This window comes from Pseudomonas tolaasii NCPPB 2192 (genome assembly GCF_002813445.1).
Lineage (GTDB): Bacteria > Pseudomonadota > Gammaproteobacteria > Pseudomonadales > Pseudomonadaceae > Aquipseudomonas > Aquipseudomonas tolaasii.
The window spans coordinates 687054-915177 of sequence record NZ_PHHD01000001.1 but is presented as its reverse complement, the minus strand read 5'-3'; the positions used below and the strand labels follow the sequence as shown (position 1 = coordinate 915177).

At 60.0% G+C, this 228124-nt stretch carries 211 protein-coding genes, 7 tRNA genes, 3 rRNA genes and 1 pseudogene (2 of these 222 only partly in view); 134 read left to right on the top strand and 88 right to left on the bottom strand.

The genetic code is table 11. The annotated features are described in order from the left end of the window. The 5 genes from ATI14_RS04255 to ATI14_RS04235 form a co-directional block, all read right to left on the bottom strand. A protein-coding gene (locus ATI14_RS04255) for a TonB-dependent siderophore receptor (RefSeq protein WP_016974172.1) crosses the window boundary here: on the bottom strand, window positions 1-1834 show its 5' portion. Its footprint begins 599 nt before the window's first position; only the first 1834 of its 2433 coding nucleotides appear in the window; the start codon lies at window positions 1832-1834; its stop codon lies off the left edge, out of view. A 208-nt stretch (window positions 1835-2042) separates the two neighbouring features. After that, window positions 2043-3005, bottom strand: coding sequence for a FecR domain-containing protein (locus ATI14_RS04250; RefSeq protein WP_080520442.1), 963 nt, complete (start codon window positions 3003-3005; stop codon window positions 2043-2045). After that, window positions 3002-3520 (bottom strand): RNA polymerase sigma factor, encoded by a 519-nt coding sequence (locus ATI14_RS04245; protein ID WP_016974170.1) that lies wholly within the window; start codon window positions 3518-3520, stop codon window positions 3002-3004. Before ATI14_RS04245 ends, ATI14_RS04250 begins: the two co-directional genes overlap by 4 nt. A gap of 144 nt (window positions 3521-3664) precedes the next feature. Beyond that, window positions 3665-4372, bottom strand: coding sequence for a 3'-5' exonuclease (locus ATI14_RS04240; protein WP_016974169.1), 708 nt, complete (start codon window positions 4370-4372; stop codon window positions 3665-3667). Beyond that, window positions 4369-6291 (bottom strand): putative nucleotidyltransferase substrate binding domain-containing protein, encoded by a 1923-nt coding sequence (locus tag ATI14_RS04235; protein WP_042918774.1) that lies wholly within the window; start codon window positions 6289-6291, stop codon window positions 4369-4371. The genes ATI14_RS04240 and ATI14_RS04235 overlap by 4 nt, the downstream gene beginning before the upstream one ends. A 246-nt stretch (window positions 6292-6537) precedes the next feature. Between ATI14_RS04235 and ATI14_RS04230 the strand changes: the two genes are divergently transcribed. Both ATI14_RS04230 and ATI14_RS04225 read left to right on the top strand, forming a co-directional pair. Continuing rightward, entirely contained in the window at window positions 6538-6984 is a 447-nt protein-coding gene (locus ATI14_RS04230; RefSeq protein WP_016974167.1) for a response regulator, read from the top strand. A gap of 120 nt (window positions 6985-7104) precedes the next feature. Continuing rightward, window positions 7105-7521, top strand: a complete 417-nt coding sequence (locus ATI14_RS04225) for a hypothetical protein (RefSeq protein ID WP_016974166.1) — start codon at window positions 7105-7107, stop codon at window positions 7519-7521. Between the two features lie 95 nt (window positions 7522-7616). Here the strand turns inward: ATI14_RS04225 and ATI14_RS04220 are convergent, their stop codons facing one another. After that, the gene (locus ATI14_RS04220; RefSeq protein ID WP_016974165.1) at window positions 7617-9794 is read right to left on the bottom strand and encodes a malate synthase G; all 2178 of its coding nucleotides are present in this window, start codon (window positions 9792-9794) and stop codon (window positions 7617-7619) included. Window positions 9795-10183: 389 nt separating this feature from the next. On the opposite strand from ATI14_RS04220, the gene ATI14_RS04215 reads away from it, so the two are divergent. Further along, window positions 10184-10696: a glycine cleavage system transcriptional repressor gene (locus ATI14_RS04215; RefSeq protein ID WP_016974164.1), complete on the top strand. Its 513-nt coding sequence runs from the start codon at window positions 10184-10186 to the stop codon at window positions 10694-10696. Window positions 10697-10919: 223 nt separating this feature from the next. On the opposite strand, the gene rarD is transcribed toward ATI14_RS04215, so the two are convergent. From rarD to ATI14_RS04190, 5 genes are all read right to left on the bottom strand, one after another. Continuing rightward, a complete protein-coding gene (gene rarD / locus ATI14_RS04210) occupies window positions 10920-11804 on the bottom strand; it encodes an EamA family transporter RarD (protein WP_016974163.1) in 885 nt (294 codons plus the stop codon). 211 nt (window positions 11805-12015) lie between these two features. Continuing rightward, window positions 12016-12990 (bottom strand): serine/threonine protein kinase, encoded by a 975-nt coding sequence (locus ATI14_RS04205; protein ID WP_016974162.1) that lies wholly within the window; start codon window positions 12988-12990, stop codon window positions 12016-12018. Between the two features lie 171 nt (window positions 12991-13161). Next, the gene (locus ATI14_RS04200) at window positions 13162-15060 is read right to left on the bottom strand and encodes a PhoX family protein (RefSeq protein ID WP_016974161.1); all 1899 of its coding nucleotides are present in this window, start codon (window positions 15058-15060) and stop codon (window positions 13162-13164) included. 80 nt (window positions 15061-15140) lie between these two features. Next, entirely contained in the window at window positions 15141-15905 is a 765-nt protein-coding gene (locus ATI14_RS04195; protein ID WP_016974160.1) for a TOBE domain-containing protein, read from the bottom strand. Between the two features lie 57 nt (window positions 15906-15962). Then, window positions 15963-16700 (bottom strand): ComF family protein, encoded by a 738-nt coding sequence (locus tag ATI14_RS04190; protein ID WP_016974159.1) that lies wholly within the window; start codon window positions 16698-16700, stop codon window positions 15963-15965. Between the two features lie 92 nt (window positions 16701-16792). Between ATI14_RS04190 and bioB the strand changes: the two genes are divergently transcribed. From bioB to ATI14_RS04135, 10 genes are all read left to right on the top strand, one after another. Next, window positions 16793-17848, top strand: coding sequence for a biotin synthase BioB (gene bioB / locus ATI14_RS04185; protein WP_016974158.1), 1056 nt, complete (start codon window positions 16793-16795; stop codon window positions 17846-17848). 186 nt (window positions 17849-18034) lie between these two features. Further along, window positions 18035-19216, top strand: a complete 1182-nt coding sequence (gene bioF / locus ATI14_RS04180) for an 8-amino-7-oxononanoate synthase (protein ID WP_016974157.1) — start codon at window positions 18035-18037, stop codon at window positions 19214-19216. Beyond that, window positions 19209-19940: an alpha/beta fold hydrolase gene (locus ATI14_RS04175; RefSeq protein WP_016974156.1), complete on the top strand. Its 732-nt coding sequence runs from the start codon at window positions 19209-19211 to the stop codon at window positions 19938-19940. The genes bioF and ATI14_RS04175 overlap by 8 nt, the downstream gene beginning before the upstream one ends. Continuing rightward, on the top strand, window positions 19933-20745 hold the full coding sequence (bioC, locus tag ATI14_RS04170) for a malonyl-ACP O-methyltransferase BioC (protein ID WP_016974155.1): 813 nt from the start codon (window positions 19933-19935) through the stop codon (window positions 20743-20745). Before ATI14_RS04175 ends, bioC begins: the two co-directional genes overlap by 8 nt. Beyond that, window positions 20742-21422: a dethiobiotin synthase gene (gene bioD / locus ATI14_RS04165; RefSeq protein WP_016974154.1), complete on the top strand. Its 681-nt coding sequence runs from the start codon at window positions 20742-20744 to the stop codon at window positions 21420-21422. Before bioC ends, bioD begins: the two co-directional genes overlap by 4 nt. A gap of 106 nt (window positions 21423-21528) precedes the next feature. After that, window positions 21529-21810 (top strand): hypothetical protein, encoded by a 282-nt coding sequence (locus tag ATI14_RS04160; RefSeq protein ID WP_016974153.1) that lies wholly within the window; start codon window positions 21529-21531, stop codon window positions 21808-21810. A gap of 334 nt (window positions 21811-22144) precedes the next feature. Next, window positions 22145-23950 carry a phenylacyl-CoA dehydrogenase gene (locus tag ATI14_RS04155; RefSeq protein WP_016974152.1) on the top strand — a complete coding sequence of 602 codons (1806 nt, stop codon included), beginning with the start codon at window positions 22145-22147 and terminating at the stop codon, window positions 23948-23950. Window positions 23951-24154: 204 nt separating this feature from the next. Then, window positions 24155-25444 (top strand): GGDEF domain-containing protein, encoded by a 1290-nt coding sequence (locus ATI14_RS04150; protein WP_026082922.1) that lies wholly within the window; start codon window positions 24155-24157, stop codon window positions 25442-25444. A gap of 90 nt (window positions 25445-25534) precedes the next feature. Further along, window positions 25535-27304 (top strand): acyl-CoA dehydrogenase C-terminal domain-containing protein, encoded by a 1770-nt coding sequence (locus tag ATI14_RS04145; protein WP_016974150.1) that lies wholly within the window; start codon window positions 25535-25537, stop codon window positions 27302-27304. 259 nt (window positions 27305-27563) lie between these two features. Further along, window positions 27564-29342, top strand: coding sequence for an acyl-CoA dehydrogenase C-terminal domain-containing protein (locus tag ATI14_RS04135; RefSeq protein ID WP_016974149.1), 1779 nt, complete (start codon window positions 27564-27566; stop codon window positions 29340-29342). 226 nt (window positions 29343-29568) lie between these two features. Here the strand turns inward: ATI14_RS04135 and ATI14_RS04130 are convergent, their stop codons facing one another. Next, complete coding sequence (locus ATI14_RS04130) at window positions 29569-30468, bottom strand: LysR family transcriptional regulator (protein WP_017253659.1); 900 nt, start codon at window positions 30466-30468, stop codon at window positions 29569-29571. Between the two features lie 209 nt (window positions 30469-30677). Between ATI14_RS04130 and ATI14_RS04125 the strand changes: the two genes are divergently transcribed. Together ATI14_RS04125 and ATI14_RS04120 are read left to right on the top strand one after the other, a co-directional pair. Next, window positions 30678-31940 (top strand): aspartate aminotransferase family protein, encoded by a 1263-nt coding sequence (locus tag ATI14_RS04125; protein ID WP_080520441.1) that lies wholly within the window; start codon window positions 30678-30680, stop codon window positions 31938-31940. A gap of 185 nt (window positions 31941-32125) precedes the next feature. Beyond that, window positions 32126-32284: a YqaE/Pmp3 family membrane protein gene (locus tag ATI14_RS04120; protein WP_003228885.1), complete on the top strand. Its 159-nt coding sequence runs from the start codon at window positions 32126-32128 to the stop codon at window positions 32282-32284. Window positions 32285-32289: 5 nt separating this feature from the next. Here the strand turns inward: ATI14_RS04120 and pqqE are convergent, their stop codons facing one another. From pqqE to rpsU, 14 genes are all read right to left on the bottom strand, one after another. Continuing rightward, window positions 32290-33420 carry a pyrroloquinoline quinone biosynthesis protein PqqE gene (gene pqqE, locus ATI14_RS04115; protein WP_016972363.1) on the bottom strand — a complete coding sequence of 377 codons (1131 nt, stop codon included), beginning with the start codon at window positions 33418-33420 and terminating at the stop codon, window positions 32290-32292. Beyond that, entirely contained in the window at window positions 33413-33688 is a 276-nt protein-coding gene (gene pqqD, locus ATI14_RS04110) for a pyrroloquinoline quinone biosynthesis peptide chaperone PqqD (RefSeq protein WP_016972364.1), read from the bottom strand. Before pqqD ends, pqqE begins: the two co-directional genes overlap by 8 nt. Then, the gene (gene pqqC / locus ATI14_RS04105; RefSeq protein ID WP_016972365.1) at window positions 33685-34437 is read right to left on the bottom strand and encodes a pyrroloquinoline-quinone synthase PqqC; all 753 of its coding nucleotides are present in this window, start codon (window positions 34435-34437) and stop codon (window positions 33685-33687) included. Before pqqC ends, pqqD begins: the two co-directional genes overlap by 4 nt. 11 nt (window positions 34438-34448) lie before the next feature. Further along, complete coding sequence (pqqB, locus tag ATI14_RS04100; protein WP_016972366.1) at window positions 34449-35360, bottom strand: pyrroloquinoline quinone biosynthesis protein PqqB; 912 nt, start codon at window positions 35358-35360, stop codon at window positions 34449-34451. Window positions 35361-35431: 71 nt separating this feature from the next. Next, window positions 35432-35506, bottom strand: coding sequence for a pyrroloquinoline quinone precursor peptide PqqA (gene pqqA, locus ATI14_RS04095; RefSeq protein WP_003194766.1), 75 nt, complete (start codon window positions 35504-35506; stop codon window positions 35432-35434). Window positions 35507-35664: 158 nt separating this feature from the next. Further along, window positions 35665-38022, bottom strand: coding sequence for a pyrroloquinoline quinone biosynthesis protein PqqF (gene pqqF, locus ATI14_RS04090; RefSeq protein ID WP_031320079.1), 2358 nt, complete (start codon window positions 38020-38022; stop codon window positions 35665-35667). Between the two features lie 48 nt (window positions 38023-38070). Further along, window positions 38071-38865 (bottom strand): carbon-nitrogen hydrolase family protein, encoded by a 795-nt coding sequence (locus ATI14_RS04085; protein WP_016972369.1) that lies wholly within the window; start codon window positions 38863-38865, stop codon window positions 38071-38073. Window positions 38866-38875: 10 nt separating this feature from the next. Continuing rightward, window positions 38876-40558, bottom strand: coding sequence for a flavin monoamine oxidase family protein (locus ATI14_RS04080; protein ID WP_080520786.1), 1683 nt, complete (start codon window positions 40556-40558; stop codon window positions 38876-38878). 167 nt (window positions 40559-40725) lie between these two features. After that, complete coding sequence (locus tag ATI14_RS04075) at window positions 40726-41172, bottom strand: Lrp/AsnC family transcriptional regulator (protein WP_026082920.1); 447 nt, start codon at window positions 41170-41172, stop codon at window positions 40726-40728. 132 nt (window positions 41173-41304) lie between these two features. Next, a tRNA-Ile gene (locus ATI14_RS04070) sits at window positions 41305-41381 on the bottom strand. A 16-nt stretch (window positions 41382-41397) separates the two neighbouring features. Further along, a complete protein-coding gene (locus ATI14_RS04065) occupies window positions 41398-45141 on the bottom strand; it encodes an EAL domain-containing protein (RefSeq protein WP_080520440.1) in 3744 nt (1247 codons plus the stop codon). A gap of 121 nt (window positions 45142-45262) precedes the next feature. Then, entirely contained in the window at window positions 45263-47113 is a 1851-nt protein-coding gene (rpoD, locus tag ATI14_RS04060) for an RNA polymerase sigma factor RpoD (protein WP_016972373.1), read from the bottom strand. A gap of 67 nt (window positions 47114-47180) precedes the next feature. After that, on the bottom strand, window positions 47181-49151 hold the full coding sequence (dnaG, locus tag ATI14_RS04055; RefSeq protein WP_017253652.1) for a DNA primase: 1971 nt from the start codon (window positions 49149-49151) through the stop codon (window positions 47181-47183). 447 nt (window positions 49152-49598) lie between these two features. Continuing rightward, window positions 49599-49814, bottom strand: coding sequence for a 30S ribosomal protein S21 (gene rpsU, locus ATI14_RS04050; protein WP_002551877.1), 216 nt, complete (start codon window positions 49812-49814; stop codon window positions 49599-49601). Window positions 49815-50016: 202 nt separating this feature from the next. On the opposite strand from rpsU, the gene tsaD reads away from it, so the two are divergent. After that, window positions 50017-51042, top strand: coding sequence for a tRNA (adenosine(37)-N6)-threonylcarbamoyltransferase complex transferase subunit TsaD (gene tsaD, locus ATI14_RS04045; protein ID WP_016972376.1), 1026 nt, complete (start codon window positions 50017-50019; stop codon window positions 51040-51042). 20 nt (window positions 51043-51062) lie between these two features. Here the strand turns inward: tsaD and plsY are convergent, their stop codons facing one another. Next, entirely contained in the window at window positions 51063-51632 is a 570-nt protein-coding gene (gene plsY, locus ATI14_RS04040) for a glycerol-3-phosphate 1-O-acyltransferase PlsY (protein WP_016972377.1), read from the bottom strand. Between the two features lie 74 nt (window positions 51633-51706). On the opposite strand from plsY, the gene folB reads away from it, so the two are divergent. Beyond that, entirely contained in the window at window positions 51707-52060 is a 354-nt protein-coding gene (gene folB, locus ATI14_RS04035; RefSeq protein WP_016972378.1) for a dihydroneopterin aldolase, read from the top strand. Next, window positions 52051-52569, top strand: coding sequence for a 2-amino-4-hydroxy-6-hydroxymethyldihydropteridine diphosphokinase (folK, locus tag ATI14_RS04030; RefSeq protein WP_016972379.1), 519 nt, complete (start codon window positions 52051-52053; stop codon window positions 52567-52569). Before folB ends, folK begins: the two co-directional genes overlap by 10 nt. A gap of 132 nt (window positions 52570-52701) precedes the next feature. Here the strand turns inward: folK and ATI14_RS04020 are convergent, their stop codons facing one another. The 11 genes from ATI14_RS04020 to ATI14_RS03970 form a co-directional block, all read right to left on the bottom strand. After that, window positions 52702-53931 (bottom strand): multifunctional CCA addition/repair protein, encoded by a 1230-nt coding sequence (locus tag ATI14_RS04020; protein ID WP_016972380.1) that lies wholly within the window; start codon window positions 53929-53931, stop codon window positions 52702-52704. A gap of 64 nt (window positions 53932-53995) precedes the next feature. Then, on the bottom strand, window positions 53996-55561 hold the full coding sequence (locus ATI14_RS04015) for a SpoVR family protein (protein ID WP_016972381.1): 1566 nt from the start codon (window positions 55559-55561) through the stop codon (window positions 53996-53998). Next, window positions 55558-56829: a YeaH/YhbH family protein gene (locus ATI14_RS04010; RefSeq protein WP_080520439.1), complete on the bottom strand. Its 1272-nt coding sequence runs from the start codon at window positions 56827-56829 to the stop codon at window positions 55558-55560. The genes ATI14_RS04015 and ATI14_RS04010 overlap by 4 nt, the downstream gene beginning before the upstream one ends. Before the next feature lie 113 nt (window positions 56830-56942). Continuing rightward, the gene (locus tag ATI14_RS04005) at window positions 56943-58865 is read right to left on the bottom strand and encodes a PrkA family serine protein kinase (RefSeq protein WP_080520438.1); all 1923 of its coding nucleotides are present in this window, start codon (window positions 58863-58865) and stop codon (window positions 56943-56945) included. 285 nt (window positions 58866-59150) lie between these two features. Next, a complete protein-coding gene (gene glpE, locus ATI14_RS04000; RefSeq protein WP_016972382.1) occupies window positions 59151-59480 on the bottom strand; it encodes a thiosulfate sulfurtransferase GlpE in 330 nt (109 codons plus the stop codon). 9 nt (window positions 59481-59489) lie between these two features. After that, complete coding sequence (locus ATI14_RS03995) at window positions 59490-60341, bottom strand: symmetrical bis(5'-nucleosyl)-tetraphosphatase (protein ID WP_016972383.1); 852 nt, start codon at window positions 60339-60341, stop codon at window positions 59490-59492. Beyond that, window positions 60341-60721, bottom strand: coding sequence for a Co2+/Mg2+ efflux protein ApaG (gene apaG, locus ATI14_RS03990; protein ID WP_017255800.1), 381 nt, complete (start codon window positions 60719-60721; stop codon window positions 60341-60343). The genes ATI14_RS03995 and apaG overlap by 1 nt, the downstream gene beginning before the upstream one ends. A gap of 180 nt (window positions 60722-60901) precedes the next feature. Then, entirely contained in the window at window positions 60902-61714 is an 813-nt protein-coding gene (rsmA, locus tag ATI14_RS03985; protein ID WP_016972385.1) for a 16S rRNA (adenine(1518)-N(6)/adenine(1519)-N(6))-dimethyltransferase RsmA, read from the bottom strand. Then, window positions 61711-62700 (bottom strand): 4-hydroxythreonine-4-phosphate dehydrogenase PdxA, encoded by a 990-nt coding sequence (gene pdxA / locus ATI14_RS03980; RefSeq protein WP_016972386.1) that lies wholly within the window; start codon window positions 62698-62700, stop codon window positions 61711-61713. Before pdxA ends, rsmA begins: the two co-directional genes overlap by 4 nt. Continuing rightward, window positions 62697-64031, bottom strand: a complete 1335-nt coding sequence (locus ATI14_RS03975) for a peptidylprolyl isomerase (RefSeq protein WP_020372599.1) — start codon at window positions 64029-64031, stop codon at window positions 62697-62699. Before ATI14_RS03975 ends, pdxA begins: the two co-directional genes overlap by 4 nt. Further along, window positions 64012-66837: an LPS-assembly protein LptD gene (locus ATI14_RS03970; RefSeq protein ID WP_016972388.1), complete on the bottom strand. Its 2826-nt coding sequence runs from the start codon at window positions 66835-66837 to the stop codon at window positions 64012-64014. Before ATI14_RS03970 ends, ATI14_RS03975 begins: the two co-directional genes overlap by 20 nt. 130 nt (window positions 66838-66967) lie before the next feature. Here ATI14_RS03970 and ATI14_RS03965 point away from each other — a divergent pair, with 130 nt between their 5' ends. From ATI14_RS03965 to ATI14_RS03955, 3 genes are read left to right on the top strand one after another with little or no spacing between them, the layout of a single operon-like run. Further along, window positions 66968-67993: an aminoglycoside phosphotransferase family protein gene (locus ATI14_RS03965; protein WP_016972389.1), complete on the top strand. Its 1026-nt coding sequence runs from the start codon at window positions 66968-66970 to the stop codon at window positions 67991-67993. Next, complete coding sequence (murU, locus tag ATI14_RS03960) at window positions 67990-68664, top strand: N-acetylmuramate alpha-1-phosphate uridylyltransferase MurU (protein ID WP_016972390.1); 675 nt, start codon at window positions 67990-67992, stop codon at window positions 68662-68664. The genes ATI14_RS03965 and murU overlap by 4 nt, the downstream gene beginning before the upstream one ends. Before the next feature lies 1 nt (window position 68665). Continuing rightward, the gene (locus ATI14_RS03955; RefSeq protein WP_026083288.1) at window positions 68666-69433 is read left to right on the top strand and encodes a TerB family tellurite resistance protein; all 768 of its coding nucleotides are present in this window, start codon (window positions 68666-68668) and stop codon (window positions 69431-69433) included. Between the two features lie 145 nt (window positions 69434-69578). On the opposite strand, the gene ATI14_RS03950 is transcribed toward ATI14_RS03955, so the two are convergent. Continuing rightward, window positions 69579-70553, bottom strand: coding sequence for an alpha/beta hydrolase family protein (locus ATI14_RS03950; protein WP_016972392.1), 975 nt, complete (start codon window positions 70551-70553; stop codon window positions 69579-69581). A gap of 77 nt (window positions 70554-70630) precedes the next feature. Between ATI14_RS03950 and ATI14_RS03945 the strand changes: the two genes are divergently transcribed. Next, a complete protein-coding gene (locus ATI14_RS03945) occupies window positions 70631-72625 on the top strand; it encodes a sensor histidine kinase (RefSeq protein WP_080520437.1) in 1995 nt (664 codons plus the stop codon). Window positions 72626-72646: 21 nt separating this feature from the next. Further along, window positions 72647-73276 carry a response regulator gene (locus ATI14_RS03940; protein WP_016972394.1) on the top strand — a complete coding sequence of 210 codons (630 nt, stop codon included), beginning with the start codon at window positions 72647-72649 and terminating at the stop codon, window positions 73274-73276. A gap of 18 nt (window positions 73277-73294) precedes the next feature. On the opposite strand, the gene ATI14_RS03935 is transcribed toward ATI14_RS03940, so the two are convergent. Next, the gene (locus ATI14_RS03935; RefSeq protein ID WP_130886690.1) at window positions 73295-77935 is read right to left on the bottom strand and encodes a hypothetical protein; all 4641 of its coding nucleotides are present in this window, start codon (window positions 77933-77935) and stop codon (window positions 73295-73297) included. A gap of 306 nt (window positions 77936-78241) precedes the next feature. On the opposite strand from ATI14_RS03935, the gene ATI14_RS03930 reads away from it, so the two are divergent. From ATI14_RS03930 to trpE, 8 genes are all read left to right on the top strand, one after another. Then, a complete protein-coding gene (locus tag ATI14_RS03930; RefSeq protein WP_016972396.1) occupies window positions 78242-79354 on the top strand; it encodes an ABC transporter ATP-binding protein in 1113 nt (370 codons plus the stop codon). A gap of 43 nt (window positions 79355-79397) precedes the next feature. Continuing rightward, window positions 79398-80438: an ABC transporter substrate-binding protein gene (locus tag ATI14_RS03925; RefSeq protein WP_016972397.1), complete on the top strand. Its 1041-nt coding sequence runs from the start codon at window positions 79398-79400 to the stop codon at window positions 80436-80438. Window positions 80439-80605: 167 nt separating this feature from the next. Next, the gene (locus tag ATI14_RS03920; protein ID WP_016972398.1) at window positions 80606-81838 is read left to right on the top strand and encodes an ABC transporter permease; all 1233 of its coding nucleotides are present in this window, start codon (window positions 80606-80608) and stop codon (window positions 81836-81838) included. A gap of 12 nt (window positions 81839-81850) precedes the next feature. Then, the gene (locus ATI14_RS03915) at window positions 81851-82675 is read left to right on the top strand and encodes an ABC transporter permease (RefSeq protein ID WP_016972399.1); all 825 of its coding nucleotides are present in this window, start codon (window positions 81851-81853) and stop codon (window positions 82673-82675) included. A gap of 157 nt (window positions 82676-82832) precedes the next feature. Then, window positions 82833-83981 (top strand): iron-containing alcohol dehydrogenase, encoded by a 1149-nt coding sequence (locus ATI14_RS03910; protein ID WP_016972400.1) that lies wholly within the window; start codon window positions 82833-82835, stop codon window positions 83979-83981. Window positions 83982-84065: 84 nt separating this feature from the next. Further along, on the top strand, window positions 84066-84740 hold the full coding sequence (gene rpe, locus ATI14_RS03905) for a ribulose-phosphate 3-epimerase (RefSeq protein ID WP_016972401.1): 675 nt from the start codon (window positions 84066-84068) through the stop codon (window positions 84738-84740). After that, window positions 84737-85555, top strand: a complete 819-nt coding sequence (locus ATI14_RS03900; RefSeq protein WP_016972402.1) for a phosphoglycolate phosphatase — start codon at window positions 84737-84739, stop codon at window positions 85553-85555. The genes rpe and ATI14_RS03900 overlap by 4 nt, the downstream gene beginning before the upstream one ends. Window positions 85556-85625: 70 nt before the next feature. Further along, window positions 85626-87107, top strand: a complete 1482-nt coding sequence (gene trpE, locus ATI14_RS03895; protein ID WP_016972403.1) for an anthranilate synthase component I — start codon at window positions 85626-85628, stop codon at window positions 87105-87107. Window positions 87108-87162: 55 nt separating this feature from the next. On the opposite strand, the gene estP is transcribed toward trpE, so the two are convergent. Then, the gene (estP, locus tag ATI14_RS03890; RefSeq protein WP_016972404.1) at window positions 87163-89085 is read right to left on the bottom strand and encodes an esterase EstP; all 1923 of its coding nucleotides are present in this window, start codon (window positions 89083-89085) and stop codon (window positions 87163-87165) included. Window positions 89086-89505: 420 nt separating this feature from the next. Between estP and ATI14_RS03885 the strand changes: the two genes are divergently transcribed. The 4 genes from ATI14_RS03885 to ATI14_RS03870 all read left to right on the top strand — a co-directional run bounded on the left by ATI14_RS03885 (window position 89506) and on the right by ATI14_RS03870 (window position 92840). Next, window positions 89506-90099, top strand: a complete 594-nt coding sequence (locus ATI14_RS03885) for an aminodeoxychorismate/anthranilate synthase component II (RefSeq protein ID WP_016972405.1) — start codon at window positions 89506-89508, stop codon at window positions 90097-90099. A gap of 9 nt (window positions 90100-90108) precedes the next feature. Further along, a complete protein-coding gene (gene trpD / locus ATI14_RS03880) occupies window positions 90109-91158 on the top strand; it encodes an anthranilate phosphoribosyltransferase (RefSeq protein ID WP_016972406.1) in 1050 nt (349 codons plus the stop codon). Then, on the top strand, window positions 91155-91991 hold the full coding sequence (gene trpC / locus ATI14_RS03875) for an indole-3-glycerol phosphate synthase TrpC (RefSeq protein WP_016972407.1): 837 nt from the start codon (window positions 91155-91157) through the stop codon (window positions 91989-91991). The genes trpD and trpC overlap by 4 nt, the downstream gene beginning before the upstream one ends. Before the next feature lie 153 nt (window positions 91992-92144). Further along, window positions 92145-92840, top strand: coding sequence for a lipoate--protein ligase family protein (locus ATI14_RS03870; protein ID WP_016972408.1), 696 nt, complete (start codon window positions 92145-92147; stop codon window positions 92838-92840). Here the strand turns inward: ATI14_RS03870 and crp are convergent. Then, complete coding sequence (crp, locus tag ATI14_RS03865; protein ID WP_026083337.1) at window positions 92837-93481, bottom strand: cAMP-activated global transcriptional regulator CRP; 645 nt, start codon at window positions 93479-93481, stop codon at window positions 92837-92839. The two genes, ATI14_RS03870 and crp, sit on opposite strands and share 4 nt — an antisense overlap. A gap of 247 nt (window positions 93482-93728) precedes the next feature. Between crp and ATI14_RS03860 the strand changes: the two genes are divergently transcribed. After that, window positions 93729-94151, top strand: coding sequence for an OsmC family protein (locus tag ATI14_RS03860; protein WP_003210947.1), 423 nt, complete (start codon window positions 93729-93731; stop codon window positions 94149-94151). Between the two features lie 51 nt (window positions 94152-94202). Here the strand turns inward: ATI14_RS03860 and coq7 are convergent, their stop codons facing one another. From coq7 to hemJ, 6 genes are all read right to left on the bottom strand, one after another. Next, the gene (gene coq7, locus ATI14_RS03855; protein WP_015886151.1) at window positions 94203-94850 is read right to left on the bottom strand and encodes a 2-polyprenyl-3-methyl-6-methoxy-1,4-benzoquinone monooxygenase; all 648 of its coding nucleotides are present in this window, start codon (window positions 94848-94850) and stop codon (window positions 94203-94205) included. Window positions 94851-94966: 116 nt separating this feature from the next. Continuing rightward, entirely contained in the window at window positions 94967-95305 is a 339-nt protein-coding gene (locus ATI14_RS03850) for a histidine triad nucleotide-binding protein (RefSeq protein WP_016972410.1), read from the bottom strand. A gap of 45 nt (window positions 95306-95350) precedes the next feature. Beyond that, window positions 95351-96139: an SDR family NAD(P)-dependent oxidoreductase gene (locus ATI14_RS03845; RefSeq protein ID WP_017255512.1), complete on the bottom strand. Its 789-nt coding sequence runs from the start codon at window positions 96137-96139 to the stop codon at window positions 95351-95353. A 64-nt stretch (window positions 96140-96203) separates the two neighbouring features. Next, on the bottom strand, window positions 96204-97166 hold the full coding sequence (locus ATI14_RS03840) for a DUF805 domain-containing protein (protein WP_080520435.1): 963 nt from the start codon (window positions 97164-97166) through the stop codon (window positions 96204-96206). A gap of 69 nt (window positions 97167-97235) precedes the next feature. Beyond that, the gene (locus ATI14_RS03835; RefSeq protein WP_016972413.1) at window positions 97236-98198 is read right to left on the bottom strand and encodes an NAD(P)H-dependent flavin oxidoreductase; all 963 of its coding nucleotides are present in this window, start codon (window positions 98196-98198) and stop codon (window positions 97236-97238) included. A 24-nt stretch (window positions 98199-98222) separates the two neighbouring features. Further along, the gene (gene hemJ / locus ATI14_RS03830; RefSeq protein ID WP_016972414.1) at window positions 98223-98651 is read right to left on the bottom strand and encodes a protoporphyrinogen oxidase HemJ; all 429 of its coding nucleotides are present in this window, start codon (window positions 98649-98651) and stop codon (window positions 98223-98225) included. Between the two features lie 136 nt (window positions 98652-98787). Between hemJ and argC the strand changes: the two genes are divergently transcribed. Beyond that, window positions 98788-99822: an N-acetyl-gamma-glutamyl-phosphate reductase gene (gene argC / locus ATI14_RS03825; RefSeq protein WP_017255509.1), complete on the top strand. Its 1035-nt coding sequence runs from the start codon at window positions 98788-98790 to the stop codon at window positions 99820-99822. 165 nt (window positions 99823-99987) lie between these two features. Further along, window positions 99988-100338: an iron-sulfur cluster insertion protein ErpA gene (erpA, locus tag ATI14_RS03820; RefSeq protein WP_003176443.1), complete on the top strand. Its 351-nt coding sequence runs from the start codon at window positions 99988-99990 to the stop codon at window positions 100336-100338. Between the two features lie 77 nt (window positions 100339-100415). Here the strand turns inward: erpA and ATI14_RS03815 are convergent, their stop codons facing one another. Next, on the bottom strand, window positions 100416-101507 hold the full coding sequence (locus ATI14_RS03815) for an anhydro-N-acetylmuramic acid kinase (protein WP_016972417.1): 1092 nt from the start codon (window positions 101505-101507) through the stop codon (window positions 100416-100418). A 3-nt stretch (window positions 101508-101510) separates the two neighbouring features. Beyond that, window positions 101511-102923 (bottom strand): peptidoglycan DD-metalloendopeptidase family protein, encoded by a 1413-nt coding sequence (locus tag ATI14_RS03810; protein WP_016972418.1) that lies wholly within the window; start codon window positions 102921-102923, stop codon window positions 101511-101513. 209 nt (window positions 102924-103132) lie between these two features. Between ATI14_RS03810 and tyrS the strand changes: the two genes are divergently transcribed. The 55 genes from tyrS (at window position 103133) to bfr (ending at window position 145681) form a co-directional block, all read left to right on the top strand. Next, a complete protein-coding gene (tyrS, locus tag ATI14_RS03805; protein ID WP_016972419.1) occupies window positions 103133-104332 on the top strand; it encodes a tyrosine--tRNA ligase in 1200 nt (399 codons plus the stop codon). 553 nt (window positions 104333-104885) lie between these two features. Next, window positions 104886-106422, top strand: a 16S ribosomal RNA gene (locus tag ATI14_RS03795). 82 nt (window positions 106423-106504) lie between these two features. Continuing rightward, window positions 106505-106581: transfer RNA gene (locus ATI14_RS03790), tRNA-Ile, on the top strand. 30 nt (window positions 106582-106611) lie between these two features. Next, a tRNA-Ala gene (locus ATI14_RS03785) sits at window positions 106612-106687 on the top strand. Window positions 106688-106934: 247 nt separating this feature from the next. After that, window positions 106935-109826: ribosomal RNA gene (locus tag ATI14_RS03780) — 23S ribosomal RNA — on the top strand. 155 nt (window positions 109827-109981) lie between these two features. Beyond that, window positions 109982-110097 (top strand): 5S ribosomal RNA (rrf, locus tag ATI14_RS03775). Together the 16S, 23S and 5S rRNA genes with 2 tRNA genes alongside form the textbook arrangement of a ribosomal RNA operon. A 158-nt stretch (window positions 110098-110255) precedes the next feature. Continuing rightward, window positions 110256-111215, top strand: a complete 960-nt coding sequence (birA, locus tag ATI14_RS03770) for a bifunctional biotin--[acetyl-CoA-carboxylase] ligase/biotin operon repressor BirA (protein WP_016969481.1) — start codon at window positions 110256-110258, stop codon at window positions 111213-111215. After that, the gene (locus ATI14_RS03765) at window positions 111205-111954 is read left to right on the top strand and encodes a pantothenate kinase (protein WP_016969480.1); all 750 of its coding nucleotides are present in this window, start codon (window positions 111205-111207) and stop codon (window positions 111952-111954) included. The genes birA and ATI14_RS03765 overlap by 11 nt, the downstream gene beginning before the upstream one ends. A 7-nt stretch (window positions 111955-111961) precedes the next feature. Continuing rightward, window positions 111962-112408: a hypothetical protein gene (locus ATI14_RS03760; RefSeq protein ID WP_016969479.1), complete on the top strand. Its 447-nt coding sequence runs from the start codon at window positions 111962-111964 to the stop codon at window positions 112406-112408. A 143-nt stretch (window positions 112409-112551) separates the two neighbouring features. After that, a tRNA-Tyr gene (locus tag ATI14_RS03755) sits at window positions 112552-112636 on the top strand. 24 nt (window positions 112637-112660) lie between these two features. Continuing rightward, window positions 112661-112734: transfer RNA gene (locus ATI14_RS03750), tRNA-Gly, on the top strand. 26 nt (window positions 112735-112760) lie between these two features. Beyond that, window positions 112761-112836, top strand: a tRNA-Thr gene (locus tag ATI14_RS03745). Between the two features lie 157 nt (window positions 112837-112993). Then, a tRNA-Trp gene (locus ATI14_RS03740) sits at window positions 112994-113069 on the top strand. A 45-nt stretch (window positions 113070-113114) separates the two neighbouring features. After that, on the top strand, window positions 113115-113483 hold the full coding sequence (secE, locus tag ATI14_RS03735) for a preprotein translocase subunit SecE (protein WP_016969478.1): 369 nt from the start codon (window positions 113115-113117) through the stop codon (window positions 113481-113483). A gap of 9 nt (window positions 113484-113492) precedes the next feature. Next, complete coding sequence (gene nusG / locus ATI14_RS03730; protein ID WP_003176436.1) at window positions 113493-114026, top strand: transcription termination/antitermination protein NusG; 534 nt, start codon at window positions 113493-113495, stop codon at window positions 114024-114026. Window positions 114027-114143: 117 nt separating this feature from the next. Next, entirely contained in the window at window positions 114144-114575 is a 432-nt protein-coding gene (rplK, locus tag ATI14_RS03725; protein ID WP_003176435.1) for a 50S ribosomal protein L11, read from the top strand. Then, entirely contained in the window at window positions 114575-115270 is a 696-nt protein-coding gene (gene rplA, locus ATI14_RS03720) for a 50S ribosomal protein L1 (protein ID WP_003176434.1), read from the top strand. Before rplK ends, rplA begins: the two co-directional genes overlap by 1 nt. Window positions 115271-115470: 200 nt before the next feature. Beyond that, entirely contained in the window at window positions 115471-115971 is a 501-nt protein-coding gene (rplJ, locus tag ATI14_RS03715) for a 50S ribosomal protein L10 (RefSeq protein ID WP_016969477.1), read from the top strand. A gap of 78 nt (window positions 115972-116049) precedes the next feature. Continuing rightward, the gene (rplL, locus tag ATI14_RS03710; RefSeq protein ID WP_016969476.1) at window positions 116050-116415 is read left to right on the top strand and encodes a 50S ribosomal protein L7/L12; all 366 of its coding nucleotides are present in this window, start codon (window positions 116050-116052) and stop codon (window positions 116413-116415) included. A gap of 219 nt (window positions 116416-116634) precedes the next feature. Next, window positions 116635-120708, top strand: a complete 4074-nt coding sequence (gene rpoB / locus ATI14_RS03705; RefSeq protein WP_016969475.1) for a DNA-directed RNA polymerase subunit beta — start codon at window positions 116635-116637, stop codon at window positions 120706-120708. A gap of 64 nt (window positions 120709-120772) precedes the next feature. Next, window positions 120773-124972: a DNA-directed RNA polymerase subunit beta' gene (gene rpoC / locus ATI14_RS03700; RefSeq protein ID WP_016969474.1), complete on the top strand. Its 4200-nt coding sequence runs from the start codon at window positions 120773-120775 to the stop codon at window positions 124970-124972. A 216-nt stretch (window positions 124973-125188) separates the two neighbouring features. After that, entirely contained in the window at window positions 125189-125560 is a 372-nt protein-coding gene (gene rpsL, locus ATI14_RS03695; protein WP_002555494.1) for a 30S ribosomal protein S12, read from the top strand. 118 nt (window positions 125561-125678) lie between these two features. Continuing rightward, window positions 125679-126149, top strand: a complete 471-nt coding sequence (gene rpsG / locus ATI14_RS03690) for a 30S ribosomal protein S7 (protein ID WP_002555493.1) — start codon at window positions 125679-125681, stop codon at window positions 126147-126149. 30 nt (window positions 126150-126179) lie between these two features. After that, window positions 126180-128285: an elongation factor G gene (gene fusA / locus ATI14_RS03685; RefSeq protein ID WP_016969473.1), complete on the top strand. Its 2106-nt coding sequence runs from the start codon at window positions 126180-126182 to the stop codon at window positions 128283-128285. A 30-nt stretch (window positions 128286-128315) separates the two neighbouring features. Further along, window positions 128316-129509, top strand: coding sequence for an elongation factor Tu (gene tuf / locus ATI14_RS03680; RefSeq protein WP_005791980.1), 1194 nt, complete (start codon window positions 128316-128318; stop codon window positions 129507-129509). A 158-nt stretch (window positions 129510-129667) separates the two neighbouring features. Further along, entirely contained in the window at window positions 129668-129979 is a 312-nt protein-coding gene (rpsJ, locus tag ATI14_RS03675) for a 30S ribosomal protein S10 (RefSeq protein ID WP_003186070.1), read from the top strand. Between the two features lie 81 nt (window positions 129980-130060). Continuing rightward, on the top strand, window positions 130061-130696 hold the full coding sequence (gene rplC, locus ATI14_RS03670; protein WP_003194649.1) for a 50S ribosomal protein L3: 636 nt from the start codon (window positions 130061-130063) through the stop codon (window positions 130694-130696). 12 nt (window positions 130697-130708) lie between these two features. Then, a complete protein-coding gene (gene rplD, locus ATI14_RS03665; RefSeq protein WP_003176424.1) occupies window positions 130709-131311 on the top strand; it encodes a 50S ribosomal protein L4 in 603 nt (200 codons plus the stop codon). Next, on the top strand, window positions 131308-131607 hold the full coding sequence (rplW, locus tag ATI14_RS03660) for a 50S ribosomal protein L23 (RefSeq protein ID WP_002555488.1): 300 nt from the start codon (window positions 131308-131310) through the stop codon (window positions 131605-131607). Before rplD ends, rplW begins: the two co-directional genes overlap by 4 nt. Window positions 131608-131621: 14 nt before the next feature. After that, window positions 131622-132446 carry a 50S ribosomal protein L2 gene (gene rplB, locus ATI14_RS03655; protein WP_003186055.1) on the top strand — a complete coding sequence of 275 codons (825 nt, stop codon included), beginning with the start codon at window positions 131622-131624 and terminating at the stop codon, window positions 132444-132446. A gap of 16 nt (window positions 132447-132462) precedes the next feature. Next, window positions 132463-132738 carry a 30S ribosomal protein S19 gene (gene rpsS, locus ATI14_RS03650; protein ID WP_002555486.1) on the top strand — a complete coding sequence of 92 codons (276 nt, stop codon included), beginning with the start codon at window positions 132463-132465 and terminating at the stop codon, window positions 132736-132738. Between the two features lie 11 nt (window positions 132739-132749). Next, window positions 132750-133082 (top strand): 50S ribosomal protein L22, encoded by a 333-nt coding sequence (gene rplV / locus ATI14_RS03645; RefSeq protein ID WP_003103908.1) that lies wholly within the window; start codon window positions 132750-132752, stop codon window positions 133080-133082. 13 nt (window positions 133083-133095) lie between these two features. Beyond that, window positions 133096-133782, top strand: a complete 687-nt coding sequence (gene rpsC / locus ATI14_RS03640) for a 30S ribosomal protein S3 (RefSeq protein WP_003176422.1) — start codon at window positions 133096-133098, stop codon at window positions 133780-133782. A 12-nt stretch (window positions 133783-133794) separates the two neighbouring features. Then, the gene (rplP, locus tag ATI14_RS03635; RefSeq protein ID WP_003176421.1) at window positions 133795-134208 is read left to right on the top strand and encodes a 50S ribosomal protein L16; all 414 of its coding nucleotides are present in this window, start codon (window positions 133795-133797) and stop codon (window positions 134206-134208) included. After that, window positions 134208-134399: a 50S ribosomal protein L29 gene (rpmC, locus tag ATI14_RS03630; protein ID WP_002555481.1), complete on the top strand. Its 192-nt coding sequence runs from the start codon at window positions 134208-134210 to the stop codon at window positions 134397-134399. Before rplP ends, rpmC begins: the two co-directional genes overlap by 1 nt. 2 nt (window positions 134400-134401) lie before the next feature. Then, the gene (gene rpsQ / locus ATI14_RS03625) at window positions 134402-134668 is read left to right on the top strand and encodes a 30S ribosomal protein S17 (RefSeq protein WP_003176419.1); all 267 of its coding nucleotides are present in this window, start codon (window positions 134402-134404) and stop codon (window positions 134666-134668) included. 23 nt (window positions 134669-134691) lie between these two features. Next, the gene (gene rplN / locus ATI14_RS03620; protein WP_002555479.1) at window positions 134692-135060 is read left to right on the top strand and encodes a 50S ribosomal protein L14; all 369 of its coding nucleotides are present in this window, start codon (window positions 134692-134694) and stop codon (window positions 135058-135060) included. Window positions 135061-135071: 11 nt separating this feature from the next. Continuing rightward, window positions 135072-135386, top strand: coding sequence for a 50S ribosomal protein L24 (rplX, locus tag ATI14_RS03615; protein ID WP_007896770.1), 315 nt, complete (start codon window positions 135072-135074; stop codon window positions 135384-135386). Window positions 135387-135408: 22 nt separating this feature from the next. Continuing rightward, a complete protein-coding gene (gene rplE, locus ATI14_RS03610; RefSeq protein ID WP_003194642.1) occupies window positions 135409-135948 on the top strand; it encodes a 50S ribosomal protein L5 in 540 nt (179 codons plus the stop codon). Window positions 135949-135961: 13 nt separating this feature from the next. Next, a complete protein-coding gene (gene rpsN / locus ATI14_RS03605; RefSeq protein WP_003176414.1) occupies window positions 135962-136267 on the top strand; it encodes a 30S ribosomal protein S14 in 306 nt (101 codons plus the stop codon). A gap of 208 nt (window positions 136268-136475) precedes the next feature. Next, a complete protein-coding gene (gene rpsH / locus ATI14_RS03600; RefSeq protein ID WP_010206883.1) occupies window positions 136476-136868 on the top strand; it encodes a 30S ribosomal protein S8 in 393 nt (130 codons plus the stop codon). Window positions 136869-136880: 12 nt separating this feature from the next. Then, a complete protein-coding gene (rplF, locus tag ATI14_RS03595; RefSeq protein ID WP_003194640.1) occupies window positions 136881-137414 on the top strand; it encodes a 50S ribosomal protein L6 in 534 nt (177 codons plus the stop codon). A gap of 10 nt (window positions 137415-137424) precedes the next feature. Then, window positions 137425-137775 carry a 50S ribosomal protein L18 gene (gene rplR, locus ATI14_RS03590; RefSeq protein ID WP_003186037.1) on the top strand — a complete coding sequence of 117 codons (351 nt, stop codon included), beginning with the start codon at window positions 137425-137427 and terminating at the stop codon, window positions 137773-137775. Window positions 137776-137778: 3 nt separating this feature from the next. Further along, window positions 137779-138279 carry a 30S ribosomal protein S5 gene (gene rpsE / locus ATI14_RS03585; protein WP_003176409.1) on the top strand — a complete coding sequence of 167 codons (501 nt, stop codon included), beginning with the start codon at window positions 137779-137781 and terminating at the stop codon, window positions 138277-138279. A 2-nt stretch (window positions 138280-138281) separates the two neighbouring features. Next, window positions 138282-138458, top strand: a complete 177-nt coding sequence (gene rpmD / locus ATI14_RS03580) for a 50S ribosomal protein L30 (protein ID WP_003176408.1) — start codon at window positions 138282-138284, stop codon at window positions 138456-138458. A 3-nt stretch (window positions 138459-138461) separates the two neighbouring features. Further along, window positions 138462-138899, top strand: coding sequence for a 50S ribosomal protein L15 (gene rplO / locus ATI14_RS03575; RefSeq protein ID WP_016969471.1), 438 nt, complete (start codon window positions 138462-138464; stop codon window positions 138897-138899). Next, window positions 138900-140228: a preprotein translocase subunit SecY gene (gene secY, locus ATI14_RS03570; RefSeq protein ID WP_016969470.1), complete on the top strand. Its 1329-nt coding sequence runs from the start codon at window positions 138900-138902 to the stop codon at window positions 140226-140228. Window positions 140229-140255: 27 nt separating this feature from the next. Further along, complete coding sequence (rpmJ, locus tag ATI14_RS03565) at window positions 140256-140372, top strand: 50S ribosomal protein L36 (RefSeq protein WP_002555468.1); 117 nt, start codon at window positions 140256-140258, stop codon at window positions 140370-140372. 129 nt (window positions 140373-140501) lie between these two features. After that, window positions 140502-140858 carry a 30S ribosomal protein S13 gene (rpsM, locus tag ATI14_RS03560; protein ID WP_003194635.1) on the top strand — a complete coding sequence of 119 codons (357 nt, stop codon included), beginning with the start codon at window positions 140502-140504 and terminating at the stop codon, window positions 140856-140858. A 30-nt stretch (window positions 140859-140888) separates the two neighbouring features. After that, window positions 140889-141278 carry a 30S ribosomal protein S11 gene (gene rpsK, locus ATI14_RS03555; protein WP_002555466.1) on the top strand — a complete coding sequence of 130 codons (390 nt, stop codon included), beginning with the start codon at window positions 140889-140891 and terminating at the stop codon, window positions 141276-141278. A gap of 18 nt (window positions 141279-141296) precedes the next feature. Beyond that, on the top strand, window positions 141297-141917 hold the full coding sequence (rpsD, locus tag ATI14_RS03550; protein WP_003176404.1) for a 30S ribosomal protein S4: 621 nt from the start codon (window positions 141297-141299) through the stop codon (window positions 141915-141917). Window positions 141918-141939: 22 nt separating this feature from the next. Continuing rightward, window positions 141940-142941 (top strand): DNA-directed RNA polymerase subunit alpha, encoded by a 1002-nt coding sequence (locus tag ATI14_RS03545; RefSeq protein WP_003176403.1) that lies wholly within the window; start codon window positions 141940-141942, stop codon window positions 142939-142941. 41 nt (window positions 142942-142982) lie between these two features. Beyond that, complete coding sequence (rplQ, locus tag ATI14_RS03540; protein WP_003176402.1) at window positions 142983-143369, top strand: 50S ribosomal protein L17; 387 nt, start codon at window positions 142983-142985, stop codon at window positions 143367-143369. A gap of 246 nt (window positions 143370-143615) precedes the next feature. Next, window positions 143616-145061, top strand: a complete 1446-nt coding sequence (locus tag ATI14_RS03535) for a catalase (protein WP_016969469.1) — start codon at window positions 143616-143618, stop codon at window positions 145059-145061. A 155-nt stretch (window positions 145062-145216) separates the two neighbouring features. Continuing rightward, window positions 145217-145681 (top strand): bacterioferritin, encoded by a 465-nt coding sequence (gene bfr / locus ATI14_RS03530; RefSeq protein ID WP_015886133.1) that lies wholly within the window; start codon window positions 145217-145219, stop codon window positions 145679-145681. Window positions 145682-145748: 67 nt separating this feature from the next. On the opposite strand, the gene uvrA is transcribed toward bfr, so the two are convergent. Next, complete coding sequence (uvrA, locus tag ATI14_RS03525; protein ID WP_016969468.1) at window positions 145749-148583, bottom strand: excinuclease ABC subunit UvrA; 2835 nt, start codon at window positions 148581-148583, stop codon at window positions 145749-145751. 178 nt (window positions 148584-148761) lie between these two features. Between uvrA and ATI14_RS03520 the strand changes: the two genes are divergently transcribed. Next, window positions 148762-150156 carry an MFS transporter gene (locus tag ATI14_RS03520; RefSeq protein ID WP_016969467.1) on the top strand — a complete coding sequence of 465 codons (1395 nt, stop codon included), beginning with the start codon at window positions 148762-148764 and terminating at the stop codon, window positions 150154-150156. Between the two features lie 9 nt (window positions 150157-150165). Then, window positions 150166-150693, top strand: coding sequence for a single-stranded DNA-binding protein (locus ATI14_RS03515; RefSeq protein ID WP_016969466.1), 528 nt, complete (start codon window positions 150166-150168; stop codon window positions 150691-150693). A gap of 67 nt (window positions 150694-150760) precedes the next feature. Here ATI14_RS03515 and ATI14_RS03510 read toward each other — a convergent pair whose 3' ends face one another. Further along, complete coding sequence (locus ATI14_RS03510) at window positions 150761-151666, bottom strand: LysR family transcriptional regulator (RefSeq protein WP_016969465.1); 906 nt, start codon at window positions 151664-151666, stop codon at window positions 150761-150763. A gap of 101 nt (window positions 151667-151767) precedes the next feature. On the opposite strand from ATI14_RS03510, the gene tam reads away from it, so the two are divergent. Then, window positions 151768-152529, top strand: coding sequence for a trans-aconitate 2-methyltransferase (tam, locus tag ATI14_RS03505; RefSeq protein ID WP_080520681.1), 762 nt, complete (start codon window positions 151768-151770; stop codon window positions 152527-152529). 21 nt (window positions 152530-152550) lie between these two features. Here the strand turns inward: tam and ATI14_RS03500 are convergent, their stop codons facing one another. Further along, complete coding sequence (locus tag ATI14_RS03500) at window positions 152551-153111, bottom strand: cysteine hydrolase family protein (protein WP_080520680.1); 561 nt, start codon at window positions 153109-153111, stop codon at window positions 152551-152553. Window positions 153112-153338: 227 nt separating this feature from the next. On the opposite strand from ATI14_RS03500, the gene ATI14_RS03495 reads away from it, so the two are divergent. Then, on the top strand, window positions 153339-154448 hold the full coding sequence (locus tag ATI14_RS03495) for a DUF3182 family protein (RefSeq protein ID WP_016969462.1): 1110 nt from the start codon (window positions 153339-153341) through the stop codon (window positions 154446-154448). After that, on the top strand, window positions 154438-155193 hold the full coding sequence (locus tag ATI14_RS03490; RefSeq protein ID WP_016969461.1) for an alpha/beta hydrolase family protein: 756 nt from the start codon (window positions 154438-154440) through the stop codon (window positions 155191-155193). The genes ATI14_RS03495 and ATI14_RS03490 overlap by 11 nt, the downstream gene beginning before the upstream one ends. A 112-nt stretch (window positions 155194-155305) precedes the next feature. Here ATI14_RS03490 and ATI14_RS03485 read toward each other — a convergent pair whose 3' ends face one another. The 3 genes from ATI14_RS03485 to ATI14_RS03475 are packed head-to-tail and all read right to left on the bottom strand — an operon-like array spanning window position 155306 to window position 158290. Then, window positions 155306-156262 carry a lysylphosphatidylglycerol synthase domain-containing protein gene (locus tag ATI14_RS03485; protein ID WP_017253930.1) on the bottom strand — a complete coding sequence of 319 codons (957 nt, stop codon included), beginning with the start codon at window positions 156260-156262 and terminating at the stop codon, window positions 155306-155308. After that, complete coding sequence (clsB, locus tag ATI14_RS03480; RefSeq protein ID WP_016973972.1) at window positions 156252-157514, bottom strand: cardiolipin synthase ClsB; 1263 nt, start codon at window positions 157512-157514, stop codon at window positions 156252-156254. Before clsB ends, ATI14_RS03485 begins: the two co-directional genes overlap by 11 nt. Further along, on the bottom strand, window positions 157511-158290 hold the full coding sequence (locus tag ATI14_RS03475) for an endonuclease/exonuclease/phosphatase family protein (RefSeq protein ID WP_016973971.1): 780 nt from the start codon (window positions 158288-158290) through the stop codon (window positions 157511-157513). The genes clsB and ATI14_RS03475 overlap by 4 nt, the downstream gene beginning before the upstream one ends. A gap of 272 nt (window positions 158291-158562) precedes the next feature. Here ATI14_RS03475 and ATI14_RS03470 point away from each other — a divergent pair, with 272 nt between their 5' ends. Together ATI14_RS03470 and ATI14_RS03465 are read left to right on the top strand one after the other, a co-directional pair. Continuing rightward, window positions 158563-160671 carry a mechanosensitive ion channel family protein gene (locus ATI14_RS03470; protein ID WP_016973970.1) on the top strand — a complete coding sequence of 703 codons (2109 nt, stop codon included), beginning with the start codon at window positions 158563-158565 and terminating at the stop codon, window positions 160669-160671. Between the two features lie 251 nt (window positions 160672-160922). Next, window positions 160923-161807: a sugar nucleotide-binding protein gene (locus ATI14_RS03465; protein ID WP_016973969.1), complete on the top strand. Its 885-nt coding sequence runs from the start codon at window positions 160923-160925 to the stop codon at window positions 161805-161807. Between the two features lie 51 nt (window positions 161808-161858). On the opposite strand, the gene ATI14_RS03460 is transcribed toward ATI14_RS03465, so the two are convergent. From ATI14_RS03460 to ATI14_RS03435, 6 genes are all read right to left on the bottom strand, one after another. After that, window positions 161859-163334: an aldehyde dehydrogenase family protein gene (locus tag ATI14_RS03460; RefSeq protein ID WP_016973968.1), complete on the bottom strand. Its 1476-nt coding sequence runs from the start codon at window positions 163332-163334 to the stop codon at window positions 161859-161861. 229 nt (window positions 163335-163563) lie between these two features. Next, on the bottom strand, window positions 163564-164262 hold the full coding sequence (locus ATI14_RS03455; protein ID WP_017253926.1) for an OmpW/AlkL family protein: 699 nt from the start codon (window positions 164260-164262) through the stop codon (window positions 163564-163566). 232 nt (window positions 164263-164494) lie between these two features. Then, window positions 164495-165016: a DUF3299 domain-containing protein gene (locus ATI14_RS03450; RefSeq protein ID WP_016973966.1), complete on the bottom strand. Its 522-nt coding sequence runs from the start codon at window positions 165014-165016 to the stop codon at window positions 164495-164497. Window positions 165017-165027: 11 nt separating this feature from the next. After that, entirely contained in the window at window positions 165028-166293 is a 1266-nt protein-coding gene (locus ATI14_RS03445; protein WP_016973965.1) for an ABC transporter permease, read from the bottom strand. Between the two features lies 1 nt (window position 166294). Continuing rightward, a complete protein-coding gene (locus ATI14_RS03440) occupies window positions 166295-167005 on the bottom strand; it encodes an ABC transporter ATP-binding protein (RefSeq protein ID WP_016973964.1) in 711 nt (236 codons plus the stop codon). A 142-nt stretch (window positions 167006-167147) separates the two neighbouring features. Further along, complete coding sequence (locus ATI14_RS03435) at window positions 167148-167765, bottom strand: DUF2796 domain-containing protein (protein WP_016973963.1); 618 nt, start codon at window positions 167763-167765, stop codon at window positions 167148-167150. A gap of 131 nt (window positions 167766-167896) precedes the next feature. Between ATI14_RS03435 and ATI14_RS03430 the strand changes: the two genes are divergently transcribed. Beyond that, a complete protein-coding gene (locus ATI14_RS03430) occupies window positions 167897-168235 on the top strand; it encodes a hypothetical protein (RefSeq protein ID WP_016973962.1) in 339 nt (112 codons plus the stop codon). Here the strand turns inward: ATI14_RS03430 and trxA are convergent. The 3 genes from trxA to ATI14_RS03415 form a co-directional block, all read right to left on the bottom strand. Beyond that, window positions 168232-169104 (bottom strand): thioredoxin, encoded by an 873-nt coding sequence (gene trxA, locus ATI14_RS03425; protein ID WP_016973961.1) that lies wholly within the window; start codon window positions 169102-169104, stop codon window positions 168232-168234. The genes ATI14_RS03430 and trxA overlap by 4 nt on opposite strands. A gap of 166 nt (window positions 169105-169270) precedes the next feature. After that, window positions 169271-169927 carry a class I SAM-dependent methyltransferase gene (locus tag ATI14_RS03420; protein ID WP_016973960.1) on the bottom strand — a complete coding sequence of 219 codons (657 nt, stop codon included), beginning with the start codon at window positions 169925-169927 and terminating at the stop codon, window positions 169271-169273. Next, a complete protein-coding gene (locus ATI14_RS03415; protein WP_016973959.1) occupies window positions 169924-170379 on the bottom strand; it encodes a YbaY family lipoprotein in 456 nt (151 codons plus the stop codon). The genes ATI14_RS03420 and ATI14_RS03415 overlap by 4 nt, the downstream gene beginning before the upstream one ends. Window positions 170380-170518: 139 nt before the next feature. On the opposite strand from ATI14_RS03415, the gene nrdR reads away from it, so the two are divergent. The 11 genes from nrdR (at window position 170519) to ATI14_RS03360 (ending at window position 178690) form a co-directional block, all read left to right on the top strand. Further along, the gene (gene nrdR / locus ATI14_RS03410) at window positions 170519-170983 is read left to right on the top strand and encodes a transcriptional regulator NrdR (RefSeq protein ID WP_026082968.1); all 465 of its coding nucleotides are present in this window, start codon (window positions 170519-170521) and stop codon (window positions 170981-170983) included. Next, window positions 170980-172116 carry a bifunctional diaminohydroxyphosphoribosylaminopyrimidine deaminase/5-amino-6-(5-phosphoribosylamino)uracil reductase RibD gene (gene ribD / locus ATI14_RS03405; protein WP_016973957.1) on the top strand — a complete coding sequence of 379 codons (1137 nt, stop codon included), beginning with the start codon at window positions 170980-170982 and terminating at the stop codon, window positions 172114-172116. Before nrdR ends, ribD begins: the two co-directional genes overlap by 4 nt. Before the next feature lie 48 nt (window positions 172117-172164). Further along, on the top strand, window positions 172165-172827 hold the full coding sequence (locus ATI14_RS03400) for a riboflavin synthase (RefSeq protein ID WP_016973956.1): 663 nt from the start codon (window positions 172165-172167) through the stop codon (window positions 172825-172827). 15 nt (window positions 172828-172842) lie between these two features. Next, complete coding sequence (gene ribBA, locus ATI14_RS03395; protein WP_016973955.1) at window positions 172843-173934, top strand: bifunctional 3,4-dihydroxy-2-butanone-4-phosphate synthase/GTP cyclohydrolase II; 1092 nt, start codon at window positions 172843-172845, stop codon at window positions 173932-173934. An 88-nt stretch (window positions 173935-174022) separates the two neighbouring features. Continuing rightward, window positions 174023-174499, top strand: a complete 477-nt coding sequence (gene ribH / locus ATI14_RS03390) for a 6,7-dimethyl-8-ribityllumazine synthase (protein WP_003194576.1) — start codon at window positions 174023-174025, stop codon at window positions 174497-174499. Further along, window positions 174496-174996, top strand: coding sequence for a transcription antitermination factor NusB (gene nusB / locus ATI14_RS03385; RefSeq protein ID WP_010206836.1), 501 nt, complete (start codon window positions 174496-174498; stop codon window positions 174994-174996). The genes ribH and nusB overlap by 4 nt, the downstream gene beginning before the upstream one ends. Next, the gene (gene thiL, locus ATI14_RS03380) at window positions 174997-175962 is read left to right on the top strand and encodes a thiamine-phosphate kinase (RefSeq protein WP_016973954.1); all 966 of its coding nucleotides are present in this window, start codon (window positions 174997-174999) and stop codon (window positions 175960-175962) included. A 54-nt stretch (window positions 175963-176016) separates the two neighbouring features. Beyond that, window positions 176017-176742, top strand: coding sequence for a substrate-binding periplasmic protein (locus tag ATI14_RS03375; RefSeq protein WP_080520679.1), 726 nt, complete (start codon window positions 176017-176019; stop codon window positions 176740-176742). Between the two features lie 129 nt (window positions 176743-176871). Next, complete coding sequence (ribA, locus tag ATI14_RS03370) at window positions 176872-177489, top strand: GTP cyclohydrolase II (protein ID WP_016973952.1); 618 nt, start codon at window positions 176872-176874, stop codon at window positions 177487-177489. Continuing rightward, entirely contained in the window at window positions 177486-177905 is a 420-nt protein-coding gene (locus tag ATI14_RS03365) for a hypothetical protein (protein WP_016973951.1), read from the top strand. The genes ribA and ATI14_RS03365 overlap by 4 nt, the downstream gene beginning before the upstream one ends. Further along, window positions 177902-178690, top strand: a complete 789-nt coding sequence (locus ATI14_RS03360; RefSeq protein WP_016973950.1) for a cobalamin-binding protein — start codon at window positions 177902-177904, stop codon at window positions 178688-178690. Before ATI14_RS03365 ends, ATI14_RS03360 begins: the two co-directional genes overlap by 4 nt. Before the next feature lie 76 nt (window positions 178691-178766). Here the strand turns inward: ATI14_RS03360 and ATI14_RS03355 are convergent, their stop codons facing one another. The 7 genes from ATI14_RS03355 to ATI14_RS03325 all read right to left on the bottom strand — a co-directional run bounded on the left by ATI14_RS03355 (window position 178767) and on the right by ATI14_RS03325 (window position 186804). Further along, entirely contained in the window at window positions 178767-180665 is a 1899-nt protein-coding gene (locus ATI14_RS03355; protein ID WP_080520678.1) for a TonB-dependent receptor domain-containing protein, read from the bottom strand. Window positions 180666-180821: 156 nt separating this feature from the next. After that, a complete protein-coding gene (gene dxs, locus ATI14_RS03350) occupies window positions 180822-182720 on the bottom strand; it encodes a 1-deoxy-D-xylulose-5-phosphate synthase (protein ID WP_016973948.1) in 1899 nt (632 codons plus the stop codon). Between the two features lie 110 nt (window positions 182721-182830). After that, window positions 182831-183718, bottom strand: a complete 888-nt coding sequence (gene ispA / locus ATI14_RS03345) for a (2E,6E)-farnesyl diphosphate synthase (protein WP_016973947.1) — start codon at window positions 183716-183718, stop codon at window positions 182831-182833. Further along, a complete protein-coding gene (locus ATI14_RS03340) occupies window positions 183715-183957 on the bottom strand; it encodes an exodeoxyribonuclease VII small subunit (RefSeq protein ID WP_003176346.1) in 243 nt (80 codons plus the stop codon). Before ATI14_RS03340 ends, ispA begins: the two co-directional genes overlap by 4 nt. Window positions 183958-184035: 78 nt before the next feature. Continuing rightward, window positions 184036-184650, bottom strand: a complete 615-nt coding sequence (locus ATI14_RS03335; RefSeq protein WP_016973946.1) for a helix-turn-helix transcriptional regulator — start codon at window positions 184648-184650, stop codon at window positions 184036-184038. Between the two features lie 58 nt (window positions 184651-184708). Then, the gene (locus tag ATI14_RS03330; protein WP_016973945.1) at window positions 184709-185677 is read right to left on the bottom strand and encodes a Rossmann-fold NAD(P)-binding domain-containing protein; all 969 of its coding nucleotides are present in this window, start codon (window positions 185675-185677) and stop codon (window positions 184709-184711) included. Continuing rightward, complete coding sequence (locus ATI14_RS03325) at window positions 185677-186804, bottom strand: aminotransferase class I/II-fold pyridoxal phosphate-dependent enzyme (protein WP_016973944.1); 1128 nt, start codon at window positions 186802-186804, stop codon at window positions 185677-185679. The genes ATI14_RS03330 and ATI14_RS03325 overlap by 1 nt, the downstream gene beginning before the upstream one ends. Before the next feature lie 118 nt (window positions 186805-186922). Between ATI14_RS03325 and ATI14_RS31595 the strand changes: the two are divergent. Further along, window positions 186923-187046 (top strand): annotated as a pseudogene (locus ATI14_RS31595) (PDDEXK nuclease domain-containing protein); the annotation flags it as partial. A 173-nt stretch (window positions 187047-187219) separates the two neighbouring features. On the opposite strand, the gene ATI14_RS03320 reads toward ATI14_RS31595, so the two are convergent. Further along, window positions 187220-190402: a hypothetical protein gene (locus ATI14_RS03320; protein ID WP_016973943.1), complete on the bottom strand. Its 3183-nt coding sequence runs from the start codon at window positions 190400-190402 to the stop codon at window positions 187220-187222. A 337-nt stretch (window positions 190403-190739) separates the two neighbouring features. Next, window positions 190740-191372: an isochorismate family cysteine hydrolase YcaC gene (gene ycaC, locus ATI14_RS03315; protein WP_016973942.1), complete on the bottom strand. Its 633-nt coding sequence runs from the start codon at window positions 191370-191372 to the stop codon at window positions 190740-190742. A 542-nt stretch (window positions 191373-191914) separates the two neighbouring features. Here ycaC and ATI14_RS03310 point away from each other — a divergent pair. Next, window positions 191915-192151: a DUF6124 family protein gene (locus ATI14_RS03310; protein ID WP_016973941.1), complete on the top strand. Its 237-nt coding sequence runs from the start codon at window positions 191915-191917 to the stop codon at window positions 192149-192151. Window positions 192152-192381: 230 nt separating this feature from the next. On the opposite strand, the gene ATI14_RS03300 is transcribed toward ATI14_RS03310, so the two are convergent. The 9 genes from ATI14_RS03300 to exaC form a co-directional block, all read right to left on the bottom strand. Beyond that, on the bottom strand, window positions 192382-193155 hold the full coding sequence (locus tag ATI14_RS03300; RefSeq protein ID WP_016973940.1) for a LexA family transcriptional regulator: 774 nt from the start codon (window positions 193153-193155) through the stop codon (window positions 192382-192384). Window positions 193156-193368: 213 nt separating this feature from the next. Next, window positions 193369-193896 carry an inorganic diphosphatase gene (ppa, locus tag ATI14_RS03295; protein WP_003219382.1) on the bottom strand — a complete coding sequence of 176 codons (528 nt, stop codon included), beginning with the start codon at window positions 193894-193896 and terminating at the stop codon, window positions 193369-193371. A gap of 93 nt (window positions 193897-193989) precedes the next feature. Next, complete coding sequence (locus ATI14_RS03290) at window positions 193990-194820, bottom strand: M90 family metallopeptidase (RefSeq protein WP_016973939.1); 831 nt, start codon at window positions 194818-194820, stop codon at window positions 193990-193992. A 9-nt stretch (window positions 194821-194829) separates the two neighbouring features. Next, window positions 194830-195483 carry a DedA family protein gene (locus ATI14_RS03285; RefSeq protein ID WP_016973938.1) on the bottom strand — a complete coding sequence of 218 codons (654 nt, stop codon included), beginning with the start codon at window positions 195481-195483 and terminating at the stop codon, window positions 194830-194832. A gap of 297 nt (window positions 195484-195780) precedes the next feature. Next, entirely contained in the window at window positions 195781-196239 is a 459-nt protein-coding gene (locus ATI14_RS03280; protein ID WP_016973937.1) for a GNAT family N-acetyltransferase, read from the bottom strand. A gap of 92 nt (window positions 196240-196331) precedes the next feature. Next, window positions 196332-197177, bottom strand: coding sequence for an ethanolamine ammonia-lyase subunit EutC (gene eutC / locus ATI14_RS03275; protein WP_017254129.1), 846 nt, complete (start codon window positions 197175-197177; stop codon window positions 196332-196334). Continuing rightward, window positions 197174-198568 carry an ethanolamine ammonia-lyase subunit EutB gene (locus tag ATI14_RS03270; protein ID WP_016973936.1) on the bottom strand — a complete coding sequence of 465 codons (1395 nt, stop codon included), beginning with the start codon at window positions 198566-198568 and terminating at the stop codon, window positions 197174-197176. The genes eutC and ATI14_RS03270 overlap by 4 nt, the downstream gene beginning before the upstream one ends. A 52-nt stretch (window positions 198569-198620) precedes the next feature. After that, complete coding sequence (gene eat / locus ATI14_RS03265; RefSeq protein WP_016973935.1) at window positions 198621-200054, bottom strand: ethanolamine permease; 1434 nt, start codon at window positions 200052-200054, stop codon at window positions 198621-198623. A gap of 186 nt (window positions 200055-200240) precedes the next feature. Next, on the bottom strand, window positions 200241-201761 hold the full coding sequence (gene exaC / locus ATI14_RS03260; protein WP_016973934.1) for an acetaldehyde dehydrogenase ExaC: 1521 nt from the start codon (window positions 201759-201761) through the stop codon (window positions 200241-200243). A gap of 271 nt (window positions 201762-202032) precedes the next feature. Here exaC and ATI14_RS03255 point away from each other — a divergent pair, with 271 nt between their 5' ends. From ATI14_RS03255 to ATI14_RS03235, 5 genes are all read left to right on the top strand, one after another. After that, on the top strand, window positions 202033-203928 hold the full coding sequence (locus ATI14_RS03255; RefSeq protein ID WP_080520288.1) for a sigma-54-dependent Fis family transcriptional regulator: 1896 nt from the start codon (window positions 202033-202035) through the stop codon (window positions 203926-203928). A gap of 399 nt (window positions 203929-204327) precedes the next feature. Further along, window positions 204328-207585, top strand: coding sequence for a hypothetical protein (locus tag ATI14_RS03250; RefSeq protein ID WP_016973932.1), 3258 nt, complete (start codon window positions 204328-204330; stop codon window positions 207583-207585). Between the two features lie 158 nt (window positions 207586-207743). Then, complete coding sequence (gene mpl / locus ATI14_RS03245) at window positions 207744-209093, top strand: UDP-N-acetylmuramate:L-alanyl-gamma-D-glutamyl-meso-diaminopimelate ligase (RefSeq protein WP_016973931.1); 1350 nt, start codon at window positions 207744-207746, stop codon at window positions 209091-209093. Continuing rightward, window positions 209090-209719 (top strand): flavin prenyltransferase UbiX, encoded by a 630-nt coding sequence (gene ubiX / locus ATI14_RS03240; RefSeq protein WP_016973930.1) that lies wholly within the window; start codon window positions 209090-209092, stop codon window positions 209717-209719. The genes mpl and ubiX overlap by 4 nt, the downstream gene beginning before the upstream one ends. Continuing rightward, a complete protein-coding gene (locus ATI14_RS03235; RefSeq protein ID WP_016973929.1) occupies window positions 209712-209996 on the top strand; it encodes a YceK/YidQ family lipoprotein in 285 nt (94 codons plus the stop codon). Before ubiX ends, ATI14_RS03235 begins: the two co-directional genes overlap by 8 nt. 113 nt (window positions 209997-210109) lie before the next feature. Here ATI14_RS03235 and ATI14_RS03230 read toward each other — a convergent pair whose 3' ends face one another. The 3 genes from ATI14_RS03230 to ATI14_RS03220 all read right to left on the bottom strand — a co-directional run bounded on the left by ATI14_RS03230 (window position 210110) and on the right by ATI14_RS03220 (window position 213063). Next, complete coding sequence (locus ATI14_RS03230; protein WP_016973928.1) at window positions 210110-210754, bottom strand: oxidoreductase; 645 nt, start codon at window positions 210752-210754, stop codon at window positions 210110-210112. Between the two features lie 29 nt (window positions 210755-210783). Then, window positions 210784-212502, bottom strand: a complete 1719-nt coding sequence (locus tag ATI14_RS03225) for a C13 family peptidase (RefSeq protein WP_016973927.1) — start codon at window positions 212500-212502, stop codon at window positions 210784-210786. Window positions 212503-212607: 105 nt separating this feature from the next. Next, window positions 212608-213063 carry a MaoC family dehydratase gene (locus ATI14_RS03220; RefSeq protein WP_016973926.1) on the bottom strand — a complete coding sequence of 152 codons (456 nt, stop codon included), beginning with the start codon at window positions 213061-213063 and terminating at the stop codon, window positions 212608-212610. A gap of 159 nt (window positions 213064-213222) precedes the next feature. On the opposite strand from ATI14_RS03220, the gene ATI14_RS03215 reads away from it, so the two are divergent. The 3 genes from ATI14_RS03215 to ATI14_RS03205 are packed head-to-tail and all read left to right on the top strand — an operon-like array spanning window position 213223 to window position 214903. Further along, complete coding sequence (locus ATI14_RS03215) at window positions 213223-213576, top strand: CidA/LrgA family protein (RefSeq protein WP_016973925.1); 354 nt, start codon at window positions 213223-213225, stop codon at window positions 213574-213576. After that, complete coding sequence (locus tag ATI14_RS03210) at window positions 213573-214289, top strand: LrgB family protein (protein ID WP_016973924.1); 717 nt, start codon at window positions 213573-213575, stop codon at window positions 214287-214289. Before ATI14_RS03215 ends, ATI14_RS03210 begins: the two co-directional genes overlap by 4 nt. A gap of 23 nt (window positions 214290-214312) precedes the next feature. Beyond that, the gene (locus ATI14_RS03205) at window positions 214313-214903 is read left to right on the top strand and encodes an LON peptidase substrate-binding domain-containing protein (RefSeq protein WP_016973923.1); all 591 of its coding nucleotides are present in this window, start codon (window positions 214313-214315) and stop codon (window positions 214901-214903) included. On the opposite strand, the gene ATI14_RS03200 is transcribed toward ATI14_RS03205, so the two are convergent. Both ATI14_RS03200 and ATI14_RS03195 read right to left on the bottom strand, forming a co-directional pair. Then, window positions 214900-216216 carry a bifunctional DedA family/phosphatase PAP2 family protein gene (locus ATI14_RS03200; RefSeq protein ID WP_016973922.1) on the bottom strand — a complete coding sequence of 439 codons (1317 nt, stop codon included), beginning with the start codon at window positions 216214-216216 and terminating at the stop codon, window positions 214900-214902. The genes ATI14_RS03205 and ATI14_RS03200 overlap by 4 nt on opposite strands. A gap of 169 nt (window positions 216217-216385) precedes the next feature. Further along, window positions 216386-217072, bottom strand: coding sequence for a DNA-3-methyladenine glycosylase (locus tag ATI14_RS03195; protein ID WP_016973921.1), 687 nt, complete (start codon window positions 217070-217072; stop codon window positions 216386-216388). A 174-nt stretch (window positions 217073-217246) separates the two neighbouring features. On the opposite strand from ATI14_RS03195, the gene ATI14_RS03190 reads away from it, so the two are divergent. The 12 genes from ATI14_RS03190 to lipA all read left to right on the top strand — a co-directional run. After that, entirely contained in the window at window positions 217247-218512 is a 1266-nt protein-coding gene (locus ATI14_RS03190; RefSeq protein WP_016973920.1) for a glutamate-5-semialdehyde dehydrogenase, read from the top strand. After that, on the top strand, window positions 218512-219156 hold the full coding sequence (nadD, locus tag ATI14_RS03185; protein ID WP_016973919.1) for a nicotinate-nucleotide adenylyltransferase: 645 nt from the start codon (window positions 218512-218514) through the stop codon (window positions 219154-219156). The genes ATI14_RS03190 and nadD overlap by 1 nt, the downstream gene beginning before the upstream one ends. Window positions 219157-219225: 69 nt before the next feature. Continuing rightward, entirely contained in the window at window positions 219226-219720 is a 495-nt protein-coding gene (gene rsfS, locus ATI14_RS03180; RefSeq protein WP_003215432.1) for a ribosome silencing factor, read from the top strand. A 9-nt stretch (window positions 219721-219729) separates the two neighbouring features. After that, window positions 219730-220197, top strand: a complete 468-nt coding sequence (gene rlmH / locus ATI14_RS03175; protein ID WP_003176297.1) for a 23S rRNA (pseudouridine(1915)-N(3))-methyltransferase RlmH — start codon at window positions 219730-219732, stop codon at window positions 220195-220197. 15 nt (window positions 220198-220212) lie between these two features. Beyond that, window positions 220213-222111, top strand: a complete 1899-nt coding sequence (gene mrdA, locus ATI14_RS03170) for a penicillin-binding protein 2 (RefSeq protein ID WP_016973918.1) — start codon at window positions 220213-220215, stop codon at window positions 222109-222111. Window positions 222112-222142: 31 nt separating this feature from the next. Next, window positions 222143-223246, top strand: a complete 1104-nt coding sequence (rodA, locus tag ATI14_RS03165; protein ID WP_016973917.1) for a rod shape-determining protein RodA — start codon at window positions 222143-222145, stop codon at window positions 223244-223246. Window positions 223247-223263: 17 nt separating this feature from the next. Then, complete coding sequence (gene mltB, locus ATI14_RS03160) at window positions 223264-224274, top strand: lytic murein transglycosylase B (protein ID WP_016973916.1); 1011 nt, start codon at window positions 223264-223266, stop codon at window positions 224272-224274. Next, window positions 224274-225275, top strand: a complete 1002-nt coding sequence (locus ATI14_RS03155; RefSeq protein ID WP_016973915.1) for a septal ring lytic transglycosylase RlpA family protein — start codon at window positions 224274-224276, stop codon at window positions 225273-225275. The genes mltB and ATI14_RS03155 overlap by 1 nt, the downstream gene beginning before the upstream one ends. A 173-nt stretch (window positions 225276-225448) precedes the next feature. Further along, window positions 225449-226606: a D-alanyl-D-alanine carboxypeptidase family protein gene (locus tag ATI14_RS03150; protein ID WP_016973914.1), complete on the top strand. Its 1158-nt coding sequence runs from the start codon at window positions 225449-225451 to the stop codon at window positions 226604-226606. Window positions 226607-226690: 84 nt separating this feature from the next. Next, entirely contained in the window at window positions 226691-226966 is a 276-nt protein-coding gene (locus ATI14_RS03145; protein ID WP_016973913.1) for a DUF493 domain-containing protein, read from the top strand. Beyond that, a complete protein-coding gene (gene lipB, locus ATI14_RS03140) occupies window positions 226966-227613 on the top strand; it encodes a lipoyl(octanoyl) transferase LipB (RefSeq protein WP_016973912.1) in 648 nt (215 codons plus the stop codon). Before ATI14_RS03145 ends, lipB begins: the two co-directional genes overlap by 1 nt. A 26-nt stretch (window positions 227614-227639) precedes the next feature. After that, on the top strand, window positions 227640-228124 hold the start of the coding sequence (lipA, locus tag ATI14_RS03135) for a lipoyl synthase (RefSeq protein ID WP_165448252.1). The gene runs 517 nt beyond the window's last position; the window shows 485 of its 1002 coding nt (coding positions 1-485); its start codon is at window positions 227640-227642; its stop codon lies beyond the right edge, outside the window.

Below are 228124 nucleotides of genomic sequence, written 5' to 3'. Positions count from 1 at the left end.
GCTTGCCTTCGGTGGGCTTGTAGGATTTCACCGGATCTACGCTGGCGTTGCTGGCAGGCTGAAACGACTCGGCGTAGGACAGGTAAGGCACAAAGCCCGAATCGAACACATAACTGATCGCCGCGTTGCCGCTGAAGTTCTTGCTGCGGTCAGTGTTGGTTGCGTCGTTTTTGTTGAAGTAGGTGGTGCCTTGGTGCACCCAGTCTTCACGCCCACCGAGCGTCAGGCGCCATTTGTCGAGGGCCATCTGGTCTTGTGCGTAGAGGCCGGTTTGCACGGTTTTCTGGTTGTAGTCGTAATACGCATCGGAGCGCGGAGGGCGTACCACCGGCGCAGTGTTCACCGGGTTGAAGATATTGACGCGCCCGGCACTACCGTAGATCGACAGGTATGAGGTGTCGGTGCGTTGATGATCCAGGCCCAGCAGCAGGGTGTGGGTGATGTCGCCGGTGCTGAAGTCGGCCTGAAAATTGTTATCGACCGCGAATTGGCCGATGTTTTCATCAACGTTGGTCGAGGTTCGGTCGATATTGCCGGCAGCGTCAACCGGGAAATAGGCGTAGGCACCTACGGTCAACTGCTGGAACGACAGCTCCGATTTTGTGTAGCGCAGGTTCTGCTTGAACTGCCAGGTGTCATTGAAGCGGTGCTCGAAAGCATAGCCCAGCGCGTAGTAGGTACGGTCGTAGAACTCGTAATCCGGATCGCCCAGGTTTTTGTGGTGGGAAACGTCACCCAATGGCGAGTTTATCTTGGTACCCACGATCGGCAGGAATTGGCTGGTGGCGCCTGTATCGTCTCGCGTGAATTGCGACAGGAAAGTCAGCTTGGTATCGGGGTCGATGTTCCAGGTCAGGCTCGGCGCGATGTTGTAGCGCTTGTTGTCGATGTGATCGACCTGAGTGCCCGCATCGCGGACCACGCCGCTGAGGCCGTAGAGAAACCGGCCCTCATCATCGATCTTGCCGGTGCTGGCGAAGTTGATTTGGCGGTAGTTGTCACTGCCGTATTGCAGCTGGATGGCACTGCTCGATTCAGCGCTGGGGCGGCGGCTGACCATGTCCAGCAAGCCGCCGGGTGGCGTTTGACCGTAGACCGACGACGCCGGGCCCCGCAACAGGGCGAGGCGGTCCAGGTTCCAGGTTTCGGCTTTCGGGTTGGCGTAGACACCGCGTGGCAGTGGCAAACCATCAAGGAACTGCGTGGGTTCGAAGCCGCGCACGCGCATCCAGTCGTAACGGGTGTCGCTGCCGTAGCTGGCAGACACGATGCCGGGCATGTATTTGACCGCGTCGTCCAGGTTCTGGACGTTGCGGTCCTGCATCTGCTGGCGGGTGGCGACGGAGATCGAGCGCGGCGCTTCGACCAGCGCAGTGTCGGTCTTGGTGCCGGCGGCGGTGCGGGTCGCCAGGTAGCCTTGCACCGGGCCCCAAGCGCTTTCGTAGTTGGCGTCTTGCCCGGTGATGTTGGTTTCCGGCAGGGCCACCACACCGTCGGGGATCGCGACCAGGGTGAAGGTGCCCGCGCTGCTTTGCTCCAGCTGCAACCCCGTCCCGCGCAATGCCTCACGCAGCGCGCCCTGTGCATCGAACTGGCCTTTGACCGGGGCCGAGGTTTTGCCCGAGGCCAGCGACGGATTGAGTGTCAGCGCAAGGCCCGCCTGGCTGGCGATCTGGTTCAAGGTGGTGGCCAGCGGCGCCGCCGGCAGGTTGTAGGCGCGCACGCTGGAAGCCTGTTCGGCGGCGACCAGCGAGGTGCTGGCCAGCGGGGCGCTGAGGGCGATGGCCAGGGCTAACAGGCTGGGGCGCAGCAAGGTGTCGAGCGTGCGGGACATGGGGACGGCTCCTGAATGGAAATATTTCTCAATTGCCTAGGTGCCGGACGAGAATCAAAAAGTGATAGGGCGGGGTGAAAATATTTTTTGGGGTGTTCTCCAGGGCCTCATCGCAGGCAAGCCAGCTCCCACATTTTGATTTGTGAACACCGACAAAAATGTGGGAGCTGGCTTGCCTGCGATAGCAATAGCCGGGGCACGCCGAAGCCTAAGGCTTGCCCTTGACCGTCACCCACCACGGCGTGTGCTGCTCGATCTGCACCGGCAAGGTGGGCAGCAGGGCGTTGAGCGCCAGTGTGGTGTCATGCAGCGGGAAGCTGCCGGTGATGCGCAAGTCGGCGGCGTTTTTATCCACCCCCAGGTAGCCGGTGCGGTAGCGCCCCAGTTCATTGACCACATCGCCCAAACGGGCGTTGTCGACCACCAGCATGCCGCGGGTCCAGGCGTCGGTGGCGGGGGTGACGGCCAGCACCGGGCCGAGGCCGTCACTGCGCATCAGCACTTGCTGGCCTTGCTTGAAAATTTGTTCCTGGCGCAACGCCTCCGGCTGCGCAGCCACCGCGGACTGCAACACGCTCAAGCGCGTGGCGTCGTCCTCGCGCCTGACGATAAACCGCGTGCCCAGCGCCCGCAGGCTGCCGTCGCGGGTTTGCACATAAAAAGGCCGCGCATCGTTATGGCCGGTTTCAACGAGAATTTCGCCTTCCTGCAACACGATCAACCGGCGTTTCTCATCAAAACGCACGTCAATGGCGCTGTGGGTGTTGAGGTTGATCAGCGTGCCATCCGCCAGTTTCAGCGTACGTTGCTCGCCAGTGGCGGTGCGCTGGTCGGCCAGCCAATAGTGGATCGGCACATAACGTTCACCGGCAAACAGCGCCAGGCCAATGACCAGCGCCACACTCGCCAGGCCGCTGCCCAGCTTGCGCACGCGCTGGCGGATGCTCTGGCGCGACTGCAGCAATGCCGCCCGTGCCGGGCCCGACGCCAGGCTGAAGCGCTGGTCGAGCATGCCCAGTTGGCGCCAGGCGCGGGCGTGTTCTTCATCGCTGGCCAGCCATTTGTCGAACTCCTCGCGCTCCAGCGCGCTGCCGTCGTCCGAATCAAGAGACAGTTGCCAGGCAATCGCAGCATCCAGCACACGCGCCGAAACCGGCCTTGAGGCTGTCACAACGGCTCGCCATACAGGGCGATGTAGCACTGGCGAATGCCCTGGGCCAGGTACTGGCGCACGCGCGGCACCGACACGCCGAGGCGCTGAGCGATTTCGGCGTGGCCTAGGCCGTCGAGGCGGTTATAGAGGAACGCCGCGCGGGCCTTGCTCGAGAGCTTGCCGAGCAAACGGTCGATGGCCTTCAGGTCTTCGAGGATCAGTTGCTGTTCTTCCGGCGAGGGGTGCTCGCTTTCCGGAATCAGCATCAATTCGGTGAGGTAGGCCTGTTCCAGGGCGGCGCGACGGAAGTAGTCGAACAGCAGGCCTTTGGCGATGGCCACCAGAAACGCCCGTGGCTCGCGGGGTTCGCGCAGCTCGTCGCGGCCGAGCAGGCGCATGAAGGTGTCCTGGCTCAGGTCCTCGGCGCGGCTCGGGCACGCCACATTGCGCCGCAGCCAGGCCAGCAGCCAGCCACGATGGTCGCGATACAACGCGCCAACTAGCTCACTGTGTGGGGTCTGGACCGACGACAAGGCATCACCGAATAAACAAGAGGTTTAAACTAACGAGAATTATTCGCGATTGTGTCAGAGGCGCAGGGCGTGCGCAATTGGCGTCTGTCGGGCGATCGTTCCCATGCTCTGCGTGGGAATGCCTCTCTGGACGCTCTGCGTCCGCTAGAAAGAGGGCGCCTGTTTGCGCCGTTTCCATTGGCTCAAACGCTCTTGCAGTGCCTGCGGGCTGTCGATGTGCTGGCGGCTTGCGCGGCTGAACAGGATGAGCATCAGCTCGGCCGTGGCCAGGGCGTCGGCGCTGGCGTGATGACGTTCTCCCACGTGCAGCTTGAAGTGGTTGATCCAGTCATCAAGCCCGGCTTCACGAATGTTCGCTTCGGGGCACAGCAGCGGGGCGAGGTCGGCCACATCCAGAAACGGATGGCCCAGACGATAACCCAGGCTGTCCTTGAGCGCGCGGCACAGCATGTGGTGATCGAATGGCGCGTGAAAGGCCAGCAACGGGCTGTCGCCGACGAATTCCATGAAGTCGAGCAGCGCTTCGGCCGGGTCGCTGCCGGCGGCAATCGCGCTGGGGCCCAGGCCGTGAATCAACACGCTGGGGCTGAGCTTTGTTTCAGCACGTTGCAAGGTGCGTTCGAACAGTTGAGAAAAGTCCACCGCACCGTCCTCGATCACCACGGCGCCAATGGACAGCACTTGGTCGCGGTTGAGGTTCAGGCCGCTGGTTTCCAGGTCTACCACCACCCAGCGTTGGCTGCGCAATGGCCCTTCCCCCAGTGCGACGGGTTTGGGCAATTGCGCCAGGCGCTGCTGTTGTTCTGCGTCGAGTCCGGGTTTTTTCTTACGTAGCCATCCGAACCAGCTCACAGTTGATACCGCAATGTCAGGCTGCTTTGCAGGCGCTGGGCCTGACGCAGGGATTCGCGCAGGATGCGCCGGTCCAGGTGGTTGAGGCTGTCGGGGTCGACGCGGTTGGAATACGGCTGGTTCTCGCGGGTCTGCAACTGGTGCTGCTGCATGCGGGTTTGCTGGATGAAATGGTACGCCTCTTCATAAGCCGCGCCGTCCAGCGGTTCGATGATGTGCTTGCCCACCAATTGGCGCAGGCGCTCCAGGGTGTTGTTGGCGTGGATGCCATTGGCCAGGGCCAGCAAGCGAGCGCCATCTACAAACGGCGTGAGGCCTTGCACTTTCAGGTCCAGCGTGGCTTTTTCCGCGCCTTTGCGGGTCAACACAAATTCGCGAAAACGCCCCACGGGCGGGCGTTGGCGCAAGGCGTTCTCGGCCAGCATGCGTTGGAACAGCCGGTTATCCGCCACTTGATCCAGAATGCCCTGGCGCAGTTGCTCGGCGCCGCGTTCTTCGCCCCACACCACGCGCAAGTCGAAATAGATGCTCGACCCCAGCAGGTTCTCCGGCGTCGCCTCGCGGATGAACGCCGCAAACCGTCGCGCCCATTCCGCCCGCGACAAGCACAGCTCGGGGTTGCCCGCCATAATGTTGCCTTTGCACAGGCTGAAGCCGCACAGCGCCAGGCTGCCGTTGATCTGCTGCGCCAGCGGCAACAGCCGTGCGCGAATGTCCGCCGCCTCGGCAGCGTCCCTGGCCTCGAACAGGATGCCGTTGTCCTGGTCGGTAAACAGGGTTTGCTCACGACGCCCTTCGCTGCCGAAACACAGCCAGCTGAACGGCACGCCAGGGTCGCTGTTTTCGGCCAGCGTGAGTTCGATCACCCGGCACACGGTGTGATCGTTGAGCAGCGTAATGATGTGGGTGATCTGGGTCGACGAGGCGCCATGGGCCAGCATGCGCTCGACCAACTGGCCGATTTCGCCGCGTATGGCCACCAGGTTTTCCACCCGTGGCGCATTGCGGATGGTGCGGGCCAGGTGCACCAGGTCCACGCGTTGCAGGGAAAACAGGTCGCGCTCGGACACCACGCCACACAGGCGTTGGTCCTTGACCAGGCACACATGGGCGATGTGCCGCTCGGTCATGGCGATGGCGGCATCGAAGGCGCTGTGGTCCGGCGTGAGAAAAAACGGCGCCTGGGTCATGTGATGTTCGATGACTTGATTGAAGTCGCTGGCGCCGTCGGCCACCACTTGGCGCAGGTCGCGCAGGGTAAAAATGCCCAGGGGCGCTTTATGCGCGTCCACGATCACGATGCTGCCCACCTGCTGCTCGTGCATCAGCGTTACCGCCTCGCGCAACGGCGTATTGGGGCTGCAGGTGACGGGGTGGCGCATGGCCAATTCCCCCAGGCGGGTGTTCAGCGAGTACTGGGTGCCAAGGGTTTCCACGGCTTTTTGCTGCACCTGCTGGTTCACCTGATCCAGCAGGCTGCTGACGCCGCGCAAGGCAAAGTCGCGAAACGGGCTGGACAGCGCGAACAGTTTGATAAAGGCCGGTTTGTTCAGTTGCAGGCAGAAGGTGTCTTCAGCGGCTTTGTGTTCGGTGCGCGTGGCGCGCTCACCGAGCAGCGCGGCGAGTGGGAAACATTCGCCCGTGGTGATTTCGAAGGTGGTTTCGCTGGAGTCCGGCCGCTCGCCCACTACCCGGCCTTGCTTGACGATATAGAAGTGCTCCACCGGCCCGCCCGATGGCTTGAGGATGCTGTCACCCGGTCCGTAAAAGCGCAGTTGGCATTGCTCGACCAGAAACGCCAGGTGCGCGTTTTCCATCTGGTTGAAGGGCGGGAAGCGTTGCAGGAATTGCAGGGTGCCGTGGATGTTCTGCAACACGGCGGTTTTTCCCGCCTGGGCGAAAGCATCAGCTTTACTCATAACAGTGACCGCAGTTTTTTTGTCGTTATCGTTCCCCATGGTCGACTTCCGCGCGGCGGGTGCCCATTGGACGTAAGTCTAGGTCGAGGAGAACCGCGCCCCGCTAGGGAAAAACCTTACATGGCTATCGTCCAAACCCCGTAGAACGCCCACTAGGCAAACTTTCCGACGAAGTGCACATTGTTCGCCCTTCCGCAGATGTCTGACGAGTGTGCTGGGAGATTGATGAGAACTGCTGAGAAACGTATGTCCGACCACGATATTTTGAGTGATGCCGAGCGCGAGGCGCTGAGCGCCGTGATGCTGGAGCCCGATTTACCGCCACAGCGCGTGTTGATTGTTGACGACGACAAGGACGCGCGTGAACTGCTGGCGGAAATCCTCGGGCTGGACGGCATTCGCTGCATGACCGCCGACAGTGGCGAATCGGCGTGGGACTTATTGAGCTCCAGCAGTTCCATCGGCTTGTTGATCACCGATTTGCGCATGGCGCCGAGCAATGGCCTGGAATTGATCAAGCAAGTGCGCGGTTCCACCCGGGCCGCGTTGCCGATCATCATCATGTCGGGCGATGCGGAAGCACGGGACGTGATCGATGCCATGCACATGAGTGTTGTGGACTTCATGCTCAAGCCGATCGATAGCGTGAAGTTGGCGAAGATGGTCAAGCGCGAACTGGGGATGGTCCAGTAGCGACCGTTGGTCGAACCTGTCAACTCTGACAGTAGGCAGGAAACTGCGAAGACGGTGTACTGGGCTTGAGCGTTCTGGAACGTTGCCAGTGGCTCATCACCTGTGCACAAGGAGCTCGCCATGACGACTGCTGCGCAAACCAAAGCGAAAACTGATAAAGAATTGGAAAACACCTTCTGTTTGATAAAAACAGACGATGCCCCCGAAGCCCGGGTTCTTGCCATTAAAAACGTCTCCGGCACGTCCAAGAGAACCAAGGTCTCGGGCGGAGGGGCTGAGAAAATCGAAATAACCTATGCCGAATCGTTCACATCGGGCTCAAAGATCATTACCACTGGGTCACCCGACAACATTATTTATACCGACAGCAGTGGCAAGACGTTTGATACTCAGTCGGCAGCTGGGCTACTTCGACTGGAGATTGAGAAGGAGGGTGACCTGCGCGTACAGAAGGGGGATTTGCAAAATGTGCGTTTGGAGAGTTCGACAGGAGAAAGTGTGCTGTTAAATGGGGTGATTTTTGCCTACACATCCTGACTGGCCGCCACAACGCGCAGCATCTTATTGCATTGGCCTGACGTACTTGCCGGGCTTATAAAAAAGCCCTGATCTTTCGATCAGGGCTTTTTCATTTACAGGCCGTTTTTAGCCTTGAACTCCCGACGCCGACGATGCAACACCGGCTCGGTGTAACCATTGGGCTGTTTAGTCCCTTCAATCACCAATTCCACCGCCGCCTGAAACGCAATGTTGCTGTCAAAATCCGGCGCCAGCGGACGGTACAGCGCGTCACCGGCATTCTGACGGTCCACCACCGGCGCCATGCGCTTGAGGCTTTCCATTACCTGACCTTCGTTGACGATGCCGTGGCGCAGCCAGTTGGCAATGTGCTGGCTGGAGATGCGCAGCGTGGCGCGGTCTTCCATCAGGCCGACGTCGTTGATGTCCGGCACTTTGGAGCAGCCCACGCCCTGGTCGATCCAGCGCACGACATAGCCGAGGATGCCCTGGGCGTTGTTGTCCAGCTCGTTGCGGATTTCTTCGTCGGACCAATCGGTATTTGTCGCCAGAGGAATCGTCAGGATGTCGTCCACCGAGGCGCGTTCGCGCTTGGCCAGTTCGGCCTGGCGGGCGAACACGTCGACCTTGTGGTAGTGCAACGCGTGCAGCGCAGCCGCAGTGGGCGACGGCACCCAGGCGGTGTTGGCGCCCGCCAGCGGGTGAGCAATCTTTTGCTCAAGCATCGCCGCCATCAGGTCGGGCATGGCCCACATGCCTTTACCGATCTGTGCACGCCCTTGCAGGCCGGTGCTCAGGCCGATATCGACGTTCCAGTTCTCGTAGGCGCCGATCCATTTTTCCGCCTTCATGGCCGCCTTGCGCACCATCGCGCCTGCTTCCATGGAAGTGTGGATTTCGTCGCCGGTGCGGTCGAGGAAACCGGTGTTGATAAACACCACGCGCTCGCTGGCCGCCTTGATGCAAGCCTTGAGGTTGACCGTGGTGCGGCGCTCTTCGTCCATAATCCCGACTTTGAGCGTGTTGCGCGGCAGGTTCAGCACTTCTTCAATACGGCCGAACAGCTCGTTGGTGAACGCGGCTTCTTCCGGGCCGTGCATTTTCGGCTTCACGATGTACACGGAGCCAGTGCGGCTGTTTTTACGGCTGTTGTTGCCGTTGAGGCTGTGAATCGCCGCCAGGCTGGTGACCAGGCCGTCGAGAATGCCTTCCGGTACTTCGTTGCCGGCTTTGTCGAGGATCGCGTCGATGGTCATCAAGTGGCCAACGTTGCGCACGAACAGCAGCGAACGGCCGTGCAGGGTCACGTCCTGGCCATCCACGCCGGTGTAGACGCGGTCAGGGTTCATGGTGCGGGTGAAGGTTTTGCCGCCCTTGGCGACTTCTTCGGCCAGGTCGCCCTTCATCAGGCCGAGCCAGTTGCGGTAGATCACCACTTTGTCATCGGCATCCACGGCGGCCACGGAGTCTTCGCAGTCCATGATGGTGGTCAGCGCGGCTTCCATCAGCACATCTTTGACGCCGGCGGCGTCGGTCTGGCCGACCGGAGTACTGGCGTCGATCTGGATTTCGAAATGCAGGCCGTTGTGTTTCAGCAAGATCGCAATCGGCTCGGCCGCAGGGCCCTGGAAGCCGATCAGCTGTGCGTCGTCGCGCAGGCCGCTGTTGCTGCCGCCCTTGAGGCTGACGATCAGCTTGCCATCGACGATCTTGTAACCGGTGGAGTCAACGTGGCTGCCGGCGGTGAGCGGCGCGGCTTCGTCGAGGAAGGCGCGGGCGAAGGCGATGACCTTGTCGCCCCGCACCTTGTTATAGCCCTGGCCCTTTTCGGCACCATTGGCTTCGCTGATGGCGTCGGTGCCGTACAGCGCGTCGTACAGCGAGCCCCAGCGCGCATTCGAGGCGTTGAGGGCAAAACGGGCATTCATCACCGGCACCACCAGCTGCGGGCCGGCCATGCGGGCAATTTCGTCATCGACGTTTTGGGTCGTAGCCTGGAAGTCTGCAGCTTCTGGCAGCAGGTAGCCGATGTCTTGCAGGAAGGCTTTGTAGGCCGCCGCGTCGTGGGCGGTGCCCGCGTGGGTTTGGTGCCAGGCGTCGATGCGCGCCTGGAAATCGTCGCGCTTGGCGAGCAGGGCTTTGTTCTTCGGGGCCAGGTCGTGGATGACCTTGTCGGCGCCGGCCCAGAACTGGTCGGCTGTGATACCGGTGCCGGGAATGGCTTCGTTGTTCACGAAGTCGAACAGGACTTTGGCGACCTTAAGGCCACCGACTTGAACGTGTTCAGTCATCTCTTGCCTCACTCTTCGGAGCTTATGCGCTTTTCAGCTTTTCAATTTACCAATGAAGCCTCTGGCCATTTAAACCACGAACCCGATCCCCCGGTACATGCCTGAAAAAGGCGGCCGGGCTGGCGGATTTCGCGATACGTAGGTGCCTTGGCAGACATCGACCCAACGTTATGTAGTGCGCGATTGGGCATACTACATGATGACTTGCGGTTGTGAAAATTTGACTAAATACGTCGTTTAGCGACCCTCCTGTGACATTCGGTCACAGTGGGGGATGGGATGTTCTCAAAAAACTACTGAATTGTTCCAGATAAATATAAAAATGGTACACGATTTGTTTTCGAGGGCTCCCGAGTCCACCTTGTAGATTGAATTCAGAGGGCTTCGCCATGGACCATCTTGTACTCACTATTATCGCCGCCGACAAACCCGGCCTTGTTGAACGTATCGCGCAGAACATCGCCACCCACGGTGGCAACTGGCTGGAAAGCCGCATGGCGCACATGGCCGGGCAGTTTGCCGGGATATTGCGGGTCAGTGTACCCACGGAAAACCGTCAGGCGCTGGTGGGCGCGCTGGAAGACTTATCCACCCATGGCATTCGCGTGCTGGTGGGTGAGGGCAGCAGCGGGCAGGCTGCGGCGTCCAAGTCGATCCTGATGACGCTGGTGGGCAACGACCGTTCGGGCATCGTGCGCGAGATTACTGCGCTATTGAGCAGGCAGGGCGTGAACCTGGGAAGCCTGAGCACCGACGTGCGTCCGGCGCCCATGAGTGGTGACCCGCTGTTCACCGCCGAGGCGCTCTTGCAGGTGCCGGCCGCGTTGTCCCTGGATACCTTGCAACTGTCCCTGGAAACCCTGGCCGATGACTTGATGGTGGAGTTGCACCACGAGGAATGACTTGCCCGCAAGGTTATGCATGGAAATCTTGCATGGGCCTGTGGATAACCTGTAGAGACCCGGCGCCGCACCACGCCCGCCGGGCCTCTCCGCCTGTTGAGCAAAAAACGAGCAGTTTCAAGGGCTTGTGCACAAATGGCGGGGATCAGGTTGTGGATAACCTTGGGGTGAATGCCTGCAAGCTAGGCCGGCTGTGGCTTGCAGGAGTTTGTACGTTATTTGATCAGCGTTTGCGCGCGCTCAGCCAGATATCCACGCTGTACACCACCAGGCCAGCCCAGATAAAGGCGAAGGCGGTCAAGGTGCTCGGTGCCAGGTGTTCACCGAACAGCAGCACGGCTTCCAGCAGTACCAGCGTCGGTGCGGTGTACTGTAAAAAGCCCAGCGCGGTGTAGGGCAAATGCCGTGCAGCGGCGTTGAAACACACCAGCGGGATCAGCGTGACAGGCCCCGCCGCCGCCAGCCACCAGGCTTCGGAGGTGCTCCAGAATTCAGGCTGCATGCTGTGGGCCGACGGGTTGAACAGCAACCACGCGATGGCAATCGGCACGAGCATCCAGGTTTCCACCACCAAGCCCGGCAGCGCCTTCACGGGGGCCTGTTTGCGGATCAGCCCATAAAAGCCGAAGGTCATCGCCAGCACCAGTGACACCCACGGCAAACTGCCGACCTGCCACACCTGTTGCGCCACCCCGGCTGCCGCCAGCCCCACCGCCACCCACTGCAAGCGCCGCAGGCGTTCGCCGAGGATCAGCATGCCCAGCACCACGTTCACCAGCGGGTTGATGTAGTAACCCAGGCTCGCTTCGAGCATGCGCCCGCTGTTCACCGCCCATACATACGTCAGCCAGTTGGCCGCAATCAGCGAGCCGCTGAGCGCCAGAATCGCCAGGCGCTTGGGGTTGTCGCGCAACTCGCGAAACCAGCCGGGGTGTTTCCACACCATCAACAGCAAACCGCCAAACAGCGCGGACCACAGCACGCGGTGCACGATGATCTCCGCGGCGGGCACGCTGGCGATGGCTTTGAAATAGAGCGGGAACAAGCCCCAGGTGATATAGGCGCTCAGGCCCAGGATGTACCCTTTGCGCGGGTTGGCGGCTTGCATTGCAGAATCCTTGCTTAGGCAGCTAACAAAGCGCGATTGTAAGGATATTTATCCGCCAGTGGGACCCGCTTTGCTTAATGTGGGAGCTGGCTTGCGTGCGATGGCATCACTGCGGTGCAACAGGTAAACCGAGGTGCTTGCATCGCAGGCAAGCCAGCTCCCACAGAAAAGCGGCTCCCACACAAGCCAGCGTCCACAGGGGAGTGTGTGGTCAGAAGAGTTTCAGGGGTTCTTCGTTGAGCGCCGCCAATTGCTCACGCAGCGCCAGCACCTGGTCACCCCAATACCGTTCGCTGCCGAACCACGGAAAGCTGTGGGGGAATGCCGGGTCGTCCCAGCGCCGCGCCAGCCAGGCGCTGTAGTGCATCAGGCGCAAGGCCCGCAGGGGTTCGATCAACGCCAGTTCGCGCGGGTCGAAGTCGTGAAATTCCTGATAGCCGTCCATCAATTCCGACAGTTGGCCCAGGCATTCCTGACGGTCACCCGCGAGCATCATCCACAGGTCCTGCACCGCCGGGCCCATGCGGCAGTCATCCAGATCGACGATATGGAACATCTCGTCGCGGCACATCATGTTGCCGGGGTGGCAATCGCCGTGCATGCGGATGTTCTTGTGGGGCGTGGCCTTGTACACCTCTTCCACACGCTTGAGCAGGTCGCGCGCCACGGATTCGTAGGCGGGCAGCAGACTTTTGGGAATGAAGTTGCCTTCCAGCAAGGTGGTGAGGGAATCGTGGCCGAAGTTCTTCACGCCCAGCGCTTCACGGTGTTCGAACGGGCGGGTGGACCCCACCGCGTGCAAGCGCCCGAGCAACTGGCCGAGGCGATAGAGCTGGTCAAGGTTGCCCGGCTCCGGCGCGCGCCCGCCACGGCGTGGAAACAGGGTGAAGCGAAAGCCCGCGTGTTCGAACAGGCTTTCGCCGTTGTGAATCAGCGGTGCAACCACCGGCACGTCGCACTCGGCCAGTTCGAAGGTGAAGCGGTGTTCTTCGAGAATCGCTTCGTTGGTCCAGCGCTGAGGCCGATAGAACTTGGCGATCAGCGGCTCTGAGTCTTCGATGCCCACCTGGTAGACGCGGTTTTCGTAACTGTTGAGTGCCAATACACGCGCGTCGCTGAGAAAACCGATGCTTTCGACGGCGTCGAGTACCAGGTCGGGGGTCAGTGTTTCAAACGGGTGGGCCATGCGAACTCCTGCGCGCAGCAGGGCGCCGCGTCCGGCCGGGTATGGTAACAGCATAGATAGGCGGTGGCTGTGCGGACGCCTTCGCGGGCAAGCCCGCTCCCACATTTGACCGCATTTTCATGTTGGAGCTCGGTCAACTGTGGGAGCTGGCTTGCCTGCGATGAGGCCTTATCAGGCGCCGACGATGCCGCCGTCATCCCGACGAATGGCCAGCACCGACGAGCGCGGCTTGCCGTTCGGCAAATGCTCCGGCCAGGTCGAGCCACCGGTTTCGCCGGGGTGCTGAATCCCCACAAACAGGGTTTTCTGGTCCGGCGAGAAGCTGATGCCGGTCACCTCACAGGCCACCGGCCCGACCATAAAGCGGCGAATTTCCCCGGTTGAAGGGTCGGCACACAACATCTGGTTATTGCCCATGCCCGCAAAGTCACCGGCGTTGCTGTAGTCGCCGTCGGTGAGAATCCACAAGCGCCCGGCCTTGTCGAAACCCAGGCCGTCGGGGCTGTTGAACATGTTTTGCGGGTTGATATTCGACGAGCCGCCTTTCGGCGTGCCGGCATGCACGCCGGGGTTGCCCGCCACCACAAACAGGTCCCAGCTGAAATCGGCGGCGCCGTGGTCATCGGCGTTGGCCTTCCAGCGCAGAATCTGCCCGTAGACGTTTTTCTCGCGCGGGTTCGGGCCGCCGACCGGTTGGCCGTCTTCGCCGCGCTTGGCGTTGTTGGTGAGGGTGCAATACACCTGGCCATCGGTGGGGCTGACCACGATCCATTCCGGGCGGTCCATGCGCGTGGCTTTTACCACGCTGGCGGCCAGGCGCGCGTGAATCAACACTTCGGCCTGGCTGGCAAAGCCGGAGCTTGCGTCGATGCCGTTTTTGCCGTGGGCCAACTCCACCCACTGGCCCTTGCCCTTGGGGTGGTCGGCGTTGCCGTCGCCCGCGTCGAGAATGGCCACATACAAGGTGCCGTGGTCGAGGAGGTCTTTGTTGGCCTTGGGGTTCTTGTGGTTGATTTTGTCGCGGCTGACGAACTTGTAGATGAACTCGCCGCGCTCGTCGTCGCCCATGTACACCACGGCGCGGCCGTCACGGGTTTCGGCCAGGGCCGCGTTTTCATGCTTGAAACGGCCCAGGGCGGTGCGTTTGGCGGGGGTGGATTGCGGGTCGAACGGGTCGATTTCCACTACCCAGCCATGGCGGTTGAGTTCGTTGGGGTTCTTGGCCATGTCAAAGCGCGGGTCGTGCTGATGCCAGTTGATGTCTTTGCTGGCGGCCACCACGCCGTAGCGTTTTTGGCCGGCGTCGAAGGTCTGTTGTGGGTTACTGCTGCCGAAGCAATCAGTGAAGTTTTCTTCGCAGGTCAGGTAAGTGCCCCACGGCGTTTTGCCGTTGGCGCAGTTCTGGAAGGTGCCGAGGGCTTTTTTGCCGGTGTTGTCGGCGCTTGTTTTCAGCCAGTCGTGGCCGGCGGCCGGGCCACTGAGGCGGATTGGCGAGTTGCCGTGGATGCGGCGGTTGTAGCGCGAGTCCTGCACGAACTGCCAGGTGTCGCCCTTGCGCCGCACTTCAATCACCGACACGCCTTCGCTGGCCTGGGCCTTGCGCACGTCTTCGGCCGATTGCGGCGCGCCGCCGTGGGCGAACAGGTAGCGGTAATTGGTGTATTCGTTGTTGATCGCCATCAGCGCGCGGTTGTTGTCGCCGGGGAAGGCGAACAGGCTCATGCCGTCATTGTTGTCGCCGAACTGCTGCTCCTGAGCCTTGGCCGTGCCGTTCCCGGAAGGGTCGAAGGCCGGGGCGTTTTTGCTCAGCGGCTGGCCCCAGCTGATCAGCACCGAGGCGCTGTAGCCGGGCGGCAGGGTGATGGCGTCGCTGGTGGCGGCGGCGATGCTGGCAAACCCCAGCAAGGGGCTGGCGGAAGCGGCGTTCACGGCCAGGGCGCTGCGGGTCAGCAGGTTGCCGCCGAGGAACATCGCGGCGCCACACAGGGCGCCCGCGCCGATAAAGCGGCGGCGGGTGAGGCCGACCATCTGCTCAAGGTCGGTGGCTTGGTTTTCTTCTAATAGGCTCATTTCAGGCTCCCTGCGGTTTTTGCAGACACCTTAAGGAGCCCTCGTGACGAAATTGTTGCAGTTTGAAGGCGGCGTCAGCGCTACACGGGGGTTCCGAGCAACACGTTGCTGGGCGCGAACTGCACCTGAATCGGCAGGCCTTCTGCGGCGCCCAACGCCTTGAGCGCGGCGGGCTGCGCCAGAGCGCACAACACCAGGCCGTTGGGCAGGGCAATGCGCACTTCGCGCGGGCCGTCATCGGCGTCGAGAATCGCGTCGATAAGGCCGCCCATGCAATTGTGTCCAGGTGTTGCGGGGTGCCCGACTGCGAGCAATTCCAGCCAGCCGGCCTTGATCAATGCAATGACTTCCACGCCGGGCTCCAGCTCCAGTCGCTGCGTGCTGTCGTGGGTGATTTGCGCGTCGAGCGTCAGGCCGCCGGCCAACTGCAGGCGGATCACATCGTTGCGGCCATGGCTGTCGACGGCGACGACCTGACCGTGCAATTGGTTGCGCGCGCTGGTGCGCAACATCAAGCGGCCCAGCAGGTTGAAGTCACTGGCATCTTCGTCCGAGCCCAATATCTCGGCCTGCAACACTTGCAGGCGCTGATACAGACGCAACACGCGTTCACCTTCGGCGGTGAGTCTGGCGCCACCGCCGCCTTTTCCGCCGACACTGCGTTCCACCAGCGGTTTTTGCGCGAGGTTGTTCAGCTCATCGATGGCGTCCCACGCAGCCTTGTAACTCAAACCGGCGCTTTTCGCGGCGCGGGTGATCGAGCCTTGCTCGGCGATGTGCGCCAGCAGGGCAATGCGCTGGGGGCGGCGGATGATGTGTTGGCTGAGTGAGGTCGGCAGAGACATGGGGTTACGCTTCGATAAGGTCAGCGGACGTTGCAGGCGTGGCGCACTGGAGTCAAGTCACGCGCCCGGTTTTGGCGTGCGGGCCAGGCAATACACGTCGACCTGGCGCGCGCCGGCGTCCATTAAAAGTCGGGCGAGGCTGTGGGCGGTGGCGCCGGTGGTCAACACGTCGTCCACCAGAGCGAAGTGGCGACCCTCTACCCGGGCGCCGGGTACGAGCGCGAAGGCCCTGAGCAGGTTGCGCTGGCGGGATTTGGCATCAAGCACCTGTTGCGCGACGGTGTCATGGGGGCGCAGCAACAGGTGTTCATCGTGAGGGATGGCCAGGCGTTCACTGAGCCAGCGCGCCAGCATTTGCGCCTGGTTGAAACCGCGTTCACGCAGGCGTTTGCGCGCCATGGGTACCGGCAGCAGGCAGTCGGGGCGGCCGAGTTCGGTGTTGTCGAAGCGGTGCTGCAAATGCTGCCCCAGCAAGCGCGAGAGCAGATGGCCGAGGGGCCAGAGTGACTGGTGCTTGAAGCGGCTGATCAGGGTGTCGACCGGAAAGCTGTAGGTCCAGGGAGCAATCACTTGTTTATAGGCCGGCGGTTTTTTTTGGCATTGGCCGCAGGTCAGGCCTTCCATTGGCAAGGGCAGGGCGCAGACCTCGCAGTGCGCCATCAGCCACGGCAGCTCGGTTTCGCAGACGTTGCACACACAATCGGCTGATTCGGCGGCTTCATCACAAATTAAACAGAATTGGTTGTTTTTTAGCCAGATGTAAACCTGCTGTTTGTAGTCTGGTTGACAGTGCATGAATCTTCCTTAAATATGCCGAGCATCCGTGTCGTGACTGTGGGTATTGCCTTTCCCACCGCGTAAGCCCAAGCATAATCAAGGAATCGCCCATGAGCGCCAGCACCTCTGCCACCCTGCGTCACGATTGGTCTCTAGCCGAAGTCAAAGCGCTGTTCGTGCAGCCCTTCAATGACCTGTTGTTCCAGGCGCAGACCGTGCACCGCGCACATTTCGACGCTAACCGTGTGCAGGTGTCGACCTTGCTGTCGATCAAAACCGGCGCCTGCCCGGAAGATTGCAAATATTGTCCGCAGTCGGGCCACTACAACACTGGCCTGGAAAAAGAAAAGCTGATGGAAGTGCAGAAGGTCCTCGAAGAGGCTGCCCGCGCCAAGGCCATCGGCTCCACGCGCTTCTGCATGGGCGCCGCCTGGAAACACCCGTCGGCCAAAGACATGCCCTACGTGCTGCAAATGGTTAAAGGCGTGAAGGCCATGGGCCTGGAAACCTGCATGACCCTTGGCCGTCTCGACCAGGACCAGACCGAAGCCCTGGCCCAGGCCGGCCTGGACTACTACAACCACAACCTCGACACCTCGCCGGAGTTCTACGGCAGCATCATCACCACCCGTACCTACAGCGAGCGCCTGCAAACCCTGGCTTACGTGCGCGATTCGGGGATGAAAATCTGCTCGGGCGGCATCCTCGGCATGGGCGAGTCCCTCGACGACCGCGCCAACCTGCTGATTCAGCTGGCCAACCTGCCGGAGCATCCGGAATCGGTGCCGATCAACATGCTGGTGAAAGTGGCCGGAACACCGCTGGAAAACGCCGAAGACATCGACCCGTTCGACTTCATCCGCATGCTGGCCGTGGCGCGCATCCTGATGCCGCAATCCCACGTGCGCCTGTCGGCCGGCCGCGAGGCGATGAACGAACAGATGCAGGCCCTGGCGTTCTTTGCCGGTGCCAACTCGATTTTCTACGGCGACAAACTGCTGACCACCGCCAACCCGCAGGCCGATAAGGACATGCAGCTGTTCTCGCGCCTGGGAATTTTGCCGGAAGCCCGTGAAGAGCACGCCGATGAAGTGCATCAGGCGGCGATCGAGCAGGCGTTGGTGGAGCAGAAAAGCAGCGAGCAGTTCTATAACGCCGTGGTTTGACGCCAACTCTTCCATTTGGAATGCATTCCAAATGTGGGAGCGGGCTTATGTGGGAGCTGGCTTGCCCGCGATGCAGGCACCTCGGTGTGTCAGTTACACAGTGGTGATGCTATCGCAGGCAAGCCAGCTCCCACACAAACCAGCCCACATTGAGGCTGTGTTCACCCAGACCTACCCGAGGCCAGCATGTCTTTCGATCTCGCCGCGCGCCTCGCTGCCCGCCGTGCCGAACACCTTTATCGCCAGCGCCCGCTGCTGGACAGCCCCCAAGGCCCGCAAGTGGTGGTCGACGGCCAGCCCTTGCTCGCCTTCTGCAACAACGACTACCTGGGCCTGGCCAACCACCCGCACGTGATCGAAGCCTGGCGCGCCGGGGCGTCCCGTTGGGGCGTGGGCGGTGGCGCCTCGCACTTGGTGGTCGGCCACGCCACGCCGCACCATGAGCTGGAAGAAGCCCTGGCCGACCTGACCGGGCGCCCGCGTGCGTTGCTGTTTACCACCGGTTATATGGCCAACCTCGGCGCGGTGACCGCGCTGGTGGGGCAGGGCGACACGGTGCTGGAAGACCGCCTCAATCACGCCTCGTTGCTGGATGCCGGTTTGCTGTCCGGCGCGCGGTTCAACCGCTACCTGCACAACGACGCCGACAGCCTGGCCAAACGTCTTGAGAAAGCCACCGGCAATACGCTGGTGGTCACCGACGGTGTGTTCAGCATGGACGGCGACCTGGCCGACTTGCCGGCGCTCGCCCGAGAGGCCCGTGCCAAAGGTGCCTGGTTGATGGTGGACGATGCCCATGGCTTCGGTCCGCTGGGGGCGAACGGCGGCGGTATCGTCGAGCATTTCGGCATGAGTCAGGAGGATGTGCCGGTATTGGTCGGCACCCTCGGCAAAGCCTTCGGCACCGCCGGGGCGTTTGTGGCGGGCAGTGAAGAGCTGGTCGAAAGCCTGATCCAGTTCGCCCGGCCCTACATTTACACCACCAGCCAACCGCCCGCGCTGGCCTGCGCCACGCTGAAAAGCCTGGAGCTGTTGCGCACCGAGCATTGGCGCCGCGAGCATCTGAATGGATTGATCCGCCAGTTCCGCCAAGGCGCGGAGCAGTTGGGCCTGGACCTGATGGACAGCTTCACGCCGATCCAGCCCATTCTGATCGGCGACAGCGCCAAGGCAGTGCGCCTGTCGCAGATGCTGCGCGAGCGTGGGTTGATGGTGACCGCTATTCGCCCGCCGACCGTGCCCGCCGGCAGCGCACGGTTGCGCGTGACGCTGACGGCGGCCCACAGCGCAGCGCAGGTGCAGCTATTGTTAAACGCATTGGAGGAGTGTTTCCGGTTGTTAAGCATTACGGAGCCCGACCATGCGTGACCGATTGATCCTGCTGCCCGGCTGGGGCCTCGGCGTTTCGCCGCTGGAGCCTTTGGCCGCCGCCTTGCGCGGGCTTGACGAACATCTGCAGGTGCATATCGAGCCCTTGCCTGTGCTCGATTCCAGCGACCTGAATGAATGGCTCGACGAACTCGACGCCACGCTGCCGGACAACGCCTGGCTAGGCGGATGGTCACTGGGCGGCATGCTCGCCTCCGAGCTGGCGGCGCGGCGCGGCGAGCGTTGCTGCGGCCTGCTGACGCTGGCGAGCAACCCGTGTTTTGTCGCCCACGACGGCTGGCCGAATGCGATGCCGGCCGAAACCTTCGACGCGTTCCTCGCCGGATGCCACGCCGACTCCCAGGTCACCCTTAAACGTTTCGGACTGCTGTGTGCCAAGGGCGGCGAAGACCCGCGCGGGCTGTCGCGCCTGCTGGTCAGCGGGGCGCCGACGGCGCCTTCCAGCGTGTTGATGCCCGGCCTGGAGCTGCTCGCCCAACTGGACACGCGCGACGCCTTGCTCGCCTACCGCGGCCCGCAGTTGCACCTGTTCGCCGGGCTGGACGGCCTGGTGCCCGCCGAGGCGGCCAGTGATCTGCTGGCTTTGTTGCCGGATGTTGAAATCGGTCTGATTGAGCAGACCGGTCACGCTTTTCTACTGGAAGACCCCCACGGTGTTGCCGGGGCCATCCAGGCTTTTTTGCATGAGTGTGTTGATGACTGATTTAGCCCACCCCCCACTGCCGGGCGCCTTGCCGGACAAGCGCCAGGTGGCGGCGTCCTTTTCCCGTGCGGCCGCCAGCTACGACAGCGTGGCCGAACTGCAACGCGCGGTGGGCCATGAATTGTTGGCTCGTCTTCCCGCTGCAATCGATCCGCAACGCTGGCTGGACCTCGGGTGCGGCACGGGTTTTTTCAGCCGCGTGCTCGCTGAGCGCCTGCCCGCCAGCCAGGGCGTGGCGCTGGATATTGCCGAAGGCATGCTCAACCACGCGCGGCCACTGGGCGGCGCCGAGCATTTCATCGCCGGTGATGCCGAGCGCCTGCCGTTGCAGGGCGAAAGCTGCGGGCTGATCTTCTCCAGCCTGGCGGTGCAATGGTGTGCGAACTTCGACGCCGTGCTCAGCGAGGCTTATCGCGTACTGCAGCCCGGCGGTGTATTCGCCTTCGCGAGCCTGTGCGTGGGCACGCTGGATGAACTGCGGGAAAGCTGGCGCGCGGCCGACGGCCTGGTGCACGTCAACCGCTTCCGCACTTTCGAGGCCTACCAACAGCTGTGCGCCAACAGCGGTTTGCGCGTGCGCAGCCTGGAGCGTCAGCCCCACGTGCTGCACTACCCGGATGTGCGCAGCCTGACCCACGAACTCAAAGCGCTGGGCGCGCATAACCTCAACCCGGGTCGGCCGGGAGGGTTGACGGGCCGCGCGCGGATTGTTGCACTGGTGGACGCCTACGAGCAGTTCCGTCAGGCCAAGGGCCTGCCTGCCACTTACCAGGTGGTATACGCCGTACTGGAGAAACCGCTATGAGCGCCGCTTACTTCATCACCGGCACCGATACGGATGTCGGCAAGACCACCGTCGCCGCCGGCCTGCTGCATGCCGCACGGCTGGCGGGCAAGAGCACTGCCGCCGGAAAGCCTGTGGCGTCGGGCTGCCAGTTGACGAGCAAAGGCCTGCGCAACAGCGATGCCCTGGCGTTGCTGGCTGAATGTTCGTTGCCGCTGACGTATGACGAGGTCAACCCGGTGGCGTTCGAGCCCGCCATTGCACCCCATTTGGCCGCGCGCGAAGCGGGCGTGGCGCTGACCGTGCAATCACTGCTCAAACCCATGCAGCGGATTCTGGCGCTTCAGGCGGATTTCACCTTGATCGAAGGGGCGGGCGGCTGGCGCGTGCCGCTGGCCGATCAGAGCAACCTGTCGGACCTGGCCATGGCGCTCAAGCTGCCGGTGATTCTGGTGGTGGGCGTGCGCCTGGGCTGTATCAGCCATGCCTTGCTCACGGCCGAGGCCATCGCGCGGGACGGCCTGGTATTGGCAGGCTGGGTGGCGAATATCATCGACCCCAAGACCTCTCGTCTGGAAGAAAACCTTGCCACCCTGGCTGAACGCTTGCCGGCGCCGTGCCTGGGGCGCGTGCCGAAACTCAAGCAGGCCGGGGCCGAAGCGGTGGCCGAGTACCTGGAATTGGACCTGCTTGACTGATTTTGGCTATCGCTAAGGCATTATGCCATTAGTGTTTTTGACGGGCGTTTCGCCGGGTTGTCTGCTTCAATTCATATTCACGATTCTCTAAAGGCAGGCTTACGCCATGGAAATCTCTGGAAGCAGCGCGTTTTATTCGGGGCTGAGCAGCATTCAGACCGGGCAGAACCGTGTCGACCAGGCGGCCGGCAAAATCGCCGGTACCGCGACGACCCAGCCCTCGGATGCACAAAGTGATCGCTTGCAAGCCAACGATCGCGCCCAGCCGTCCAATTCGGCGAGCAACATGGTCGAAATGGCCCAGGGCAAGTTTCAAGTGGAGCTGGGCGCAAAAGTCGCCAAGGCTTCGGATGAAATGCTCGGTACGTTGATCGACACCTACGCTTAATCTACCTATGCGCTGGCTCTCGCTTTCTGTGGGAGCTGGCTTGCCTGCGATGGTATCGACTCAATCTTCCTGATACACCTCTGCGTCTGCATCGCAGGCAAGCCAGCTCCCACATTTGCCCTGCGTCACCCCGCAGAACTCCTAAACTCCTTTTTGACGTGGCATCGCGCCGCAGGCCTTGCCGTGCCTGGGGTTGATTCATGTCATGACAAACGGCTTCAGGACGACGCTTGACATCCCCAGGTCGTAAACGTATGTTTCAAACACCTGTTTGACCGCCATCACTCATCCACGCGGTTGTTCATCCCAGATACATCAGCAGAGGTTTATCGCTATGCCTGACTACAAGGCCCCCTTGCGTGATATTCGCTTCGTTCGTGACGAACTGCTCGGTTATGAAGCGCACTATCAGAGCCTGCCGGCTTGCCAGGACGCTACCCCGGACATGGTTGACGCCATCCTTCAGGAAGGCGCCAAGTTCTGTGAGCAAGTGCTGGCACCGTTGAACCGCGTGGGTGACATCGAAGGTTGCACCTGGAGCGAGTCAGGCGTTAAGACCCCTACCGGTTTCAAAGAAGCCTACAAACAATTCGTCGAAGGCGGCTGGCCAAGCCTGGCCCACGACGTGGAGCACGGTGGCCAGGGCCTGCCGGAATCCCTGGGCCTGGCGGTGAGCGAAATGGTCGGCGCCGCCAACTGGTCGTGGGGCATGTACCCGGGCCTGTCCCACGGTGCGATGAACACCATTTCCGAGCACGGCACTCCTGAGCAGCAAGAGGCCTACCTGACCAAGCTGGTGTCGGGCGAATGGACCGGCACCATGTGCCTGACCGAGCCGCACTGCGGCACCGACCTGGGCATGCTGCGCACCAAGGCCGAGCCTCAGGCCGACGGTTCCTACAAAGTTTCCGGCACCAAGATCTTCATCTCGGCCGGCGAACACGACATGGCCGACAACATCGTCCACATCGTACTGGCCCGCCTGCCGGACGCACCGGCCGGCACCAAAGGCATCTCGCTGTTTATCGTGCCGAAGTTCCTGCCGAACGCCGACGGTTCGATTGGCGCACGCAACGCTGTGACCTGTGGCTCGCTGGAACACAAGATGGGCATCCACGGCAACGCCACCTGCGTGATGAACTTCGACGCGGCCACCGGTTTCCTGATCGGCCCGGCGAACAAAGGCCTGAACTGCATGTTCACCTTTATGAACACCGCTCGCCTGGGCACCGCGCTGCAAGGCTTGTCCCACGCCGAGATCGGCTTTCAGGGCGGCCTGAAATATGCTCGCGACCGCCTGCAAATGCGCTCCCTGACCGGCCCGAAAGCGCCAGACAAAGCCGCTGACCCGATCATCGTGCACCCTGACGTGCGCCGCATGCTGCTGACCATGAAAGCCTTCGCCGAAGGCAACCGCGCGATGGTGTACTTCACCGCCAAGCAAGTGGACATCGTCAAATACGGCACCGACGACGAAGCCAGGAAACAGGCTGACGGCCTGCTGGCGTTCATGACGCCGATCGCCAAGGCGTTCATGACCGAAGTCGGTTTTGAGTCCGCCAACCACGGCGTGCAGATCTACGGCGGCCACGGCTTCATCGCCGAGTGGGGCATGGAGCAGAACGTTCGCGACAGCCGCATTTCGATGCTGTACGAAGGCACCACCGGCATCCAGGCCCTCGACCTGCTGGGCCGCAAAGTGCTGATGACCCAGGGCGAGGCACTCAAGGGCTTCACCAAGATCGTGCACAAGTTCTGCCAGGCCAACGAAGGCAACGAAGCGGTCAAAGAGTTCGTTGCACCACTGGCAGCACTGAACAAAGAGTGGGGCGAGTTGACCATGAAGGTCGGCATGGCCGCGATGAAGGACCGCGAAGAAGTCGGTGCCGCCTCGGTGGACTACCTGATGTACTCCGGCTACGCGTGCCTGGCTTACTTCTGGGCCGACATGGCGCGCCTGGCAGCCGAGAAACTGGCGGCCGGCACCACCGAAGAGGCTTTCTACACCGCCAAGTTGCAGACTGCGCGCTTCTACTTCCAGCGCATCCTGCCGCGAACCCTGGCCCATAAAGCTACCATGCTGTCGGGCGCGAACAACCTGATGGACATGAACGAAGAAAACTTCGGCCTGGCTTACTAAGCCTTCCGGGTTCTCTTGAGAAACCGCCGCTTCCCCGGGACGCGGCGGTTTTTTTATGGGCGAGAAAAAACGCAGCGTGGCGCTCAGGGATTGCCGTTGGCTGCCGTTACAGTGATGGCAATGTGATACAGGTCACATTGAATGTGCTTAACTGTGCGCAATGAAGGCACTGTGCCATCTATCTGGCGGGTCGGAGCTTTACCCTTGTCACGCGTGTCCGCTCTACGTTTCAGCCATTTCCTACCGTCACTGCTGCTTTTGCTGGCCGGGCTGTCGGCTGCATACGTCAAAGACCTCAACGTGTTCTTCACCTCGCTTTTCAATGTGCTGCCGACCCTGGTGCTGTTGCTCGGCGGTTCGTATTGCGCGGTCTATCGGCGCCAGCGTGAGCTGTTTCTGATGATCACCGTGTACATCGTGTATTTCCTGCTGGACACCCAAACCGATTTCTACCGCGACAATGGCCGCGTCCGCGAAGACGCCGCCGTGGTGTTTCACCTGTGCTGCCTGCTGCTGCCGTTGCTGTTCAGCATTTACGCGCTGTGGCAGGAAAAAACCCACCTGTTCCGCGACTTCATCGCCCGCTGTGCGGTGCTGCTGGCGGTCGGCAGTGTGGCGCTGGCCCTTGAGCAAAGTTATCCCCAGGCCGTGCTGAGCTGGCTGGCCGAGATTCGCTGGCCCGCGCTGCATGGCAGCTGGATGAGCCTGATCCAGCTTTCATACCCGATGTTCCTGATTGGCTTTTTGACCCTGGCCGCGCAGTACTGGTACCAGCCGCGCCCGTTGCACGCGGCGCAACTGGTTGGTTTGCTGGGGTTGTTCTGGATGTTGCCGCAAACGTTCATCCTGCCGTTTACCCTGAACATCATGTGCAGCCAGGTGATGCTGATGATTGCCGCCGGTGTGGCCCACGAGGCCTACCAGATGGCGTTCCGCGACGAACTCACCGGCCTGCCGGGGCGACGCGCGCTCAATGAACGCATGCAGCGGCTGGGGCGCAATTACGTGTTGGCGATGACTGACGTTGACCACTTCAAGCGCTTTAACGACACCCATGGCCACGACGTGGGTGACCAAGTGCTGCGCCTGGTGGCGAGCAAGCTGTCCAGGGTCAACGGTGGCGGGCGGGCGTACCGCTACGGCGGTGAAGAGTTCGCGGTGGTGTTCGCCGGCAAGACCCTGGATGAATGCATGCCGCACCTGGAGGAAATCCGCGGGATCATCGCCGACTACGACATCAAACTGCGTAATCCGGACCGCCCGCAGGACGACCATCAAGGTCGCCAGCGGCGTGCGGGCAGCGGTGCGTCGAGCGTGTCGGTGACCGTCAGCATCGGCGTGGCCGAACGCCAGGCCGAGCAACGCACGCCGGAAGAAGTGCTCAAATCCGCCGACCAGGCGTTGTATGCAGCCAAGGGCGCCGGGCGTAACTGTGTGGTCGCGGCCGGGCAAAACCGTCGCGGCGCGGTGCGCATGGAGGCCGCTGCCGGTTGAGTGATGGCGGTGTATTCAGCGGTTCTACAGTGATTGTCCGAGGCGCGGGCCGGCAGTAGGTTGAAGGCATCTGCTGCCGGAGACATTGCCATGCCTGAGTACAAAGCTCCCCTGCGCGACATGCGCTTTCTGATAGACAACGTGTTTGATTTTCACGGCCATTACGCGGCGCTGGGCGCGACCGACGCCAGCCCGGACATGGTCAACGCGATCCTCGAAGAAGGCGCCAAATTCTGCGAAAACGTGCTCTCGCCGCTCAACCGCAGCGGCGACGAAGAGGGCTGCCATTTCGACAATGGTGTGGTCACCACGCCCAAAGGTTTCAAGGAAGCTTTCGCACAGTACGTGGAAGGCGGCTGGCACGGTTTGGCGGCCGACCCGGCCTACGGTGGCCAGGGTTTGCCGTCGTCCCTGGGACTGGTGCTCAGCGAGATGATCGGCTCCAGCAACACCTCCTGGGGTATGTACCCCGGGCTGACCCACGGCGCGATGACGGCGATCCATGCCCATGGCACCGAAGCGCAAAAATCCACCTACCTGAACAAGCTCACGGCGGGCGAGTGGACCGGTACCATGTGCCTGACCGAAGCCCATTGCGGCACCGACCTGGGTTTGATCAAAACCCGTGCCGTGCCCCAGGCGGACGGCAGCTATGCGGTCACCGGCAGCAAGATTTTCATCTCTGCCGGCGAGCACGACATGAGCGCCAATATCATCCACCTGGTGCTGGCCAAGCTGCCGGACGCGCCGGCGGGCACCAAGGGCATTTCGCTGTTTATCGTGCCCAAGTTCCTCGCCGACTCGGGTGAGCGCAACGCGGTGCACTGCGGCTCCATCGAACACAAAATGGGCATCAAAGGCTCGGCCACCTGCGTGTTGAATTTTGACGCTGCCAAAGGTTTTCTGATCGGCGAGGCGAACAAGGGCCTCAATTGCATGTTCACCATGATGAACCACGCGCGCCTGGGCACTGGCATGCAGGGTCTGTGCAATGGTGAAGCGAGCTTTCAAGGCGCGATCCAATACGCCAACGACCGCCTGCAAATGCGCTCGCTGACCGGTGCCAAAGCCCCGGAAAAAGCCGCCGACCCGATCATCGTGCACCCCGATGTGCGCCGCATGCTGCTGACCATGAAGGCTTTCAACGAAGGCAACCGCGCGCTGACCTACTTCACCGCGCAACTGCTCGACACCGCACACCTGAGCGGCGACGCCACCGAGCGCCAGGACGCCGAGGACCTGCTGGCGTTCCTCACCCCCATCTGCAAAGCCTTCATGACCGACACCGGCCTTGAGGTGACCAACCACGGCATGCAGATCTTCGGCGGCCACGGTTACATCCGCGAATGGGGCATGGAGCAGTTGGCGCGTGATGCGCGGATTGCGCCGATCTATGAAGGCACCAACGGCATTCAGGCCCTCGATTTGCTGGGGCGCAAGGTGTTGGGCAGCCAGGGCAAACTGTTGCGCGGGTTTACCAGGATCGTGCACAAGTTTTGTGCGGCGAATGCCGAACATCCGCAGCTCAAGGCTTACGTGGCGCAGCTTGATGACCTGAACGGGCAGTGGGGCGAGTTGACCATGAAAATCGGCATGGCGGCGATGAAGAACCCGGATGAGGTGGGGGCGGCCGCCGTGGATTACTTGATGTACAGCGGCTACATCATCCTCGCCTACCTGTGGTTGCGCATGGCGATTGCGGCTCAAGATCAGGATGATGCCGAATTTGCCAGGGCCAAACTGGCTACCTGCGATTTCTATTTCAAACGCCTGCTGCCGCGCACGGCCACACATCGCGCCGCTGTGGAGGCTGGCAGCGAATGCCTCATGAGCTTGCCTGCTCAGCTATTTGCCCTATAGGCGCGATTGATTCACTGCGGTCAAAACGTGGGAGCTGGCTTGCCTGTGATGCGGGCACCTCGGTTTGTCAGGTCCACCGAGGTGACGCCATCGCAAGCAAGCCAGCTCCCACACAAGGCCACATTAGAATTGCGATATGACTAATAAATACTAAATAGTCACAAAAGGACCCTATGTGTCTGAAAAGTTGTTCGGGTACACTCGGGGCCTGTAAAACCGATCCTGCCGAATCACTTTTCATGTTCTCACGAGGTTTGCCATGGCTGATTACAAAGCGCCGCTGCGTGATATGCGCTTCGTCCTCAATGAAGTCTTTGAGGTCGCCAACACTTGGGCCCAATTGCCGGCATTGGCAGACACCGTAGATGCCGAAACCGTCGAGGCGATCCTCGAGGAAGCCGGCAAAGTCACCGCCAAGTCCATCGCCCCGCTGAGCCGCGGCGGCGATGAACAAGGTTGCCGTTGGGACAACACCGCCGTGTTTACGCCGGACGGTTTTCCACAGGCCTACAAAACCTACGCCGAAGGTGGCTGGGTGGGCGTGGGCGGTGACCCGGTCTTCGGCGGCATGGGCATGCCCAAGGCGGTGTCGGCCCAGGTGGAAGAGATGATCAACTCGTCCAGCCTGGCATTCGGCCTGTACCCGATGCTGACGTCCGGCGCCTGCGTGTCGATCAACACCCACGCCAGTGAGGAACTCAAGGCCACCTACCTGCCGAAGATGTATTCCGGCGAGTGGGCCGGTTCCATGTGCCTGACCGAGGCGCACGCCGGCACTGACCTGGGGATTATCCGCACCAAGGCCGAGCCCCAAGCGGATGGTTCCTACACCATCAGCGGCACCAAGATCTTCATCACCGGCGGCGAACACGACCTCACCGAAAACATCATCCACCTGGTGCTGGCCAAGCTGCCGGACGCGCCGGCCGGGCCCAAGGGGATTTCGTTGTTCCTGGTGCCGAAGTTCATGGTCAATGCCGATGGCAGCCTGGGTGCGCGCAACCTGGTGAGCTGTGGCTCGATCGAACACAAAATGGGCATCCAGGCGTCCGCGACCTGTGTGATGAACTTCGACCAGGCCGTGGGGTTCCTGGTGGGCGAGCCGAACCGTGGTTTGGCGGCGATGTTCACCATGATGAACTACGAGCGTTTGGGCGTGGGCATCCAGGGGCTGGCGTCCGGCGAGCGCTCCTATCAGAACGCGATTGAGTACGCGCGGGACCGCTTGCAAAGCCGCTCGCCGACCGGCGCCAAATCTAAAGACAAGGTCGCCGACCCGATCATCGTGCACCCGGACGTGCGTCGCATGCTGCTGACCATGAAGGCGGCGAACGAAGGCGGACGCGCGTTCTCCACCTACGTGGCGACCCAACTGGACATCGCCAAGTTCAGCGAAGATGCCGCCGCCCGCGAGCGCGCCGATAACCTGGTGGCCTTGCTGACGCCGGTCGCCAAGGCGTTCCTCAGCGACCTCGGCCTGGAAACCACGGTGCTGGGCCAACAAGTGTTTGGCGGGCACGGCTACATTCGCGAGTGGGGCCAGGAGCAACTGGTGCGTGATGTGCGCATCACGCAGATCTACGAAGGCACCAATGGTATTCAGGCGCTCGACTTGATGGGCCGCAAAATCGTCGGCAGCGGGGGCAAGTTCTACACCCTGTTTGCGGATGAAATCCGCCAGTTCATCGCCACCGCCGGCGCAGAACTGGGCGAATTCACCCGGCCGCTCAGCGCGGCGGTGGATAACCTGGATGAACTGACCGCGTGGGTGCTCGACCGCGCCAAGACCGACCCGAATGAAATCGGTGCCGCCTCGGTGGAATACCTGCACGCATTTGGCTACGTGGCTTACGCCTATATGTGGGCGCGCATGGCCAAGGCCGCGCTGGGCAAGGAGGCTGAGGACGATTTCTACGCCAGCAAACTGGGCACCGCGCGTTTCTACTTCGCCCGTCTGCTGCCGCGCATTCACTCGTTGAGTGCTTCGGTGAAAGCCGGGAGCGAATCGCTGTTCCTGCTGGATGAAGCTCAGTTCTGATGGCGGGGAGGGCGTGTAAGCAATCTCTTACATGACGTGCTGCTATTCGTCCTCTATCGCCAAATTGGATCCACGGATAATCTACTTCACATGGACGTCGCGCAGGAAGCGCAAAGCAACAACACGGACACGTAGGATTCTGCCAGGGTGGCGGAGTGAAATGGATGTCAGGGAAACAGTCTGCAAAGCCCCGCTTCGGCGGGGTTTTCTTTTGCCCGCAAAAAAGTCAGGCGCCTGCCTGCGGGGCATTCATCACGTCTTCCAGCAAGGTGCGCAGCAATGCCACCGTCGCCTGCTGGCGTTGCACATCGCGGCATACCAGGCCCACTTTCAGCGGCACGCGCGGTTCGCTCAAGGGTTTCCACAGCAGGGCCTTGCTGTTGTGCTCGTCCTGGGAACGTCCCGGCAGCACCGTCGCCAGTTTCGTGTGGGGCAGGCTGTCGAGGATCCCCACCATCGTATTCAGCTCAGCCTGTACTTGCGGGCGCCGCCCCAGGTTGGCCAACTGGCCCTGCCAGATCTGCCGGACCTGAAATTCCTCCCCCAGCAGCAACATCGGCAATTCGGCCGCCTGTTTCAGTGAGACTTTCTTGAATTCCCGCAGTGGGTGATCATCGGGGATGACCACCTTCAACTCATCTTCGTACAGCAGTACGCCGGTCAAGCCAGGCTGGCGCGGTGGCAAGTAGCTGATACCGATATCCAGTGAGCCGTTGAGCAATCGCCGCTCGATCTCCAACCCGGTCAATTCGTAAATCTGTACCACCAGGTGCGGCTGAGCCTTGCGCACGCGTTCGAGCATTTGCGGGACCAGGCTGGTGTGCACGGTTTGCAGTACGCCAATGGCCAATGTACGCATCGCCTGGCCCTTGAAGTTGCGCAGGGCCTCCACCGCTTGCTGCATACCGTCGATCAATGGCAACGCATGGTTGTACAAGGTGTGCGCCGCCAGCGTCGGCAACAGGCGCTTGCTGCTGCGCTCGAACAGGCTGACATCCAGGTTCTGTTCCAGTTGGCGAATCTGTTGTGACAGCGCCGGCTGGGAGATCGATAAGCGCTCCGCAGCACGGCCTACGTGGCCTTCCTCGTACACCGCGACGAAATAACGCAGTTGCTTGAAATCCATAAGCCTTACTTATCGAAAAAGCTGGAAAATCGAAATGGCCGCAGGCCCCCCGGGGGCCTAGTCTAGCGCCTATTCGCAGGGCTTACAGGGCCGGATCGGGCAATGAACAGCGTTTATGTTGATGGCGTTTACATAGGCAAGGCAAACAATCTCCAGCCAGGTTGTACAAGGGTGACCGACCAAAGTCCCGTTGCCACGGGAGGTGAACTGTGAACTTGTTTCGCCGTCCTGCACCGAGCCTCGACGATCTGCTTTTTGATACGCCGCGTGAGGACCCCTCCAGCGAATGCCTGATGCCCACGGTGGCGCGCCCTCCGCAAGTTTTCGTACGCGGCGAAGGCTCGTGGCTGTCGGACAGTGACGACCGTGCCTACCTGGACTTCAGTCAGGGCGGCGGCGCCAACAGCCTCGGCCACAGCTCACCGGTGGTGCTCAACGCCTTGACCGCCCAGATGCAAACCTTGATCAACCCGGGAGGTGGCCTGTACAACCGCGCTCAACTCAACCTCGCCGACCGCCTGTGCCATCTCACCGGCAGCGACCAGGCGTACCTGCTCAACAGCGGCGCGCAAGCCTGCGAAGCGGCGATCAAGCTCGCGCGCAAATGGGGCCAATTGCATCGCGCAGGCGCGCACCACATCATCACGGCCAGCGGTGGTTGTCATGGCCACAGTTTTGCCGCGATGGCCGCGTCGGCGGGCGCTGCCGGCAATCGTTTCGAACCGCAATTGCCGGGCTTCAGCCATGTGCCGTTCAACGACTTGCCCGCGCTGCATGCCGCGGTCGACGCGCAAACCGTTGCGATCCTGCTGGAGCCGATTCAGGGCACGGCCGGTGTGATCCCCGCGACCGAGCACTACCTCAAGGGCGTTGAGCGCCTGTGCCGCGAGCTGGGCATTTTGCTGATCCTTGATGAAGTGCAAACCGGCGTCGGCCGCTGCGGCTCCTTGCTGGCAGAAGAACAGTACGGTGTGCGCGCCGACATCATCACCCTCGGCAAAGGCCTGGGCAGCGGCGTGCCCTTGGCTGCGTTGCTGGCGCGCGGCAAGGCCTGTTGCTTTGAAGTCGGCGAGCTGGAGGGCACCCATCACGGCAATGCGCTGATGGCGTCCGCCGGTGTAGCAGTGCTGGACGCAGTGACGGAAAACGGCTTTCTGCAGCAGATACGCGAATCCGGTTTGCACCTGGGTGAGGGCCTTGCCCGGCTGGCCTACCGTTACGACCACGGCCAATTACGCGGCAACGGGCTGATGTGGGGCCTGACCTTGTCGGATGATTCCGCGGATGCGGTGGTAAAGGCTGCGCTGCATGAAGGCCTGATCCTCACCGCCCCGCAGCCCGACTGTTTGCGCTTTACCCCGGCGCTTAACGTCAGCAAAAACCACATCGACGAAATGCTCCTGCGCCTGGCTCGTGCCTTCTCCCGCGTGCGCACCGCCCAACTGCAATGCCGCAAGGGCATCGCTGTTTAACACCCCGTTTCCTGAACCGTCTCGCGGCATACGCGGCGCCTCCAGCCTGATTCTTTTGGCTGGGGGCGTTTTTTTTGTGGGTCGGTTAAAGGATGGCGCAATGCCAGATTCCACTGAACCCTCACAAACCGCCAAGGTCGATTAGCTTAACGGCTCACACGAGCCGACTTTCTGGAGCTGACCCCATGGATTTCATTCGTATCATCATCGCCATTCTGCTGCCGCCACTGGGTGTGTTCCTGCAAGTAGGATTCGGCGGCGCGTTCTGGCTGAATATTCTGCTGACCTTGTGCGGCTACATTCCGGGCATCGTGCACGCGGTGTATATCATCGCCAAACGTTGAACCCGTCAGCCTTTCGCGATGAGCCGTGAGTTGCGCTCGTTGCGAAAGGCCAGTTGCTCGATGGTCTGGGTAGCGTGTTCGGCTTCTTCCCGTGCCTGAAGGATGATGCCGTGCTGCTCGGATTTGCTGCACACCGGGTCGGCGTTGCTGGCGTCGCCCGTGAGCATGAAAGCCTGGCAACGGCAGCCACCGAAGTCCTTTTCCTTTTCGTCACACGACCGGCACGGCTCGGGCATCCAGTCGTAGCCGCGAAAGCGGTTGAAGCCAAACGAGTCGTACCAGATGTGTTGCATGCTGTGATCGCGCACATTCGGAAATTGCACCGGCATCTGTCGGGCGCCGTGACACGGCAAGGCGGTACCGTCCGGCGTCACTGTCAGAAAAATACTGCCCCAGCCGTTCATGCAGGCTTTCGGGCGCTCTTCGTAGTAATCCGGCGTGACGAAGATCAGCTTGCACGGGTGGCCTTCGGCCTCCAGTTTGGCGCGGTATTCGTTGGTGATGCGCTCGGCGCGCACCAACTGTTCTCGAGTCGGCAACAGCCCCACACGATTGAGTTGCGCCCAGCCGTAGAACTGGCAGGTGGCGAGTTCGACGAAATCCGCCTCCAGTGCAATGCACAGCTCGATGATACGGTCGATCTTGTCGATATTGTGCCGATGGGTCACAAAGTTCAGCACCATCGGATAGCCGTGAGCCTTCACCGCACGGGCCATTTCCAGCTTTTGCGCGAAGGCTTTTTTCGAGCCGGCCAGCAGGTTGTTCACTTGTTCGTCGCTGGCCTGAAAGCTGATCTGGATATGGTCCAGGCCCGCCTTTTTGAAGTCGCTGATTTTCTGCTCGGTCAGGCCGATGCCGGAGGTGATCAGGTTGGTGTAGAACCCCAGCTTGCGCGCTTCGGCGATCAACTCGGCCAAGTCCTGGCGCACCAGCGGCTCGCCGCCGGAAAAGCCCAGCTGCGCGGCACCCATCTCCCGCGCTTCACGAAACACCTTGAACCACTGTTCTGTGCTCAGCTCCTTGCCTTGCTCGGCAAAGTCCAGCGGGTTGGAGCAGTACGGGCATTGCAGCGGGCAGCGGTAAGTCAGCTCGGCGAGCAGCCACAGCGGCAGGCCAACGGGGGGCTTTTCAGGCAAGGGTAATCCAGTGCTCTGCACGGGCGACCTCCATGAATTGCTCGATGTCTTCACCCAGCTCGGGCACGCCGGGGAACTGCTTGTCCAGTTCGGCGATGATGGCGGCCACGTCACGCTCGCCGTCGATCAAACCGCCGATCAGCGCGGCGCTGTCATTGAGCTTGATCATGCCTTCGGGGTAGAGCAGCACATGGCCCTTTTGCGCGGGTTCGTACTGGTAGCGATAGCCCTGACGCCAGGCCGGTTTTTTGCTGCGATCAAAGCTCATAGGGTGATCCCCTTATGCCATACCCGCTGGTCGGTCACGCTGTGATAGGGCGGGCGTTTGAGTTCGTAGGCCATGCTCATGGCGTCGAGCATGCTCCACAGGATGTCGAGTTTGAACTGGAGAATCTCCAGCATGCGCTCCTGGCCTTCACGGGTGGTGTAGTGCTGCAGGGTGATCGCCAACCCGTGTTCCACATCGCGCCGGGCCTGGCCGAGGCGGGTGCGGAAATATTCATAACCGGCCGGGTCGATCCACGGGTAATGCTGCGGCCAGCTGTCGAGACGCGACTGGTGGATCTGCGGCGCGAACAGTTCGGTCAGCGAGCTGCTGGCGGCTTCCTGCCAGCTGGCACGACGGGCGAAGTTGACGTAGGCATCCACCGCAAAACGCACGCCGGGCAGCACCAGTTCCTGGGAGCGCAGTTGGTCGGGGTCCAGGCCTACGGCCTGGCCCAGGCGCAGCCAGGCTTCGATGCCGCCGTCTTCACCGGGAGCGCCGTCGTGGTCGAGCAGGCGCTGGATCCATTCGCGACGGACCTCGCGGTCCGGGCAGTTGGCCAGAATCGCGGCGTCTTTCAGCGGAATGTTCACCTGGTAGTAGAAGCGGTTGGCGACCCACCCCTGGATCTGCTCGCGGCTGGCGCGGCCCTCATACATCGCCACGTGGTAGGGGTGATGAATATGGTAGAAGGCGCCCTTGGCGCGCAGGGCGGCTTCAAATTCCGTGGTGGTCAACGGCGTGTCAGTCATTTCGTCAGCTCCTACAATTCGATGCTCATGCCGTCGTAAGCCACTTCGACATTGCGCCGCACCAGTTCCGCGCGCTCGGGGGAATCTTCATCGAGGATCGGGTTGGTGTTGTTGATGTGGATAAGCACCTTGCGCTGTTCGGGCAGTTGCTCCAGCACTTCCAGCATGCCGCCGGGGCCATTCTGCGCCAGGTGGCCCATCTCGCGGCCGGTGCGGGTACCGACGCCACGGCGCTGCATTTCGTCGTCATCCCACATCGTGCCGTCCACCAGCAGGCAGTCGCTGCCGGCCATGATTTCCAGCAGCGGCGCGTCGACCTTGCCCAGGCCCGGGGCGTAGAACAGTTTGCCGCCGGTGCGCAGGTCTTCGACGATCAGGCCGATGTTGTCGCCGGGGTGCGGGTCGAAGCGGTGCGGCGAATAGGGCGGTGCGGCGCTGCGCAGTGGCAGCGGGGTGAAACGCAGGTTGGGGCAGGCCGGGATGGTGAAGCTCGTATCCAGCTCGATGCGGTTCCACGCCAGGCCGCCGTTCCAGTGGGTCAGCATGGTGAACAGCGGGAAGCCGGTGCTCAGGTCTTCATGGACCATGTCGGTGCACCACACCTGATGCGGGCAGCCTTCGCGCAGGCTCAAGAGACCGGTGGTGTGGTCGATCTGGCTGTCCATCAGGATGATCGCGCTGATGCCGGTATCCCGCAGGGCGCGGCCGGGTTGCATCGGCGCGAAGCCTTGCAGTTGCGCGCGGATGTCTGGCGAGGCATTGCACAGCACCCAGTTCACACCGTCGTCGGAAATAGCAATGGACGACTGAGTGCGCGCCTGCGCCCGCAGGCTGCCGTCGCGAAAACCTGCGCAGTTCACGCAGTTGCAGTTCCACTGCGGGAAGCCACCGCCGGCGGCGGAACCTAGAATCTGGACAAACATGGACGCTCCATCAAGCAAAGCTCAAAACAAAAACGCCCCGGGCGAACCGAGGCGTTGTATTACCAGGCGTATCAGCGGCTGGCGAAGTACATGGTGACTTCGAAGCCGATGCGCAGATCAGTGTAAGCAGGTTTGGACCAGGTCATATTCATTCTCCTGTGGAGGGATGGGACGTTCACTACTGAGTCATACATATAGTCCACCTCCAGTAGGAGATGTTCAGATATTGCGTATGAATGTTACTTAATTCTTTTCAGGATAGCGCTACCTTGATGGAAAAAGCCTGTTGCAGACTGGGCAATGATCAACCTGCGGTTTTCCAGAAGTCCGAGATGCGCGGGCCGTTCGCCACGCAGCGCCAGCCGCCTGTGGCGTTGTTGAGCTGGGCGGCGGCGAGCAATAAATCTTCACGCGTACGGGTTTGGATCAACTGCTGAAGCTGATCCAGATAACCCGACGAATGGCCGGCAAGGTGCGCGTGCCAAAGCAGATCGGCGGCTTGCGCGAGTGGCAGCGCGGCGAATTGCTGCGCCAGTGAATCGTTGCCCAATTCAGTGCTGTTTTCGATCAACGCAGGCAGTTGCTTCAGGAAGGTCTGCAGATGATCAACGATCCCTTCCACGGAAACGCTGGGGGATTGCACGCCAAACAGCAGCCCGGTTTGGCCCTGGATCTGTCGGATGCCACTGAAAACGGCGTAGCCGATTTGCAGCTCAACACGCAGGCGCTGGTAGAACGGACCCTGGAGCAGATGCCCGAGCAGGCGCCATGCCGCTTCGTCGGCCAAGGACTGTGTGGGTGCCGGGCAGAACAGTAGCACCGCCGCCTCACTGGATTCGGTGTTCACCTCGTGCCACAGGTTCTGGCCGCCGATGGCCGCAAATGCGTGTTCGATGATTGCGGGTTGCCCGGGCAGGCGCGCCGCGGCTGTTTTGACTGCCGCTTCACATGCCCGAGGCAGAGCGAACCCCATCCCTTGCCAGCGCGCGGTCGTCCACGACACCTCACGCACTGCTGAGCCCGCTGCGACCGAGCAAGCAGGCAGCGCCTTGAGCAGTTCGCGAATAGCCATCAGCGGCGTCGTGGCCGGTGGCGCTTCCAGTGGCTGGCTCAGTTGATGGGCCAGGGCTTCCAGCACGGCGGGCATCAGTTCGTGAAGACCGACCAGTGTCACCCGCCAATCATGGCCGATGGTTTCCAATGAGATGTCGAGCCCTGCCTGCCGCGCATTTTCGCGCAACGGCTGCAAGGTGTTTTCCAGCCCGGCGGGCACGGCGGACTCGAAGCGCCAGTGCAGATACAACGCACCTTCGTCGCTGTCCTGGGGCAACGCCTGGCTGAAGGTCAGTGCCGCTGTCTCCCGCCGCCCCCGTGAACGATCCTGCGCAAAGGTGCGCAAGCCCCGGTGCGCACTGGTTTGGCCGCGAATCAGGCCGGCGCGTTCTTCTTTTACCGGTGGACGCAGGAACGGGTTGTTCGGCGGGAGCTGCCAAGTGTGTCGGGGCGCAGGCAAGCCCAATGAATCGAGCATGGTCTTGAAGCTGGCGATAGCTTGTTCAGACAGATCTTCGCGGTCATTTCGCGCCAACGCCAGCGCGCCTTGGGTTTGCTGTTGGCGAGCGGATAGCAGCGCGAATTCTTCGCGCAGAGAAGTCCAGTCGCTGTGTGCGAAAAAGCTCAGCCAGTCGTGCAGAAGTGCCTCAATGCGTGTCGCCGTATCATCTTGAGAGCCGAGAGTGAAATTGACGTCCAGCACGGCTTGTCCGGCGAAGTGATAAAGCACCGACGCCTGCAGAGCGGTAGCCAGCCCTTGGGCTTTCAGCTCGGCCAGTAAACCACCGGGCGCCGAGGCGTTGAGCCAGGTGCAGAGAAAGTCCAAGGCTTCGCGTGGTGCGTTGCAGGCGATGACATGATGCAAATGTTCATCTGCAGTGTGCTGATAGCTGCGCATAGGGTCGGGCATCAAGGCGGGTGGAAACGTTTGAGGGTGCAGCGGTCCCGATGTCAGTTGCTCGCTGAAGCTCTGCGCCAGTGCTTCCAGTTCGGCCAGGGAATGCGGACCGGCGAGGCTCAAGGTCATTTGCCCGCTCTGATAGAAGTGGGTATGGAATTCCCGCAATGCTTGTTGAAATGTCTCACGCTCAACCGGCAGGCTGTCTCGGTTGCCCGCATGAAAGCCGCGCAACGGATGATCCGCCGCCAAGCCTTCCAGCAGTGCAACCTGCTGCTGCGCCGCGGCATCCTGGGACCAGGCGACAAACTCCGCATGCAGCACCTCGCGCTCGCGCAACTGGTCATCGATCGCCAGGCGCGGATGGGCCAGCATGTCGCCCAAACGCTCCAGCCCACCTGTAAAACTCGCCACCGGCAACTCAAAGAAATAGTCCGTAGCGCGCTCGCGGGTGCTGGCATTGACCTGCCCACCGTGACGCTGCACGTAGGCCATCAAGCCTTCGCCTGTGGGAAAACGCTCAGTGCCCAGAAACAGCAGATGTTCCAGGAAGTGCGCCAACCCCGGCCACGCCAATGGCACGTCATGGCTGCCGGCCTGCACCCGTAAAATCGCGGCACAACGCCTCAAGCGTGGTGCATGGCGCAAGGAAACCCGCAGGCCATTGGCCAGGGTCAGGTGAAGGTGTTGGGGGTGGGCCGTCGCAGGCATGGGCACTTCCGAAACAGTGAAGGTGCCCATGTTAACAAACCGGTCGCGTCAGGGTTTATGCAGCGTGCCGTAGAGCTCCGGTCGGCGGTCTTGCAGGTAGTGATTCGCCGCGCGGGCATCAAGGATCGATTGGCGGTCCAGTTCGCCAACAATCAACGCCTCATCCAGACCTGCCTGGGCGATGCACTGACCATTTGGCGCGGCAATGCTGCTTTGCCCGCAATACTGAATCTCGCCTTCATGCCCGCAGTAGTTGGCGTAGGCCACGAAACACTGGTTTTCAAACGCTCGCGCCCGCACGGTGACGTCGGCAACGAAGTCGAACGGCACCATATTCGCGGTGGGCACCAGGATCACGTCGGCGCCCGCCAAGGCTAAACGCCGGGTGTTTTCCGGAAACTCCAGGTCGTAGCAGATCAGGAAACCCAGCTTCCAGCCATTGAGTTCCACCAGCGGGAAATCGTCTTCCCCGGCGCTGAACATGGAGTGGTCCAGGTCGCCGAACAAGTGAGTCTTGCGGTAATTGCACCGCCGCTGGCCGTGGGCGTCGATCAACTGCACGGCGTTATAAATCTGCCCGTCCTCGGCCCGTTCCGGGTAGCCGTACACAATTGCCAGCCCGGTGCTTTTTGCGAGGTCGGCGATCACCTGCGCCGATGGCCCGTCCGGCGCTTCAGCCAGGGCGCCGACCGCTTCCGCGCCGATGTTGTAGCCGGTGAGAAACATCTCCGGCAGCACCAGCACATCGGCGCCGGACGCCTCGTGCGCCAGTGCGTGCAGGCGCGCGAGGTTGCCCGCTACATCCAGCGGCAGCGGCGGGCATTGGTAGAGGGCGACGCGCATGTTCAGCTCCTTAATCGGCCAGGGCGATCGGCCCGATTTCGTCGAATACATCGCCCGGGCCGGGGTTTTCCGGGTGAGTGCTGCCACCGAAGTGGTTCATGATGCCCCACACCGCGTTCAGCGAAGTTTGCACCGCGCCCTCCACCCACGCCGGGGTCCAGGACACGTCGTCACCGGCGATGAAAATGCCGCGCTGCTCGGCAGGCATGTCTTTCTGCATGAAGTGCGCGTACATGCGCTGGTTGTAGCGATAGTGGCCAGGCAACGCGCCTTTGAAGGCACCGAGGAAATGCGGGTCGGCTTCCCACGACACGGTGATCGGGTCGCCGATGATGCGCGCCTTGATATCAACTTTCGGGTAGATCTTTTTCAGCGCGTCCAGGGCGAGCTTTACGCGCTTGTCGATAGGCTGCGGCAGCATTTTCAGCGCGTCGCTCATCCACGAGTACGACAGGCAAATCACGCCCGGCTTGTCGTCGCCGTTGTCGAACAGGTAGGTGCCGCGGGTCAGGCGGTCGGTGAGGGTCATGCTCATCAGGTCGCGGCCGGTTTCCGGGTCTTTGTCTTTCCAGAATGGGCGGTCGACCATCACGAAGGTTTTCGACGATTGCATGTAGCGCGTGCGGTCCAGCGCCATCCACATCTTTTGCGAGAACAGGGTTTCATCGCATTCGATCTGGGTGGTCAGCAGCCAGCTTTGGCAGGTGGTCAGCACGGCGGTGTATTCGCGGGTGTCGCCGTAGTTGTCGGTTACCGCGAAACGGCCACCGGGGGCGTGCGCAATACGTTTCACACCCGCCCGTGGCGCACCGCGATGCAGCGAGCTGAGGCTGGTGCCGGCCGGCCAGTGGGCGCAACGCTCCGGCACATGGCGCCAGATGCCCATGGGCACTTGGGCCACGCCGCCGACCACCAGGTGCTGGTGATCGTCGCAGTTGGTCATCACCACACGGAAGATTTCCAGCATCGAATTGGGGAAGTCCGAGTCCCAGCCGCCGGTGCCGAAACCCACCTGGCCGAACACTTCGCGGTGCAGGAATGACAGCTTGGCGAAGGCCTTGGAAGTGGCAACAAAATCGTAGAACGTGCGGTCATCCCACAGCGGCACCAGCTTGTTCCACAGCTCCTTCAGGCGCGGCACGTCGCGGTCGCGGATGGCCTGCTGGATATCACCGAACTGCGAGCCCGCCTCAAGCGCGTCGGCCCAGGCGTCAGCCACTTCCTGGAACAATACCGGCAAATCCGAAAGTTTTTGTGCGTAGTGAGTCTGGCCTTCGAGGTCGATCACCGTGCTGCCGGAAGCCGGGGTCAGCGGGTTGGGGAACGGTTTGGTCTCAAGGCCCAGCTTGTCCACGTAGTGATAGAACGCGGTGGACGACACCGGAAAACGCATCCCGCCCAGCTCGGCGATGATGCCCTCGGCACCTTCAAACGCCTGGGAGCGCAGGCGGCCGCCCATCTTCGAGGCTTCATACACCACAGGCTTGAGGCCGAGCTTCATCAGCTCATACGCGGCGACAAGGCCCGCGATACCTGCGCCGACAATCGCCACTTCGGCGCCATGGTTGGCGGCGGGAATACTGCCCAGGCCAGCCGGGTGCTCGATCCAGTCATCAAAGGCAAACGGAAAGTCCGGGCCGAAAATGGTGATGGGTTTTTTACCGTCTGCCGGGTGGCGATTGGTCTTGCTGATGGTGCTGGACGGAATGCTCATGGCTGACCTTACTGACGACTCGGCGGGATGGGGCCCGTTGAGTATAGGAAAAGATGGCAGCCAGTTTAGGGAGCGTTGCGCTCGTTAATAAGACGCAATGTGTCGTCGGATTGGATTGTTTTCAGTCAAAGTGACGAGCCGAGTGGTCAGATTGGCTGGCCTCGATCCAATTTGTTACTGAGGATGATCGAGGTGGTGGTTTTCTCCACACCGTCGACGCTGCCGATCTGGTCCAGCAGTTGGTCAAGCTGTTCCGGCGAATCGGTGCGCAGCCATGCCACGTAATCGAACTCGCCGCTCACCGCGCACAGCTGCTGGACTTGCGCCATGGCGCTGAGCTTGCGCAACACGTCCTTGCCCGAACGTGGTTGCACGGTAATGCCCACATAGGCCTGCAAACCACCATCGACAACCCGTTGGCCAAGGCGCACGCCGTAACCGGTGATCACGCCGGTTTTTTCCAGGCGCGCCAGCCGCGAAGTAACCGTGGTACGCGCAATACCCAACTGCCGGGCCAGCATGGCCACGCTTTCACGTGCGTTGATCTGCAGGGCGGCGATCAGTTGGCGGTCGATTTCATCGAGGGTGGGCAAGATTAATTCCAATGAAGGGGACGGCAAGAGTGTGGACGTTTTATGGACACTTTTGTCGATTTATTCGGCAGGGGTTCAACAAAAATCGCTATGCCAGACAGACAAAAGCCGCGCAATGCGCGGCTTTGGAGTTGGTGGGCCCACACGGACTTGAACCGTGGACCAAAGGATTATGAGTCCTCTGCTCTGACCAACTGAGCTATAGGCCCTGTAACAGGTCGCGGATTATAACGATGGTTCTCCCGCTATGCCATCCGAAAAGTCTGAAACCCTCATACGAAGAAAAGCCTCGGCGAAAAGCTCCGGCGGCAGGGGCAGGCTGACGATGTAGCCTTGCATCTGTTCGCAGCCTTCTTCGGCGAGGAAGGCTTGCTGCGCGGGGTTTTCCACGCCTTCGGCGATGATGGTGAATTGCATGCTGTGGCCCAGGGCGATGATGGCGCGCACGATGGCGGCGTCGTGGGGGTCGTCGGGCAGGCCGCGTACGAAGGACTGGTCGATTTTCAGGAAGTCCAGCGGCAGGCGTTTGAGGTAGCTGAGGGATGAATAGCCGGTGCCGAAGTCGTCGATCGCCAGCTGTACGCCCAGGCGTTTGAGCTGGTGCAGCACTTCAAGCGCTTCTTCGGCCTGGCTCATGATGAAGTTTTCGGTGATTTCCAGCTGCAGACGGCCAGGTTCGAGTGCGTAATCGCGCAGTAGCTGTTTGATGCGTGCGAGCAGGTTGGGGTGGCGCAATTGCGCGCCGGCGAGGTTCACCGACAGCGGGCCGAAGTCTTCGAAGGCCTCTTTCCAGGCGTGCATTTGCTGGCAGGCCTGTTCCAGCACCCAGTCGCCGATCTGCAGGATCATGCCGTTTTCTTCAGCCAGGGCAATGAAGTGCTCGGGCGGCACCTCGCCGAAGGTTGGGTGGTGCCAGCGGATCAAGGCTTCGGCGCCGATCAGTTCCTGAGTCGCCAGGCTGCGCTTGGGCTGGTAATAGAGGCTCAGTTCATCACGCTCTATGGCGCGGCGCAGTTCGTGTTCCAGGGCCACACGCTCGTTGGCCTGGGCGGTGAGGTCGCGGGTGTAGCTTTCGACGCGGTTGCGGCCCTTGGCTTTGGAGCGGTACATGGCGGCGTCGGCGTTTTTGACCAGGGTGGCGACGTCGGTGCCGTCCTGGGGATAAAGGCTGGTGCCGATGCTGGCGCTGATAAAGAACTCGTGTTCGCCGGCCTGGAAAGGTGGGGTGAAGCAGGCGAGCAGCTTATTGGCCAGGTGCTGGGCGTCGTTGGCGTGTTGCAGGCCGGGCAGCAGGATGATGAATTCGTCGCCGCCCAAGCGCGCTACGGTGTCGACGTCACGCAATTGCTCCTTGAGGCGCACGGCGATGTCTTTGAGCAACAGGTCGCCAACGGGGTGGCCGAGGCTGTCGTTGATATGTTTGAAGCGGTCCAGGTCGAGAAACAGCACCGCGCCCTGTTTGCCGCTTTCCTGCTGGCCATTGAGCGCCGCCTGCAACCGGCTCTCGAACAGTGTGCGGTTGGGCAGGCCGGTAAGCGGGTCGTGGTGGGCCTGATAATCCAGACGAGCCTGGGCCAGTTTGAGGCTGGAAATGTCGGCAAATACCGCCACAAAGTGGGTAATCAGTTGTTCGCGGTTACGCACGGCGCTGATGGTCAGCCAGCTGGGGTACAGCTCGCCGTTTTTGCGACGATTGGATATCTCGCCTTGCCAGTGGCCGTGCGCCGTCAACTGATGCCACATCGCCGCGTAAAACGCGCTGTCGTGCAGGCCGGAGGCGAGCAGGCGCGGCGTCTGGCCGAGAGCTTCGGCTTCGCTGTAACCGGTGATTTCACTGAAGGCGCGGTTAACGGCGCTGATGTTCTGCCGGGTGTCGGTGATCAGCACGCCTTCGGCGGTGCTCTCGAATACCGTGGCGGCCTGTTGCAGTTTTTCCTGCATGAATTGGCGCTCGGTAATGTCCCGGGCGATGGTCAACATGCAGTCGTCATCGCCAATGGGCAGCGGGCGGCTGGACAGTTCGCACAGGCGAATCTGGTTGTCGGCGCGTCGGATGTGGCAGACGAAATCCTGGACGAAGCCATCGCGATGCATCAATTCCAGCATGTGTTTGCGTTCGTTGAGATCGACCCAGATGCCCAGGTCCAATGTCGATTGGTCCAACGATGTCGCGCTGGTGAAGCCAGTCAGGCGGCTGAAACCTTCGTTTACTTCAATCAACAGTCCATCGCGCTGACGACTGAGCAACAGGCCGTCCGGCGATGCGTGGAACGCCTTGGCGAATTTTTCTTCGGAGGTTTGCAGGCGTTGTTGGGTTTCCTTGAGCTGGGTGATATCACGCACCACCACGACCAAGGCTTCAGTGGTGTCGAGTTGGAACGGCTCGGCCGAAATCAGGCCGGTAAAGGCTTGGCCATTGCTGCGCAGGAACGGCATCTCCAGGTTGCGAATGCTGGTGGTCTGCACCCGCTGCAGCAGGTCGGGGCCGACGCCTTGAATGCCCCAGATATTCAGTTCGGTAGCCGTTTTGCCGATGACCTCCCCGGCGGTCAGGCCGATCTGGTCTTCAAACGCCTTGTTGACCTCCAGCAGGCAGCCGTCTGACATTCGTGCGATGACCAGAATGTCCGGGCACTGCTGGAATACCGAGGCGAATTTTTGCTCGGACAATTGCAGGGCTTCTTCGGTGCGTTTGGCTTCACTGATGTCGATCATCAAGCCGCGCAGCACCGGCTCATGGCCATGCTCGATCAGGCTGACGATATCGCGCACCCATAAACAGCGGCCATCGGCGGTGATCACCCGGTAATCAAGGCTGTAGTCGCGATTGGCGCGGGTTTCCCGGTAGCAATAAGCCTCGGCGCGGGTCAGGTCGGCAGGGTGGATGATGTTGCGCCAGAAGCCCGGGATCAGCCAATGGGCGCGGGGGTAGCCCAGCAAGTCTTCGGCGTGCGGTGACACGTAGCTGTAGGTGAAATCCGTAACGCTGGCTTCCCAGGCGATGGCGGACAGGCTCTCCACGAGGCCGCGATAGTGGTACTCGCTGCTGCGCAGTTCTTGTTCAAGGGCGACGCGGCGAGAAATTTCCGAGCTGAGCCGACGATTGATCCGAATTACGATGGCCAGCACGGTGCTCAGTAACAGCACCGCCGGCAGGCCGTACATCAGCAGGTCGGCCCAGATGGTGCGGTGGTCGGTGAAGCTGCCGACCCAGTGTTGCTGGATGGCGTCGGTTTCATCCGAGCTGAGGTCGGCGAGCACCTTGTCCAGAATGCCCACCAGCATTTTTTCATCCCGCGGCACGCCCATCGCCAGCTGATAGCGGTAGGGCGTTTCGCCGCTGACGTACAAACCGTCGAGTTTAAGTTGGCGCAGGCTCCAGACGCTGGAGGCGAGGTCGCCGACTACGGCGTCCACTTCGTCGGTGGCCAGGGCTTGCAGGGTCGAGCTGACATTGGGCATTGCCACCAGGTTCAGGTCGGGGTGGTGGGTGCGCAGCAATTCGTGGGGTGCGTAGTTTTCCACCACGGCGATCTTGAGTCCGTACAGGTCCTTGAGGTTGCGCGGTTTCGCGCCGCCCTCATGGGCGAGGATGACGATGGGAAAGTCGAGATAAGGGCGTGTGAAGCCCAGATAATTCTGGCGTTCCGGCGTGGACATGATGCCGGGCAGCAAGTCGAGCTGGTTGTTTTTCGCCTGCTCAAGCACGGCGGTCCAGTTGGCCGGCTCGATCAGCTTGATCCGCACACCCAGGCGATCCTGGATCAGGCGCACGTAATCAGCGGCCAGGCCTTGATATCGGCCATTTTCATCACGGTATTCAAAGGGCGGCCAGGAAGCGTCCACCCCCAGGCGCAGCTCCTGATGGTCCGCCAGCCAGCCACGCTCATCATCAGTAAGAGTCAACGCGCCAGCCGTTGCGGTCCAGGTCAGCAGCGACAGCAGTAACACGGTCGGCAGTCTGGGCATAACGGTCTCGTTATGGCACGGGGAATGTTTCGAGTGTAGACGGGCATTGCGGGGGAGGGGTGTTGCGCGGGATTTTATCTTGGCAAAACAAAACCCCCGGCCTGGGCCGGGGGTTCTGGTATCACTCGTCGAGGAAGGAGCGCAGATGCTCGCTTCGCGTCGGGTGGCGCAACTTGCGCAGCGCCTTGGCTTCGATCTGACGGATCCGCTCGCGCGTCACGTCAAACTGCTTACCGACTTCCTCAAGGGTGTGGTCGGTATTCATGTCGATGCCGAAACGCATGCGCAGTACTTTGGCTTCACGGGCAGTGAGGCCGGACAGTACGTCACGAGTCGCTTCTTTCAGGCTCTCAACGGTGGCGACATCGATTGGCGACTGCATGGTCGAGTCTTCGATGAAGTCACCCAGATGGGAGTCTTCGTCATCACCGATCGGGGTTTCCATGGAGATCGGCTCTTTGGCGATCTTCAATACCTTGCGGATTTTATCCTCAGGCATTTCCATGCGTTCGCCCAGCTCTTCCGGGGTCGGTTCGCGACCCATTTCCTGCAACATCTGGCGGGAAATACGGTTGAGCTTGTTGATCGTCTCGATCATGTGCACCGGAATACGGATGGTGCGGGCCTGGTCGGCGATCGAGCGAGTGATCGCCTGACGGATCCACCAGGTGGCATACGTCGAGAACTTGTAACCACGACGGTATTCGAACTTGTCCACAGCCTTCATCAAGCCGATGTTGCCTTCCTGGATCAGGTCGAGGAATTGCAGGCCACGGTTGGTGTACTTCTTGGCGATGGAGATCACCAGACGCAAGTTCGCTTCAACCATCTCTTTCTTCGCGCGGCGGGCCTTGGCCTCACCGATCGACATGCGACGGTTGATGTCCTTGATCTCGGCAATCGTCAGACCGGTTTCGGTCTCAAGCGCGGTCAGCTTCTGCTGGCAGCGGATGATGTCCGGCTGCAGGCGACCAATGGCTTCAGCGTATTTCGCCTTGCCTTTGGCCAGTGCGTCGGTCCAGCTTTCATCAACTTCGTTACCCGGGAACTGGCGCAGGAAGTCGGCGCGCGGCATGCGTGCATCACGTACACACAGCTGCATGATGGCGCGTTCTTGAGCACGCAGGCGCTCAAGGGCACTGCGAACACGCTCAACCAGGCCTTCGAATTGCTTCGGTACCAGCTTGATGGGCATGAACAGCTCGGCCAGCGCAATCAGCTCGGCAATCGCCTGCTTGTTGGTGCGACCGTGCTTTTTCAGGGCCTTGCGGGTGATTTCCATCTGATCGGAAACCGCACCGAAACGCTGTGCAGCGATGATCGGATCCGGACCGCTTTCAACTTCGTCTTCGTCGTCGCCGCTGGATTCAGCGTCGTCGTCTTCGGAATCGTCGTCCGCTTTCGCAGCCTTGGCATCGACAGGCGGCGGCACTTCGGCGGCAGGCGGCGCAATGCCGTCGTCCGGGTCGATGTAACCGCTCAGAACGTCGGACAGGCGCCCACCTTCGGTGGTGACGCGGTTGTACTCGGAGAGAATGTGGTCAACCGTGCCTGGGAAGTGCGCGATTGCGCCCATCACTTCACGGATGCCCTCTTCGATACGCTTGGCGATTTCGATCTCGCCTTCGCGTGTCAGCAGCTCGACGGTACCCATTTCACGCATATACATGCGCACAGGGTCGGTGGTACGACCGATATCGGTCTCCACAGCAGCCAGCGCGGCAGCAGCTTCTTCAGCGGCAGCCTCGTCGGTATCGGCGTCCGCCAGCATAAGGGAATCCTTATCTGGCGCAGCTTCGAATACGTTGATCCCCATGTCGTTAATCATGCGGATGATGTCTTCCACCTGCTCTGGATCTGAAATATCCTCAGGCAGGTGGTCGTTGACCTCCGCGTAAGTCAGGTAACCCTGCTCACGACCAAGAACGATCAACTCTTTGATACGAGACTGCTGTTGCGCTTTTCCGGACATAACACCCTATCCACTGAAGGTCTTGGCGGGCAAAAAACAAGCCGAGGATTATACCCGAGCTATGACCTCACACGCCAGCTGAGGTCGGGTTTGATGCGTAAACGTTCTGTTTTAAGAGGTCGCGCATCTGTTTTGCTATCTGAATTTTCTCTTCAGCCGATAAATCCGGCTGTCTTGCTCGCTTGATGAGCTCATCGAGGGTCTGCGTATGCTGGCCCGCGGATAACCTAGTAATGGTGTCTAAAAACTGTTGTTCAAGGTTTTCGCCGTCAATTAGCCACTCCTTTTCCGCGAGGGCTTTGAGTAATCGGCCCTGCTCGGTGCCATGCCAGCGCGCCATCAACTGAATTGAGTTTAGCTTAGGATTTTTCTGAACCGCCTCGATCAAGGCGATCAGCACCTGAGCATAGGTGTTGCTGGCGTTGGCAAAGTGGTCGGCGCTCTCGACCTTGCCCGCCAACTGCGGGTGGTGGATCAGCGTGCGCAACGCGATGAGCGTTGGAGCTTCGACGGCGACAGGAGTTCGCGGCGCATGGTGTTCATCGCGATCGCCGCGCTTGCCGTTCTTGTTCCAGGGTTTTTTGTCCCACTTCTTGCCGCCGGCGCCGGGCTTCTTCGGTGTCCACTCCTGCTGGGGCGCGTAGGCCTCCTGCGGTTGGTGGAAGTCGGAGTAGTCGGGCATGGCGTCGTAATCCATGCCCGGGTCGTAGGCGGGAGGCGCGTCCTGCGGTGCGCTGTGCACCAGCTGGCTGACGGCTTCGCCACTTAATCCGGTGATTTCCTGAAGACGTTGACGCATCAGGGTGCGCAGGTTGGCGCCGGGCACCTTGTCGATCAGCGGCGCCGCGAGGGTGGCCATATGGGCCTTGCCTTCGAGGGAGCGCGGGTCGGCTTCTTCGGTCAACTGCTGGAAGAAGTAATCTGCCAGCGGCTGTGCATGCTGGTTGATGCGCGCACGGAAGGCGTCGGTGCCTTCGGAGCGCACCAGGGTGTCCGGGTCTTCGCCTTCGGGCAGAAACAGAAAGCGCGCGCGGCGCCCGTCCTGCAGGCTCGACAGCGTGGCTTCGAGTGCGCGCCAGGCCGCGTTGCGCCCCGCCTGGTCGCCATCGAAGCAGAACAGAACGCTGGGCACCACGCGAAACAGGCGCTTCAAATGTTCTTCACTGGTGGCGGTGCCGAGGGTGGCGACGGCGTTGCGCAGGCCCTGCTGGGCGAGGGCGATCACGTCCATATAGCCTTCAACCACGATGATTTCATCGAGGTTACGATTGTTCTTGCGCGCTTCGAACAGGCCGTAGAGTTCCTGGCCTTTGTGGAATACGGCGGTTTCCGGAGAGTTCAGGTATTTGGGTTTGTCGTCGCCCAGCACCCGGCCACCAAAGGCAATGATGCGGCCCCGGCTGTCGCGGATCGGAAACATCACGCGGTCGCGGAAGCGGTCGTAGCGCTTGCCGGTTTCGGCGTTTTCCACCAGTAAGCCGGCGTCGATCATGGCTTTTTGCTGGAGCGTGTCGCTGCTCAAATGCTTGTACAGGTTGTCCCAGCCAGGAGGTGCGAAACCGAGGCCGAAGTCGCGGGCGATTTCACCGGTCAGGCCGCGACCCTTGAGGTAGTCGACGGCTGCCTTGCGCTGCGGATGGCTTTTAAGCGCCTGACGGTAGAAGTCGGCGGCGGCAGTCAGCAACGGGTACAGCGGCGAGTCGGTGGGCTGTCGTGGTTTGTGCGCGCGACCACTTTCTTCGCGCGGGACTTCCATGCCGGCAGCTTTCGCCAGGTCCTCGATGGCCTGGGGGAAGTCCAGGTTGTCGTGGTCCATGAGAAACCCCAAGGCGTTGCCGCCGGCGCCGCAACCAAAGCAGTAATAGAACTGCTTGTCGGGGCTGACGCTGAACGAAGGGGTTTTCTCTTTGTGGAACGGGCAGCAGGCGGTGTAGTTCTTGCCGGCTTTTTTCAGTTGCACGCGCGAACTGACAACATCGACGATGTCGGTGCGGTTCAGAAGGTCGTCAATAAAGCTCTGAGGAATAAGCCCGGCCATGGCGTTCTCGTCATCACTGCGTGTAAATGAGGGCCCGTGAAGTGTTCAAGCGCACGTAAATCCGGTGCTTGAGCGTCTGGCGTCTGCATGGGTTGTCAGGAAGTGTATCTGCCGAACGTTAGCTGACGTTAATTTAAGGTCAGTTTTCGACGTGGAAAAGTTGCCCCAGGCGTCCGGTCTTGGCCAGTGGTGGCCTCGGAAGCTCATGTTTGGGCACAGTCGACCGGTTTGATCGCCTGAATAATGAATAAGTGTGCTCGTCAGTAGCCTTGTTAGGCTCGTCAGAAGAGACGTGCACCGCTGGCAAAAGAGCCAGTCCTGACGTGTGAAGCAGTTGTCTCGGTCGCGTGTGCGGCGTCAACAGTGAAGCATCAAGCGATATCCGCAAATGCCATTAGCCCGGCTGAGGGCCGGGCTTGGCAGAAGCTTGCTACGAACGTCTGTGTATTAGTACAGACGAACGGCGCGGCGCTGTTCGCGCTGAACTTTCTTGGCGTGACGCTTAACAGCGGCTGCTGCTTTGCGCTTACGCTCAGAAGTTGGCTTCTCGTAAAATTCGCGGCTACGAACTTCAGCCAGTACACCGGCTTTTTCGCAGGAGCGCTTGAAACGACGCAGAGCTACGTCGAAGGGTTCGTTCTCTTTAACTTTGACGGCTGGCATCCAGAGCTACCTTCTTTCATTACCGGGATCAACGTTCTCGTCGCAAAAAATTCGCGGCTGAGGTCGTCGGTTTTTAAGGGTTGCGGATGTTAACCCCTCATTGCCCGGAATGCAAAGCCTCTGATCGAAAACCGCTAGTCGGGAGGGGGAGTGGCGACTATTATGCGCGCCTTCGAATTCAGCCTCTACAAGGCGCAAACCCATGCTAGTACTGGGACTTGAAACCTCCTGCGACGAAACCGGTGTCGCACTTTACGACAGTGAACGCGGGCTCCTGGCCGACGCACTGTTCAGTCAGATCGACCTGCACCGCGCCTACGGCGGTGTCGTGCCGGAGCTGGCCAGCCGTGATCACGTCAAGCGCATGCTGCCCCTGATTCGCCAGGTGCTGGACGAGGCCGGCTGCGTGCCGACCGAGATTGACGCCATCGCCTACACCGCTGGCCCGGGATTGGTCGGAGCCCTGCTGGTTGGGGCCTCTTGTGCCCAGGCACTGGCCTTTGCCTGGGGCATTCCGGCCCTCGGTGTGCATCATATGGAAGGCCATTTGTTGGCCCCCATGCTGGAAAAAACACCACCGCAGTTCCCGTTCGTCGCTTTGTTGGTTTCCGGTGGCCATACGCAGCTGGTTCAGGTGGATGGCATCGGCCAATACACCTTGCTGGGTGAGTCCCTGGACGACGCGGCCGGCGAAGCCTTCGACAAGACCGCGAAGATGATGGGCCTCAATTATCCCGGTGGTCCGGAAATCGCGCGTCTCGCTGAAAAAGGCGTGCCGGGCCGTTACACCTTTCCGCGCCCGATGTGCGATCGCCCGGGCCTGATGTTCAGCTTCAGCGGCTTGAAAACCTCGGCGCTCAACACCTGGCAACAAAGCGTCAGCGCCGGAGACGACGGCGAGCAAGCCCGTTGCGACATCGCGCTGGCGTTCCAGCAGGCCGTGGTGGAGACTTTGACCATCAAGTGCAAGCGCGCCCTGAAACAGGCGGGCATGAAGCGTCTGGTGATTGCCGGCGGCGTAAGTGCGAACAAGGCGTTGCGCGCTTCGCTGGAAAAAATGCTCGGCGACATGAAGGGCGATGTGTTTTACGCGCGCCCGGAGTTCTGCACCGACAACGGCGCAATGATCGCCTACGCCGGTTGCCAACGCTTGCAGGCCGGGCAGCACGAAAGCCTGGCGATCAGCGTGCAGGCGCGCTGGCCGATGGAGCAGTTGTCGCCGCTGTAAGCGGGGCGTGTCGACGGTATTTAAAAATGCCGTTCGCGCCCGGCAAACAGGTCGCGTAAATTGCCGCGATGGCGCCAGACGATCAGCAGCGTCAGCACGCTCATCGGCAACAGCGCCGCCGGTTCCTGCCAGGCCAGTAACGGCAGGGTCAGCGGGGTGGCGATCAGCGCGGCCAGCGAGCTGGTGCGGGTCAGCCAGAACGTCAGCAGCCAGGCCAGCACGGCCAGCAAGGCGGCCGGAGGGTAAATCCCCAGCAACATGCCGGCGGCCGTGGCAACACCTTTACCACCGCGAAAGCGGAAGTACAGTGGAAACAGATGGCCGAGGACGGCACACACGCCCACCCAGGCCTGTTGTTGCAGGGACAGGCCGGCGAGGTTGGCCATCAGCACGGGCAACAAGCCTTTACAGACGTCGCCGAGCAGCGTCAGTACGGCGAGTTTCTTGCCGGCCAGACGCAACATATTGGTGGCGCCGGCATTGCCTGAGCCACTCATTCGCGGGTCGGGATTTCCCGTCAGGCGGCTGAGCAAAATGGCGAAGGACAGCGAGCCGAGCAGGTAGGCGAGAATCGCCAGTGACCAAAACATGCTAACTATTCCGGGCGAGGACGCCCTGATTCTAACGGGGCATCGCGCCCTTGTCGTGCTGCGGAGAAGAGTGCTTGGACAGAGTGTTTATCGAAGGCCTGGAAGTCGACACCGTCATCGGGGCCTACGACTGGGAGCGCGGCATCAAGCAATGCCTGCGCCTGGACCTGAGCTTCGCCTGGGACAATCGCCCGGCTGCGGCCGGTGACAACCTGACCCTGGCGCTGGACTACGCCAGCGTGTCCGCGCGTATCCAGGCGTTTGCCGAGCAGTCTCAATACCAACTGGTGGAAACGTTCGCCGAGCGCCTGGCCGAAGTGTTGATGAGCGAATTCCAGATTCCCTGGTTGCACCTCAAACTGACCAAGCCCGGCGCCGTACCGGCCGCCAGAGGCGTCGGCGTGGAGATCGAGCGCGGATGCCGCTAACTCAGGTTTACCTTGGTCTGGGCAGCAATATCGAGCGCGAAACCCACTTGCGCGCCGGTCTGGACGCGCTGGCGAGCTTTTTGACCGACGTGCGCTGCTCGCCCGTGTTCGAAAGCCAGCCGGTGGGCATCAAGAGCGGGCCGTTCTTCAACCTGGTGGTGTCGGCTTACACCGATTTGCCGTTGATGGAACTGGACCGTCGCTTGAAATTCATCGAGGCTGACAACGGCCGCTACGCACCGGATCGCAAAGGCTTGCCGCTGGATATCGACGTGCTGCTGTATGGCGAGTTGACGGGGAATTTCGACGGTTTGATCCTGCCGCGCGCCGAGATCCTGAAAAACGCGTTTGTGCTGTGGCCGTTGTCGCTGATGGCGCCGCAGCGTGTGCATCCCGAGGCGGGCAAGACGCTGGCCGAGCTATGGCGCGATGCGCAGATCGACCAAGTGCTGGCGCCTGTCGGCTTTGAGTGGCAGGACCAGCAACTGACCCCGTCGAATCTCCTGTAGCCAGCGATTCAACTGTGGGAGCGGGCTTGCCCGCGAAAGCGGTGTGTCAGTCAACATCAATGTTTGCTGGGCGTACGTCTTCGCGGGCAAGCCCGCTCCCACGGGTTTTGCGCTAGTTGGAAGGCTCACCTGCTAGGTGTTGCGCTGTTCCTTGTAAGCTTTCAGTGCCTTGAGCCGTTCGCGCTTGAGGGCTTCGCCCAGCTCCGGGCCTTTGAAACCCTTCTCCAGCAGCGGCGCCACTGAGACTTCTCGGGCCACTTTCGCCGCGCCGCGCAAATAATCCGCCTGTGGATAACTTCGTTGCTCGAAACCCTTGCGACCCCGAGCGTCCATTTCACAGGCCACCACAAACTCCTCAAAGCGCTGCGGGCGACGGTATACGTCAAAACTTTGCAGCAACTCCAGCAAGGTCGAGGCTTTCAGCTCCAGCGCGCGATGGCCGTGGGTGTGATATTGGCCCACCAGCAACGCCAGTTCCTGGCAATCCTTCGGCACCTTGAAGCGCTCGTTGACCGCCTTGATCAGCTTCAGGCCCGTGTGTTCGTGGGCAATATGTTGCGGCCACTTATCCACAGGCGTCAGGCCCTTGCCCAAGTCATGCAGCAAGCAGGCCCAGCGCACGGTCAGCGGTTGTTTATGCTGCGCCGCTTGTTCCAGCACGCTCAGGGTGTGCACGCCGGTGTCGATTTCGGGGTGGTGGGCTTCAGGCTGCGGCACGCCGAACAGTGCGTTCACTTCCGGCATCAAGGTTTTCAGAGCGTCGCAGTCGCGCAGCACCTGGATGAACACTTGGGGCTGATCCTCCATCAGTGCGCGGGAGATTTCCTTCCAGCTGCGTTCCGGGGTCAGCGCTTCCAGTTCGCCGGACTCACTGAGTTGACGCATCAGCTGCAGGGTTTGTGGCGCGACCGTAAAACCCAAATCAGCGTAGCGTGCGGCAAAGCGCGCTACGCGCAGAACGCGGAGGGGATCTTCGGCGAAAGCGGGGGAAACGTGGCGAAGAATGCGGGCTTCCAGATCGCGCTGGCCGTGGTAAGGGTCGGTCAGGTTGCCGTCGTCGTCTTCCGCCATGGCATTGATCGTGAGGTCGCGACGGGTCAAGTCTTCTTCCAGCGTTACGTCGGGGCTGGCGTGAAACACAAAGCCGCCATAGCCCCGGCCGCTTTTGCGTTCAGTGCGGGCCAGGGCGTACTCGTCACCGTTTCTCGGGTCCAGGAACACCGGGAAGTCGGCGCCAACCGGCTTGTAGCCCTTGGCGAGCATTTCCTCAGCAGTGGCGCCAACGACAACGCGGTCGATGTCGGTGACCTTGATGCCCAGCAAGCGGTCACGAACCGCACCGCCGACTTTGTAGATTTTCATGAAAAAGCCTCCATTAGCGGCACAGGATACCGCCTGCGCCTGGCCAATGGAGGCTTTCGCGGTTTCAGAGGTGCACGACGGCCAGGTCCAGGCGACCGTAATCGTTGTCGTTGTGGTCGCTACGGGGTGGCACATGGTGAGTCTTCATCACCTGATCGCCCTGCAGGGTTTCCAGGTGAATGTCGAAGCCCCAGAGCCGGTGCAGGTGTTTGAGCACTTCCTCGGTGGAATCACCCAGCGGTTTACGGTCGTGCTGTTGATGACGCAGCGTCAGCGAGCGGTCGCCGCGTACGTCGATGCTGTAGATCTGCACGTTCGGCTCGCGATTGCCCAGGTTGTACTGCGCGGCCAGGGTTTCACGGATGGTGCGGTAGCCGGGCTCATCGTGAATCGCGGGCACCACCAAATCGTCCTTGAGGTCGTCATCGAGGATGCTGAACAGCTTGAGGTCGCGAATCACCTGAGGTGACAGGTACTGCAGGATGAAGCTCTCATCCTTGAAGCTGCTCATGGCGAACTTGATGGTCGACAGCCAGTCGCTGCCGGCGATTTCCGGGAACCAGCGGCGGTCTTCTTCGGTGGGGTGTTCGCACATGCGCCGAATGTCGCGGTACATGGCAAAGCCCAATGCGTAGGGGTTGATGCCGTTGTAATAGGGGCTGTCGAAACCGGGCTGGAACACCACGCTGGTGTGGGAAGTCAGGAACTCCATCATGAAGCCGTCAGTGACCAGGCCCTCGTCGTACAGGTCATTCATCAGCGTGTAGTGCCAGAACGTCGCCCACCCTTCGTTCATCACCTGGGTTTGGCGCTGTGGATAAAAGTACTGGGCGATCTTGCGCACGATGCGCACGATTTCCCGCTGCCAGGGCTCCAGCAGCGGCGCGTGTTTTTCCAGAAAATACAGGATGTTTTCCTGAGGCTCGGCGGGGAAGCGCGCATTGTCCTTGTCGCTGTTTTTGCCGGCCTTTTTCGGGATGGTGCGCCACAGGTCGTTGATCTGTTTCTGCAGATGCTCCTCGCGCTCCTTCTGTCGCAGGCGCTCTTCTTCTGCGGAAATCGGATAAGGGCGTTTGTAGCGGTCGACCCCGTAATTCATCAAGGCATGGCAGGAATCGAGCAGGTCTTCCACTGCATCGATGCCGTGGCGTTCCTCGCATTGCATGATGTACTGCTTGGCGAACACCAGGTAATCGATGATGGAGCTGGCGTCCGTCCAGGTGCGGAACAGGTAGTTGCCCTTGAAGAAACTGTTATGCCCATAGCAGGCGTGTGCCACCACCAGCGCTTGCATGCAGATGGTGTTTTCTTCCATCAGGTAGGCGATGCACGGGTCGGAGTTGATGACGATTTCGTAGGCCAGACCCATCTGGCCCCGTGTGTAGGATTTTTCAGTGCTGAGGAAGTGCTTGCCGTAGGACCAATGGTGATAACCCAACGGCATGCCCACCGAGGCGTAGGCATCCATCATCTGTTCGGCCGTGATCACCTCGATCTGGTTGGGGTAGGTGTCCAGGGCATAACCTGCCGCGATGCGGCTGATTTCCCGGTCATAGGCCTGGATCAGTTCAAAGGTCCATTCGGACCCGGTGGAAATGGGTTGGCGCTTATGCTCTTTTTTGGCGGTCATGTCACTAACCTGCGCTGGAAGAGTTCACGGAAGACCGGGTAGATGTCGCCGGCCGAGACCAGTTGCTGCTGGGCGAAGGTGTCGGCAAAGGCTTCGCCGATGCGTTCGTATTCGAACCAGAGGGCCTGGTGCTCACGGGGGGTAATTTCGACGTAGGTGTAGTACTGCACGAACGGCATGATCTGGTTGATCAGAATGTCGCGGCAAATCGGCGAGTCGTCATTCCAGTTGTCGCCGTCCGAAGCCTGGGCCGCGTAGATGTTCCACTCGTTGGCCGGGTAGCGCTCGGCCATGATCTCCTGCATCAGCTTCAAGGCGCTGGACACAATGGTGCCGCCGGTTTCCCGCGAATAGAAAAACTCTTCTTCGTCCACTTCCCGGGCGCTGGTGTGATGGCGGATAAACACCACGTCGATCTTGTCGTAATTTCGCTTCAGGAACAGATACAGCAGGATGAAGAAACGTTTGGCGATGTCTTTGGTGGCCTGGGTCATTGAGCCGGACACGTCCATCAGGCAGAACATCACCGCCTTGGAGCTGGGGTTGGGTTGTTTGACCAGCAGGTTGTACTTCAAGTCAAAGGTGTCGAGGAACGGCACGCGATGAATGCGCGCGCTGAGTTTCTCGATTTCGGCTTCGATTTCCTGGATATCGCCGAAGTTGTCCGGTTCTTCGCGTTTCAGGCGCGCCAATTCTTCCTTGGCCTGTTTCAGTTTGGCGCGGCTGCTGCCCGACAGGGCGATACGCCGGGCATGGGCCGAGCGCAGGGTACGGATGATGTTGATGCGCGACGGGTTACCCTCGTTACTGATGCCCGCGCGAACGGTCTTGAAGGTGTCGGTGCCGGTCAGGTTGCGTTTGACCAGGTTGGGCAGCTCCAGGTCTTCGAACATGAATTCGAGGAATTCCTCCTGGGTGATCTGGAACACGAACTCATCCATGCCCTCGCCGGAGTTACCGGCCTTGCCCCGGCCTTTGCCGCCGCCACCGCCTTGTGGGCGCTGGATATGTTCGCCGGTGGTGAACTCCTTGTTGCCAGGGTGCACGACGGTCTGTTTGCCGCCCCGGCCGTGGTGCAGCACCGGTTCGTCAATGTCGCGCCCCGGAATGCTGATTTGCTCGCCATGCTCCATATCCGTAATGGAGCGGCGGCTGACGGCCTCTTCCACGGCCTTTTTGATGTGGTCACGGTAACGCCGCAGGAAACGCTGGCGGTTTACCGTGCTCTTGTTCTTGCCATTGAGGCGTCGGTCGATCACATAGCTCATTGGGAGCCCTCCGGGCAGCTTCACGTTACAAGCTTCAAGCCGCGAGCTGGAAGCTTAGAGACAAGCGGTCAGCTGCCAGGCCAGGGGCCCGGCAGCGTTCGCCCGTCGCTGCCTTACTGTGATTTACGCACCCGCAGGTACCATTCGGAAAGCAGGCGTACCTGTTTGTCGGTGTAGCCGCGTTCGACCATTCGTGTGACGAAGTCGTTGTGTTTTTGCTGGTCCTCCTTGCTGGCCTTGGCGTTGAAGCTGATGACCGGCAGCAAGTCCTCGGTGTTGGAGAACATTTTCTTCTCGATGACCACCCGCAGTTTTTCGTAGCTGAGCCAGGTCGGGTTCTTGCCATTGTTGTTGGCCCGGGCGCGCAGCACGAAGTTGACGATTTCGTTGCGGAAATCCTTCGGATTGCTGATGCCGGCCGGTTTTTCGATCTTCTCCAGCTCCTCGTTGAGGGCCACGCGGTTGAGAATCTCGCCGGTTTCCGGATCGCGGTATTCCTGGTCCTGAATCCAGAAGTCGGCGTACAGCACATAGCGGTCGAAGATGTTCTGGCCGTACTCGCTGTAGGACTCCAGATAAGCGGTCTGGATTTCCTTGCCAATGAACTCGATGTAGCGCGGCGCCAGGTATTCCTTGAGGAAACGCAGGTAGCGCTCGCGGGTTTCGGCCTGGAATTGCTCCTGTTCGATCTGCTGCTCCAGCACATAGAGCAAGTGCACCGGGTTGGCGGCAATTTCGTGCGGGTCGAAGTTGAAGACCTTGGACAGGATCTTGAACGCAAACCGCGTCGACAGGCCGTTCATGCCCTCGTCCACGCCTGCCGTGTCGCGGTATTCCTGGATCGACTTGGCTTTCGGATCGGTGTCCTTGAGGTTTTCGCCGTCGTACACGCGCATCTTCGAATAGATGTTCGAGTTCTCCGGCTCCTTGAGGCGCGACAGCACGGTGAACTGCGCCAGCATTTTCAGGGTGTCGGGCGCGCAATGGGCCTTGGCCAGCGAGCTGTTGAACAGCAGCTTGTCGTAAATCTTGATTTCATCGCTGACCCGCAGGCAGTACGGCACCTTGACGATGTAGATCCGGTCGATGAAGGCTTCGTTGTTTTTGTTGTTGCGGAAGGTGTGCCACTCCGATTCGTTGGAGTGGGCCAGCAGGATCCCGGTGAACGGAATCGCGCCCAGGCCTTCGGTACTGTTGTAGTTGCCTTCCTGGGTGGCGGTGAGCAGTGGGTGCAGCACCTTGATCGGCGCCTTGAACATTTCCACGAATTCCATCAGGCCCTGGTTGGCCCGGCACAACGCACCCGAATAGCTGTAGGCGTCGGCGTCGTTCTGCGGAAATTCTTCCAGTTTACGGATATCGACTTTACCGACGAGCGCGGAAATGTCCTGGTTGTTCTCATCGCCCGGTTCAGTCTTGGCCACGCCGATCTGGTTGAGGCTCGACGGGTAGAGTTTCACCACGCGGAACTGACTGATGTCGCCGCCAAACTCGGACAGGCGCTTGGTCGCCCAGGGCGACATGATGGTGTTGAGGTAGCGGCGAGGAATGCCGAAGTCTTCTTCGAGGATCGCGCCATCTTCCGTGGCGTTGAACAACCCCAAAGGCGACTCGAACACCGGCGAGCCCTTGATTGCGTAGAAGGGCACCTTTTCCATCAGTTGTTTGAGTTTTTCGGCCAGGGACGATTTACCGCCGCCGACGGGGCCGAGCAGGTAGAGGATCTGTTTCTTCTCTTCCAGGCCTTGGGCGGCATGGCGGAAGTAGGAGACGATCTGGTCGATGCATTCTTCCATGCCATGGAAGTCTTCAAAGGCCGGATAGCGGCGAATCACCTTGTTGGAGAATATTCGCGACAGCCGCGAGTTGTTCGAGGTGTCTACCAGCTCCGGCTCGCCGATGGCCATGAGCAGGCGCTCGGCGGCAGATGCGTAGGTGCTGCGGTCCTTTTTGCACAGCTCAAGATACTCCTGCAGCGTGAGTTCTTCCTGCTGTGTGGACTCGAAGCGTTGTTGGAAGTGGCTAAAGATACTCATGACGTCGTCACCTCGCTCGATACGTGGAGCCGACGCCGGATCAATCAGTCGATGCTGGCAGCCATTGACGATCGCCAATGGCCGTTTTCCCCCCAGAACACCCTGAAACGCTACCGATGACCCGCACGCCGGTGTACCGGCTCTCCCCTGATTCGGATGGCCTGCGCTTAAGGATAGTTCGGAATCGGGGAGGTCAAGGCGCGATACGCAATTAGTTTGGCTGCGCCGTTCGTCAGAAACGGCGCGAGCCCAAGCATCACGCGGGGTAGCGGGGTGTGAAAAAAATTATTGCGAATCGCCCGAGGTAATTTCCGCAGGAAAGGTCGCACGCCACAGCTCGAAGCCGCCGTCCAGGCTGTAGACGTCGGAGAAGCCCTGGCTGATCAGGTAGGCCGCCGCGCTTTGGCTGGAATTGCCGTGGTAGCAGGCCACGATCACCGGGGCGTCGAGGTCGGCGGCGCGGATGAAATCGGCGATGTTGTGGTTGTCCAGGTGCTGCGCGCCTGTGATATGGCCGGCTGCGTAGGCTTGGGGGTCACGAATGTCCACCACGACTGCGGCTTGCTCGCGCAGGGCCTGGGCTTGTTGGGGAGGGATGCGTTTGAATTCGCTCATGGGAGGCTCCTAGGGCTTGGCGGCAGCCGGCTGTGTGACGGATAGGGGAGATTCACACTGGCAGCTCAGGCGCTCGCCGGTGTCGATGTTCATCAGGGTCATGCTGCCACCCCACACGCAACCGGTGTCGAGGGCGAACACGCCAGGTTCATCGCATTCGCCTTCGAGGGCGGCCCAGTGACCGAAGATGATCTTCGTGTCGCGGGTTTTGCGTTCCTTGTGGGCGAACCATGGCTTATAGCCGGGCAGCGCGGTGTCGGCGCCTTCCTTGCTCTTGAGATCAAGTTTGCCTTCGGCGGTACAGAAGCGCATGCGCGTGAAGTAATTGGTGATCACGCGCAGGCGGGGCACGCCGCTGAGGTCGTTGTCCCACTTCGCCGGTTCGTTGCCGTACATGCCGTCGAGGTAAGCGGTGTAGAGGTTATCGTCGGCCAGTGCGCTTTCGACTTCGGCGGCGCACTTGAGGGCTTTCTTCACGGTCCACTGGGGCGCGATGCCGGCATGTACCAGGGCCGTGTTGCGGGCCTCGTCGTAATGCATGAGCTTTTGGTGGCGCACCCAGTCGAGCAATTCGGCGCGGTCGGGTGCTTCAAGGATTTCGCGCAGGGTGTCGCCTTTTTTCAGGCGTTCGATGTTATTGCCGGCCGCCAGCAGGTGCAGGTCATGGTTGCCGAGCACGCACACCAGAGAATCGCGCATCTTATAAAGGAAGCGCAGGGTTTCCAGGGATTCGGGGCCACGGTTGACCAGGTCACCGACCAGCCACAGGCGATCTTTTGACGGGTCGAAGGCCACGCGCTCAAGCAGACACTTGAGCGGTTCCAGGCAGCCTTGCAGGTCGCCGACCGCGTACGTTGCCATCAGTGCAACGCTCCCGGCACGGCGAGGCGGAAGGGCGCGATGATGGCGTCGAACAGCTGGCCGTCGGTGGCCTTCATCTGATACGAGCCTTGCATGGTGCCGACTTTGGAGGTCATCACCGTGCCGCTGCTGTAGGTGTGGCTGGCGCCGCTGTCGATCAGCGGTTGCTGGCCCACCACGCCCGCGCCGCGCACTTCCTCGACCTGGCCGTCGCCGTCGGTGATCACCCAGTGGCGCGACAGGAGTTTGGCCGGCACCAGCCCGTTGTTCTTCACCGTGATGGTGTAGGCGAAGGCAAAGCGGTTCTGGTCAGGTTGCGATTGGTCCGCGAGGAAGCGGGTGACGACGCTGACGTCGATCTGGTAGCGAGGATCGGACATGCAAGAGGCCTTAAAAGCAAAGCGGAGGACAGCAGATGCGGATCAGTCTAGGCCAAGAAGCGGGCACTAGGCCAGACATGCGATCTGTGGGAGCTGGCTTGCCTGCGATGGCGGTGGGTCAGTCAATGGTATGTCGACTGATAGTCCGCTATCGCAGGCAAGCCAGCTCCCACAGAAACTTCAGTCGGCTGTTGGGGCAGGCTGAATGGCAAGCTGGTCGGCCAGGCGTACGAACGCGGCCAGGTCCAGTTGCTCCGGGCGCAGGCCGCCATCGACGCCGGCGGCTTCGATTTCAGCGTTGCTCAGCAAGGCCTTGAGCGTGTTGCGCAACGTCTTGCGGCGTTGGTTGAACGCTTCGCGTACCACGCGCTCCAGCAGTTTGTGGTCTTTGGCCGGGTGGGGCAGCACGGCGTGCGGCACCAGGCGCACGATGGCCGAGTCGACTTTCGGCGGCGGGTTGAACGCGCCGGGGCCGACGTTGAACAGGTGCTCCACGCGGCAGTGGTACTGAACCATGATCGACAGACGGCCCCAGTCACCGCCGCCCGGGCCTGCGGCCAGGCGTTCAACCACTTCCTTTTGCAGCATGAAGTGCATGTCGCGGATGATGCCGGCGTTGTTCAGCAGGTGGAAAATCAGCGGCGTGGAGATGTTGTAGGGCAGGTTGCCGACCACGCGCAGGCTGTTCGGCGCGGCATTGAGAGTATTGAAGTCGAACTTCAGCGCATCGCCCTGATGCAGGTTGAAGTTGGGCTTGCCGGCGAACTGCTGGTTGAGGATCGGGATCAGGTCCTTGTCCAGTTCAACCACGTCGAGCTGGCCACCGCTGGCCAACAGGCCTTGGGTGAGTGCGCCCTGGCCCGGGCCGATTTCCAGCAAGCGATCTTCAGGCTTGGCGTGAATGGAACGCAGGATGCGATCGATCACGCCAGCGTCGTGCAGGAAGTTTTGCCCGAAGCGCTTGCGCGCCCGGTGTTGGTAATGCTCGGTCATATACGGGTCTCGGCCATCTGATAGGCGGTTTCCAGGGCCACGTGCAGGCTGCCGGTATCAATCTTGCCGCTGCCCGCCAGGTCCAGGGCAGTGCCATGGTCGACGGAAGTGCGGATGATCGGCAGGCCCAGTGTCACGTTGACTGCCGCGCCGAAGCCTTTGTACTTCAGCACGGGCAGCCCCTGGTCGTGGTACATCGCCAGCACTGCGTCGCAGTGCTCCAGATATTTGGGGGTAAACAGAGTGTCCGCAGGCAATGGGCCACGCAGGTCCATGCCTTCTTGGCGCAGGCGCTCTAATGTCGGTTCAATGATGTCGATTTCTTCATGGCCCAAATGCCCGCCTTCGCCGGCGTGGGGGTTGAGCCCGCAGACCAGGATGCGCGGTTGGGCGATGCCGAATTTCTGTTGCAGGTCGGTGTGCAGGATGCGCGTGACGCGTTCCACACGCTCGGCGGTAATCGCATCGGCGATGTCACGCAGCGGCAAGTGTGTAGTCACCAGGGCGACGCGCAGGCCACGGGTGGCCAGCATCATCACGACCTGATCGGTGCCGGTCAGCTCGGCAAGGAATTCGGTATGGCCGGAGAAGGCGATGCCGGATTCGTTGATCACGCCCTTATGCACGGGGGCGGTGATCATGCCGGCGAAGTCGCCGTCGATGCAGCCTTGCCCGGCGCGGGTCAGGGTTTCCAGCACGAACGCCGCGTTGGCTTTGTTCAGTTGCCCGGCAACCACCCTGGCGGCAAGCGGGGTATCCCATACATACAGGCTGCCCGCCGGTGCTGGCGCGTCAGGCCAGTTTCCCGGTGCCACGTCCAGTAAATTGACGGCCACACCCAGTTGCGCGGCCCGCTCAAGGAGCAGGTCGCGGCTGGTAATGGCAATCAGGGGGTGTGGCTGAGAGTGCGAGGCGAGCAGCAGGCAGAGGTCAGGACCAATGCCGGCCGGCTCGCCGGGTGTTACCGCGAAACGCTGGGGTTTCACTGGGCTGCCTGATCGGCGCCTGTTTGCTCGGCGGCGGGCAGCTTGTTTTCCACGTAGGCTTCGTCGCGGATCTGACGCAACCAGGTCTGCAGCTCTTCGTCGTATTTACGGTTACGCAATACGGTCAGGGCTTGTTGCTCGCGGGCTTGCGTGGTGTTGTCGGTGGCGCGACGGCCAAGGACTTCCAGTACATGCCAGCCATATTGGGTCCTGAACGGCTTGGACAGAACGCCTTGCGGAGTCTTGGCCATCACGTCCTGGAACTCCGGCACCAGGGCTTTCGGGTCGATCCAGTTCAGGTCGCCACCGTTGAGGGCGGAACCCGGGTCTTCCGAGAAGCTTTTGGCCAGTGTGGCGAAGTCTTCACCGCCTTCGATGCGGTCATAGATCTTCTGGGCCAGTTCCTTGGTTTGCGCTTCGGTGCGGATTTCGCTTGGTTTGACCAGGATGTGACGAACATGCACTTCGTCTTTCAGCGAGGTCTCGCCGCCGCGCTTGTCCAGCAGCTTGAGAATGATGAAGCCGCCCGGCGTACGTGCAGGCTGGGTGATATCACCCACGTTCATCGCGCTCAGTTCGCGGTCGAACGGTGGTGGCAGTTGAGCGGCTTTACGCCAGCCCATGTCACCGCCGTCCAGCGCGTTGTCACTGCCGGATACGGCAATGGCGGTCTGGGCGAAGTCGGCACCGGCTTTCAGGCGGTCATAAACAGCCTGGGTTTTGGCGGCGGCAGCGTTGAGCTGCTCGGAGCTGGCGCTGTCCGGGGTGGGGATCAGGATATTGGCCAAATGCAGTTCTTCGGAGAGCTGCATCTTGCCAAGGTCCGAGGCCAGGAAGTTCTTCACTTCCTGTTCCGACACCTGAACACGCTCGGCCACGCGGCGCTGGCGTACACGGCTGATGATCATTTCACGCTTGATCTGGTCACGCGCGTCCTCATAGGACAGGCCGTCGTGAGCCAGGGCGGCGCGGAACTGGTCAACACTCATGTTGTTGCGCTGAGCAATGGTGCCCACCGCCTGGTTCAGTTCTTCGTCCGAAATACGGATGCCGGAGCGCTCGCCGATCTGCAGTTGCAGGTTTTCGACGATCAGGCGCTCCAGAACCTGTGGCTCCAGCACGCTGGTCGGCGGCACGCCACCACCGCGCTTGGCGATGGTTTGCTGAACTTCCTTGACCCGTTGGTCCAGTTGGCTCTGCATGATCACGTCGTTATCGACGATGGCGGCCACTTTATCCAGTTGCTGAACCGCAGCGTGTGCCGAAACGGTACCCAGGAACAGCGCGCCCAGCACGAGCGGGCGCAGACAATCAGAAAGCTTGATCTTCACGTTCACGATAACCTTGAATGCCTTTGTCGAGGAAGCTCTCTACCTTGGCGCCGGTCAGGCCGCCGAGTCCTTTGAGGACGATCTGGAAGAAGAGCCCGTGGTCACCCTTTTCGTTGAGCGGGGCGATCTGGCTGTATTCGTCGTTGGAAACCCAGTAACGGTTGATGACGCGCAGTTTCCAGCAGCAGTTGTCGTACTCGAAACCACCGAAGGCTTCCAGGGTACGGTTGCGGGCGTAGTCATACTGCCAGCGTGTGATCAGGTTCCACTGGGGAACGATCGGCCACATCATCGAGAAATCGTGCTGCTGGATTTTGTAGTAATCCTTCACGAAGTTCGGGTCGCCTGGCTGGCCGAAGTCGCCGCCGAACTGCCATTTGCCGGTCAGCTGGTTGTAGACGACCTGGTCGTTACGATAGCGATAACCGACGTTAATGATCTTGTTCGGGTTGTCTTCAGGCTGGTAGTGAAGCATCGCACTGCCGGAGCGGGTGCTGTGTTCTTCGGTATCCCAGTTGAAGTCGGCAGTCGCACGCCAGTCGCGGTTGTAGCGATATTCGTATTCCAGGGCGACAGGCGACACATCGGACTGTGCATCAGCACGGTCGGAAGCCAGAACGCCCGGCAATTGAACTTCGCGGTTCTTGAAGTACACCGCCTGGCCCACGGACACGCGCTGACGTTCGAAGCCATTGTCTTCGATCCAGCGGCTGGTCACGCCCAGGGACAGCTTGTTCTCGTCACCGATCCGGTCGTAACCGCTGAAGCGGTTGTCGCGGAACAGCGAGGCGTAGCTGAAGGAGTATTCACTGGTGTCGAATACCGGGATATCACTCTGGTCCTTGTTAGGCACATAGAGATAGTAGGCACGCGGTTCCAGGGTCTGGCGATAGTCTTTGCCGAACCAGTTGGTATTGCGGTCGAAGTACAGGCCGCTGTCGATACTGGCGATTGGAATTGCGCGGTCTTGGGAGCTTTTGAAAACGCCGCCTGCATACGGAGTGCCTGAAGCAGCAGCTGCCGCCTGTTGGATAACGATGTCGTTCTTGCCTCTGCCATCCAAGTCCAGGTCGTACTTGGTGTAAACATATTTGAGCTTCGGCGTAATAAAACCGTAGGTCCAGTTCATCGGATATTCGACAGCTGGAGCGACGTTCAAGCGATCCCCGTTTGCACGGGTCAGGCCATTGACGAGGTCATCCAGTCGCGGGGTTCCGTTTGGCAGTGGACCACCGTCCTTATCAAAAACGTTGCCGCTTCTGAGGTCACGATCAAACCGCACAGCCTCCGTCTCATAAGTAAAGTTCACACCACCCGGGTGGTAAGGCAGCATCCCGTTGAAGGTGATCTGCGGCAACCGGTCATACGGAGTGATCTGGGAAATCGTAGCCAGCTGGTAGGCTTGCAGGTTCAGTCGGGCCTGGAAGGTATCGCCGCGATACGTCACGGAGCCCTGCTGGTTGACGAAGTCCTGAGTCTGGATACCTTCCTGGTAGGACTTGAGGTCCTGATAGTAGAAAGGATCGCTGATCTTGGTGTAGTCGACCTGGGTCGCAACACGCGAATCCAGCCCGCCTTTATGCTGCCAGTTGAGCATGTAGCGGGTTTTTTCCGAGTCAGTCTGCTTTTCGCGCTCGTTGCTGTCGTCGTTCAGGTACGCAGCACCGAACTGACCTTCGCTGGATTTGGTGAGGTAGCGGAATTCGCCTTCCATCAACAAGCCGCGCTTGGTCATGTACTGCGGGTACAACGTGGCATCGTAGTTCGGCGCCAGGTTGAAGTAGTACGGCGTTACCAGTGTGAAGCCGGTTTCGCTGCCGGTGCTGAAGCTCGGTGGCAGGAAGCCGGATTGACGACGGTTGTCGATCGGGAAATAGATGTACGGGGTGTACAGGATCGGAATGTTCTTGACCCGCAACGTCGCGTTGGTCGCCGTACCGAAACCGGTGGCCGGGTTCAACGTGATGTTGTTGCCCTTGAGCTGCCAGGCGTTGCTGTCCGGCTCGCAGGTGGTGTACGTACCGTCCTTGAGACGGATGATCGCGTTTTCGGCACGCTTGGCGTACAGCGCGTTACCGCGGATGCGCGATTTGTGCAGCACGTATTCGGCGTTGTCGATCTGGGCGGCGCCGGTGTCGAGCTGAACCTGGGCGTGGTCGCCGACGATCAGGGCGCCGTTGTCGCGAAGACGCACATCGCCGTTCAGCTCGCCACGGTTCTCGGCTTGATACAGGCTGGCTTCCTGAGACTCCAGCTGCATGCTGCCCTGGCGCATGACGACGTCACCGGCCAGGGTTGCAACCTGCTGTTCCTGCTCGTAGCGGGATACTTTAGCGCCGATGAAGGTCGGCGAGTCGCTCTTGTCCGTCTTGTCATTCATGCCAGGACGTTGCGGCTCGACGTACGCGCCGGAGCAATAAGGGCCGGTTTCAGCCAGCTGGGCTGCGGTCAGCTTCTCGCGGGGCACCCAGTCCAGGTGGCTGTAGTCGGCACTGCGCGAACGCAGGCCACGGCCCTTGGATTCGGTGACCAGTACGGGCTTGGGCTCGGTCGCGGCGCTGCCGCCGGCATTGGCCTGGGCCGTGCTGCCGGCGTCGCTGACGGCTGCACCGTCGTGCACCGGGCGCGGTGGTAACGGGGCGGCGGCAGTCTTCGGCGCGCAATCCCAGGCACCCGAAGCAGAGACTGAGCAGTCATACTGTTCCGCGGCGACCACGAATGAGGTGGCGAAAGGTTGCATGGCCAGCAGACTGCCGGTTACCAGCAACGGAAATTTTCTACGAAACGCGGGGGATTTCAATGCCATCTTATTAGTCCGGGCTTCCTGCGTGCCATCTGCCCGCGGTGTGGGCCGCACGCCTCTCGATGGTCTGAAAAAGATGCGTGATAATAAAGCATGACCCGCTTGACGGCTAGCGCCGTCGGAGACCCTTGTAATGCCCGAGCAAGATCTACGTTTACAGCAACTGCAAGTCTGGCTGGATGAGCAGTTACCGATCCTTTTCAACGCTCAAGGCTGGGGTGCCGTACCCCCGGCCACATTGACCGCGGCCAGCAGCGACGCGAGTTTCAGGCGTTACTTCCGGTGGGAAGGAGGCGGTCAATCTTTCGTCGTCATGGACGCGCCACCCCCCCAGGAAAACTGCAAACCTTTCGTCGATATCGCCGATTTGCTCGCGAAATCGGGAATTAATGTGCCAAAAATTTATGCAGAAGATCTGCCGCGCGGCTTCCTTTTGCTCAATGACCTGGGCAGAAAAACCTATCTGGACGTGATTAACGAGCAAAACGCCGATCAGTTGTTTGCCGACGCCATCGACTCGTTGCTGGCTTTTCAGCAATTGCCGATGGACGCGCCGCTGCCCAGCTATGACGTCGCCTTGTTGCGGCGCGAGCTGGAATTGTTTCCGGAGTGGTACGTGCGCCGTCACCTGGGCATTGATTTCGATGCTCGGCAGCAGGCTCTCTGGCAGCGCGTCAGCGATCACCTGATCGACAGCGCCCTGGCTCAGCCCAAAGTGCTGGTGCATCGCGACTATATGCCGCGCAACCTGATGATCAGCGAGCCGAACCCCGGTGTGCTGGACTTTCAGGACGCGGTCTACGGCCCGGTGACCTACGACATCACCTGCCTGTTCAAGGATGCGTTTCTCAGTTGGCCAAAGGCCCGCGTGCGCGATTGGCAGCGCGGTTACTGGGAGCGCGCCGGGCAACTGGGTATTGCGGTGCAAGCCGATTACGAGGAGTTCCTGCGTGCCAGCGACCTGATGGGCGTGCAGCGTCACCTCAAGGTTATCGGCATTTTTGCGCGCATCTGCCACCGTGATGGCAAGCCGCGTTACCTCGCAGACGTGCCGCGGTTCTTTGCTTATATAGAAGCAGTGCTGGCCGATCGCCCGGAGTTGGCCGAGCTGGGCGAATTGCTCGCCAGCCTGCGCCAACCCGTCGAGGCGACCGTATGAAGGCGATGATCCTGGCGGCGGGCAAGGGCGAGCGCATGCGCCCGCTGACCTTGCACACGCCCAAGCCGCTGGTGCAGGCCGGCGGCAAGCGCTTGATCGAGTATCACCTGGAGGCGTTGGCCAGGGCCGGCTTCACCGATATCGTGATCAACCATGCCTGGCTGGGGCAGCAGATTGAAAGTTACCTGGGCGACGGTGCGCAGTTTGGCCTGCGCATCCAATACTCGCCGGAGGGCGAGCCGCTGGAAACCGGTGGCGGGATTTTCAAGGCGTTGCCGCTGCTGGGGGACGAACCGTTTCTGGTGGTCAATGGCGACATCTGGACCGACTACGATTTTGCCCGATTGCGTCAGCCGATCGACGGTCTGGCCCATTTGGTGATGGTCGACAACCCGGCGCACCACCCCAGCGGCGGGGATTTCTACCTTGACCAGGGTTTGCTTCATGATGCCGCGCCGGGTGCCGATAACCTGACCTTCAGTGGCATTTCTGTGCTCGACCCCCAATTATTCGCGGGTTGCAGCGCCGGTGCCTTCAAGCTGGCGCCGCTGCTGCGCACAGCCATGGCCAAAGGCCTGGTAACAGGGGAACACATGACGGGACGCTGGGTTGACGTGGGTACGCTGGAGCGCTTGGCGCAGGTTGAAAGCCTGCTGGCTGTGGGCCAATAACATGCTGTGGCCAGGGACGCTGATCGGCGCCGGGGCTGGCTTTGCCATTGCCAGCATTCCGGGGGCCTTGCTGGGCGCATTGCTGGGGCAGGCGCTGGACCGCCGCCTGCAACTGCACAGCTGGGCGCAGTTGCGCGAACGGCTTGGCGGGCGCCCGGCGCTGCGCAATGACGAATTGCTGTTCGTGCTGCTGGGGCGCCTGGCCAAAAGTAACGGGCGGGTCGCGGACGGGCATATCCAGCAGGCGCGCCAGGAAATGCGCGCGCTGGACATGACCGAGCCGGCCCGGCGTCGCGCCATTGCCGCCTTTAACCGGGGCAAGTCCGGCGCTGACCGTGTGCGCACGTATTTGCGCGTACTCAAGGCTCAACCCCATGCCGCCGAAGGCGTGTTGCGCGCGTGCTGGCGCATGGCCTGGGCGGATGGGCGGGCGGATGACGCCGAGCGCGACCTGATCGAATTGTGGGGTAAGTGGCTGGGCTGGACGCCACAACAACTCAAGGCGCTGGCCTCGGACTATGTGCAGGAACGCAAGCCGCTGGCCAACCGGGGCGGGGCTTATCAGGATGCCTTGCGCATTTTGGGCGTGACGACCACCACGGAGCCGTCGGTGATCAAGCGCGCTTACCGCCGCCTGCTCAGCCGCCACCACCCGGACAAGATTGCCGGCAGTGGCGCCAGCCCTGCGCAAGTCCGTGAGGCCACCGAGCGTACCCGCGAACTGCATAACGCCTATGCGCTGATCCGTGAGCGGCGGGATTTCAGGTAGCTTTCCCGGTCCTCAAATGAAACCCATAACCCCTGTGGGAGTTGGCTTGCCTGCGATAGCGGTGTGCCAGCCAAACAGTTGTCACTGACAGCCCGCCATCGCAGGCAAGCCAGCTCCCACAGTTGATCGGGTTATCACTTTTAAGTCAGTCGGCAGCCGCCTGCGGGCTCAACCACCCGCGAATCCGCCGATACAACTGCTCTTGCTCCGCCGGGCCGTTGCCGGGCAGGGTTTTGAGCGACACCTGTTTATAGCCTTCATTCTTCGCCCGCTTGGCCGCCTGGACGCGTGCCAGTGCGTTTTTGCGGTCTTGTTCGGTGTCTTGATAGTAGACATCCGCCGTCGGCACTTTCAGCGCTGGCGCCAGTTGTTGCAGATCCGGTTGGCGAGCGGCCGGGGTTTTACCCGCCACCATCACCAGTTTTTGCACCTGGGCCGGTTGTTTCTCGGTCAGGTAGCGCGCTGCCCACCAGGCGCCGGTGCCATGCCCGAGTAACACCACGCTGCGTGCGCTCTGGGTCTGGGCGAACGCTACGGCAGCGTCGATGCGGTCGAAAATGCGCTTGGCGTCGGTTTTGTCCTGCTCATCCGTGCCTGGCACTACCGCCGGGTCAGTGCCTTCGGCTTCGGCGCTGGCGGCTTGTTCGATGGGCTTGGCGGCGGTGCTGCCGTCTTTGCTGCTGGTGTCGACGGCGGCTTTGGGCGGCTCCATGACACGCGGTGGCAGCGTGTCCATGTTCACATCCGGTAACGAAAGGCTGAGCGTGCCCCAGTTGGCGTCCGGCAATTTGTTGCGCAATGGTGCGATTGCTTGCGGCCAGTCAGCACTTTCCCCAGCGCCCGGCACAATAATCACCACACCTTCGGGCTCGGCGTTGTTGGCCGGTTTCCAGAGCGCCAGGAATGAATCGCTGCCAGCCTGCAATTGCTGTTGTTCATGTGGCGGGAGTTGGCGTTCCAGGGCAACGGCTTCCTGGGCGCTGCGCTCGGGCAGGGCCTGGCGTTCAGCCGGTTTTTCGGCGGCGGGCGCGGGGGCGTCGGCGGCGTGGGCAGAAAAGGCGCTGGTAAATAGCAGCGACAGGCACAATGCTGGCAGTGCCGAACGGTGAGAAAAGGGCATCGTTAATTCCCGGCCAGAAGTGATTCCAGCAGCCTAATGGGTTGGTCAGTATTTGTCAGTGATGTGAGACGTGGATCATGGGTTTTCGCTGTCTGCTGGTTATCGGCTGTTTGTGCGTTGCCTTGATGGCCACCGCCGCGCCTGCGCCTGCCATACCGCAGGTGCAACTGAATGCGCAGCAGCGCGATTGGCTGGCGCAGCATCCCGAGTTGCGCGTGGGTGTGGTGTTGCAGGCGCCGTACGCGCAATACGACCGGCGCCTGCAACGGCTGTCCGGGGCCAATGTGGAATTGATGCAATGGCTGGCCAAGGCGCTGAACATTGAAGTGCTCTGGCGCAACTTTCCCACTCAGGAACAGCTGGAAGCCGCCGTGCGCGAGGGCGAAGTGGACATCGCCCCCGGCCTGCAACAAACCCCCGCCGGCCTGCGGCTGTGGTTATTCACCGACCCGTATATGCGCGTGCCCCAGCACATCATCGGCATTCGCGAGGGCGGCGGTGCGGTGGAGCTGGAAAAACTCGACGAACAATCCCGCGTTGCCGTGCGCATGCCCAGCGCCGTGGCCGATTACCTGCGCAGCACTTACCCCAACCTGAACCTGCAAGGCGTGCCCATGGAGCGCCAGGCCCTGCAATTGTTGGTCAGCCAGCAGGCGCGCTACGCCGTGGTCGACGAAGCGCAATTGAGCCGGCTGTCGGGCGAGGCGGAGTTCGCCGGGCTGGCGGTGGTGGGCGATATCGGGCTGCCGCAACTGCTGCGGGTGGCCACGCGCCGTGAGTGGCCGGAACTGGCGAGCATCATGCAAAGCGCCTTGCGCGCGATACCGGCGCGGGACCTCGACCAATTGCACAGCCGCTGGCTGCAGCCCAAATACCCTCGACTGACCGAATCCCCTGGCCTGTGGCAAAACCTCTGCCTGTTACTGGGCCTGTTCCTGCTCGCCAGCCTGGCCGTGGTGGGGTGGCAGCGACGCCAGCAACGGGTGCTCGAGCACAACCTGCTGGCCGCCCGTGAGGAAAGTGCCGCGCGCGCCGCGGGGGCTGAAGCGCTAAGGCTGACACAGTTTTCCATCGACCAAAGCACCGTGGGCATTTTGTGGGTCAACTGGGACAGCCATGTGCGTTACGCCAACCGCGCCGCCGAAAGCATGTTGGGTTACGCACCCGGCGCCTTGATCGAGCGGCCTTTGATCGATTTCGACCCGACCCTGAACATGGACCGCTGGCTCAACCTGTGGAAACGCGCGCGCGCCAGCGAGGATGGCCCGCAAAATTTTGCCACCGATTGCCTGCGCGCCGACGGCAGCCTTCTGCCGGCCGATGTGTCATTGAGCTTTCTGCGGTTTGCCGACGGCGAGTATCTGGTGGTTTACCTCAATGACGTCACCGAGCGTCGACGCTATGTGGCAGCCTTGCTGCAAAGCGAAACCCAATTGCGCGAGTTGTCGGCTCACCTGGAAACCGTGCGCGAAGAAGAAAAGGCGCGCATTGCCCGTGAAGTTCACGATGAGCTGGGGCAAATGCTCACGGTGCTCAAACTGGAAACCTCGATGTGTGAGTTAGCCTATGCGCAACTCGACCCCGGCCTGAACGAGCGGCTCAACAGCATGAAGCGCCTGATTGCCCAGCTGTTCCAGTTGGTGCGCGACGTGGCGACGGCGTTGCGTCCGCCGATTCTCGACGCCGGTATCGCTTCGGCCATCGAATGGCAGGCCCGGCGCTTCGAGGCCCGCACGCAAATCCCTTGTCTGGTGCAGGTGCCGGAGAGCTTGCCGGCCCTGAGCGATGCCAAGGCCATCGGCCTGTTCCGGATTCTGCAGGAGGCGCTGACCAATGTGATGCGCCACGCCCAGGCGCATACTGTCGAACTGACATTGGTCGTGGAAGGCCCGGACCTGCGGCTGACCATCAGCGATGACGGTGTGGGTTTTGTTCAGGGCCAGGGGCGACCGGTGTCATTCGGCGTGGTGGGCATGCGCGAGCGCGTGTTGATGATGGGCGGGCAGATGAGCCTGCACAGCGAGCCGGGGGAGGGCACCACCCTGAGCGTCACGGTGCCGCTGGATGCGTGACTATAAAAAGAGGAAACCCCTGTGATCCGTGTATTGGTAGCCGAAGACCACACCATCGTGCGTGAAGGCATCAAGCAATTGATCGGCCTGGCCAAAGACCTGCAAGTGGTGGGCGAGGCCAGCAATGGCGAGCAATTGCTCGAGACGTTGCGCCACGTGCCGTGCGAGGTAGTGTTGCTGGATATCTCGATGCCCGGCGTGAATGGCCTGGAAGCCATCGCGCGCATTCGGGCGTTGAACAACCCGCCGGCGATCCTGGTGCTGTCGATGCACGACGAAGCGCAAATGGCCGCTCGCGCCTTGAAGGTGGGGGCGGCCGGGTACGCCACCAAGGACAGCGACCCGGCGCTGCTGCTCACGGCGATTCGCAAGGTCGCGGCGGGCGGGCGTTATATCGACCCGGACCTGGCCGACCGCATGGTGTTCGAGGTCGGCCTGACCGATGCGCGCCCGCTGCACTCATTGCTGTCCGAGCGGGAGTTCTCGGTATTCGAGCGCCTGGCCCAGGGCGCCAACGTCAACGACATTGCCCAGCAACTGGCACTGAGCAGCAAGACCATCAGCACCCACAAGGCGCGCCTGATGCAAAAGCTCAATATCACGTCCCTGGCCGAACTGGTGAAGTACGCCCTGGAACACAAACTGCTTTAAGCCCCGCGTCATCGCCGTTCAAGGCGCCAGCGGTAAAAACCAGTGTTGCGCGAGGTCTTTGCCGATGAGCCCGCGATGCACGTCCACAAGGGCCTGGTTGCCGGGGGATTTGGCCAGCAACGAGTAGTAGCTTTCCTTGCGCTGCTGGACCGTTTTCAAATGCGCGACGGTGTAGGACTGCTCCGCCGTATTGGCGTTCGGGTAATGAAAGTGGGCGTACCACAAGGGGGCGCCGCTACGGTCATTGACCGCGTATTCCTGAATGAAGTCTTTGCGCTCGCCGCGCATGGGCTTGCGATCACCCAGCCTTGCGACCTGAACCTTTTGCAGTTTCAACAGATAAGCCAGGTTGGCGTGGGTTGGCGGTAACGCCAGGGAAGCACGGATACGCAGTTCCTGGCCTTTGCTTGTCAGTGTGGTGGCGGCTTTCTCCAAGTCGTCGAGCAGGTTCCGGTCGGGTTTCTTTTCCCGTTCCTGGGCCCGTTTCAGTTCCGAAAAGAGGTCACTGTAGCGGTTGGCCGCGCGATGCAGGCTTTCCTCTATCTCCACGGGAAAACGCGAGGCTTTGGCATAGCGCTCCTCGCGCGCCAGGATTTGATTCAGTTCCGCCAGGCGTTGGCGCGCAGTGGTGTTGAGTATGTTCAGAGGGCGTGTTGCAGTTACGGGCTGCGGTGTCTGTGTCCGGACTTCTTCCCATGCATCACCCTGAAGCGTGTAAGTGGCCAGCAATCGCTTGTCCTGTTCGGACCTGACCTCGACATGATCAGTCGCCAACTCCTTGCTGGCGGATTTGAACTCGCCAATCAACACCCCCTGCTTTCGGGTCTTGATGATCTTTTTGCGAAGCTCGCCTTGCCTGAATAATGGCTGTTTTGCGGGGCGTACGGTCGGTTGAGCATCCGGCCTGATCGCCTCGGCCAATTGCCGGGTGGTGTCCAGGTACAGGGTTTCCACCAGTTTCTGGACGCGGGTGAAACAGGTCATGTCGATGCCGTCGGCATAGACAATGACTTCGCCCCGCAAGGCGTCTACCGCCTGACCGTAACGCTCGTTGAGGCTTTCCAGCGTTTGCAGGCGATCATCTGGGTCCAGTTCAAGGCGGTTGAGCTCGGCATGGGTACGCACTTGTGCGCCCAGCGGATCGAGGATGTCCGAGAGTTCTTCGGGGAAGTCGGCCAGGTTCTTGAACAGTGAAAACTTCAGGCTCTGCAATTGCAGGAATCTCACCCCCAGCGCTGTCACTTCTTCACTGCGGTCTGCGGTGAGGCTTTTGTATTCGTCTGCCCCAGGCGAGCCCAACTCGGCCAATTCCTGGAGGTAACCGTCCTGACGGTCGAGGGCTTGTATCTGTCGCTCGTTGATTTCTATCAACTGCCGGGTGAACGGCGCATAGCGGTCTTTGTGAGCCAGAATCTGACGGGCTGTCTGTTCGGTCTGGATAAAGAACTCCGGGTGTGCCGCGCACAAATCCAAACGGTCTTCGCTGGCCAGGTGCGACGACTTGCGCACGTTTTTGATGGCGTTGCTCAGGAAAACCGCCACCGTCCTGGGCGCTACGGGGATTTGCAATTCGCGGCGCTCTTTGAGCGAGTCCAATAGCTGTTGATAACGCTGGGTCTGGGCATTCAGCGCCGCGTCGAAAGCGCGACGCGTATCCACAGTGTTGGCAGCATCCATCGCGCGATGCGCACGGTCGACGGTGTCTTGCAGGGGGTGCTGATCACGGATCAGTTGAGAAAATTCCGTCGCCAGCTCGGCCTTTCTGGCGGCCTTGGCCTGACGCGCGGCCTCGATCCGGCTGCGCGGCATACCGCCGCGCAGGCGAAGGTTCAAGTCCAATGACCAATGCCCGTCACCGTCCGATTTAAGCCAGGGGCCTGCTGTACTGCCTTCCGTGGGTAAAACGACGCGGTTGTCCGGCCGTATTTCAATTCGATACCAATGGCCATCGACCTGTGCGTAGCGGTTGCCGTTCATCTCGTAAAGCCCTTTACCCGGTCCGCTTGCGATCGCCGGCGGCAGGTCATTGGGTTTGGGGACCTGAAAGCTCGCCAAGCGTTCGGCCTGACTGGGCGTGAGCCGATCACGGGCGCTTGAAAAACTGAAGTCGAAGGTCGTGTCATGAAAGCCGGTGGCTTCTGCGTCGAGGGTCACGCTGCCTTCGGTTATTTGTGCCGGGAGCGGTTCGGGCCACTGCCCGGGGGAGCGACGCGAGCCCGGCGGTTGCAAGGCCTGGATATCCCGGCCCAGGGTTGTTGGCGGGTGGTTGGTGGCAGACGGTAGCTGGAGCAAGAGCATGCCCACATTCATCAACAGGTCGACCAGTGCCAGCTCACGGGTGATCGGGTCCGGGCTGTTGAGCGCCGGAATGTCGTGGCTGGCGCTGTTCATCAGTGAAATCAGCCAGCCGGTCAGCATCATGGGGCCGCGCAAAAATGGCTGCAAAAGCGTGCTGAACAGCAGATTCGCGCCCTCCATCAATACCGCCCAACGGCTTTCGTGGTTGGACACCGAATCGCGGTTTGCCTGGTCAACCAATGCGCGGGCGTTGCTGCCGTAGAGGTATTGCATCAGCTTGCCGCGCGAAAGACTGAGCTGCAGCTCGCTGCCCGTCTCGTCGACGGCGAGTGTGGCGGGCAGGGGGCTTTCGATAGGGCCGAAATCGCTTCCCCGACCGAACCTGACGTAGTGGGGCTCATTGAACCCGCCGTTGTCATAAATGGGCCTGGCCTTGTCGGACAGCCATGTCAGAACGCTGGTTTGCAGTGCTCCCGGTTCAGCCAGTGCTTGCAGCAGCTGCGGGCGTGTGGCGAATTCCTGCAAAGGCTCAGCGTACAGGGGCCGGTAAAGCAGGTGCGGGCCGACATGGCTGTCCTGCGCCTCGATGATGAACATGTTGGCGACGGTGTCGGCGCCGGCGCCCGCTTTGCGTATCAGTGCCAATTCACGCATGACCACGGCCTGGCCATCGACTTGGCGGTCTTGGGCGTCAGCACCCAGCAATGCACAAACACAGCGCACGCCTCGCTCGGTCAAACCGTTTTGCCCTCGGAGTTTGAGTTCCAGGGCCAGCAATGGCAGTTGTGCAGCGGTCTGGTCGGCGAAGCGCGTTTCGCGTTCCGGGATCAGGCTGTCGTCGCCCAGCAGCTGTTGCCTGAGCATGTCGGGGTAGCTTTTGCCGATATCCACGGTTTCGATCAGGCCGTCACTGCGTGTGATGTAGTTCGGGGTCAGCCAGTCAGGCAGCGCCAGGCCTGTTTTGTGGCTGATGGTCGTCAGGATTCCCGGTTGCCCGGCCAGGTTGGCAATCGCCAGGTCCACCAGGTTCAAGGTCGTGCGCTGGGTCACGCCCACGGCGCCCGGCAAGCCCGCGGCTTTGATGAAGGTCAGTTGCAGGTCTTCGGGCAGAAACTGTTGGGCCCTTGAGTGTTCGGCGCTGACCCCGCCCAGCCTTGCTTCGTCGAGCTTGAGTTGGCTGTGCAACGCGTCTGCGGCGAAGCTGTGAATATCCGCGATGTCGCTGAGAAACGTGTGCCCGTGGCTGCGTTTTTTCGCGCTTGCCAGGGCCAGGCTGTGTTGCCGGTAGGCAATCCGGTCGGCCGGCGAGGCGTTCTGCAGCCACTCCGGCAAGGCTTCCTGCGTGTTGGCCAGTGACGAGTACGATGGCGCCGCCGGGTTGAGGAAGTAATAACCGGGGTCGGTGATGCGTTGATAAAGCGCCGTCAGCGTCTCGATACCCTGGCTGGAGGGAATGCCCAGTGTTTGCAGGTTCTCCAGTTGCTCGTTCAGCACGGCGGCGGCGTGGCAGTCGAAGACATTCCCATCGGGTTCGTAACGATTGAGGGTGATGTGCTCCACTTCATAAAGCGCGGCCATTCGCTGGCCCCATGTCTGGGTGAACGCATCGACCGAGGCAAAGGGTTCGCACAGCCCTGTTGCGTTGCACAGCAGCACGCTTGTCTGGCCTGCGACGGAGCGAACCAGCAGCAGCGCCGGGCTTAACTGACGGGTTGTCCGCGCGCCTTGCGTGAAGACAAGCTCAGGGCAATAAGCGTGCACGGCATGGCTTGCGAACAGACGCGTGCGTTGTTCCAGAGTCGGGTAGCGGACGAGTTGATCGATGGCTTGGCGTTCAAGGTCATCCAACTGCGCTTGCTCGATAGCGCTGGATTGCAGGGTTTCCCTGAACCGGTCACTGAGCCATTGCCAGCGGCTGGTGCCGGTGTCGGCCGGGTCACGCCAGTAGGCTGCCAGATCGTTTTGAAGCGCGGCGGCCAGCGTCCAGGGCAGTTCGACGATCATCTGCTGGATCAGCGTCATGTCGGGGTATGTGCCGGGGGCTTCGGGCGGGCTCAGTTTGATGATCAGGAACTCGTCTACCAGGCGCGCGCTTTGGCCGAACTTGTCTTGAAAGTCGGGTGCGTTGCCGGTGCCCAGAAAGTCCAGCATCAGTGCCTTCAGCGGTTTCAACTCAAGCCTGGCAGACGCGGTTGGAAGGCCGACCCGTGTCAGGGCCGGATCAAGTTTGATCGTTGGGTATTCTTTAAGTATGGCCTCGCTCAATAGTCGCCACGCCACGTCCGCCAGTGCGGGACGTGAAGCGAATTGGGCGCTGATGGCCTGTTCGAGCGAGAGGGGTACAAGTCGGTTGTTCGTCATGGGAAATCCGTTTTCCTGGATCTGAAAGTCACGAACCCCAGGTATAACGGCGCAGCCCTGCCCAGCGGTGTTCACTATGTAGGGCTGTCTATTTGCGACAGGTAGCCGCACGGTCACACGCCTGCCTGTGGCCCGCGCGACCTGTGGCCGAGGCGCCCGCATATCCGGCAGCGCCATCCGTGTAGGGCGATCCCTACCCCCAACCTTCCATCCGGCTGATGCCATTCTCTCCCGGCCCCCGATTTCCGGGGCTTCGCGGCTGGACTACGCTTGTGCCACGGCAGTCCAAAACAAAAAGGTGCGGGTATGAGCGAGGTGGATTCAAAGGATGTGCTGGTCAGCTTTCGTGGCGTGCAAAAGAGCTACGACGGCGAGAACCTGATCGTCAAAGACCTCAACCTGGAAATCCGCAAGGGCGAGTTCCTCACCTTGCTCGGGCCGTCCGGTTCGGGCAAGACCACCAGCCTGATGATGCTCGCCGGCTTTGAAACGCCCACCGCCGGGGAGATCCTGCTGGCCGGGCGCTCGATCAACAACGTGCCGCCGCACAAGCGCGACATCGGCATGGTGTTCCAGAACTACGCGTTGTTCCCGCACATGACCGTCGCCGAGAACCTGGCGTTCCCGCTGTCGGTGCGCGGCTTGAGCAAGACTGATATCAGCGAGCGAGTCAAACGCGTGCTCAGCATGGTGCAGCTCGACGCCTTCGCCCAGCGCTACCCGGCGCAGCTCTCCGGTGGCCAGCAACAGCGCGTGGCCCTGGCTCGGGCGCTGGTGTTCGAGCCGCAGCTGGTGCTGATGGACGAACCCCTCGGCGCCCTCGACAAGCAGCTGCGCGAACACATGCAGATGGAGATCAAGCACCTGCACCAGCGCCTCGGCGTGACCGTGGTGTACGTGACCCACGATCAGGGCGAGGCGCTGACCATGTCCGACCGCGTGGCGGTGTTCCATCAGGGCGAGATCCAGCAGATCGCCGCGCCGCGCACGTTGTATGAAGAGCCGAAAAACACCTTTGTCGCCAATTTCATCGGCGAGAACAACCGCCTCAATGGCCGCCTGCACAGCCACACCGGCGAGCGTTGCGTAGTGGAATTGGCGCGTGGCGAGAAGGTCGAGGCGCTGGCGGTGAATGTCGGCCAGGTGGGCGGGCCGGTCACGCTGTCAGTGCGCCCGGAGCGCGTCAGCCTCAATGGCTCCAGCGAGTCGTGCGTCAACCGTTTCTCGGGGCGCGTGGCGGAATTTATCTACCTGGGCGACCACGTGCGCGTGCGCCTGGAAGTCTGCGGCAAGGCCGATTTTTTTGTGAAACAACCGATTGCCGAGCTGGACCCGGCCCTGGCAGTCGGCGACGTGGTACCGATTGGCTGGCAAGTCGAGCACGTTCGCGCACTCGACCCACTTCTAGAGGCGAACTGATCGCCCCCTGGCTTCACCAACCCTGCACGTGGAGAGAACAACAATGTTGAGATCCCTTAAATATTCGGCCCTGGCGTTGAGCTTGATGGGCGCGACACAGGCCATGGCAGGCCCGGACCTGACGGTCGTGTCCTTTGGTGGCGCGAACAAGGCGGCGCAGGTCAAGGCCTTCTATGCGCCGTGGGAAAGCGCGGGCAACGGCAAGATCGTCGCCGGCGAGTACAACGGTGAAATGGCCAAGGTCAAAGCCATGGTCGACACCAAGAGCGTGTCGTGGGACCTGGTGGAAGTGGAGTCGCCGGAGCTGTCCCGAGGTTGTGACGAAGACATGTTCGAACCGCTGGACCCGAAACTGTTCGGCAATGGCGCCGACTATGTGAAGGGCGCTATCCAGCCGTGCGGCGTGGGCTTCTTTGTGTGGTCGACCGTGTTGGCGTACAACGCTGACAAGCTGAAAGCACCACCGGGCGGCTGGAAAGATTTTTGGGACGTGAAGCAATTCCCGGGCAAGCGCGGCCTGCGCAAAGGCGCCAAGTACACCCTGGAATTCGCCTTGATGGCTGACGGTGTTGCGCCCAAAGACGTCTACAAAGTGCTGGCCGGCAAAGACGGCCAGGACCGTGCCTTCAAGAAACTCGACGAGCTCAAGCCATATATCCAGTGGTGGGAGGCGGGCGCCCAACCGCCGCAATACCTGGCTTCCGGTGACGTGGTGATGAGCTCGGCCTACAACGGCCGCATCGCCGCCGTGCAAAAGGAAAGCAACCTGAAAGTGGTGTGGAACGGCGGCATCTACGACTTCGATGCCTGGGCCATTCCTAAAGGCTTGCCGAAAGACCGCGCGGAAGCTGCGAAAAAATTCATCGCGTTCTCGGTGCAGCCGCAGCAGCAGAAAACCTACTCGGAAAACATTGCCTACGGCCCGGCCAACACCCAGGCGGTGCCGTTGCTGGCCAAGGACGTGTTGAAGGATATGCCGACCACCCCGGACAACATCGCCAACCAGGTGCAGATCGATGTGAGCTTCTGGGCGGACAACGGCGAGCAACTGGAGCAGCGCTTCAACGCCTGGGCTGCCAAGTAACACCGCATAACCCCCTGTGAAAAACAGGCCCATGTGGGAGCTGGCTTGCCTGCGATGCAAACACCTCGGTGCTTCTGATACACCGAGCCGATGCCATCGCGGGCAAGCCCGGCTCCCACACAAAGCCCGGCGCGCAGGGCCTTCACCTCTGATTGACGGAGTTCACCATGGTCACCGCCATCCCCAGCCCCACCCTCAAGCAGCGCCTGGCGCGTGCCGAGCGGCTCAACCGCTGGAAGGCCCAGGCCTTGATTGCGCCGCTGGTGCTGTTTTTGTTGTTGGTGTTCCTGGTGCCGATCGTTGCGCTGCTCTACAAAAGCGTCGGCAACCCGGAAGTGGTGGGCGGTTTGCCGCGCACCGTGGTGGCGGTCAAGGCCTGGGACGGGCGTGGCTTGCCGGGCGAGCCGGTGTATCAGGCCTTGAGTGAAGACCTGGGCGAGGCGCGCAAAAACCAGACTCTGGGCGACCTGTCCAAACGCTTGAACATGGAACTGGCCGGCTACCGCAGCCTGCTGACCAAAACCGCGCGGGCGCTGCCGTTTACCGAAGCGCCGGCCTCTTATAAAGAAGCGCTGGAAAGCCTCGACGAACGCTGGGGCGACCCGGCGTACTGGCAGGCGATCCGGCGCAATACCAGTACCCTCACGCCTTACTACCTGCTGGCGGCGGTCGACCATCGCATCGACGACCTCGGTGAAGTGGCCCCCGCCACGCCGGATCAGGCGATTTACCTGGATATCTTCGCCCGCACCTTCTGGATGGGCCTGGTGATTACCTTTATCTGCCTGCTGCTGGCATACCCGCTGGCTTACCTGCTGGCCAACCTGCCGGCGCGCAAAAGCAACCTGCTGATGATTCTGGTGCTGTTGCCGTTCTGGACCTCGATTCTGGTGCGCGTGGCCGCGTGGATCGTGCTGCTGCAATCGGGCGGCCTGATCAACAGCGCGATGATGAGCCTGGGCTTGATCGATAAACCCCTGGAGCTGGTGTTCAACCGCACCGGGGTTTACATCTCGATGGTGCACATCCTGCTGCCATTCATGATCCTGCCGATCTACAGCGTGATGAAAGGCATCTCGCCGACCTACATGCGCGCAGCGATTTCCCTGGGTTGCCACCCGTTCGCCAGCTTCTGGCGCGTGTACTTCCCGCAAACCTACGCCGGTGTGGGCGCGGGCTGCCTGCTCGTGTTCATCCTCGCGATTGGTTACTACATCACCCCGGCGCTGCTCGGCAGCCCGAACGACCAGATGGTCAGCTATTTCGTGGCGTTCTATACCAACACCAGCATCAACTGGGGCATGGCCACGGCGCTGGGCGGCTTGCTGCTGCTGGCCACCGTGCTGCTGTATCTGATCTACAACCGCCTGGTGGGCGCCAGCCGCCTGCGCCTGAGCTGAGGAGACCTTGCGATGCTGAGCCCTTACATGTCGCCCGTTGAACGGGTGTGGTTCTACTGCTTGCGGATGCTCTGCGGCTTGATCCTGTTGTTTCTGATATTGCCGGTGCTGGTGATCATTCCGCTGTCGTTCAACAGCGGCAGCTTTCTGGTGTACCCGTTGCAGGGTTTCTCGCTGCACTGGTATCAGGATTTCTTTGCCTCGGCGGAATGGATGCGCGCGCTGAAGAACAGCATCATCGTCGCCCCGGCCGCCACGGTGCTGGCCATGCTGTTCGGTACGCTGGCGGCGATTGGCCTGACACGCGGCAACTTTCCCGGCAAGGCGCTGGTAATGGCGCTGGTGATTTCGCCGATGGTGGTGCCGGTGGTGATTATCGGCGTGGCCAGTTACCTGTTCTTTGCACCGCTGGGGCTGGGTAACAGCTTCTTCTCGCTGATCGTGGTGCACGCGGTGCTGGGTGTGCCGTTTGTAATCATCACGGTGTCGGCGACGCTGCAGGGCTTCAACCACAATCTGGTGCGTGCGGCGGCCAGCCTGGGCGCATCGCCCCTGACCGCGTTTCGCCGGGTGACCCTGCCGCTGATCGCTCCGGGGGTGATTTCCGGGGCACTGTTTGCCTTCGCGACGTCGTTCGATGAAGTGGTGGTGACGCTGTTCCTCGCCGGGCCGGAGCAGGCCACCTTGCCACGGCAAATGTTCAGCGGCATTCGCGAAAACCTCAGCCCGACGATTGCGGCGGCGGCGACCCTGCTGATTGCCTTCTCGGTGCTGCTGTTGCTGACCCTCGAATGGCTGCGCGGGCGCAGCGAAAAACTGCGTACGGCACAGATTTAACTATTGGATGAAAGATCAAAATGTGGGAGCGGGCAAGCCCGCTCCCACATGGGTTCTATGCTGAGTCAGAAATGCCCATTCAGAACTTGAATGCTAGGCAACCCCAAATCCCGAGCTAATCTTGTGCCAGCCCATTTCCTGACAAGAGGCCGCGCACATGAGTACTTCCTCATTCAAGATCGCCCACAAATTGCTCACCGGCGCTGGCGCTATCGAACAACTCGCCGCTGAGCTCACGCGCCTGGATGTGGATAACCCGCTGATCGTCACCGACGCCGCGCTGGTCAAGTCCGGCACCGTGGCGCTGGCGCTTGACCACTTGGGCGAGCGCACGTACGAGATTTTCGACCGCGTGATGCCCGACCCGGAAATCGCAATCGTCGAGGACTGCATGCGTGTGTACCGCGAGGGCGGGCATGACGGGCTGATCGGCGTGGGCGGCGGCAGTGCCATCGACATTGCCAAAAGCGTCGCGGCCTACGCCGGTTATCACGGCGCGCTGGCAGACTTGTTTGGCGTCGACCAGGTGCCGCGCAAAGGCCCGCCGTTGATCGCCATCCCCACCACGGCGGGCACCGGTTCGGAGGTGACCAACGTGGCGATTCTTTCCGACAAGGCCGCGCAACTCAAAAAAGGCATCGTCAGCGATTATCTGCTGCCGGATGTGGCGCTGATCAGCCCGCAAATGACCCTGACCTGCCCACGAGGCGTCACCGCCGCCAGTGGCGTGGATGCGCTGGTACATGCCATTGAATCCTACCTGTCGCTGAATGCCTCGCCGATTACCGACGCCCTGGCCATCGGCGCCATCAAACTGATCGCCAACGCGCTGCCCAAGGCCTACGCCAACCCGGCCAACCTGCAGGCTCGTGACGACATGGCCACCGCCAGCCTGATGGCCGGCATGGCGTTCGGCAATGCCGGGGTTGGCGCGGTGCATGCGCTGGCGTACCCGTTGGGCGGGCGTTTCAACATTGCCCATGGCGTCAGCAATGCGCTGTTGCTGCCTTACGTGATGCACTGGAACAAGCTGGCCTGTGTGGAGCGCATGCAGGACATCGCCCAAGCCATGGGCGTGAATATCACCGGGTTGAGTGTCAACGAGGCCGCCGACAGGGCGGTCGAGGCGATGACGCGACTGTGTGCCGCAGTCGAGATCCCGGCAGGCCTGCGCAGCTTCGGCGTGCCCGAGGACGCCATCCCGGCCATGGCCACGGAAGCCGCGGGTATCGAGCGTCTGATGCGCAACAACCCGCGCAAGCTCAGCGCGGCGGATATCGAGAAAATCTACCGGGCGGCTTACTAACCGTTGAACCAGGTCACGGTGCGCGCGGCAAAGCATGAGGTATACAATGCGCGCCATCGTGATTTAGCTCAAAAAAGGTGCGTCATGCAGCCCTTCGTCATTGCTCCATCGATTCTCTCCGCCGATTTCGCCCGCCTGGGTGAGGAAGTGGACAAGGTTTTGGCCGCCGGTGCCGACTTCGTGCACTTCGACGTCATGGACAACCACTACGTGCCCAACCTGACCATCGGCCCGATGGTGTGCGCAGCGCTGCGCAAGTACGGCATCACCGCGCCGATTGATGCGCACCTGATGGTCAGCCCGGTAGACCGCATCATCGGCGACTTCGTCGAAGCGGGCGCGACCTACATCAGCTTCCACCCGGAAGCCACGCTGCACGTGGACCGCACCCTGCAACTGATCCGCGAAGGCGGCTGCAAGGCGGGCCTGGTGTTCAACCCGGCCACTCCGCTGAGCGTGCTCGAGTACGTGATGGACAAGGTCGACATGATCCTGCTGATGAGCGTCAACCCGGGCTTCGGCGGGCAGAAGTTCATTCCCGGCACGCTGAACAAGCTGCGCGAAGCCCGCGCGCTGATCGATGCGTCCGGTCGCGACATCCGCCTGGAAATCGACGGCGGGGTCAACGTCAACAACATCCGTGAAATCGCTGCCGCTGGTGCCGACACCTTTGTGGCCGGCTCGGCGATCTTCAACGCGCCGGACTACAAGGAAGTCATCGACAAGATGCGGGCCGAACTGGCGCTGGCGCGTCCATGAGCGGCTTCGAGCAGCTGTTCCCCGGCAAACTGCCACGGTTGGTGATGTTCGATCTGGACGGTACCTTGATCGATTCGGTGCCTGACCTGGCGGCCGCGGTGGACCAGATGCTGCTCAAGCTGGGGCGCAAGCCGGTCGGGATCGAGCCGGTCCGCATGTGGGTCGGCAACGGCGTACAGATGCTGGTGCGCCGGGCCCTGGCCAACCACATTGATGCTGAAGGCGTCGATGAAGTCGAGGCCGAGCACGCACTTGAACTGTTTAACGCCGCCTATGAAGACGGCCACGAACTGACCGTGGTTTACCCCGGCGTGCGTGACACCCTCAAGTGGCTGCACAAGCAGGGTGTGGAAATGGCGCTGATCACCAACAAGCCGGAGCGTTTTGTCGCGCCGCTGCTGGATCAGATGAAAATTGGCCGGTATTTCCGCTGGATCATCGGCGGCGATACCTTGCCGCAGAAAAAGCCCGACCCGGCCGCGCTGTTCTTTGTGATGAAAATGGCCAATATTCCGGCTTCGCAGTCGCTGTTTGTCGGTGACTCGCGCAGTGACGTGCTGGCGGCCAAAGCCGCGGGTGTGCAGTGCGTGGCGCTGAGTTACGGCTATAACCATGGCCGGCCGATCGCCGAAGAGTCGCCTGCCATGGTGATTGATGACCTGCGCCTGCTAATCCCCGGTTGCTTGGGAGCGGGCGCTGAGATAACGTTGCCCGACATCGAACCAACCCATTCTGGAAACTCCCTCGTGGTGGTCACTCGCAAACTCTGGATGAAAGTCATCAAGGCCCTGGCCCGCTGGCGTTGGCGCGCCTGACTGATCCCGGCCGCGCCCTGCGGCACGTTTGCACACCTGACCGTTAGACCCTCAAGCCACGAGGCACCTCATGATCCGCGAAGAATTCCTGCGTTTGGCCGCTGCCGGCTACAACCGTATCCCCCTGGCCTGCGAAACCCTGGCCGACTTCGACACCCCGCTGTCGATCTACCTGAAACTGGCCGACGAGCCCAACTCCTACCTGCTGGAATCGGTGCAGGGCGGGGAGAAGTGGGGGCGTTACTCGATCATCGGGCTGCCGTGCCGCACCGTGTTGCGGGTTCACGACCACCGCGTGAGCATCACCCACGACGGCGTCGAGATCGAAAGCCACGACGTGGAAGACCCGCTGGCCTTCGTCGAAGCCTTCAAGGCGCGCTACAACGTGCCGACCATTGCGGGCTTGCCGCGTTTCAACGGCGGCCTGGTCGGTTACTTCGGCTACGACTGCGTGCGTTATGTGGAAAAACGCCTGGGCAAATGCCCGAATCCGGACCCGTTGGGCGTGCCGGACATTCTGCTGATGGTGTCCGACGCGGTGGTGGTGTTCGACAACCTCGCCGGCAAGATGCACGCAATCGTGCTCGCTGACCCGTCCCAGGCGGATGCCTTCGAGCAGGGTCAGGCCAGCCTCGAAGCGCTGCTGGAAAAACTGCGCCAGCCGATCACCCCGCGCCGTGGCCTGGACCTCAGCCGTCCGCCGGCCGCCGACCCGGTGTTCCGCTCCAGCTTTACCCAGGATGACTACGAACGCGCGGTCGACACCATCAAGGAGTACATCCTCGCCGGTGACTGCATGCAGGTGGTGCCGTCGCAACGCATGTCCATCGACTTCAAGGCCGCGCCGATCGATCTGTACCGTGCGCTGCGCTGCTTCAACCCGACGCCGTACATGTACTTCTTCAACTTCGGCGATTTCCACGTTGTCGGCAGCTCGCCGGAAGTGCTGGTGCGGGTGGAAGACAACCTGATCACCGTGCGCCCGATTGCCGGCACCCGCCCGCGTGGCGCAACCGAAGAAGCCGACCTGGCGCTGGAAGAAGACTTGTTGAGCGATGACAAGGAAATCGCCGAGCACTTGATGTTGATCGACCTGGGCCGCAACGACACCGGGCGCGTCTCGGAAATCGGTTCGGTGAAGCTCACCGAGAAGATGGTCATCGAGCGTTATTCCAACGTGATGCACATTGTGTCCAACGTCACCGGCGAGCTGAAAGAGGGCCTGACTGCCATGGACGCGTTGCGCGCGATCCTGCCGGCGGGCACCTTGTCGGGCGCGCCGAAGATTCGTGCGATGGAAATCATCGACGAGCTGGAGCCGGTCAAGCGGGGTGTCTACGGCGGCGCCGTTGGGTATTTCGCCTGGAACGGCAACATGGACACCGCGATTGCGATCCGCACGGCGGTGATCAAGGACGGCGAGTTGCATGTGCAGGCGGGCGGCGGGATTGTGGCGGATTCGGTGCCGGCGCTTGAATGGGAAGAAACCCTGAACAAACGCCGCGCGATGTTCCGCGCAGTGGCATTGGCCGAGCAGACCCCGCAGGGCTAGCTGTCGGTCCGCATTCAACTGTGGGAGCTGGCTCCCACAGTTGTTTTGTGGCGTGTCAGAAGTCCAGGCTAACCCCCACATTCACCCCTTGCTGGGTCAGGTTGTCATCTTTCCTCACGTTATACGCAGCGCGCAACGCCAGCTCCTTTGTGAGCTTGTGGCTCACGCCCAGGCTCAGGCGATCCGAGTTGCTGCGCGGGGTGTAGCCGTCCAGCTTGAAGTCGATGCCCGGCACGCTGTTGAGTGAAATCCTCACCTTCTGCGTGTCGTTTTCGAACTCATGCTCGTGGGCCACTTCGCCAAAGACCTGGGTTTGCGGGGTGATGCGGTAGCTGCCTTGCAAGCCGGCACCGAGACGTTTGGAGTCGCGCTGTTGGTCATCGAAGGTCAGCGCGGTGGAGCGGTTGTCCTTTTCCGAATAGCCATCGACCTCGACCCGCGCGTAGTCGGCGCTGATAAAGGGCGACAGGTGCCAGTCACTGCCGGCGCCGGCAATGTCATAACCCAGGCGCGCGCTCAAGGCCCATAGCCAGCCGTCGGTGTCGCCTTTCTCCGAGCCTTCGCTGACGCCCAGGGCGAACTTGCGCTTGAGGCTGTCGAAATCCAGCTTGCCGCCGGTCAGCGCGGCATCGGCCCACAGGTGGTTTTCCTGGTACTGCGCGAAGGCGGTGCCCATGTAGCTGTTGAGCTTGTAGTCCGAATCGCTGGCGCCGGCTTCGAGGGTCTGGCGATACAGCCCGGCGGCCACGCCGACACGCCAGTTTTCGTCGAGACGGTAGCTGCCGCCAACGTTCAGGTTGTAGCCATTGCCGTCACCACTGGCCGAGCTGCTTTGGGTGTCGAAGTTCAGGTGCTGGCCGCCACCGGCAACGATGGCGCGCCACTGCCCGACCGCTTGCCAGGCGCCGTTATCGGCTTGCCATTGGTTGCGCAGTTCGTCCTGGTGGGTGCGCAAGGTGCCTTGGGCCATTTCCGGCAACAAGGTCAGTTCCCACGGTGCCGCGAGCAGGGAGTAGGCGTAGTCGGCGATCAGGCGCTGCCCGGCGATGGTGGGGTGCACCGAGTCGTTGTAGATCAGCTTGGTCGGGTCGGGGTTGGTGCCGCCAATGCCGTAGGTGGGGTTGGCAGTGCAGCCGTTGCCGCTGAAGCAGGTGCCGGTGAGGTTTTGTCCGGTGGCCAGGCCGAAACGCGCCGGGTCGGCGAAGGTTTCATTGAGCAGCAGCGGGATGTTCAGCGGGATGATCTGGGCATCGATCTGCGACAGGCGCTGAACCAGCGACTGGTTGAAAATGTTGCTCAAGGCCGAACTGGGCCCCTGCAGGGGCGTGCCGTTGATGGCCGGGGTCAGGCCCAGGTCGGGCAGCATCCACACCATGATGTAGCGCGCGCCGGCCTGTTGCAGGGCCTGGGCGCTGTCGGCCAGGCGCCCGCCGGCAGCAACGGCTTGGCCGGGGCTGAGGACGCGGCCCTGGAGGAAGTCATTGCCGCCGCCGGAGAGAAAGTACAGCGCATTCGGGTCGGCCCGCCCGCCATTGGCTGGCAAGTAGCCCTGACGGCTGCGCAACACGGTGCCGCCGCCGGGGTTGCCGGGTGGAATGGCGGCGTTGGATACCGAGTTGATGGAGTCGAGAATGTTGTCGGTCCGGTAGCCACCGACCGCCCAGTTATTCCCGTCGGGCAAGCCTTGTGCGGCGCGGACCGGCGAGGTGGAGGCGTTCAGGTCGTTGGGCGCGACACCCAGCTTTGAGCCGAGCAGGGTGGACGACACCAGGCCGTAATCGCCCTGGAAGGTCGGCCCGGTGCGGTTGGTGAAACGCAACGTGGCCCCGTTCGAACCATCCGGAAACTGGCCGGCGTCAGCCAGGCTGTCGCCAAAAACCACCATGGTCGAGTAGGGCGAAGGTGCAGCAAATGCCTGTGCGCAAGCCAGTGACAGCAGGCAACCGGCCAGAGGCGCAAAATACGGTGCTTTAAGCATGCAAAATTCCATTTAGTTGTTTTTGTATCGGATGCGAAACACTAGCAATGTATTCAGGCTTTTCCTCGAAGAAAACAGTTTTTTCCTACAAAGATGCCGCCGCGATACGCCCGTATTCGTTGCTCCATATTGCACCGCTGGCGAGGCTACGTTACTGTGCCTGAACGTATGAATGAGACCCTCCCTGTGTTGATCATCAGCAAACTCTTGATGCGAGTAGTCAAGGCACACGCCCGTTGGCGTTGGCGCGCCTGACATTTTCTCTGCCGGCCCGGCCGGACCTGTACCGATTTGCCTTCTTCACCCTCTGTTTGACGCCCCTTGCCGCTAACCCGGCAACCGGAACGTGCGTCCGGCAGCGGGTCACTCTTCTGGAAGGCGGTCATTCGAAATCAGTGAATTCAAGAGGTTTGAACCCACATGTTGCTGATGATTGATAACTACGACTCCTTTACCTACAACGTTGTGCAGTACCTGGGCGAACTCGGTGCCGAGGTCAAGGTGGTGCGCAACGACGAACTGACCGTTGCCGAAATCGCCGCCCTGAATCCGGAACGCATCGTGGTTTCGCCCGGCCCGTGCACGCCGACCGAGGCGGGCATTTCCCTTGAGGCCATCCAGTATTTCGCCGGCAAGTTGCCGATTCTAGGCGTGTGCCTGGGCCACCAGTCCATCGGCCAGGCTTTTGGCGGTGATGTGGTGCGTGCGCGCCAGGTGATGCACGGCAAGACCAGCCCGGTGTTTCACCGTGACCTGGGCGTGTTTCACGGCCTGAATCTGCCGGTCACCGTGACCCGGTACCATTCGTTGGTGGTCAAGCGCGAAACCCTGCCCGAATGCCTGGAACTGACCGCCTGGACCCAGCTGGAAGACGGCTCGGTCGACGAAATCATGGGCCTGCGCCACAAAACACTGAACATCGAAGGGGTGCAATTTCACCCTGAATCGATCCTGACCGAGCAGGGCTACGAGCTGTTCGCCAACTTTCTCAAGCAGAGCGGCGGCACGCGCTAAGGACTTTCCATGGATATCAAGACTGCCCTGAGCCGTATCGTCGGCCACCTGGACCTGAGCACCGCTGAAATGAGCGATGTGATGCGCGAGATCATGACCGGTCAATGTACCGACGCGCAGATCGGCGCGTTCATGATGGCCATGCGCATGAAGAGCGAGAGCATCGACGAAATCGTCGGCGCCGTGTCGGTGATGCGCGAGCTGGCGGACAAGGTCGAACTCAACACCCTCGACGGCGTTGTCGACGTGGTCGGCACCGGCGGTGACGGTGCGAATATTTTCAACGTGTCGACCGCTTCCTCTTTTGTAGTCGCGGCCGCCGGTTGCACCGTGGCCAAGCACGGTAACCGTGCCGTTTCCGGCAAAAGCGGCAGCGCCGACTTGCTGGAAGCTGCCGGCATCTACCTGAACCTGACGCCGGTACAAGTGGCGCGCTGCATCGACAGTGTCGGCATCGGCTTCATGTTTGCCCAGTCCCATCACGGCGCGATGAAACACGCTGCCGGCCCGCGCAAGGACCTCGGCCTGCGTACCCTGTTCAACATGCTCGGCCCGCTTACGAATCCGGCCGGTGTGAAACATCAGGTGGTCGGCGTGTTCAGCCAGGCGCTGTGCCGCCCGTTGGCCGAAGTCTTGCAGCGCCTGGGCAGCAAGCATGTGCTGGTGGTGCACTCCAAAGATGGCCTGGACGAATTCAGTCTGGCCGCGCCGACCTTTGTGGCGGAGCTGAAGAATGACCAGGTCACCGAATATTGGGTCGAGCCTGAAGACCTCGGCATGAAAAGCCAGAGTTTGCATGGCCTGTCGGTGGAAAGTCCGGCGGCCTCGCTGGAACTGATTCGCGATGCCTTGGGGCGTCGCAAGACTGAGAATGGCCAGAAGGCCGCCGAAATGATCGTGCTCAATGCCGGTGCGGCGCTGTATGCCGCCGATCACGCCTACAGTCTTAAAGAGGGCGTGGCCCTCGCACATGATGCGTTGCACACCGGGCTCGCTCGCGAAAAGCTCGAAGAACTGGGTGCCTTTACTGCGGTGTTCAAGATGGAGAATGAAGGATGAGTGTTCCAACCGTTCTGGAAAAAATCCTGGCCCGCAAAGCCGAAGAAGTCGCCGAGCGCCGCGCCCGGGTCAGCCTGGCCGAGTTGGAGGCGCAGGCGAAACTGGCCGACGCGCCACGGGGCTTCGCCAACGCTTTGATCGCCCAGGCCAAGCTCAAGCAGCCGGCGGTGATCGCCGAGGTCAAGAAGGCATCGCCAAGCAAAGGCGTGATCCGCGAGCATTTCGTGCCTGCCGAAATCGCCGCCAGCTATGAGAAGGGCGGCGCGACGTGCCTGTCGGTATTGACCGATATCGATTACTTCCAGGGTTCCGACCTGTTCCTGCAACAGGCCCGTGCGGCGTGCAAGTTGCCGGTGATCCGCAAAGACTTCATGGTCGACCCCTACCAGATCGTCGAAGCCCGCGCCTTGGGCGCCGACTGCGTGCTGTTGATCGTCTCCGCCCTGGATGATGTGAAATTGGCCGAACTGGCTGCCGTGGCCAAAAACGTCGGTCTCGACGTGTTGGTTGAAGTGCACGACGGTGACGAACTGGAACGCGCGCTGAAAACCCTCGACACACCGCTGGTGGGGGTCAACAACCGTAACCTGCACACCTTCGAAGTCAGCCTGGAAAACACCCTCGACCTGCTGCCGCGCATTCCGCGCGACCGTTTGGTGATTACCGAGAGTGGCATCGTCAACCGTGCCGACGTTGAGCTGATGGAAATCAGCGGCGTCTACTCGTTCCTGGTGGGCGAGACCTTCATGCGCGCCGAGAACCCGGGGGCGGAACTGCAGCGCCTGTTCTTCCCGGAGCGTGGTGTGGCGGTGAGCGGTTCGACACTGGATTGATGAAACACGGTCAACCTGTGTGAGCTGGCCTAGGTGGGAGTTGGCTTGCCTGCGATAGCATCACCCGGGTGTAACCGATATACCGAGGTGTCTGCATCGCAGGCAAGCCAGCTCCCACATTTGTTTTGTGTTTATCCAGAGGGTAGGTGTTCGATGATTCAGCCAGTAAGGATGACGGTTGAAGCTGGCCTCGCCGCCGAGCAGGACTTGCTGGCTGCCGTTTGCGCCGGTGAACAGGAGTTCGGCCTGCTGTTCTGGCAACCCAGCGACCAAGCCTTGGTCATGCCGCGTCGCTTGAGCCGCCTCCCCGCCTTTGAAGCCGCCAGTAAAGTCTCGGCAGACGCCGGTTGGCCGGTGCTGCTGCGCGAAACCGGGGGCGAACCGGTGCCGCAGTCGGCTGCGACCGTCAATATCGCCCTGGTTTACGCGCCACCGCGCAGCGAAGGGGATCAGGGGCGCATAGAAACCGGTTACCAGCGTTTGTGCCAGCCGATCTGCGATTTGCTGATTGAGTTGGGCGGCGATGCGTCGGTGGGTGAAATCGACGGCGCGTTCTGCGACGGTCGCTACAACGTCAACCTCAACGGCCGCAAGATGGTCGGCACCGCCCAGCGGTGGCGGCAGAGCGGGGGGCGCCCGGTCGGTCTGGTGCACGGTGCATTGCTGCTGGATAACGACCGTGAAGAACTGATCGCGGCGGTCAATCGCTTCAATGAAGCCTGTGGCCTCGATCAGCGCGTGCGTGCCGACAGCCACATTGCCTTGCACGAAGCCTTCGCCGCGCCGGATGCGATGACCCGGCTGGACACCTTGTATCGGCAGATGCTGGCCACGTTCCTGCCGGCTTAACGCGTGCCGAACACCACCATCGTTTTGCCTTTGACGTGCACCAGGTTGCGCTCCTCCAGGTCCTTGAGCACCCGGCCGACCATCTCCCGTGAACAGCCGACAATACGCCCGATTTCCTGGCGCGTCACTTTGATCTGCATGCCGTCGGGGTGCGTCATTGCGTCGGGCTGCTTGCACAGTTCCAGCAAGCAACGGGCCACGCGGCCGGTGACGTCGAAGAACGCCAGGTCGCCGACTTTGCGTGTGGTGTCGCGCAGGCGCTGGGCGATCTGACCGCTCAGTGCGTACAGAATGTCGGGATCATGCTGGGCCAATTCGCGAAATTTCGTGTAGCTGATTTCGGCGACTTCACACTCGACCTTGGCGCGTACCCAGGCGCTGCGTTCCTGTTCCTTGCCGGCTTGTTCGAACAGCCCCAGCTCCCCAAAGAAATCCCCGGTGTTGAGATAGGCGATGATCATTTCGCGGCCGTCTTCGTCCTCAATCAGGATGGTGACGGAGCCTTTGATGATGAAGAACAGTGTTTCAGAACGTTCGCCCGCGCAAATGATGTTGTGCTTGGCCGGGTAGCGCCGGCGCTGGCAGTGCATCAACAGCTTGTCGAGATTTTTGATTTTGGGTGTGGGAGTAAGAGCAACCATGGTTGTATCCCGAAAAGACTGCACGGTGTAGTTGGAGTTGTTTTTATCCAGCGGTATCAACATTGATACACGCCATACAAAGGATGGCAATGCGCCATTGAATTGGCGCCAGCTTACCAGACACATTCTGACTCGATTAGCGAATTTGCAGGTTAAACCCGGTTATTGATCGCTTTCATGCGGGGCGCTGTTGTTCGAAGGCCCTGTGCTAAGCTGGCTACCCTTTTTTAGCAGTGGAGTCTGGGCGATGAAGGCACGCATCCAATGGGCGGGCGAGGCCATGTTCCTCGGTGAGTCGGGCAGTGGCCATGTGGTGGTCATGGACGGCCCGCCGGAAGCCGGTGGCCGTAACCTGGGCGTACGCCCGATGGAGATGCTCCTGCTGGGCGTCGGCGGTTGCAGCAATTTCGACGTGGTCAGCATCCTGAAGAAATCCCGCCAGGCTGTGGAAAGCTGCGAAGCCTTCCTGGAAGCCGAGCGCGCCACTGAAGATCCCAAGGTGTTTACCAGGATCCACATGCATTTTGTGGTGAAGGGCCGGGCGTTGAAGGAAGCTCAGGTCAAACGCGCCATTGAGCTGTCGGCAGAAAAATATTGCTCGGCCTCGATCATGCTCGGCGCGGCCGGTGTGGCGATCACCCATGATTACGAGATTATCGAGCTGGGTTGATGGCGGGTCCACCAACAAGAAGGGCGCCTTGCGGGCGCCCTTTTTTGTGGTTCAGATTCGGTAAGTGCTTTTGGTCATGACTTTGGCCAGCAAGCTCATGCCAAACCTCACCGGCGCCGGGAAGCGGAAACCGCCGGCATCCAGCGCGCTTTCGGCGTGATGTTCTTCATCAATGCGCATCTGCTCAAGAATCGCCCGGGATTTTTCGTCTTCGGCCGGCAGTTGCTCCAGGTGTTCATCCAGGTGCTTGCACACTTGATGTTCGGTGGCGGCCACAAAACCCAGGCTGACCTTGTCGCTGATCAAGCCTGCGGCAGCGCCGATGCCGAACGACAAACCGTAAAACAGCGGGTTCAGCACGCTGGGGTGGCTGCCCAGTTGACGAATGCGTTGTTCGCACCAGGCCAGGTGATCGATTTCTTCTTCGGCGGCGTGTTCCATGGCTGCGCGTACCTGCGGCAACTTGGCGGTCAGTGCCTGGCCCTGGTACAGCGCCTGGGCGCAGACTTCGCCGGTATGGTTGATGCGCATCAGGCCGGCGACGTGGCGGGTCTCGGTCTCGCTCATCTGCGCATCGGGTTGCACGATGGCTGGCGACGGGCGGTACGGCTGGCCGCTGAACGGCAGCAGCGTGCGCATGGCCATGTCGGCTTGCAGCAGCAGGCGGTCAATCGGCGAGTAGTGACGTTGGGTAGTCATGCTGACCTCCGGGAAGAATCTCGGCGGCCAGTTTACCGCAAGAGAGGTGCAAGCGTTTGCGCTGAGTCAATTTGCCTCTGTGGCGAGGGAGCAGGCTCCCGTGCCACGGGTATGGCTCAGCCCGGCGGCCAGTTCATCTGGCGCTGACCCAGAACGTGCATGTGGATGTGGTAAACGGTCTGGCCGCCTTTTGGGTTGCAGTTCATCACCAGGCGGAAGCCTTCTTCACAGCCTTGCTCAAGCGCCAGACGTTGGGCAGTAAACAAGATATGCCCGGCCAGGGCCTTATCTTCTTCGGTCAGGTCATTGAGCGTAGCAATGTGTTTTTTCGGGATGACCAGAAAGTGCACAGGGGCCGCAGGGTAAATATCTTTGAAGGCCAGGACCTGGTCGTCTTCATAGATGATGTCCGCCGGTAGTTCCCGGTTGATGATCTTGGTGAACAGAGTATCCACAGCTGTTTCTCCATTATGAAAGTGCACGGGAGTGTACCCACGCGTTCAGCGCGAGCAATAGGCCTTGTTGATGGCGCCGGCAATCTTGCGGGTCAGCCAGCGCGGGCTTAAACGGGGGCTGAACGTGATCCAGCGGTTGCGTCGGCCCGGAATGATGATGGCTTTGTTTTTTTCCAGCGCGCGCACGGTATAGAGCGCGACTTCTTCCGGGCTCATCAGTTGCTGGCTGCGTTCGAGCTTGGCGGTGTCCATCTGCGCGGTGCCGAAGAACGCGGTGCGTGTCGGGCCGGGGCATAACACCGAAACCTTGATGCCACTGGTTTTCAACTCTTCGCGCAGGCCTTCGGAAAAATGCAGCACGTACGCCTTGCTGGCGTAGTAGCTGCTCATCCACGGACCGGGCTGGAAGGCGGCAACCGACGCAACGTTGAGAATCTGCCCGCCGCCATGCAAGGCCATGGCGTTGCCAAGGGCGTGGCACATACGGGTGAGGGCAAGCACGTTGACTTCGATCAGGTCCTGTTCGGTCATCCAGTCCTGGGCCAGGAATGGCCCGCTGGTGCCCATGCCGGCGCAATTGACCAGCAGGTCGATCTGCCGTTCGCCTTCCTCAAGCTCCAACAGAAACCCCGATAAACGCAGCGGCTCGCCCAGGTCACAGGCACGAAACAGCACCTCGACGCCGAAGCGTTGAGTCAATTCGATTGCAATGCTTTCCAACTGATCACGCTGGCGGGCCACCAGAATCAAGCTGCGGCCGCGACGGGCCAAGGCTTCGGCCAGGGCCAGGCCGATGCCGCTGGAGGCGCCGGTGATCAGAGCGTAACGGGTCATGCCTTTCTCCATCGCAACGCCGCCGCGCCTGTGACAGAGGCATCACAGGCGCGCGGGCGTTTCTTTACTGTTCTGGAGAGTCTACAGGTTCAGCCGTGTCGTCAGCACTTTGCACGTCGACTTCATCAACGATAACGCTTTGGTCGCCGTCGTCGTCGGAAGTAATGGAGCTGCTTTCATAGCCGCTGTCCATATTGGCTTGAAGCTGGTCCAGGTAGCCGTTCATGCCCAGTGCCACCACGATGGCAAACATGATCGGCAAGAACGCCAGCCACGCCGTCGCCAGTACTTTTACCGCGGTGGAGTTACGCGGTGGAGGAGGGCCGTATTGATTGGCGCCCGAATTGCCCGGCAACACCAGCAACAGGAGCGGGAAGACACTGTTCACCAGCGGCACGAGGTTCAGCAGGTAGAGCCAGCCGGACCATCCCAGGTCGTGCAGGCGTTGCACACCGATCTGCACGCTGACCCAGACCATCGCAACAAACAACGCCAGGCCCGTCAGCACCCCGAAAATGGCCGCCACGGTCGGCGCGGCGGTCGCGATGGCGAAGCCTGCGGTGAACAGAATACCGCTCGCCACCAACGTCGCGACGGTAAGCACCAGCGTCCAGGCCAGGTAGCGCAAGCGGCCAATACGCCCGTGAATGGTGAATACCTTGAGGGTGGAAAATTCCTCAGCGTATTCGCCGACTGCTGCACGCGGCGGTGCATAGGGCGAAGCGGCAGGGCGCGAGAGGTCGGACGCGCCGGAGCTTGTCTCGTGGGTTTCATCCAGGCTGAACGCGACCGGTTGTTCCTCTTCGATTCGGGCATCGACCCCGGCGTTTTTCAGCGCGGTGAGGTAGGTTTCGGCATCGGCACGCGGCAAGTCGCGCTTGAGCGCAACCGAGCGGCCGGTGAAGAGTTTTTCGATGGCAGCGACATCGCTTTTAAACAGCTCGGCGAGGTTCAGCTTGGCGGTGGTGCTTTCGACACCCGGGAGCAGGGTCCCATCAAACACAATCTTGAAACGGTTGTCGCTCATGCGGGCATCCTTGTCACTCAATCAGGAAGGGAGGTGCAGGCCGGCTTCGGTCAACCGGCCTGGCGGTTGTCAGCGTGGCCAGTGTAACTGCGCCGCGTGTTCACGCGCCTTGCGATATTCGGCATCCAGGCGCGCAACGAGTTCATCGACGCTTGGAAGATCGTCAATCTCACCGACACCCTGGCCGGCGGACCACACGGTTTTCCAAGCCTTGGCTTCGTCGCTCAACGGCTTGAGCTTGGAACCGAAGTTGACTTCGCCCTTGCCCTGCAGGGCGGCGAGGTCGAAGCCGGCGTTTTCCAGGCTCTGGCGCATGAAGCTTGCAGGTACACCGGACACGGCTGGAGTGTGCACGATGTCGGCGGCGCGGGATGTGAGCAGCATCTCTTTATAGGCATCCGGCGCATGGCTTTCGGTGGTGCCGATGAACCGCGTACCGAAATAGGCAAGGTCGGCGCCGAGCAATTGCGCGGCAAGAATCTCGTGCCCGTGATTGAGGCAGCCGGCCAGCAACAGAGTTTTGTCGAAGAACTGGCGGATTTCGGCGATCAGCGCGAACGGGCTCCAGGTACCGGCATGCCCGCCGGCGCCGGCGGCCACGGCGATCAGCCCGTCCACGCCCGCCTCAGCTGCTTTTTCGGCATGCCGGCGGGTGGTGACGTCATGAAAGACCAGGCCGCCGTAGCTGTGTACGGCGTCCACCAGCTCTTTGACTGCGCCCAGGCTGGTGATGACGATCGGCACTTTGTGCTCGACGCAAATCGCCAGGTCAGCTTCCAGGCGCGGGTTGCTGTTGTGCACGATCAGATTCACGGCGTACGGCGCGGGGTTGTCCAATTGCGCCAGGCCCGCTTCGATTTCCTCCAGCCAGGCCTTGAAGCCACTGCTTTCGCGCTGGTTGAGCGCTGGAAAACTCCCCACCACGCCGTTGCGGCAGCACGCCAGGACCAGTTGCGGGTTGGAAATCAGAAACATCGGCGCAGCCACCACGGGCAGGCGCAGACGTTGTTCAAGCAGAGCGGGCAGCGACATTGGAGGTACCCCGTGTGATTGAAGTTAGAACGGTTTGACCACGACCAAAATTACGATAGCCAGCAATATCAGAACCGGTACTTCATTGAACCAGCGATAAAAGACATGGCTGCGGGTGTTTTCGCCACGGGCAAAACGTTTTACCTGTGCGCCGCACATATGGTGGTAGCCGATCAGCAGCACGACGAGGGTCAGCTTGGCGTGGATCCAGCCGCCGGAGTGGAAAACGCTCGGGTTGAGGTAAATCAGCCAGCCGCCAAACACCAGGGCGGCGATCATTGCCGGGCCCATGATGCCGCGGTAGAGCTTGCGCTCCATGACGCTGAAGCGTTCCTTGCTGACGGTGTCTTCGCTTTGGGCGTGGTAGACGAACAGGCGTGGCAGGTAGAACAGCCCGGCAAACCAGCAGACGATACTGATGATGTGGAAGGCTTTGACCCATAGATAGAGCATTTCTAGTTATTCCCAGGTTCACGGTAACTGAAGATAGTAGTGGCTCATGCGCCCGTACGTCACGTTGACGGTTGTCGCAGGACGATACGGCCCCTATTATCGACGGCTTTCCAGTGGGTTCGTTGAGGGCAGGTTTATGGTCAAGGTCGGTATCGTCGGCGGCACGGGTTACACCGGTGTCGAATTGCTGCGTCTGTTGGCTCAGCATCCGCAAGCTGAGGTGGTGGTTATCACCTCCCGATCCGAGGCCGGGCTGGCCGTGGCCGATATGTACCCGAACCTGCGAGGCCATTACGACGGCCTGGCTTTCAGTGTTCCGGACATCAAGACCCTGGGTGCCTGTGATGTGGTGTTTTTCGCCACGCCCCATGGCGTAGCCCACGCGCTGGCGGGCGAACTGCTGGCCGCCGGCACCAAGGTCATCGACCTGTCGGCCGACTTCCGCCTGCAAGACGCTGACGAGTGGGCCAAGTGGTACGGCCAGCCGCACGGTGCGCCGCAGTTGCTGGAGGAGGCCGTTTACGGGCTGCCGGAAGTCAACCGGGAGCACATCAAGCAAGCGCGCCTGATTGCCGTGCCGGGCTGCTATCCAACCGCCACTCAACTGGGTTTCCTGCCATTGCTGGAAGCCGGGCTGGCGGATACTTCGCGCCTGATCGCCGACTGCAAGTCGGGCGTGAGCGGCGCCGGTCGGGGGGCTGCTGTAGGTTCGCTGTACTCCGAAACGTCGGAAAGCATGAAGGCCTACGCGGTAAAAGGGCATCGTCACTTGCCGGAAATTCGTCAGGGGCTGCGTCGTGCCGCCGGGAAAGATGTGGGGCTGACGTTTGTGCCGCACCTGACCCCGATGATCCGTGGCATTCACTCCACGCTCTACGCCACTGTGGTGGATCGCTCGGTCGACCTGCAGGCGCTGTTTGAAAAGCGCTATGCCAACGAGCCGTTCGTCGACGTGATGCCGGCCGGCAGCCACCCGGAAACCCGCAGCGTACGTGGCGCGAACGTGTGCCGGATTGCTGTGCACCGTCCGCAGGATGGCGACCTGGTGGTGGTGCTGTCGGTCATCGACAACCTGGTCAAGGGCGCGTCGGGCCAAGCGGTGCAGAACCTGAACATTCTGTTCGGTCTGGACGAGAAGCTGGGCCTGTCCCACGCAGGCATGCTGCCTTAAGCGTTCTGTGTTGTTGCGCAAAAGGCCCGTTGATCGGGCCTTTTGTGTTTTTAATGGCGACAGCGCAGATTGATATACCGTAACAATAGTTGACCGCTTTTCTAGGAGAAGCGGATAATGCCCGCCATTACGCAGATGGCGGCGATACGCCGGGAGATTATCAGCATGAGCGTTGAATCCTTCACCCCCACGGCTTTGCAATTCACCCACGGTGCTGCGCACAAGGTGAAGAGCCTGGTCGATGAAGAGGGTAATGATCGCTTGAAGCTGCGCGTATTCGTTACGGGCGGCGGTTGTTCAGGGTTTCAGTACGGTTTTACCTTCGATGAAGATGTGGCCGACGACGACACTATCGTCGAGCGCGAGGGCGTCAGCCTGGTCGTGGACCCGATGAGCTTCCAATACCTGGCAGGTGCCGAGGTGGATTACCAGGAAGGTCTGGAAGGTTCGCGGTTCGTGATCAAGAACCCGAATGCCACCACTACCTGTGGTTGTGGGTCTTCGTTCTCGATCTGATCGATAGCCTGATTTCCAAGGCATAAAAAAACGCCGCTTGGCTTTGATAGGCCAAGCGGCGTTTTGCTGTCTGCAGGTTATGCGGGGTAGATCGCGCCCAATACCCGAAGCCCACGCGCGCCGGTGACGCTGGGGCGGTTGGCGGCGATGCCCTCCAGGCAGCAATGGGCGAGCCAGGCGAAGGCCATGGCCTCGACCCAGTCCGGATCTACGCCGTAGGCGGCCGTGCTGCTGACCTGAGCGGATGGCAGCAGGGCGGCTAGGCGGCTCATCAGCGCACCGTTATGGGCGCCGCCGCCGCAGATCAGCAGGGTTTCAGTGTCTGTTTGTGCGGCTTGCAGGGACTCGACGATGGTCTGCGCAGTGAGCTCCAGCAGGGTAGCCTGCACATTCCGCGGCTCAAAAGCAGGCAGTTTGCCTAAGTGTTGTTGCAGCCAACCCAGGTTGAACACTTCGCGCCCGGTGCTCTTCGGACCCGTGGCCTGGAAGAACGGATCGCTGAGCAGTGCGCCGAGCAGTTGGGGTTCGACCTTGCCGCTGGCCGCCCATTGGCCAGCACGGTCAAAGTGTTCGCCACGCTGATCATGAATCCAGGCATCCAGCAGGACGTTGCCCGGGCCGCAGTCGAAGCCGGCAACAGGTTTGCCAGTCTCGATCAGGCTGAGGTTGCTGAACCCGCCGACGTTCAATACGGCGCGGTTGCCGGTTTGCTCGCCGAACAGGGCTTCGTGAAAGGCCGGGACCAGAGGTGCGCCCTGGCCACCGGCGGCGACGTCGCGGCTGCGAAAGTCACTGACGACGGTGATGCTGGTCAGTTCGGTGAGCAGCGCTGGGTTGCCAATCTGTACGGTAAACCCGCGCGCCGGTTCGTGGCGAATGGTCTGCCCGTGGCTACCGATTGCGCGGATGTCTTGAGGCGCGAGGTGCTGCTGGTCCAACAGCGCGCGGATGCCGTCTGCGGCGAGTGCAACCCAGTGTTGCTGGGCAACCGCCGAGCGGGCGATTTCGTCCGGCCCGCTGGCGCACAGGCCGAGTAGCTCGGCGCGCAGCGAATCCGGCATGGGGACGTAGTGGGTGGCGATCAGGTTGATCGCCGGGTCTTGTTCGATCAGGGCGATATCCAGGCCATCAAGGCTGGTCCCGGACATCACACCTATATAGAGCGGCATGCGTTAGCGCTTCGCTGAAGCCAGCAGCGTGGAGCGCTCCTGGTCCATGCGCGCCATCAGCGGCTGGCTCTGTTGCAGGAAGCGTGCGCGCTCGGCCTTGGCGATCGGGTCAGCCATTGGCAGCTTCTGGCCCAGGGGGTCGACATGGACGCCGTTGACCTGGAACTCATAGTGCAAATGCGGGCCGGTAGACAGGCCGGTTGTGCCGATATAGCCGATGACCTGGCCTTGCTTCACGTTGCTGCCGGTGGACACGCCCTTGGCGAAGCCCTGCATGTGGCCATACAGCGTGCGGTAAGTGTTGCCGTGCTGGATGATCACGGTGTTGCCATAGCCCCCACGGCGCCCGGCCAGCAGCACTTTGCCGTCACCGGCCGCCTTGATTGGCGTACCGCGCGGGGCTGCATAGTCGACACCTTTGTGGGCGCGGATTTTGTTCAGGATAGGATGCTTGCGGCCCATGGAGAAGCGCGAGCTGATGCGAGCGAAGTCCACAGGCGTGCGGATGAAAGCCTTGCGCATGCTGTTGCCATCGGCCGTGTAATAGCTGGTGTTGCCTTGTTTGTTGGTGTAGCGCACGGCGGTGTAGGTCTTGCCGCGGTTGGTGAAGCGCGCGGAAAGAATGGCGCCGGTGCCGACCACTTTGCCGTTGGCGACTTTCTGCTCGTAGATCACGTCAAATTCGTCGCCCTGGCGGATGTCCTGGGCGAAGTCGATGTCGTAGCCAAATACGCTGGCCATGTCCATGGTCATGCTGTGGGACAGGCCGGCGCGCGCGGCCGACTGGGAGAGTGAGCTGTTGATCACACCATGTACGTAGGCGGAGCGCGTTACCGGTTTAGTGGTGATGCGGTTGAAGGCAAAGCCTTTCGCGCCTTTGGTCAAACTGATGCTTTCGAGGTCGCTGACGCTGCTGTGCAGGTTGTTCAGCTGGCCGTCGGGGGTAAGTTCAAACTCAAGCTTTTGCCCGTGTTTGAGCTGGGTGAACTGCTTGGCTTGTTTGTCGCTGGCCAGCACCTCATTAACAGTGGCGGCAGGCAGGCCGACTTTCTCGAAGAGCGTCGACAGGGTGTCGCCTTTTGCGACGATGACTTCGCGGTGTTGAGGGTTTTTGGCAGCGGTTGGTGCAGGCTGCTCTTGCGCGGCTTGCTGGGTGTCTTCGGGCGTACTTTCTATTTGTGCGAATGGGGATTCTGTCGGTGCGTTTGTGGCTTGTTGCGCGTCGGAAGCGTCTTGATCTTGTGTCAGTTGTTCAACTGGACTTTCCAGGTCAAGACTCAGGGAGGTTCGTTTTGCTTCTACGTCACTGGAAGGGAATACCAGGAGTGCCAGGCTGAGAAGGGCGGCGATTCCACTGGCGGCGAGCAAGTGGGTCTTGGGGTAAAGCGGCGGCGCTTTAGACGGTTCTGTGGTCATAAGTAATTTTGACTTTGAAGATGAAATGGAAAAGATGAATGACATGATGAAGATGAAATAACTGTATAAAATATAACCAAATCATCTGTGGCGCAAGCTCGCGAATGCCGTGCTTGCTGAACGGTGCCCGTACGCAGGACAAAACTTGTAATTAGTCCCTGATCTTGTATGGTTGGTTCCCTTTTGAATCTGAGCCTTGCGGGTCTGTTATGAAGTCGGTTGAAGAGCAGCTAGCGCTGATAAAACGTGGTGCGGAAGAACTGTTGGTCGAGGCTGAGCTGATCGAAAAGCTCAAGCGTGGCCAGCCCCTGCGTATCAAGGCCGGCTTTGACCCGACGGCGCCGGATTTGCACCTGGGTCATACCGTGCTTATTAATAAGCTGCGCCAGTTCCAGGAATTGGGGCATCAGGTCATCTTCCTTATAGGTGACTTCACAGGGATGATCGGTGACCCAAGCGGCAAGAGTGCTACGCGCCCGCCGTTGACCCGTGAACAGGTTCTCGATAATGCCGAGACCTATAAAACACAGGTGTTCAAGATTCTCGATCCGGCCAAGACCGAGGTGGCGTTCAACTCCACCTGGATGGATCAGATGGGGCCGGCTGATTTCATTCGTCTGACTTCCCAGTACACCGTTGCGCGCATGCTTGAGCGCGACGACTTTGATAAGCGCTACTCCACCAATCAGCCAATTGCTATTCACGAGTTCCTTTATCCACTGGTTCAGGGGTATGACTCGGTCGCGTTGCGCGCGGACGTTGAGCTGGGCGGTACCGATCAGAAGTTCAACCTGTTGATGGGGCGTGAGCTGCAGCGTGCGTATGGGCAGGAGGCTCAGTGCATTCTGACAATGCCATTGCTGGAAGGGTTGGATGGCGTCAAGAAGATGTCCAAGTCCCTGGGCAACTATGTAGGTATCCAGGAAGCGCCGGGCGTGATGTACGGCAAACTGGTTTCGATTCCGGATGCTTTGATGTGGCGCTACTTCGAGCTGTTGAGCTTCCGCTCGATGGACGAGATTAATGCGCTGCGTGCTGAAGTCGAGGCGGGTGCCAATCCGCGTGACGTGAAGATCAAGCTGGCGGAAGAGATTGTGGCGCGCTTCCACGGTGAAGAGGCTGCTGCGAATGCTCACCGTGCTGCGGGTAACCGCATGAAGGATGGCGAGCTGCCGGATGATCTGCCAGAGATTGAGCTGAGTGCTACCGAAGCAATGCCGATTGCCGCCGTCCTTAATAAGGCGGGCTTGGTGAAGAACTCGGCGGTTGCCCGTGACCTGCTGGGTTCCGGTGGTGTGCGTATAGATGGTGAGGTTGTGGATCGCACCTTTATATATGAGCTGGGCGCGACCCATGTTTGCCAGGCCGGCAAGAAGGCATTTGCGCGTATTACGCTCAAATCTGAATAAAATTGAAATTAGGTGTTGACGGCGAATTATATCTCTCTATAATTCGCCCCACTTCCAGCGCAGTCGAAACGGAAAACTCCTTGAGTTTCAATGAGTTAAGTAAGTTTCGAGAGCGAATTGCTTCAGTTAATCGAAGCCCAGAAGGAGTTGATAGGGCGGCGTTGTTTGGCTCTGTTAACGTTTCGATCCTCTCGGTCGAAAGCGGAGAAAAAGAGGTGTTGACAGCAGCGTGTAACGCTGTAGAATTCGCCTCCCGCTAACGAGAGATCGGAAGCGCAAGTGGTTGAAGTTGTTGAAGAAATCTTCGAAAACTTCTGAAAATAATCACTTGACAGCAAATGAGGCTGCTGTAGAATGCGCGCCTCGGTTGAGACGAAAGATCTTAACCAACCGCTCTTTAACAACTGAATCAAGCAATTCGTGTGGGTGCTTGTGGAGTCAGACTGATAGTCAACAAGATTATCAGCATCACAAGTTACTCCGCGAGAAATCAAAGATGTAACCAACGATTGCTGAGCCAAGTTTAGGGTTTCTTAAAAACCCAAAGATGTTTGAACTGAAGAGTTTGATCATGGCTCAGATTGAACGCTGGCGGCAGGCCTAACACATGCAAGTCGAGCGGTAGAGAGAAGCTTGCTTCTCTTGAGAGCGGCGGACGGGTGAGTAATGCCTAGGAATCTGCCTGGTAGTGGGGGATAACGTCCGGAAACGGACGCTAATACCGCATACGTCCTACGGGAGAAAGCAGGGGACCTTCGGGCCTTGCGCTATCAGATGAGCCTAGGTCGGATTAGCTAGTTGGTGAGGTAATGGCTCACCAAGGCGACGATCCGTAACTGGTCTGAGAGGATGATCAGTCACACTGGAACTGAGACACGGTCCAGACTCCTACGGGAGGCAGCAGTGGGGAATATTGGACAATGGGCGAAAGCCTGATCCAGCCATGCCGCGTGTGTGAAGAAGGTCTTCGGATTGTAAAGCACTTTAAGTTGGGAGGAAGGGCAGTTGCCTAATACGTAACTGTTTTGACGTTACCGACAGAATAAGCACCGGCTAACTCTGTGCCAGCAGCCGCGGTAATACAGAGGGTGCAAGCGTTAATCGGAATTACTGGGCGTAAAGCGCGCGTAGGTGGTTTGTTAAGTTGGATGTGAAATCCCCGGGCTCAACCTGGGAACTGCATTCAAAACTGACTGACTAGAGTATGGTAGAGGGTGGTGGAATTTCCTGTGTAGCGGTGAAATGCGTAGATATAGGAAGGAACACCAGTGGCGAAGGCGACCACCTGGACTAATACTGACACTGAGGTGCGAAAGCGTGGGGAGCAAACAGGATTAGATACCCTGGTAGTCCACGCCGTAAACGATGTCAACTAGCCGTTGGAAGCCTTGAGCTTTTAGTGGCGCAGCTAACGCATTAAGTTGACCGCCTGGGGAGTACGGCCGCAAGGTTAAAACTCAAATGAATTGACGGGGGCCCGCACAAGCGGTGGAGCATGTGGTTTAATTCGAAGCAACGCGAAGAACCTTACCAGGCCTTGACATCCAATGAACTTTCCAGAGATGGATTGGTGCCTTCGGGAACATTGAGACAGGTGCTGCATGGCTGTCGTCAGCTCGTGTCGTGAGATGTTGGGTTAAGTCCCGTAACGAGCGCAACCCTTGTCCTTAGTTACCAGCACGTTATGGTGGGCACTCTAAGGAGACTGCCGGTGACAAACCGGAGGAAGGTGGGGATGACGTCAAGTCATCATGGCCCTTACGGCCTGGGCTACACACGTGCTACAATGGTCGGTACAGAGGGTTGCCAAGCCGCGAGGTGGAGCTAATCCCATAAAACCGATCGTAGTCCGGATCGCAGTCTGCAACTCGACTGCGTGAAGTCGGAATCGCTAGTAATCGCGAATCAGAATGTCGCGGTGAATACGTTCCCGGGCCTTGTACACACCGCCCGTCACACCATGGGAGTGGGTTGCACCAGAAGTAGCTAGTCTAACCTTCGGGAGGACGGTTACCACGGTGTGATTCATGACTGGGGTGAAGTCGTAACAAGGTAGCCGTAGGGGAACCTGCGGCTGGATCACCTCCTTAATCGACGACATCAGCTGCTCCATAAGTTCCCACACGAATTGCTTGATTCATTGAAGAAGACGATAAGAAGCAGCCCGAAATTGGGTCTGTAGCTCAGTTGGTTAGAGCGCACCCCTGATAAGGGTGAGGTCGGCAGTTCGAATCTGCCCAGACCCACCAATTTTGTGTGGGAAACGCCTGTAGAAATACGGGGCCATAGCTCAGCTGGGAGAGCGCCTGCCTTGCACGCAGGAGGTCGGCGGTTCGATCCCGCTTGGCTCCACCACTACTGCTTCTGAAGTTTTAAAGCTTAGAAATGAGCATTCCATCAGTGTGATGGTGAATGTTGATTTCTAGTCTTTGATTAGATCGTTCTTTAAAAATTTGGGTATGTGATAGAAAGATAGACTGAACGTTACTTTCACTGGTAACGGATCAGGCTAAGGTAAAATTTGTGAGTTCTCTTAGTTGAGAAATTCGAATTTTCGGCGAATGTCGTCTTCACAGTATAACCAGATTGCTTGGGGTTATATGGTCAAGTGAAGAAGCGCATACGGTGGATGCCTTGGCAGTCAGAGGCGATGAAAGACGTGGTAGCCTGCGAAAAGCTTCGGGGAGTCGGCAAACAGACTTTGATCCGGAGATGTCTGAATGGGGGAACCCAACCATCATAAGATGGTTATCTTGTACTGAATACATAGGTGCAAGAAGCGAACCAGGGGAACTGAAACATCTAAGTACCCTGAGGAAAAGAAATCAACCGAGATTCCCTTAGTAGTGGCGAGCGAACGGGGACTAGCCCTTAAGTGGCTTTGAGATTAGCGGAACGCTCTGGAAAGTGCGGCCATAGTGGGTGATAGCCCTGTACGCGAAAATCTCTTAGTCATGAAATCGAGTAGGACGGAGCACGAGAAACTTTGTCTGAATATGGGGGGACCATCCTCCAAGGCTAAATACTACTGACTGACCGATAGTGAACTAGTACCGTGAGGGAAAGGCGAAAAGAACCCCGGAGAGGGGAGTGAAATAGATCCTGAAACCGTATGCGTACAAGCAGTGGGAGCAGACTTTGTTCTGTGACTGCGTACCTTTTGTATAATGGGTCAGCGACTTATTTTCAGTGGCGAGCTTAACCGAATAGGGGAGGCGTAGCGAAAGCGAGTCTTAATAGGGCGTCTAGTCGCTGGGAATAGACCCGAAACCGGGCGATCTATCCATGGGCAGGTTGAAGGTTGGGTAACACTAACTGGAGGACCGAACCGACTACCGTTGAAAAGTTAGCGGATGACCTGTGGATCGGAGTGAAAGGCTAATCAAGCTCGGAGATAGCTGGTTCTCCTCGAAAGCTATTTAGGTAGCGCCTCATGTATCACTGTAGGGGGTAGAGCACTGTTTCGGCTAGGGGGTCATCCCGACTTACCAAACCGATGCAAACTCCGAATACCTACAAGTGCCGAGCATGGGAGACACACGGCGGGTGCTAACGTCCGTCGTGAAAAGGGAAACAACCCAGACCGTCAGCTAAGGTCCCAAAGTTATGGTTAAGTGGGAAACGATGTGGGAAGGCTTAGACAGCTAGGAGGTTGGCTTAGAAGCAGCCACCCTTTAAAGAAAGCGTAATAGCTCACTAGTCGAGTCGGCCTGCGCGGAAGATGTAACGGGGCTCAAACCATACACCGAAGCTACGGGTATCACGTAAGTGATGCGGTAGAGGAGCGTTCTGTAAGCCTGTGAAGGTGAGTTGAGAAGCTTGCTGGAGGTATCAGAAGTGCGAATGCTGACATGAGTAACGACAATGGGTGTGAAAAACACCCACGCCGAAAGACCAAGGTTTCCTGCGCAACGTTAATCGACGCAGGGTTAGTCGGTCCCTAAGGCGAGGCTGAAAAGCGTAGTCGATGGAAAACAGGTTAATATTCCTGTACTTCTGGTTATTGCGATGGAGGGACGGAGAAGGCTAGGCCAGCTTGGCGTTGGTTGTCCAAGTTTAAGGTGGTAGGCTGAGATCTTAGGTAAATCCGGGATCTTAAGGCCGAGAGCTGATGACGAGCTAACTTTTAGTTAGCGAAGTGGTTGATGCCATGCTTCCAAGAAAAGCTTCTAAGCTTCAGGTAACCAGGAACCGTACCCCAAACCGACACAGGTGGTTGGGTAGAGAATACCAAGGCGCTTGAGAGAACTCGGGTGAAGGAACTAGGCAAAATGGCACCGTAACTTCGGGAGAAGGTGCGCCGGTGAGGGTGAAGGACTTGCTCCGTAAGCTCATGCCGGTCGAAGATACCAGGCCGCTGCGACTGTTTATTAAAAACACAGCACTCTGCAAACACGAAAGTGGACGTATAGGGTGTGACGCCTGCCCGGTGCCGGAAGGTTAATTGATGGGGTTAGCTAACGCGAAGCTCTTGATCGAAGCCCCGGTAAACGGCGGCCGTAACTATAACGGTCCTAAGGTAGCGAAATTCCTTGTCGGGTAAGTTCCGACCTGCACGAATGGCGTAACGATGGCGGCGCTGTCTCCACCCGAGACTCAGTGAAATTGAAATCGCTGTGAAGATGCAGTGTATCCGCGGCTAGACGGAAAGACCCCGTGAACCTTTACTATAGCTTTGCACTGGACTTTGAATTTGCTTGTGTAGGATAGGTGGGAGGCTTTGAAGCGTGGACGCCAGTCTGCGTGGAGCCATCCTTGAAATACCACCCTGGCAACTTTGAGGTTCTAACTCAGGTCCGTTATCCGGATCGAGGACAGTGTATGGTGGGTAGTTTGACTGGGGCGGTCTCCTCCTAAAGAGTAACGGAGGAGTACGAAGGTGCGCTCAGACCGGTCGGAAATCGGTCGTAGAGTATAAAGGCAAAAGCGCGCTTGACTGCGAGACAGACACGTCGAGCAGGTACGAAAGTAGGTCTTAGTGATCCGGTGGTTCTGTATGGAAGGGCCATCGCTCAACGGATAAAAGGTACTCCGGGGATAACAGGCTGATACCGCCCAAGAGTTCATATCGACGGCGGTGTTTGGCACCTCGATGTCGGCTCATCACATCCTGGGGCTGAAGCCGGTCCCAAGGGTATGGCTGTTCGCCATTTAAAGTGGTACGCGAGCTGGGTTTAGAACGTCGTGAGACAGTTCGGTCCCTATCTGCCGTGGACGTTTGAGATTTGAGAGGGGCTGCTCCTAGTACGAGAGGACCGGAGTGGACGAACCTCTGGTGTTCCGGTTGTCACGCCAGTGGCATTGCCGGGTAGCTATGTTCGGAATAGATAACCGCTGAAAGCATCTAAGCGGGAAACTAGCCTCAAGATGAGATCTCACTGGAACCTTGAGTTCCCTGAAGGGCCGTCGAAGACTACGACGTTGATAGGTTGGGTGTGTAAGCGCTGTGAGGCGTTGAGCTAACCAATACTAATTGCCCGTGAGGCTTGACCATATAACACCCAAGCAATTTGACTACTCTAACGAGCATCAGATTGCGGTGTGTGAAGACGAAATGAACCGAAAGTTCGACGCTCACAAAACACCGAAAGCTGTCACATACCCAATTTGCTGAAGCGAGGCGAACGCCACGACTCAGTACCCGAATTTCTTGACGACCATAGAGCATTGGAACCACCTGATCCCATCCCGAACTCAGTAGTGAAACGATGCATCGCCGATGGTAGTGTGGGGTTTCCCCATGTGAGAGTAGGTCATCGTCAAGATTAAATTCCAAAACCCCAATTGCGAGAGCAGTTGGGGTTTTGTTTTGGGCGTCCCAAAAGTCCAGGTAGGGGGCGCTCGTCATACTAAGTCCTGCCATTTCTATGCAATGACCCTGCGCATGGCTATCATGCGGGCCTCATAGTGAGGCGGTACTTGCATGCTGACGTTGTTGAACCTTCTAAAAGATGGCCGCTTTCATTCCGGGGAAGCGCTTGGAGAGGCCTTGGGGGTCAGTCGGAGCGCTGTCTGGAAGCAGCTCCAGCATCTCGAGGCGGAATTGAACTTGCCCATCCATAAAGTGCGTGGCAAGGGGTATCAATTGATGTCTCCGTTGGTGTTTTTGAATGCTGGGGATATTGCGGCCAATGCACCTGATTTGGCGTGGCCAATTCATATTTTTGATTCTATTGACTCCACCAATGCAGAAGCTCTTCGCCTCGTAAGTGCTGGGTCCACTGCGCCTTTTCTGGTGCTGGCAGAGCAACAAACAGCCGGCAGAGGGCGTCGCGGCCGTAAGTGGGTCAGTCCCTTCGCTCAGAACCTGTATTACAGCCTGGTGTTGCGTATAGAGGGCGGATTGCGACAGCTGGAGGGGCTCAGTCTTGTGGTGGGGCTGGCAGTGATGCACGCCTTGCGTGGCGTAGGTGTGCAAAACGCTTCTTTGAAATGGCCAAACGATGTCTTGGTCGGCTCGAAGAAAATAGCCGGTATATTGCTCGAGTTGGTAGGGGATCCTGCTGATATTTGTCACGTTGTCCTGGGTATCGGTATTAACGTGAATATGCAGAAGGCGGACGAGGTTGATCAGCAGTGGACATCGGTAGGGCTTGAAAAGGGCTCTCAGGTCGACCGTAATTACCTGGTTGCTCAGCTGGGATTGCAACTGCAGCGTTATTTGGATCGACACATGGCTTCTGGCTTTTCGCAGCTTCAGGATGAGTGGGAGCAGCACCACTTGTGGCAGGGAAGGGCTGTATCTCTGATTGCGGGTGTGAATCAGATTGATGGGGTTGTATTGGGTGTTGATCGCCAAGGGGCGCTGCGCTTAAGCGTAGACGGCGTTGAGAAAGTTTATAGCGGTGGTGAGTTAAGCCTGAGGTTGCGTGATGATTCTTGAGCTCGACTGTGGGAACAGCTTCATCAAGTGGCGTGTGCTTGCATCAAGCAAGGCTGAAGCCTCTGCAGAAGGGGTTGTCGGTTCGGATGCCGCGCTGGTTGAGAGCCTGCTGGCGATTCCTGGCTTGTTGCTGACGCGGTGCCGGCTTGTGAGTGTTCGCGCATCTGAAGAGACTGACAAGCTGGTAAGCGCGTTGAAGGCTGCTTTCGGAGTGGTAGTGTCATGTGCGGCCTCTGCACGCGAGATGGCAGGGGTGCGTAATGGCTATGAAGAGTACGAGCGCCTTGGGCTCGATCGCTGGCTAGCGATGCTCGGCGGGTTCAAGCTTGCGTCAGGTGCGTGCCTGGTCCTCGATTTTGGTACAGCGGCGACCGCGGACTTTATCGCTGCGGATGGAGAGCATTTGGGCGGTTTTATCTGCCCCGGAATGCCACTTATGCGCAACCAGTTGCGAACGCATACGCGCAAAATTCGCTACGACGATTCAGCTGCTGAGCAGGCGGTTGAGCGCCTTTCTCCAGGTCGCACGACTGTGGAGGCTGTGGAGCGTGGTTGCGCGCTGATGCTCAGAGGGTTTGTGCTTACTCAGCTCGAACTGGCCAGAAGTTACTGGGGGGAGAATTTTTCTGTTTTCTTGACCGGTGGTGACGCTGATCTGGTCTCGGACGTTGCGCCGCAAGCCAGGCTGGTACCTGACCTGGTTTTTGTAGGGTTGGCGATGGCGTGCCCTTTACCCTGAGGTGATTATGCGTTGGCTGTTTTTGCTTTTGCTGGTACTTAATGCCTTCTATTACATCTGGCATCAACAAGATGCTCCGCTGCGTGCCAAGGACGTAACGCCCCTGAGTCTCTATCGAGGCGGGCAGCAAGATATCCGCCTGCTGAGTGAATCTTCTGATCCTATTGTGCGACGTGATCGTGCAAAAGGCGCCGAGCCGCAAAATACGTGCTTGTATATCGGAGGCTTCGTTGATCAGCAGCAGGCTCAATTGGTGGCGCAACGTCTCGTGAGTCTGGATATAAAGGTCAAGGTTCAGTTGCTCAATACGCCGGAGGCTGCCGGGTATTGGCTCCGTGTCGCCCCTGAAAGCAGGCGCCTGGCTGATGATCTGCCCTTTGAAAACCTTGCTAAGGAATTCAATGAGTTAAAACATAAAATAATGTTGTGCGAAGGCGTTGCAACTCTCGATTAGTTTGCATAGAATGGCGCCCGCTTCGCAGTGAAGACTTCTACGGTCAACGGTGCGAAGCGAAGGTCAACGCAGCTAACCTCATATTTTTAAATGAGAAAATGCTTGACAGAAGGTCGGCGTAATGTAAAATGCCGGCTCGCTTAGGAGGGGTTCCCGAGCGGCCAAAGGGATCAGACTGTAAATCTGACGTCTACGACTTCGAAGGTTCGAATCCTTCCCCCTCCACCATTTTTAGCGTGAGCTGCAAGCTCCGCGGGTATAGTTTAGTGGTAGAACCTCAGCCTTCCAAGCTGATGATGCGGGTTCGATTCCCGCTACCCGCTCCAAGTTTGCAGGTTGTGCAGTGTGTTTCGCTCTTGTAGCTCAGTTGGTAGAGCACACCCTTGGTAAGGGTGAGGTCAGCGGTTCAAATCCGCTCAAGAGCTCCATATAACAAGGCAGATATGAAAATATCTGCCTTTGTTTTAACAGCTTGTCTCGGCTTGATGGTGTTGTGCCTGTTTTCTGGGCGATTTCAAGTCTCTAGGGGTTGGTTGTTGTAAAGTCTTTTTCAGGTCTGCATAATGGTCGGCCTGATTTTGTTTTAGGTCAGTAGCTCAATTGGCAGAGCGACGGTCTCCAAAACCGTAGGTTGGGGGTTCGATTCCCTCCTGACCTGCCAGATTCACGTGGTGTGTCTGGCTTTCTTTTCACAGGATCTTCATAGATGACTCCTAAGGCTGAAGCTCAAAGCTCTCGTTTCGATCTGGTCAAGTGGCTCGCTGTAGTCGTCTTGGTGGTCGTAGGCGTTGTTGGCAATCAGTATTACTCTGCTTCGCCGATCCTGTACCGTGTGCTCGCATTGCTCGCTCTTGCTGCTGTTGCTGCCTTTGTGGGCTTGCAAACTGCTAAAGGCAAGTCTTTTGCGGTCCTGGTAAAGGAAGCTCGCACTGAAATCCGTAAAGTCGTTTGGCCGACTCGCCAAGAAACCACGCAGACCACGTTGATCGTTGTGGCTGTTGTTCTGGTTATGGCGTTGCTGTTGTGGGGTCTTGATTCCCTGCTCGGCTGGCTTGTTTCCTTGATTGTTGGCTAAGGGTGTCCCGTGGCTAAGCGTTGGTACGTTGTTCATGCTTACTCGGGTTACGAGAAGCATGTTATGCGCTCTTTGCTGGAGCGCGTAAAGCTGGCAGGCATGGAAGATGGCTTCGGCGAAATTCTGGTTCCCACTGAAGAAGTGGTTGAAATGCGGAATGGCCAGAAGCGCAAGAGCGAACGCAAGTTCTTTCCAGGCTACGTGCTGGTTCAAATGGACATGAACGAAGGTACTTGGCACTTGGTCAAGGATACCCCTCGCGTCATGGGTTTTATCGGTGGTACTGCCGATAAGCCAGCTCCAATTACCGATAAAGAGGCAGAAGCAATTCTGCGTCGTGTTGCTGATGGTAGCGACAAGCCTAAGCCGAAGACGTTGTTCGAGCCGGGCGAGGTTGTTCGTGTTACAGATGGTCCGTTTGCTGATTTCAACGGCACCGTCGAAGAGGTTAACTACGAAAAGAGCCGGATCCAGGTGGCAGTGCTCATTTTCGGTCGCTCTACTCCGGTAGAGTTGGAGTTCAGTCAGGTCGAAAAGGTCTAGCTGAGCAAGCATCCCAACCCCGCAGCCTGAGGCTGTGGGGTTTTGTCGTCACTGGGATATACGCGCAAGTAACCGGGGAGCCTTTCGAGGCGTTTGAACCCGTAATTGGAGTGCCTCATGGCCAAGAAGATTACCGCTTACATCAAGCTGCAAGTGAAGGCCGCTCAGGCCAACCCAAGCCCACCCGTCGGTCCAGCTCTGGGTCAGCACGGCGTGAACATCATGGAATTCTGCAAGGCCTTCAACGCCCGTACTCAGGGTCTTGAGCCAGGTCTGCCGACTCCAGTGATCATCACTGTTTACAGCGACCGTAGTTTCACTTTCGAAACCAAGTCGACCCCGGCTTCGGTTTTGCTGAAGAAGGCTGCCGGTCTGACTAGCGGTTCCGCTCGTCCTAACACCGTTAAGGTTGGCACCGTGACCCGTGCTCAGCTGGAAGAAATCGCGAAAACCAAAAACGCGGATCTGACTGCAGCTGATATGGATGCAGCCGTGCGTACCATCGCCGGTTCTGCTCGTAGCATGGGCCTTAACGTGGAGGGTGTGTAATGGCTAAGCTGACCAAGCGCCAAAAGGCTATCGCCGGCAAAATCGAAGCGGGCAAGTCCTACAACTTTGTAGATGCTGCTGCTCTGCTGACCGAGCTGTCGACTGTCAAGTTCAGCGAGTCCGTTGACGTTGCTGTAAACCTGGGCGTTGACCCACGTAAATCCGACCAGGTCGTTCGTAGCGCAACTGTGCTGCCACACGGTACTGGCAAGACTGTACGTGTAGCTGTCTTCACCCAAGGCCCGGCAGCTGAAGCTGCTCTGGCCGCTGGCGCTGACCGCGTTGGCATGGACGACCTGGCTGCCGAAATGAAAGGCGGCGACCTGAACTATGACGTGGTTATTGCTTCCCCGGATGCAATGCGCGTTGTAGGTCAGTTGGGTCAGATCCTCGGCCCACGTGGTCTGATGCCTAACCCTAAAGTCGGCACCGTAACCCCAGACGTAGCTACCGCGGTTAAAAACGCCAAAGCTGGTCAGGTTCGTTATCGCACCGACAAAAACGGCATCATTCACACCTCCGTTGGCAAAGTCGGTTTCGACGCCGTCAAGCTGAAGGAAAACGTTGAAGCCCTGATCGCTGATCTGAAGCGTATCAAGCCAGCTTCCTCGAAAGGTATCTACGTTAAGCGCGTTACCCTGAGCACCACTATGGGCCCAGGTCTGGTCATCGACCAAGGCTCGCTGGACGTATAGGACACAAGTTGGCGTGAGAGATTGCGCCAATTGAAAAAAATTGGGGTCCCTGCCTGGCGGGGGCTATCCAAGACCGTAGGCGACGCAAGTCTTAAACCACAAGCCTACGCAGATGGTGCTCCCGGTTCCTTACCGAATCAGACACCAAAACGACATCCGGCTCCGGCCAGATGAAACGGTAACAAGCAGGAGTTAAACCCGTGGCAATTAATCTCGAAGACAAGAAGGCCATCGTCGCTGAAGTCAACGAGGCTGCCAAAGCTGCTCTGTCCGCTGTCGTGGCTGATGCCCGTGGTGTGACAGTAGGCGCTATGACCGGACTCCGTAAAGAGGCTCGTGAAGCTGGCGTATACGTACGTGTTGTACGTAACACCCTGCTCAAGCGCGCTGTTGCTGACACTGAATACAGTGTTCTCAACGACGTGTTCACCGGCCCGACTCTGATCGCGTTCTCCAAAGAACATCCAGGCGCTGCTGCCCGTTTGTTCAAAGAGTTTGCCAAGAGTCAGGATAAGTTCGAGATCAAGGCAGCTGCGTTCGAGGGCAAGTTCCTCGCAGCTAACCAAATCGACGTACTGGCAACACTGCCGACCCGCGACGAAGCCATTTCGCAGCTGATGAGCGTGATTCAAGGCGCTACCAGCAAGCTGGCTCGTACTCTGGCCGCAGTTCGCGAGCAAAAAGAAGCCGCCGCAGCCTGAGGCTGAGCGACTTCTCTCGCGTATTTTTGTTTATTTCGATGGCCGAGTAGGCCGTCCCCCAATTCAGGAAATACAGCAATGTCTATCTCCCAAGACGATATCCTCAACGCCGTAGCTGAAATGTCGGTTCTGCAGGTTGTTGAGCTGATCAAAGCTTTCGAAGAAAAATTCGGCGTTTCCGCTGCCGCTGCTTCCGCTGGCCCAGCTGCTGCTGCTGCCGTTGTTGAAGAGCAAACCGAATTCAACGTCATGCTGACCGAAGCTGGCGAGAAGAAAGTAAACGTGATCAAGGCAGTACGTGAACTGACCGGTCTGGGCCTGAAAGAAGCCAAGGCTGTAGTTGACGGCGCTCCTGCCCTGGTTCTGGAAGCTGTTGCCAAAGACGCAGCTGACAAAGCCAAAGCAGTACTGGAAGAAGCAGGCGCTAAAGTCGAGCTGAAGTAAGCATCGACCTTGCGTCTCCAGCCCAAGCGTTAAGCTGAAGGCTGATGGCTGGTGGCTCTTGCCACCGGCCTTTTTCCGTTCTTGGCTGTCGACTCGGTCGCCGCCATTAACGCGCTGTAGCCACCCGATGCGGTGGTGCAAACCATGGGGTTTGCAAGATTTTCTGGCTGCTCCCGTCGGAGGGGCCAAACAAGCAGGTGACCAAGCTGGGGAACGCTGATGGCTTACTCATATACTGAGAAAAAACGTATCCGCAAGGACTTTAGCAAGTTGCCGGACGTCATGGATGTCCCGTACCTTCTGGCTATCCAGCTGGATTCGTATCGTGAATTCTTGCAGGCGGGAGCGACCAAAGATCAGTTCCGCGACGTGGGCCTGCATGCGGCCTTCAAATCCGTTTTCCCGATCATCAGCTACTCCGGCAATGCTGCGCTGGAGTACGTCGGTTATCGCCTGGGCGAACCGGCATTTGATGTCAAAGAATGCGTGTTGCGCGGTGTTACTTACGCCGTACCTTTGCGGGTAAAAGTGCGCCTGATCATTTTCGACAAAGAATCGTCGAACAAAGCGATCAAGGACATCAAAGAGCAAGAAGTCTACATGGGCGAAATCCCATTGATGACCGAGAACGGTACCTTCGTTATCAACGGTACCGAGCGTGTGATCGTTTCCCAGCTGCACCGTTCCCCGGGCGTGTTCTTCGACCACGACCGCGGCAAGACGCACAGCTCCGGCAAGCTCCTGTACTCCGCGCGGATCATTCCGTACCGCGGTTCGTGGTTGGACTTCGAGTTCGACCCGAAAGACTGCGTGTTCGTGCGTATCGACCGTCGTCGCAAGCTGCCGGCCTCGGTATTGCTGCGCGCGCTTGGTTATACCACCGAGCAAGTGCTGGACGCCTTCTACACCACCAACGTATTCAGCCTGAAGGATGAAACCCTCAAGCTGGAGCTGATTGCTTCGCGCCTGCGTGGTGAAATTGCCGTCCTGGACATCCAGGATGACAAGGGCAAGGTCATTGTTGAAGCTGGCCGTCGTATTACTGCGCGCCACATCAACCAGATCGAAAAAGCCGGTATCAAAGAGCTGGAAGTGCCTCTGGACTACGTCCTGGGTCGCACCACCGCCAAGGTCATCGTTCACCCGGCTACAGGCGAAATCCTGGCCGAGTGCAACACCGAGCTGAACACCGAGATCCTGGCCAAGATCGCCAAGGCTCAGGTTGTTCGCATCGAGACCCTGTACACCAACGATATCGACTGCGGTCCGTTCATCTCCGACACGCTGAAGATCGACTCCACCAGCAACCAATTGGAAGCGCTGGTCGAGATCTATCGCATGATGCGTCCTGGTGAGCCACCAACCAAAGACGCTGCCGAAACCCTGTTCAACAACCTGTTCTTCAGCCCTGAGCGCTATGACCTGTCTGCGGTCGGCCGGATGAAGTTCAACCGTCGTATCGGTCGTACCGAGATCGAAGGTTCGGGCGTGCTGTGCAAGGAAGACATCGTTGCGGTACTGAAGACCCTGGTCGACATCCGTAACGGTAAAGGCATCGTCGATGACATCGACCACCTGGGTAACCGCCGTGTTCGCTGCGTAGGTGAGATGGCCGAGAACCAGTTCCGCGTTGGCCTGGTACGTGTTGAGCGTGCGGTCAAAGAGCGTCTGTCGATGGCAGAAAGCGAAGGCCTGATGCCGCAAGACCTGATCAACGCCAAGCCAGTGGCTGCGGCGGTGAAAGAGTTCTTCGGTTCCAGCCAGCTTTCCCAGTTCATGGACCAGAACAACCCGCTCTCCGAGATCACCCACAAGCGCCGTGTATCTGCACTGGGCCCGGGCGGTCTGACCCGTGAGCGTGCGGGCTTTGAAGTTCGTGACGTACACCCGACGCACTACGGTCGTGTTTGCCCGATCGAAACGCCGGAAGGTCCGAACATCGGCCTGATCAACTCCCTGGCCGCTTATGCGCGCACCAACCAGTACGGCTTCCTCGAGAGCCCGTACCGAGTGGTGAAGGACGCTCTGGTCACCGACGAGATCGTGTTCCTGTCCGCTATCGAAGAAGCTGATCACGTGATCGCTCAGGCCTCGGCCACGATGAACGACAAGAAAGTCCTGGTCGACGAGCTGGTAGCTGTTCGTCACTTGAACGAGTTCACCGTCAAGGCGCCGGAAGACGTCACCTTGATGGACGTTTCGCCGAAGCAGGTAGTGTCGGTTGCAGCGTCGCTGATTCCGTTCCTGGAGCACGATGACGCCAACCGTGCGTTGATGGGTTCCAACATGCAGCGTCAAGCTGTACCCACCCTGCGCGCTGACAAGCCGCTGGTAGGTACCGGCATGGAGCGTAACGTAGCCCGTGACTCCGGCGTTTGCGTCGTGGCTCGTCGTGGCGGCGTGATCGACTCCGTTGATGCCAGCCGTATCGTGGTTCGTGTTGCCGATGACGAAGTTGAAACTGGCGAAGCCGGTGTCGACATCTACAACCTGACCAAATACACCCGCTCGAACCAGAACACCTGCATCAACCAGCGTCCGCTGGTGAGCAAAGGTGATCGCGTTCAGCGCAGCGACATCATGGCCGACGGCCCGTCCACCGACATGGGTGAACTGGCACTGGGTCAGAACATGCGCATCGCGTTCATGGCATGGAACGGCTTCAACTTCGAAGACTCCATCTGCCTGTCCGAGCGTGTTGTTCAAGAAGACCGCTTCACCACGATCCACATTCAGGAACTGACCTGTGTGGCGCGTGACACCAAGCTTGGGCCAGAGGAAATCACTGCGGACATCCCGAACGTGGGTGAAGCTGCACTGAACAAACTGGACGAAGCCGGTATCGTTTACGTAGGTGCCGAAGTAGGCGCAGGCGACATCCTGGTCGGTAAGGTCACTCCGAAAGGCGAGACCCAACTGACTCCGGAAGAAAAACTGCTGCGTGCCATCTTCGGTGAAAAAGCCAGCGACGTTAAAGACACTTCCCTGCGCGTGCCGACTGGCACCAAGGGTACTGTCATCGACGTACAGGTCTTCACCCGTGACGGCGTTGAGCGTGATGCTCGTGCCCTGTCCATCGAGAAGACCCAGCTCGACGAGATCCGCAAGGATCTGAACGAAGAGTTCCGTATCGTTGAAGGCGCAACCTTCGAACGTCTGCGTTCCGCTCTGGTAGGCCACAAGGCTGAAGGCGGCGCAGGTCTGAAGAAAGGTCAGGACATCACCGACGAAATCCTCGACGGTCTTGAGCACGGCCAGTGGTTCAAACTGCGCATGGCTGAAGATGCTCTGAACGAGCAGCTCGAGAAGGCCCAGGCCTACATCGTTGATCGCCGCCGTCTGCTGGACGACAAGTTCGAAGACAAGAAGCGCAAACTGCAGCAGGGCGATGACCTGGCTCCAGGCGTGCTGAAAATCGTCAAGGTTTACCTGGCAATCCGTCGCCGCATCCAGCCGGGCGACAAGATGGCCGGTCGTCACGGTAACAAGGGTGTGGTCTCCGTGATCATGCCGGTTGAAGACATGCCGCACGATGCCAATGGCACCCCGGTCGACGTCGTCCTCAACCCGTTGGGCGTACCTTCGCGTATGAACGTTGGTCAGATCCTTGAAACCCACCTGGGCCTCGCGGCCAAAGGTCTGGGCGAGAAGATCAACCGCATGATCGAAGAGCAGCGCAAGGTTGCTGACCTGCGTAAGTTCCTGCACGAGATCTACAACGAGATCGGCGGTCGCAACGAAGAGCTGGACACCTTCTCCGACCAGGAAATCCTGGACCTGGCGAAAAACCTGCGCGGCGGCGTTCCAATGGCTACCCCGGTGTTCGACGGTGCCAAGGAAAGCGAAATCAAGGCCATGCTGAAACTGGCAGACCTGCCGGAAAGCGGCCAGATGCAGCTGTTCGACGGCCGTACCGGCAACAAGTTCGAGCGCCCGGTTACTGTTGGCTACATGTACATGCTGAAGCTGAACCACTTGGTAGACGACAAGATGCACGCTCGTTCTACCGGTTCGTACAGCCTGGTTACCCAGCAGCCGCTGGGTGGTAAGGCTCAGTTCGGTGGTCAGCGTTTCGGGGAGATGGAGGTCTGGGCACTGGAAGCATACGGTGCTGCTTACACTCTGCAAGAAATGCTCACAGTGAAGTCGGACGATGTGAACGGCCGGACCAAGATGTACAAAAACATCGTGGACGGCGATCACCGTATGGAGCCGGGCATGCCCGAGTCCTTCAACGTGTTGATCAAAGAAATTCGTTCCCTCGGCATCGATATCGATCTGGAAACCGAATAACACGTGACGCGAATCGAGAGCGGGGCCGTTTAGCCCGCTCTCTGCTCCGCCAGGAGGAAAGGCCTTGAAAGACCTACTGAATTTGCTGAAAAACCAGGGTCAAGTCGAAGAGTTCGACGCCATCCGTATTGGGTTGGCATCGCCTGAGATGATCCGTTCGTGGTCGTTCGGTGAAGTTAAAAAGCCGGAAACCATCAACTACCGTACGTTCAAACCTGAGCGTGACGGCCTGTTCTGCGCCAAGATCTTTGGCCCGGTAAAGGATTACGAGTGCCTGTGCGGTAAGTACAAGCGCTTGAAGCACCGTGGTGTGATCTGCGAGAAGTGCGGCGTTGAAGTTGCACTGGCCAAGGTTCGTCGTGAGCGCATGGCGCACATCGAACTGGCTTCTCCGGTTGCCCACATCTGGTTCCTGAAATCGCTGCCGTCCCGTATCGGCTTGCTGATGGACATGACCCTGCGTGATATCGAACGCGTTCTCTACTTCGAGAGCTATGTCGTTATCGATCCAGGCATGACCACCCTTGAAAAAGGTCAGTTGCTGAACGACGAGCAGTATTTCGAAGCGCTGGAAGAGTTCGGCGACGATTTCGATGCCCGCATGGGCGCCGAAGCTGTCCGCGAACTGCTGCACGCTATCGATCTGGAGCACGAGATTGGCCGTCTGCGCGAAGAGATTCCGCAAACCAACTCCGAAACCAAGATCAAGAAACTGTCCAAGCGTCTGAAGTTGATGGAAGCCTTCCAGGGTTCCGGCAACTTGCCAGAGTGGATGGTGCTGACCGTTCTGCCGGTTCTGCCGCCAGACCTGCGTCCGCTGGTACCGTTGGATGGTGGTCGTTTCGCGACGTCCGACCTCAACGACCTGTACCGCCGCGTGATCAACCGTAACAACCGCTTGAAGCGCCTGCTTGATCTGTCCGCTCCGGACATCATCGTGCGCAACGAAAAGCGTATGTTGCAAGAAGCTGTCGACGCCTTGCTCGACAACGGTCGTCGTGGCCGTGCTATCACTGGTTCCAACAAGCGTCCTCTGAAATCCCTGGCTGACATGATCAAGGGTAAGCAAGGTCGTTTCCGTCAGAACTTGCTCGGTAAGCGTGTGGACTACTCTGGTCGTTCGGTAATTACCGTAGGCCCGACCCTGCGTCTGCACCAGTGCGGTCTGCCTAAGAAGATGGCTCTGGAGCTGTTCAAGCCGTTCATCTTCGGCAAGCTGGAAATGCGCGGTCTCGCGACCACCATCAAAGCGGCCAAGAAAATGGTCGAGCGCGAACTGCCAGAGGTTTGGGACGTTCTCGCTGAAGTGATTCGCGAACACCCGGTTCTCCTCAACCGTGCACCGACCCTTCACCGTCTGGGTATCCAGGCGTTTGAACCGGTACTGATCGAAGGTAAGGCTATCCAGCTGCACCCTCTGGTCTGTGCTGCGTACAACGCCGACTTCGACGGCGACCAAATGGCCGTGCACGTACCGCTGACACTGGAAGCCCAGTTGGAAGCGCGTGCGTTGATGATGTCGACCAACAACATTCTGTCGCCAGCCAACGGTGAGCCAATCATCGTTCCGTCGCAGGACGTTGTATTGGGTCTGTACTACATGACGCGTGAGGCGATCAACGCTAAAGGCGAAGGTCGTGTGTTCGCTGACCTGCAGGAAGTTGACCGTGTGTTCCGTGCCGGCGAAGCCGCACTGCACGCCAAGGTCAAGGTGCGGATCAACGAAACCGTCAACGACCGTGATGGCGGCAGCGTGACCAACACCCGTATCGTCGACACCACTGTCGGTCGTGCGCTGTTGTATCAGGTTGTGCCAAAAGGTCTGTCGTACGATGTCGTCAACCTGCCGATGAAGAAAAAGGCGATCTCCAAGCTGATCAACCAGTGCTACCGCGTGGTTGGTTTGAAAGAGACCGTGATCTTCGCTGACCAGTTGATGTACACCGGTTTTGCTTACTCGACCATTTCCGGCGTTTCCATCGGTGTTAACGACTTCGTTATCCCGGATGAAAAGGCCCGCATCATCGGTGCTGCCACCGACGAAGTGAAAGAGATCGAAAGCCAGTACGCTTCCGGCCTGGTAACCCAGGGCGAGAAGTACAACAAGGTAATCGACCTTTGGTCGAAGGCGAACGACGAAGTTTCCAAGGCGATGATGGCTAACCTCTCGAAAGAGAAAGTCATTGACCGTCACGGCGACGAAGTTGACCAGGAGTCCTTCAACTCGATGTACATGATGGCCGACTCGGGCGCACGGGGTTCTGCTGCGCAGATCCGTCAGCTCGCCGGTATGCGTGGCCTGATGGCCAAGCCGGACGGTTCCATCATCGAAACGCCGATTACTGCGAACTTCCGTGAAGGTTTGAGCGTACTTCAGTACTTCATCTCCACTCACGGTGCTCGTAAAGGTCTGGCGGATACCGCGTTGAAAACCGCTAACTCCGGTTACCTGACTCGTCGTCTGGTAGACGTTGCACAAGATCTGGTTGTAACCGAGATCGATTGCGGCACCGAGCACGGTCTGCTGATGACGCCGCACATTGAAGGCGGTGACGTTGTAGAGCCGTTGGGTGAGCGCGTATTGGGTCGTGTTATCGCCCGTGACGTATTCAAGCCAGGTACCGAGGAAGTTATCGTTCCTGCCGGCACCCTGGTGGACGAGAAGTGGGTTGAGTTCATCGAACTCAACAGCATTGACGAAGTGATCGTTCGCTCGCCGATCAGCTGCGAAACCCGCTACGGCATTTGCGCCAAGTGCTACGGCCGTGACTTGGCTCGTGGTCACCAGGTGAACATCGGTGAAGCGGTCGGCGTTATCGCTGCCCAGTCCATCGGTGAGCCGGGTACCCAGCTGACCATGCGTACGTTCCACATCGGTGGTGCGGCAAGCCGGACCTCCGCAGCCGACAGCGTTCAGGTGAAGAATGGCGGTACCGTCCGTCTGCACAACCTGAAACACGTTGAGCGAGTGGATGGCCACCTGGTTGCTGTGTCCCGTTCCGGTGAGCTGGCAATCGCTGATGACTACGGTCGTGAGCGTGAGCGTTACAAGCTGCCGTACGGTGCTGTGATTTCGGTTAAAGAAGGTGACAAGGTCGACGCTGGCGCAATCGTGGCCAAGTGGGATCCGCACACTCACCCAATCGTTACCGAAATGAAAGGTACCGTGACCTACGTGGGCATGGAAGAAGGCATCACGATCAAGCGTCAGACTGACGAATTGACCGGTATGACCAACATTGAAGTACTCGACGCGAAAGATCGTCCAGCTGCCGGTAAAGACATCCGTCCAGCCGTGAAGATGGTCGATGACAACGGCAAGGATCTGTTGCTGCCAGGCACTGACGTTATCGCTCAGTACTTCCTGCCAGCCAACGCCCTGGTCGGTGTGGCGGACGGTGCGAAGATCGCGATCGGTGATGTTATCGCGCGTATCCCGCAAGAAACTTCGAAGACCCGTGACATCACCGGTGGTCTGCCGCGTGTTGCCGACTTGTTCGAAGCGCGTCGTCCGAAAGAAGCGTCGATTCTGGCTGAAGTCAGCGGCACCATCGCGTTCGGTAAAGAGACCAAGGGCAAGCGCCGTCTGGTCATCACCCCGAACGACGGTAGCGATCCGTATGAAGAGCTGATTCCGAAGTGGCGTCACCTGAACGTGTTCGAAGGCGAACAGGTAAACCGCGGCGAAGTTATCTCCGACGGTCCGAGCGATCCACACGACATCCTGCGTCTGCTGGGTGTGAGTGCGCTGGCCAAGTACATCGTTAACGAGATCCAGGACGTTTACCGCCTGCAAGGCGTGAAGATCAACGATAAGCACATCGAGACCATCCTGCGTCAGATGCTGCGTAAAGTTGAAATCGCTGAATCCGGCGATTCCAGTTTCATCAAGGGTGACCAGATGGAACTGACTCACGTACTGGTGGAAAACGAGCGCCTGACGAACGAAGACAAATTCGTGTCCAAGTTCACTCGCGTGCTGCTGGGTATCACCAAGGCGTCGTTGTCGACTGAGTCGTTCATCTCGGCGGCCTCCTTCCAGGAGACCACTCGCGTACTGACCGAAGCAGCGGTAACCGGCAAGCGCGATTACCTGCGCGGCCTGAAAGAAAACGTGGTTGTGGGTCGTCTGATCCCGGCCGGTACCGGTTTGGCTTACCACAGCGAGCGTAAGCGTCGCCGTGATGCTGACAAGCCGTTGCGCGTAAGCGCCAGTGAAGTGGAAGCTGCACTGACCGAAGCGCTGAACTCCAGCGGTAACTGAGTTCTGCGATAAATAAGTCCGGGCCCTGGCAGCTCCATTCGTCGGATCGAGGCAATTTTGCCTCGGTTCGATGAGAGGGGAGGTCGGGGCCTTGCCTTGACTGGGGGCAAGATCCTCTTTAGACTCTTGTACCCCTAAATTTGGCGGGAATTCGTTCCTGCCATTTTGCTTTTCTTGCAAGACAATAGCGTCGCAAGACAACAGTGGAGCTAGTAGATGGCAACTATCAACCAGCTGGTACGTCAGCCGCGTAAGCGTATCGTCGAGAAATCCGACGTACCTGCGCTGCAGAACTGCCCGCAACGTCGTGGCGTATGCACTCGCGTGTATACCACTACGCCGAAAAAACCTAACTCGGCACTGCGTAAAGTATGCCGTGTGCGCCTGACCAACGGTTTCGAGGTTTCCTCGTACATCGGTGGTGAAGGTCACAACCTGCAAGAACACAGCGTGGTACTGATCCGCGGCGGTCGTGTAAAAGACTTGCCAGGTGTTCGTTACCACACCGTACGCGGTTCCTTGGATACTTCCGGCGTTAAAGGTCGTAACCAGGGTCGTTCGAAGTACGGTACCAAGAAGCCTAAGTAGTAGCGGCTTTTTGCAACACTGAATCATCTAATTTTCTGAGTCGATAAGAGTAAGGTCGGAGGCGTCCCGAAAGGGCACCGATTCCGAGCGAACCTGAAGACCGTTTGAGGGCTTATCCATGCCAAGAAGACGCGTAGCAGCCAAGCGCGAAGTGCTTGACGATCCAAAATACGGAAGCCAAATCCTGGCCAAGTTCATGAACCACGTGATGGAAAGCGGCAAGAAAGCCGTTGCCGAGCGTATCGTTTATGGCGCGCTGGAAAAGGTTAAAGAACGCAAGAACAGCGACCCCCTGGAAATCTTCGAGAAAGCTCTCGACGCCATCGCTCCGCTGGTCGAAGTGAAGTCGCGCCGTGTAGGCGGTGCTACTTACCAGGTTCCGGTTGAAGTTCGCCCGTCCCGTCGTAACGCTCTGGCAATGCGCTGGTTGGTAGACTTCGCCCGTAAGCGCGGCGAGAAGTCTATGGCTCTGCGTTTGGCAGGCGAATTGTTGGACGCTGCTGAAGGTAAAGGTGCTGCTGTTAAGAAGCGTGAAGACGTGCACCGTATGGCTGAAGCCAACAAAGCTTTCTCGCACTACCGCTTCTAATTTTAGCTTCACTAATTTTGCGAGGGCTTTATGGCTCGTACTACTCCGATTAGCCGCTACCGTAACATCGGTATCGTTGCTCACGTGGATGCTGGTAAAACTACCACCACCGAGCGCGTACTGTTTTACACCGGCAAAAGTCACAAAATGGGCGAGGTGCATGACGGCGCCGCGACCACAGACTGGATGGTTCAGGAGCAGGAGCGTGGTATTACCATTACTTCTGCTGCTATTACCGCCTTCTGGAAGGGTTCCGAGAAGCAGTACAAAGACGAGCATCGCTTCAACGTAATCGATACCCCGGGCCACGTAGACTTCACCATTGAAGTTGAGCGTTCCCTGCGCGTACTCGACGGCGCTGTCGTTGTGTTCTGCGGTACTTCGGGTGTTGAGCCTCAGTCGGAAACCGTATGGCGTCAAGCCAACAAGTACGGCGTTCCACGTCTTGTTTATGTAAACAAGATGGACCGTGCTGGTGCCAACTTCCTGCGCGTGATCGGTCAGATCAAGCAGCGTCTGGGCCACACCCCGGTGCCAATCCAGTTGGCTATCGGTTCCGAAGACAACTTCCAGGGTCAGATCGATCTGATCAACATGGAAGCTGTTTACTGGAATGATTCCGACAAAGGTATGGTTCCTGTTCGCAAGCCTATCCCTGCAGAGCTGCAGGAACTGGCTGACGAGTGGCGCAACAACATGGTTGAGGCTGCTGCCGAAGCCAGCGAAGAGCTGATGAACAAGTACCTCGAAGGTGAAGAACTCACCAACGTGGAAATCAAGGCCGCTCTGCGTCAGCGTACTATCGCTGGCGAAATCGTCCTGGCTGTTTGCGGTTCCTCGTTCAAGAACAAGGGTGTTCCCCTGGTTCTCGACGCCGTTATCGACTTCCTGCCTGCTCCAACCGACATTCCTGCTATCAAGGGTTCCAACCCTGATAACGAGGAAGAAGAGATGGAGCGTCACGCAAGTGATGACGAGCCGTTCTCGGCTTTGGCGTTCAAGATCGCTACCGACCCATTCGTGGGTACTTTGACCTTCGTCCGCGTTTACTCGGGCGTGTTGGCCTCCGGCGACGGCGTGATCAACTCGGTTAAGGGCAAGAAAGAGCGCGTGGGTCGTATGGTGCAAATGCACGCAAACGCCCGTGAAGAGATCAAGGAAGTTCGCGCTGGTGACATCGCGGCCCTGATCGGCATGAAGGACGTCACCACTGGTGAGACTTTGTGCGACGCTGCCAAGCCAATCATCCTGGTTCGCATGGACTTCCCGGAGCCGGTTATCTCGGTTGCCGTAGAGCCCAAGACCAAGGATGACCAGGAAAAAATGGGTATCGCTCTGGGCAAACTGGCTCAGGAAGATCCATCTTTCCGCGTTAAAACTGATGAAGAGACTGGTCAAACGATCATCTCCGGCATGGGCGAGTTGCACCTGGACATTCTGGTTGACCGGATGCGCCGTGAGTTCAACGTCGAAGCCAACATCGGTAAGCCTCAGGTTTCCTATCGTGAGCGCATCACGAAGAACTGCGAAATCGAAGGCAAGTTCGTTCGTCAGTCCGGCGGTCGTGGTCAGTTCGGTCACTGCTGGATCCGTTTTGCTCCTGCTGACGAAGGTCAGGAAGGTCTGCAATTCGTGAACGAAGTAGTGGGTGGTGTGGTTCCTAAGGAATACATCCCTGCTATCCAGAAGGGCATCGAAGAGCAGATGAAGAACGGTGTTGTCGCCGGCTATCCGCTGATCGGCCTGAAAGCAACCGTTTTTGACGGTTCTTACCACGACGTCGACTCCAACGAGATGGCGTTTAAGGTGGCTGCTTCCATGGCAACCAAGCAACTGGCCCAGAAGGGCGGTGGTGAGTTGCTTGAGCCAATCATGGCGGTAGAAGTTGTTACACCTGAAGACTATATGGGTGATGTCATGGGCGACCTTAACCGTCGTCGCGGCATGATCTTGGGTATGGAAGACACGGTTTCCGGCAAAGTGATTCGCGCCGAGGTTCCGTTGGGTGAGATGTTCGGTTATGCGACCGACGTTCGCTCCATGTCCCAGGGTCGCGCAAGCTACTCTATGGAATTCAAAAAATACAACACAGCTCCGGCGCACATCGCTGAAACTGTATCCAAAAAACAAGGCTGATTCAGTCCTTTAGGCAAGGAGTTAATTGTCGTGGCTAAAGAAAAATTTGATCGTTCCCTACCGCACGTAAACGTTGGCACCATCGGCCACGTTGACCACGGTAAAACCACTCTGACCGCTGCTCTGACTCGCGTCTGCTCCGAAGTTTTCGGTTCGGCTCGTGTTGACTTCGACAAGATCGACAGCGCACCAGAAGAAAAAGCTCGTGGTATCACCATCAACACCGCTCACGTTGAGTACAATTCGACTATTCGTCACTACGCTCACGTTGACTGCCCAGGTCACGCTGACTACGTGAAGAACATGATCACTGGTGCTGCCCAGATGGACGGCGCGATCCTGGTTTGCTCGGCCGCTGATGGTCCGATGCCACAAACCCGTGAGCACATCCTGCTGTCCCGTCAGGTAGGCGTTCCGTACATCGTGGTTTTCCTGAACAAGGCTGACCTGGTAGACGACGCTGAGCTGCTGGAACTGGTTGAGATGGAAGTGCGCGATCTGCTGAGCACTTACGACTTCCCAGGTGACGACACTCCGATCATCATCGGTTCTGCTCGTATGGCTCTGGAAGGTAACGACGAAAACGAAATGGGCACCACTGCCGTTCGTAAACTGGTTGAAACTCTGGACAGCTACATCCCAGAGCCAGTTCGTCTGACCGACAAGCCGTTCCTGATGCCAATCGAAGACGTATTCTCGATCTCCGGTCGCGGTACTGTTGTAACTGGTCGTATCGAGCGCGGTATCGTTCGCGTTCAAGATCCGCTGGAAATCGTTGGTCTGCGTGACACCACCGTCACCACCTGCACCGGTGTTGAAATGTTCCGCAAACTGCTCGACGAAGGTCGTGCTGGCGAGAACTGCGGCGTTCTGCTGCGTGGTACCAAGCGTGACGACGTTGAGCGTGGCCAGGTTCTGGTTAAGCCAGGTTCGGTTAAGCCGCACACCAAGTTCACCGCAGAAGTTTACGTTCTGAGCAAAGAAGAAGGCGGTCGTCACACTCCGTTCTTCAAAGGCTACCGTCCACAGTTCTACTTCCGTACTACTGACGTGACCGGTAACTGCGAACTGCCAGAAGGCGTTGAAATGGTAATGCCAGGCGATAACATTCAAATGACTGTTACCCTGATCAAAACCATCGCAATGGAAGACGGTCTGCGCTTCGCTATCCGTGAAGGCGGCCGTACCGTTGGTGCTGGTGTTGTAGCTAAAATCATCGAGTAATTATCTCTTCTGAGATAGCTTCGATGTTTTGAAGAAGCCCCCGCTCAGCGGGGGCTTTTTTATTGGGTTGACACCTATCTGGGGCGTCTATAGAATTGCGCCTCCTTTTAACGGGCGCATTGCGCCCGGTGGGAATAGCAGCCGGAGTCTGAAATCCAATGCAAAATCAGCAAATCCGTATCAGGTTGAAGGCTTTTGACCATCGCCTGATCGACCAATCCACCCAGGAAATCGTGGAAACCGCGAAACGTACTGGTGCTCAAGTGCGTGGTCCAATTCCACTGCCTACCCGTAAAGAGCGGTTCACCGTTCTGGTCTCCCCGCACGTCAACAAAGACGCGCGTGACCAGTACGAGATCCGTACTCATAAGCGCGTACTGGACATCGTCCAGCCAACGGATAAAACCGTTGATGCACTTATGAAGCTCGATCTGGCGGCCGGTGTGGAAGTACAGATCAGCCTCGGCTAAGACTCGGGTCTTAGTCGTGTAACGCTCTGAAATGGGCGGCCATAGCGGGTGAAAGCCCCGTACACTCATGAGGTTTACAACATGACTATTGGTGTAGTCGGTCGTAAATGCGGTATGACCCGTATTTTCACCGAAGAAGGTGTCTCCATTCCGGTCACGGTCATTGAGATCGAGCCGAATCGCGTCACCCAGTTCAAAACTGAAGAAACCGATGGCTATCGTGCAGTGCAAGTCACTGTCGGCGAGCGTCGTGCTTCGCGCGTGACTGCTGCTCAAGCAGGTCACTTCGCTAAAGCAAACGTTGCAGCTGGTCGCACCGTTATGGAGTTCCGTCTTGAAGACGGCGACTACCAGGCTGGCGATCTGATCAACGCTGAAATCTTCGCTGCTGGTCAACTGGTTGATGTAACCGGTCAGTCCAAAGGTAAAGGCTTCCAGGGTACGATCAAGCGTTGGAATTTCCGTGGCCAAGACAACACTCACGGTAACTCCGTTTCCCACCGCGTCCCGGGCTCTATTGGCCAGTGCCAGACTCCTGGTCGTGTATTCAAGGGCAAGAAAATGTCCGGTCATATGGGCGCTGAGCGCGTGACCGTGCAGTCCCTCGAAGTAGTGCGCGTCGACGCTGAACGCAATCTGTTGTTGGTCAAGGGTGCTGTTCCTGGCGCTACTGGCGGCAACCTGGTTGTACGTCCAGCGGCCAAGGCTCGCGGTTAAGGGGAAGCTGACATGCAATTAAACGTAAATGACGCTCAAGCGATCGAAGTTTCCGAACTGACGTTTGGCGGCGAGTTCAACGAGACGCTGGTTCACCAAGCAGTCGTGGCCTACATGGCCGGCGGCCGTCAAGGTAGCAAGCAGCAAAAGACCCGTTCCGACGTACGTGGTGGCGGTAAGCGCCCTTGGCGTCAGAAAGGTACTGGCCGTGCTCGTGCTGGTACTATCCGTAGCCCAATCTGGCGCGGCGGCGGTACCACTTTCGCAGCTCGTCCTCAGGATCACTCGCAGAAGCTCAACAAGAAGATGTACCGCGCAGCCCTGCGCTCCATCCTTGCTGAACTCGTGCGTACCGACCGTCTGGTCGTGGTTCAGGACTTCGCTGTTGAAAGCCCGAAAACCAAAGACCTGCTGGGCAAACTGAACAACATGAGCCTGACCGACGTTTTGATCGTGTCGGAAGCTGTTGATCAGAACCTGTACCTGGCTGCTCGCAACCTGCCACACGTTGATGTACGTGACGTGCAAGGTTCCGATCCAGTTAGTCTGATCGCATACGACAAGGTGTTGATCACCGTGTCGGCCGTGAAGAAATTCGAGGAGCTGCTGGGATGAACCAGGAACGCGTATTTAAAGTTCTGCTTGGCCCGCACGTTTCCGAAAAGGCTACGGTTCTGGCTGACAAGAAAGGCCAGTTCGTTTTCAAGGTTGCAACTGACGCAACCAAGCTGGAAATCAAGAAGGCCGTCGAAAGCCTGTTCAGCGTGAAAGTTGAGCGTGTTACTACCCTGAATGTTCTGGGTAAGAGCAAGCGCACTGCTCGCGGTCTGGGCAAGCGTAATGACTGGAAGAAGGCAGTTATCTCCCTTCAGCCAGGCCAAGATCTCGATTTCAGCAGCAGTGCTGAGTAAGGAAGGGGTGCATCATGGCAATCGTTAAATGCAAACCGACTTCCCCTGGCCGCCGTTTTGTGGTCAAGGTGGTCAACCAGGAGCTGCATAAAGGCGCTCCTCACGCACCGCTGCTCGAGAAAAAATCGAAGTCTGGTGGTCGTAACAACAATGGTCGTATTACCACTCGTCACATCGGTGGTGGCCATAAGCAGCATTATCGTCTGGTCGACTTCCGTCGCAACGACAAAGATGGCATCGCTGCCACTGTCGAGCGTATCGAATACGATCCAAACCGTACTGCTCACATCGCTCTGCTGCTGTACGCAGATGGCGAGCGTCGCTACATCATCGCCCCTAAAGGCGTGAGCGCTGGCGACCAGCTGATCGCAGGTGCTCTGGCGCCGATCAAGCCGGGCAACGCTCTGCAACTGCGTAACATTCCAGTTGGTAGCACCGTACACGGCATCGAATTGAAGCCAGGTAAAGGCGCACAGATCGCTCGTTCCGCTGGTGCTTCGGCTCAGCTGATCGCTCGTGAAGGTGTCTACGTGACCCTGCGTCTGCGTTCTGGTGAGATGCGTAAAGTGCTGGCTGAATGCCGCGCGACCCTGGGCGAAGTCTCGAACTCCGAGCACAGCCTGCGTTCGCTGGGTAAAGCTGGTGCCAAACGCTGGCGTGGCGTTCGCCCAACCGTTCGTGGTGTTGCCATGAACCCGGTTGACCACCCACACGGTGGTGGTGAAGGTCGTACCTCTGGTGGTCGTCATCCGGTATCGCCATGGGGCTTCCCGACTAAGGGCGCGAAGACTCGTGGTAATAAGCGTACCGACAAAATGATCGTCCGTCGTCGCAAGTAAATAGAGGGATACGACAGTGCCACGTTCTCTGAAAAAAGGTCCTTTTATTGATCTTCACCTACTGAAGAAGATCGAAGTGGCGGCGGAAAAGAACGATCGCAAACCAGTTAAGACCTGGTCGCGTCGTTCGATGATCCTGCCACAAATGGTCGGTCTGACCATCGCAGTACACAACGGTCGTCAACACGTCCCCGTTCTCGTTAACGAAGACATGGTCGGCCACAAACTGGGCGAGTTTGCCGGTACCCGCACTTATCGTGGGCACGTGGCAGACAAGAAAGCCAAGCGTTAAGGGGTAAGGAAATGGAAGTAGCCGCTAAGTTGTCGGGCGCTCGAATCTCCGCCCAGAAAGCCCGCTTGGTCGCCGACCAGATCCGCGGGAAGAAGGTGGGCGAAGCGCTCAACCTGTTGGCTTTCAGCAGTAAGAAAGCCGCCGAGATCATGAAGAAAGTGCTGGAGTCGGCCGTAGCCAACGCCGAGCATAACGAAGGCGCAGACGTTGATGACCTGAAGGTCAGCACCGTTTTCGTCAACGAAGGGCGTTCGCTGAAGCGCATCATGCCACGAGCCAAGGGCCGTGCTGATCGCATCGTCAAGCGGTCTTGCCATATCACTGTCAAGGTTGCTGACAAGTAACGGAGTCGAAGAGATGGGTCAGAAAGTACATCCCATTGGCATTCGCCTGGGAATCGTCAAGGAGCACACCTCCGTCTGGTACGCAGACGGTCGGACTTATGCGGACTATTTGTTCGCTGATCTGAAGGTGCGTGAGTATCTCCAAGACAAACTAAAAAGCGCGTCCGTAAGCCGTATCGATATCCATCGTCCGGCCCAAACTGCACGTATCACCATCCACACCGCTCGTCCAGGTATCGTTATCGGGAAGAAGGGTGAAGATGTTGAGAAACTGCGTCAGGACCTGACCAAGCAAATGGGTGTGCCTGTGCACATCAATATCGAAGAGATCCGCAAGCCGGAGCTCGACGGTATGCTGGTTGCGCAGAGCGTAGCTCAGCAGCTGGAGCGTCGCGTAATGTTCCGTCGCGCTATGAAGCGCGCTGTACAGAACGCCATGCGCATTGGTGCCAAAGGCATCAAAATCCAAGTGAGCGGTCGTCTCGGCGGTGCTGAAATCGCACGTACTGAATGGTATCGCGAAGGTCGTGTGCCACTGCACACCCTGCGTGCCGACATCGACTATGCCAACTACGAAGCTCACACCACTTACGGTGTGATCGGTGTAAAGGTTTGGATCTTCAAAGGCGAAGTAATTGGTGGTCGCCAAGAAGAACTGAAACCACAAGCACCAGCGCCTCGTAAAAAAGCTGCTAAGTAAGGGGTACGCCAAATGTTGCAACCTAAGCGTACGAAGTTCCGCAAGCAGATGACAGGCCACAACCGTGGTCTGGCTCAGCGCGGTAGCAAAGTCAGCTTCGGCGAGTTCGCGCTGAAGTCTGTAGCTCGTGGTCGTCTCACCGCTCGTCAGATCGAGTCAGCGCGTCGTGCTCTGACCCGTCACGTAAAACGTGGCGGCAAGATCTGGATCCGTGTATTCCCGGACAAGCCGATCTCCAAAAAGCCTCTCGAGGTTCGGATGGGTAAAGGTAAGGGTAACGTGGAATACTGGGTAGCCCAGATTCAGCCAGGCAAAGTCCTGTATGAAATCGAGGGTGTTTCTGAAGAGCTGGCGCGTGAGGCTTTCGCCCTGGCTGCTGCAAAGCTGCCGCTCGCCACCTCCTTTGTTAAACGGACGGTGATGTGATGAAAGCGAATGAACTTCGTGAAAAATCCGCACAGCAGCTGAACGAGCAACTGCTCGGCCTGCTGCGCGACCAGTTCAATCTGCGCATGCAGAAAGCAACTGGCCAGTTGGGGCAGTCTCATCTGCTCTCGCAAGTTAAGCGTGACATCGCTCGCGTGAAGACTGTGCTCAACCAGCAGGCAGGTAAGTGATCATGGCTGAAGCCGAAAAGACTGTCCGTACGCTGACTGGCCGTGTTGTCAGCGACAAGATGGACAAAACCATCACCGTTCTGATCGAGCGTCGCGTTAAGCACCCGATCTACGGTAAATATGTTAAGCGTTCGACTAAGCTGCACGCGCACGACGAAACCAATCAGTGCCACATCGGCGACAAAGTCACTATTCGTGAAACTCGTCCGCTGGCCAAGACCAAGTCTTGGGCACTGGTTGATGTTCTCGAACGCGCTGTGGAAGTCTAAGGACTAGGGGTCGGAGAAATTATATGATTCAGACTCAATCCATGCTCGATGTGGCCGATAACAGCGGCGCTCGCCGTGTTATGTGCATCAAGGTGCTGGGTGGCTCCCATCGTCGTTACGCTGGTATCGGTGACATCATCAAGGTTACCGTCAAGGAAGCAATTCCTCGCGGTAAAGTGAAAAAAGGCCAAGTGATGACTGCTGTTGTAGTCCGCACTCGTCACGGCGTACGTCGTGCTGATGGCTCCATTATCCGCTTTGATGGCAACGCTGCTGTTCTTCTGAACAACAAGCAAGAGCCGATCGGCACCCGTATCTTTGGGCCAGTGACCCGTGAACTTCGTACTGAGAAGTTCATGAAGATCGTCTCGCTCGCCCCAGAAGTGCTGTAAGGAGATCCGACATGCAAAAGATTCGTCGTGACGACGAGATCATCGTGATCGCCGGCAAAGACAAAGGTAAGCGCGGTAAGGTGCTGAAGGTTCTCGCTGACGACCGTCTGGTCGTTGGTGGTTTGAACCTGGTCAAGCGTCATACCAAGCCTAACCCGATGTCGGGCGTACAGGGCGGTATCGTCGAGAAAGAAGCGCCACTGCACGCTTCTAACGTCGCCATCTTCAACGGCGAAACCAACAAGGCTGACCGCGTTGGTTTCAAAGTAGAAGACGGTAAGAAAATTCGTGTCTTCAAGTCGACCCAAAAAGCGGTTGATGCTTGAACACTGCTAGGTAGATAAGACCATGGCACGACTACAAGAGATTTACCGGAAGGAAATCGCCCCCAAGCTTAAGGAAGAACTTAAGCTCGGGAACGTGATGGAAGTTCCGCGCGTCACCAAAATCACCCTGAACATGGGTCTGGGCGAAGCGATCGGCGACAAAAAAGTCATCGAGCACGCTGTTGCTGACCTGGAAAAGATCACCGGCCAGAAAGTCGTTGTGACCTACGCTCGGAAATCCATCGCTGGCTTTAAAGTCCGTGAAGGTTGGCCGATCGGCGTCAAAGTGACCCTGCGCCGTGAGCGTATGTACGAATTCCTGGATCGTCTGCTGTCGATCTCCCTGCCTCGGGTTCGCGACTTCCGCGGCCTGAATGCCAAGTCCTTCGATGGTCGTGGCAACTACAGCATGGGCGTGAAAGAGCAGATCATCTTCCCGGAAATCGACTACGACAAGATCGATGCTCTCCGCGGTCTGGACATCACCCTGACCACCACTGCCAAGAACGATGATGAAGGTCGCGCCCTGTTGCGTGCTTTCAAATTCCCGTTCCGCAACTGATTGGAGTAGGACCATGGCCAAGATGAGCATGAAAAACCGCGAGCTGAAGCGTCAGCTCACGGTTGCCAAGTACGCCAAGAAGCGTGCAGCACTGAAAGCAATCATCGTTGATCTGAACGCAAGTCCAGAAGCACGTTGGGAAGCGACAGTTGCCCTGCAGAAGCAGCCACGTGACGCAAGCGCTTCGCGCATGCGTAACCGCTGCCGCCTGACCGGTCGTCCACACGGCGTTTACCGCAAGTTCGGCCTCGGCCGTAACAAACTGCGTGAAGCGGCAATGCGTGGTGACGTACCAGGTCTGGTTAAAGCCAGCTGGTAAGTACTTTCAGAGTCCGGGTGGTTGGCGTCGCAAGATAGCGACCACCGGTGACCTTGAATCTGGAACAAGCCCCTTTTGGGGCTTGTTTCATTTCCGGAGTGTGTCTAGAATACCCGGCTCGCCTGAGCCCGTGTTTTCTATGCCCGGAGATTTTCGGCGACATATGTAGCCGCAAGGCTAATTTTTTTGTATTAGGAGCGTCTAGCCCATGAGTATGCAGGACCCGTTAGCGGACATGCTAACTCGTATCCGTAATGCCCAGATGGCTGAAAAGTCCGTCGTAAGCATGCCATCTTCCAAGTTGAAGGTAGCTGTTGCCAAAGTCCTGAAAGACGAAGGCTACATTGCGGGTTATCAGATCAGCAGCGATGTAAAAGCACTGCTGTCCATCGAGCTGAAGTACTTCGAAGGCCGTTCGGTCATCGAGGAAGTGAAGCGCGTTAGCCGTCCAGGCCTGCGTCAGTACAAGTCCGCTGAAGATCTGCCGAAAGTTCGTGGCGGTCTGGGCGTGTCTATCGTCTCCACCAACAAAGGTGTGATGACGGATCGTGCTGCGCGCGCTGCCGGTGTCGGCGGCGAAGTTCTTTGCACTGTGTTCTAAGGGGGGATAAGCATGTCTCGCGTCGCTAAGAACCCCGTTAAGCTGCCAGCCGGTGTCGAAGTCAAATTCGCAGGCCAACAGCTTTCGGTGAAGGGTGCCAAGGGTACTCTTGAACTGAACATCCATTCGTCCGTTGAGATCGTTGAAGAAGCTGGTGAGCTGCGTTTCGCTGCTCGCAATGGCGATCAACAAACTCGCGCAATGGCCGGTACCACGCGTGCGTTGGTAAACAACATGGTCCAAGGCGTAAGCCAAGGCTTCGAGCGCAAGCTCCAGCTGGTCGGTGTTGGTTACAAGGCGCAAGCAAAAGGCACGGTTTTGAACCTGGCCCTTGGCTTCTCGCACCCTGTGGATTACGAACTGCCAGCGGGCATCACTGCTGAGACCCCTAGCCAGACCGATATCCTGATCAAGGGCATCGACAAGCAGCTGGTAGGTCAAGTGGCCGCTGAGATCCGCGACTTCCGTCCACCAGAGCCGTACAAAGGCAAAGGTGTGCGCTACGCGGACGAAGTCGTCCGTCGTAAAGAAGCCAAGAAGAAGTAGGGCATAGCAAATGACCGACAAAAAAGTTACTCGACTGCGTCGCGCTCGCAAAGCACGCCTGAAAATGCACGAACTCGAAGTCGTGCGTCTCTGCGTGTTCCGCTCGTCGCAGCACATCTACGCCCAGGTCATCTCGGCCGACGGCAACAAAGTCCTGGCAAGCGCCTCGACTTTGGATAAAGAACTGCGTGATGGTGCCACCGGCAACATCGACGCGGCCACAAAGGTTGGCCAGCTGGTCGCTACGCGTGCTAAGGCCGCTGGCGTCTCGCAAGTGGCTTTCGACCGCTCTGGCTTCAAGTACCACGGTCGCGTGAAAGCGCTGGCTGATGCTGCTCGTGAAGCTGGGCTGGAGTTCTAAGTTATGTCAAATAACGACCAAAAGCGCGACGAAGGCTACATTGAGAAGCTGGTTCAAGTTAACCGCGTAGCCAAAACCGTTAAAGGCGGCCGTATCTTCACTTTCACCGCGTTGACCGTGGTGGGTGATGGTAAAGGGCGTGTTGGCTTCGGCCGTGGCAAGTCGCGTGAAGTGCCTGCTGCGATCCAGAAGGCAATGGAAGCTGCTCGTCGCAACATGATCCAAGTTGATCTGAACGGCACCACTCTGCAGTACGCAATGAAGTCCGCTCACGGCGCTTCGAAGGTGTACATGCAGCCTGCTTCTGAAGGTACCGGTATCATCGCTGGCGGCGCTATGCGTGCTGTCCTCGAAGTAGCTGGCGTTCAGAACGTTCTGGCCAAGTGCTACGGTTCGACTAACCCGGTAAACGTGGTTCACGCCACTTTCAAAGGTTTGAAAGCCATGCAATCTCCTGAGTCCATCGCTGCCAAGCGTGGCCTGACTGTCAAGGAGATCTTCTGATCATGGCTACCGTTAAAGTAACGCTGATCAAAAGCATGACCGGCCGCATCCCTAACCACAAACTGTGTGTTAAAGGTCTGGGTCTGCGTCGCATCGGTCACACTGTAGAAGTCCAGGATACTCCCGAGAATCGCGGGATGATCAACAAGGCTTACTACATGCTGCGTGTAGAGGGTTAATCGATGAAACTCAATGATCTGAGTCCAGCGCCGGGTTCCCGTCGCGAAAAGCATCGTCCGGGCCGTGGTATCGGTAGCGGTTTGGGTAAGACTGGTGGCCGTGGTCACAAAGGTCAAACCTCCCGTTCCGGTGGCACCATTGCTCCAGGCTTTGAAGGCGGTCAACAGCCGCTGCATCGTCGCCTGCCTAAGTTCGGTTTCGTATCCCTGAAAGCCATGGATCGCGCAGAAGTGCGTCTGTCCGAGCTGGCCAAAGTGGAAGGCGACATCGTTACTCTGCAGACCCTGAAAGATGCCAACGTGATCAACGTCAACGTACAGCGTGTGAAAATCATGCTGTCCGGTGAAGTGACTCGCGCTGTCACTATCGGCAAGGGAATCGGCGCCACCAAAGGTGCGCGTTCGGCTATCGAAGCAGCTGGCGGCAAGTTCGAGGAATAAATGGCTAAGCAAGGTGCTCTCTCAGCGCTCGGCAAAGGCGGTATGTCTGAACTTTGGGCTCGTCTGCGTTTTCTGTTCCTGGCGATTATCGTCTACCGAATAGGCGCACACATCCCGGTTCCAGGTATCAACCCGGACCGACTCGCAGACCTGTTTCGACAGAATGAGGGGACCATTCTTAGCTTGTTCAACATGTTTTCCGGCGGCGCGCTGGAGCGGATGAGCATTTTTGCACTGGGGATCATGCCGTACATTTCGGCATCGATCATCATGCAACTGATGACCGCCGTCAGCCCGCAGCTGGAGCAGTTGAAGAAGGAAGGTGAAGCTGGCCGTCGCAAGATTAGCCAGTACACCCGCTACGGCACTGTCGTCCTCGCCCTGGTTCAAGCTATCGGCATGTCCGTTGGTCTGGCCGGGCAGGGCGTTGCGTTCACTGGTGACTTTGGCTTCTATTTCGTCGCGGTATCCACATTTGTGGCTGGTGCGATGTTCATGATGTGGCTGGGTGAGCAGATTACTGAGCGTGGTGTTGGCAACGGTATCTCGATGTTGATTTTCGCAGGTATCGTCGCCGGTCTTCCGAGAGCAATCGGGCAGTCTTTCGAGTCTGCACGTCAGGGCGATATCAATATCTTTGCCCTGGTTGCCATCGGTTTGCTGGCAGTAGCGATTATCGGTTTTGTGGTGTTCATTGAGCGTGGTCAGCGTCGTATTGCTGTTCACTACGCCAAGCGTCAGCAGGGCCGCAAGGTTTTTGCTGCGCAGACCAGCCACTTGCCGCTGAAAGTGAATATGGCCGGTGTTATTCCGGCAATTTTCGCGAGCAGCATTTTGCTGTTTCCGGCTTCGTTGGGTACCTGGTTTGGTCAGTCTGAAAATATGGGCTGGCTGCAGGACCTCTCTCAGTCGATCGCTCCTGGTCAGCCGTTGAATATTCTGCTGTTTAGTGCAGGGATTATTTTCTTCTGCTTCTTCTATACGGCGTTGATGTTCAATCCGAAAGACGTAGCGGAAAACCTGAAGAAGTCCGGTGCCTTTATTCCGGGCATCCGTCCAGGTGAGCAGTCTGCACGCTACATTGATGGCGTTTTGACTCGTTTGACCCTGTTCGGTGCTCTATATATGACGGCCGTGTGCCTGTTGCCCCAGTTCCTGGTGGTTGCAGCAAACGTTCCGTTCTACCTTGGCGGGACCTCGTTGCTGATCGTGGTCGTGGTTGTGATGGACTTCATGTCCCAAGTACAATCGCACCTCGTTTCGCACCAGTACGAATCCCTGATGAAGAAAGCCAACCTGAAGGGTTACGGCAGCGGCATGTTGCGCTGAGTACCCATAAGGTTCGAGGAGTTGGTGATGAAAGTTCGTGCATCGGTGAAAAAGCTGTGCCGTAACTGCAAGATTATTCGCCGCGAAGGTGTTGTTCGAGTAATTTGCAGCGCGGAACCGCGTCACAAACAGCGCCAAGGCTGAGTGTGATCCGCTTGAAGCCCGGCAGCTAGTGCGCTGCCGGGTTGATTATTTGTTATTACAGCGATATTATCTCGCGCCCTATTTCTTGGCTTCCGGGGCGTAGGTAGCTGTCAATTGGAGTCCCACTGAATGGCCCGTATTGCAGGCGTTAACATTCCAGATAACAAGCACACTGTTATCTCGCTGACCTACATCTATGGTGTTGGTCGCACTACTGCGCAGAAAATTTGCGCAGTTGCTGGGGTAAACCCAGCCGCTAAGATCAAGGATCTGAGCGACGAGCAGATTGAACAGCTGCGTGGCGAAGTGGCGAAGTTCACCACTGAAGGTGACCTGCGTCGCGAAATCAACATGAAAATCAAGCGTTTGATGGACCTCGGTTGCTATCGCGGTCTGCGTCATCGTCGTGGTCTTCCAGTACGCGGTCAGCGTACCAAGACTAACGCGCGTACCCGTAAAGGTCCGCGTAAGCCGATCCGCAAGTAATCGCCCCAGCGAATCGACAGGAAAATTATCATGGCAAAACCTGCTGCTCGTCCTCGTAAAAAAGTTAAAAAGACAGTGGTTGATGGCATCGCCCACATCCATGCTTCTTTTAACAACACCATCGTGACCATCACCGACCGTCAAGGTAACGCGCTGTCTTGGGCTACCTCTGGTGGTTCGGGTTTCCGCGGTTCCCGCAAGTCCACCCCGTTTGCTGCTCAAGTAGCTGCTGAACGTGCTGGTCAAGCTGCGCTGGAATACGGCCTGAAAAACCTCGACGTTAACGTCAAGGGTCCAGGTCCAGGTCGTGAGTCTGCTGTCCGTGCTTTGAACGGCTGTGGCTATAAGATCGCCAGCATCACCGACGTGACGCCAATCCCGCACAACGGGTGCCGTCCGCCGAAGAAGCGCCGCGTGTAATCCAGGAGATTGTAAAGAATGGCTCGTTACATTGGTCCAAAATGCAAACTCGCTCGTCGCGAAGGCACCGATCTCTTCCTGAAGAGCGGCGTGCGCGCGATCGAATCGAAGTGCAACATTGAAGCAGCACCTGGTATCCACGGCCAACGCCGCGGTCGCCAGTCCGACTACGGCACCCAACTGCGTGAAAAGCAGAAGGTCCGTCGTATCTACGGCGTTCTCGAGCGTCAGTTCAGCGGCTACTACAAAGAAGCTGCTGGCAAGAAAGGTGCAACCGGTGAAAACCTGCTGCAACTGCTCGAATGCCGTCTGGACAACGTTGTATACCGTATGGGCTTTGGTTCGACTCGTGCCGAATCCCGTCAGCTGGTATCGCACAAGTCGATCAGCGTTAACGGTCAAACCGTAAACGTTCCGTCCTACCAGGTTCGTGCTGGTGACGTGGTCGCAGTTCGCGAGAAAGCTAAAAACCAACTTCGCATTGTCCAAGCTCTCGATCTGTGTGCCCAACGTGGCCGCGTAGAATGGGTAGAAGTAGACACTGAGAAGAAGTCGGGCGTTTTCAAGAACGTTCCTGCTCGCAGTGATCTGTCCGCCGACATCAACGAAAGCCTGATTGTCGAGCTCTACTCCAAGTAAGGGCTAGAAAATAGGTGCATCCATGCAGATTTCGGTAAATGAGTTCCTGACACCCCGTCACATTGATGTGCAGGTTGTCAGTCCAACCCGCGCTAAGATCACTCTCGAGCCTCTCGAGCGTGGTTTTGGCCACACCCTGGGCAACGCGCTGCGCCGCATCCTGTTGTCCTCAATGCCCGGCTGTGCAGTAGTCGAGGCCGAGATTGACGGTGTGCTCCACGAGTACAGCGCCATCGAAGGTGTACAGGAAGACGTAATTGAAATCCTGTTGAACCTTAAAGGTCTGGCTATCAAGCTGCACGGCCGTGACGAAGTTACGCTGACCTTGTCGAAGAAGGGTTCGGGGGTGGTTACCGCTGCCGATATTCAGCTGGATCATGATGTCGAGATCGTTAACCCCGATCACGTAATCGCTAACCTGGCGTCTAACGGCGCCCTGAACATGAAGCTCACCGTAGCTCGTGGTCGTGGTTATGAACCGGCCGACTCGCGTCAGAGCGATGAAGACGAAAGCCGCAGCATTGGTCGCTTGCAGCTCGACTCTTCGTTCAGCCCGGTTCGCCGTATCGCATACGTGGTGGAAAACGCCCGTGTCGAACAGCGTACTAACCTGGACAAGCTGGTTATTGATCTGGAAACCAACGGTACTCTGGATCCTGAAGAGGCTATCCGCCGCGCTGCAACCATTCTGCAACAGCAGTTGGCTGCGTTCGTCGACCTCAAGGGTGACAGCGAACCAGTGGTAATCGAGCAGGAAGACGAGATCGATCCGATCCTGCTTCGCCCGGTTGACGATCTGGAACTGACTGTACGTTCGGCTAACTGCCTTAAGGCGGAAAACATTTACTACATCGGCGACCTGATTCAGCGTACCGAAGTAGAACTGTTGAAGACTCCGAACCTGGGCAAGAAATCCTTGACTGAAATCAAGGACGTTCTGGCCTCCCGCGGTCTGTCCCTCGGCATGCGCCTCGACAACTGGCCGCCTGCAAGTCTTAAGAAGGACGACAAGGCGACTGCCTGATCGTCGTAATCACCGAACGTGAGTTTGGTAAGGAATGAACCATGCGTCATCGTAAAAGTGGTCGTCACCTGAGCCGTACCAGCTCGCACCGCAAGGCCATGTTCCAAAACATGGCGGTGTCGCTGTTCGAGCACGAGCTGATCAAAACTACACTGCCGAAAGCTAAAGAACTGCGTCGCGTTGCTGAGCCGCTGATTACTTTGGCCAAGACAGACAGCCTGGCTAACCGCCGTCTGGCTTTCGACCGTACTCGTTCGAAAGCTATCGTTGGTAAGCTCTTCAACGACCTGGGCAAGCGTTACGCTACCCGTGAGGGTGGCTACCTGCGCATCCTCAAGTGCGGTTTCCGCGCTGGCGACAACGCGCCTATGGCGTACGTCGAGTTGGTTGATCGTGCTACTGCCGGCGAAGCTGTAAGCGCCGAGTAAGACGACAAGCTGTAACGAAGAACCGGGCCTAGTGCCCGGTTTTTTGTGCGCGTAAAAAAGTCGACTATTCTTCTCAAGTCACTGCCGTTTCTCCTACTAAAAACCAAAGCTATTTGCCCGGCGGTTATTAGTTATTTTCTATCAAAGTCCATGATTTAATGAATTTGATGGTGTCATCTTGATGGTCAATACTCCCTCCAAGCCGATTAGCCGGCAGTTCCATGACTGACCTGAGGAAGATTGAGCATGAGCCAGAAAACCCTTACTACTGCCAGTGGCGCCCCAGTCGCTGACAACCAGAACTCCCGCTCTGCTGGCCCGCGTGGCCCTTTGTTGCTCGACGATTTCCATCTGATCGAGAAACTCGCGCATTTCAACCGGGAAAACATTCCTGAACGCCGTGTGCACGCCAAAGGCTCGGGTGCCTACGGTACGTTTACGGTTACTAAAGACATCACCCAGTACACGCGCGCGAAGTTGTTCGAGTCAGTGGGTAAGCAGACACCAACATTCCTGCGCTTCTCTACAGTAGGCGGTGAGCGGGGCTCGGCGGATACCGCGCGCGACCCGCGTGGCTTTGCCTTGAAGTTTTATACAGAAGAAGGTAACTGGGACATCGTTGGCAACAATACGCCGGTGTTCTTCATCCGCGATCCGCTCAAATTTCCGGATTTCATCCACACGCAAAAACGCTTGCCGCAGAGCAACCTTGGCAGCAACCAGGCCAAGTGGGACTTCTGGTCGCATTCACCCGAATCGCTGCATCAGGTCACGATTCTGTTTTCGGATCGCGGCATTCCCGATGGATACCGTCATATGCACGGCTTCGGCAGCCACACCTACAGTCTGATCAATGCCAAAGGCGAGCGTCACTGGGTGAAGTGGCACTACAAAACCAAGCAAGGTATCAAGAATCTGGCCCCCGCCGAGGCTGCACGTCTGGCCGGTACCGATCCTGATTATGCTCAACGTGATCTGTTTGGCGCGATTGAGCGCGGCGACTTTCCCAAGTGGAGCGTCAATATTCAGATAATGACCGAAGCCCAGGCGGCGGCTCATTACGAGAACCCTTTCGACGTGACTAAAACCTGGTCGCAGAAAGAGTTTCCGTTGATCGAGGTGGGTGAGCTGGAGCTCAACCGTAATCCGCTGAACTACTTTGCTGAAGTGGAGCAGGCCGCCTTTGGTCCAAGCAACATGGTTCCGGGGGTCGGCCTTTCCCCAGACCGGATGCTGCAAGGTCGCGTGTTTGCCTATGCCGATGCGCACCGGTACCGCGTGGGTACCAATCACCAACAACTGCCGGTGAATGCGCCGCGTAGCCCGGTGAACAGCTATCAGCGTGACGGCTCCATGGCGTTTGGCAGCAATGGCGGCGCGTCGCCGAACTACGAGCCAAACAGCTACGCTGATGCGCCAAAGCAGGCGCCTCAATACGCAGAGCCACCTCTGACGCTGAGCGGTGCGGCTGACCGTTACGATCACCGTGAAGACACGGACTACTACAGCCATGCAGGTGCGCTGTTCCGTTTGATGGATGATGCTCAAAAAGCATTGCTGGTCAGCAATATCGCCGGCGCAATGGAGGGTGTCACCAGTGCAGTGGTCCAGGTCCAGTTGCAACATTTCTACAAGGCAGACCCTGCTTATGGAGAAGCAATCGCAAAGGCGCTGGGCGTAACGCTTAGCTGACTCTAAACGAGAAGCAGAACCGCCCTCAATTGGGCGGTTTTTGCGTTAAATCAGCTACTTTTCTGCGGAAATCTTCACTTTTCTGCCGTTGGTCCCGTGACCTCCACGTCATCATGGTTCAAACTACAGACTTTCAAGCAGGGAGATGTAGGGCGATGCAAGGTCACCCCGACGTAATCGATTACCTCAACACGTTGCTGACGGGCGAACTGGCTGCTCGTGACCAATATTTCATCCATTCGCGCATGTACGAAGACTGGGGCTTCACAGAGCTCTACGAACGTATCAACCATGAGATGGAAGAAGAGGCACAGCACGCTGACGCGCTGATGCGCCGTATTCTGATGCTGGAAGGCACACCGCGCATGCGTCCGGATGACCTGGACGTGGGTACCACGGTACCTGACATGCTCGCTGCAGACCTGCGCCTGGAGTACAAGGTGCGTGCTGCGCTCTGCAAGGGCATTGAGCTCTGCGAGCAGCACAATGACTATGTCACTCGGGAAATCCTGCGTGTTCAGTTGAACGATACCGAAGAAGATCACACCTATTGGCTGGAAAAGCAGTTAGGTCTGATCAAGCTGGTCGGCCTGGAGAATTACCTGCAATCGCAGTTCTGATTTCCAGGTTACAAAAAAGCCCCTGTCACTGCAGAGTGACAGGGGCTTTTTATTGGGCCTCTGAACGTCAGGCCCGATCGCGCGCCAACAACGGCTTAAGATAATAGCCGGTGTGGGATTGTGGCATTTCAGAGACCTGTTCCGGCGTACCCACCGCAATGATCTGACCACCTTTGGAACCGCCTTCCGGGCCCAAGTCCACCAGCCAGTCTGCGGTCTTGATCACATCCAGGTTGTGCTCGATCACTACCACGGTATTGCCGTGATCGCGCAGGCGGTGCAATACATCAAGCAACTGCTGAATATCCGCAAAATGCAGGCCGGTGGTCGGCTCGTCGAGGATATACAGGGTCTTGCCGGTATCGCGCTTGGATAACTCACGCGACAGCTTCACCCGCTGGGCCTCGCCGCCGGACAAGGTGGTAGCCGACTGCCCCAGCTTGATATAAGACAAGCCCACATCCATCAGCGTCTGCAGTTTGCGCGCCAGTGCTGGAACCGCATCGAAAAACTCCCGGGCTTCCTCGATGGTCATTTCCAGCGTTTCGTGGATGCTCTTGCCCTTGTACTTGATCTCCAGGGTTTCGCGGTTATAGCGCTTGCTCTTGCACACGTCGCACGGCACGTAGATGTCCGGCAGGAAGTGCATTTCCACCTTGATCAAACCGTCGCCCTGGCAAGCTTCGCAGCGCCCGCCCTTGACGTTGAACGAGAACCGGCCCGGCCCATAACCCCGTGAGCGGGATTCGGGTACACCAGCGAACAGCTCGCGAATTGGCGTAAACAACCCGGTGTAAGTCGCCGGGTTGGAGCGCGGCGTGCGGCCAATCGGGCTCTGGTCGATATCGACCACCTTGTCGAGGTGTTCAAGGCCCTTGATGCTGTCATGTGCCGCCGCTTCCAGGGTGGTCGCACCGTTCAATGCGGTCGCACTCAAGGGGAACAGCGTGTTGTTGATCAGCGTCGATTTGCCCGAACCCGAAACCCCCGTCACACAGGTCAGCAACCCAATCGGAATTTCCAGATCGACGTTGCGCAAATTGTTGCCACGCGCGCCCTTGAGGTGCAGCGCCAACTTCTTGTTACGCGGTGTGCGTTTGGCCGGGACTTCAATTTTCACGCGGCCGGACAAGTACTTGCCAGTCAGCGAATCCGGATGCGCCATGACTTGCGCGGGCGTGCCCTCGGCCACAATATGCCCACCGTGTACGCCGGCACCCGGGCCGATATCGACGACGTAGTCCGCCAAGCGGATCGCGTCTTCGTCGTGCTCGACCACAATCACGGTGTTGCCGATATCGCGCAGGTGTTTCAACGTACCCAGCAGCCGGTCGTTATCCCGCTGGTGCAAGCCAATCGACGGTTCATCAAGGATGTACAAGACGCCCACGAGGCCGGCGCCAATCTGGCTGGCCAGGCGAATACGCTGGGCCTCGCCGCCGGACAGGGTGTCGGCACTGCGATCCAGCGACAGGTAATCCAGGCCAACGTTGACCAGGAACTGCAACCGCTCACGAATTTCCTTGAGGATCTTGTCGGCAATCTCGCCACGACGCCCCGTCAGCTTGAGCACCCCAAAGTACTCACAGGCATCGCCAATCGGCAGGCTGGTCACCGCCGGTAATGTCTTCTCGCCCACCCAGACATGTCGCGCTTCACGGCGCAGGCGGGTGCCGCGGCAATCAGGACATGGCTGGGTGCTCAGGAACTTCGCCAGTTCTTCGCGCACGCTGGCCGATTCGGTTTCGCGGTAGCGGCGTTCAAGGTTCGGCACAATGCCTTCGAACGGGTGCGAGCGTTTGACGATGTCGCCCCGGTCGTTCAGGTATTTGAAGTCGACGTTCTGGGACCCGCTGCCATGCAGGATGATTTTCTGCTGTTCGGCCGGCAGCTGGTTGAACGGTACTTCCAGGCTGAATTTATAGTGGGACGCCAGCGACCCGAGCATCTGGAAGTAATAAACGTTGCGCCTGTCCCAGCCGCGTATCGCCCCCTCCGCCAGGGTCAGGTCGCCATTGACCAGGCGCTTGATGTCGAAGAACTGCTTAACGCCCAGGCCATCACACGTCGGGCAGGCGCCGGCCGGGTTGTTGAAGGAGAACAGCTTGGGTTCCAGTTCGCTGATGGCATGGCCGCAGATCGGGCAGGCGAAGCGCGCGGAGAAGATAATTTCTTCGCCAGGTTCGTCGTCCATGGGTGCGACAAGCGCAATGCCGTCCGCCAGCTTCAGAGCTGTTTCAAAGGATTCCGCCAGACGCTGTTGCAGGTCGGCCCGCACCTTGAAGCGGTCAACCACCACATCGATCGAATGCTTCTTTTGCTTGTCGAGCTTCGGCGCTTCATCCAGCTCGTACAGCTTGCCGTTGATGCGTGCACGCACAAAACCTTGCGCGCGCAGCTCTTCGAAAACAGAAAGGTGTTCACCCTTGCGCTCACGAATCACCGGTGCCAGCAGCATCAGCTTGGCGCCTTCCGGCTGGGCCAGCACCAGGTCGACCATCTGGCTGACGGTCTGGGCTTCCAGCGGAATGTCGTGGTCCGGGCAGCGCGGAATACCCACACGGGCATACAGCAGGCGCAGATAATCGTAGATTTCGGTGATGGTGCCCACGGTCGAGCGTGGGTTGTGGGAGGTCGATTTCTGTTCGATGGAGATGGCCGGCGACAGGCCTTCAATGGTGTCGACGTCGGGCTTTTCCATCATCGACAGGAACTGGCGGGCATAGGCCGACAGCGATTCCACATAGCGACGCTGGCCTTCGGCATACAGCGTGTCGAATGCCAGGGACGATTTGCCGGACCCCGACAAACCGGTGATGACGATCAGTTTGTCCCGGGGCAGGGTCAGGTCGATGTTCTTCAGGTTGTGGGTTCTAGCCCCACGAATCAGGATCTTGTCCAAGATGGCCTCGCACGGCGGGCGTAAATAATGCTGGAGTATACGGCTAAAGACTGGATGAATATACACTGTCAAATGGCCGCTTGCAGCCTTAGATGAAAGCTGCGCGGCAAAGCGCCGCATATACCCTCTCAATCGATGGGACTGGTAGAATCGCCGCCGGTTCACACGAGGTTTTTCCATGCACGATCCCCACAGCGAACGCATGAGTAGCGGCGAGACCCGCGCGGCAAGCGGTCTGGCCCTGGTGTTCGCCTTCCGTATGCTGGGCATGTTTATGGTGTTGCCGGTGCTGGCGACCTATGGAATGGATCTCGCAGGCGCAACCCCCGCATTGATCGGCCTGGCCATTGGCGCCTATGGCCTGACCCAGGCACTTTTCCAGATTCCGTTCGGGATCGTTTCCGACCGCATTGGCCGCCGCCCGGTGATCTACCTCGGGCTGATCGTTTTCGCCCTCGGCAGCGTGCTGGCGGCTCAGTCCGACTCGATCTGGGGCGTGATCGCCGGGCGCGTCCTGCAAGGCGCCGGTGCAATTTCCGCTGCCGTCATGGCGTTGCTCTCGGACCTCACTCGCGAACAACATCGCACCAAAGCCATGGCCATGATCGGCATGACCATCGGCCTGTCGTTCGCCGTGGCCATGGTGGTCGGGCCCTTGCTGACCCGTGCGTTCGGGTTGCACGGCCTGTTCCTGGCTACCGGCGGCATGGCGCTGTTCGGCATCGTGATCGTCGCCTTCATGGTGCCGCGCTCCACCGGCACCTTGCAGCACCGCGAGTCCGGCGTCGCGCGCAAGGCGTTGCTACCGACGCTCAAGCACCCGGACCTGCTGCGCCTGGATTTGGGTATCTTCGTATTACACGCAATGCTGATGTGCAGCTTCGTCGCCTTGCCCCTGGCGCTGGTCCAAAAGGCCGGTTTGCCCAAGGAACAGCACTGGTGGGTCTATCTCACTGCGCTGCTGGTTTCGTTCTTCGCCATGATCCCGTTCATCATCTACGGCGAGAAGAAACGCAAAATGAAACGAGTTTTGCTGGGCGCCGTCGCGACATTGATGCTCACTGAACTATTCTTCTGGCAGTTCGGCGACAGCCTGCGGGCGCTGGTGATCGGCACGGTGGTGTTCTTCACCGCGTTCAACCTGCTGGAGGCTTCGCTGCCTTCGCTGATCAGTAAGGTTTCACCGGCCGGCGGCAAGGGCACGGCGATGGGGGTCTACTCCACCAGCCAGTTCCTTGGTTCTGCCTTGGGCGGCATCATGGGCGGCTGGATGTTCCAGCATGGCGGTTTGTCGGTTGTGTTCCTCGGATGCGCCGGGCTGGCTGCACTTTGGTTAGCCTTTGCTGTTACCATGCGCGAACCTCCGTATGTGACGAGCCTGCGCCTGCCGTTATCGCCTGAAGCGATCCGCGAAGCTGGTTTGGTCGAGCGCCTGAAGGCCGTCGTTGGAGTAACGGATGCAGTAGTGATCGCAGAAGAAGCTGCGATTTACATCAAATTGGACACCGAATTATTGGATCGCGCGACGCTCGAGCAACTGGTCAACCCGGTGCCGACAGCGCGCCCAGCCTAGGAGAACGTTATGGCCCGTGGGGTTAACAAAGTCATATTGGTCGGTACTTGCGGCCAGGATCCCGAAGTTCGCTACTTGCCTAACGGTAATGCCGTGACCAACCTGAGTCTGGCGACCAGCGAACAGTGGACCGACAAGCAAACCGGCCAGAAGGTCGAGAAAACCGAATGGCACCGCGTGTCGATGTTCGGCAAGGTGGCAGAGATCGCCGGTGAATACCTGCGCAAAGGTTCGCAGGTTTACATCGAAGGCAAACTGCAAACCCGCGAGTGGGAAAAAGACGGCATCAAGCGTTACACCACCGAAATCGTGGTCGACATGCAAGGCACCATGCAACTGCTCGGCGGCCGTCCACAACAGGGCGACCAACAAGGCGGTGGCAACAACTACCAGCAATCCGCCCCGGCCCCACGCCAGCAGGCTCCACGCCCGCAGCAGTCGGCACCGCAGCAGTCGCGCCAGGCGCCAGCACCCCAGCAGGCCGCTCCACAGCCGGCTCCGGATTTCGACAGCTTTGATGACGATATCCCGTTCTAAGGTCTGAAGACCCGAAACGCGCCAACCCCCGACAGCGAAAGCATCGGGGGTTTTTTATTGCCCATGATCAAGCCTCACTCGCCGCAGCCTTCACCACCATCTCCTTGAACCGGCTCAACACCGCCGAGCCGTCCCCCGCCCGCGTCGCCAGATGCAGTGGCGCCACCAGGCTGCGGCACTCCGTTAGTTCCCGATATACGATGCCGTCGCCACGCAAGCGCTGCATGGACGCCGGTACGATGGACACGCCCAGGCCTGCGGCCACCAGGCTTAATGTTGCGGTCATGCGCGGCGCTTCCTGCACCACTTGCGGGCTGAAACCCGCTTCCCGGCAGGCCACCAGAATGGCGTCGTACAGTCCCAGCCCCACGCGGCGGCGGTACAGCACGAAGGATTCGCCGGCCAATGCGGCAAGGGGCAGGGCGCTTGAGTCGCGGGCCAGCGGATGATCCGTCGGCAGTGCCAGCAACATCGGCTCTACCAGAATGGGCTCATCCTGCAGCGACGGGGCTGCGCTGAGCGGCGAACGGATAAACGCCGCGTCGAGTTTTTCGTGCACCAGTGCATCCAGCAATTCGCCGGTGCCGGCTTCCTCCAGGACCACCGAGACGCCAACAAAGGTCTCGCGAAACAAGCGCAGCACGCTCGGCACAAATGGGTGCAGCGCGGCGGAGCTGGTGAAGCCGATCGCCAGCCGCCCGCGTTCACCCCGTGCCGCACGGCGGACGACGTCGGCCACGCCGTCAACCTGGGCGAGAATGCCGCGCGCCTCGTCCAGCAAGGCGAGCCCCGCGGTGGTGGGGCGCACGCCACGGGGCAGGCGCTCCATCAGCACCACACCCAGCTCGGCTTCAAGGCTTTGCAGCAGGCGCGTCAACGGCGGCTGTTGCATCCCCAGGCGCTCGGCTGCGCGGGTGATGTAACCTTCCTCGGCGATGGCCACGAAGGCTTTAAGCTGGCGAAGCTCCAACATAGGGATACTTTTCAGGTATGGGAGGGCTTCAATCCTGGCATTTGTTCTCATGGCTCACAAGATTTAGGCTGTGGCCAACCTCAAAAAGAAGGAAAGCCGCGATGACCTGGTCAGCCAAGCAGTACACGATGTTTGAACAGCAACGTACCCGCCCTGTTCGTGACCTGGTCGCGGCCATTGCCACTACCGGGGTGCGCACCGCTGTCGATTTGGGCTGCGGCCCCGGCAACTCCACCGAAGTATTGGCCGAGCGTTTCCCGCAAGCACATGTGACGGGCATGGACAGCTCCGACGACATGCTGGCCGATGCGCGCAAACGGCTGCCGTCGCTGAGCTTCGAACTGGCGGATATCGGCGCCTGGAACCCTGCGCAAGCATTCGATGTGATCCTGGCCAATGCCTCCCTGCAATGGTTGCCGGACCACGCCACGCTGTATCCGCACCTGGTCGCGCAACTCACGCCGGGCGGCACCCTGGCCGTGCAAACTCCGGACAACCTGGACGAACCCGCGCACCGGCTCGCCCGTGAAGTCGCGGCTGACGGCCCGTGGTCGGCGAAGATCGGTGCGGTGAAACACAACGAGCGGCACACACCGAGTTACTACTTTGAGTTGCTGAGCAAACACTGCAGCACCGTGGATGTGTGGCGCACCACCTACCAGCACCCGCTGGCCGATCACGCGGCGGTGGTCGAGTGGTTCAAGGCGTCGGCACTGCGGCCGTTTCTTGCGCCTTTGACTGACGATGAAAAAGCCGCGTTCCTGCGCGAGTATCAGGCGCGCATCACTCAGGCTTACCCGGCCTTGAGCGACGGCACCGTGTTGCTGCCATTCCCGCGGCTGTTCATCATCGCCACCCGCTGAATCAGGGCCCACAAGCGGCGGTCATGCCGTCGCTTGGGCCTTGAGGAACTCCTGCGTCGACACCACTTGCGCATAAGCAAACCCCAGCGCGGCCATAAAGGCGCCGTGTGCCTGCGAGGCGGGAATCACTTGCCCGTTGAACTCAAGGTCACGCGTGGCGCACGCATCATGGAGGACGGTAACGCTGTAACCCAAATCCGCCGCAGCCCGCACCACGGCATCGATGCACATATGGCTCATGCTGCCGACGACCACCACCTCGGTGATCGCGCGCTGTTCCAGGCGTGCGCGCAGGTCAGTGCCGCGAAACGCGTTGACGAAGTGCTTGAGCACCACCGGTTCATCACCCTCGTTCAGCACCTTGGCATGCAGGTGCGCGCCTTTGGAGCCCGGCGCAAAGAACGGTGCGTCGTCGGCGGTGAATTCATGGCGCACGTGGATCACTGCTTTACCGGCCTTACGGAAGGCCTGAAGCACCTGGGCTGCCTTGTCCGCCGCGGCTTCCACGCCGTCGAGTGGCCACTTGCCCTCGGGGAAGTAGTCGTTCTGGATGTCGATCAGGATGAGTGCCTGCTTGGCCATGAAGGTTGCCTCAAGATGGGGTGGATGGGCTCTGTAGCTTAGCTGTCGCTCCGCGCATCGTGCAGAACGCACCGGGTTTCAGGCTGCATCGTGCAGAATAAAGCAGGCGAAATGCCATCGTTTTTTCTGCAAACGATTGATTTAAAACCCGTCTTTCCTGTGAGTGCCTTGGCCTGATCCCTGCAACCTTCCTTGCACACACATGGCTGGATTGCCAAGGGGGACGCATGACCCCGACTCAACGCAAGAAACAGGTGGTGGCCCATTCGACAAGAGAGGGCGCGCCGCAGCACGAGATCGACACCAACCGCGCTCTGGCGCGCTGGCTGGCGCAGATACTCGGGCTCAAGTTTGGCGGCAGTTACGACCCGGCATTGCATGCCGAGCGAGACCTGTATCTGTTGCCCACTCAAACGCTGGTGGGACTGCACCAGGCCCGCGCGCTCAACATCAAGGGGCCCGAAGATTTGTGGGGCGGTTTTGTCGAGCATGATTTCATCTGCACCAAGGCCATCAGCCATGGCGTGCTCAGCCCCGAGGCCAAAACGCCTGAAGGCTGGTCGCCGCTGTTCAGCGAGCGCGTGCGCCACGTGGTGCTCGACGGCCTCAGCGTGTTTGCGCTGGAAGACGCGCTTCCCGCCGCCACGCGCCTTTTGTACAGCGGGCCGATTCGGCTGAAACCCGTGCACGCCTGCGCCGGGCGTGGCCAGCACGTTATCCACAGCCTCGACGAATTTGAAGCGCTGCTGGCGCGCCCGGACGCCGCGCAGCTGTTCAACGACGGCGTGGTGCTGGAGCAGGACCTTCACGACGTCATCACTCACAGCGTGGGCCAGAGCTTTATCGGCGATCACGTGTTGAGCTACTGCGGCGAGCAATACCTGACGAAAGACGGGCAGGGCGAGGAGGTTTACGGCGGTTCCAACTTGCTGGTGGTGCCCGGTTATTACGAAGACCTGTTGAAACTCGACCTTGCCGATGACGTTCGCCAAGCCATCGAACAAGCCCAGGTTTTCGACAGGGCCGCCGATGAGGCCTACCCCGGTTTCTACGCTTCACGGCGCAACTACGACATCGCCCAGGGCCTGGACAGCGACGGCCAGCGCCGCAGCGGCGTGCTCGAACAGTCCTGGCGCATGGGCGGGGCCAGCAGCGCGGAGGTCGCGGCGCTGCAAAGCTTCATCAACCACCCGGGCTTGCGCGCGATTCGCGTGTCTTCGGTGGAAACCTACGTGGAGCAACCGCTGCCGGCGGATGCCATTGAGGTGTACCGCGGCCCGGCGGAAAACAGCGACTTTCTTCTCAAGTATGTGACGGTTAAATCTTATGACTGCTAGAAGCGAAAGCATTGCGATCGACATCGACGACGAACAGATGAGCGCCACCTTCCTGAGCCCCAAATCCAAAGTGCCCGGCGTGTTGTTTGTACATGGCTGGGGCGGTAGCCAGGAGCGCGACTTGGAGCGCGCCAAAGGCATCGCCGGGTTGGGTTGCGTGTGCCTGACCTTCGACTTGCGCGGCCACGCCGGTACCGGAATTCCGCTGAGCCGCGTGACCCGTGAAGACAACCTGCGCGACCTGCTGGCCGCTTACGACCGGTTGCTCTCGCACCCGGCCATCGACACTTCAGCCGTGGCCGTGGTGGGCACCAGTTACGGCGGCTATCTGGCGGCGATTCTCACCTCATTGCGCCCGGTGCGCTGGCTGGCGCTGCGCGTGCCGGCGCTGTACCGCGATCAGGAATGGCTCAAGCCCAAGCGCGATCTGGACAAGGCCGACTTGATGGATTATCGCAGCACCCTGGTGCACGCCGAAACCAACCGCGCGTTGCACGCCTGTGCGCAATTCACCGGCGATGTGTTGATCGTGGAGTCGGAAACTGACGACCACGTGCCCCATGCCACCATCATGAGTTACCGCGCGGCGTGCCAACAGACCCATTCGTTGACGCACCGCATTATCGACGGCGCCGATCATTCGCTGAGCGACCCGGTGTCGCAGCAGGCCTACACGTCGATATTGGTGGACTGGATTACCGAGATGGTGGTGGGTGAGCGGTTGAGCATCATCCAGTCTCAATAAAGCGCTGAGCTTTACATCGCTATCGCGGGCAAGCCCGCTCCCACAGGTTGAATGCATTCCAAAATGTGGGAGCGGGCTTGCCCGCGATGGCGCCAGACCTTCCAACACCTGATCAAGCCGGTGTCTTCTTGACCCGCAACGCCTTGGCCTTCGCTTCAACCCCCAGGTACATCACCAGCGTAATCAGCAACGGCGAAATAAAATAAATCGCCCGATACGCAATCAACCCCGCCAGCAAACTGCCCCGCGATGCTTCATGTTGCAGCAGCGCGATAAACACCGCCTCCAACACCCCGAGGCCCGCGGGAATATGGGTGACCACCCCCGCAATCGCGCTGATCAGCAACACGCCCAGCACCAGCGGATAGTCGAGCTTGGCCGGCAAAAGAGTGAAAATCACCGCTGCCATCAGCGACCAGTTCAGCGCGCCCAGCGCCAGTTGCAAACAGGCCATGCGCAGCGACGGCAGGTTGATCTCAATGCCCTTGATCGACCATGCGCGCTTCTTTGAAAACCGGCAGGCGGCCAGGTACCCCAGGCTCGCCAGCACCAGTAGTGCGCCGATCCCTTGCAACGCCGTGCTGCTGACTTTCCACCCCGGCGGCATGGTCACCAAGCCGCTGCTGAATACCACCCCCGCCAGCGCCATGTAGCCAAACCAGTTGGTGGCCAGGCTCAGGCCCAGAATCTTGGCGATATTGCCGGTGCTGACCCCGAGTCGCGAATACAGTCGATAGCGCATGGCAATCCCGCCCACCCACGCGCTCAAATTGAGGTTGAACGCATAGCTGATCACGCCGACTGGCAGGATTTGCCTCCAGCCCAGAGGCTGGCGAATGTAGGTGCGGCCGATCAAATCGAAGCTGGCGTAGACGAGAAAACTGCACAGCGTCAGCCCTGCGGCGATCAGTAAGGTGCGCAGCTTGAAATCACCCAGCGTCTGGAACACTTCGCTCCAGTCAATGCGTCGGGCGAGCAGGGTGAAGAGCACGATCAGCAGCAGGAAGAAGGCAATCGTCAGAGGCTTCTTCAAGCGTTTGAAGCGCGAGCCGCCGGTTTCAGTGCTCATTGGCCGGGTGCTCAAAGGGTTTGAGACGAGGCTTGTGCGCGGGCAGCCAGCCGGTCAACGCCGGGAAGTGGCGCATCACGTGAAATACAAGGAAACCCACAGTCAGGCGCCACAGCCACAAGCGCGGTTTGCGATTTTCCGGCATGGTCTGGCAGTGATTTTTGGCGAGTAGTTGCAGGCGTTCGTAAAGCGTGTGATTGAACGCGCGGTCGCGAATCAACACATTGGCTTCCAGGTTCAGCGACAGGCTCAACGGGTCCAGGTTACTCGACCCCACGGTGCTCCATTCGTCATCCACCAGCGCCACTTTGCCGTGCAATGGGCGCTGGCAGTATTCGTGAATCACCACGCCGTCCTTGAGCAAGTAGTCGTAAAGCATGCGCGCCGCCAGCTTGGCCAACAGCACGTCGGGCTGGCCTTGCATGATTAATTGCACCTGCACACCACGGCGTGCCGCGTTGCGGATCTCGCGCAACAGGCGGTAGCCGGGGAAAAAATAGGCGTTGGCGATCACCACGCGCTTTTGCGCTTTGCTCAAGGCGTAGATATAGGCCTCTTCGATGTCGTCACGGTGTTGCAGGTTGTCGCGGTAGATCAGGCGCACCAGGCCATCTCCGGTATCGGTCGACCATGGCGATGGCCGCTGCTGACGCCGTCGCCACCCGCGTCGCGTGCGCACCTGGCGGCCGCTTTGGGCCAGCGCGAAGTGGTGCAAATCCGCCACCGCCGGGCCGACAACTTGCACGGCGTAATCCTGCTTGGCTTCAGGGCCGAAATCGCCCAGGTGGTCCGCAGAAAAATTGATCCCGCCAATAAACGCCACTTCGGCGTCCACCACCACAATCTTGCGGTGCAGGCGGCGAAACCAGTTGGTGCGAAAGCCCAGGGTTTTCGAGGCCGGGTCGAACATCTGCACCGTCACCCCGGCTTGCGCCAGTTCGCCGAGAAACGTCGGGCTCAGCTCGCCGCAGCCAAAACCGTCGAGGCTGGCGACTACCTTGACACCGCGCTGCGCGGCCTCGATCAAGATGCGTTGCAGCTCATGGCCGACCTTGTCTTCAAACAGAATGAAGGTCTCCAGCAGGATCTCGCGCCGGGCCTCGCGCATCGCCGCAAACACTTTGGGAAAGTAAGCTTCGCCATTTTCCAGCAGTTCAACGCTGTTACCCGGTTGCCAGCCGTAATCCAGGTCACGGGCCTTGGCTTCGTCCGGTGGCTGGTCTGTGGCGATGTGCTCCACCGCAACGTTCATAGTTCGATCTCCACCGAGAGCGGCACATGGTCGGACAAATGGGACCAGGGCCGGGTGGTCAGCGCCCTGGGGTTGTGGATTTTCACGTTGCGCACATAAATGCGGTCCAGCGCCAGCAACGGCAGGCGCGCGGGAAAGGTGCGCGGCAGCTTGCCATGGGCTTCGATGAAGACTTCGCGCAGGCCGCTTTTGCTCAGGTCGGCGCGCTGGCGCCAGTCATTGAAGTCGCCGGCCACTACCAGGGGCGCGTCGGCGGGAATCTCGCCGATGCGCTGCTCCAACAAGCGCAATTGTTGTTGGCGGTGCACCTCGCGCAGGCCCAGGTGAATGCAGATGGCGTGCACTTCCTGGCCGGAGCCGGGCAGGCGCAGTACGCAGTGCAGCAGGCCGCGGTTCTCGTGGCCACTCTGGGAAATATCGAGGTTGTCGTAGCGCACAATCTGGAATTTCGACAGCAGCGCGTTGCCGTGGTCGCCATGGGGGTAGACCGCGTTGCGCCCATAGGCGTACTGCGGCCAGATGCTGTCGGCGAGGAATTCGTACTGCGGCATGTCCGGCCATTCGCTGTAGCGCTGGGGGTGGCGCTCGTGGGTGCCGTGGATTTCCTGCAGAAACACCATGTCGGCGCCCACACTGCGCACTGCTTCGCGCAGCTCGGGCAGGATGAAACGCCGGTTCAGGGCGGTGAAGCCCTTGTGGATGTTGACCGTCAGCACCGTGAAGCGAGTGATGGCGACGCTGGGGGTGATGGGCACCCAGTCGGGAATCGCAGCCATGGTTGCTCCTGAAAAAGAGTGGGGGCCAGGCCCCCGTTTATGGCTGACTGCGATTTTTGGCTGAAAGTTTCCCCCTTCCTACCAGCGGCGCATCAGCCTCTGTGGGAGCGGGCTTGCCCGCGATGGCTGAATGTCAGTCAGCCAATGATTGGCTGAACCTGCGCTATCGCGGGCAAGCCCGCTCCCACAGAACATTCCCACACAGTCAGGGGGAACGATCGGGGTGAAAACCCGTCAGTTCCTTACAGACCCTGCTGAAGGAGCCCGGCGTTTTGCTCAATCTCAAGACTGTCTTACTGCTAGGCGCGCTGCTGTTGTTCGGCAACGGCGCACTGCACGCCGCGACTGCGCCGGCCGCCACGGCCGAGCCTGCGGCCAAACCCGAGTTGCTGGTGGAGGGCGGCCTGCTCGGCGCCATCAGCTCCAGCATTGATGATGTACAGGACAAACTCGACCTCAATCAAAACCTGATCGACGCCTGGCGCCTGCGTGCAGATCGTGCGGCGGATGAGGTCGGGCGGCTCGTAGACCAGACCGCCGAGCGCTCGCCGTGGAGCGTGGCCGGCGACTTCCTGTTGCTCTCGGGGGTATGGATCGGCGCCTTTGCCGTAATGACCTTGCTCGGGCGCTTTTTTGTACAGCGCCTGAGCCGGCGGCGGTTTGTCGAGCAGCGCGGGCGCCTGCAAGGGGTACTCGGTTATGTAGTGCCTTACACGATTCCTGCACTGATCTGTCTGCCGCTGACGCTGTATGTCAGCCATTTCCTGCCCACATCGGTGGGGCGTGCGCTGGCGCTGTGTTTTGCCTACGCCACCAGCAGCGGTATTTTTTCCACCTCAATGCTGTTGTGCGTGATTGTCATGTTCAACGTCGGCCACAAGCGCCCGGCCGTGCAGATTATTCGCAGCTATTGCCCCAAGCCGCTGTTCCTCATCGGTTTCCTTGCCGCCCTCAGTGACGCCCTGACCAGCCCGCAAATCGCCCGCCAATTGGGCGGCAATATCACCAGCAGCATCGCGGTGTTCACGGGCTTGTTCGCGGCGGTGATCTTCGGTGTGCTGGTTGTGCGTTTGCGCCGTCCGGTGGCGCATTTGATCCGCAATCGCCCGCTGGCCCAGCGCCTCAAACATCCGGCGTTGCAGCAATCGCTGCGGGTGTTTTCCGGGTTGTGGTACTGGCCGATTCTGTTGATGGTGCTGGTCTCGGCGATCAACCTGATCGGTGCTGGCGACGATAACCAGAAGGCTCTGCGTTGCGCGCTGTTCACCACCATTTTGTTGATCGGCACGGTGTTTCTCAGCACGGTGTTGCAACACCTGTTCAAGTCCCGCAGCCAGGTGGCGATCCAGCGCAGCAGTGCCTACAAAGAGCGTTTCCTGAGTTTGCTGCACGCGATTTTGCGCATTGCCATGGCCATCGCGTTTATCGAGATTCTCGGGCGCATCTGGGGCGTCTCGCTGTTCGAATTCGCCCAGCGCAACTCGGTGGGCCGCGCGATCAGTGATTCCCTGAGCAGCATCGGCCTGATCCTGCTGATGACATGGTTGTTCTGGGTGGTGCTCGACACGGCGATTCAGGAGGCGTTGAAACCGCCGGTCAACAAACGCTCCAGCCGCCAGCCCAGCACGCGGGTGAAGACCATCCTGCCGTTGCTGCGTAACGCGGTGAAAATCATCCTGGTGGTCATTTGCGCGATCACCACCATGGCCAACCTCGGCATCAACGTGGCGCCGTTGCTGGCGGGTGCCGGTGTGGTCGGCCTGGCCATTGGTTTCGGCTCGCAGCAACTGGTGCAGGACGTGATCACCGGCCTGTTCATCATCATCGAAGACACCCTGTCCATCGGCGACTGGGTGGTGCTCGACTCCGGCCACGCCGGCACGGTGGAAGGCCTGACCATCCGCACCCTGCGCCTGCGTGATGGCAAGGGGTTCGTGCACTCGGTGCCGTTCGGGCAGATCAAGGCGGTCACCAACCAGTCGCGTCAATTTGCCTATGCGTTCTTCTCGGTGCAGTTCACCTACGACACCGACGTGGACAAGGCTGTGGAGCTGATTCGCGACGCGGGGCAGTCGATCCGTGACGATGTGTTCCTCAAGTACAACCTGCAAGGGCCGCTGGAGGTGTTCGGTGTCGACAAGATGGACCTCAACGGCGTGGTGCTCACGGCGCAGTTCCGCACGGTCTCTGGCGGGCAATACGCCGTCAGCCGCGCGTTTAACCAGCGTTTGAAAAAGCTTGTGGATAACTGTGACGAGGTGCATTTTGCGCAGACTTATCCACAGCAGGTTTTGCTGCCCAAGCGTACGCCACAGGTGGATGAGGCGGATGAAGCTGTGCCAGCGTCGGTGGTGCTGACCGAGCAGCCGCGCACTCAGTAATTGGGAATGGCCGGGCGGGCCCCATCGCGGGCAGGCCCGGCTCCCACATTTGAGGGTGTAAACCGGTTCAACTGTGGGAGCTGGCTTGCCTGCGATGAGGCCCTAAATATCACCATCGCTACCCCGCCGGATACAACAAGTTGCAACCCCACACTTTATCCGTGACGGTTGCGCGACAAACCCGCAAAATGCAACGATTCTTACAAATACCTAGATAACCATCGTTCCAACAGACCGGGCCTGCTTAATCTATGCGAATGCGCCTTATGTTACTGGGCGGCGGGAATGCCCTCGGGCAGGCGCTGATTCGCCTCGGTGCAGAGGAAGACATCGGCTTCCTCGCACCCAAACCGCCCCAATACGGCTGGGATGCCGCAAGCCTCACCCAATTGCTCGACGACACCCGTCCCGATGCGTTGATCAACCTCGCCTACTATTTCGACTGGTTCCAGGCCGAAGCTGTCAGCGAAACCCGTCTGGCCGCCCAGGAGTTCGCCATCGAGCGTCTGGCCGAGCTGTGCCAGCACCACAACATCACCTTGGTCCAGCCGTCCAGCTACCGCGTATTCGATGGCTCGCGTGCCACTGCCTACAGCGAAAAAGACGAGCCGGTGCCGTTGGGCCTGCGTGGCCAGGCGTTGTGGCGCATCGAGCAAAGCGTGCGCGCCACGTGCCCGCAACATGTGTTGCTGCGCTTTGGCTGGCTGCTGGATGACAGTATTGAGGGTTCTCTGGGGCGCTTCCTGGCCCGGGCCGAAAAGCCGGATGAGTTGCTGATGGCGGACGACCGTCGTGGCAACCCCACGCCGATAGACGACGCCGCGCGGGTGATCATTTCGGTGCTCAAGCAACTCGATTGCGCCGCGCCGCTGTGGGGCACTTATCACTACGCCGGGCATGAGGCGACCACTCCGCTGGCACTGGGTCAGGCGATTCTTACCGAAGCGCGCAATTACCACCCGCTGGCCATCGAATCCCCTACCGCCCAGGCCCACGCTGCCCGGCCGGATGCGGCGGACGAGCCGCAGCACGCGGTGCTGGCCTGCAAGAAAATCCTCCATACCTTCGGCATCAAGCCACGGGCGTGGCGGGCCGGGTTGCCGGCATTGCTGGACCGCTACTACCGGCATACCTGATGGGAACCCGGCGAGAGGGAGACTGAATCCTCTCGCCAGGGCCTTTTGCATTTACCGGGCGGCAACGATCTTCAGGTTGCAGTACGACATCAACCCTTCGACCCCAAACTCAACCCCGAAACCCGACTCCCTGTGCCCGCCAAACGGCACATCGGCGGACAGGCTCGCATGCTGGTTGATCCACACTGTGCCCGCGTTCAAGCGGCCGGCCACCTGGGCCAGTTGCTCGCTGTCGTTGCCCCACACCGAGGCGCCCAAACCATAGCGGGTGTTGTTGGCGCGGGCGATGACGTCGTCCAGGTCGCTGTATTTCATGATGGCGCGAATCGGGCCGAACACTTCGTCCCGCACAAACGGCGCGTCGTCCGACGGGTTGTCCAGCAAGGTCACCGGGAAGAAATAACCGGCATCGGGGGCTTCACCCTGGTAAAGCACTCGGGTGCCGCTTGCCTGGATTTGCGCCCAGGTCGCACGAATTTTTTCGAACTGCATTTTGTTTTGGATCGGCCCAAGTGCCGAGTCGGGCGCAAAGCCGTCCCCGGTCTTGATATGAGCGGCGTAAGCCACCAAGGCCTGGGTCACTTCGGCATAAATGGATTCGTGCACATAAAGGCGTTTCAGGCAGATACACGCGTGCCCGTTGAGCATGAACATGCTCCAGAACAATGACTCGGCAATTTTTTGCGGGTCGGCGTCCGGCAGCACGATGGCGGGGTCGTTGCCCCCCAACTCCAGGGTCAGGCGCTTGAGCGTGCCCGCGACCGAGTTCATCACACGCTTGCCGGTGTAGCTCGACCCGGTAAAGCTGACTTTGTCGAACCCCGGGTGCGAGGTCATCAACGGCCCCAGGGCATCGCCACCGGTAATCACGTTGAGCACGCCGGGCGGCAGCAAATCGAGGGCATATTCGGCCAGGCGCAGGACGGTCAGCGGCGCATACGGCGAGGGCTTGAGCACCACGGTATTGCCGGTGACCAGCGCGGCGAGGATTTTCATCATCGCCAGCAGCGCGGGCACGTTCCACGGGCAAATCGCGCACACCACACCCAGCGGCGTGTAGTGGCGGCTCACGCGGCCCATGAACGGCGAGTCAGCCGATTCGGCAGGCAGTTCGAGGTTCACCAGCGTCGGGCCGAATGCATCCGTCAGCGCAGTCAGCTCCCACGTCGAGGTGGCCAGCGGGCGGCCGTGTTCGGCGGTGAGCAGCGCAGTCAGTTCCGGCTCGTGGGCTTTTATGCGCGCGATGAACTCGATCAGCAGCGCGCGACGCTCGGCAAGGGGCGTCGCCGCCCAGGCTGGGAAGGCGTGGCGGGCGGCAGCCACGGCATCGTTCAACGCCGCTTCGTCAGCGTCCGGAACGGCTGCAATCACTTCACCTGTCGCGGGGTTCACCACGTCCAGTGAGTGGCTGAGTGAGGTTCGCTGCCCATTGATGAAGTTGAAGAAGCCACCGTCCAGATTGGCCTGTTTCAACAACGCATCACGATCGTGCTGTGGACCTGAAAAATCGGTAGACGGCGTATTCATGCTGAGAGCCTCGTTCCTTTTTTGTTTGAAATCGACTGGTGGTTAACAGGTATTCGAGATCGGCCAGGGAGCGCTGACATAACCCGCTTAGAAGGAACACCCGCATCCGAAGATTCATTCCATAAACAAAAAATTAATAAGGCGTTGCAGCGATAGCCAATTGCCCACGGGCGCATAAAAAAGGCCCTGTAAAAACAGGGCCTTGAGTTGAACGCTGATGAAATAAAACCTAGAACTTGTAACCGATACCCACCATGTAAACCATCGGGTCAACGTCCACATTCACTTTGGCGCGCGTGCCCTGGCCCAGCGCATTGTTGTCCACGGTGGCTTTGGTGCTGATGTCGATATAGCGCGCCTGGGCGTTGATCATCCACTTGTCGTTGATCATGTAGTCGGCGCCGATCTGCGCGGCCCAGCCCCAGGAGTTTTCCGCCTTGAAGTTACTGAAACCGGCTTGCTCGGCACGGCTGCCGACGTGTTCGTCGTAGATCCAGGTGTAGTTGATGCCGGCGCCGACGTAAGGCTGGAAGGCGGACTTGTTGTCCAGCGGGTAATACACGACGCTCAAGGTCGGCGGCAGGTGTTTCAGGGTGCCGAGCTTGCCGTTGGCGGCGCCGAGGGCGGTGTTCTTGATCTTCACATCATGCTCGAACGGCGTGGCCGCGAGCAGTTCGATGCCGACGTGATCGGTGATCATGTAGGCGAAGTTCAGACCCAATTGCGTGTCGCTGCTCATGGTCGCCTTGCCGCCCAGGTTGGCGCCGGCCAACGGGCCCTGGTCAACCTTGACGCTGCTGCTGTCGGCCTTCGGATTCACGGTGATTGCACCGGCGCGAATCAGAATGTCGCCGGCTTCGTGAGCCTGTACGGCGGGGGCGGCGAGGGCGAGCGCGAAGAGGGACGCGCCGAGCAGAGACTTGTTCATGGGAGCTCCAAAAGGACGTTAAAAGTTGTACGTCCAATGGTAAAGATCGTTCCATTCGATCCTTTGACTCAGCTCAATGAAAGGGTGTTCTGCCTGTTGCAACACAGATCAAAAACTGTGGGAGCGGGCTTGCCCGCGAAGGCGTTGTGCCATCCAACTTATTTTTTGCTGACAGACCGCTTTCGCGGGCAAGCCCGCTCCCACATGGGATTTCAGTGTTCTTGAGTAGGGCTTATTCCTGCAACTCGTACACGTAAATCTTCTCGGCATCCATCTGGTAGCCCGCGTCGGCCAGCTCGCTGGTCGACGGTTTGACCTGCATCGCGCCTTCGATCCAGTAGGGTTGGTACAGCTCATCGAGCTTCACGCCGACTTCGCTTTTCACATGCACGATCTGGTTCGACGGCGGCGGCGGTACGTGGATGCACGCGCCGAAATACGGCACCAGCAAGAACTCGGTGGTGCGGCCTTCTTCGCTGACTTCCAGCGGCACGATATAGCCCGGCAAACGGATGTGTTTACCGTCGAGGCTTTGCACCACCGGGGCGTTCGGCAGTTCCTGCTTGGCCGCTGGCGCCGCTTCGACCGACAGCGCATCGGCCATGTTTGACAGGTCGTGCAGCGGTTTCATGTTGGGAATTTCCGGCGGCGCGTCCGGTGGAATCATCTCCTGCCACGACAGGTCCTGGGGCTGCTCATCCGCCCACGCGGGCACAGCCACCAACAGCAATAACGCAAACAGCGCACGACGCATCGAAGCCTTCCTCATAAACGTATGGACAGGCCGTCGGCCAGGGATTGGCGATAGGCGCGCCACGCGGGCACGGCGCCCATCAACAGCGCTGCGGCGAGGATACCGGCGAGCAGCGTCCATTCATATTCGCTGGGCCACGACATCGGCAGATCCAGGCCGTAATTGGCCTGCAAATACCCGCGCGAGGCGGCGATGCACACGTACAGCAAACCGACACCCGCCACCACGCCGGACAGCGCCAGAGCGAAGGCTTCGAAGATCAGCAGCGTCGCGATGTGCCACGGCCGTGCGCCCACCGAGCGCAGAATCGCCATCTCGCGGCGACGCTCGTTGAGGCTGGTGAGGATCGCCGTGAGCATGCCGATCAAACCGGTCAGCACCACAAACAGCGAGATCACGAACAGCGCTTTTTCGGCGGTGCCCATCATGCTCCACAGCTCTTGCAACGCTACGCCGGGCAGGATCGCCAGCATCGGCTCGCCGCGGAAATCGTTGATTTCACGCTGCAACGCGAAGGTGGAAATCTTGTTGTTCAGGCCGAGCATGAACGCGGTGATCGCCTGCGGCGTCAGGTCCATGTTGCGTGCCTGATCGGCGCTGATACGGCCTTTGCCCTGGGCGGGCACGCCGTTGTGCCAGTCGATATGGATGGCTTCCATACCGCCGAGGCTGATGTGCAGCGTGCGGTCCACCGGCGTACCGGTGCGCTTGAGAATGCCGACCACGGTGAAGGGTTTGTCATCGTGCTTGACCAGGCTGACCACCGCCACGCCATGGGCCAACACCAGTTTGTCGCCGAGCTTGTAATGCAATGCGTCGGCGACTTCGGCGCCGAGCACCACTTCAAACGGGTCGGTGGCGAAGGCGCGGCCGCTGGCCAGTTCGAGGTTTTGCTTGCGGCCGTACTGGTAATGCTCGAAGTAGGATTCGTTGGTGCCCATCACGCGGTAGCCGCGGTGGGAGTCGCCGAGGGAAATCGGGATCGCCCATTTCACCTGCGGGCTGGCGGCGAAGTGTTCGAAGCTGTCCCAGCGAATGTTGTTGGTGGCGTTGCCGATGCGGAACACCGAGTACAGCAGCAGGTTCACCGAGCCCGAGCGCGCGCCGACGATCAGGTCGGTGCCGCTGATGGTGCTGGCGAAACTGTTGCGCGCTTCAACGCGCACACGCTCCACCGCGAGCAACAAGCAGACGGACAGCGCGATGGCGAAGGCGGTGAGGATCGCGGTGAAGCGACGGTTAGCCAGGCTGGCCATGGCTAGACGGAACAGATACATCTCAAACCTCTGCGGGCGTGGCGGCGCGATTGAGTTCGGCCAGCGACAGGTGGCGGTCGAACAGCGACGCGAGGCTCTGGTCGTGGCTGACGAACAACAGGCTGGCGCCGGCCTCGCGGCACTCGGCGAACAGCAGGCGGATGAAGGCTTCACGGGCGTCGTAGTCGAGGGCGGACGTCGGCTCGTCGGCGATCACCAGTTCCGGCTGGCCGATCAACGCACGGGCGGCGGCCACCCGTTGTTGCTGGCCGATGGACAGTGAGTCGGCGCGGCGGTCCAGCAAGTCCTTGTCCTTCAAACCCAAATGCGCGAGCAACGTGGCGGCGGCTTGATCGACGCTGCCATGACGCTGCTTCGCCCGCTGAGCGCGCAGTTTGGAAAAATGGCAGGGCAGCTCGACGTTTTCGCGCACCGACAGAAATGGCAACAGGTTGAACTGCTGGAAGATGTAGCCGGTGTGGTCCACACGAAAACGGTCGCGGGCGCCGGCGCCGAGTTCGGTCAGCTCCTGACCAAGCAGGCGAATGCTGCCCCGGCCGGGTTTCTGCACGCCGCCAAGCAGGCCGAGCAGGGTGGTTTTGCCACTGCCGCTCGGGCCTTTGAGGAACAGGGTTTCCCCTGCTTCCAGGCGGAAGGCCGGGATGTCCAGCAACGGTGGGTGACCGGGCCAGTTGAAGCCCAGGTCGTGCAGTTCGATTAATGCTTGGGTCATGGGAAATCATCGGTCTCAGAAACGGGCGCCAACCCCTGTGGGAGCTGGCTTGCCTGCGATAGCGATCTATCAGTCACATCATTGCTGACTGGCCCACCGCTATCGCAGGCAAGCCAGCTCCCACATTGACCGTATTGTCAGATCAGAATTTCAGCGTGGCGGCCTGGGCCGTCGCTTCAACACCTTGCTGGCCGCTCGGCCCGATCAGTTGTACCTGAATTTTCTGAGTGGCGGGGAAGGTCTTGAACACCTGGGTCAGGTCGAGGTTGCTCAGTGCCGTCGGCGTGGCGCAGGTGAACTGGTAGTGAGCGTGGATTTCGCTGTGGTCGTGATGATGTTCGTGGGCAGCGGCGCCTTTGCCGTCGGTGGCGTGGTCATCATCGTCGTCGTCATGGTCGGCTTCAGGCTTGTCGCCGAACAGCGGGCTGTTGAGTTCCTGGGTGCTGATCACACAACCGGCGCCTTTGGGCAGGTTGAACAGGGCCAGCGGGTTTTCCAGTTGCTTGCGGGCGGCAGCGACTTTGGCTTTGTCGGCAGGGGTCGTGGCTTGATGTTCAAAGCCAACAAGGTTCATGGCCGGGCTATCGAATTCCAGCTCCAGCGCCTGGCCGTCAAGCACGGCGTTGAGACGGCCAACACCGTGTTCATGAGCGCCCAGGCTGCCGTGCTCGTGGGCGTGTTCATGGTCGTGCTCATCGGCAGCGTGGGCGATGGCGAGTGGCAGCAGGGCAAACGGCAAAGCGAGCAGCAGGCGGCGCATGAGAAGGCTCCAGAACATGAAAGTTTTGTTATGTGATCTTATAACAATAATGACAGGAGTTTGAACGCCCGCTTGGCGTTGCGCAAGTCGCGTGGGAGCATGCCTATCGGAAAAGTACGGGAGTGAAGGCGATGTTACGAATTCGTGGAACCGTCGGTGACCTGCCGGTGGACCTGACCCTGGAGCTGGACGACGGCGACTGGGCACGACTGGGCGCGCAATTGCAGGCGTCGCCTTTGCAGGCAGCCCCGGCGGCGCCGGTCAAACAAAACGATGACCTGTGGCAGAACGCCCAGGACCTGTTGCGCAAAGCCGGGCAGCTCAGCGGGCTGGAGTTGATCGATCAACTGGAAGGGTTGGCCGGCGATGCCGCCTCAGGCAAGCGCCTGTTGGTGCGCCTGCGCCACAGCTCGAACGTGAAAGTGGCCAGCGGCGCCGATACGCCGCTGTACAGCTGGGTCGGTGATTAGTACAGCGCAGCGAACAGCTTGCGGCGGTACACGGTCACCAGCGGGTGGTCATTGCCCAGCAGTTCGAACACTTGCAGCAAGGTCTTGTGCGGCAGGCCTTCGCTGTAACTGCGGTTGCGGATGAACAGCTTGAGCAAGCCTTCCAGGGCGGCGTCGTACTGCTGACGGGCCAGTTGCTGGATGCTCAACTGATAGGCCGCTTCATCGTCCTGCGGGTTTTGCGCCAGACGGCTTTTCAAGTCGGCGGCGTCCGGCAGGTCGGCAGCCTGGCGCAGGAAGGTGATTTGCGCCTTGGCCCCGGCGAGGGCGGCTTTGTGCTCGTCGCTTTTCACCGCGTCGAGCACGGTTTGGGCTTCGCCCAATTCACCGCGTTCAGCCAGGCAACGTGCGTAGAGAATCAGCGCGCCGGCGTTGGTGTTGTCCTCGCCCAGCAGCGCCACCAACACGGTTTCGGCGTCGCTGATGCGGCCTTCGGCAAACAGCGCCTGAGCCTGTTCCAGCGGGTCAGCCGCCGCCGGTGGTGGCATCTGCACATGGGGTTCCAGCATTGCCCGCACTGCAGACTCCGGCTGCGCCCCGGCAAAGCCGTCTACCGGTTGGCCATCCTTGAACAGCACCACGGTCGGCAGGCTGCGAATGCCAAAACGCGCGACGATGTCCTGTTCGGCATCACAATCGACTTTGGCCAGCAGCAACTCGCCCTGATAACTCTCGGCAATTTGCGTCAGCATCGGCATCAGCGCCTTGCACGGCGCGCACCATTCGGCCCAGAAATCCACCAGCACGGGTTTTTCGAAAGAGTTCTGAATCACCGCCTGATCGAACGTGGCGGTGGTGGCGTCGAAGATGTACGGCGTGGGCTCACTCATGGGGCATCTCGATTAAAGCGGGAATGGGGCAACTATAAGGGCTGGCGCAGGCGGCTGAAAGCGCGGCGTTCGTGAGGCCATCGCGGGCAAGACCGCTCCCACAGCTGGACTGCATCGTCCTGTTGAAATGCATTCTCCTGTGGGAGCGGGCTTGCCCGCGATGACCTCACAGACGCCGCGAATGGTACAGGCTCACCTTGCGAAACTCCCAGGGCTCAGCCAGATCCGGCAAGGTCAATGCATCGAGAATTGCCAGGCGCTGATAGGCCGGGTGCTGGAAGTCCCTGACGCGCGAATCCGCCACCAGCGCTTCACGGCCACGGCTGAGGAAGTGATCCAGCAGCGGCAGGTTGGCGCGGTCGTAGAGCACGTCGGCGACGAGAATCAAATCGAAACGGTCGGCTTCGGCGAAAAAGTCGGCTGAATAATTCAGCTCAACCCCATTGAGTTCGGCATTCGCCCGGCAAGACGCCAGCGCCAGCGGGTCGAGGTCGCACGCCACCACTTCCAGCGCGCCCGCCTTGACGGCGGCAATACCGGCCACGCCGGAGCCGGCGCCGAAGTCCAGCACTCGCTTGCCTGCCACCCATTCAGGGTTGGCGGCCAGATACCGGGCCAGCGCCAGGCCGCTGGCCCAGCAAAAACTCCAATAGGGCGGCTCATGCAGGATGCGCCGGGTCTCTTCCTGGCTGAAGGCGCGGTCCATGTTGTCGGCATCCAGCAGCCACAACGACAGCGCGGTGCCCGGCAGCGGGCAGGGCACCAGGTGGGCGTCGCCGATCAACTCGCTCAGGGCCGCTTGCAGGTGCAGCGGTGGCGTCATGGTGCCGGTACGAGCTGCAGGGGGCCGGTGGTCTGGGTAATCGCCTGGGTGATGCGCACGGCAGGCAGGTGCAGGATCAACTGGCCGGACTGGCTGGCGCGGCCGCGCAATTCAACGCGCGCACCGGCCGGGAAGGCTTCCGGGTTGAAACGCAGGCGGAAGGCCACGGGCTTGCCGTTGCCGGTCAATACGCTGCTGGCGAGCAGCTGTTGCGGACGGTTGCGCTCGTCGATCACCAGCAGCGCCAGTTCGACTTCGGCATTGGCCGGCACGCCGTTCAGCGAGCCGCTGATTTCACGCTGATACGCCGGCAACGGGCCGAGGTCTTCAATGCCGGGCACTTTTTTCTCTTGGGCCGGTGTGGGTTGAGGGGCGGCAGGCTTGGGGGCTTGGCTGCTGCAGGCGACCAGGAAACTGAACAAGGTAAGCAAAACAAGTGGTCGTAACTGCATGTACGGCTCCAGAAAGGGCAAAATCCGTGGCTTAAAAAATATGAAACATAATAGTCAGCCTATATACCGTAAAGGCTATGGCTTGTCTTGCCACGGGGATGCGCTACCATGGCCCTCCCTTTTTTTGTTGCCTGCCACCATGCACTGTCCCTTCTGCGGTGCCAACGACACCAAGGTCATTGACTCGCGTCTGGTCGCCGAGGGCGATCAAGTGCGTCGCCGGCGCGAATGCCTGGCCTGCGGTGAACGTTTCACCACCTTCGAAACCGCCGAACTGGTGTTGCCACGTCTGATCAAATCCGACGGCAGCCGCCAGCCCTTCGACGAAGAAAAACTGCGCGCGGGTATGCAACGCGCCCTGGAAAAACGCCCGGTGAGTGTCGAGCGGCTGGAGGCGGCGCTGGTGCACATCAAGCACAAGCTGCGTGCCACCGGCGAGCGCGAGGTCAAGAGCCTGGTGGTCGGAGAGCTGGTGATGGGCGAGTTGCAAAAGCTCGACGAAGTTGCCTACATCCGTTTCGCCTCGGTGTATCGACGCTTCCAGGACCTCAATGAGTTCCGCGAAGAGATCGACCGCCTGGCCCGTGAGCCGGTGAAGAAATGACACTACCTTCTGCTGAACAGGCGGTACTCGACGCCCATTACATGGCGCGCGCCCTCGAACTGGCACGTAAGGGCCTGTACACCACCCACCCCAACCCACGGGTCGGTTGCGTGATTGTGCGTGATGGGCAGATTGTCGGCGAAGGCTGGCACGAGCGCACCGGCGAGCCCCACGCCGAGCCCAACGCCCTGCGCGCCGCGGGCGACAGGGCGCGAGGTGCCACGGTGTATGTGACCCTCGAACCCTGCAGCCACCACGGCCGCACGCCGCCCTGCGCTGATGCACTGGTGAGTGCCGGCGTGGCGCGCGTCGTCGCGGGCATGCAGGACCCGAACCCGGAAGTGGCGGGGCGCGGCATGCAGCGTCTGGCCCAGGCCGGGATCGAGATTCGCAGCGGCGTGCTGGAGAAGGAAGCTCGCGCACTGAACCCGGGTTTTCTCAAGCGCATGGAACACGGCCTGCCGTTTGTGCGGGTCAAGCTGGCGATGAGCCTGGACGGCCGCACCGCGATGGCCAGCGGCGAAAGCCAATGGATCACCGGCCTGGCAGCCCGTGCCGCCGTGCAGCGCCTGCGTGCCGAGGCCAGCGTGGTGCTGACCGGCGCCGACACGGTGCTGGCCGATGGTGCACGCCTGACCGTGCGCGCCGCCGAGCTTGGCCTGGATGAAGCAACCACCGCACTGGCCATGTCGCGTCCGCCGCTGCGGGTGTTGATCGACGGCCGCCTGCGCGTGCCACTCAACGCGCCGTTCTTCAAGGCCGGCCCGGCGTTGGTGATCACCTGCGTGACCCCGGAAAACCAGTTTCCCCGTGGGCCCGAGTGCCTGGTGGTGCCTGGCGTCGACGGCCAGGTCGATCTGCGTTCGGCCCTCGTGGCGCTGGCTGCCCGCGGCGTCAATGAAGTGCTGGTCGAAGCCGGGCCAAGTCTGGCGGGCGCCTTTGCCCAACAAGGCCTGGTGGACGAATACGTGATATTCGTCGCCGGCAAGTTCCTCGGCTCCGCCGCGCGGCCTTTGCTCGACTGGCCGCTTGAGAAACTGGCCGACGCCCCCCAACTCAAGATCACTGAAATGCGCGCGGTAGGCGACGACTGGCGAGTCACTGCCGTCCCGCTTCCACCCGCGAGCGTATAATTCTGACCGGGCGCTCAACTGCCCGTACCCGTTTTCCAGGAGAAGGCCATGTTCACCGGCATCATCGAATCCATCGGCAGCATCCGCGCCATGACCCCCAAAGGCGGCGACGTGCGCCTGCTGGTTGAAACCGGCAAGCTGGACCTGGGCGACGTCAAGCTGGGGGACAGCATCGCCGTCAGCGGCGTGTGCCTGACCGTCATCGAGCTGCCGGGCAACGGTTTTGCCGCCGACGTCAGCCGGGAAACCCTGGACTGCACGGCGATGAACGACCTCAAGGCCGGCAGCCCGGTCAACCTGGAAAAAGCCCTGACCCCGACCACCCGCCTGGGCGGCCACCTGGTCAGCGGCCATGTCGACGGCGTGGGTGAAGTGGTATCGCGCAGCGAAAACGCGCGTGCCGTGGAATTCCGCATTCGCGCGCCAAAAGAGCTGGCCAAGTACATCGCCCACAAAGGCTCGATCACCGTCGACGGCACCAGCCTGACCGTGAACGCCGTGAATGGCGCCGAATTTGAACTGACCATCATTCCCCACACCCTGAGCGAAACCATCATGGCGTCTTATCAGCCAGGTCGCCGGGTGAACCTGGAAGTGGACTTGCTGGCCCGTTACCTGGAGCGCCTGTTGTTGGGCGAAAAGGCCGCAGAGCCTACTGCCGGTAATATCACTGAAAGTTTTCTGGCCGCTAACGGCTACCTGAAATCCTGACCAAGGGGGTGCCGCGTGGCGCTCAATAGCATCGAAGAACTGGTTGAAGACATCCGCCAAGGCAAGATGGTCATCCTGATGGATGACGAAGACCGCGAAAACGAAGGCGACATCATCATGGCCGCCGAGGCCTGCAAACCTGAGCACATCAACTTCATGGCCAAGCACGCCCGCGGGCTGATCTGCATGCCCATGAGCCGCGAGCGCTGCGAACTGCTCAAGTTGCCGTTGATGGCGCCGCGCAATGGGTCGGGTTTCGGCACCAAGTTCACCGTGTCGATTGAAGCGACCACCGGCGTGACCACCGGTATCTCCGCCGCCGACCGCGCGCGCACCGTGCAGGCCGCCGCCGCGAAGGATGCCAAGGCTGAAGACATCGTCAGCCCCGGCCACATTTTCCCGCTGATGGCCCAGCCGGGCGGCACCCTCGCGCGTGCCGGCCACACCGAAGCCGCTTGCGACCTGGCGCGCATGGCCGGTTTCGAGCCGAGCGGTGTGATCTGCGAAGTGATGAACGACGACGGCACCATGGCTCGTCGCGCGGAGCTTGAAGCGTTTGCTGCTGAACACGACATCAAAATCGGCACCATTGCCGACCTGATTCACTACCGCATGATCCACGAACGTACCGTTCAGCGGATTGCCGAGCAGCCGCTGGACAGCGAACTGGGCCAATTCAATTTGGTGACCTACCGTGATTCGGTGGAAGGCGACGTGCACATGGCCCTGACCCTGGGCGCCATTTGCGCCGAAGAGCCGACCCTGGTGCGGGTGCACAACATGGACCCGTTGCGCGACCTGTTGATGGTCAAGCAGCCGGGCCGCTGGAGCCTGCGGGCCGCCATGGCCGCGGTTTCCGAGGCGGGCAGCGGTGTGGTGTTGCTGTTGGGTAACCCGGTGGATGGCGACGTGCTGCTGGCACATATTCGCGAAACCGCCGAGCACACCCAGGTCAAAACGCCCACCACCTACAGCATCGTCGGTGCCGGTTCGCAGATCCTGCGCGACCTCGGCGTGCGCAAAATGCGCCTGATGAGTGCGCCAATGAAATTTAATGCGATATCCGGTTTCGATCTGGAAGTTGTAGAATACGTGCCCTCCGAATAAAGGCCGGCGATTTTTGCCCCTTGTTCGCGGTTAACACATCACTGAGGGACGCACTTTTCGCGTCCCTGCTCTTTAAGAGATTTGTCGAATGACCCTGAAGACCATCGAAGGTACCTTCATCGCCCCCAAAGGCCGCTACGCACTGGTAGTCGGCCGCTTCAACAGCTTCGTGGTTGAAAGCCTGGTCAGCGGTGCCGTGGACGCCCTGGTTCGCCACGGTGTGAGCGAAAGCGACATCACCCTGATCCGCGCCCCTGGCGCCTTCGAGATTCCACTGGTTGCGCAAAAAGTTGCCCAACAGGGTGAATACGCGGCGATCATCGCCCTGGGCGCGGTCATTCGTGGCGGTACTCCGCACTTCGAATACGTGGCCGGCGAATGCACCAAGGGCCTGGCCCAGGTGTCCATGGAGTTCGGTGTGCCGGTAGCATTCGGCGTGCTGACCGTTGATTCCATCGAGCAAGCCATCGAGCGTTCCGGCACCAAGGCCGGTAACAAAGGCGCTGAAGCTGCCCTGTCCGCGCTGGAAATGGTCAGCCTGCTGTCGCAGTTGGAGGCCAAGTGATTTCCGACGAGAGCGACAACTTCAACCCGCGCGAGCCACGCCCTGCCGATGCCGGCAAACCGTCCAAGAACGAGAAGCGTCGCGCTGCCCGTCAATTGGCCACCCAGGCGCTGTATCAGCGTCACCTGGCCGGCGCCTCGCTGAACGAAATCGAAGCACAGTTCCGCGTCGACAACGATTTCACCTTCGCCGACCTGCCGTACTTCCACGACATCCTGCACGGTGTGCATGCGCACCTGACCGAAATCGATACAGCCCTGGCGCCTTGCCTGGACCTGACCATCGAAGAGCTGGACCCGGTTGAACTGTGCGTCATGCGCCTGTCGGCCTGGGAACTGCTGTATCGCGTCGACGTGCCGTACCGCGTGGTGATCAACGAAGGTATCGAGCTGGCGAAAGTCTACGGTTCGACCGACGGCCACAAGTTCGTCAACGGCGTACTCGACAAGCTGGCCCCGCGCCTGCGTGAAGCCGAAGTGAAAGCGTACAAGCGCTGAATGGGCGAGTTTGAGCTGATCCACACCTACTTCGCCGCCGCGCCTTGTGCGCAAGGCGGCGAGGGCATTGCACTGGGGATTGGCGACGACTGCGCCTTGCTGGCGCTCCCTGCCGGGGAGCAGCTGGCAATTTCTACCGATACGCTGGTGGCCGGCGTGCATTTTGCCGACCCCTGCGATCCCTTTCTGCTCGGCCAGCGCTCGCTGGCTGTGGCAGTCAGCGATCTGGCCGCCATGGGCGCCCACCCCCTCGCATTTACCCTTGCACTCACTACCCCGACGGTCGAGGCCGATTGGCTGCAACGCTATGCCCAGGGCTTGAATGCCATGGCGCAACGCTGCGGCGTAGGCCTGGTGGGCGGCGACACCACGCGCGGCCCGCTCAGCCTGACTCTGAGCGTGTTTGGCCGTGTGCCGGCCGGCCAGGCGTTGACCCGCAGCGGTGCGCAGCCGGGCGACCTGCTGTGTGTCGGCGGTGAACTGGGCAATGCCGCCGGCGCCTTGCCGTTGGTGCTGGGCCAGCGCAGTGCTGAGCCTGCTGTTGCCGAACCATTGCTGGCGCATTACTGGTCGCCGCAACCGCAGTTGGCGCTGGGGTTGGCACTGCGGGGCAAGGCGACGTCTGCGATGGATATTTCCGACGGCCTGTTGGCCGATTGCGGGCATATCGCCAAGGCCTCGTCCGTCAGTCTGGTGGTCGAGCGTCAGAAACTGCCGTTGTCCGCCGCCTTGCTGGCGTTCGTTGGCGATGACGCGGCCCGCGTGGCGGCGTTGAGCGGGGGCGATGACTATGTGTTGGCGTTCACTCTGCCGCCCGCCGAGCTGGCGCCGTTGCTGGCCGATGGCTGGCCGGTGCATGTGATCGGTCGGGTCGAGGCGGGGCAGGGCGTGACGCTGCTCGATGCCAATGGGCAGGACATCACCCCGGCCGTGCGCGGCTACCAGCACTTTCACGAAAAAGCCTGAATCCCGCAGCTGCGCTACCCTCTATAGGTTCGTGTGCCGCAGGAGGTTGCCGCTATGGATGTGCGTCGCTGGCTGCTGATCGGGTTGTGCGCCACCGTTTTACTGGTTCAGGCGCAAGAGGCCCAGGTGCCTGGCAAAGTCATGCTGGCCAGTGAGGAATGGAACGACTACACCAACAAGGATGGCAGTGGCCTTGCCTGGGACGTATTGCGCCAGGTGTTCGAGCCTGCGGGGATCACCGTGCAAACCCGCAGCGTGCCTTACACGCGCTCGGTCGGCCTGGCCCAGCGCGGCGAGGTAGACGGCTGGGTGGGTTCGTACCGCGACGAAGCCGGCGACGTGCTGTACCCCTACTGGAATTTTGACTCCGACCACATCTATGCCCTCGGCTTGGCCACTGCGCCGACGCCGAGCATCGCCACGCTGGGCAACTACCGCCTGGCCTGGGTGCGCGGCTACAAGTACGAAGAATACTTGCCGAATGTGCATCGCTTTAACCAGATCGAGCGGCGCGACGGCATCTTGCCGATGCTGCAGCACGGTCGGGCTGACTTTTACATTGATGCCTACACCGAGGCCCGGTTTGTCCTCGGCCAGGCCGACGACCCTACGCAATTCAAACTTACGCATATCGCCGAACTGCCGCTGTACGTGGGCTTTGCCGATACCGACCGTGGGCGGGCATTGATGGCGGTGTATGACCGGCGCATGGCCGCGCTGGTCAAAAGCGGCGAGCTGAAACCGGTTTTCGAGCGCTGGAAACAGCCTTATCCGTTCTGACCTGCATAGAACCGGGACGAAGGCCAATCGAACCTATTGATCTTTATCAGCGATAATTCAGCTTAAGCGTCTGTAGGAACCTGCTGTTACAATGATGCCCTCTGTGAAATCTGAAATCAGGAGCACACGGTGCCCGTCGTTTTCGTCGCCGCTTCCAAGCTGCCTACCCCTTTTGCCACGTTCACCATGAATGGCTTTCTCGAAGAAGCCACCGGCCGCGAGCACGTGGTGCTCAGCCTCGGTGACATCGCCGACGGCGCCCCGGTGCTGGGCCGTGTGCACTCCGAGTGCCTGACCGGTGACGCGCTGTTCAGCCAGCGCTGCGACTGCGGCTCGCAACTGGAAGCCGCGCTGCGCGCCATCGCCCGTGAAGGCCGTGGCGTGTTGCTGTACTTGCGTCAGGAAGGCCGTGGCATTGGCCTGATGAACAAGATCCGCGCCTATGAGCTGCAGGACGGTGGCGCCGACACCGTGGAAGCCAACGAACGCCTGGGTTTCGCCGCCGACCAGCGTGACTACGCGATCTGCCTGCCGATGCTGGAGCACCTGGGCGTCAAATCCCTGCGCCTGATGACCAACAACCCGCGCAAGGTCAAAGCCTTGTCCGAGATGGGCATCACCGTGGCCGAGCGCGTGCCGCTGCACACCGGGCACAACCCGCACAACAAGCTCTACCTGGCCACCAAAGCCAGTAAGCTCGACCACATGATGGGCAACGAGCACCAGGGCGAGGTCGACCGCGCGTGACCCGCGGCCAGGTGAAACGGCGACTGTCCTTCAACTGGTGGCAGTATCTGGCCCTGGCGTTGCTTCCGTTGTTCGTGCTCAACCTGGTGTTTGGCCAGGCTGAGCCCTTGCTTTCCGTGATGGCCATGCCGTTGTTTATCGCCGGCGTGGCCTCGATGTTTCTGAGCTTGCGCTATTTCAACGGCTATAAACATGCGCTGATCGCGACCTCGAAAGCCCTCGACACGCCCGAAGAACCGGCTGCCTGGATCACCCTGGCGGCGCGTCGGCGTGCGGCGCTGCTGGTGGCCGCGTTACCGGCCTGGATCGGTGCGCTGGCCGTGTTCGTCGGCCTGGAGGCCGTGCCTCTGTTTTTGCTGGCGCTGTCCACCCTCGTTCTGTTTTACCTTTACCGCATCCCCCGTCAACTCGGATGAAACGCCATGGGCTGGCGGTTTTGCTGCTGGCGGTCTGTGCCCAGGCGTTGGCCGCTGAGCGCGTGGTCAGCCTGGCGCCGTCGCTGTCTGAAATCGTGGTTGAACTGGGCGCCGCCGACGTGCTGGTGGGCGTGCTCGACGGCGGTGACCGGCCGCAGGCATTGGCGACGGTGCCGTCGGTTGGGCACTACGGCCAGTTGGACATGGAGCGCCTGCTCAGCCTCAAGCCCGATCTGATTTTGCTGTGGCCCGGCAGCGTCGGTCCGGCCCAGCGCGAGCAACTGCAGCGCCTGAATATCCCGGTCTACGTGGCCGAGCCCCATAAACTTGAACAGCTGACCTCCCAGGTCCAGGCCATTGCCGAGCAGCTTGGGCGGCACGAGGCTGGCCGGCAATTGGCCGCGCAGTTGCGCCAACGCCTGGCCGAACTGCGCCAGCGCTATCAACGCACCGAGCCGTTGCGGGTGTTTTACCAGGTGTGGAATCAGCCCCTGTACACCGTGGGTGGCGGGCAGATCATCAGCGATGCGCTGACGGTCTGTGGGGCGCGTAATGTGTTTGATGACCTGAAGCTGCCTGCGCCGCAGGTCAGCGTCGAGTCCGTGCTACAGCGCGACCCCGAGATGATCCTGGTGGGCGACCAGGCCCAGAAGGATGACTGGAAGGTTTGGCCGGCGATGGCGGAGCGGGTCCGTTTGGTGCCCGATAAGGGCCTGGAGCGGCCGAGTGGGCAGATGGTGGAGGCGGTGGCGCGGTTGTGTCAGGTGATTGCACCGAACCTGTGAGGCCGCTATCGCAGGCAAGCCAGCTCCCACCTTTTGTGGGAGCTGGCTTGCCTGCGATGAGGCCGGTACTGGCGAGTCAGATTTCAGGCGTCCAGGTCACCCCAAACATCCACACCCGACCCTCCTCACGGTAGTTCTGATTGTTCTCGTAATTGGGATCCTGATAACTGTACATCGCCCGCGCATAGGACTTGTCCAGCACATTGTCGACTTTCAGTGACAGCAACACTTCCCGGTTCAACGCCCAGCTGCCGCGCAGGCCCAGCAAGGCGTAGCCGCCCAGGCGGTGGGTATTTTCGGCATCGTCATAGCTGGAACTGACAGCCTGCCAACTCGCGCCAACCCCCAGTTTGTCGAACTGCCGATCCAGGTCCAGGCTCAGCGTACGCCGTGCCCGGCGCTCCAGGGTGTGGCCGGTGTCGCGGTCACGCGGGTCAATAATCGACAGCCCCAGGTTGCCTTGCCAGCCAAACAGTTCTTGCTTGAGCGCCGTCTCGAAACCATTGATCCGGGCCGATGCCACGTTGCGCGGGATGTAGAAATCCATCTGCTGCGCAACGATGGCGTCTTTCAGATCGGTGCGGTACAGCGAGGTTTCCAAACGCGTCGTGTCTGTCAGTTGGCTGCGCCATTGCACCTCGTAGCTCTTCGAATGTTCCGGCTTGAGGCTGGGGTTGCTGCTGCCGGGGTAATACAGGTCATTAAAGCTCGGCGCACGGAAGCCTTCGCTGTAGGACAGCAACAGGTCGTTATCCGGGTTGAGCGGCAGGGTGAGCGTGCCGCTCCAGGTGTTTTGGCTGCCGAACTGCTGGTTGGTGTCGTGGCGCAAGCCCACTTCGGTGGAGAACGCCTCTGAAGCGTAACGGTGTTGGATAAACGCTGCACGGTTCCAGCGGCTGTCCTCGTCAAAGTCAGTGGTGGCGCGCACCCTGTCCTGGTACCAGTCGCCGCCGAGGATCAGGCTGTTGCGATCATCCAGCGTCAGGTCGTTCTGCCAGTTCACCGAGTCGCGGTAGGTGTTGAAGGCGCTGCCCTCATCGCTGAGGTGGTCGCGCTTCTTGTCGCGGTTCTCGCTGTGGCCCAGTTCCAGCCGGGTCTGCCAGCGGTCGTTGAGCCTGGCGTCGACATAACCGCTGGCACTGCTCACCGTGTAGTCGGTGTAGGGTTTCTGGCCCACGGTTTCGAACGCGCTGACGTAGCGTCCAAAGGGGTTGTCATATTCTGATTTGCCCCGGCCATCCAGCAGGTTGAAGCCCACTTCCACGTCATCGCTCAATGAGTGGCTGAGGTTCAGGCTCAAGGATTTATTGCGGTAGGCGTCATGGTCGCCACCGGTGGCAAAAGACTCGTGGGTCCAGTTGGTGCCTTGGGTTTCATCCAGGCTGGCACCCAGGTTGAATCGGGTGCGCTCATCGCCGCCGGAGAGGCCCAGGCTGCGCTCCCAGGTCTGGTGGCTGCCAAAGCCCAGGTGCAGGCGCGGGTGAATGCCCGCCTGTGCGTTGCGCCGGGTGAAAATCTGGATCACTCCGCCAATGGCGTCGCTGCCATAGATGACCGAGCGTGAACCGCGCAGGACTTCCACGCGCTCAATCTGATCGACGCTCAAATACTGCAACCCGCTGTCACCCGAGGTGGCATTGGCGATGCGCTGGCCATCCACCAGCACCAGGCTCTGGGCGGTCTTGGTGCCGCGGATGAAAATGCCCGGCAAGCTGCCGCGCCCGCCGGTTTGCGCCACTTGCACGCCGGGCACGCGGCTGAGCAGGTCGGTGATGCTGGTGGGTTGCAGGCGGTCAATGTCGTCGCGGGTGAATACAGTGTTGGCGGCGCTGCTGTCGTTACGCGCCTGCACCTGGCGGTTGGCGCTGATGACGACGTCGGAGAGTTTCAGGGCGTTGTCGCGCTCGAAGGTGTCGGCCAGCAGGTCGGCGGCGGGGAGCAACAGCAAGGGCAGGGCGAAGTGGAGGCGGGTCATGGGCTGTCCATAGCATTGAGCAGTAATACGAAACACTTGTGGGAGCTGGCTTGCCTGCGATAGCGGTTTACCAGGCACATCAATGTTGAATGTGCCAACGTCATCGCAGGCAAGCCAGCTCCCACAAGTTGGTCCAGTGTTTGCCGGGGGGTGAGGTTACAGGCCCAGCAGCGTCATCCGCTCGCGCACCGACGCCTCGATCCCGGCTTCATCCAGCCCGCACTCAGCCAGCATCTGTGCCGGCTTGGCGTGTTCGACGTACACATCCGGCAAGCCCAGGTGCAGCACCGACTTGAGGATATTCTCCCGCGCCAGGAACTCGCTGACCGCCGCACCGGCGCCGCCCATGATGGCGTTTTCTTCGACAGTCACCAGCAACGCGTGGCTGCCGGCGATTTCGCGTACCAGGGCTTCATCCAGCGGCTTGACGAAACGCATGTCGACCACGGTGGCGTCGAGCTTCTCGGCGACTTTCAGGGCTTCGGCCAGCTGCACACCGAATACCAGGAACGCGGTCTTGCTGCCTTGGCGACGGACAATGCCTTTGCCGATCTCGATCGGCTCCAGGTCTTTCTCGATCACTGCGTTCGGGCCATTGCCACGCGGGTAGCGCACAGCGGCCGGGCCGTTGTAGAGGTGGCCGGTGCTGAGCATTTTGCGCAGTTCGTTTTCATCGCTCGGTGTCATCACCAGCATGCCGGGGATGCAACGCAGGTAGGACAGGTCAAAGCTGCCGGCGTGGGTCGGGCCGTCTTCGCCCACCAGGCCTGCGCGGTCGATGGCGAACAGCACGTCGAGGTTCTGCACCGCCACATCGTGCACAAGCTGGTCGTAACCGCGTTGCAAGAAGGTGGAGTAGATCGCCACCACCGGCTTGGCGCCTTCACAGGCCATACCGGCGGCGAAGGTCACCGCGTGCTGCTCGGCAATCGCCACGTCGAAGTAGCGCAGCGGGAACCGCTCGCTGAAGGCCACCAGGTCGGAGCCTTCCTTCATCGCCGGGGTAATGCCCACCAGGCGCGGGTCAGCGGCGGCCATGTCGCACAGCCATTCGCCGAACACGCCGGAATACTTCGGCCCGCCGGCCTTTTTCGGCGCAGCGGCGGGGGCATCCACAGGTTCAAGCTTGGTGATGGCGTGGTAGCCGATCGGGTCGACTTCCGCCGGGGCGAAGCCTTTGCCTTTCTTGGTGACGATATGCAGGAACTGCGGGCCCTTGAGGTCACGCATGTTGCGCAGCGTGGCGATCAGAGTGGGCAGGTCGTGGCCGTCGATCGGGCCGATGTAGTTCCAGCCCAACTCTTCGAACAGGGTGCCGGGCACCAGCATGCCCTTGGCATATTCTTCGGTGCGGCGGGCAATTTCCCATGCACCGGGCAGGCGCGAGAGCACTTTTTTGCTGCCTTCGCGCATGCTGGCATACGTACGGCTGGAGAGGATTTTGGCCAGGTAATTGGACAACCCGCCCACGTTGCGCGAAATCGACATGTCGTTGTCGTTGAGGATCACCAACATGTTGGCGTCCACTTCCGGCGCGTGGTTCAGCGCTTCGAAGGCCATGCCGGCGGTCAACGCGCCGTCACCTATCACCGCAATTGCCTTGCGCTCGCTGCCTTGCAGGCGGGCGGCAATGGCCATGCCCAGGGCTGCGCTGATGGAGGTGCTGGAGTGGCCGACGCCAAAGGTGTCGTACTCGCTCTCGGAGCGACGCGGGAAGGCGGCCAGGCCGTCCTTCTGGCGCAGGGTGCCCATGCGCTCGCGGCGGCCCGTGAGGATTTTGTGCGGATACGCCTGATGGCCCACGTCCCACACCAGCCGGTCATCCGGGGTGTCGAACACGTAATGCAGGGCGATGGTCAGCTCGATGACGCCCAGGCCGGCACCGAAATGCCCACCGGTCTGTCCGACCGTGTAGAGCAATTCCAGGCGCAACTCATCGGCCAGGGTTTCCAGCTCGGCTTCACCCAGTCGACGCAGGCCGTCCGGCGTGGCAGCGCGGTCGAGCAGGGGCGTGGACGGGCGTTTGCGGGGAATCTCTTGAAACGTCGTGGGCATCAGGCGAATCGTTATAGGTATAGAAGAGGCGGCAGTTTACCTCAAGCATCGCAAACTGCCCACGCGGAGCGCCGAACTTGGCTGATATGCGGCGGTAATCGCCGCCGTGATCAGTGGCGACGTTCGACGATATACCGCGCCAGGTCACGCAACGGCTCGGCCGCCGCGTCGAAAGGTCGCAGGGCGGCCAGTGCCTGGTCGCGCAGTTCCAGGGCGTACGCCTTGGCGGCTTGCAGCCCGAGCAATGCGGGATAAGTCGGCTTGTCCCGTGCGATATCGGCGCCCTGGCGTTTGCCGAGGGTGGCGGTGTCACTTTCCACGTCGAGGATATCGTCCTGCACCTGGAACGCCAGGCCGATCGCCCGGGAGTACGTCTGCAGGGCGGCCAATTGCTCGGCTCCGGCGCGGCCACTGGCCAAAGCGCCCAATTCCACGGCCGCTTCGATCAGTGCACCGGTCTTGTGGCGATGCATGTGTTCCAGGGCGTGCTGGTCCAGTTTGAGGCTGACCGAACCCATGTCGATGGCCTGCCCGCCAACCATACCGGCCGGGCCGGCGGCGTGGGCCAGTTTGGTCACCATGCGCAGGCGGATTTCGGCGTTGACGCTGCTCAGGTTCGGGTCCAGCAACGCGCTGAACGCCAGGCTCTGCAGACCGTCACCGGCCAGGATCGCATAGGCTTCATCAAAGGCTTTATGGGTGGTGGGCTGGCCGCGACGCAGGTCGTCGTCGTCCATGGCCGGCAAATCGTCGTGCACCAGGGAATAGGCGTGAATCAGCTCCACCGCACATGCCGCGCCGTTGGCTTCTTCGGCCGGCGCGCCCAGGGCTTCACAGGCGGCATAGGCCAGCAACGGGCGTACCCGTTTGCCGCCATTCATCACGCTGTAGCGCATGGCTTCATAAAGGCGGTTCATTTCCGGGCTTGGCGCAACAAACAAGGGCTCCAGCGCCGCATTGACCCGGGCTTGGCTACTGGCCTGATACGCGTCGATCATTCCGGCTGTTCCGCATCGAAAGGTTCTTCGGCCAACTCCCCGTCACGCTCCAGCAGCACTTGCACCTTTTGCTCTGCCTGCGCCAGCGCGCTCTGGCAGTCGCGGGTCAGGCCGATGCCTTGCTCAAACGCCGTCAAAGAGTCTTCCAGCGACAACTCGCCGTTCTCCAGACGCTCGACCAGGGTTTGCAGGTCGGCGAGGGATTGTTCGAAATCGAGTGCAACTTTTTTGCGGGCCATGGCGGCTATTCCGGTAGACGGTAAACCGGCGCGACACTAGCAGACATGGGGGATTGGGGCAAATGAGCAGCCATAGGCTCACTGTTGCGCCGCCGCAGCCCGCAGGTAGTTGTAGACACTGGCTCGGGAGATCTTGAAGTAGTCGCCAACGTAGTCGACAAAATTGCGTACATCCAGCAAGCCGTGCTCCCGCGCCTGCACCAGCACCTGAATGATTTCTGCGCGGCCAAAATCGCTTGGTTTCAAGTTGTTGGAAGTCGCGACGGCTTCAACGACCTCATTGAACTTTTCCCGCCAGTCACCACTGAATAGCGACTCGGGGCGGGCCTGGGATGGCTGGCCCACGGCAAACCCGCTGATGAGTTTCTGCACCTGGGCCAGTGCGGTTACGTCGAAGTTGAGGCACAACAGTGTGTGCGGTTCTCCGTTTGCGGCCCGCGCCACCATGGTGATCGAACGAAGTTTGCGGCTGTTGGGGCCGGTTTTTTCATAAGGCCCGACTACGTCCGGCCCGGCGGCCAGTTCCGGCAGGTCGGTGATCAGCGACTCATCGCCGACCCGGCGCCTGGAAAAGCCATTGGCGATATGGGCAATGCGCCCGCTGCGCAGGTCGTGCACCACCGCTTCAAGGTCTGGATAGAGCAGGGCGGCGATGCCGTCGGCGGTGGCCTTGATGAATGCGATATCGACCATGGGGTAACCGGACGCAGGAAATAGGAAGGGCGATTGTACGCAAGCGTCCAAACACTTGTCAGTTTGCGGGCTGCAGCCGCTCCACGGCGAGGGTGGCCAGTGCGACATCCTGGGCGGCGAGGCCGGTCAGGTCCGCGATGGTCAGGTCTTCATCACTGAAGCGACCGCAGGCTTTGCCTGCCAGCACGTCGCCGAGGGAAACGTCGGCGTGGGCGGTAATCAAACCGGCGCTTACTGCGTGGCTCATTTCGCCATGGTCCACGCATTGGGCGCGGTCGTCGGTCATCAGTACGCGCGCGCGTTGCAGCAGCACCGGGTCGAGTTCCTGTTTTCCAGGGCTGTCGGCACCGAGGGCGACGATATGCGTGCCCGCGCGAACGACGGCAGACGGTACGAGCGCTTCGGATGAAGGCGTGCAGGTAATCACCAGGTTGCACTGTGTGAAAACCGCGGCAACGCTGTCGGCCGCCTGAGCCTTGAGGCCGTGATGGGCCAGGCTTTTCGCCAGTCGCTGAGCTTTCTCTGGATTGCGTCCCCAGATCACCACGCGTTCGATCCCGAGCAACTCGCAGGTCCAGCGCGCCTGCAATTGGGCCTGGTGCCCGCTGCCGATAATCCCCAACGCGCTCACCTGCGAAGGCGCGCCGGCCCGGGCTGCCAGGGCACCGGCGGCGGCGGTGCGCCAACTGGTCAGCCAGCCTTCGTCGTTGAGTACGGCCAGGGTCTTGCCGGTGTGGGCATCAAACACCAGCACCAGCCCGTTATTGGTGTCCAGGCCGCGTGACGGGTTGTCGTAAAAGCCCATGGCCAGCTTGACCACAAACACCGAGCCGTCCTTCGCGTAACCGGCCTTGATATGACAGTCCCCCGGCGGGTTTTCAAACAGCAAAACACCCGGCGGCGGTGCGACGATGCGCCCGTCGGTGTGGCTGATCAGCGCCTGCTCCACGGCCTGCAACATGTCTTTGCGCAGCAATGCGGTGCGCAATTCGCTGAGCCCGTAAACCGCCAAAGGCGCCGGGCTCATCAACTGCGCTCCCGCAGGTAGTCGGCGAACACGCTCAGGCCTTCTTCCATCTGCGCGCGGCCGTAGCCAATGCGGAAACGGTCTTGCGGGACCGGCCCGAGTTCCGAGTGATAAATGCTCGACGGCAACAACAACACGCCAGTGCGCTCCACCAGATCATTGCAGAACACTTCGACCCCTTCAGCGCCCAGGTAGCGCGGGTAGGCAATGCAGCCGCCATCCGGGTGGGACCACTCAAACCTCTCGGCGAACTCGGCGAAGAACCCGTCCAGCAAGCCCAGGTTGTGGCGCATCAATCGGTGAATGCGCGCGAGGATGGTGTCCCGCGCCTTGAGCGCAATGATCGACAGCACCTCGCTCGGCCCCGAATTGCAGATCGACAGGTAATGTTTCATACGCTCCATGCGCAGCAGCAGGTCACGGTCCTGACAAGCGATCCAGCCGATTCGCAGCCCGGGCAAGCCATAAGGCTTGGACATGACGGCCAGCGACACCCCGCGCTCATACACATCCGCCACTGCCGGCAACTGCTCGCCCAGCCCCAGCAGGCGATACGCCTCATCGCTGAACAGATAAATCCCGTGCCGGCGACACAGCGCCACCAACTGGTCGAAACGCTCACGTTCCAGAATCTTGCCGGTGGGGTTGTGGGGAAAGTTGATGGAAATCAGCCTGGTGTTGGGCCGAATTGCGGCGGCGACCGCGTCAATGTCCAGCGTCCAATTCTGCGCCGGGTCCAGCGCCACGCCGGACACCTGGCAGATACTCAGGGGAATGGTTTCCGCCGACTGGTAATTGGGCGTCACCACAATCGCATGGTCGCCCGCGTCGAGCAGCGCGTGCATCGCCACGTACAGGCCTTCTTCGGCTCCGGCAAAGCACAGCAAATCCTTGGGCTTGAGCTGTTCGTAAGTCGACGCAATCACCTCCAGCAATGCCGGCATGCCCCAGGTTTGCGTGTAGCCGAGCGCCAGGTTCTCGAATGCCTCGCGGTCTTGCGCGCTCGCCATCGCCAGCAATTCCTTGATCGTCAGGCTCTGGGCGTCGGACGCTGTCATGTGATAACGCGCAGAAAACTCCCACTTGGAAAAGTAGGTTTCGAGCTTGAAATCGGGAAGGGTGGCCATGGCGCGTTTCCTGGAGATGAGCGAGGTCAGAAAGGCGACATTAGCCGGGAGTGTATTTTTTGTCTAATATATATATTTTGTGTAATTGGCGGTTTGGAACATTTTAAAAATCCAGTCTTTCGCCGGAGCGTGGCCGGACGCAGAATTTGTGCAACAAGCTGCTGCACAATTGCCGTGGGCCACAATGTGGTGCTCCTGGACAAACGCCCGGCCCAGAACCCCGGCGTTGGTACATTGAACAGATAGAGCGGGAGTTGGCGGGTTAGCGATTAAGGTCAAAGCAATACTTGTGGCGAGGGAGCTTGCTCCCGCTGGGTCGCGAAGCGGCCCCGGAGAGGGGACTGCTGCGCAGCCCGGCGGGAGCAAGCTCCCTCGCCACAGGTACGGTGTTTACATGCAACTCAGGGTATGTGGATCAAGCCGTTTTCTTGCTCCCCGAATCCATGTCCGTGCTGCCCCAGGGCCGCCAGTCGTCGGTATGCCGCTCGCTGCCATGGGGGCCGCTGGAGCTGGTGCCACCGGCCAGGTATTTCTCCCACAGGTTCTTGCTGTCGGGATCGCCGTCCTTGTGCAGGTAAGGCGCCAGACGTGCCAGTGAGCTGCCTTTTTTGTCTTCGCTTTCCTTGAAGTGTTTCCATTCCTCCGACTGGTATTCGAACATCGACTTGTCGTCCGGCGTGTCGCGCCCGCCGTACATGTAGCTGGCGTAACGCGCGTATTCGAGTTTGTCGCCCCAGTCGTCCTTGGTCACGCCGGCGGCGGCGAGGTCCTTGAAGAATTGGCCCTGTGAGTCGGTGAGTTTCTGCATTTTGGCGTGCTCGACCGCTTCGGCGATCAGCGTACCCGCAACCCCGAAAATCACACCGGCCACGGCGAACACCGGCCCCGCAATTCGGGCACCGATGGCGAGCCCGCGTACCACGGTGGCGGCCACATCACCGGCCAGTTTGCCGGCCAGGTGCGCGCCTTTGGGGGCGAACATCGCGATGGTGTTGGCAATCGCCATGCCGGTGCCGGAGGCGCCCCCGCCCAGGGTGAAGGCCGCGTCGGTTTTTTCCAGTGCGGTCTTGGCATTTTTCAGTTTGCGGGCGCCGGACACGATGTCCATCACGCCGCCGGTCAAATCCAGGCCGGCGCCGCCCATAAAGCGCAGGAACGAGCGACCGGAGGCGATTGCAATTTCGGACTTGGACGCCGGGCTGCCTTTGCCGGGGATGTTCTTGGCGCCCATCTGCTCGCCGAGGGATTTGGCGGCGTTGTCGTATTCCTTGACCTCATCGGCCGACAAGTTACCCACGTCGAGTTTCTTGAGGGTTTCGGAAGATTCCTTGACTTGCGTGCTGATGGAGGCGGCCAGCGCGTCGGACTTTTCAGCGGTTTTCTTGCCCCAGATGTCCGGCAAGTTCTCGTCGATCAGGCCGAGCCATTCGGTGGCTTTGATTTTGGGCGGACCTTTGCCGTCTTTGTCCACGGCCGGGTCATAGGTTTTGGTGCCGCCCAGGGTTTCCACAATGTTCGAACCGAACTTGAGGAAGTCGTTGGTAAAGCTCAGGCCGGACACCAGGTCTTTCGCGGCGGCGATTTTCTGGTCATCGGTCATGTTGGCGCCACCATTGGCGAGCTGCAGGGCGCCGCTGACCAGGTTCATGGTGCCGGCCATGGCGCTCAGGCCGCCGGTGGAACTGGCGGTGTGCAGCATCGTCTTCAAGGACCCGGCGGCCGCTTCGCGGTTGGCGCCCAGGCCTTTGAGTTGGGTGTCGACGATCTTGTCGATGGCTTTCGGGTCGCCGCTGGCCGCTGCAATACGAATGGCCGCCGCGATCTGTTTGTTTTCCCCCGGTGTCAGCCCCTTGATATGGCCGTCAAGGATGTCGATTTCATCTTTCATCTTTTTGTACATGTCGTACGTTTTGTCACCCTTGTCCAGGGCGCCCAAGGTGGCGTTGATGCCGCCCTTGACCATCGTAAACGTGGCTTTCAGCCCGCTTTCGGCATTTTCCGGCGACACCTTGTCGGGGTTTTCCATGTAGGTGTTGAGCTGGTGCGTCATCATGTTCTGGTCGAACGTCTGGCGGCGCGCGGTGTAGCTGTCCGGCTCAAGGATGCGCAGCGACTCGAAGTAGCGGTCAACGTCGAGCTCGGCCATTTCGGCTTTTTTGGGGTCGCCCGAATCGTTCATGGCGATCACATAATCTTCGAAGTTCAAGTTGGCATCGCGGGTGCCGTCCTTGAACAGCGCCGGGAACACTTGCTCGCGTACTTCGCTCAAACGTTCTTCGGACAAACTACCAACACTTTTCTTTAATTCCGCGTCATAGCGATCCTTAATGCCTTCCTTGCCCATCAGCGTGGAGATTTCTTTGGCAAGTTTATCTTCGTCGACCATCTCCTTAACGTCTTTGCCATTGAGCTTGGTCGGGCTCTTATCGGTTTCACGGTAAGTGCCGCTGCCCAGGTTAATGCTCTCGGCATACCCGTAAAGATCGTAACCGCTGTCCAGTGCCGCCTGGGCGTCCATCAACTTGACGATCTTCGCTTCATCGGAGTCTTCGGCCAACTTGCCGCTCTTGATGTCATCGCGAATGCCCTGCACAAAGTTCTCGGCAGTCTGGCCGCCGACGGTCTTGTCGTTGGGCAATTCCATGTCCATCAAACCTTCGGCGCCGAAGGTCGGGATGTTGTATTTGTCGCGCAGGGCCTGCACGTCCTGTGGTTCATCCGGCGGCGCGGCCTTGTCGGTGTGGGTTTTGTCCTTGACGTGAACCAGGTCGCCCTTGAGGCTGGAGTAACCGTATTTGCCGAAGTCCTGCAGGCGCCCGGCCTCGGTACCGTGGCGGGCTTCCTTGTCTTTGGTGAAACCATCGATGCTGTCGTTGTCTTTGTTGCGGGCGTCGTACCCGGTCAGCAACTTGCCGTTTTCGTCGAGGCTGACCACATGTTCCAGCACCTGGGTGGCGCGGTACGCGGCGTCGGCATCGTTCTCGAAATCACCCACCTGTTTCTTCAGGTTGTCCTTCACATTGCTCTGGTTACCGAGGTTTTTCAGCAGCGGGGTGGCGTCGATGATTTCCTTGGCCGAGCGCGTGTCGCCGTCGGGGCGCTTCTGCTTGTCGCCCAAATCCGACTTCACCACCTCGCCGCGCAGGCTCGAATATCCGTACTTGCCAAAGTCCTGCAGGCGACCGGCTTCGGTGCCGTGCCGGGCTTCGCCATCCTTGGTGAACCCGTCGATGCTGTTGTTGCCGACATTCTCGCCATCAGTGAGCTTGCCGTTTTCGTCGATGTATTCGACATGCTCCAGCACTTTGGACGCACGATAGGCAGCGTCCGCGTCTTTTTCAAAATCGCCGACTTGTTTTTTAAGGTTGTCTTTCACACCGCTCTGGTTGCCCAATTGGCTGAGCAGCGGTGTGTCCTTGATGATTTGCTCTGCCGAGCGGGTATCACCTTCGGGGCGTTTCTGGCCTTTGCCAAGTTCATCCGCCGGCTTGGGTTTGGGGGCGGTGGAAGCGTTTTTGACGGACTTTTCCCAGGCCGCGACCTTGGTTTTATCTGTGCCCTCTGCATCCTTCGGGGTGGGTTCTACCTTCGCGACCATGGTCTATCTCCTGAGTTGAATGTTGCGCTGAACGCGCCGCCGGTAAATGTGTAAAAGTGTTAATCCTTTTAATGCGAGCAGGGCTCTACAACTTCCCGGGCAAATGCCCGGAACTTATTAGTCAATAACAAGGACGTGCCGCTAGTTGATCAGCGGCAATGGGTAAACGTGGTGAACCTGAGTGATTTGGAACTTAGCACGAGGAATTGCCGAATTCGCAAAGTCTTCACAACAATTCACAGCGCTGATAGACCATTTAGAACCTTGATCAGGTAATAACGGCGCACGCAAAAAAGCCTGCGGTTGAGCGCAGGCTTGTTGTAGAGCGGGGTTCGGCTTAGTGCGGGTGCGCGGTCAGCGCCGCATAACCGTTCATCAGGTTGCGATAGTTCGGAATGCGCTGGGACAACAAGTTGCCCAAGCCTTCGATGTCATTGCGCCAGTCGCGGTGCAGCTCACACGCCACCGAGAACCAGTTCATCAATTGCGCACCGGCCTGGCTCATGCGGCTCCATGCTGCCTGCTGCACCGTGGTGTTGAAGGTGCCCGACGCATCCGTCACCACAAACACCTCAAAGCCTTCCGCCAGTGCCGACAGCGTCGGGAACGCTACGCACACATCCGTCACCACGCCGGCAATGATGATCTGCTTGCGCCCGGTGGCCTTGATCGCCTTGACGAAATCCTCGTTGTCCCACGCGTTGATCTGGCCAGGGCGAGCGATATAAGGCGCGTCCGGGAACATTTCCTTCAACTCCGGCACCAGCGGGCCATTGGGGCCTTGTTCGAAACTGGTGGTAAGAACGGTCGGCAGGTTGAAGAACCTGGCCAGGTCCGCCAGGGCCAGCACGTTGTTCTTGAACTCGTTGGGCGAGAAGTCCTGCACCAGGGAAATCAGGCCGGTCTGGTGGTCGACCAGCAACACGATGGCATCGTCTTTGTTCAGGCGGTTGTAAGTGGGAGTGCTCATGGTTGAAGTCCTTTTGGTTTGGGTGGGTTTGGCGTTGCGTTCAACATGGGCACAGATTAATGGGTGGGTGTTGAGTGATAAATTGGCTGGGGTGTGTCTTACCGTCAACTTGAAGGAGACAATGTGGGGGCGGTATTTTGAAGGCGCAGATTCGTCTTCAGGCGGGGAGGGGGGTGTGCCCTGCTGCTGACCCGCAGGCAGTGGGGTATTGATTTTCAAGGGCCAGCAGGGCGCGTCGCTTTCATTTGAAGGGCGTTTCCGAGAAAATCCCCAGCGCATTGCGCCTGTGGGGCTGGGTGGCTAGGCTGCGATCCGTCACTGCTTATTCAGTGATCGGGTTTAGTCGCCCGGACCTCGCTAGGCGCACGCGCCATCCCAAAGACAGGTGGTTCCTCACCTGCACTTTATGGTGGCTGTGCGCAGGGCACCTCCGGGTGCGCCGGTTCCTAGCGGCCGGTCGACTAACCTGCGTACAGCCGCCACCTCTGATTGTTTAGTCGCGAAAGGACGGTGGTATTTACTTACTGCTAGGGAATTTTGCTATGGATAATATTGTTTCGGATTCGCCTTCACCGGGTGTGACTCACCCATTTACCGTTAATGAAGAACTGAGCTTTGAAGATGCCTGGGTGCGTGTGGTCGAGTTGCTGCAATGTGCGATGGCGACATCGCAAGCGCTAGGTGAACCGCTGGGTGCGCCGCAGAGAGCGGTGATGCATTTGGTGGAGATGGCGAAGATGGTGGCGGATCGGGCTGTGGAGTGTTTGCAACCCACTTAAGGCGTATCGCTTTTAATGACAGACATTAAAAAGCCGGCTTGTGGCCGGCTTCTCGGGGACTGCTTCAGCTTGTTTTTGACAAACCTCACCAGCCTTCAAATCGCTCAGCCCACATTGCGTCGGGCTGAATGGTAGGGGCATCCGCGGGAACTCCTCCGCTTCGCCGGGCAGGGTGGATAGCCATGAGCCACCCCCTGCCAAATGTGGGCCGCATGATACCTGCATTCACCTCAATTGCCCACCTCCGGATCCGGTTTAGAGCCTTCCCAGCCCAATAAATGCTCGTCGAGCGGGACGGGTGGGCGGCGGTTGTTGAGGGTTGACCACCAGAACACCCAGCCGACGATCTGGAAGTCTTGCTCGAAGCGTTGTTCGTGGCTGAGGTATTCGTCGGGGTGTTCGGCGGTGTTGTGGCTGCGCAGGCGCAGGCCGCCGCCGGGGCGGTTGTAGAGGTATTTGATGCGCAGCATGCCACCGTGTTCGACGGCGTAGATTTCACCGTCGATGATTTGGGTACGGCCGGTGTCGATGCCCAAGGTGGCACCTTGCTGGATGATGTCGGTCATGCTGTTGTCGACCATGTAGGCGCCTACCGCGCGGTCGGGTTTGATATTGAGGGTTTGCAGGGCGTGCAGGGTGACGCGGATGCGTTCGACAGAGGTGAATGTTGCGTGGAGCGGGATTTCCACGTCGGTGCTTTCCGGGCGGTTGCTTGGGCCTGTGAGGTATTTGCCCGCGTCTTCGCGGATGGGGATCACGTTCCTGGTGTCGTGGCCTTCCAGCAGGAATTGGGCCGGAGGGTGTTTGGGGCCTTCGCCAGTGCGCAGCCAGCGGCTGGAGACGCACAGCAGTTCTGCTATCTCGTTGAGCCGGCCCATGGGCACGCCGCGTTTGAACCAGTTGTTCACGTGTTGAGGCGTGACGCCACGGTTCTTGGCGAAGTCGGAAGCGGAAAGATGAACTTCCCGAAGTAATGCTTTAAGTCGATCACCTGATGTATTCATAAACGCAGAGTTTACTGGCCGATAAAACCCATCAAATAAACCATGCGTTGATTTGCATCTGTAGGAGTTTGCTCTGTTGTAGCCTTATTTGTCGGATGCGCAACTTTGGTGAACGCTTAGTGTTAGGTGTTGAACCTGGCGTTTAATTTTTTCCACAAAAAAGCCCCGAATGGTCGGGGCTTTTTTTATTGCCGCAGCAATGAGTAGCCGGTATCAGCCTTTGTAGGCAGCAACCGACTTCAGGATCTCGGCACGGGCGGCGTCTGCGTTGCCCCAACCGTCGATCTTCACCCATTTGCCTTTTTCGAGGTCTTTGTAGTTCTCGAAGAAGTGCTTGATCTGTTCCAGCAGCAGTGGCGGCAGGTCGGTGTATTCCTTCACGTCCACATACAGTTGGGACAACTTGTCGTGGGGTACCGCGATCACTTTGGCATCGCCGCCGCCGTCGTCGGTCATGTTCAGGATGCCGACCGGGCGTGCGCGAATGACCGAACCTGGTGTCACCGGGTAAGGGGTTACGACCAGCACGTCGAGGGGGTCACCGTCGTCGGCCAGGGTGTTCGGGATGAAACCGTAGTTGGCCGGGTAGAACATCGGGGTGGCCATGAAACGGTCAACGAACAGGCAATCGCTGTCTTTGTCGATTTCGTATTTGATCGGCGCGTGGTTGGCCGGAATTTCGATGGCGACGTAGATGTCGTTCGGCAGGTCTTTGCCAGCCGGAATCTTGCTGTAGCTCATTGGGCTTTGCCCCCGTAGTTGGCCATGAAACATGGCCGGATTGGCCTAAAAGTGGCGGCGATTATAGGCATATTCTGACGCCGATGCCATGCGTCAGACGTCGTACGGCGCGTGGCGTTCCGTCGGGTAGCGCGCGTCGCCGGCTTGCAGTTGATTGAGGCGGGCCAAGGGATCCTGGCGATAAAAGCGGCTCAGTTGCGCGTACACCTGTGGGTAAGTGCTGACCAGTAAATCCGGGGCACTGAAAAAATATTCACTGGTGACGGCGAAGAATTCGGCCGGGTTTTCGGCGGCGTAGGGGTCGATTTCGGTTTCGGCGTCCGGGTTGGCGTCGAGCTGGCGGTTGAGGTCGTCAAACGCGCTTTGCATCACGCTGGCCCACTCTTGCACGCGCATGTCGTTGTGCAGCGGCGGCAGGCCGTTGGCGTCGCCGTTGAGCATGTCGAGCTTGTGCGCCAACTCGTGGATCACCAGGTTGTAGCCTTCCCAGTTGCCGCTGGCCAGCACGCCGGGCCAGGCGAGAATGACCGGGCCCTGCTGCCAGGCTTCGCCGCTGTGTTCGCCGTCCCATTCGTGTTCCACGCCGCTGGCGTCGCGGTGGCGCTGGGGGCTGAGGAAGTCGTCGGGGTACAGCACGATTTCGTGGAAACCCTGGTACCAGTCGAGGTCACCCAGGTTCATCAACGGCAATTGCGCCTGGGCGGCGAGCAACAGGCGTTGTTCCTGGTGCAGCTCGACGCCGGGCAGGGCGGTGAGGTGTTTTTCGTTGAGGAACACCACACAGGCTTCGCGCAGCCACTGGTCCTGCTCGGCGCTGATGCCGTCGAGAAAGCTCAGGCGCCGGCGCACCCGCTGCCAGGTGTCATCGGCAATCGGGTGCCTGGCCAGCAAGCGCCGGCGACGCCAGGCGCTGAGGGACCACACGGGCGGTGCTTACGACTTGGCTTCGGAGGACGTGCTGCCAAAACGGCTGCGCACCACGCCAATGATCATCGGCACCAGCGACAGCAGGATGATGAACACCACCAGCAGCGACAGGTTTTTCTTGATGAACGGCACGTTGCCGAAGAAGTAACCCAGGGTCACCAGGCCGCCGACCCACAGGATGGTGCCGAACACGCTGAAGCCGAAGAAACGCGGGTAAGGCATTTTGGCGATACCGGCAACGAACGGCGCAAACGTGCGCAGGATCGGCAGGAAGCGCGCCAGGGTCACGGTTTTGCCGCCGTGCTTGTCGTAGAAGTCGTGGGTTTTTTGCAGGTAGTCGCGGCGGAAGATCTTCGAGTTCGGGTTGCTGAACAAGCGCTCCCCGGCCGTTCGCCCGATCACGTAGTTGGTGCTGTCGCCGAGTATCGCCGCCAGCATCAGCAGGCCGCCGAGCAACACCGGGTCCATGCCGCCGCCGGCGGCAATGGCGCCCGCGATGAACAACAGGGAATCACCCGGCAGGAAAGGCATGACCACCAGCCCGGTTTCGCAAAAAATGACCAGGAACAGAATGGCGTAAATCCACACTCCGTAGTTTCTCACCAGCATGTCGAGGTACACGTCGAGATGCAGGATAAGGTCGAGCGGGTTGAAATCCATGAAAGGCACCTGTGTGAATGGCCCGGCTCAGCAGGCCTGTGCGGGGGCGTCGGGTAATAAGGCTACAAGTGTATGCCGAATTTCTTACAAGACTGAAAGGTCCGCATTATACGGGTTGAGTCGTGAAAAGCGTGTTGGTTTTGTAGCGGGGGATGTCGCGGATTGGATGAAGCAACACCGATCAAATGTGGGAGCTGGCTTGCCTGCGATGGCGGTTTGTCAGCCAATGCAACACTTCCTGATACACCGCCATCGCAGTCAAGCCAGTTCCCATAGGAGGTTCAGGGTGTCTGGAGGTCAGTCTTCGCTGATGGGCAGCACGTAGTTCTTGAACTCCGTGTCCTCGCGGAACCCGATCGACTCATACGTCTTCTGCGCCACTTCGTTGTCACTGCTGGTCGAGACCCGCAGCCGCACGGCCTGGGTTTCCTTGGCCATCTTCTTGGCTGTACGCATCAGGTTGTCCGCCACCAGTTGCCGGCGCGCATCTTCGGCCACATAGATATCGTTGAGGATCCACACGCGTTTGAGCGATAAGGAAGAAAAGCTCGGATACAGCTGGCAAAACCCCAGCAGTTTCTTGTCATCGTCATCCGCCAAGGCCAGATAGATCACCGATTCCTTGCGTCGCAGGCGCTTTTCCAGAAAATCGCGCGACGAATCCGGGAACGGCAAGGCCCCGTAAAACTCGCGGTATTTGACGAACAGCGGGGTCAACAGGTCCAGGTGTTCCAGGGTCGCTTGAGTAATCCGCATGCCAGGCCTCAACTTCCAAAGGGGGGATGACCACACAAGCGGCCGTGACTCGATGCTGCCTAACGTCGCGAAAAAGCGCAATCGTGCAGCCATCAGTCATCCGGTGAGCTGAGCAGGAAATTGCCCTTCATCAGGTCAGGGTCATCCGACTCTATCGTTTGAACCTGCGCCTCGTCCTTGAGATTGACCCCCGACAGCTGCCGGCGACACGCCTCCTTCATCAAGTAAAGCAGGCGATGGGCGGCCATGCCGTAGCTCAGGCCCTCCAGGCGTACGTTGGAGATGCAGTTGCGGTAGGCGTCAGTGAGGCCGACCCTGGGGTTGTAGGTGAAATACAGACCCAGGCTGTCCGGCGAACTGAGCCCTGGCCGTTCGCCGATGAGGATCACCACCATTTTCGCGCCCAGCAGTTGGCCGACTTCATCCGCCACCGCCACGCGGCCCTGTTCCACCAATATCACAGGCGACAATGACCACCCTTCGGCGTGGGTCTGTTCTTCCATGCGTGTCAGAAAGGGCAGCGTGTGTTTATGCACGGCCAGCGCCGATAAACCATCGGCCACCACCACGGCCAGGTCCACACCACCGGGGTGGGCGGCGGCGTAGTCGCGCAGGCTTTGTGCGGACTCGTCGCTCAATCGCCGCCCCAGGTCCGGGCGTTGCAGATACATATGGCGATCAACGGCAGCGCTGTGCAGCAGCAGGCTTTCACGCCCGCGTTCGGCCATCTGGCTACTCAGGCCGGCGTGGTCGAAGGGTAGGTGCACCGCGTCGCGCGCCTGGGCGTGGGCGAACTGGAAATCCAGCTGTGCACGGGTGGGAATACTGGTGCCGGTGCGGCCCAGGGCGATGCGCGCCGGGGTCAGCCGCCGCAGTTCCAGCCACGGGTTTTCAGGCGCGGTTTCAACAGGCTCTGTGTGCACGGGCGGCTCCTTCATCCCAATTGCGCCAAGGCTTGGCGAAACGCCGGTGGCAGGCTGTTGCCGAAGTGCACCTTGCCGTCGGCTTGCGTGAAGATGCCCATTTTCGCCAGCCACTGTTCAAACTCCGGCGCCGGTTTTAAACCCAGTGTTTGGCGGGCGTACAAGGCGTCGTGGAACGAGGTGGTCTGGTAGTTGAGCATGATGTCGTCGGAGCCGGGGATGCCCATGATGAAGTTGATCCCGGCCACGCCGAGCAGGGTTAGCAGGGTGTCCATGTCATCCTGGTCGGCTTCGGCGTGGTTGGTGTAGCAGATGTCGCAGCCCATCGGCACGCCGAGCAGCTTGCCGCAGAAATGGTCTTCCAGACCGGCGCGGATGATCTGTTTGCCGTTGTATAGGTACTCGGGGCCGATAAAGCCTACAACCGTGTTCACCAGAAACGGTTTGAAATGCCGCGCCACGGCGTAGGCGCGGGTTTCGCAGGTTTGCTGGTCGACGCCGAAGTGCGCATTGGCCGACAAGGCGCTGCCCTGGCCGGTTTCGAAATACATCAGGTTGTTGCCCAAGGTGCCGCGATTCAGGCTCAACCCCGCTTCGTAGCCTTCCTGCAGCACGCTCAGGCTGATGCCGAAACTGGCGTTGGCCGCTTCGGTGCCGGCAATCGACTGAAACACCAGGTCCAGCGGCACGCCCCGGTTGATGGCCTCAATGGAGGTGGTGACGTGGGTCAGCACGCAGGCCTGGGTCGGGATTTCGTAGCGCTGGATGATCGCATCGAGCATTTCCAGCATGGCGCAGATCGAGGCGATGCTGTCGGTGGCCGGGTTGATGCCGATCATGGCGTCGCCGTTGCCATACAACAGCCCGTCGAGAATGCTCGCGGCTATGCCGGCGGGTTCGTCGGTGGGGTGGTTGGGTTGCAGGCGGGTCGACAGGCGCCCGCGCAGGCCCATGGTGCCGCGAAACTGGGTGACCACGCGGATCTTCTGCGCCACCAGCACCAAGTCCTGCACGCGCATGATTTTGGACACGGCGGCGGCCATTTCCGGTGTAAGACCTGGCGCCAATGCGCGTAGGGAATGTTCGTCAGCGGCTTCGCTGAGCAGCCAGTCGCGCAGGCCGCCGACGGTCAGGTGGCTGACCGCGGCAAACGCCTGTTTATCGTGGGTGTCGATGATCAGTCGGGTGACTTCGTCGCTTTCGTAGGGAATCAGCACTTCTTCGAGGAAATGTGTCAACGGGATGTTCGCCAGCGCCATTTGCGCCGCCACCCGCTCGCCGTCGTTCTGCGCGGCCACACCGGCCAGAAAGTCGCCGGAGCGTGCGGGGCTGGCCTTGGCCATCACGTCCTTGAGGCTGTCGAAACGGTAGGTCTGTGTGCCCACCGCGTGGGAAAAGCTTGCCATACAGTGTCTCCTGGGCGACGCAGGCCAAGGCCTGCGTCGAGGTTTTCGGCATTCAGTGCAAGGCGGCCTCTGCGGCCTGGATCGCCGCGAATTCCTCCTCCGGCGTGCCTGCTACCAAGTGATGCCGGCTGTAGAAAGCAAAGTAAGCAATTAATACTCCATAGATGATCGCGGCGCCAATAACCACGCGCGGGTCCACCAGAAAGCCCGCCACCACGGCCACACAGGCCAGTACCAGAGCGATGCCGGAGGTGAAGATGCCGCCCGGCGTGCGGTACGGGCGGTCCATTTTGGGGCGGCGAATGCGCAGGGTGATGTGCGCGGCCATCATCAGCACGTAGGAAATGGTTGCGCCGAACACGGCCACCAGAATCAGCAAATCGCCCTGTCCGGTCAGCGACAGGCCGAAACCGATAAGGCCGGGAATCACCAAAGCCAAAACGGGCGCCTTGCTTTTATTGGTCTGCGACAGTTTGCGCGGCAGGTAGCCGGCGCGGGACAAGGCGAAAATCTGCCGCGAATAGGCGTAGATAATCGAGAAAAAGCTGGCGATCAGCCCGGCCAGACCGACCAGGTTGACGAAGCTGCCCATCCACGTTGAACCGCCGTAGGACAGTGCCAGCGCTTCAACCAGCGGGTTGCCGGATTTGATCAGCGCGTAAGTGCCCGCGCCACCCGGCGCAATCACCAGAATCAACAGGGCAAAACTGGTCAGCACCACAATGGCGCCGATCAGGCCGCGCGGCAGGTCGCGCTTGGGGTTTTTGGTTTCTTCGGCGGCCAGCGGCACACCTTCCACTGCAAGGAAAAACCAGATCGCGTAGGGAATCGCCGCCCACACGCCGACGTATCCGAATGGCAGGAAAGTGCTGGCGCCCTTGGCCTCGGTCACCGGGATATCCAGCAAGTTGGCGACACTGAAGTGCGGCACCATCGACACCAGGAACACGCCCAGGGCAATGGCGGCGATGGCGGTGATCACAAACATCAACTTCAGGGCTTCGCCCACGCCAAAGATGTGGATGCCGATGAAGATGATGTAAAACGCCAGGTAGATCATCCAGCCGCCAATGCCGAACAGCGACTCGCAATACGCGCCGATAAACACCGCGATGGCGGCGGGGGCGATGGCGTATTCGATGAGGATGGCGGTGCCGGTGAGGAACCCGCCCCAGGGGCCGAAGGCGCTGCGGGCAAACCCGTAGCCGCCGCCGGCGGTGGGGATCATGGAAGACAGTTCCGCCAGGGAAAAACACATGCACAGGTACATGGTGGCCATCAGCAGTGTGGCGAGAAACATACCGCCCCAGCCACCCTGGGCCAGGCCGAAGTTCCAGCCGGCGTAGTCGCCGGAGATGACATAGGCCACGCCGAGGCCGACCAACAGCACCCAGCCGGCGGCGCCTTTTTTCAGTTCGCGTTGTTGGAAATAGTGGGAATCGACTTTTTCGAAGTCGACGGAAGAGCCAGTGGGTTCGCTAGGCATGGGAAAGTACCGTCCGTTCTTATTGTTTTAGGCAGCAGGTGAGATCGTTCCCACGCTCTGCGTGGGAATGCATCCCGTGACGCTCCGCGTCACCTTGCGCAGGGCTTGAATGCTGCGCAGACATCGGAACGCAGAGCGTCCCAGGCGGCATTCCCACGCAGAGCGTGGGAACGATCAGCGGGGGGGTTAGAAGAAGCCCAACGGATTAATGTCGTAGCTCACCAGCAGGTTTTTGGTCTGCTGGTAGTGGTCCAGCATCATCTTGTGCGTCTCACGGCCCACGCCGGACTTTTTGTAACCGCCGAACGCGGCGTGCGCCGGGTAGAGGTGGTAGCAGTTGGTCCATACGCGGCCCGCCTTGATCGCACGGCCCATGCGGTAAGCGCGGTTGATGTCGCGGGTCCAAACGCCGGCGCCGAGGCCGAACTCGGTGTCGTTGGCGATGGCCAGGGCTTCGGCTTCGTCCTTGAAGGTGGTGATGCTCACCACCGGGCCGAAGATTTCCTCCTGGAACACGCGCATTTCGTTGGTGCCCTTGAGCAGGGTCGGCTGGATGTAATAGCCGCCGGCCATGTCGCCGGTGAGCTGCTCGACCTTGCCGCCGGTCAGCAACTGCGCGCCTTCGCCTTTGGCGATTTCCAGGTAGGACAGGATTTTGTCGAATTGTTGCTCCGACGCTTGGGCGCCGACCATGGTGTCGGTGTCCAGCGGGTCGCCGCGTTTGATCTGCTCGATCTTTTTCATCACCACTTTCATGAAGTCGTCGTAGATCGACTCTTCCACCAGTGCGCGCGATGGGCAGGTGCACACTTCGCCTTGGTTAAAGAACGCCAGCACCAGGCCTTCTGCGGCTTTCTCGATAAACGAAGGCTCGGCTTTCATGATGTCGGCGAAGAAGATGTTCGGCGACTTGCCGCCCAGCTCTACGGTAGACGGAATAATGTTCTCGGCCGCCGCGTGCATGATGTGCGAGCCCACTGGCGTGGAGCCGGTGAAAGCAATCTTGGCGATGCGCTTGCTGGTGGCCAGGGCTTCGCCGGCCTCTTTGCCGAAACCGTGCACGACGTTCAGCACGCCGGGTGGCAGCAGGTCGCCGATCACTTCCAGCAACACGTTGATGCCCAGCGGGGTTTGCTCGGCAGGTTTGAGCACCACGCAGTTACCGGCGGCCAGGGCCGGGGCGAGTTTCCACGCGGCCATCAGCAGCGGGAAGTTCCACGGGATGATCTGGCCGACCACACCCAGGGGCTCGTGGAAGTGATACGACGCGGTGTGCTCGTTGATCTCGGCGCTGGTGCCTTCCTGGGCGCGAATGCACCCGGCGAAGTAGCGGAAGTGGTCGGCGGCCAGCGGGATGTCGGCGTTGAGGGTTTCACGCACGGCCTTGCCGTTGTCCCAGGTTTCGGTGATGGCCAGCAGTTCGAGGTTCTGTTCGATGCGGTCGGCGATTTTCAGCAGTACCAGCGAGCGGTCCTGGGCCGAGGTTTTGCCCCAGGCGTCAGCGGCGGCGTGGGCGGCGTCGAGGGCCTTGTCGATGTCTTTGGCTGTGGAGCGCGGGAATTCGGCGATGGCCTTGCCGTTGACCGGCGAGGTGTTGGTGAAATAGTTGCCATCGACCGGCGCAACGAATTCGCCCCCGATGTAGTTGCCGTACTTGGCCTTGAACGAAACGATCGCGCCTTCAGTACCGGGGTGTGCGTAACGCATGGTGGGTATCTCCTGGCTCTTGTGTTTATTGGGAGTGCGCCGCGACAGCGCCTGTAAAGCGTAGAGCAAAGGTCGGGCCAGCGCCGTGAGCGCCCGTTAAATCAGGGGTTTGAGGTTTGTTGCAAGGCGTTGCTGTAGCAGGGGTGGTACAGGGTGGGTGACAGTGTGTGCCATAAACGGTACAGCCCATGACCGACGGGTCTCCCCGGGGTTGCAATGGTCGGGGTGCCGGGGGATGCTGGCCGTTCTCATGCAGGGAGAATAATAAGAAATGCACAACGATCATTTCGGTCGCCATGCCCAGCAAGTGCTGACCGTGGCCCATGGCCGCGACCCGTCCAGCGATCCGTCCATTGCCCGCTCGTGGCTGCGTTGCCTTGAGGACTATCACCTCGACCCTGCGGTGAGTATCGCCCCCACTGTGCTTGAACACGGCCGCTTGCTGGAGAGCCGCGAACGCCTGCAGCAAGTGCTGCACATTGCCGGCAGCGAGATGAACAGCCTGCATCAACAGCTCTCGGGCGCCGGCCACGCGGTGCTGCTGACCGACGCGCGCGGGGTGATCCTCAACTGTGTGACGGCGCCGTCCGAACGCAAGATTTTCGAGCGCGCCGGGCTGTGGCTCGGCGCCGACTGGAGCGAGGCACGGGAAGGCACCAACGGTATCGGTACCTGCCTGGTGGAACGCCAATCCCTGACCATTCACCGCGATGAGCATTTTCGCGGTCGCCATACCGGGCTGGCCTGCTCGGCGAGCCCGGTGTTCGACCCCCATGGCGAATTGCTGGCGGTGCTCGACGTGTCCTCGGCACGCGAAGCGGTGTCGCGCCAGAGCCAGTTCCATACCATGGCGCTGGTGAACCTGTCGGCGAAGATGATCGAAAGCTGTTATTTCCTGCGTCACTTCGAAAACCAGTGGTTGCTGCGTTTTCACTTGCAGGCCGAGTCCGTAGGGCTGTTCAGCGAAGGGTTGCTGGCGTTTGACGGGGAAGGGCGCATCTGCGCGGTTAACCAGAGCGCGCTGAACCTGCTCGGGCAGCTGCGCGGCGGTTTGCTGGGGCAGCCGGTGGAGGCGTTTTTCGACTGTTCCCTGGACCAACTGCTCAGCCGCGCCAGCGCAAATGCCACGGCCAGTTGGCCATTACGTACCCGTGATGGCCGCTCGTTGTTCGCCGCGTTGCGGGGCCAGCCGCGCAGCGTGCCGGCGCCAGTGGTCAAGCCTGAGGCACCGCGTTTACCGGGGATCTGCCTGGGCGACCCTGTCCTGCAACAGGATTTTCGCAAAGCCGTGAAAGTGTTTGAGCGTGATGTGCCATTGCTGATCAACGGTGAAACCGGCTGCGGCAAAGAGGCGTTCGCCAAGGCTGTGCATCAGGCCAGCCAGCGCGCGGGAAAGCCTTTCGTCGCGCTCAATTGTGCCGCCATTCCCGAGAACCTGATTGAAAGCGAGTTGTTCGGCTACCGCGGCGGCAGTTTTACCGGCGCATTGAAGGAGGGCATGCGCGGCAAACTGCAACAGGCCGATGGCGGCACGCTGTTTCTCGACGAGATCGGCGACATGCCGTTCGCGTTGCAAACCCGTCTTTTAAGGGTGTTGGAGGACCGTATGGTCGTGCCTATCGGTGGGGCTGCGCAGGCAGTCGATGTGCGGATCATCAGCGCCACTCACCGCAATTTGCTCGAGCGCGTTCAGGCCGGCAGCTTTCGAGAGGATCTGTATTACCGCCTCAATGGCCTTGAAGTCGGGTTGCCGGCCTTGCGTGAGCGCGCGGACAAAGCGCAGTTGCTGGACTTTCTGCTGGAGCAAGAGGCGGCGGGGCAAGTGATCACGCTCGACGCGGCGGCACGGCAGGCGCTGCTCAGCTATGCCTGGCCGGGCAATGTGCGGCAATTGCGCATGGTCTTGCGCACGCTGGTGGCGTTGGCCGAGGGTGGGCAAGTTGGGTTGGATGACCTGCCGGCAAATGTGCGTACACCGAGTCTGGCGCCCTCCACATCTGTCGATGTTTCGCCCTTGGACGAGGCGGAGCGTAAAACGCTGCTGAGTGCACTTGAACAGCAGCGCTGGCATATAACCCGCACGGCGCAACTGCTGGCGGTCAGTCGTAACACGCTGTACCGCAAGTTGCGCAAGTATGGGATTGTTGCGTCTGAGCGTCATCAATAGCGGGATATAGGAAAGTGCTTAAAAGTTGATGTTCTTTCAATAGCCATTCGCTATGGAGTTGTTAGTTATATTCAATCGATATAGCAGTCTCGTGCGTTAGTTTCTTTGGAACTATTCAAACGACGAAGGCCACGTAATGGTTGAGCGTCGGAGGACGTCTTTCTTCAATGTCGGACATTGTCTGGTTAGTTTACTGGTCAGCTGGTTCGCGCTCATTTTATAAGGGAATTAATTTAGCTCGACAGTTTGGGGTGTTCGAGAAATGGTCGTGGAGTTTGGTGCTCGCTTTTATTAACTGAGCATTAAATTTTGTCGGCGCTATATAACGTTGCCCGTTTTTTGTGCTGTGCACTTCGTGCGATGGCGGGCCGTTCATCGAAACCGTGATAGAGATAAAATATGACCGTGAATATTATTGGCGTAGCGGGCTTTGGCTCGATAAAAAATGCTGCTCCTCAAAACATCTATAACGTGAACAATTCGCCGTCTGCGAGGGTTGAGAGCATTTCGTCGGCGCATACCGACGCTTCTCGCGCGGCGGCTGATGCCCGATTGCTGCGAACTTATTCAGCGCAACATTCATCAGGCGCGCGCCTGCCCGTTCCGGGAGAGTCCACGCTGGGGCACTGGATTGACGCGTTGCAGACGGTTTTCACCTCGTCGGCGTTCAAGCAATTGGAGCAGTCAGTGTCGGGAGAGGGGATCAGTATCACTCACATTGATCCCTATAAAGGCATTCTCTATTTTGGTGGGCACGCCCGGTTAACCGCGCAGTCCGCCCAGCTCAACGATATTCCCGGTGCTCGCGACCTGTTTGATCGCTTGATGACCCTCGCAAAACGTTTCACCCCTTACGACATTTTGCACTTGCCTACCCAGATTGAAAGCGACGCATCCGGGCAGTACACGGTCGATTCAAGCATTGTTGGGCAGTTTCTTTATGGGCCTGATTCGAAAGCACCGTCGGATCATCACGTGCCTGCCGATATTTTAAGCCAGACGGGCGAGGCCGAAACGCGGCATAACCTGCTCGCCGCGTTGAAGAAACACATCGAAACGCCCGGTGCGAAGTCAGGCATGGAGTCCATCGCTGTAGAGATCGCGCCTCACTCCGCCTATTGGCGCGCAGATCAGCCGCAACCCTTCACGATGAGCCTCACGCAACTGATAACGGCTTACGGATTGGAAGTTCCAACCACACTGGAAGCACTGGCCAACCTGGAGCGCGTGTTGTTCGCTCCGTCGTTGTCGGCGCCCAGTGCAGCCGACTATGGCGGCTTGCTGAGTAAAGGCGTGCCATTGAGCGAGGACGCTCGGAAAAAAATAATCGAAACCATCGGCACCTGGAAAGCCGGCCAAACTCAGGTGCCATTGGGCGCAGGAGGCGAGGTTGGAAGTCTTTTCGAGTACTTGAAGCGGGCGGTGCCAGAGTCTCTGCGGCCATTGGCTGATAAAGATCCGGAGGCGTTTCTCAAAGCCTTGATCGTCACGCCTCAAGCCCGTGCATTAGGTCAGCAATTGCAGGATGCAATAGGCGCCTTTCCTACCGCGACCAGTGGCCATGAAGCCTTGTTGGCGGCGCTCGTATTGGCGGTGGACCCGGCAGGGGGGCTGCAACGCAATAACCTGGCCGGGTATGACCTGTTTCAACCCGATAACAAGGGGCGGTCGTCCGCCGACATTGTCAAACGGTTTGAAGCTCACCTGGAGGGGCGAGTCGGCCCGGAGATGGCGAAAGTCGTGGCTTACCAATTACTGGCCATGTCAGCTCCGGAATTTTTGGTCAAGGAAATGCCTGACACATTGGTGTACGGCTCGTTGCAATGGGCAACGTTCAGCGCGGAAGTTTCGCGCAGTGAACAGGAAGTGTCAGGATCCTCTATCGGACGCAGCTATGACCAGATCCGGCAGCGTGGCGTTCTGGGACCTGTTACAGCGGTACAAGAGCAGCAGTCGCAAATGGCCGTACTGCAATCGGTGATCGACTGGGGTGTCGCCAACGGCGTTATCGCGAAAAACAGTGAGGGCTATAGCGCCGAGACCATTGAGAAGGTCTCCGCTGCCATGCAAAAAATGGCTGAAAGTATGCTGGAAAGCCTCAAGCAAGTGATGGCGGCTCTGCCGACCCGCCGAGACCTGGCGTTGGCAGAATTAACCAAGGTTTACGGGGAGGAGTACGCGCATCTGTTTGAGAAAAAATTCCTCCAGCGACGCATGGGTTATGACCTTGTAAAGAAGTCACCATTGGACCTCTATATGTCGGGCGAACTTAACTCTGCCTGGCAGTCGCTTGATCCGGCGTTTCCTCATGCGAAAGTTCAGGCGGGCATCAGTAAATTACCTGACATCAAAAAAGTATTTGAGCAGGCATTTGACGATCACGGCGACAGCTTTAGCGAGGCTGCAGGCACGTTGTTCCAGCATCAGGTATCGCAGTTGCCGGTTGAGGACCGTAGACGGTTCGAGCACGGCTCGGTGAGCATGATGCATGTGAGAGAAATACCTAATTCAAAATTCCCCGAAGGCAGTGAAGAGCATCCCTTGTTCAAGCATTTCGGACAGGGCGCGGTTCATATTGAAACGGTGTTGAATGGCGAATTTGTCAGTTATGTGTACTCGCCAATCCTGGGCAAAATTCTCAAGAACGGTGAACCTGTTCCTGGCGTCCCTGAAGGGTGGCATATAAAGCGCCGTAAACACCATTCTGATCCACTTTACGGTGTGGTGGTGGGTAATAAAAATTACACGCTAAGAGCCAATTGGGCTGCGCACCAGTCCGTTCCACACTCTAAATCCGACACCTTACCCGCTATAGGCACGCCATCGGAAAGAGCCAAAGAGTTGGCCCGCATGATGAGCCATAATTACAAAGCCGCTGTTGAAGAGCTCAGGGAGACGGCAAAAGGGGAAACCGAGAGCGAAAAATCGCGCCGGAAAACAAAGGTGCTCAAGAATTTCATGCTGGGTCTTGTTCCTTTTTACGGCTTCGTTACCAGCGTTGTTAAAGGTGATAAGCACGAGGCGGTTGTCAATGGACTTTTTGATTTTGTCAGCTTGATTGTTCCGGGTGCCAAAGGCGGAGTGAGTGCCGTCAAGTTTGGCGTCAGTGCGACCAACAATACGTTGAGGATTTTGAAAGGGGTTGCCAAGGAAGGGATCAAGGCTGCCAACCCGTTCGGAAGTATTTATGACGCGGGGAGCGGTTTATTCAAGTTGGGTAAAACCGCTGTTAAAACGCTGCCCTCCGTTAAACTTCCGTCACTTGATTTTGATCGCCTGCGGCATGTGTCCGGGCGCAGCGGAAGTTGGAATATTCCCCATGGCGGATACAAACAAACGATCGCGGATGGCGTCTACAGGCCAGTGGGTGAGGATGGCAATGCCGTTCCTGTTTTGGCGTCGCAACAAAATGGCAAGTGGTATGCCCTTGACCCCAAGACCTTGACGCCCTACGGCCCGGAATTGACCCACTTCACTCCGGTCAAGGTGAAAGAAATGGAAGGCCTTCGTCTGGATACGGGGTTTGCAATAAAGACGGTTGTTAATGTGAAAAACTCCAAAGACGAATATTCAGATATTACGTCCAGTCCGGCGTCGCCCTCCCAGCCTGCTCAGGTAGCGAAAACCGAAGGGGAGCAAAAAAGCAACGCTGCCTAGGTGAGCAAGGCTGTTGGAAGGGAGGCGATCATCCAAGGCCTGACACACCCGTGGCCGAACGGCATGCACCGGTGCACGCCGCTCGGCCACCGGCTGCATAAAGAGTGCGATTTCCCCCTCCCTGCGCTAACCTGCCTCGATGTTTTACGAGGTCGACTATGCACATTCATATTCTCGGTATTTGCGGCACTTTCATGGGCTCGATGGCGGTTCTGGCCAAGGAGCTGGGCCATCACGTCACGGGTTCCGACGCCAATGTCTACCCGCCCATGAGCACACAACTGCAAGCCCAGGGCATTGAGTTGACCCAAGGCTACGACCCCTCGCAATTCGACCCTGCGCCAGACCTGGTGGTGATCGGCAACGCCATGTCCCGGGGCAACCCGGCGGTCGAGTACGTGCTCAATAAAGGTTTGCCTTATGTGTCCGGCCCGCAGTGGCTGGCGGATCATGTGCTGCAAGGCCGCTGGGTACTGGCCGTCGCCGGCACCCATGGCAAGACCACCACCAGCAGCATGCTCGCCTGGGTGCTGGAGCATGCAGGCATGAGCCCGGGTTTTCTGATTGGCGGCGTGCCGCAGAATTTCTCGGTATCGGCACGTTTGGGCGATACGCCGTTCTTCGTGATTGAGGCCGACGAATACGACAGCGCGTTCTTCGACAAGCGCTCCAAGTTCGTTCACTACCGTCCGCGCACGGCGATCCTGAACAACCTTGAGTACGATCATGCGGATATCTTCCCCGACCTGCCAGCCATCGAGCGTCAATTCCATCACCTGGTACGCACCATTCCGAGCGAAGGCCTGGTGATTCACCCGACCACCGAGCCGGCCTTGCAGCGTGTGATCGAGATGGGCTGCTGGACGCCGGTGCAAACCACCGGCGCGGGCGGGCAATGGCAGGTCAAGCTGCTCAGCGAAGACGGTTCCCGGTTTGAAGTGTTGTTCGAAGGCGAGCCGCAAGGCATCGTCGATTGGGGCATGACCGGCCAGCACAATGTCGCCAACGCTTTGGTAACCCTGGCGGCCGCGCGGCATGTTGGGGTGGTGCCATCGATGGGCATCGCGGCGTTGAGCGCATTCAAAAGTGTGAAGCGCCGCATGGAAAAAGTCGCCGACGTCAACGGGATTACCATCTACGACGACTTTGCCCACCACCCGACGGCCATCGCCACAACGCTGGATGGCCTGCGCAAACGCGTCGGCGATGCGCCGATCATTGCGATTGTCGAGCCGCGCTCCAACTCGATGAAGCTCGGTGCGCACCGCGATGGCCTGCCTGAAAGCGTCAATGATGCCGACCAGGTGGTGTGGTACGCGCCCGCCAACCTCGGTTGGGATCTACCCGCAATTGCGGCGTTGTGCACGGTGCCATCAACGGTGTGCGATTCCATCGAAGGCATCATCGAATTCGTCAAACAACACGCCAAGCCAGGCACTCACGTAGTCGTCATGAGCAACGGCGGCTTCGGCGGGCTGCATGGCAAGTTGGCCGAGGCTCTGAAATGAGTGGCCCGGAACGCGTCACCCTGGCGATGACCGGCGCGTCCGGCGCGCCGTATGGCCTGCGCCTGCTCGACTGCCTAGTGCGCGAAGACCGCGAGGTGCACTTCCTGATTTCCAAGGCGGCGCAACTGGTGCTGGCGACCGAGACCGACGTCGCGCTGCCTGCCAAGGTGCAGACCATGCAGGCTTTCCTCACTGAATACACCGGTGCGGCGGCGGGGCAGATTCGGGTCTATGGCAAAGAGGACTGGATGTCACCGGTGGCTTCCGGCTCCGGCGCGCCGGCGGCGATGGTGGTGGTGCCGTGTTCCACCGGTACCTTGTCGGCGATTGCCACCGGGGCCTGCAATAACCTGATCGAGCGCGCTGCGGACGTGACCTTGAAAGAGCGCCGCCAGTTGATTCTGGTGCCTCGCGAGGCGCCGTATTCGAGCATTCATCTGGAGCACATGCTCAAGTTGTCGAACATGGGCGTGACCATCCTGCCGGCGTCGCCGGGCTTCTATCACCAGCCGCAGACCATCGATGACCTGGTGGACTTTGTGGTGGCGCGGATTCTCAACCTGCTGAACATTCCTCAGGACATGCTGCCGCGTTGGGGCGAGCACCATTTGAGCAGTGATGAGTAAGGCGCTGCTGGTGCTGTTGGCGCTGCAACTGGCGGGTTGCGCCACGGCGCGTACCCTGGACGCCGCACAACCCGGTGCGCCGGTGGTGTATGCCGGTACGCGTCTGGATTTGTATGCGATCAATGGCGGGTGTTGTGCAAAGGACAGGTTCGGTGCCGAGGCGCCGAGCTATCCCCATGTCGACCTGCCGGCCAGTGCGCTGCTCGACACCTTGTTGCTGCCATTGTCGGCGCTGACGGTGTTGGGGGTTGGGTTTAACGCAACAGGCGGTCTGTAGATCTATAGCGCCTCAGCCGGCCCCATCGCAGGCAAGCCAGCTCCCACCTTTGGAATGCGTTCCCCTGTGGGAGCTGGCTTGCCTGCGATGACGCCAGACCCGACGCAGCAGAATTACTTGCCGAGCTTGCGAAGCTCATCCGACTCCACCACCCGCACCCCATCCTGTTCTTCCAGCGCCAGGCGCCACATTGCGCGGGCCAGTTCGCACACTTCGATGCCGTGGTATTTGCCCGGAATCAGGCGCGACAGCGGCCCGGCGATCTTCTCGGCCAAGCGTGTTTCCAGGCGCTCTCCCAGCAGCAACGAAGGCCGCACGATGGTCAGTTGCGGCCAGTCCTGAGCCCTCAGCGCCAGTTCCATTTCGCCTTTGACGCGGCTGTAAAAGACGGAGGATTTCGGGTCAGCACCAATGGCGCTGATCACGATCAGGTGCCGCGCGCCCATTTCCCGCGCGCGCTTGGCGAAAGCCACGACCAGGTCCAAGTCGACGGCGCGAAACGCAGCTTCGGAACCGGCCTGCTTGATCGTGGTGCCCAGGCAGCAGAAGGCGATATCCACCTGGCCGCTCAACTGCGGCAGGATCACCGCCGGGTCACTGCCCACCGGGTTCTCCAGATGCGGGTGTTCGGCCAGCGGCTTGCGGCTCGGTGCCAGTACGCGGGTGACGGTGGGTTCGTTGAGCAGGCGGTCGAGCAGGTGCTCGCCGGTCAGGCCAGAGGCGCCGGCGAGCAGGATATGTTGAGGCGTCAGGTACATGGTGTTTCCCCCTTGTTACACGTTACAGCTTAGTTGCCTTTGGCTTCCTTGCTATTCATAGAGACGCTTTCGAGCGCCTTTCGTGCCTGCTGTTTTCGTAATAATTGCCAATGGGCGATCACGCCTTTGGGGGCCCAGATTTGCGGTTCGGAGGCTTCGAAGTTGTCCGCCTGTTCGCGCTCGGCCACGTGTACCTGAGCCAGTTTGAAGGCTTGTTGCAAATCGTCGGTCTGGTTGAAGGCTTGTGCGAAAAGAGCGTCGCCGAAGTAGGTGAAGTCCGCTTCCTCGGAGCAGCCGAAAGACACGCGATCGGCACGGGAGGCGGTCATGATCAGCGTGCGCTCATCTTTCAACGCCGGGATAAAACCGCCCGAGTAGCAGGCCGATATCACGATGATCTTGTCGCGGTTCTTCAACGGGGCAAGCACGTTCGCCAACTCATCGGCCGGCAGGTCGGCCAGCTCCATGCGCGGCTGGTCGAGTACCAGCTCGTGTTCGTGGGTGCCGTGGCTGGTCAGGTAGATAAACACCAGGTCTTCCGGGCCGGTACGCTCGGCCAGGGTTTGTACCGCGCGGCGCAGGCTTTCGCGAGTGGCCAGCGGGCGGTCGGCGATATGGTCGCGGTGGTTGACCAGACGAATCTGCCCGCGCGCGCCGAAGCGGGTGGCGAGCATGTTGCTGACGTAATCGGCTTCGCGCAGGAACACACTTTGTTTGCCATCGCCGGCCAGCACCAGGGTGTACAGCTCGACGGCGGGGGTGGAGGCGGGCACGGCGGCCAGTGCTGCGTCGAGCAAGCGGCCCTGTGCCAGTATTCCGGTTTCCAGCGGGTCGGGCAGCAGCTTGCCGTCGGCGTCACGCACGCGCAGGCCGTTGACCCAGGTGCCGGCCTGTACGGTGCCGTCGGTCAGCACCAGGGTGCCTTTGCCCTGATAGCTGTCGCTGTCGAAACCGCCGATGTAGAAGCTGCCATCGGTGAGGTTCAGGCGGCCTTCGCCACTGAAGCGCCACTCGCTGAACTGGCCGACATAATGGCTGCCGTCAATGCCGATCAACTCGCCTTTGCCGCTCAGCGCGCCTTCCTTGAACTGGCCGATCCACACGTCGCCGTCGGCGTTCTCGTAGCGGCCCTTGCCGTTGAGCTGGTTCTGCTTGAACTGGCCGACATAGATGTCGCCGTCGGCGCTGTTGAACGTGCCGTTGCCTTCGAGCTGTCCATCCACAAAGTGGCCGCTGAACTGGTTGCCGCTGTCGTCGTTGCGCTGGCCTTCGCCATTGGGCTTGCCGTGGGCGAACTGGCCTTGATATTGGCTGCCGTCGGCCAATTCCAGGCGACCCAGGCCGGAGTACTGGTCGTCCTTGAATTCACCGCGGTAAGTCATTTGCCCCTCTTTGAGGGTACCTTCGCCGTTGCGCCGGCCATTCTTGAAGCCGCCGACGTAGCTGCTGCCCGCCGTGGTCAGGCTGCCCTGGCCGTCGAACAGGCCTTGCTGGAACTGCCCTTTGTAGACCTCGCCGTTACTGCCGTGCCATTCGCCCTGGCCGTGCCACTGGCCCTTGTCGAACTGGCCGGCGTACCAACTGCCGTTGGGGTAGTCCACCCGGCCCTGGCCTTGCAGCAAACCATTGACCACATCGCCCCGGTAACGGCCGCCGTCGGGCAGGCGCGCATCGGGCGGCAACAGCGATTCGCCGTCTCCGCAAGCGGTGAGCAACAGGGCAAGGGCAAGGGGAGCGAGTGGGCGCATAGCGGGATCCGGATAATTGAGCGCCGAGTATGCCGCAGCTGCGAGATTCATACATAAATTTACATACACTGTGGCAAGGTTTATCGCCTCACCACAGGCACGGCCTTACACGAAGCAGAGTGACAACGACTCGGCGATGTAAGCAGGTTTTTCCTGGCCGTCGATTTCCAGGGTGGCGGTGGCCTTAAATAGCCATTGGCCAGGTTTTTTCTCGGTGACGTCGGTGAGGGTGACGTTCAGGCGCACCCTGGAATTGACTTTCACCGGCTGGATAAACCGCACGCTGTCCAGGCCATAGTTGACCGCCATCTTCAGGCCTTCGGGCATGATCAGGATGTCCTCCATCAGCTTGGGCATCAGTGACAGCGACAGAAAGCCGTGGGCGATGGTGCTGCCGAACGGTGTTTGCGCGGCCTTGACCGGGTCGACGTGGATGAACTGATGATCACCGGTGGCTTCTGCGAACAGGTTGATACGCGCCTGGTCGATGGTGAGCCATTCGGAACGTCCCAGTTCCTTGCCGACATAATCTTTGAGCTGCGCTACAGGTACATAGGGCATTGCGACTCTCCTTGGTTCATCGGTTTTTATAGGTGTGCGAAATCCATGGTAGATCATCACGGGCAACTGGCCCGGTCAACCCACCATGCTTTTGGCGAATGCCGGAGCATAGGGTGGGCGTGCGTATAATGCGGGCGAGCTTTCAAGGGGAAACAACGGATGCTGTTACGGGGCCTGACATGGCTGGTGCTGTTTCAATTGATCGGCACCGCGATCAACCATTTGCTGTTGCCGATGCTGCCGGGGCCGATCATCGGCCTGCTGCTGATGCTGGGTTTTCTGATCTGGCGCGGTGAAGTCGGCGAGCCCCTGAGTTTGGCCGCGAGCAGTTTATTGCGTTACTTGCCGTTGCTGCTGGTGCCGCCAGCGGTGGGGGTGATGGTGTACGCAAAAGACATCGCGGCGGATTTCTGGGCCATCGTCGGCGCGCTTGTGTTGTCGCTGGTGATTGCCATGGGCTTTGTCGGCGTGCTGATGCAGCAGATGGTCAAGCGCAAGGAAAAGGACCAATGACCTTTGACTGGCAAGGCGCCTGGGCTGCCGTGATTCATCATCCCCTGTTCGGCATCGGTATCACCCTCGGCGCCTATCAGCTGGTGCTGGCGGCCTTCGAGAAAACCCGCTGGATCTTCCTGCAGCCGGTGCTGGTGTCCATGCTGCTGGTGATCGGCGTGCTGGTCAGTTGCGGGTTGACCTACGTCGAATACCGCAAAAGCACCGAAATCATGGGCATCCTGCTCGGCCCCGCGACTGTCGCGCTGGCCGTGCCGCTGTATTTGAACCTGCGGCGCATTCGCCAATTGTTCTGGCCGATTTTTACTACGCTGGTGATAGGCGGGGTGCTGGCGACCGGCCTGTGTGTGCTGTTGGGCTGGTGGTTTGGCGCCGAACACATGATGTTGATGACCATGGCGCCCAAGTCGGTCACCTCGCCGATTGCCATGCTGGTGGCCGAGCAGATTGGCGGCGTGGCGGCGCTGGCGGCGGTGTTTGTGCTGATCACCGGCGTGATCGGCGCGATGATCGGCCCGGCGTACCTGTCACGCCTGGGCGTGCGCAGCCCCGAAGCACGCGGCATGGCCCTGGGCATGACCGCCCATGCCGTCGGCACCTCGGTGGCCTTGCAAGAGAGTGAAGAATGCGGTGCCTTTGCGGCGCTGGCCATGAGTCTGATGGGCGTGGCCACGGCAGTGTTCCTGCCGCTGGCCGTGTCGGTGATTGTTTAAACCCGGGTGTGAAGGAAACCTTTATGAGTCTGGCGCTGTTCCCGCTCAACACCGTGCTGTTCCCTGGCTGCACCCTCGACTTGCAACTGTTCGAGGCGCGTTACCTGGACATGATCAGCCGCTGCATGAAAAAGGGCGAAAGCTTCGGCGTGGTGTGCATCCTCGACGGCAAGGAAGTGGGCATGGCCCCGGACGGCTACGCGTTGATCGGCTGTGAAGCGCTGATTCGCGACTTCAAACAGCAAGACAACGGCCTGTTGGGGATTCGCGTCGAGGGCGGGCGGCGCTTTCGTGTGCGCGACGCCGGGGTGCAGAAAGACCAGTTGCTGGTGGCCGACGTGCAATGGCTGGAAGAATTGCCGGACCAGGCGCTGGAAGACGAGGACGCTGACCTGCTGGCGTTGCTCCACGCTTTGGCCGAGCATCCGATGGTCGCCTCGCTCGACATGGGCACCCACGCCGAGGGGCAGCAGGCCCTGAGCAATCAGCTTGCGTATCTGTTGCCGTTCACCGAGGCCGACAAGGTAGACCTGCTGCAACTCGACGACCCGCAGCAACGGCTGGATGCGATCCAGATGTTGCTCGACGAGTTGCAGGGCGAACTGTTCACTTAATAGGCATAACGCAACAATGCGTGGGAGGTTCCGGTGAGGGCGATAAAGCTCAGCACCGCGACCAGCGCCGGCAGCAGCAACCACCAGGTTTTCTGCGACATGGCCGGCAGCGGCGTACGGTACTGGATGGCGGTGAGGCTGAACGCACACACCGTCATCGCCAGCAGCGTGCCCGCCAGGATGTCCGTAGGCCAGTGGGCGCCGAGGTAAACCCGCGACAGGGCGATGAAGGCCGCCGGAATGCAGCCCATCAGCATCCAGGTCAGGCGCAACCGGGTAGGTTGGCCGCGACCCGCCAGCACCGCCAGCGCCAGGAAAAACGCAAATGCGCCGGAAGCGTGGCCGCTGGGCATGCTGAAGCTGGTCAGCGGGTCGGTGAGGATTTCCGGGCGGTCACGGGCGAAAAACAGCTTGGTGCCGGTGTTGATCACCGCCGCGCCGGCCAACGTGGCGCCGACGAAGAGGGCATGGCGCCACTGGCGCGCCAGCAGCAACAACGCGGTGAACACGGCGCTGGCGAAGAACATCTTCTTGAATTCGCCCAATTGCGTGATCCGCACCATCACCTCATCCAGCCACGGGCTGCGGTGCTCCTGCACCAGCGCGCTCAGGCCGGTGTCGAAATCGTTCAGATGTGGGTAACCGATAAACAGCGCGATCAGCAAGACCAGGCTGCCACAGCCGATCCACACGGTGGCGCGACGATGGCCGCGCAGGCTGCTGTTCAAGCTCAAACCCAACAGCACCGCCAAACAGGCCGCGACAATGGCGGCTTCCGGCCAGAAACCTTCCGGCAAGGGCAGGCGGAAGGCGGCACCAGTAGCCCAGCCCGGCAGCAAATACGCCACCGACCAACCCGCCGCCGCCACGATGCTGACGGCGGCGAAGCGCGGGAAGGGCATGTCGCACATCCCGGCCACCATCGGCAGCATGGGCCGCAATGGGCCGATGAAACGTCCTACCAGCAAGCTGGCAATACCGTATTTGTGGAAGTAGGTTTCCGCGCCGTTCATCCACTCAGGATGGTGGCGCAAGCCCGGCAGACGCCGGATGTTCTGATGGAAATGTCGGCCCAGATAGTAGGAAACGCCGTCACCGACCAGCCCGCCGACAAAGCCCAGCAACAGGGTTTCGCTCAAGGACAACGCGCCGCTGCCGGCGAGCGCGGCGATCGCAAACAGCAACACCGTGCCCGGCACGATCAGCCCGGCAATCGCCAGGCATTCCACGCAGGCGACGACAAATACCGCCACCGCCAGCCATTCGGGGTTCAGGGTCAGCCAGCCGGTAATGCTATCGAGCCATTGGCTCATACACTCAACTCCATTTATGTCATCCGTAGTCCCAGACACTTGAGATCAAACGGTGGGAGCTGGCTTGCCTGCGATGGCGGTGTCAGGGCAAAAAATTCAGTTGCCTGATTGACCGCTACCGCAGGCAAGCCAGCTCCTACCAGGGATCTGCCGTGCTGTTGGTTTTTGTTCAATCAATTAAAACGTAATCGCGGCCTTCGACCTGGCCACGGCGCAGCGGGTTCCGAGTGCAATACGGCGCATAGCCAGCATCGACAAAGCGATACATCAGGTGCTCGTCGCGCCCGCTGGGGATGCCCAGGCGGGTGGTCTGGATAATTTGCGCAGGTATCTGGCCCACGTCTTCGACGTAGAGCTGTTCCTGGTCAAAGCGCTTGGCGTCCCACATCGGCACCTTTAACCCCAGCGCCTTGCACAGCAGGGTCTGGCCCGCGCAGAGCTTCTGGGTTGGACGTGGGTGGCCATTGGCGTCCGGATTGTTCAGCAGCATCTGCGCCAGGCTGGCGGTGCCTGCGGTTTCATCCACCCAGGGATAGGCCGATTTGATCAGCACCGCATTGCCCGGGCCCTGGGCGCTGAAGTTCAGCGAATCGCCGCCACGGGCGTAATACATGTAGATGTGGCCGCCATCCAGAAACAAAGCCTTACGCTTTTCTGTGTAACCGAGTGAGGCATGGCTGCCTTTTTCGGCCACGTAATAGGCTTCGGTTTCAATAATTCGCGCCGAAAGCCAGATTTCGCCGACGCGATGGCGTATGACTTTTCCGAGCAATTCGCGCGCAAGGACTTGCGCGTCACGGTCGAAGAAGCTGTCGGGCAGGGCGCTGGCGGGGAATTGGGGGGCAAAACTGGGCATGGCGATCAGGGTTAATACGGCTAAATGTGACGGAATAATAACAACTCCCACCTTAATTACCGCTGAAGGTCGGGTTTTTACAGTTCATTTCGACCATCCGCCCCTCACCGCTGTCAGTCGGGCGGCGTCACAGCTATAATCTGCCGCTTTCCTCCCTGCCAAGACTCCCTGACCATGACTGAGTCCGTTCTTGACTACATGACCCGCCTGGGTCGCGCTGCCCGTCAGGCCTCGCGGTTGATCGCCCGCGCGAGCACCGCGCAGAAGAATCGCGCCCTGTTGGCCGCCGCCGATGCTCTGGATGCCTCGCGCTCCGAGCTGACCGCCGCCAATGAGCAAGACCTGGCCAATGGCCGCGCCAATGGCCTGGAGCCAGCACTGCTGGACCGCCTGGCGCTGACCCCGGCCCGTATCGACGACATGATCGAAGGCCTGCGTCAGGTGGCCAAGCTGCCTGACCCCATCGGTGAAATCCGCGACATGCGCTACCTGCCGTCCGGCATCCAGGTGGGCAAGATGCGCGTGCCCCTGGGCGTGATCGGCATCATCTATGAGTCGCGGCCGAACGTGACCATCGACGCCGCGAGCCTGTGCCTCAAGTCCGGCAACGCCACCATCCTGCGTGGCGGTTCCGAGGCGATCAATTCCAACCGTGCCATCGCCGCGTGCATTCAGCAGGGCCTGGCCGTGGCCGAATTGCCGGCTGAAGTGGTGCAAGTGGTGGAAACCACCGACCGCGCCGCTGTTGGCGCGCTGATCACCATGCCGGAATTCGTCGACGTGATCGTGCCGCGTGGTGGCAAGAGCCTGATCGAGCGCGTCAGCCGTGATGCCAAGGTGCCCGTTATCAAGCACCTGGACGGCGTGTGCCACGTGTACATCGACATCGCTGCCGACATCGACAAGGCCATCCGCATCGCCGACAACGCCAAGACCCACCGCTACGCCCCGTGCAACACCATGGAAACCCTGCTGGTGCACGCCGGCATTGCCGAGCGCGTGTTGCCTCCATTGGCGGCCATCTACCGCGACAAGGGCGTGGAGCTGCGCGGCTGCGAGCGCACCCGTGCGCTGCTGGGCGCGGACGTGATCGAAGCGACCGAGCTGGACTGGTACACCGAATACACGGCGCCAATCCTGTCGATCAAGCTGGTTGATGACCTGGACGAAGCCATCGAACACATCAACACCTACGGCTCCAAGCACACCGACGCCATCGTTTCCGAGCATTTCAGCGATGCGCGGCGTTTCCTCACCGAAGTGGATTCCGCCTCGGTGATGATCAACGCCTCCACGCGCTTTGCCGACGGCTTCGAGTATGGCCTGGGGGCGGAAATCGGCATCTCCACCGACAAGCTCCACGCACGCGGCCCGGTTGGCCTGGAAGGCCTGACGAGCGAGAAGTACGTGGTGTTCGGTGATGGTCATGTGCGCACTTGATGGGTAAACGCATCGGGCTGCTCGGCGGTACATTCGACCCCGTGCACATCGGCCATTTGCGCAGTGCCCTGGAAGTCGCGGATGCCCTCGCGCTGGATGAGTTGCGGGTGATGCCCAATGCGCGGCCGCCCCATCGCGATACGCCGCAGGTGTCAGCGCAGCAGCGCCTGGAAATGGTGCGCCTGGCGGTAGACGGCATTGCGCCGCTGGTGGTGGACGACCATGAGCTCAAGCGCGATAAACCGTCCTACACTGTCGATACCCTGGAAGTCATGCGCGCTGAAATGGCCGCAGATGACCAGTTGTTTCTGCTTTTGGGCTGGGACGCATTTTGCGGCCTGCCCTCTTGGCATCGCTGGGAGGAACTCCTCCAGCATTGCCACATCCTGGTTTTGCAACGCCCGGATGCCGACAGCGAACCGCCGGATGCCTTGCGCAACCTGCTGGCCGCGCGGTCGGTAAGTGACCCCTTGGCCCTGACCGGGCCGAACGGGAATATTGCATTCGTCTGGCAGACCCCGCTTGCGGTGTCCGCCACCCAGATCCGTCAACTGCTGGCCAGCGGTAAGTCGGTACGTTTCCTGGTGCCTGACGCGGTCCTGGCCTACATCGATGCGCACGGGCTTTACCGTGCGTCGAACTGAAAAGGCGCGCTTGAGCGTACGAACAGTCGTACAGCAAGCGCCCGAACATACGAGCAAAACGAGTTTTTTATGACGAACAAAGACGTAAGCAAAGTTAAGCGCAAAGGCACGTTCAAAAGCGCCCCGCTGCCGGTTGAAGCGCACACCGGCCCTGAGCTGGCTGGCGAAGAGCTGGTCAAAGTGGCCGTGGCTGCCCTGGAAGACGTAAAAGCCCAGGACATCCAGGTGCTGGACGTACGTGACAAGCAAAGCATCACCGACTTCATGATCATCGCCACCGGTACCTCGAACCGCCAGATCGGCGCGATGCTCGACAAGGTCCGCGAAGCCGTCAAGGCTCAGGGCGTCAAGCCATTGGGTGAAGAAGGCAAGGGCGACAGCGACTGGGTGCTGCTGGACATGGACGACGTGATCGTTCACATGATGACCTCCAACGCCCGTCAGTTCTACGACCTGGAACGTCTGTGGAAAGGCGCCGAGCAGAGCCGTGCCGCCGATGGCAAGCACCACAGCCCGGAAGTGGGCCACGCGCACTTCGACAAGCTGAACAAAGACCAGGAATAAGGAACGGCTGTGCGCCTGCGTCTGATCGCTGTCGGTTCACGCATGCCCAAGTGGGTGGAAGAAGGCTGGCACGAGTATGCCAAGCGTCTGCCCGCTGAGCTGTCGCTTGAGCTGGTGGAAATACCGCTGAACACCCGGGGCAAGAATGCCGACGTGGCGCGCTTTATCCGTCAGGAAGGCGAAGCCATGCTGGCCAAGGTCGGGCCCAACGAGCGCATTGTCACCCTTGAAGTGCACGGCAAACCCTGGAGCACCGAGCAACTGGCGGTGGAACTGGATCGCTGGCGCCTGGATTCGCGCACGGTGAACTTCATGGTCGGCGGCCCCGAAGGGCTGGCGCCGGAGGTCTGTGCGCGGGCGGACCAGCGCTGGTCGCTGTCGGCGCTGACGCTGCCGCACCCGCTGGTACGGATTCTGATCGGTGAACAGCTGTATCGCGCCTGGACAGTTCTGTCCGGGCACCCTTACCACAAATAATCTGCGCCCCTCCCGATGACCCAGCCGATCCGCATCAAGGACCACGAGAAAGACGCACGTCTGGTACGCGCTCGGGTCGTGTTCGGCGCGTTTCTGGTGGTGGGCCTGATTGGTGTGCTGATTGCGCGCCTGTATTTCCTGCAGGTGATCCAGTACGACTATCACTCCACGCTGTCGGAGAACAACCGGGTGCATGTGCAGCCGATTCCGCCGACCCGTGGGCTGATTTTCGACCGCAATGGCGTGGTGGTGGCGGATAACCGGCCCAGCTTCAGCCTGAGCATGACCCGCGAACGCTCCGGCGACTGGCAGCAGATCCTCGATGTGATCGTTGAAGTGCTGCAGCTCACACCGGAAGACCGGGTGATCTTTGAAAAGCGCATGAAGCAGGGGCGCCGGCCATTCGAGCCGGTGCCGATCCTGTTTGAGCTGACCGAAGAGCAAATCGCCCGGATCGCGGTGAACCAGTTCCGTTTGCCGGGTGTGGAAGTGGTGGCGCAGTTGGTGCGGCATTACCCGCAAGGGCCGCACTTTGCGCATTCCGTGGGCTACATGGGGCGGATCAACGAGAAAGAGCTGAAAACCCTTGATCCGGTGAATTACAGCGGCACCCACCATATCGGCAAAACCGGCATCGAGCGTTTCTACGAGCCCGAGCTGCACGGTCAGGTGGGTTACGAAGAAGTCGAAACCAACGCCCGCGGCCGCGTGCTGCGGGTGCTCAAGCGTACCGATCCGGTACCGGGCAAGGACATCGTGCTGAGCCTGGACATCAAGCTGCAGGAAGCGGCGGAGATGGCCCTGGGCGGGCGGCGTGGCGCGGTTGTCGCGCTGGACCCGACTACCGGCGAAGTACTGGCGATGGTCAGCCAGCCGAGCTTTGACCCCAACCTGTTCGTGACCGGTATCAGCTTCAAGGCTTACGCCGAGCTGCGAGACTCCATCGACCGGCCGCTGTTCAACCGCGTGCTGCGCGGTTTGTACCCGCCGGGCTCGACCATCAAGCCCGCCGTCGCGATTGCCGGCCTTGACGCAGGCGTGGTCACCGCCTCCAGCCGCGTGTATGACCCGGGCTACTACATGCTGCCCAACTACGATCACAAATACCGTAACTGGAACCGCACCGGTGACGGCTATGTCGATTTGGACACCGCCATCATGCGCTCCAACGACACCTATTTTTACGATCTGGCCCACAAGCTGGGCATCGATCGCCTGTCTGCCTATATGGGCAAGTTCGGCCTCGGCCAGAAAGTCTCCCTGGATATGTTCGAAGAATCCCCTGGCCTGATGCCATCGCGGGAATGGAAACGCGCGACCCGTCGTCAGGCGTGGTTCCCCGGCGAAACCCTGATTCTCGGCATTGGCCAGGGCTACATGCAGGCCACGCCTTTGCAGTTGGCCCAAGCCACGGCACTGGTGGCCAACAAGGGCGTGTGGAACCGCCCGCACCTGGCCAAGACCATCGAAGGCGAAAAGCCGGTGGATGAGAACCCGATTCCCGACATCGTGCTGCGCGACCCGTCCGACTGGACCAAGGTCAACCACGGCATGCAACAAGTGATGCACGGCGCTCGCGGCACCGCGCGCAAGGCGGCAGTCGGCGCGCAATACCGGATTGCCGGCAAGAGCGGTACCGCCCAGGTGGTCGCGATCAAGCAGGGCGAAAAATATGACCGCTCCAAGGTTCAGGAACGCCACCGTGACCACGCCTTGTTTGTTGGCTTTGCCCCGGCGGATGCGCCAAAAATCGTGGTGGCGGTGATGGTCGAGAACGGTGAGTCCGGCTCCGGCGTGGCGGCGCCCGTGGTGCGTCAGATCATGGACGCCTGGCTGTTGGCCGACGACGGCAGGCTCAAGCCCGAATATGGCGGCCCCCCTTCAAACACCGAGGTCACGGCCCGTGAAGAGTAATTTTGACCGCATCCTCTCCAGCGAGGATGTGATGCGTCGCCGCGCGACGTTGCTGCAGCGCATGCACATTGATGGCCCGCTGCTGATCCTGCTGCTGACCCTTGCGGCCGGCAGCCTGTTTGTCCTGTATTCGGCCAGCGGCAAGAACTGGGATTTGCTGATCAAGCAAGCGTCCTCATTCGGCCTGGGCCTGCTGTCGATGGTGGTGATCGCCCAGCTGGAGCCGCGTTTCATGGCGCGTTGGGTGCCGTTGGGCTATGTGGTCGGGGTGTTGCTGCTGGTGGTGGTGGACGTGATGGGCCACAACGCCATGGGCGCGACGCGCTGGATCAACATTCCGGGGGTGATCCGCTTCCAGCCCTCGGAATTTCTCAAGATCCTGATGCCGGCGACCATCGCCTGGTACCTGTCCAAGCGCACCTTGCCACCGCAACTCAAGCACGTGGGCGTCAGCCTGCTGTTGATCGGTGTGCCGTTTATCCTCATCGTGCGCCAGCCCGACCTTGGCACCTCGCTGCTGATTCTCGCCGGTGGCGCGTTCGTGCTGTTCATGGGCGGGCTGCGCTGGCGCTGGATCCTCAGTGTGCTGGCGGCCGCGATCCCGGTGGCGGTGGCGATGTGGTTCTTCTTCATGCACGACTACCAGAAGCAGCGGATTCTGACGTTCCTAGACCCGGAGAGCGACCCGCTGGGCACCGGCTGGAACATCATTCAGTCCAAGGCCGCCATCGGTTCCGGCGGCGTCTTTGGCAAGGGCTGGTTGCTGGGCACCCAGTCGCATTTGGACTTTTTGCCCGAGAGCCACACGGACTTCATCATTGCGGTGCTCGGCGAAGAGTTCGGCCTGGTGGGCATTTGCGCCTTGCTGTTGATCTATGTGCTGTTGATCGGACGCGGCCTGGTGATCACTGCCCAGGCGCAGACGCTGTTCGGCAAGTTGCTCGCCGGCAGCCTGACCATGACTTTTTTTGTTTATGTTTTCGTCAACATCGGTATGGTCAGTGGCCTGCTGCCGGTGGTTGGGGTGCCGTTGCCTTTCATTAGCTACGGCGGAACTTCGCTGGTGACATTGCTGTCAGCGTTTGGGGTTTTGATGTCGATTCATACGCATCGCAAGTGGATCGCACAGGTTTGAATAAGGTGAAGATGTCAATGCAAGTAATGCGCGGCTGGGCGACTCGGCACGCGTCCTGGATGAGCCTGATCGGGCTGCTGGGCGCAACGCAAGAGGCGCAGGCCGGTGACTACGATGGTTCACCCCAGGTTGCCGAATTTGTCGGCGAGATGACCCGCGACTACGGTTTCGCCGGTGAACAGCTGATGGGCGTGTTTCGCGAAGCCCAGCGCAAGCAGGCGATCCTCGATGCCATTTCGCGGCCCGCCGAGCGCGTCAAACAGTGGAAAGAATACCGCCCGATGTTCCTCACCGACGCCCGTGTGGCGCGGGGCGTGGACTTCTGGCGCCAGCACGAAGCCGCGTTGGCCCGCGCCGAGCAGGAATATGGTGTGCCGGCCCAGGTCATTGTCGCGATCATCGGCATTGAAACCTTCTACGGGCGCAATACCGGCAGTTACCGGGTGATCGACGCACTGTCGACCCTGGGTTTCGATTACCCGCCACGCGCCGAGTTCTTCCGCAAGGAGCTGCGCGAATTTCTGCTGCTGGCCCGCGAAGAGCAGGTCGACCCGCTGACCCTCAAAGGCTCCTACGCCGGTGCGATGGGCTTGCCGCAGTTCATGCCGAGCAGTTTCCGCGCCTATGCGGTGGACTTCGACGGCGACGGCCATATCAACATCTGGAGCAACCCGGACGACGCCATCGGCAGCGTGGCCAGCTACTTCAAGCGCCATGGCTGGGTCGCGGGCGAGCCTGTGGTGATCCGCGCCGATGTCGCCGGGGATCGCGCCGATGAAGGCCTTACCCAGGGCATCGAGCCGGCCAAGACCGTTGGGGAGTTGCGAGCGCTGGGCTGGTCGAGTCAGAATGCGCCACGCGATGACATGCCGGTGACGGCGTTTCGCCTGGAGGGCGAAAACGGCCCGGAATACTGGATGGGCCTGAAGAATTTTTACGCAATTACGCGTTATAACCGCAGTGTGATGTACGCCATGGCCGTGCATCAGCTGTCAGACATGCTGGTCCAAGCACGGGGCAACAAGTAATGCGGGTATCGCCGTTCCATAAACCGCTCAAGCTGGTGGCGTTCGCCGCGTTGTCCTTGCTGGTTGTCAGTTGCTCATCCACCACCAGTCGCGCCCCGGCGCAGAAGGGTGGCGCCATCGTTCGCGCCCAGCCGGGGCTGGACATCAACCGCGCCCACAAAGACGGCGCGCCGTGGTGGGACGTCGATGTTTCGAAGATCCCGGACGCCACACCCACCCTGCACACAGGTCCCTACAAGGCCAACCCGTATACCGTGCTGGGTAAAAACTACTTCCCGTTGCAGGAATCCAAGACTTACTCGCAGACGGGTACGGCCTCCTGGTACGGCACCAAATTCCATGGCCAGAACACCGCCAATGGCGAAGTGTATGACCTGTATGGCATGAGCGCGGCGCACAAAACCCTGCCACTGCCCAGCTATGTGCGCGTGACCAATCTGGACAACAACCGCACGGTGATCCTGCGGGTCAACGATCGCGGGCCGTTTTATTCGGACCGGATCATCGACTTGTCCTACGCTGCCGCGAAGAAACTCGGTTATGCCGAAATCGGTACCGCGCGCGTGAAGGTTGAGGGCATCGACCCCGTTCAATACTGGGCCCAGCGTGGCAAGCCGGCGCCGTTGATGCTCAACGAGCCGCAAACGCCACAGCCGCAAGTCACCGCCTCGGCCGGCAAGATTGAACAATGGACGCCGCCGCCGGCGCAGCACGCGCCGGACACCGTGGTGGTCCCGCACGCAGCGCCGGGTGCCTCGATGGTCGGTGGGCAGTACCTGCAAGTGGGCGCTTTCGCCAACCCGGATGCGGCAGAACTGTTAAGGTCCAAGCTCAGCGGTATGGTCAGCGCGCCGGTGTTCATCAGCTCCATCGTGCGTAACCAGCAAACCCTGCACCGTGTGCGCATGGGCCCGATTGGTTCGCCGAGCGAAGTGGCGCAAGTGCAGAACAGCGTGCGTCTGGCCAACCTGGGGCAACCCAGCGTGGTCACCGCCGAATAAGTAAAGGATTGATGGCTCAGGTTCGCCTGGGCCCTGGTTGCTGGCTCGTTGAACAACAAAAACCCGGGGGCAAGGGGTGAGCGGGCAACCGAACACGCGACAGTCTGGCAACGGCCTGTCTGAATAAGTTTTGCCCGCGAGGGCAAGTTTCCATAAGCAATTTCGAGAGACGGATGAACATCACCACCTTAGCCAAACGCACGTGCCTGCTTCTTTCGCTGATCATCACCCCGGCCGCCTGGGCGGTTGAAATGGTGCCGGCTTCCCCGCAACTGGCCGCCAAGGCCTGGGTCCTCATGGATGCCGCCAGCGGCAACGTGCTGGTCGAGAACAATGGTGACCAGCGCCTGCCCCCGGCCAGCTTGACCAAGCTGATGACGGCGTACATTGCGACCCTGGAAATCCGTCGCGGTCAGATCGGCGAGAATGACCCGGTGACCGTCAGCGAAAACGCCTGGCGCACCGGCGGTTCGCGGATGTTCATCAAGGTTGGCTCGCAAGTGACCGTGAGCGACCTGCTGCACGGCATCATCATTCAGTCTGGCAACGACGCCAGCGTGGCCCTGTCCGAGCACATCGCCGGCAGCGAAGACGCGTTCGCCGACATGATGAACAAAACCGCCGGCGACCTGGGCATGAGCAACAGCCACTTCATGAACCCGACCGGCCTGCCGAACCCTGAGCACTATTCCTCGGCCCATGACATGGCGTTGCTGGCCCGCGCGATCATTCGTGTCGACCCGGTGCACTACGCCATCTATTCCCAGAAGGAGTTCTTCTGGAACAACATCAAGCAGCCTAACCGCAACCTGCTGCTGTGGCGCGACAAAACCGTTGATGGCCTGAAAACCGGTCACACCGAAGAGGCCGGCTACTGCATGGTGTCGTCCGCGGTACGTGATGGCCAGCGCCTGATCGCCGTGGTCTTCGGCACCAACAGCGAACAAGCCCGCGCGGCCGAAACGCAAAAGCTGCTGACCTACGGTTTCCGCTTCTTCGAAACCCAGACCTTCTATCAGAAGGGTGCTGAGCTGGCGACTGCGCCGGTCTGGAAAGGTGCCACCTCGCAAGTCAAGGCCGGCCTGGCTGACGACCTGACCCTGACCATGCCTAAAGGCCAGCTGAAAAAGCTCGCCGCCAGCATGACCCTGAACCCGCAATTGGTTGCCCCAATCGCCAAGGGTGACGTGATCGGCAAGGTGGAAGTGAAGCTGGACGACAAGGTTGTGCACAGCGCTGACCTGATCGCTCTGGACGCCGTTGACGAAGGTGGTATCTTCCGCCGCGTCTGGGATAGCATCCGTCTATTCTTCTACAGCTTGTTCAACTGATAGTGTGCACCTGCAAAGCCCCGTGTTGATCCGACACGGGGCTTTGCCCGTCGCCACGGCTTACGCTTACGAGGCCGTTACGCCATGACCGATAAAGAAGTAAAGGCGCCAAAGATCGAATTCCCGGTGACGGATTATCCTGTCAAGGTGATCAGCGATACCGGCGTGGGCCGCAAGGACAAGATTCTCGAGATCGTGCGCAAATACGCCACGATCAACGACAACCGCGTGGACGAGCGTCAAAGCTCCACCGGCAAATACACCACGATCCAGTTGCACATCGTTGCGACGGATCAGGACCAGCTTTACAACATCAATAGCGAATTGCGGGCTACCGGCTTCGTGCACATGGTGCTGTGATGTCACAGGTTCTGGGCTTTCGCGAGCTCGGCCAGATGGCCTACGAGCCTGTCTGGCACGCCATGCAGCGTTTCACCAATGAACGCGGCAGTTCGGCCCCCGATGAAATCTGGCTGGTGGAGCACCCGCCGGTGTTCACCCAGGGTCAGGCCGGCAAGGCTGAGCATCTGCTGCTGCCGGGGGATATTCCGGTGGTGCAGGTCGACCGAGGTGGCCAAGTGACTTACCATGGCCCCGGACAACTTGTCGCATACCTATTGCTGGACGTGCGCAAGCTGGGTTTTGGCGTGCGCGACCTGGTGAGCCGCATGGAAGCTTGCCTGATCGAGCTGCTGGCCAGTTATGGCGTGACCGCCGCGGCCAAGCCCGATGCACCCGGTGTGTATGTGGACGGCGCGAAAATCGCTTCACTCGGTTTGCGCATTCGCCACGGCTGTTCCTTTCATGGCCTGGCCCTGAACGTGGACATGGACCTGGCGCCGTTTCGGCGGATCAACCCGTGCGGCTATGCCGGGCTGGCGATGACCCAACTGAGCGACCACGCCACACCGATTAAATTTGCCGAGGTAAGTGCCCGGCTGCGCGCGCAGCTCGTCAAACACCTCGACTATGCTGAGCAGACGACCCTCACGGGCGGAATCGACTGATTATGACTACTGATGCAGTGCAAACCATGATCCCGACGCTGGACGTTACCGACCGTCCGGCCCCGGCCCCGCGTGCCAAGGTGGAAGCCGGCGTCAAGCTGCGCGGCGCCGAGAAGGTTGCACGCATCCCGGTGAAGATCATCCCGACCACCGAATTGCCGAAGAAACCCGACTGGATCCGCGTGCGTATCCCGGTTTCGCCGGAAGTCGACCGTATCAAGGCGCTGCTGCGCAAACACAAGCTGCACAGCGTGTGCGAAGAAGCCTCCTGCCCGAACCTGGGCGAGTGCTTCTCCGGCGGCACCGCCACCTTCATGATCATGGGTGACATCTGCACCCGTCGTTGCCCGTTCTGCGACGTCGGCCACGGCCGTCCGAAGCCACTGGACGTCAACGAGCCGGAAAGCCTGGCCATCGCCATTGCCGACCTGCGCCTCAAGTACGTGGTGATCACCTCCGTAGACCGCGACGACCTGCGTGACGGCGGTGCCCAGCACTTTGCCGACTGCAT

Coding starts and splice junctions, on each gene's coding strand:
- ATI14_RS04235 (WP_042918774.1), bottom strand. CDS start 6,291: ATGAGTAAAGCTGATGCTTTCGCCCAGGCGGGAAAAACCGCCGTGTTG.
- ATI14_RS04230 (WP_016974167.1), top strand. CDS start 6,538: ATGTCCGACCACGATATTTTGAGTGATGCCGAGCGCGAGGCGCTGAGC.
- ATI14_RS04225 (WP_016974166.1), top strand. CDS start 7,105: ATGACGACTGCTGCGCAAACCAAAGCGAAAACTGATAAAGAATTGGAA.
- ATI14_RS04220 (WP_016974165.1), bottom strand. CDS start 9,794: ATGACTGAACACGTTCAAGTCGGTGGCCTTAAGGTCGCCAAAGTCCTG.
- ATI14_RS04215 (WP_016974164.1), top strand. CDS start 10,184: ATGGACCATCTTGTACTCACTATTATCGCCGCCGACAAACCCGGCCTT.
- rarD (WP_016974163.1), bottom strand. CDS start 11,804: ATGCAAGCCGCCAACCCGCGCAAAGGGTACATCCTGGGCCTGAGCGCC.
- ATI14_RS04205 (WP_016974162.1), bottom strand. CDS start 12,990: ATGGCCCACCCGTTTGAAACACTGACCCCCGACCTGGTACTCGACGCC.
- ATI14_RS04200 (WP_016974161.1), bottom strand. CDS start 15,060: ATGAGCCTATTAGAAGAAAACCAAGCCACCGACCTTGAGCAGATGGTC.
- ATI14_RS04195 (WP_016974160.1), bottom strand. CDS start 15,905: ATGTCTCTGCCGACCTCACTCAGCCAACACATCATCCGCCGCCCCCAG.
- ATI14_RS04190 (WP_016974159.1), bottom strand. CDS start 16,700: ATGCACTGTCAACCAGACTACAAACAGCAGGTTTACATCTGGCTAAAA.
- bioB (WP_016974158.1), top strand. CDS start 16,793: ATGAGCGCCAGCACCTCTGCCACCCTGCGTCACGATTGGTCTCTAGCC.
- bioF (WP_016974157.1), top strand. CDS start 18,035: ATGTCTTTCGATCTCGCCGCGCGCCTCGCTGCCCGCCGTGCCGAACAC.
- ATI14_RS04175 (WP_016974156.1), top strand. CDS start 19,209: ATGCGTGACCGATTGATCCTGCTGCCCGGCTGGGGCCTCGGCGTTTCG.
- bioC (WP_016974155.1), top strand. CDS start 19,933: ATGACTGATTTAGCCCACCCCCCACTGCCGGGCGCCTTGCCGGACAAG.
- bioD (WP_016974154.1), top strand. CDS start 20,742: ATGAGCGCCGCTTACTTCATCACCGGCACCGATACGGATGTCGGCAAG.
- ATI14_RS04160 (WP_016974153.1), top strand. CDS start 21,529: ATGGAAATCTCTGGAAGCAGCGCGTTTTATTCGGGGCTGAGCAGCATT.
- ATI14_RS04155 (WP_016974152.1), top strand. CDS start 22,145: ATGCCTGACTACAAGGCCCCCTTGCGTGATATTCGCTTCGTTCGTGAC.
- ATI14_RS04145 (WP_016974150.1), top strand. CDS start 25,535: ATGCCTGAGTACAAAGCTCCCCTGCGCGACATGCGCTTTCTGATAGAC.
- ATI14_RS04135 (WP_016974149.1), top strand. CDS start 27,564: ATGGCTGATTACAAAGCGCCGCTGCGTGATATGCGCTTCGTCCTCAAT.
- ATI14_RS04130 (WP_017253659.1), bottom strand. CDS start 30,468: ATGGATTTCAAGCAACTGCGTTATTTCGTCGCGGTGTACGAGGAAGGC.
- ATI14_RS04120 (WP_003228885.1), top strand. CDS start 32,126: ATGGATTTCATTCGTATCATCATCGCCATTCTGCTGCCGCCACTGGGT.
- pqqD (WP_016972364.1), bottom strand. CDS start 33,688: ATGAGCTTTGATCGCAGCAAAAAACCGGCCTGGCGTCAGGGCTATCGC.
- pqqC (WP_016972365.1), bottom strand. CDS start 34,437: ATGACTGACACGCCGTTGACCACCACGGAATTTGAAGCCGCCCTGCGC.
- pqqB (WP_016972366.1), bottom strand. CDS start 35,360: ATGTTTGTCCAGATTCTAGGTTCCGCCGCCGGCGGTGGCTTCCCGCAG.
- pqqF (WP_031320079.1), bottom strand. CDS start 38,022: ATGCCTGCGACGGCCCACCCCCAACACCTTCACCTGACCCTGGCCAAT.
- ATI14_RS04085 (WP_016972369.1), bottom strand. CDS start 38,865: ATGCGCGTCGCCCTCTACCAATGCCCGCCGCTGCCGCTGGATGTAGCG.
- ATI14_RS04065 (WP_080520440.1), bottom strand. CDS start 45,141: ATGCCCAGACTGCCGACCGTGTTACTGCTGTCGCTGCTGACCTGGACC.
- rpoD (WP_016972373.1), bottom strand. CDS start 47,113: ATGTCCGGAAAAGCGCAACAGCAGTCTCGTATCAAAGAGTTGATCGTT.
- dnaG (WP_017253652.1), bottom strand. CDS start 49,151: ATGGCCGGGCTTATTCCTCAGAGCTTTATTGACGACCTTCTGAACCGC.
- rpsU (WP_002551877.1), bottom strand. CDS start 49,814: ATGCCAGCCGTCAAAGTTAAAGAGAACGAACCCTTCGACGTAGCTCTG.
- tsaD (WP_016972376.1), top strand. CDS start 50,017: ATGCTAGTACTGGGACTTGAAACCTCCTGCGACGAAACCGGTGTCGCA.
- plsY (WP_016972377.1), bottom strand. CDS start 51,632: ATGTTTTGGTCACTGGCGATTCTCGCCTACCTGCTCGGCTCGCTGTCC.
- folK (WP_016972379.1), top strand. CDS start 52,051: ATGCCGCTAACTCAGGTTTACCTTGGTCTGGGCAGCAATATCGAGCGC.
- ATI14_RS04020 (WP_016972380.1), bottom strand. CDS start 53,931: ATGAAAATCTACAAAGTCGGCGGTGCGGTTCGTGACCGCTTGCTGGGC.
- ATI14_RS04015 (WP_016972381.1), bottom strand. CDS start 55,561: ATGACCGCCAAAAAAGAGCATAAGCGCCAACCCATTTCCACCGGGTCC.
- ATI14_RS04010 (WP_080520439.1), bottom strand. CDS start 56,829: ATGAGCTATGTGATCGACCGACGCCTCAATGGCAAGAACAAGAGCACG.
- ATI14_RS04005 (WP_080520438.1), bottom strand. CDS start 58,865: ATGAGTATCTTTAGCCACTTCCAACAACGCTTCGAGTCCACACAGCAG.
- glpE (WP_016972382.1), bottom strand. CDS start 59,480: ATGAGCGAATTCAAACGCATCCCTCCCCAACAAGCCCAGGCCCTGCGC.
- ATI14_RS03995 (WP_016972383.1), bottom strand. CDS start 60,341: ATGGCAACGTACGCGGTCGGCGACCTGCAAGGCTGCCTGGAACCGCTC.
- apaG (WP_017255800.1), bottom strand. CDS start 60,721: ATGTCCGATCCTCGCTACCAGATCGACGTCAGCGTCGTCACCCGCTTC.
- rsmA (WP_016972385.1), bottom strand. CDS start 61,714: ATGACCGAGCATTACCAACACCGGGCGCGCAAGCGCTTCGGGCAAAAC.
- ATI14_RS03970 (WP_016972388.1), bottom strand. CDS start 66,837: ATGGCATTGAAATCCCCCGCGTTTCGTAGAAAATTTCCGTTGCTGGTA.
- ATI14_RS03965 (WP_016972389.1), top strand. CDS start 66,968: ATGCCCGAGCAAGATCTACGTTTACAGCAACTGCAAGTCTGGCTGGAT.
- murU (WP_016972390.1), top strand. CDS start 67,990: ATGAAGGCGATGATCCTGGCGGCGGGCAAGGGCGAGCGCATGCGCCCG.
- ATI14_RS03955 (WP_026083288.1), top strand. CDS start 68,666: ATGCTGTGGCCAGGGACGCTGATCGGCGCCGGGGCTGGCTTTGCCATT.
- ATI14_RS03950 (WP_016972392.1), bottom strand. CDS start 70,553: ATGCCCTTTTCTCACCGTTCGGCACTGCCAGCATTGTGCCTGTCGCTG.
- ATI14_RS03945 (WP_080520437.1), top strand. CDS start 70,631: ATGGGTTTTCGCTGTCTGCTGGTTATCGGCTGTTTGTGCGTTGCCTTG.
- ATI14_RS03935 (WP_130886690.1), bottom strand. CDS start 77,935: ATGACGAACAACCGACTTGTACCCCTCTCGCTCGAACAGGCCATCAGC.
- ATI14_RS03930 (WP_016972396.1), top strand. CDS start 78,242: ATGAGCGAGGTGGATTCAAAGGATGTGCTGGTCAGCTTTCGTGGCGTG.
- ATI14_RS03925 (WP_016972397.1), top strand. CDS start 79,398: ATGTTGAGATCCCTTAAATATTCGGCCCTGGCGTTGAGCTTGATGGGC.
- ATI14_RS03920 (WP_016972398.1), top strand. CDS start 80,606: ATGGTCACCGCCATCCCCAGCCCCACCCTCAAGCAGCGCCTGGCGCGT.
- ATI14_RS03915 (WP_016972399.1), top strand. CDS start 81,851: ATGCTGAGCCCTTACATGTCGCCCGTTGAACGGGTGTGGTTCTACTGC.
- ATI14_RS03910 (WP_016972400.1), top strand. CDS start 82,833: ATGAGTACTTCCTCATTCAAGATCGCCCACAAATTGCTCACCGGCGCT.
- rpe (WP_016972401.1), top strand. CDS start 84,066: ATGCAGCCCTTCGTCATTGCTCCATCGATTCTCTCCGCCGATTTCGCC.
- ATI14_RS03900 (WP_016972402.1), top strand. CDS start 84,737: ATGAGCGGCTTCGAGCAGCTGTTCCCCGGCAAACTGCCACGGTTGGTG.
- trpE (WP_016972403.1), top strand. CDS start 85,626: ATGATCCGCGAAGAATTCCTGCGTTTGGCCGCTGCCGGCTACAACCGT.
- estP (WP_016972404.1), bottom strand. CDS start 89,085: ATGCTTAAAGCACCGTATTTTGCGCCTCTGGCCGGTTGCCTGCTGTCA.
- ATI14_RS03885 (WP_016972405.1), top strand. CDS start 89,506: ATGTTGCTGATGATTGATAACTACGACTCCTTTACCTACAACGTTGTG.
- trpD (WP_016972406.1), top strand. CDS start 90,109: ATGGATATCAAGACTGCCCTGAGCCGTATCGTCGGCCACCTGGACCTG.
- trpC (WP_016972407.1), top strand. CDS start 91,155: ATGAGTGTTCCAACCGTTCTGGAAAAAATCCTGGCCCGCAAAGCCGAA.
- ATI14_RS03870 (WP_016972408.1), top strand. CDS start 92,145: ATGATTCAGCCAGTAAGGATGACGGTTGAAGCTGGCCTCGCCGCCGAG.
- crp (WP_026083337.1), bottom strand. CDS start 93,481: ATGGTTGCTCTTACTCCCACACCCAAAATCAAAAATCTCGACAAGCTG.
- ATI14_RS03860 (WP_003210947.1), top strand. CDS start 93,729: ATGAAGGCACGCATCCAATGGGCGGGCGAGGCCATGTTCCTCGGTGAG.
- coq7 (WP_015886151.1), bottom strand. CDS start 94,850: ATGACTACCCAACGTCACTACTCGCCGATTGACCGCCTGCTGCTGCAA.
- ATI14_RS03845 (WP_017255512.1), bottom strand. CDS start 96,139: ATGACCCGTTACGCTCTGATCACCGGCGCCTCCAGCGGCATCGGCCTG.
- ATI14_RS03840 (WP_080520435.1), bottom strand. CDS start 97,166: ATGAGCGACAACCGTTTCAAGATTGTGTTTGATGGGACCCTGCTCCCG.
- ATI14_RS03835 (WP_016972413.1), bottom strand. CDS start 98,198: ATGTCGCTGCCCGCTCTGCTTGAACAACGTCTGCGCCTGCCCGTGGTG.
- hemJ (WP_016972414.1), bottom strand. CDS start 98,651: ATGCTCTATCTATGGGTCAAAGCCTTCCACATCATCAGTATCGTCTGC.
- argC (WP_017255509.1), top strand. CDS start 98,788: ATGGTCAAGGTCGGTATCGTCGGCGGCACGGGTTACACCGGTGTCGAA.
- erpA (WP_003176443.1), top strand. CDS start 99,988: ATGAGCGTTGAATCCTTCACCCCCACGGCTTTGCAATTCACCCACGGT.
- ATI14_RS03815 (WP_016972417.1), bottom strand. CDS start 101,507: ATGCCGCTCTATATAGGTGTGATGTCCGGGACCAGCCTTGATGGCCTG.
- ATI14_RS03810 (WP_016972418.1), bottom strand. CDS start 102,923: ATGACCACAGAACCGTCTAAAGCGCCGCCGCTTTACCCCAAGACCCAC.
- tyrS (WP_016972419.1), top strand. CDS start 103,133: ATGAAGTCGGTTGAAGAGCAGCTAGCGCTGATAAAACGTGGTGCGGAA.
- birA (WP_016969481.1), top strand. CDS start 110,256: ATGCTGACGTTGTTGAACCTTCTAAAAGATGGCCGCTTTCATTCCGGG.
- ATI14_RS03765 (WP_016969480.1), top strand. CDS start 111,205: ATGATTCTTGAGCTCGACTGTGGGAACAGCTTCATCAAGTGGCGTGTG.
- ATI14_RS03760 (WP_016969479.1), top strand. CDS start 111,962: ATGCGTTGGCTGTTTTTGCTTTTGCTGGTACTTAATGCCTTCTATTAC.
- secE (WP_016969478.1), top strand. CDS start 113,115: ATGACTCCTAAGGCTGAAGCTCAAAGCTCTCGTTTCGATCTGGTCAAG.
- rplK (WP_003176435.1), top strand. CDS start 114,144: ATGGCCAAGAAGATTACCGCTTACATCAAGCTGCAAGTGAAGGCCGCT.
- rplA (WP_003176434.1), top strand. CDS start 114,575: ATGGCTAAGCTGACCAAGCGCCAAAAGGCTATCGCCGGCAAAATCGAA.
- rplL (WP_016969476.1), top strand. CDS start 116,050: ATGTCTATCTCCCAAGACGATATCCTCAACGCCGTAGCTGAAATGTCG.
- rpoB (WP_016969475.1), top strand. CDS start 116,635: ATGGCTTACTCATATACTGAGAAAAAACGTATCCGCAAGGACTTTAGC.
- rpsL (WP_002555494.1), top strand. CDS start 125,189: ATGGCAACTATCAACCAGCTGGTACGTCAGCCGCGTAAGCGTATCGTC.
- rpsG (WP_002555493.1), top strand. CDS start 125,679: ATGCCAAGAAGACGCGTAGCAGCCAAGCGCGAAGTGCTTGACGATCCA.
- fusA (WP_016969473.1), top strand. CDS start 126,180: ATGGCTCGTACTACTCCGATTAGCCGCTACCGTAACATCGGTATCGTT.
- rpsJ (WP_003186070.1), top strand. CDS start 129,668: ATGCAAAATCAGCAAATCCGTATCAGGTTGAAGGCTTTTGACCATCGC.
- rplC (WP_003194649.1), top strand. CDS start 130,061: ATGACTATTGGTGTAGTCGGTCGTAAATGCGGTATGACCCGTATTTTC.
- rplD (WP_003176424.1), top strand. CDS start 130,709: ATGCAATTAAACGTAAATGACGCTCAAGCGATCGAAGTTTCCGAACTG.
- rplW (WP_002555488.1), top strand. CDS start 131,308: ATGAACCAGGAACGCGTATTTAAAGTTCTGCTTGGCCCGCACGTTTCC.
- rplB (WP_003186055.1), top strand. CDS start 131,622: ATGGCAATCGTTAAATGCAAACCGACTTCCCCTGGCCGCCGTTTTGTG.
- rplV (WP_003103908.1), top strand. CDS start 132,750: ATGGAAGTAGCCGCTAAGTTGTCGGGCGCTCGAATCTCCGCCCAGAAA.
- rpsC (WP_003176422.1), top strand. CDS start 133,096: ATGGGTCAGAAAGTACATCCCATTGGCATTCGCCTGGGAATCGTCAAG.
- rplP (WP_003176421.1), top strand. CDS start 133,795: ATGTTGCAACCTAAGCGTACGAAGTTCCGCAAGCAGATGACAGGCCAC.
- rpmC (WP_002555481.1), top strand. CDS start 134,208: ATGAAAGCGAATGAACTTCGTGAAAAATCCGCACAGCAGCTGAACGAG.
- rpsQ (WP_003176419.1), top strand. CDS start 134,402: ATGGCTGAAGCCGAAAAGACTGTCCGTACGCTGACTGGCCGTGTTGTC.
- rplN (WP_002555479.1), top strand. CDS start 134,692: ATGATTCAGACTCAATCCATGCTCGATGTGGCCGATAACAGCGGCGCT.
- rplX (WP_007896770.1), top strand. CDS start 135,072: ATGCAAAAGATTCGTCGTGACGACGAGATCATCGTGATCGCCGGCAAA.
- rplE (WP_003194642.1), top strand. CDS start 135,409: ATGGCACGACTACAAGAGATTTACCGGAAGGAAATCGCCCCCAAGCTT.
- rpsN (WP_003176414.1), top strand. CDS start 135,962: ATGGCCAAGATGAGCATGAAAAACCGCGAGCTGAAGCGTCAGCTCACG.
- rpsH (WP_010206883.1), top strand. CDS start 136,476: ATGAGTATGCAGGACCCGTTAGCGGACATGCTAACTCGTATCCGTAAT.
- rplF (WP_003194640.1), top strand. CDS start 136,881: ATGTCTCGCGTCGCTAAGAACCCCGTTAAGCTGCCAGCCGGTGTCGAA.
- rplR (WP_003186037.1), top strand. CDS start 137,425: ATGACCGACAAAAAAGTTACTCGACTGCGTCGCGCTCGCAAAGCACGC.
- rpsE (WP_003176409.1), top strand. CDS start 137,779: ATGTCAAATAACGACCAAAAGCGCGACGAAGGCTACATTGAGAAGCTG.
- rpmD (WP_003176408.1), top strand. CDS start 138,282: ATGGCTACCGTTAAAGTAACGCTGATCAAAAGCATGACCGGCCGCATC.
- rplO (WP_016969471.1), top strand. CDS start 138,462: ATGAAACTCAATGATCTGAGTCCAGCGCCGGGTTCCCGTCGCGAAAAG.
- secY (WP_016969470.1), top strand. CDS start 138,900: ATGGCTAAGCAAGGTGCTCTCTCAGCGCTCGGCAAAGGCGGTATGTCT.
- rpmJ (WP_002555468.1), top strand. CDS start 140,256: ATGAAAGTTCGTGCATCGGTGAAAAAGCTGTGCCGTAACTGCAAGATT.
- rpsM (WP_003194635.1), top strand. CDS start 140,502: ATGGCCCGTATTGCAGGCGTTAACATTCCAGATAACAAGCACACTGTT.
- rpsK (WP_002555466.1), top strand. CDS start 140,889: ATGGCAAAACCTGCTGCTCGTCCTCGTAAAAAAGTTAAAAAGACAGTG.
- rpsD (WP_003176404.1), top strand. CDS start 141,297: ATGGCTCGTTACATTGGTCCAAAATGCAAACTCGCTCGTCGCGAAGGC.
- ATI14_RS03545 (WP_003176403.1), top strand. CDS start 141,940: ATGCAGATTTCGGTAAATGAGTTCCTGACACCCCGTCACATTGATGTG.
- rplQ (WP_003176402.1), top strand. CDS start 142,983: ATGCGTCATCGTAAAAGTGGTCGTCACCTGAGCCGTACCAGCTCGCAC.
- ATI14_RS03535 (WP_016969469.1), top strand. CDS start 143,616: ATGAGCCAGAAAACCCTTACTACTGCCAGTGGCGCCCCAGTCGCTGAC.
- bfr (WP_015886133.1), top strand. CDS start 145,217: ATGCAAGGTCACCCCGACGTAATCGATTACCTCAACACGTTGCTGACG.
- ATI14_RS03520 (WP_016969467.1), top strand. CDS start 148,762: ATGCACGATCCCCACAGCGAACGCATGAGTAGCGGCGAGACCCGCGCG.
- ATI14_RS03515 (WP_016969466.1), top strand. CDS start 150,166: ATGGCCCGTGGGGTTAACAAAGTCATATTGGTCGGTACTTGCGGCCAG.
- ATI14_RS03510 (WP_016969465.1), bottom strand. CDS start 151,666: ATGTTGGAGCTTCGCCAGCTTAAAGCCTTCGTGGCCATCGCCGAGGAA.
- tam (WP_080520681.1), top strand. CDS start 151,768: ATGACCTGGTCAGCCAAGCAGTACACGATGTTTGAACAGCAACGTACC.
- ATI14_RS03500 (WP_080520680.1), bottom strand. CDS start 153,111: ATGGCCAAGCAGGCACTCATCCTGATCGACATCCAGAACGACTACTTC.
- ATI14_RS03495 (WP_016969462.1), top strand. CDS start 153,339: ATGACCCCGACTCAACGCAAGAAACAGGTGGTGGCCCATTCGACAAGA.
- ATI14_RS03490 (WP_016969461.1), top strand. CDS start 154,438: ATGACTGCTAGAAGCGAAAGCATTGCGATCGACATCGACGACGAACAG.
- ATI14_RS03485 (WP_017253930.1), bottom strand. CDS start 156,262: ATGAGCACTGAAACCGGCGGCTCGCGCTTCAAACGCTTGAAGAAGCCT.
- clsB (WP_016973972.1), bottom strand. CDS start 157,514: ATGAACGTTGCGGTGGAGCACATCGCCACAGACCAGCCACCGGACGAA.
- ATI14_RS03475 (WP_016973971.1), bottom strand. CDS start 158,290: ATGGCTGCGATTCCCGACTGGGTGCCCATCACCCCCAGCGTCGCCATC.
- ATI14_RS03465 (WP_016973969.1), top strand. CDS start 160,923: ATGCGAATGCGCCTTATGTTACTGGGCGGCGGGAATGCCCTCGGGCAG.
- ATI14_RS03460 (WP_016973968.1), bottom strand. CDS start 163,334: ATGAATACGCCGTCTACCGATTTTTCAGGTCCACAGCACGATCGTGAT.
- ATI14_RS03455 (WP_017253926.1), bottom strand. CDS start 164,262: ATGAACAAGTCTCTGCTCGGCGCGTCCCTCTTCGCGCTCGCCCTCGCC.
- ATI14_RS03450 (WP_016973966.1), bottom strand. CDS start 165,016: ATGCGTCGTGCGCTGTTTGCGTTATTGCTGTTGGTGGCTGTGCCCGCG.
- ATI14_RS03445 (WP_016973965.1), bottom strand. CDS start 166,293: ATGTATCTGTTCCGTCTAGCCATGGCCAGCCTGGCTAACCGTCGCTTC.
- ATI14_RS03440 (WP_016973964.1), bottom strand. CDS start 167,005: ATGACCCAAGCATTAATCGAACTGCACGACCTGGGCTTCAACTGGCCC.
- ATI14_RS03435 (WP_016973963.1), bottom strand. CDS start 167,765: ATGCGCCGCCTGCTGCTCGCTTTGCCGTTTGCCCTGCTGCCACTCGCC.
- ATI14_RS03430 (WP_016973962.1), top strand. CDS start 167,897: ATGTTACGAATTCGTGGAACCGTCGGTGACCTGCCGGTGGACCTGACC.
- trxA (WP_016973961.1), bottom strand. CDS start 169,104: ATGAGTGAGCCCACGCCGTACATCTTCGACGCCACCACCGCCACGTTC.
- ATI14_RS03420 (WP_016973960.1), bottom strand. CDS start 169,927: ATGACGCCACCGCTGCACCTGCAAGCGGCCCTGAGCGAGTTGATCGGC.
- ATI14_RS03415 (WP_016973959.1), bottom strand. CDS start 170,379: ATGCAGTTACGACCACTTGTTTTGCTTACCTTGTTCAGTTTCCTGGTC.
- nrdR (WP_026082968.1), top strand. CDS start 170,519: ATGCACTGTCCCTTCTGCGGTGCCAACGACACCAAGGTCATTGACTCG.
- ribD (WP_016973957.1), top strand. CDS start 170,980: ATGACACTACCTTCTGCTGAACAGGCGGTACTCGACGCCCATTACATG.
- ATI14_RS03400 (WP_016973956.1), top strand. CDS start 172,165: ATGTTCACCGGCATCATCGAATCCATCGGCAGCATCCGCGCCATGACC.
- ribH (WP_003194576.1), top strand. CDS start 174,023: ATGACCCTGAAGACCATCGAAGGTACCTTCATCGCCCCCAAAGGCCGC.
- thiL (WP_016973954.1), top strand. CDS start 174,997: ATGGGCGAGTTTGAGCTGATCCACACCTACTTCGCCGCCGCGCCTTGT.
- ATI14_RS03375 (WP_080520679.1), top strand. CDS start 176,017: ATGGATGTGCGTCGCTGGCTGCTGATCGGGTTGTGCGCCACCGTTTTA.
- ATI14_RS03360 (WP_016973950.1), top strand. CDS start 177,902: ATGAAACGCCATGGGCTGGCGGTTTTGCTGCTGGCGGTCTGTGCCCAG.
- ATI14_RS03355 (WP_080520678.1), bottom strand. CDS start 180,665: ATGACCCGCCTCCACTTCGCCCTGCCCTTGCTGTTGCTCCCCGCCGCC.
- dxs (WP_016973948.1), bottom strand. CDS start 182,720: ATGCCCACGACGTTTCAAGAGATTCCCCGCAAACGCCCGTCCACGCCC.
- ispA (WP_016973947.1), bottom strand. CDS start 183,718: ATGATCGACGCGTATCAGGCCAGTAGCCAAGCCCGGGTCAATGCGGCG.
- ATI14_RS03340 (WP_003176346.1), bottom strand. CDS start 183,957: ATGGCCCGCAAAAAAGTTGCACTCGATTTCGAACAATCCCTCGCCGAC.
- ATI14_RS03335 (WP_016973946.1), bottom strand. CDS start 184,650: ATGGTCGATATCGCATTCATCAAGGCCACCGCCGACGGCATCGCCGCC.
- ATI14_RS03330 (WP_016973945.1), bottom strand. CDS start 185,677: ATGAGCCCGGCGCCTTTGGCGGTTTACGGGCTCAGCGAATTGCGCACC.
- ATI14_RS03325 (WP_016973944.1), bottom strand. CDS start 186,804: ATGGCCACCCTTCCCGATTTCAAGCTCGAAACCTACTTTTCCAAGTGG.
- ATI14_RS03320 (WP_016973943.1), bottom strand. CDS start 190,402: ATGGTCGCGAAGGTAGAACCCACCCCGAAGGATGCAGAGGGCACAGAT.
- ycaC (WP_016973942.1), bottom strand. CDS start 191,372: ATGAGCACTCCCACTTACAACCGCCTGAACAAAGACGATGCCATCGTG.
- ATI14_RS03310 (WP_016973941.1), top strand. CDS start 191,915: ATGGATAATATTGTTTCGGATTCGCCTTCACCGGGTGTGACTCACCCA.
- ATI14_RS03300 (WP_016973940.1), bottom strand. CDS start 193,155: ATGAATACATCAGGTGATCGACTTAAAGCATTACTTCGGGAAGTTCAT.
- ppa (WP_003219382.1), bottom strand. CDS start 193,896: ATGAGCTACAGCAAGATTCCGGCTGGCAAAGACCTGCCGAACGACATC.
- ATI14_RS03285 (WP_016973938.1), bottom strand. CDS start 195,483: ATGGATTTCAACCCGCTCGACCTTATCCTGCATCTCGACGTGTACCTC.
- ATI14_RS03280 (WP_016973937.1), bottom strand. CDS start 196,239: ATGCGGATTACTCAAGCGACCCTGGAACACCTGGACCTGTTGACCCCG.
- eutC (WP_017254129.1), bottom strand. CDS start 197,177: ATGAAGGAGCCGCCCGTGCACACAGAGCCTGTTGAAACCGCGCCTGAA.
- ATI14_RS03270 (WP_016973936.1), bottom strand. CDS start 198,568: ATGGCAAGCTTTTCCCACGCGGTGGGCACACAGACCTACCGTTTCGAC.
- eat (WP_016973935.1), bottom strand. CDS start 200,054: ATGCCTAGCGAACCCACTGGCTCTTCCGTCGACTTCGAAAAAGTCGAT.
- exaC (WP_016973934.1), bottom strand. CDS start 201,761: ATGCGTTACGCACACCCCGGTACTGAAGGCGCGATCGTTTCGTTCAAG.
- ATI14_RS03255 (WP_080520288.1), top strand. CDS start 202,033: ATGCACAACGATCATTTCGGTCGCCATGCCCAGCAAGTGCTGACCGTG.
- ATI14_RS03250 (WP_016973932.1), top strand. CDS start 204,328: ATGACCGTGAATATTATTGGCGTAGCGGGCTTTGGCTCGATAAAAAAT.
- mpl (WP_016973931.1), top strand. CDS start 207,744: ATGCACATTCATATTCTCGGTATTTGCGGCACTTTCATGGGCTCGATG.
- ubiX (WP_016973930.1), top strand. CDS start 209,090: ATGAGTGGCCCGGAACGCGTCACCCTGGCGATGACCGGCGCGTCCGGC.
- ATI14_RS03235 (WP_016973929.1), top strand. CDS start 209,712: ATGAGTAAGGCGCTGCTGGTGCTGTTGGCGCTGCAACTGGCGGGTTGC.
- ATI14_RS03230 (WP_016973928.1), bottom strand. CDS start 210,754: ATGTACCTGACGCCTCAACATATCCTGCTCGCCGGCGCCTCTGGCCTG.
- ATI14_RS03225 (WP_016973927.1), bottom strand. CDS start 212,502: ATGCGCCCACTCGCTCCCCTTGCCCTTGCCCTGTTGCTCACCGCTTGC.
- ATI14_RS03220 (WP_016973926.1), bottom strand. CDS start 213,063: ATGCCCTATGTACCTGTAGCGCAGCTCAAAGATTATGTCGGCAAGGAA.
- ATI14_RS03215 (WP_016973925.1), top strand. CDS start 213,223: ATGCTGTTACGGGGCCTGACATGGCTGGTGCTGTTTCAATTGATCGGC.
- ATI14_RS03210 (WP_016973924.1), top strand. CDS start 213,573: ATGACCTTTGACTGGCAAGGCGCCTGGGCTGCCGTGATTCATCATCCC.
- ATI14_RS03205 (WP_016973923.1), top strand. CDS start 214,313: ATGAGTCTGGCGCTGTTCCCGCTCAACACCGTGCTGTTCCCTGGCTGC.
- ATI14_RS03200 (WP_016973922.1), bottom strand. CDS start 216,216: ATGAGCCAATGGCTCGATAGCATTACCGGCTGGCTGACCCTGAACCCC.
- ATI14_RS03195 (WP_016973921.1), bottom strand. CDS start 217,072: ATGCCCAGTTTTGCCCCCCAATTCCCCGCCAGCGCCCTGCCCGACAGC.
- ATI14_RS03190 (WP_016973920.1), top strand. CDS start 217,247: ATGACTGAGTCCGTTCTTGACTACATGACCCGCCTGGGTCGCGCTGCC.
- nadD (WP_016973919.1), top strand. CDS start 218,512: ATGGGTAAACGCATCGGGCTGCTCGGCGGTACATTCGACCCCGTGCAC.
- rsfS (WP_003215432.1), top strand. CDS start 219,226: ATGACGAACAAAGACGTAAGCAAAGTTAAGCGCAAAGGCACGTTCAAA.
- mrdA (WP_016973918.1), top strand. CDS start 220,213: ATGACCCAGCCGATCCGCATCAAGGACCACGAGAAAGACGCACGTCTG.
- rodA (WP_016973917.1), top strand. CDS start 222,143: ATGCGTCGCCGCGCGACGTTGCTGCAGCGCATGCACATTGATGGCCCG.
- mltB (WP_016973916.1), top strand. CDS start 223,264: ATGCAAGTAATGCGCGGCTGGGCGACTCGGCACGCGTCCTGGATGAGC.
- ATI14_RS03155 (WP_016973915.1), top strand. CDS start 224,274: ATGCGGGTATCGCCGTTCCATAAACCGCTCAAGCTGGTGGCGTTCGCC.
- ATI14_RS03150 (WP_016973914.1), top strand. CDS start 225,449: ATGAACATCACCACCTTAGCCAAACGCACGTGCCTGCTTCTTTCGCTG.
- ATI14_RS03145 (WP_016973913.1), top strand. CDS start 226,691: ATGACCGATAAAGAAGTAAAGGCGCCAAAGATCGAATTCCCGGTGACG.
- lipB (WP_016973912.1), top strand. CDS start 226,966: ATGTCACAGGTTCTGGGCTTTCGCGAGCTCGGCCAGATGGCCTACGAG.